Source organism: Anaerobacillus sp. CMMVII (assembly GCF_025377685.1).
In the GTDB taxonomy this organism is placed as follows: Bacteria; Bacillota; Bacilli; order Bacillales; family Anaerobacillaceae; genus Anaerobacillus.
The window spans coordinates 346,029-576,714 of sequence record NZ_JACEHK010000002.1 but is presented as its reverse complement, the minus strand read 5'-3'; the positions used below and the strand labels follow the sequence as shown (position 1 = coordinate 576,714).

Here is a 230,686-nt window from a genome sequence, read left to right as displayed (position 1 = left end):
AATTACCTGCTCAATAATACGAACTAAGAACTTTAAATCAGAACGACAAGCATCTTCAGCTGACCACTGGATATGTGGAAAAAACTTAGCTGCATATCGGACGGATTGAACAGCCGTTTCGATTACTTCGTCTGGTGTTTTCTTAAGTTTATAAGTCATATGAATGGGTGATGTTGCGATGAAGACATGGAGTCTTGGTTCGACTCCACCCTTTAACGCTTCCCAAGTCGTATCAATATCTTTTTGAACAGAACGGGATAAACCAGTTACCGAACAACCTCTAATTGTATCTGAAATAGCTTTGACTGCCCGAAAATCACCTTGAGATGATGCCGGAAATCCAGCTTCAATAATATCGACATTCAATCTTTCTAACTGTTTTGCAATCTCCAATTTCTCAGCAAATTTAAGTTTACACCAGCTGATTGTTCTCCATCCCTTAATGTCGTATCAAAGACATTAATTTTTCGCACTTGTCACCACACCTTTTACTTTTGCCTTTACAAATGGCATCATCTCACGAAGTTCTCTCCCCACAACTTCAATTGGATGTTGCTTTTCCCTTGCATTAATCGCGTTAAACTCAGGACGATTTGCTTGGTTTTCTAAAATCCAACCTTTTGCGAATTTACCGGTTTGGATATCAGTTAAAATATCTTTCATCGCTTGCTTCGTTTGATCAGTTACGATACGCGGACCCGATACAAAGTCACCCCACTGGGCAGTATCTGAAATTGAGTAGCGCATTCCTTCTAGACCACTTTCGTACATAAGATCGACGATTAATTTTAATTCATGTAAGCATTCAAAATAAGCAACTTCTGGTTGATAACCAGCTTCTACTAATGTCTCAAACCCAGCTTTTACTAAGGCTGATGTTCCACCACAAAGAACTGCTTGTTCTCCGAAAAGATCAGTTTCCGTTTCTTCTTGGAACGTTGTTTCTAATACACCTGCACGAGCTGCACCAATTTGTTTAGCATAAGCAAGCGCTAGTTCTTTTGCTTCACCAGTAGCATCTTGATATACAGCGATTAAACCAGGTACCCCTGCTCCCTCTGTGTATGTTCTACGCACCAAGTGACCTGGACCTTTTGGCGCCACTAAAAATACATCCACATTTGCTGGCGGAACAATCTGGCTAAAGTGAACATTAAATCCATGCGCGAATACTAGTGCCTTCCCTGCTGTTAAATTCGGTTCAATCTCTTCTTTATAAATCTTTGGTTGATACTCATCTGGTAAAAGGACCATAATTAAATCTGCCACGGCTGCAGCATCTTTAACCGGTAACACCGTATGACCATCCGCTACAGCTTTATCCCAAGATCCACCTTTTCTTAGTCCAACTACAACATCTACTCCACTTTCCACTAAATTTAAAGCATGAGCATGACCCTGAGACCCATAGCCAATGACTGCCACTTTTTTTCCTTGTAATACTGCTTCATTTACATCTCCGTTATAATATACCTTTGCCATTCTCCAACATCTCCCTTAATTTTAATTTATAGTTTAGAGTGTAGAATTGAAGTCTTGCACTTCGCCTCTACACATTCTTTCTTAAATTTTCAAACCGATTTGTTTCATCATTGCTTTAATTAAGCTATATCAATTACATTAAGACTATAAAATAATACTTTATGAACTTCTCTAAATCTCTAAATATTGCAAAAATAAACTGCATTAGTTTATTAATGATATTCTTTGTTCACTACCAGAAAGCTTATGACCACGTTTAAAGGCAGTAATCCCTGTTCTCGCTATTTCTTTAATTCCGTATGGATGAAGCAAATCAATTAAAGCTTCAATTTTTTGTTGATCCCCTGTGACTTGAACAGTCATTGTTTCTCGTCCAACGTCCAAGATAACAGCACGAAATGGATTAATGATGGCAGCAAGTTCTCCTCGTTGTTGAGCTGTTACAAAAACTTTTATTAAGGCAAGTTCTCTCGAGACGATCGATTCATCGGTAATATCTGATACCTTCAAAACATCCACTTGTTTGTTTAATTGTTTAATTACCTGCTCAACACTTCTTTTGTTATCTACGATCACAACAAATGTCATTCTTGAAATTGCTGGATTTTCTGTGTGACCAACGGTTATGCTTTCGATGTTATAATTTCTTCTGGCAAGCATCCCAGTCACTCGATTTAACACACCAGATACATTATTTACCGTTGCTGTAATAATCCTTTTCATTCTGGTTTCACCCCAATCATTTCATGTAACCCCGCACCAGGCGCAACCATCGGGTAGACATTCTCCTTAGATGCTACACGGAAATCAACTAACACTGGCCCATCATGATTTAACATTTCTTCTACAGCTCTGTCTAAGTCTGCGACATGATCGACTCGCATCCCTTTAATATTGTAAGCTTCTGCAAGCTTTACGAAATCCGGTTGTACTGGAAAAAGTGAGTTTGAGTATCGTTCTTCAAAAAACAACTGCTGCCACTGTCGTACCATTCCTAATGAAGCATTGTTTACAACAACAAGTTTGACTGGTAAATTCATTTCTTGGAGCAATGACAACTCTTGGAGTGTCATTTGGAATCCCGCATCCCCCATTACTGCAATTACAGGGGTATTAGGTGCTGCTAATTGAGCGCCAATCGCAGCTGGAAAACCGAAGCCCATTGTCCCTAAACCACCAGAGGTAACCCAACGATTAGGTTTATTGAACTTAAAAAATTGTGCAGTCCACATTTGATGTTGCCCTACATCAGTAGTAACAATTGCCTCACCGTTTGTCTTTTCATAAATGCGCTCAATTAGCTGTTGAGGCTTGATGACAGTTGGATCTTCTGTATACCAAAGTGGATATTCTAGTTTTAATTGTTTTAAATCCTCATTCCAAACTGAATTTTGTCCTTTCAAACCATTTTGGGCAACTAATTCTTTCAAAGCTTCTTTTGCATCAGCAACAATTGGAATTTGTGTTTCAATATTTTTGCCGATTTCTGCGGGGTCTATATCAATATGTGCCACCTTAGCATGAGGGGCAAATTTTTGTAGATTACCAGTGACTCGGTCATCAAAGCGACTTCCAATACTAATTAACAAATCACATTCATAGATCGCCATATTGGCTGAATACGTTCCATGCATCCCAGCCATACCTAAAAATAACTCATGGGTTCCAGGAAAAGCTCCTAATCCTAATAATGTAGAAGCTACAGGAATTTGTTGCTGCTCGGCGTATTCTAGTAGATTTTCAGACCCTTTGGCATGTAAGACCCCAGCTCCAACTAATAGAACAGGTTTTTTAGCACTACTAACGGCTTCGACTAGCTTTCTAATTTGAAGTTTATTCGGCATGATCGTTGGTTGATATCCAGGTAAATTAACCTCTTTACTATAGTCAAACAAACCTGTTTCAAGGGACACATCTTTAGGAAGATCGATAAGAACCGGTCCTGGTCTACCTGTTGTTGCAATGTGAAAAGCTTCTTTAATAATTCTAGGGAGGTCATTCACATTACGTACTTGATAATTATGTTTGGTAATCGGCATTGTAATTCCAATTACATCGGACTCTTGAAAAGCATCTGTACCAATTACTGATGTCGCAACTTGCCCACTGAAAACAACGAGTGGTAGGGAGTCCATCATGGCATCGGCAATACCTGTGACAACATTCGTGGCACCTGGACCTGAGGTCACTACAACTACTCCAGGTTTACCTGAAATCCTTGTATACCCTTCAGCAGCATGGATGGCTCCTTGTTCGTGTCGGGCTAATATGTGACGAATACCATCCTTATAAATCTCATCAAAGGTAGGTAAGATCGCTCCCCCAGGATAACCAAAGATAACATCGACCTCTTCTTGCTTTAAGGCTTCAATCAACATTGCTGACCCTGTCATCATTTTTTCTCGTTACTTGTTAAAACTTCATTTTTCCTCAACTTGGTACTCATTTTATTTCCCCCTTACAAGTTGATAATTTTCTTATCTTACAGCACTTGGCTGATATTGATTGATATTTCAGACTTTTTTATATAAGAAAGGAGCAAGGCGCCTGAAGCTAGACATCAAGTACTAAAAACGCTCATACTTATTTTTCTATAAATAAAAAACCTTCTCACCCCATAAATAAGCGCAAAACGCTTTTAGTAAGGGGTGAAAAGGTTTCTTTCCACGGTACCACCCTTTTTCATGGTCATTCTCTCAAATAACCACCTCAGGAACGATTTCTCATTCATTTTTGATAACGAGTGACGGTATCACTCGATCAACATTACTAGGAATTTACCATTCCTTTCATATTGACACTCAGAGGTGAGTTCACATTTAAGAGGTACCACCGTTTCTCAGCAATTACGGCTCTCTGAAGATACTGTTCTTAATGCTACTTTTCCTCTTCGACGTTTTATAGTATAAAAGTGTTTAGGTAGAAAATTAGCTTGACGCTGATTATCGACGCAAGCTTACTTTCTTGGTAGTACAATTAATATTTCATAACTCCACCAGTATTTGCAGAGGTTACGAGCTTTGAATAACGAGCTAAATAACCTTTTTTCACTTTAGGCTCTGGTTCAACCCAGGATTTCTTTCGACTTGTTAATACTTCTTCTAAGACATCTAAATGAAGTGTTCGGTTCGGTAAATCGATAACGATTCTGTCACCATTTTCAATAAAGGCAATCGGCCCTCCATCTGCTGCTTCCGGGGAAATGTGACCAATCGAGACTCCTCTTGAGGCTCCAGAAAATCTTCCATCTGTAATTAAGGCTACCTTGGTGCCTAGTCCCCTTCCCATAATCGATGAAGTTGGAGCTAACATTTCCGGCATACCTGGGCCACCTTTTGGTCCCTCGTATCTAATAACAACAACATGGCCTTCTCTAACAGAGCCATTGTTTATCCCTTCTAATGCCTCATCTTGAGAGTTAAAAACGATCGCTTCGCCATCAAAAGTTTGAATACTTGGATCTACACCTCCAACCTTGATTACAGCACCATCTGGGGCAATATTTCCAAATAATATTGATAAACCACCAACAGGACTATAAGGGTTATCCTTACGACGAATGACTTCATCATTTGTAATTTCAGCATCTTTGACGTTTTCAAACAATGATTTTCCTGTAATCGTAATCCTCTCAGGGTGAATAGCCCCTTCGATTGAACAAAGCTCTTTAATAATGGCACTAACTCCACCAGCTGCATGTACATCTTGCATTGAGTAGTCTGATGCAGGACTAATTTTCGATAAATAAGGAACCCGTTCTGCTACTTCATTTATTCGCGTTAGATCGTAATCAATTTCGGCTTCATTTGCGATAGCTAAAGTGTGAAGCACCGTATTTGTTGATCCACCCATTGCCATATCTAACGCAAAAGCATCATCAATAGCTTCTTTTGTTATGATATCTCTAGGCTTTATGTCTTTTTCGATTAAATTCATTAAGTGTTTTGCAGCATCTTTAATTAATTTCTTACGATCATCTGATGTAGCAACAATTGTTCCATTACCAGGTAAGGCCATTCCAACCATTTCCATTAAACAGTTCATAGAATTAGCTGTAAACATACCAGAGCAAGAACCACATGTTGGACATGCTGATGACTCAATTTCTAACAGTTCTTCTCGTGACATTTTACCCGACTGAAAAGCGCCAACACCTTCGAATACAGAAGCAAGTGATAGACTTTTGCCATCTTTCGTTCGCCCAGCTTCCATTGGTCCTCCTGTCACAAATACTGAAGGGACATTCGTGCGAACAGCCGCCATTAACATTCCAGGTGTAATCTTGTCACAGTTAGGAATATAGAAAACTCCATCGAACCAATGAGCATTGATAACTGTTTCTGCTGCGTCACAAATGATTTCTCTAGACGGTAATGAATAACGCATTCCGATATGGCCCATTGCTATCCCATCATCGACACCGATGGTATTAAACTCAAATGGTATACCTCCAGCCTCGCGTATGGCTTCTTTGACAACCTTAGCAAATTCATTTAAATGCATGTGCCCAGGTATGATATCGATATAAGAATTACAAACACCAATAAATGGTTTATTCATGTCTTCTTCACTCACACCTGTTGCTCTCAATAAACTACGATGCGGTGCACGGTCAACACCTTTTTTAATCATATCACTACGCATAGTCACTACATCTCCCAGCTATGTCATTTCTTCCACCAAAATCCCTTACCGCTAAGTAAGTCACTTCAAGTATAAATTTGATTATTGTTGGAATTTTTAGATTTCTATAAATATAAGTATGAGCTAATTTCTATTCGTTAGTTATGTCAGTTTTTCTAACGCAAAAACTTCATGTTAGGTGCTTTGTTTTTTGTATTTGAGGATTATAATACGCTCTTTAATAGCACTGGTCAACCACTTTTTTTAAAATAATTTGATAATTTTGAACACTCATTTCCATTGTATACGCTTACACAGTTGAGGCTAAAAGGTTTATAAATTTTTGCAAAAATATATTTTTTTTTGAATTGTGTGAAACTCATAATTACCTTAATCGAGCTATATCAATCTAACTGAAGTTGTGAATGATTTTTACGCAACTACAGTTAGAACTTAGTATCGAAAATCATGAATTATGAAATTCATTGAATTGTAAAAAAAAACTTAAACGGTTAAAATAGCGCAACCTCTTGGGCTTATGGTAAAATAATGATTATAAACTCAAAAATTGATGGTGATATAAGTGCGTACAAAAAATCGTTTAGTTGCTGATGAAGTGAAGTATTTTAAACCTGAATTATCTAATTGCCCAACCTGCCAATCTAAGTTGGAGTATTGTCATACAGTTTCGAAGAAAACTATCTCTACCCTTGACGGAGTTAAAACCATCGTTAATATGGGGTATCGTTGTTCTAACGCTGAGTGCGAGAATGGTTCTACCGTATTTCGTTCAGCTCAAGCTGAGCACCTGAGTATAAAACACATTACATACGGTACTGATGTATTGGCTTTTGTAGGAGAACTTCGTTTTAAAGAGCACAAAACTCGGATGGAGATAATGAACATTCTTAACGAACATGGGGTCGTTGTATCGGAACGCCATGTCCAAAAGCTTTATGAGCGATATACTGTTTTACTCCGAGCTAGCGCTGAGGAAAACAGTAAAAAAATTCTTAAAGAAACGGTTGATGCCCACGGTGGTATCATTCTTTCCATGGATGGTGTTCAGCCAGAAAAGGGAAATGAAACACTCTACGTTATTAGAGAGGTTTTGAGTGGGACAATCTTAGCTGCTAAAAACGTGAAAAGTAGCTCCACCGAAGAACTAATGGAATTTATTAAACCTGTATTGGAATATGGTTTTCCTATACTTGGTTTTGTTAGCGATGGTCAAAAATCAATACGTCTCGCATTTGAAAAACTTTCACCTAAAACTCCATATCAATATTGTCAGTTTCATTATTTAAAAGACATCGCAAAGCCAGTTGTCGATAAAGATAGGAAATTAAAAACAAACATTAAGAAGAAGTTACGTGGAATTCGTGAAATAGAAAAAAAGGCGCTAACAGAAGATACATTAGAGTCGGAGACTACTCTAGCATACACCGCAGCTATACGTTCAGTCTTGCTAGAAGATGGTTGCCCACCTTTGGAACTTCCAGGTGTAAAGGTTTATGAACAGACAAAGCAGATTAAAGAATCTCTTGAAAAATGTCTGGATAAAAAAGGGGCTTCTTGCACTCGAAAAGATGTTCAGAATAGTCAGTAATGTTGATAAATTTACTAAAGAATATAAGCAAGTTGTTAGACTTCAAACGAGGATTAGGCGGATTACAAATATACTAGAACCCTCAAGTCGGAAGACCAGTGAATTTGTTGAAAACAGATTAAAGAGTTACCTAACGGAGATTGAAAAAAAGTTAACAAAAGATGAGGATGCTGAGTTTGTAGACAATTTAATGAGATATAGTAAAGGTTTCTGGAAAGGTTTATTTGCGTGTTATGACTACCCGATTTTACCTAGGACAAACAATGATCACGAGTTATTCTTCCGAAAAATCAAGAGAAGGCATCGAAGAATTACTGGGCTACGTTCATGGAATCGCTATATTATGCGACATGGAGAGTATATCGTATTTGCCGAAGATGCAATTGATGATCCGAATATCATTCAGAGATTGAGTATTGTAAGCCACGAGAAATATTGTAAAGAAATGGAAAGTTGGAAAGAAAGAACAGATGAACATATAAAGAGATACCAATACAAAAGGAACCCGGTTGAATATCTAAACAGGGTTGAACAAAAGTGGCTAAACCAATAATTGTGTCAGTTTAGCCGTATAAGAAAAAAAGAATATTAGTGGTTACTTTTTCATTTTTCTGTCGATGATAGTAAAGGTGATGACGATGATCTTAATAGTTTTGGAATATCTTTTTTTAACAATAATATTTATAACGTTATACTACGTCGGGATAAACCAGAAAAGAAAAAAAAGAATTATCCCGGTAAAAGATTTACGGCACAAGTGTACATGCGAGGTAGAAAGACTACTGTACGATGGATTAATCAAACATGGCGTCTATGTTACGCCAGCAGTTCAACTAGGGGTATGTTCAATCCCCTTAGCTTTAGAGCAGTACAAAGTAGCGATATTCTTTTACCCAAAACAGCCTACAGCTATTCTAAGACGCTTGATCGTGAAACATAAGGAACTATATTTGAGAAGTACAGGATGGAAAGTCTTGAAATTTTCCAATGAAGCCATTCAAGCGAATTTTGATGGTGTCATTCAAATGGTCTTGAATACCGAAAAAATCAAGAAAATATAAAGGATGTAGTCTACCATTATTGGTGGACTACATCCTTTTTTATAGGTCATTTAGTAAGAGCCCTGAAGTATTCATGCTCTAAAAGGCAACCTTTCTATAAATGCTAGTAAAGGGAGAGAGAGTAAATGGCTAAGTTTTCATTCATATAACTTTCGTTACGAAAAGAGCAAGGCTCCCTAGGAAAGAGTGTAGTGCTTTTACCCGCCTATCGGCGACATGCAAATGATCTGTCAAGCAACTTTGAATAAGGTTCAATGCAAGCTTTGCGACGAGTAATCCCAGGAGCGAGAAGTGCGATTTTTCACTTTTTCCTTAGCAATGTTCCAAAGAGCGCGGTTGGAACGTCATAAGGCATTTAAGTGCATTTATCTGTTCCAAAACGAATAGTTTAGCGCCTATTTTTAAAATTCGTTTTTTCAATCAACAGATGAAAACATATTATTTCCTTAACAACAAAAAAGGTTGATACGTTTGTACCAACCTTTTAAAAGTTATGTATAAATGGCGTCCCAGGAGAGATTCGAACTCCCGACCCTGGCATTAGAAGTGCCATGCTCTATCCAGCTGAGCTACTGAGACATTAGAGAGCGGGTGATGAGAATCGAACTCACGACATCAGCTTGGAAGGCTGAGGTTTTACCATTAAACTACACCCGCATTATCAAAATATAAAATTGAAAATTATTTTCTCAGCCTTCCTACCATGTCTCTTCCTCTTCAAGTACTTCAGAGATGTTAATGCGTCGAGACAACTCGTAGATTTTCCAGGGCAGTTTTGCTCGTGGCTGAGGTTTTACCATTAAACTACACCCGCATTATCAAAATATAAAATTGAAAATTATTTTCTCAGCCTTCCTACCATGTCTCTTCCTCTTCAAACATTTCAGAGATGTTAATACGTCGAGACAACTCGTAGATTTTCCAGGGCAGTTTTGCTCGTGGCTGAGGTTTTACCACGCATTATTATAAATAGTTAATTAAAGCGTTGCTGACATCCACATTAATTATTGAACTAATCATTAGCGACAATTAATAGTATATAACTATAATATCCATATGTCAAGAATTATATAGCGGCTAAAAAAATGTTTTTTTCATAGCCGCCTGATACATATATCTTACAACAAAACAAAACTATTTTTCAAGTCTAAAATCTCTTTACCTAAATGATCATAATAATTAACTGTTGCTTCATCTTGCTGATAATTTAAAATAGCGTAGCTTCGTTCAATCCGTTTTCTAGGTAGTCGAAAACTACCTGGATTTATATAGATAATTCCATTCTCCTGAAATGAAATTGCTACATGAGTATGTCCGTAGCAAACTAATTTTGCATTTAACTCTTCAGCTCGATAAGAAAGGTTTACTGCTGAAGACTTAACATTATGAAGATGGCCATGAACTAAAAAGATCTTTAATCCCATCACATCTGTATTTATTTCGTCATTAAAGCTAGCGTCATAATCACAGTTCCCCCTTACAATAAGCAAATTATCATAAGATATGAATGCATCTTTACTTAGCTCGGAATCTCCACAATGTATGATCTTATCAACTTCTTTTGCATGTCTATCAAATACTCCAAAGAGCTCATCTTGTAATCCATGACTATCGCTTATTATTAACAGCTTCATAAAAATTCCCCTTTTTGAAAAAGGTTTTCCTTTGTTTTGAAAATAACATTGTCGTTTAGTTCGAGTTTTATTCTAGAAAACTTCCGACAGTTGTTCTTGTAATTTCTTTAAAGCATTAGATCGATGACTGATCATATTTTTTTCTTGTTTGGTTAGCTGTGCCATCGTCTTATCCATCGAGGGAATGTACATAATCGGGTCATACCCAAACCCATGCTCACCTCTCGGCTCTCTTGTTATTACTCCTTCACATGTTCCATCAACGACAATCGTTTCTTTTCCTGGAATTGCCAATGCTAATGAACAATGAAATCTTGCTGTACGTTCTAGTTCGGGAACATCTTCTAACTCAGTTAACACTTTTTCTAGATTAGCCTGATCATCTTTCTCTTCACCTGCATATCGAGCTGAATAGACTCCTGGACGTCCATCAAGGGCATCAACAATTAATCCTGAATCATCGGCTAAAGTTGGTATTCGGAACTCACTAGCGATTGTTTCAGCTTTTTTTATTGCATTTTCTTGGAAGGTAACTCCATCCTCTACCACATCGATAGAATCACCCATCTCTAACAGTGATTGAACTTGGTAGCCGAACTTTGCAAACAGGTCCTCAAATTCTCTGACCTTTCCTTTATTTTTTGTTGCAATTAAGAGAACTTTCAAATCTATGGCACCTACCCTTCAAGTTTAGGCAGAGTGGCAATTTTGTCTGCAAAAGAACCTATTGCTTTTCTTTGTTCTATAAACAGCTCGTTAATTCCTTTATGAGCTAGATCAAGCAACTGATTAAGTTGTTCTCTAGAAAAAGTTGCCTCTTCACCCGTTCCTTGAAGTTCCACAAACTGTCCATTACCTGTCATAATGACATTCATGTCAACATCAGCACTCGAATCTTCAAGGTAGTTTAGATCAAGGATTTCTCCGATCTTTGGATCAACGCCAACGGATACTGCAGCTAAGTAATTTTTTATTGGGAATTTCACTATTTTTCCAGCTGCCATATACTTTTCCACCGCCAACACCATTGCAACAAACGCCCCTGTGATCGAGGCTGTTCGCGTACCACCATCAGCCTGTATAACGTCACAATCGATCCAAATTGTGCGTTCTCCAATTTTATCAAGGTCAACTACCGACCTAAGAGCCCTACCGATTAGACGTTGAATTTCCATCGTTCTACCTGTAACTTTACCTTTAGATGACTCGCGAATGGTCCTTTGCTCTGTTGCTCTTGGTAACATCGAATATTCTGCTGTGATCCAACCTTTCCCTTGATTTCGCATGAATGGTGGGACCCGTTCTTCTATACTTGCAGTGCAGATCACTTTTGTGTCACCAACTGTAATTAATACTGATCCTTCAGGATGTTTTATATATTCAGTTTCTATATGTACTGGTCTTAATTCATCTAATTGACGTCCGTCAACTCGCATCCAAATTCCTCCTTCTTTTCATTCATTTTCTATAATACCAATGATTAGTTCCTTCTTCAAACACAAACGTTCACTTCCATATCTTCCCCTTGTTTTTAAGGAAATAAGCAAAGTGGTTATGAATACTATCAAAAAAGTGTCAGCCACCATTAGGATACCTTATAAAAGTAATCCCAGTGGTGATCTGACACTAGTAAATTGTTAAAATATATTAGTACTTTCCTGAGTTAACTTTAAGAGGTCTTCCCACAGGTTCTGATAAAAATTCTCCTGTAGCCATTAGGATTTTATTATCTCCATTTACCTCAATTGCTACTTTTTCAACACCTGATTGTTCTGTTAAAGATAGAACTAAAAGATTTAATCGTTCTTCGCTAATAGCCGTCCCATCAATATGGTTGAGTAAAGCTTCATTAAAATTCACTGTAACTACTCCATTTGCATAACGTGGAGCCTCAATGAGCTCTACCCCCTGTAGAAAATCTGTTAATAGATTTGAAAAATTAGAAGGACCTGCTAAGAGTTGGGTTACAACAGCTTGGTATTGGTCTTCATTTGCATTAATTCTTCTCGTGACCGGAACATAGTACACATTCTCGCCATTTTGGGCAAGGAAGTATAAGGTCACACTTTTACTATTTGAAATATCAACAATGTTATTAGTTTCCATGTTAATCCCATTTGAACGACTAAAGCCTTCCCCGATCGGAGTACCGTTAACTGGCATTACCTCCTGATCATATCCATTGATACGAATTTTTACGGTTTCAACACTATCAAATTGTGTTAATGTCCATGTAATTGACTGTAAAATTTTCAGTTCATCTTCTGGCCGATATTCTTTGAATTGTTCCGAAAAATCGGCAATAGCGACACCTTCTTTAATATTGACTCCGAAAATTTCAGTTCCTGCAGGTAGAACTGCTTGAAATCCATTTGGTAATAATTGCGTTACCGGCCCGTCTTGAACTAAGTATTCTAACGCTTGCTTTGCCACTCCTTCAGACTTTGGTAATGGTAGAGCTTGTGGAGCTATTAATCCATTTTGGTCAATGAGATAAAGCTCTCTCATCGTCGTTTCAGTCACCATCTCTTTACTAGTTTCTTCGGCATCAGTCTCGACATCCGTGTCAAAGGAAACACTTTCATCGACATAACTAACAGGTGGTGGGTCAGTCTCATTCATCGTTTTTTCGGCACCAAGACTACAACCAGATACAATAATTGATAGAGCAATAAGTGCTGGTACGCCTGCTCTGTAACTTTTTCGCATGTTTTTCCCTCCTCAGGTGGTTTGTACTAATATGTATACGAGCTTTTTATAATTTTAGACCAACCCTTTTTAAAGTTTTGAGTTTTGAGTTATGAATTTTTGAGTTGGTGATTTTAACACTTCGAAGCATTTTCCCTACTCAAAACTCCTCACCCAAAACAAAAAAGCCCTGGTTAGTGGGCTTTTTTACGTAAGTGATATTGTTGTCACAAATGGAATTGTCGTTTCCAACCAGCCTTGGGCGAAGTTTTTAAAGTGAATTTCTTCACCTGTAGTATAAAAGGTGTGGTTAGGTTTTCTATTTCCAGTATAGAGCAATTGCTTATGATAAAGTAACGCACTTACTTCTCTAGCAGTTTCGTCACCTGAGGAGATAATATCAACATTGTCACCCATCACTTCTTGGATAACCGTACTCAAAAGTGGATAATGAGTGCAGCCTAAAATTAGCGTATCAATGTCAGTGCCTCGAAGGGGTCGTAAACTTTCTTTTACGACTTCATAAGCTTCCGCACCGTTAAAAATCCCCCGTTCAACAAGCGGAACAAACGCTGGGCATGCCAAACTTTCCACTTTTATTTTATTATTGATGCTTAATAACGTATTTTTATAAGCCTCACTATTTATTGTACCTATTGTCCCAATCACACCAACATGATCATTCTTGGTAACCTTTAAAGCGGAAATCGCCCCCGGATGAATGACACCAACAACGGGGATATCCAGCTTAGCTCTTGCTTCCTCTAAGACAACGGCTGTTGCCGTATTGCAAGCAATAACAAGCATTTTTATCTCTTTGTCTAGTAAATAATTAATCATTTCCCACGTAAACTGCCTTACTTCATGTTGTGGTCTAGGACCATACGGGCACCTTGCAGTATCCCCGATATATAAGATCTCTTCTTTTGGAAGCTGTCTTAACATTTCTTTTACAACCGTTAAGCCGCCAATTCCAGAATCTATTACACCAACAGCTCTATTCAATTCTTTCCCTCTTTTTCATCTGATATTTCTAGTTTGTCACTATTCTCTTTTCATTTCGGCGTACAGATGACTTAGGTTCTGTTCAAGAACATTTACCTCTTCAATTGATAAATGTTTTAGGACATCGCTCAGATATTCTTGTCGCTTCTTAATTACTTCCTGGATGATTGTAGCGCCCTTTTCTAGTAAATGTATTCGAACAACACGTCGATCGTTCGTATCCTTCACTCGTTCTACAAGTTCATTTTTTTCCATACGATCTACAAGGTCTGTAGTCGTACTACACGCTAAGTACATTTTTGATGAAAGTTCACCAATTGTCATGTCGCCAAATTCATGAAGCCATTGTAATGCTACAAACTGTGGCGGAGTTATCGGGAACTGTGTTAAAATTTCCCGACCTTTTTGTTTAACTACATCTGCAATCATTCTTATTGATTTTTCAATGTGTGCTACCTGATCGATCTCTTTGTTTTTATTCTCTACCATTTTTTCCTCCTCCAAAAATGTAATCCGCTATTCGACATTATATTTACATTTTCCTTGTTTTTAGAGTTAATTTCAAGTGTTCTCTATCATATTTAAAGAATATTTTAATCTGAAGTGAAATTATCTTAGAAAGAACCTCGATGTTAGCATTTATTTTCTGTACTAATTTTGTTGTAAACATACAAAAGGAGCTTGCTATAAGCTCCTCATTACCTTTAAGAACCAGGAGTTTTTTACTGGCCCAATTCACTTTTAATAAGCGCATCAATGGCAGAAATTGCTTCTTCAGCATCTGAACCTTCTGCTATAATCGTTACTTCCGCTCCTTTACCTACTCCTAATGACATGACCCCCATAATTGATTTTAAATTAACGGTTTTACTTTTGTATGTTAATGTAATTTCAGCTTGGAACTGACTTGCCTTATGTACTAAATGAGTCGCTGGTCTTGCATGTATTCCAGTATCTGCTGTGATTGTATAAACTTTTTCTGGCATAGTTAGCACCTCTATAATTTTTCACCATTATATCAGATATTAAAACAATAGAAAAACTTTATAGTTATAACATGTAAGAAAACTCATAGCTTTGGTAAGCTTCCTAAGAAAATTCACTTTCACCAATAAGCGATAAAAATAGAATTGATGAAGCTCATAGATAAAAAAAGTGAACTTTCGAAGTCAGATCTGTTTACAAAGTAGATCCCTAAGAAAGTTCACTTTCACCATAAGCGATGAAAATAGAATTGATGAAACTCTTAGATAAAAGAAAGTGAACTTTCGAAGTCAGATCTGTTTACAAAGTAGATCCCTAAGAAAGTTCACTTTCACCATAAGCAATTCAAAAAATAGAGTTAATGAAGAATACTTATAAAGTCAGATCTATTTACAGGGCAGACTTTTCCCACGCATTCTTATAAAAGCATATATGATTTTTGTTAACTTAAAACAATAGGAACCCTAAACTTATGATAATCCCACTTACAAACAAAACAATAATACAAAAACCCATAATGTCCTTTGCTTTTAATCCCGCAATGGCTAAGGCTGGTAGTGCCCAGAAAGGTTGGATCATATTTGTCCAAGCATCTCCCCATGCAACTGCCATTGCTGTTTTAGCAGCAGATACACCTAGATCGTTCCCCGCAGCTAACATAATTGGCGCCTGTACAGCCCATTGCCCTCCACCCGAAGGAACAAAAAAGTTAACTATTCCAGCACTAATAAATGTGAAAAACGGGAAAGTAGTCACTGTTGATATAGATACAAACCACTCCGACATCAAACCAGCAAGTCCTGAAGCAACCATCATCCCCATAATTCCTGCATAAAATGGAAATTGAATAATAATACCGCCGGCATTTCTAACTGCATTTGAAACTGAATTTAAGAAGTTACGTGGTGTTTTATGAAATAATATCCCTAAAAACAAGAATATAAAATTGACTATATTTAAATTTAGGCTAAATCCATTTTGTGACACAAAATAAATGATATAAGCTATCCCTAAGGTACCAGTTACGAATGATAAAATCATACTATTTTCTAATCTCGTCGCTGGTGTCACAACCTCTGCTTGTTCATTTTGACTTACGTCCTCGTTATCTTCTAGCAATTTTTTATCTACGTAAACAGCGTCTTTATTGTTCATCATTAACCGATTTAATATTGGTAATGTTATAAATAAAACTGCAACGATAAATAAATTAAATGAAGAGAAGATTGTATCACTTGTTGGTATAATCCCGATAAGATCCTCGGAAAAGTGACCAGGGGTGGCAATGGTCAGCGGAACAGAGCCTGCTAATCCTCCATGCCAAACAATAAAACCCGAATATGCGCTTGCAATTAATAAGCGATAATCCACTTTTGCTACTTGCCTTGCTAATTCTTTGGCAAAAAGGGCACCGATTACTAATCCAAATCCCCAATTTATCCAGCTAGCGAACAAGCTTACTATAGTAACTAGAATAATAGCTGAACCCGGTGTCTTAGCTAACTTCGCTAAATTATATAATAATTTTTTAAAAAGAGGGCTGCTAGCTAAGACGTACCCGGTTACTAAAATTAATACCATTTGCATCGCAAATGCTAGTAAGTTCCAAAAGCCATCACCCCAAAAAACAACCATGTCTTTAGGTGAGCTATTCGTCAGTACTACACCTAATCCAAAAACGACGAGGGTTAATATGATTACAAAGAGAAATGGATCTGGTAAATACCGCTGCATAATCTTGTTTGTAAATGATGTTATCCTATTCATTATCGCTTATCACCTCTCACATTTTTTTAGCCTACAAGCGTTTAGAACACTTCTAGAACATGTAACCGCTTACAAAAAAGAATGAAATTTTTTTACAAACTTATCTAAAAATGTACTTTTCGAAACAGCCCCCTTTTTCACCAATTTTAGTACCAGTTCTTAAAACCTGATACCTTGAGACACTATATACTATGATTGAAGATATTATTATAGAATGCAGAAATCGATTTTTTCCTCAAATAAACAAATTGAAGCTGGTTCACAAATGGACTCACTGTATTCCAGTGAACCACTTATGACCAGCTTCAACTGCTAAATCTTTAAATATCCTAACCGCACCAATTCAATGACTGCTTGAGAGCGCCCCTTTACTCCAAGCTTCTGCATTGTGTTAGAGATGTGATTACGAACAGTTTTCTCACTTATAAATAGCTGCTGTGCAATTTCTTTTGTAGTCTTATCTTGAACTAGTAGTTCAAATACTTCTTTCTCACGTTTTGTGAGTAGTGGTTTAGGACGGAATTCATGGTCTTTCAATAATTTCACCCTCTCTTGCACGGGCTGCAATGCATAGGAATATTTTTAGTACTTAGCTACGTTATCCTATGTAAAAAGAGGTAACCATGTGACTTAAATATTTGCTGATGTTGTTGAAGAGTGAAGTTTATTTTTGATTACTTCATCCCATTCGATCGATTTGCCTGTTTTCTTATGAACTTGTACCATTCTTCCTCTTCCTGTAATACAAATATCCCCATGTTGATTTTTGATCAAATAGTGCAAATCCACCGATGTTTGTCCAATTGAATGAATCTTAACAAAGACATCTAAACGATCATCGAAGTAAATTTGCCGTAAGTAATTACACTGCAAATCAGAGGTAACAGGAATTCCTTCTCCACCACGAGTTAGCCACTGTTGCATGACCCCTATTTCTTTAAAAAACTCTATACGACCTTCCTCAAAGAAAACAAACACCTTGGTATTATTTAAATGACCAAATAAATCTGTTTCAGAAAAGCGAACTTTAACAGGATATGAATAAGTAAAACTATTAGCCCAATCCTCAAAGTTTTCAATATAAGCTATATTTTTCATCAACTCAGCCCTTCCCTCTTTTAATGAATGATTAATCATTCATGATTATATAAAATAAAAACTGGAGTTATACATCCAGTTTTTATTAAAATTCTGCACTTACTAGCTGATTAGAGTAAGCATAAATATAAATGAGTTTTCGTTACATGTTGAAGAATTTCATACTCCTATTATTTAGTAAGTGGCACTAATATAATAGATTATGAACTTCAAATAAATTTAAATATTGTTGTCACTTCCAAAGAAGTTTTTAAATGATTGAATTGTCGTGTCACGGTTAAGAGCAGCAATTGACGTTGTTAGTGGTATTCCTTTCGGACATGCTTGAACACAGTTTTGTGAGTTCCCACAGTTCGTTAAGCCGCCTTCTCCCATAATAGTTTCCAATCGTTCAGCTTTGTTCATTTCTCCTGTTGGATGTGAATTAAAGAGACGAACTTGTGAAAGCGGTGCTGGACCAATGAAAGGAGATTTACTGTTAACATTTGGACAAGCCTCTAAACAAACTCCACATGTCATACATTTTGATAGCTCATAAGCCCATTGGCGCTTACTTTCTGCCATTCTTGGACCAGGACCTAAATCATAAGTACCATCAATTGGAATCCAAGCCTTTACTTTCTTTAACGATTCGAACATTCTAGTTCGATCTACTAGTAAATCGCGAACAACTGGGAATGTACGCATTGGCTCTAAACGAATTGGTTGTTCTAATTGGTCTATTAGCGCAGTACATGATTGTCTAGGCTTTCCATTAATAACCATTGAACAGGCTCCACATACTTCTTCAAGACAGACCATGTCCCAAGTAATTGGGGTCGTTTTATGTCCTTCAGAGTTAACGGGATTTCGGCGAATCTCCATAAGAGCTGAAATAACATTCATATTCTCACGATACGGTATTTCAAATTTCTCTATATATGACGTAGAACTTGTATCCGCTTGTCGAGTGATTTCAAATCGAATGGTTTTTGAGCTCATGCTTATTCACTCACTTTCTTTTTAGTGGTGTAGTCACGTTTACGTGGTTTGATTAATGAAACGTCAATTTCCTCATATTCAAACACAGGAGCATTATTCGTAGCATCGAACTTTGCCTTCGTTGTCTTCATCCAATCTTCATCATTACGCTCAGGGAATTCTGGTTTGTAATGAGCACCACGACTTTCGTTACGGTTATAGGCACCAAGAGTAATTACACGAGCTAAATTTAACATACCACCTAACTGACGTGTAAACGCAACACCTTGATTGCTCCAACTAGCAGTATCATTAATGTTAATATTTTTATAGCGCTCCATAAGCTCAGTGATTTTCTCGTCAGTTTTTAAGAGACGCTTATTTTCACGAACAACAGTAACATTATCAGTCATCCACTCTCCTAGCTCTTTGTGAAGCTGGTAAGCATTTTCTGTGCCATCCATTTTTAGAATAGAAGAGAATTTAGACTCTTCTTCTTTGACATGTCTTTCGAAAATTGCTTCTGATACGTCCTCTGCAGATTTCTCTAAACCAGAGATATATTGTACTGCCTTAGGGCCAGCAACCATACCTCCATAGATAGCTGAAAGAAGAGAGTTTGCACCTAGTCTGTTTGCACCATGCTGTGAGTAATCAACCTCACCTGCTGCAAATAACCCAGGGATATTAGTCATTTGGTTATAATCTACCCATAATCCACCCATTGAGTAATGAACACCTGGGAAAATTTTCATAGGTAATTTACGTGGGTCATCACCCATAAACTTTTCGTAAATTTCCATAATTCCACCTAGTTTAATGTCTAGTTCTTTAGGATCTTTATGTGAAAGGTCTAGGTATACCATGTTTTCACCATTAATTCCTAGTTTTTGGTTAACACAGACATCAAAAATCTCCCTTGTCGCAATATCACGCGGTACAAGGTTACCGTAAGCAGGATATTTTTCTTCTAAGAAGTACCAAGGCTTACCGTCTTTATAGGTCCAAACACGTCCACCTTCTCCTCGTGCAGATTCACTCATAAGACGAAGTTTGTCATCCCCAGGAATGGCTGTTGGATGTATTTGAATAAATTCACCATTAGCGTAGTAAACACCCTGTTCATAAAGCTTAGCTGCTGCAAATCCAGTGTTAATCATTGAATTGGTTGATTTCCCGAAGATAATTCCAGGGCCACCTGTTGCAATAATAACTGCATCCGCTTTAAACTGTAGAACTTCAGAAGTAGATAAATGTTGAGCTACAATTCCTCGACATACTCTTTCGTCATCGATAATTGCAGATAAAAACTCCCAACCTTCATATTTCTTTACTAACCCTCTTACCTCATGGCGGCGAACTTGTTCGTCTAGCGCATATAGAAGCTGTTGACCAGTTGTTGCTCCAGCAAATGCGGTCCGTGAATGTTGCGTTCCACCAAAACGACGGAAATCTAACAATCCTTCTGGTGTACGGTTAAACATTACTCCCATACGATCCATTAAATGAATAATACCAGGTGCAGCTTCACACATCGCTTTTACTGGTGGTTGGTTTGCTAAGAAATCACCACCATATACTGTGTCATCAAAGTGTTCTGCAGGCGAATCGCCTTCACCTTTTGTATTTACAGCTCCGTTTATACCACCTTGGGCACATACAGAGTGAGAACGTTTAACTGGTACAACCGAAAATAAATCAACTTGAACCCCAGCTTCAGCTGCTTTAATAGTAGCCATTAAACCTGCTAGGCCACCACCAACGATTACAATTTTCCCTTTACTCATCATGACCACTCCTTCAATATTTGACTACTAGATAAATGCTAAGATTGCACGAACTCCCATAAACGTTAACGCTACAAATACACCTAGAGTAACGTATGATGAGATTAGCTGTGATCGAGGAGTAATTGTGATTCCCCAAGTAACAAAAAATGACCATAATCCATTAGCGAAATGGAACGTTGCTGCAACGATACCAACGATATAGAATGCTAAAATATATGGATTAGCAACAATGTTAGCCATCATGTTAAAGTCAACAGTTGCTCCAAGTGCAGCAGCAACTCTTGTTTCCCACACATGCCACGCTAAGAAAATTACAGTGATGACACCTGAAGATCTTTGAAGTCTGAACATCCAGTTTCTAAAGTAACTATATGTACCTGTGTTATGTTTCGCTTGGAAGGCAATGTATAACCCATAGATTGCGTGAAACAGAATTGGTAGGAAAATAACAAAAATCTCTAATACATAACGGAATGGTAAGCTCTCCATAAAATGAGTTGCTTTGTTATAACTTTCCTCACCATATGTCGCAAAATAATTCACCGTTAAGTGAACAATTAAGAAAAGCCCTACTGGAATAACTCCTAATAAAGAGTGCAATTTACGTAAGAAAAACTCTCGGTTACCGGCCATACTTTGTTTCCCCCTGTTTTCGTAGTTTAGTAGAGGTATGAACCTCAGCATTTAAATTGGGAAAGCTCGAACTGTGTAAATATACGTTAGCAAAACGACTAAAGTATATTCATTTCCTTAAGACAAATTAAACCTCTGGTCTTTTTTTAATATAATTTACATCCCTCCATAGTTTCTAGACTTAACACTAGGATAATAGTTTTTTCATTTTGTCAACAAAGTAAAAAACACTATCTTTGAATATAATGTGACAATTTTATTTTACTCTCATCAACCATCCAGGTCAAGAAAACGGATACAATTATTGTTTGTAAATTCAGATTAATAGAGTCCATTATTTCCTTTTGTTACCTTTTTCACAACCACCGCTGAACCCTTGTCGCATGTATATCTTTAAATATTTAATGTTCCATATTCCCTCTTTAAATCTATATTTACGGCTTTAATATTCACAAAGTTTTAACAATTTCGTCTTTTTAACCCGATAAAAGAAAGAGACAATAATGGGAATTTTACCCAATTACTGTCTCCTTAATACTAACCAATAATAATTCGTTCTGTTGGATATTTATAATAACTTTTTGTTTCCTTTTTACGGACCGAGAATAGGAATGCTACAAGGCCAACACGACCGATAAACATTAACACCATTAACACCATTTGACTAGGTAAACTTAAATTGGGCGTTATTCCCATCGAAAGACCACAAGTTCCGAATGCGGAACTTGCTTCAAAGATAATAGCCATTAGAGCAATTTCTCCACTATTTTCAAAAGCAGCTATTAAAATGATTGCCGTAAATAACATGACGATAAAGACCGATAAAACGATAAATGATTTTTGACGATCTTCTTGATGAATTTCTCGTCCAAAAACTTTCACATCACTCTTACCCAAAGCAAAACTTCGAATCGTTAAAAACAGAACAGCAAGTGTCGTTGTTCGTATTCCACCACCTACACTCGATGGGCTAGCGCCTATAATCATCAGCCCAGATATGAGCAGCAAAGTAGCCAAGCTCAGTTCCGAAACGTCCATGATTGATAAACCACCACTTCTTGCGGTAGCTGAGTTGAAAAGTGAGTAGAAGAGTTGTTGATGCCATTCAAGCCCAGAATAATAATGACCTGCCTCCAAAATCCAAATTGAGATAAAACCAACCAAAAAGACAATAAAATACGTAGAGGTTGTAATTTTTGTAAATAAACTAAACTTAAAGTTAGGATGATCTTTTGAAAAATATTGCTTTAATTCCATTAAGACTGGAAAACCAATAGCCCCCGCAAAAATAAGTAATATGGTTACAAGTTGGACAAAATAGTCATCTGCAAACGGAATTAATGATTGTCCAGTGACGTCAAAGCCAGCGTTTGTAAAAGCACTTAATGCGGCAAAAGCCCCTTGATAATAAGCTTCCTTGGCTGTATCAAAGTGGTTCAAGAAATAGGTTCCTAAAATAATGGCACCAAGTAGTTCAATTGCCAAAGCAACAACTAAAATTCCTCGCATTAAATTTACTAACCCTGAGAAAGTATTCTGATTTTGGTCTACCATGATAAGCATTCGTTGTGACAAGATAATCTTTCTACCAAAAATCATCCATACAAATGTACCTAGGGTCATAATACCTATTCCACCTAGCTGAATCGCTATAGCTAAAAAGATAATTCCTATAAAGCTATACGTTTCGGAAACATTTACAACGGTAAGTCCAGTTACACTAACAGCACTTACTGAAGTAAATAACGCCTCTGAATAAGTAACACTAACACCAGGTAAGCTTGAAATCGGTAAATATAATAAAAAGCTAAATAAAAACATCGCAACAACATAAGACATGATAATAATTCGAAACGGGGTTAGAAACTTCCCCTTTGATAAATTCATAATTATGTACCTCCGAATTGATTCGGGGTTTAGTATACCACAAATTTATAAATTGCATATAGTGAAGTTTTGATAAAGAAGATATAATAACTTTATCATGTAATTTTTAGAATTAAGAAATATGTGAGTAATGAGCTATGGCTTTAGCTAAACTAATTTTACGATTGTAGAAGAGTGGGGGGAAATAATGATCTTTGGTCAAAAAAAGACAACTACCATAGATGAAACAGAGCATCAAATACCGCTGTTTGGCTATAACCTAATCCGAGAGGATGTTTTACCGGAACTGTTAGGAAAAGAGCATAATATTATTTTGTATTGGGCGGGTAAATCATTAGCTAGAAAGTATCCACTAAATGATATAACTGAAATTATCGCTTTTTTTCATCGAGCAGGTTGGGGAGAACTTACACTAACCAAAGAAAAGAAATCAGAATTACTTTTTGAGCTTACATCGAACTTTTTTGAAAACAAAAAAAATATCGTTCGACCACTAGAAGCTGGATTTTTGGCAGCTCAAATTGAAAATATAACTGGATTTATAACTGAAACGAATGAGGAACCCAAAAATGGTTCTATAAAAAAAGTAGTCTTTCACGTCAAATGGGACAGTCATGATCGAATTAGCGTATAATGAGAAAAGCGCAAGCGCCTTGCTTAGCCCCGACAAAAGCTACTGACCTCGTTCACAACGTGTGTTACTTCTAGAGTTTCTACATGCAGCTTTGCCTCGAGGACCTACTGGACCACAGAGGCAGCATTTAATGAAAAAGGTTATTTGACCTCGAGGGGCTTAACAGCTGCTCCTGCGCCACTACGTTTGCTCGTCGCAAGGCAGCTAGAAGCTAATTCAAGCAGTAGCCTCGCTGGAGCTAGACATCAAGTGGTGAAAACGTAAATACTTCTTATCTTTCAAAAAACGAGCAATCAAATTGATGATTTGCTCGTTTTGTTTCGTTATTAAGCAGTTGCAACTTTTACATTATCTAATTGAAATGCTTCATGTAAGGCTTCAACGGCCTTGACCATATTCACTTGATCAACAACTGTAGATACTTTGATCTCTGACGTACTAACCATTTTAATTAAAATACCCTTGTCAGAGAGCACTTTAAACATTTGTCCTGCAACACCAGGATTAGAAATCATTCCTGAGCCAACAATCGATACTTTTGCTAAACCTGTTTCATGAAGAATTTCCTCAAATCGCAGTTGATCACGGTTTTGTTCAAGTACATCTAAAGTTTCTGTTAATTTTTCAGAGAGAATTGAAAAGGAAATATTTGAATTTTCACTAGCAGCTATAGCGTTTTGAATAATAATATCAACATTTATATTATTCGTCGCTAGTGTCGTAAAAAGATTTGATAATCCTGAAATATCATTTGGCATGCCACAAACAGATATTTTCGTTACATTGCTTTCAAAAGCTAAGCCTCTTACCACTAAATTTTCTTCCACAGATACTTCCTCCTCAATAATTGTTCCTTCTTCTTCAACCATACTAGATCGAACAGTCAATTTTACTTGATAATTTTTTGCAAACTCTACTGCACGGGGATGCAATACACCAGCCCCAAGATTCGCCAATTCGAGCATCTCATCATAAGAGATTGAGCTTAGCTTCCTCGCAGTTTTTACAACCCGTGGGTCCGTTGTAAAAACACCTGTTACGTCAGTAAAAATGTCACAACGATCTGCTTTTAAGCCAGCAGCTAATGCAACAGCTGTGGTATCTGAACCACCTCTACCTAAAGTCGTAATTTCGCCAACTTCACTAAACCCCTGAAAGCCTGCCACAATAACAATTTTACCTTCCTCCAGATGTTTACTGATTTTCGCTTCCTCAAATCTTGTAATCCTTGCATTACTGTGACAATCCTCAGTTACGATCCCCGCTTGCCACCCTGTTAATGATATAGCTTCATAGCCTCTCTCCTGTAATGCCATTGATAATAAAGCAATTGTCACTTGTTCTCCAGTGCTTAATAGCATGTCCATTTCACGTTTACTTGGCTTTTCAGTAATGCCATTAGCTAAACTGACTAATTCATCCGTAGATTTCCCCATTGCTGAAACAACAACTACAACTTGGTGACCTTTTTCTACTGTTTCAATTACCCTACTTGCAACATGTTTAATTCGTTCAACACTACCAACTGACGTTCCACCAAACTTTTGGACAACTAAACCCATGCTCGCAACTCCCTTTTTAAAATTTCCTTTTCCCAAACCTATCTCAGTAGTATTTTTCTAGAACAAAGCGCAAGCGCCCTGGGTAGCCCCGACAAGCAAATGTTCTTCGAGAAAAAAAGTGTGCTCTTTCACTTTTATTCTCGAAGGTTATTTGACCTCGAGGGACTGGGCGCTAGAGCTAGACTGTCACTATAATTAAACTTATCCATAAATGAAAAAACATATAATTTCCTTAACAATAAAAAAAGCACCAATAAGGAAAACTCCTCACTGATGCTTCGACTTTTTGTGTCAAAACAAATAGAAACTAAAATAATGTTCCCGCACACGTGAGATAGTTCTCCACACAATCTTTGGGTGACTGTGTGACAGCCCTACATTTCTTAAATGCAGGTCCAGCATAAAAAGGTATGAGTTCTCTTTACACTTCGGCAAATTCCCCTTTCCGCTATCCTCACTGGACCTCATCGTCCTTAAATAACATACTCTTGGTTTTTGCTCCTCTACCACAACTTCAACTTTTGAAGTATTGGATATTTAATTAAGATTGAGTTTACCATGAAAAGTTGTTGCTTACAACAGCTTTTCAATTTGATTTTAGCGTTTATGTTCTCTGCTTCGACACATTGCCAGAACAACTCAAAACTCTACACTCTTAACTGCCTTTCAGTTTTTCCATCAAAGATTGAGCTATTTTAACTGGAATGCCAATCTGTTGAAAATCTTCTAAGTTGGCTTCCTTCATCTTTTTCACGGAACCAAAGTGCTTCAATAAGGCTTGTTTTCGTTTTTCGCCAACACCTTCAACTTCATCGAGAACAGAAGTGAACAATGTTTTACTTCGGATTTGTCGGTGAAAGGTGATAGCGAAGCGATGGACTTCATCTTGTATCCTTTGTAGTAAATAAAATTCTTGACAATCCCTTTTTAATGGGATTACCTCAGGAGGATCTCCCATTAACAATTGCGAAGTTCGATGTTTCGCATCTTTCGCTAATCCGCATACAGGTATTGCTAGACCAAGCTCATCTTCAATAACACTTTGAGCAGCTGAGATTTGTCCTTTACCACCGTCAATGACAATGAGGTCCGGTAATGGTAACTCTTCTTTAAGCTGCCTTAAATAACGTCTTCTAACTACTTCACGCATTGATTCGTAATCATCAGGGCCGCGGACTGTTTTTACTTTATATTTACGGTACCCTTTTCGATTTGGTTTACCGTCCACAAATGAGACCATTGCCGAAACCGGATCAACACCTTGAATGTTCGAATTATCAAACGCTTCAATAACATGAGGTGTCTTAATCTTTAACGCATTTCCTAAGTTTTGGATTGCTTTTATGGTTTTTGCTTCATCCCGTTCAATCAAGGCAAATTTATCTTTTAAAGCGGCATCAGCATTTTTGGTAGCGAGGTCCACTAGATCTTTCTTTGTTCCTTTTTGAGGATGGACAGTTCTAACTTGAATAAATTCGCTTGCCAGATCCTTATCTATTGTATTGGGTAAGAATATTTCTTTAGGCTTTAGGTGCTCTTTTTGACTATAAAATTGCCCTAAAAACGTTAAAAACTCTTCATCGGGTTCTTGATATACAGGAAACAGCGATACATCTCGTTCTATCAGTTTTCCTTGGCGAACAAAAAACACCTGTACACACATCCACCCTTTATCATAGGCAAACCCAAAGACATCTCGATCAATATCATCGGCAATAGTCATTTTTTGTTTTTCCATGACAGCTTCAATATGCTGAATTTGATCGCGATACTCCTTCGCACGCTCAAATTCAAGTGCTTCTGCAGCTTTCTCCATTTTTGCGATAAGGCTCTTCTTTATTTCTTTATGACCTCCATTTAAAAATCGAGTAATTTCCTCTACCATCTCACGGTTCGTACCTTTACTTACATCTTGGATACACGGTCCGAGGCATTGATTGATATGATAATACAGACAGACTCGATCCGGTATTGTAGAACACTTTCTAAGTGGATATAAACGATCAAGTAGCTTCTTAGTCTCACTAGCAGCTGCAGCGTTTGGATATGGCCCAAAATACTTACCTTTATCTTTTTTGACATTACGCGTTGTAATTAGACGGGGATGTTCCTCTGAAGTAACTTTTAGGTAAGGGTAGCTTTTATCATCTTTTAACATAACATTATATTTCGGATCATACTTTTTAATTAAATTGTGCTCCAAAATTAAAGCCTCAAAGTTTGAAGAGGTTATAATATATTCAAAATCCTCAATCTCACTTACTAAAAGTTGAGTTTTCCCATCATGTGAACCAGTGAAATACGATCGGACTCTATTTTTTAGAATTTTTGCCTTTCCAACGTATATTGTGGTCCCTTGCCTATCTTTCATTAAATAACAACCAGGCTGATCTGGTAATATTGCTAATTTCTCTTTTAGTTTCTCCAATGCAAATCACCACACTTTACCGATGATATTATATTTAGAAGAACTATAACAGTTTAGAGTGTAAAGTGTAAAGTGTAGAGTTTTGGAAAGAAAATGCTTAAGTGCAACACTCTCAATAACTCTAAACTAAAAAAGCCACCGTTCAGGTGGCTTTTTTATTATAAGTGTTTGTTTAAAAGTTCAGCTAACGCTTCTTTAGGTTGGAAACCGACAACCTGATCTACAACCTCACCGTTTTTGAATACTAATAACGTTGGAATGCTCATCACGCCGAATTTACCAGCTGTTTCTTGATTTTCATCCACGTCAATCTTAACCACTTTAGCTTTACCGCCTAATTCTGCATCAAGTTCTTCTAATACAGGTGCAATCATTTTACAAGGTCCGCACCATGGAGCCCAAAAATCTACTAATACTACACCTTCACTTGTTTCACTAGTAAAAGTTTGATCTGTTACGTTTACAATTGCCATTGTTAAATCCTCCCTATATTCCATCATTTTACCTCATAGAGTATTATACAATATTTCATTGAGGCTAGCTAGAAAATTGCTTTCAGTGTAAATTTCCCCTTTTTTAGAGTGTTTTATCCAAGGCTTAGCTCTCAACCTTTTGTAAGATTTAAGTACCATAATGATAAATACTTTATTAGATTTGATGCAAAAATTACCAAATGTCGGGAAATGAGACAATTAGAAAAGCGCGCCTTTTCTAGGCCCGCTTAAAATTATTATGAACTTACTACTTCTTTTTTAAATTCCTCTATTAGAATAGGTAATACTTCAAATAGATCACCAACAATACCATAGTCAGCAATGCTAAAAATTGTAGCTTCAGGATCTTTGTTTACTGCAACGATACATTTGGAGTTCGACATACCTGCCACATGTTGGATTGCACCTGAAATACCCAAGGCAATGTATAGGTCAGGTGTTACAACCTTACCTGTTTGACCGATTTGTAGTGAATAATCACAATACTCGGCATCACATGCACCACGTGAAGCACCAACTGCTGCTCCTAAGACGTCTGCTAATTCATAAAGCTTTTTAAAACCTTCTTCGCTTTTCACACCTCGACCGCCTGCAATAACAATTTTTGCTTCAGATAAATCTACTCCACCTGTACTTTTACGTACAATTTCTTTAATCGTAGTACGAAGGTCTTTTATATCTACTGAGATAGCAGTTACTTCTCCTGTACGTGACTCGTCTTTAGCAAGAGGAGCAATGTTGTTAGGACGAATTGTTGCTAAGATAATCCCATCTGTAACTACTTTCTTCTCGAAAGCTTTCCCAGAATATATTGGACGAGTAAAAATTACTTCTTCACCGACTGCTTCTAAATCAATCGCATCTGAAATTAATCCTGCTTGTTTTCTCATCGCAATCCTTGGGGCAAGGTCTTTACCTACCGCTGTATGGCCCATAAATACTGCATCTGGTGCCTCAGTATCAATAATTTGTAATAAGGCTTGGGAATAAGCATCAGACGTGTATTCTTTTAAACTACTACTTTCTACTGTCAACACTCGATCTGCTCCATAGTGAAAGAGTTCTCCAGTTAAACCGCTTACATTTTCACCTAAAAGAACACTTACAACTTCCCCGCCATTTACAATTCTTTTGGCAGCTGCTATGGTCTCAAAAGAAACATTACGAAATGAATTGTCTCGAACATCAGCAAGAACTAATACTTTTCTAGCCATCATAATCCCTCCAGTTAAATTACTTTTGCTTCCGTCTTTAATAATGAAACAAGTTCTTTAGCTTGATCAGCTATTTCACCTGTAAGAATTTTACCTGCTTCTTTTTTAGGCGGTAAGTAAATTTCAACCGTCTTTGTTTTCGCTTCAACATCTTCTTCCTCTAAATCTAAATCATCTAGTTCAAGTCGCTCTAACGGTTTTTTCTTAGCTTTCATTATTCCAGGTAATGAAGGATATCTTGGCTCATTTAGTCCTTGTTGTGCTGTTACAAGAACCGGAAGTGACACTTCAATTACTTCCTTATCACCTTCAACATCGCGTTCAATTGTTGCAACAGTACCTTCAACCTCAATTTTAGTAACAGATGTCACGTGAGCAATTTCTAGTTCTTCTGCAATTCTTGGGCCTACTTGCCCTGAACCACCATCAACAGCTACATTTCCTGCTAAAATAATATCAACCTCTTTATCCTTTAATAAAGTTGCTAATACCTTTGCAGTTGTAAATTGATCTTTGTCATCAACCTCTTCGCTGTCAACTAAAATGGCTTTATCTGCACCCATCGCTAAAGCTGTTCGAATTTCTTTTTCAACGGCTTCTTGACCAAAGGATACTACAGTGACTTCCCCACCATGCTTCTCACGGAGAACGAGCGCTTCCTCAATTGCGTATTCATCGTAAGGATTAATAATGAATTCTGCCCCATCCTCATTAATGGAACCATTGCTAAGTGTAATCTTCTCTTCAGTATCGAAGGTTCTTTTCATTACTACAAAAATATTCATTGCTTTAACCTCCTTAAAATTTAAGTAAATGTTTTTCTTAGGACTTTATTTCATCTCACGCATACAGCCTATCTATCCTTAAATTGTGGTGGTCTTTTCTCAATAAACGCCTTAATCCCTTCTTGACCATCCTCAGAGTCAAAAGCAATTCCAAATAATTCGGCTTCCTTATTTACTCCTTCTTCAAAACGATAGTTATTCGCATACGTTAGTAACTCTAGAGCTAATTTCATAGAAACAGCGCTCTTTTTTGTTAGCTTTTTCGCTAACTCATAAGCTCTTTCCATTAATTCTTCTTCGTTATATGCATGGTTAGCTAAACCTAAAGACACAGCTTCACTTCCAGATATCGGTTCGCTTGTTAGGAGCATTTCGGCTGCTTTAGCTACACCAACATAGCGAGGTAACCTTTGACTACCAGCAAAACCTGGAATTAACCCAAGCTGTAACTCTGGTAATCCTAACTTTGTTGTTGTCGAGACTAGCCTGATATGACAAGCCATTGCTAGTTCTAAGCCTCCGCCTAGGGCAGCTCCATGGATCGCAGCAATAACGGGCTTTTTAAATTGTTCAATTCGATCAAATAACTTTTGTCCGTACTCTGCTAATTGCGCAAAATCAGCTCCCGTCTCCACAGTCGTAAATTCTTTGATATCAGCTCCTGCTGCAAAAAATCTACCTTGTCCGTGTAAAACAATGACTTTCACTTCCTCATTGCTCTCTAGTTCATCAAACACTGTTGATAATTCACGAAGCAACGGGGATGACAGGGCATTCGCAGGTGGATGATTAATCGTAACTGTTGCAATACGATCCTCCTGTTTAACAAGGAAAAATTGATACTTTGACACATCACTCACTCCTTTGTTTTACTCAATGCTTATTCTATTAAACTATAAGTCCTAGTAGTACGAATGTAAAATAATTATTGCACAAATTCAGCAAAATTGAATATTGAGAAAATTACTTCCAAAAAAAATCATTTTAAGTTTTTGTTGGTGGATTATGACTAAGGCACGCCAGATTTACTACATAACTGCACCAACTTTTAACCTAAAACAATATGAGTACTACTGAACGAGCATTGTCTACTTCTTTAAAGCATTTAGAAGCATTGTGTGAATAAATGTTGCAAGCTGAACTAAATTATACTTATGTTCTTTCATGACCCAGTTCGTGACAACTTCATCAATCGTACCAAAGATCATTTGTCTTGCAATTCGAACGTCTATCTCTTCTGAAAAAATTCCTTCTTTAATTCCAAGTAAAATGATCGTATCAATCAGCTTTAAATAACCTCTTAATACTTCATTTATGCGGTTTCGCAACTCAATGTTAGATTGACGTAACTCTAGTTGAGTAACGATTGCTAATGAGTGGTCAGCTTGTAATTGTTGGAGGTGCATAGTTATTAATAATAATAATTTCTCCTCAATTGAAGATTCTCCTGCTAATTCATCTTCAATCTTTTGAATAAATTTACCCATTTTTTCTTGGAATAAAGAAACGAGAATATCCTCTTTGTTTTTAAAGTACAAATAGATCGTCCCATCGGCCACCCCTGCTTCTTTGGCTATTTTTGAGACTTGTGAGTGATGATAGCCATTTTGGGCGATAACCTTTACTGCCGCTTCAATGATCTGGTCATATTTTTGCCCTCTACGCTTAGCCAAAGTTTTTCCCCACCTTCTATAAAAATAATGAATGACCATTCATTCATAATTCAATTTTAGTCGAAGTGGCTCCTAATGTCAATCACCTTAAAGAAATAAGTGCTTGATGAATATGAAATTTTTGGAGAATAAGGAAAAAACTTTTGGAAATAGTAAGGGTATTGTCGATCAACTTTTTATTACAAGTTTCAATGTACATTCATTTTCAAAAGGAGTGGGATTTATGACCACACAACAAGCTACCAACGATATATATAGACCAACAAAAATATTTTTCTATTCGTCCCTCGTATGGCTCGTTGTTGGTATGCTATACGGCCTTATATTAGCATTAAAATTTATTTGGCCAAATTTCTTGGTCTGGGGACCCTTACAAGTTTACCTGCAATTTGGCAGAATACGGCCAATTCACACAAATATGTTACTGTTTGGTTGGTTATCAATGGCCAATATTGCTGCTCTATTTTATGTTATCCCGAAACTATGTAGAAATCAACTCGCTTTTCCAAAATTGGCAGTCTATTTAGCTTATGCATGGAACTTTATCATCATTGTGGGTTCTATTGCCTTGACACTAGGATACACGACAGTTGCTGAATATGCTGAATGGCCGTTATGGATCGATATTCTCGTCGTTTTAGGAGTGGTCACCTTAGCGTTAATTTGCTTTACAACCATTGCTCAACGCAACGAAAAACAATTATATGTGAGTCTATGGTACTTTATGGGCTCTCTTATCTGGTTGCCCGGCTTGTATATTATAGGAAACTTACCCTATAAACTCTTGTCTGGTGTACCACAGTTTTTAATATTTTGGTTCTATGGTCATAATGTCATCGGGCTTTGGTTTACAACAGTTGGTGTCGGATTAATATACTATCTATTACCCTATCTTTCGAAAAATCCATTATATAGTCACCGTTTATCTTTAATTGGCTTTTGGACAATTGCAACTTTTTATGTATGGAATGGTCCTCACCATCTCCAAAACGGGCCTATCCCTCTTTGGTTAATGAAAGCTGGAATTATTCCATCTGTACTATTAATCATTCCTGTGTGGGCTGTATTAGCTAATGTATTTGGAACAATGAAAGGAAAGTGGCATGTTGTCGCCCATAATACTCCACTAAAATTTCTAGTTTCTGGAGCGATTTTCTATTTAATTACCTGTCTTCAAGGCCCGTTCCAATCTTTACAAGGGCCAAGTTCTATCGTCAAATTTACCGACTGGGTACCAGGGCATGCTCACTTACCTGTTTTCGGTGCATTTTCATATGTCGCATTTGCGATGATGTACTATACTATTCCGAAAATTACTTATCAAAATATTTACTCACAAAGATTAATGGAAACACATTATTGGTTATCAACCATCGGACTTCTGCTCTTCACGTTTAGCACTTGGACGGCTGGTGTTTTTGAGGGCTTTGCCTGGATTGAAGGTGCCCAATATGGATTACAGTTTGTGGAAATGTTAGTTGCCATGAGGCCTTTCTTTTGGATAAGAGCAATCGGTGGAACCTTAATGTTTGGCGCTCAAATATTTTTTATCGTGAACATATATAAGACGATCCGATTATCAAAAGGCTCACAAAATACGAATGAGAGCACAGCGTAACAGTTTTGAGTTTTGAGTTTTGAGTTTGAGTTTTTAGGTAGTTGCTTCGTAGCACCACTTGTACAACTCTACACTTTGAACTCTGCACTCTACACTAAAAAAGTGGAGGTGAAGGAATGGGAGGATTTGCAAACGAGAGGTCAATGTTAACTTATATCATAGGTGCGTCTGTTTTATTTTAATTGGGGTTTTTGGTACTGCTTACTTGCCTTTTATGATGACCAAATGCAAGTACCAAACGAGAACGCAGAATTACGAAATTATGCTTTTGATTCTGCTGAATATCGCGGCCGTGAAGTTTATATTCGCGAAGGCTGTCATGTTTGTCATACCATGTTTGTACGACCTGTGCTTGCCGACAGTGCTCTTGGTCCAATTTCACAACCAGCAGATTATTATTATGAGGCTCCTGCAATGTTGGGATCAAAACGAACAGGTGCTGACTTAATGTGGGTGGGAAATCGTTGGAATGCTGATTGGCATCGTGAACACTTAAAAAAATCCACAAAAGATCTTACCCGGAAGCATAATGCCGAGGTACGATTATTTGAGTGAACAAGACCTGGAAGACTTAATTGCTTATCTAATGAGTTTAAAACCTTCCCCACAAACAGAAGGTAGGCCGGTAAACTGAACACAATCGCAAAAATTCGAAAGTGAGGTGTAGAGGTTTGGATACTAAGAATAATGATGATCACTCGCAAACTTCTGAGGAAAAACACCCAAAAACTGAACATGGTGCTCCAGTGGATGAACCACCAACTCCCCAAGTAGAGGACATGGCCGATGAGATTCGGATGGGGAATGCGAAAGTTCCACGCTTCCTTGTTATCACTTATATCTTTTTAGCAGTTTGGGCATTTGGTTATTTAATTTTAGCAGTCCCTCTTAATCAAGTATCTGAAGTTGCTGCCGACGGTGAAACAATATTTTCCCAAAGCTGCTTTGGCTGTCACAATGTAACTGACGAATATAAAATAGGACCAGGCATGCAGGGTGTGAGCCAAAGGTATAACGAGGAGGAACTTCAAAAAATCTTACTTAACGGTATCGGAACAATGCCCTCATTACCCGTTCTTGGATTAAATACCGAACAAATTAAAGCAGTTAAGGAGTATATTTCAACTTTATAGTTGAGAGTTGAGAGTTTAAAGTCTAGAGTTATTGTCGCAATGCTTCGAAGCATTCTCTTACGTAACTGAATTCTCTACACTCTAAAATCTACACTTATTTCAAAAGGAGGTTACATCATGGGAAGGCCTCATATAATTGCAACATTTTATAATTTACACAATGCCGAAGAAGCTTTTCATTCATTATTAAAATTTGTCCCTCGAGACGATATTTCCTTTATTCACAGACAAGACCCTACTCGGGCTGAAGGTGATGATATGAGTAGTGATACACCACTGAATGGTATCTTAATTGGTGGTGCTTTAGGGGGAATAGGTGGAGCATTAACTGGACTAAGTTTACTTGCATTCCCTGGCTTAGGTATTTTACTTGCTGCAGGACCTATTTATGCAGCTCTAGCCGGGGCAACAACTGGTGGGTTAATTGGTGGATTTATGGATCTTGGTATAAATAAATATGAAGCTGAGGAAATTGAAAAACATGTTCAGGGAGGAGCGATTGTCTTAACGATTGAAGCTGCTTCTCGAGAACATTACGATCAAATCTTACAACTTTAAAACATTATGGTGCGGACTATATAACTGACGAGCCAATTGTTGATGATACGTTTGAGTAGACTTAATTCGTAATCAATAACAAAGTCTTGTACTTTGTTAGGAAAAGCAAAAGCGCCCTAGGAAAAAGTTTACTTTTTCCCTGCACCACAGAGGCAGTGTTTAAGTGAATACATGTTGTGGCCTCGAGGGGCCAGGTGGCTTCCGCTGGACATTTATTACGTGAAATTTTATAGTTTCTTATCTTTTAAAGGAAAGAAGCAAAAAGGTCTACGTAACCTTTTTGCTTCTTTGTGTAGGCTGTTTTCTCAAAGATTGTTGCTCATAAAATAGCTAGTAACGACATGATATTTTATAATTATTGCCCATAAAGCCACAATGATTACGAAAAGCCTTTGTTGTATCAACAAGGTTTAACCTTTATTAACTACTTTTGACCTCTTCCTTTGTTGCATGTTCAAGCTTTTTTTGTTCTTCTTCTAATAATGCTCGACGAAGAACCTTTCCGACCATTGTCTTTGGTAGTTCTTTTCTAAATTCATATACCCGAGGTACTTTATATGCGGATAAATGCTTACGACAGTAAGAATTTAATTCTTTTTCTGTCAGTTCATGATTATCTTTTAAGACAACATATGCTTTTACTGTTTCTCCACGATAAGGATCGGGAACACCTACAATGACAGCTTCCTGAATACTTTCATGCTCGTATAAAACTTCCTCAATTTCCCGTGGGTAAATATTGAAACCACCTGCAATTATCATATCTTTTTTACGGTCAACAATATAAAAATAACCATCTTCATCCATATAGCCCATATCTCCGGTATATAGCCATCCATCCTGAAGAGTTGCATACGTATCTTCAGGTCTGTTCCAGTAACCCTTCATTACCTGAGGACCTTTGATCAATAATTCACCGATTTGACCTGGCGAAGCTGCTTCACCAGTTTCGGCATATAATATTACCGCATCTGTGTCAGGCCAAGGAAACCCAATGCTACCACTAGGGCGTTTTCCCCACATTTGATTAAAGTGGGTAACTGGTGCTGCTTCTGTCAAACCGAAACCTTCAGATAACTTCCCTCCTGTCAATTGTTCAAATTTCTGCTGAACTTCAACTGGCAATGGAGCTGAGCCGCTAATACATACCTCAATTGAAGATAAATCATAGTTTTCAATATCCGGATCATTAATTAAGCCTATATACATTGTTGGAGCTCCTGGAAACATGGTAACTTTTTGGGATTGAATGGCTTTTAAAATTTGTTTTGTATCAAATTTTGGAACAATGACCATTTTAGACTTATGCATAATAGAATAGTTCATTCCTACCGTCATTCCATAGACATGGAAAAACGGTAATGCACACAAGATTACTTCATTCCCTGGGGTCATTTTATACATCCACTTAATTGCTTGGGTTGTGTTTGCAACTAGATTGTAATGACTTAACATTACACCTTTTGCAACACCAGTGGTTCCCCCTGTGTATTGAAGTAAAGCAAGGTCCTCTTTCACATCAAAGTTAATCTCAATTTCCTTTGCTTCTCCCTTTCTTAAAAGCTTTATAAAAGAATGCACAGTATCACCATAATCTACATTAATCGTAATACCTGTGTTCTTCTTTTGAATAAATGGATAAATGAGATTTTTCGGAAAAGGTAAGTAGTCCTTTATGCCAGTGACAATGACGTGTTCAAGGTTTGTTTTTGGTCGTACTTTCTTCACTCTTTGATAAACGAGGTCTAGACAGATCATAATTTTAGCACCTGAATCAACCATTTGATGTTCTAGCTCTCTTTCTACGTAAAGAGGATTTGTTTGTACAATAATAGCCCCCGCCATTAATGCACCATAGTAGCTAATGACAGATTGAGGACTATTTGCAAGCATAATTGCAACTCTATCCCCTTTTTGAATTCCTAATGTCTTTAGCTGATTTGCAAACCTCAAAGCAGAATTGTAGAGCTCAAGATATGTAAGCTCTTTACCAAGAAAGTGAAGTGCTATTTTGTTAGGATGCTTCTCCCTTGCTTCCTTTAAATAGCTTTGAAGCGTTCTTTCTTCGTAGTTAATTGAGAAAGGTATTTCCGTAGGATAATTTTGAAACCATGGTTTTTGAGACGACAATTCCATTTTTCTTTGTCCTCCTTGTTTACCCCTCTTTCTAGTTGAAAAACTAACGATTAACCCTCTCTAAAGTTAAGATGTTAGTTTTTCAGAATACTATCATCTTGATAATATTGTAAAAAAACATTCTCCTCATCCTCTATTGTAATGAAAACGATTACAATAATAAAGTAATTTGTTACAAAATTTTTAATTTTTTTATTATAGTGAAAAGTGTACTTATTTATCCGTTGACATATTGTTTTAGTGAAAATAATCACAAGTTATCTGGAACTGGAAAAAGCCCTTCACAAAAGGAAGGGCTTCAATTTATTTTTCTAAACTTTGATTTTCTAACTTTTTCTTTTCTTCCTCTACTAGCACACGACGGAGAATTTTACCTATCATTGTTTTTGGTAACTCCTCACGAAACTCGTATAATTTTGGAACCTTAAAAGCAGCTAAATGCTTACGACAGAATTGATCTAACTCGTCTTCCGTAAGTTTTTGTCCTTCTTTAGGTACAATAAAAGCTTTAACAGTTTCACCTCGATAGGCATCTGGAACACCCACAATACAAGCTTCCTGTACCTTTTCGTGTTCGTATAGAACTTCTTCAATCTCCCTTGGATAGATATTAAATCCACCTGCAATAATCATGTCTTTCTTTCGATCGACAATATAAAAATACCCTTCTTCATCCATATACCCCATGTCACCTGTCAAAAACCAATCATCCTTAAAGGTGGCCTGTGTATCCTCAGGACGACGCCAATAGCCTTTCATTATCTGAGGACCTTTGACCATTACTTCACCAATTTCATTTGGCGCAGCAACTTCTCCAGTTTCAACTGAAAAAATAGCAGCTTCTGTATCCGGCCATGGAACACCAATACTCCCATTCTTTCGCTTCCCCCATAAGAAGTTTGCTATTACAACTGGTGAGGTTTCCGTTAGCCCATACCCCTCAACTAACTTTCCGCCTGATAACTCTTCGAATTTAGTCTGAACTTCCAATGGTAAAGCAGCAGAACCACTCAACAAGCTTCAATCGAAGACAAATCGAACTCTTTTATTTGTGGATGATTTAAGAGAGCGATATACATCGTAGGTGCCCCTGGAAAAATAGTTACCTTTTGTTTCTCAATTGTTTTTAATACGTCAAGTGGATCAAACTTTGGTAAAATGATCATTTTTGAATAATACATAATAGATAGGTTCATAACAACCGTCATGCCATAGACGTGGAAAAACGGTAATGCTGCTAAAATTCGTTCTTCCCCTTTTTTTGACTATACATCCAAATAAACACACTGACTCGTATTTGCTACTAGATTATGTGTGTTAACATTACTCCCTTAGCAGGACCTGTGGTTCCACCCGTATATTGAAGTAAAGCCAAATCCTCTTAGGATCAATGTTAATCTCAGGCTCTTTAGCTACACCTTTTTCTAAAACTTTCATAAATTTAAAATCCGATCATTGCTAACGAATATCAACCTTAATACCCGTTTTTTTCTTTTGAATAAATGGGTAAATTAAATTTTTAGGATAACGGTAAATAGTCCTTAATGCCGTGTGACAATTACAGTCCTGAGTTTTGTTTTATTAATAACATTGGCAACTCGTCGGATAACAATATCTAGACAAATCATAATCTCTGCCCCAGAGTCATTTAACTGATGTTTCAACTCTCCCTCTCTGACGTAAAGTGGATTCGTTTGCACAACAATAGCTCCGGCAAACAAAGCACCAATAGTAACTAATCACCGCTTGTGGTGTATTAGCTAGCATTATCGCTACCCTATCTCCCTTTCTCACGCCTAACTTTTGAAGCTGGTCGGCAAGTTTCAAGGAAGACTCATAAAGCTCTTGATACGTAAGCTCTTTACCAATAAAGTGGATTGCACTTTTTTCAGGATACTTTTCTGCCGCTTCCCTTAAATAACTTTGCAGCGTTCTAACCTCATAGTTCAAAGTTGTTGGAATTTCTTCTGGATAATGAGCGAACCATGGACGAGAAACAATCGTCTCCACTTTTAATCTCCCCCTTTATTTTCATCTCCTTTCCAAAGAAACAAACACGTTCATAAACGCCCCTGTACTCTCTACAATACAGGACGGCATTCTCCTCATTCCTATTGTAATGTAAACGATTTCAAAATAAACATATTTTTATAATATTTTGAATTTTTTACTGGACAAAAAAAGAGGTAGACTTGAACGAGTCTAAACCTCAGACTTAATACAGCTAGGCAATAAAAAGTAAATAAACTATTCCAGCAATCATAAATATCCCACAAAAAACGAACAAACCTTCCAAAGTGTTTCCAACGGCTTTCTCTCCATTTCCTTACTAGAGTTTTGAGTTTTGAGTTATTAAAGTAATGCTTCAAAGCTATGTTAATACAAACTCATCACTCAAAACTACTTAATAATCCCTGCCACCAATGACAAAGGAAAGTCCAATCGATATGATAAACGACAATAAGCAACCGCTCGATTATCTTTGGAAATTTCTTCGTCTACTTTAAAGTTCGGTGTTAAGAATTCAAAAAATAAAATAACCGAACAACAGCAATGCAAATCCATAGGATCCCCCACATTAACATCGTTAATAAATTGAGTCATTATGTTGAATAGAAAATCGGAAGATGTTAGCTACTCCGAATATTTTCCCCCCCGGTTGCTAAAGCAACCGATACATTCCCCTTTTTTATTTCTTCCCAATTTCGATATTTTGTTACAGTTTCAAATATCGCTAAAAAAACAACTGTTTGCTAAAACTACCACACTATATGACGCTGCTGTATATACAAAGTCAATCTCAAACAAGCGATCCATGTTTCTCAGCTCCCCTAGAAACGTAACGGAAAACAGCAATAACCCTCTTCTATCTTCTTCGGTACTATTGCTAGCTTACCTTAGCGTATTCTTCAATTTTAATAAGGTTGTTTCTCAAAAATTATTGCTCTTAAAATAGCTGACGACAAGATATCTCTATGTCTCGGGGCATCTTTTCCAACATTCGTAGGTTGTTAACGCAGAAATATGGATGATTTATTGATTTATTGTCCATAAAGCCACAATGTTTGCGAAAAGAGCCTTTACTAAAGTCTTATTTAAATTCTACAATGGTATTGCCAAGTCCACCCTCATTCATTCCAGCCATTTTTGATCCTTTTACGTGAGGATGTGTTTTAAAAGCTGTAGTACACCTTTTCTTAAGGCACCCGTTCCTTTTCCATGAATGATAGAAACTTGACTGTAACCGGCAAGTAAAGCATCATCTAAATACTTTTCAACCTTAAGCATAGCATCTTCAAAGCGCTCACCACGTAGAATCTTAATTCAGGTTTACATGGTGGGAGGATCCTCGAACAGTTGCCCATTGGCTTTTGCTCGATAGGTTTGGACGATCTATCAATTGAATATCATCGATTGTAACCTTCATTTTCATAATCCCCATTTGAACCTGAAATTCTTTATCCGATAATTTTTCAACAATATGCCCCTTTTGGTTGAAACTAATGACTTTGACCTCATCACCGGGCACAGTTTCTTTAATGATATTTTTAACTACTGCTTTTTTCTTCTTTTCTTTTAATTTTGGAGCTGCTTCTTCTAAACGCTTCTTTGCATCGATCAATTGATGCTCTTTAACGATTGTTGCTTCTTTCTGAAGCTCTCTTAATTCTTCAATAAATGAATCGGCTTCTTCCTTTGCCGTTTCCACAGCTTCTAAAGCTTTCCTTTCAGCTTCCTCAATCAGTTTTTCTCGTTCAAACTCAAACTGAGCAAACTTATCTGCTAATTCTTTACGTAAAGCTTCTGCTTCTTCACGAATTCTTACGGCTTCTTCTATTTCCTTTTCAGCCAATTTTTGACTGGTCTCAAGAGAGGATATCATATTTTCCACTTTATTCGTTTCTGTAGAAATTTGCGCTTTTGCCTTTTCAATGATGTCATTATTTAAGCCTAACCGTTTCGAGATCGCAAAGGCGTTACTTCGACCCGGTACACCGATGAGTAATCGATATGTTGGACTTAATGTCTCGACATTAAATTCAACACTTGCATTAATTGCTCCGGGGCGATTGTAAGCATATGCTTTTAATTCACTATAATGGGTAGTAGCAACGATTCTAGCACCACGTTGATAGACATCATCTAAAATAGCTATAGCCAAAGCCGCACCTTCTGTTGGATCTGTTCCCGCTCCAAGCTCGTCAAACAAAACTAAGCTCTCATGATCTACACGATCTAAAATATCAATAATATTTACCATATGAGAGGAGAAAGTACTTAGGTTTTGTTCGATCGACTGTTCGTCACCAATATCTGCAAAGATAGATTTGAATACAGCCATTTCCGAGCCTTCATCAACAGGAACATGCAATCCAGACTGCATCATTAACGTTAGCAACCCCGTTGTTTTTAAAGTTACAGTTTTCCCCCCTGTATTTGGACCTGTTATTACAATAGAGCTGTATGTTTTTCCAAGTTCTAAATCAATAGGAACAACCTCGTTATGAGCAATTAGTGGATGACGAGCTTTTTTCATATTGATAAACCCAATATCATTTAGTTTCGGCTGAGTCGCTTTCATTGACTTTGCATATAATGCCTTTGCAAATATAAAATCAATTTCTGCTAATGAGCGGACGTTTTGAATTAGTTCATCACTAACTTCTGACACATTCGCAGAAAGCTGATGTAATATCTTTTCGATTTCTTGCTTTTCTTTAACTCGAACCTCTCGTAATTGATTATTTATAGCCACTACAGCTTGGGGTTCGATAAAAAGTGTTGCTCCTGATGCTGATTGATCGTGGATTAATCCGCCAAAATTATTACGGTATTCTTGTTTAACAGGTATGACATAACGGTCATTTCTAATAGTGATGATTGAATCTGATAGCATTTTTTGATTACTAGAAGATCTAATTAAACTTTCGAGCTTTGACCGAATAGATGCTTCATGACTTTTTATCTGGTGACGGATCGTCCTCAGCGCGGGACTCGCTGAGTCGAGAACATGTCCATGGTCATCAATACACATTTTGATTTCTCGTTCTAAGTCAGTTAAAGGTGTAATTGTAGCTACTAGGTTAGCCAAAATAGGTAATTCCACCTCATCTTCAACCATATCCTCGATAAATTTCTTCAACCTACGACCGCCATAAATCGTATTTGCGATATCTAGAAGTTCCATTTCATTAAGCATCCCACCTATTTGGGCACGTTTGGTACTAGCAATGATATCTCTAATTCCTCCTAAGGGAACCTGTCCTTTTAAACGTAATACTTTTGCTCCTTCAAAGGTTGAATTTTGTCCATACTGGATTTCTTCAATCTCTATCATCGGATTCAACTCTTCTACTTTTCGACGGCCGAGAGATGAGCTTACATGTTCTAGTAGCTGCTCTTTCATTTTATCGTACTCGAGGAGACGACATACGCGCTGTTGTAACAACTGCTCCAACTCCTTACTTATTTCTATTTAAGTATTTTATAATATCCTGAAGGTCTCCACTATTGATGACTGTTTCTTTTTTTAGCCAACCTTTTCTTGCGCTTGCCACTCCTATTTCCATATGTTCTAGCATCTCAAGATTATGTGCATCTGTATTAATCATTATTTTAACGCCTTTTTCTTGCGCTTTTTTAACCCAATGTGCTGACAAGTCTAGACGATGAGGGTTTGCATTTAATTCTAAGGCTGTATTTGTTTCTTTAGCTAAGTCTAAAAGTAGGTCAAGGTCGACATCATAGCCTTCCCTCCTACCAATAATCCTTCCTGTAGGATGGGCAATTAAATCAACATGATGATTTTTTAACGCTGTCGTTAATCTCTGCATGATCGTCTCACGGTCCTGAGAGAAAGAAGAATGAATGGAAGCAATGACAAAGTCAATATCCTCAATGAATTCATCCTCATAATCTAATGTTCCATCAGGCAAAATATCCATCTCTACACCAGTTAAAATCGTGAAGTCATCAAACTTTTCATTTAACTTTTTAATTTCTTCTCTTTGGGCTTTTAATCTAGCTTCGGTAAGACCATTAGCAACTTTTAAAAATTTCGAGTGATCAGTAATTGCAATATAAGAATATCCTTTTTCTTTTGCTCTAATAGCCATTTCTTCAATAGAGTTGGCCCCATCACTCCAGGTTGAGTGCATATGAAGATCGCCATGGATATCCTTTAACGAGATTAACTCGTGCGGCTGTTTCCAGGCTTCAATTTCACCATCACCTTCACGTACTTCAGGTGGAATAAATTGAAGCCCAAAATGATTAAAAAATTGTTCTTCTGTAGCAAACGTAATGACTTCACCAGTCTCGACATTCTCCACTCCATACTCACTAATCTTTTCGCCACGATCTTTTGCAAGTTGTCTCATTTGTACATTGTGATCCTTTGAACCAGTAAAATGATGCAATGCTGTGGAAAATTCCTCGTCTTTTACTAAGCGAAAATCAACAGATATGCGGAAATCCTCAAAGTTTAGTTGCAATGAAATTTTTGTGTCACCACTTGCAATTACTTCACCTACATTTTGAAATTTTAGAAGTTCTTCTTTTACTATCTGTGGTTCACTAGTGGCAATAATATAATCTAAGTCTTTAACAGTTTCCCTTAATCTTCGTAAACTACCGGCTCTTGAAAAACGACTAATTCCTTTCATTTTCGAAAGATTTTCTTCCACCTTTTCAGCTACTGGTAACACTAAGTAAATAGGGAGTCGATCTGGTTGCTTACCAAATTCCTCGATAGCCGATAATATCTTTTCTTCCGTTTTCTTTCCAAAACCTGAGAGTACTTGCACTTTTTCTTCTAGACACGCCTGTTTTAGTGAGGTAATATCTGTGATCCCGAGCTCTTGATATAGCTTGCCAATCTTCTTTCCACCCAGTCCAGGGAGTTTTAAAAGGGGAATTAGCCCACTTGGAAGCTCAGCTTTTAATTCTGCTAATAGCTTTGAAGTACCCTCAGATCTTAAATCCTCTATAACTGTAGCAGTGCCTTTACCAATACCTTTTAGCTTTGATACATCTTCAATTTGATCTAACGTTCTTTCATCCATTTCCAATGCTTGTGCTGCTTTTCGGTAAGCAGACACCTTAAAACTATTCTCACCCTTAATTTCCATATATATTGCAATCATTTCTAACGTTTGAATGACTTGTTTTTTATTCATGTTCTAATCCCTTCTTTCGCTTCTCACCCATATGATAACTAGTTTAGATAGGACAAATCAACTTATTTACAATTGAAGGGACTGACTTCGTACAAAGTGTCAGTCCCTCTCCATGTTTAAAATCTATTTTCAATCCATAAGTCTTTTATTTGATTCGATAAAATTGGCGTATAATCTAAGATTAATTTTGCTAAACTAGAGTCCTTGAGTAGATCTTGAACCAATTCAATTGGTAATAAAGCTGCTATATGTAAAATAACAACTAAAATAAGTAGTGTTTCTAAAAAACAAAGAACTCCACCGAGCCACCCATTTATAATGTTTAAGATCGGTAAGTGAGCTAAAAAGTCAAACATTGATCCAATAATTTGCATGGCAATTTTTGTTGCAAAAAATAAGATTGCAAAAGCAATTCCGCTATAATACACGTGCTCAAAATTAAATGCTTCAATTACCATAAACGCCGTACTATCAGGCGGAAACTGAGGATACGGAATCCAAAGTCGAATATGTTTTGCCAAATCTCCGGAATATTTGTAAGCTACAAAAAAAGCAACAATAAAACCTGTTAAATGAATTAATTGTAAAATGAAACCTCTCCGGAATCCCACTAGGAAGCCAGTAATCAAAAGAATTAATAACAATAAGCTTAGCATGTTTTAGTTTTCCCCATCTTTCTTTTTACTTTCTTGTCCTATTTGTTTTTTTAACCGTAAAAATTCGTCGCTAATATTTACCGCTGTTAATACTGCAAGCTGAGTTTTATCTAAATAAGGGTTTATTCTTCGCATTTCTTTCATTTTTTGATCAACAAAATTAGCCACTTCATGGATATGGCTTACATCAGCTTTACCAGCAATAACATAGTTTTGACCATTAATCTTTACTGTTGTTCGCCGTTTACCTACTTCTTCTCCCACAACGAGCCTCCTTAAAAGAAAAGCGAGAGCGCCTGCTCGCTTCAACAAGCAAATTTTCTCCTAGTAAAAAGCTTTGCTTTTTACCTGCCAGCATGAGTAAACATCTCCAACTAGAATAGTTGACGCCCGGTACTAGACGGCCAAGTCTCCTACTTCATTTGTTAAAAAATGCAATCCCTTTTCCATTAACATATGTATTTATCATAACAAAAAACCTACGTTCTATCATAACACGAACAGACCAGATTGGAAATATATCGAATGACAATTGAGAAAGATTTGGAAAAAGTTTATAGTTTAAAGTGTAGAGTTTAGAGTGTTTGTGAGCGGTGCTTCGAAGCACTACTAGAGCAACTCTACACTCTACACTCTACACTTTACACTCTACACTAAAAAAGGGGTTTTCATATTGTCTCAGCGGGTGTTATTACTAGATAGTAAGGTTATTGAAAAAATGAAGCAATTTTATCAAGATGAATTAGCGACAAAGTTACCGCCGGGGGCAATTTTTTCTGCTAAACCTATGAATTGCTCTGTTACTGCTTACAAATCGGGCAAAGTACTATTTCAAGGTGCGAACCACGAAGCGGAAGCAAAAATTTGGGAGAAATTCTCAAAGAATGAAGTCCAGCCCACAGTTATAAAAAAGGCAACGAAAGAAAACACTCCTAGTAACAAAACTCAATTTTCACATATGTCACTATTAGGCTCAGATGAAGTTGGAACTGGTGATTACTTCGGCCCTATTACAGTTGTAGCTTCTTTTGTTTCTAAAGAAAATTTTGAAGAACTTACTCAACTAGGTGTAAAAGATTCCAAAGGAATGAAAGATGAGCAAATCTGTAAAATCGCCAAACAACTAATTAAACAAATTCCATATAGCCTTCTCGTCCTCCCTAATGAAAAATATAATTCTTTACAAGCAAAAGGGATGAATCAAGGAAAAATCAAAGCGATCTTACATAATCAAGCGTTACTGCATTTAAAAAAGAAGCTAGGAGCAACTCCATATGATGGGATCTTAATTGACCAGTTTGTTGAGAGAGGTATCTATTATCGTTACATCGCTGATCAAAAAGAAAAAGTCCAAGAACAAAATATTTTCTTTCAAACAAAAGCTGAATCCCTCCATTTATCAGTTGCTGCTGCCTCAATCATTGCTAGATATGCCTTTGTCAGGGAGATGGATAAGTTAAGTGCTGAAGCAGGGTTCGAAATACCTAAAGGGGCGGGACCACATGTAGATAAAGCTGCTGCAAAGCTGATTGAAACACACGGTCTCGAAGCTCTATCAAAATTTTGCAAAGTACATTTTGCTAATACAGAAAAAGCAAAAAAACTCCTAAAGCGTTGATAAGCTTTAGGAGTTTTTTTATTGGCGTTTTTTTATGCGCAGTAGGTTCCCATAAAAACGATTTTCCTCCGCTAACTCCTGCCACTTTGATTTATTATTAACGACATGGAGATCTAAGGAAATCTCTTCTGGCTTTAAATCAATATCTGCACTCACTTGGCTTAGGAATTGCCGATTATTAATTATTCCTTGCTTAATCAGCTCAAATTCTTTGCTAGCAACAAAACAAGCAATTTTTGTTTCACCACAATAGATACAAGAATGCCCCTGCATTAAGCTTGATAATTCATGAGTAACAAGAGAATTTATTACCCACTTTTTTTCTTTTAATAAATAAAGAAAGTCAGTTGCATATTCTTGTGGCTGCTGATCCATTTGAAAAACAACATGCCAAACACAATAATCTACTTTTTTTAAGCGTACAATCCCAGAAATTGAATACATTTTGATCCCCCCTATATAAATATACAAAAAAATAGGCAAGTCCACAATTTTTCTAAAGGTCTAAAGAAAAGCGCAAGCGCCCATTTTAGCCCCGACAAAAGCTACTGACCTCGTTCACAACGTGCGTTACTTCTAGAGTTACTACTTGCAGCTTTGCCTCGAGGACCTACTGGACCACAGAGGCAGCATTTAATGAACAAGGTTATTTGACCTCGAGGTGATACCCTAAATTTGATTTTGCTTTGAAAGTTCACTTTCCTTTATCTAATGATACAACAAATATTTATCTTATTTATCGATGAAAGTGAACTTTCTTTGGAACTGGGCGGTGCTCCTGCGTCACTACGTTTACTCGTCGCAAAACCTGCAATGAAGTAACTTCATTGATGTGTCTTGGAGCTAGACTATTACTATAATTAAACTTATCCACAGGCAAAAAAACTTATAATTTCCTGGCAATAAAAAAACAGGCCGTTGAAAATTCTCAACAGCCTGCCGAAGGTTAAGTCCCTCCGTCTTTCATTTATGCTCTAAGTGTTACACCTAATTTTTCTTTTAATCCATCTAAAACTTGGTTATGCACTTTTGTTACTTCTTCGTCAGTAAGAGTCTTGCTTGGGTCGAAGTATGTTAGAGAAAATGCTAATGATTTTAAACCTGGCTCTATTTTGTCACCTTGATATAAGTCAAACAGTTGGACTGACTTTAATAAAGTACCACCAAATTCGCCAATCACATCTTTTACTGCTTGTGCTTGAGTTGTGTCCTGTACTACTAACGCGATATCTCTAGAAATCGCTGGAAATTTAGGGATTTCTTCATAAAATACTTCTTTTTCCTCATAAGCAAAGATTGCTTCTAAATCTACTTGGAAGACAAATGTTTCATTTATATCTAGCTCTTTTTGAAGTGTAGGATGTATTTGACCTACAAAGCCAACCTCTTTACCTGCTAAGGTAATCGCTGCAGTTCTTCCTGGATGAAATCCACCTTTTTTAGCAGTCTCATAACGAATATTTTCAATGACACCTAGCTGATCAAATAACCCTTCTAAAACTCCTTTTACAACGAAGAAATCACCCTTCTTTTTCTCACCCTGCCAAAGGTGACTATGCCAAGTACCAGTTAGAGCACCAGCCACCATTTCCTTTTCTTGCGGTTGATTACTTAGCTCATTTTGTTCAGTTAAGAAGATAGAACCAACTTCATAAATCGCAACATCATCAAGTTTACGGTTATGATTATACTGAATAATATCCAAAACATGTGGAATTAAGCTTGTTCGTAATGTACTGCGGTCCTCACTCATTGGCATCGCTAAACGAATTGGCGTTATATTACCTAAATCTTCAGTATAGCTATTTGCTTTCTTTTGGCTAGTTAAGGAATACGTTATAGCTTGATTTAAACCAGCACTTTCTAAATAACGGCGTACTTTACGACGACGTACTTGATACGGAGTTAGTGCTCCTGCACTAGTTAGACCAACTGGTAACGTTGTTGGAATTTCATCGTAGCCATAAAGTCTAGCAACTTCTTCGATCAGGTCAGCTTCAATTGTAATATCAGGTCTCCTTGTTGGAACATAAACAGTAAATTGGTCATCATTCTTTGAAAATAGGAATTGAAGTCGCTTGAAGATTTGTGCTACCACATCAACTGTTAACTCCGTCCCTAGCGAACGATTAATTTTTTCAACTGTGATATCTACCTGTAGCGGTTTAACATCAAGATCACTGACTTCTACACACCCTTCAACAATTGTCCCCTCTGCAAACTCACAAATAAGTTGTGCAGCACGTTCAGCAGCTAAAGCGACCCGATTTGGATCGATCCCTTTTTCGTAACGAACACTTGAATCACTACGTAAACCTAAATCTTTAGAAGCCTTTCTAACGGTTGTTCCTTTAAAATATGCTGCTTCAAGTAGGATTGTCGTTGTATCGTTCTGTACTTCAGACTTTGCTCCTCCCATTACTCCTGCAACAGCCACAGGCTCAATCCCATTGGTAATGACAAGATGTTCTTTTGATAGCTTACGGGTTGTATCATCTAATGTAATGATTTCTTCCCCTTCTGTTGCACGACGGACAACTACTTCTTTTGAACCAAAGCGATCATAGTCAAATGCATGTAATGGCTGTCCATACTCTAATAGAACATAATTCGTAATGTCAACAACATTGCTAATTGGACGAATACCTGAAGCCATTAAACGATTTTGTAACCATAACGGCGAAGGCCCAACTTTTATATCCTTTATCACCATTGCCCGATAGAGGGGGTTATCAAGAGGAGCTTCAACTTTACTTGTATATAATCTGAAACATGGTCGCTACAATTTGTTATTTTCGCAATTGGAATCGTCACTTCCCTGCTCAATATCGCTCCAACTTCATAAGCAACACCAATCATATTTAAACAGTCCGCGCGATTTGGTGTTAAATCAAGTTCTAGCACTTCATCATGCAAATTTAAGTAGTCTAACGCATCTTTACCAATCTCAGCCTGTTGCGGAAAAACAAAAATCCCTTCTGAAACTTCTTTTGGAACGAACTTTGTTTCCACGCCTAGTTCTTGCAAAGAACAAATCATACCGTGAGATGCTTGTCCACGAAGTTTTGCTTTTTTAATTTTAAAGTTTCCTGGAAGGACTGCACCCACTTTAGCAACTGCTACCTTCTGATCTTGAGCAACGTTTTTCGCTCCACAAACGATTTGGACAAGCTCTTCTTCACCAATGTCTACTTGACACAGACTTAATTTATCAGCATCTGGATGTTGTTCTCTTGAAACAACATGACCTACAACAACGTTGGATACCCCTTTATTAAGTTGATGTACAATATCAACAGCTACACCGCTTCTTGTTAAGCGCTCAGCTAAATCTACAGCTGTAATGTCACTAAGTTGGACATAATCCTTAAGCCAATTAAAAGATACTAACACTCTTGTTTCCTCCTTGTTAGAAAAGTGCATAGCGCTCGGAAATGGACACCTTTCAAATTTCAAATTTCAAATTATTTATACTTATTATTTACGCTCGTTTAAATTGTTCGATAAAACGCTTATCGTTTAGGTAAAAATGACGAATATCATCAATTCCATACTTTAACATGGCTAACCGTTCAACACCCATACCAAAAGCAAAGCCTGAGTATTTCTTTGGATCAAAACCACCCATTTCTAGGACACGTGGATGAACCATACCAGCACCTAGTACTTCAATCCAACCTGTTTCTTTACAGATGCGGCATCCATCACCATTACAGATAACACACGATATATCAACTTCTACAGATGGCTCCGTAAATGGGAAAAAGCTTGGACGTAAACGAATTTTTTGGTTGGGGCCAAAAAATTTCTTGGCAAACTCTAAAAGTACACCTTTTAAATCACTCATTCGAACATTTTCATCAATGTATAGTCCTTCTACTTGCATAAATTGATGTGAATGTGTCGCGTCATCATCATCACGCCTGAAAACTTTTCCTGGGCAAATGATTTTTACTGGACCCTGGCCATTATACTTTTCCATAGTTCTCGCTTGAACTGGTGATGTATGAGTTCGAAGGAGTATATCCTCCGTAATATAAAATGAATCTTGCATATCACGAGCAGGGTGATCCTTCGGCAAGTTTAGGGCTTCGAAGTTATAATAATCGGTTTCAACTTCAGGACCTTCAGCTACTGAAAAACCCATGCCAATAAAAATATCTTCAATTGTTTCTACAACTGCGGTTAATGGATGACTCGAACCTACTTGTGCCGGTCTACCTGGAAGGGTAACATCAATACTTTCATTTGCAAGCTTCTTTTCTACCTCAAGCTCCTCAAGCTTGGCCACCTTGTCTTCAAGTTTGTTCGCAATTGCCCCACGAACATCATTAGCTAATTGACCAATGATAGGACGCTCTTCTTCAGAAAGCTTTCCCATCCCTCTTAAAACTTCCGTAATAGGGCCTTTTTTTCCAAGGTATGCTACTTTTACATCTTGCAATTCTTTTAATGATCCTGCTGCTTCAATTTGGTTTAATGCTTCTTGTTGCAGCTCCTTTAAACGATCTTGCATTTTTTTTCCTCCTTTTTAGAAAGCGCAAACTTGCGCTAGACATTTATATGTAAATAAAAAAAGCCTTCATCCCAACAGGGACGAAAAGCTTCGCGGTACCACCCTAATTAACGAATCAAATGAAACGTTCACTCAAACTTGATAACGGTCTTTGACCGATGCAACCTTAATAAGAATACTCTTACGTTCCGGTGCCGACTCCAGAGTGAATTCAATTGCTTCTATCATTGAAACGCTTCCAGTCTAAGGCGTCTCATCCCTGTATGACGAATGGCAACTTACTACTCTCTTTCTCAGTCTTTCTAATATGAAATTCGTTTTCAATTATAATTTATTTTTATAAAGAAGGCAAATCTCTTTTATGGTTTATTTTCTTAAATGGTACAGTAGAATGCCAGTAGCAACAGAGACGTTTAGTGATTCTGCATGCCCATAACTAGGAATATACAGATTTTCATTGGTACGTGCTAGCAGATCCTTTGAAACACCACTACCTTCATTACCTACGATAAGAGCAAAGCTTTGTTGCCCTGATACCTCATTATAAGCTTTTGCTCTTTCATCTAATGCCGTACCGTAAACAGGAATGTTTGCTGCTTTAAGCTTTTCTATCCAATCATCCAACTCTGCTTTTACGACCGGTAAGTGAAACAATGAGCCCTGAGTTGAACGCAGGACTTTACTATTGTATATATCAACCGTCCCATTACCTAAAATCACACCAGACAATCCGACACTGTCTGCTGTTCTAATAATAGTCCCTAAGTTTCCTGGATCTTGAATTTGATCAATCAAAAGATACTTTCCATTTTCTTCAGGTTGTAATGGTTTTCGTCCTATTAACTCACAAACCGCGACAATCCCTTGAGGAGTTTCTGTTTCGCAAATTTCTTTCATGATATTATCATTTACAAGATAAACAGGTACATTATTTATGTCCCAACTTGAAGGAATGCGAAATTTTTCTTCCACATAGATCTCATTAATAATAACTTTCCATTTTAACGCTTCTTCTACTAAGTGTTCTCCTTCAATTAGGAAACTTCCTAGCTTTTCTCTCCCTTTACGAGTATGTAACTTTTTAGCATTTTTAATTCTAACGTTTTTTATTGAGTCAATCCGTTCCATGGTAAACCCCTTTTTTTAGTTTAAAGTGTAGAGTTTAGAGTGTAGAGTGTGTAAATGAAGCTTCGAAGTAAGCACTAAAAAAAACTATAAACTTTACACTCTAAACTATAAACTATAAATATTTTCGTCCAATTGTTGTCATACTATAACAGAACTGCCAATTGGCTCTGATTATTTTTTTATTTTACCATAAAAGGAGTGGCCAACAATGGGATTTAATTTACGTGGTGCAATTTTAGCAAATGTCGCTAATAGTACTGAAGACGATGTAAAAGCAACAATTGATGATGCCATGCAAAGTGGCGAAGAGAAAATGCTTCCAGGTTTAGGTGTACTTTTTGAAGTATACTGGAGACAAGCAGATGAACAAAGCAGACAACAAGTAATTTCATCAATCTCTCAAGGTTTACAAAGGTAAAGAAAAAGCGGTCCATAATGGATCGCTTTTTCTTAGATTATTGTTACACAACACACTCATTGACTATTTTGTATTTTTCTTAATAGCTCAAAAGCCTCATTTCCAGCTAGAACTATCAATTCCTCTAATAATTCATCTCTCATAAGATCGAGGCGAACAATTTCTGTAGCTAACTTCACAGCATCTTTTTCATATCAGCACCGCCCCAATCTTGGATAGTATTTTTATTTTAAATGCGCTATGAATATCTATCAGTCATTTTGTAAGATTTTTTCACTTATTATCTAACTCTCCATAGAAGCTAAAAAAAAACGCTCACTTGAACGTTTTTTTAGTATACCTCAGTGAATTTCATAATTTATTATTATCGCTACTAAGTTCTTAGCTCGATTAAGGTAATGATGAAATTCACTCACCTATTAATCAAATGTAATCTTCGCCACTGTGTCCTTATCTAATTTCTTAATTACTTCCACAATTAACTTTACAGCGTTCTCAAAGTCATCTCTGTGTAACATTGCAGCGTGACTATGGATATAGCGTGTTGCAATTGTAATCGCTAGGGCTGGAGCACCATTTGCAGTTAGGTGAATTGCACCTGCATCTGTTCCACCACCTGCTACATAATCAAATTGGTATGGGATTCCTGCAGCATCAGCAGTATCAGTAACAAAATCGCGTAGCCCTTTATGAGATACCATTGAAGCATCATACATAATAATCTGTGGCCCATTACCCATTTTTGCTAATGCTTCCTTGTCGGTAACTCCTGGTGTATCCCCAGCAATACCTACATCTACAGCAAAGCCAATGTCTGGTTGAATAAAGTTAGCAGATGTACGGGCACCACGAAGACCAACTTCTTCTTGCACTGTGCCTACACCATAGACTGTGTTAGGATGATCTACATCCTTTAACTGTCGAAGAACTTCAATAGCAATTGCACATCCGATACGATTATCCCATGCTTTGGCCATTAACATTTTCTCGTTTTTCATTACGGTGAATTCACAAACAGGAACAATTGCATCTCCTGGACGAAGACCAAATTCCATTGCTTCTTCTTTACTTGAAGCTCCGATATCAATAAACATATCTTTAATTTCAACTGGTTTTTTGCGTGCTTCCGGAGGTAAAATATGTGGTGGTTTTGAACCAATTACTCCAGGAACATATCCATTGCGAGTCATAATTGTCACTCGCTGTGCTAACATTACCTGTCCCCACCAACCACCAACTGTTTGGAAGCGAACAAATCCCTTATCATCAATACTCGTTACCATAAAACCGATTTCATCTAAGTGACCTGCTACCATAATTTTAGGCTCGGCTGAAGTCCCAGTTTTTTTGGCAATCAAACTACCAAGGTGATCTTGGGTAACTTCATCGGCAAATGGTTCAATATACTTTTTCATAACATCACGTGGTTCCTTTTCATTTCCAGGAATTCCATTTGCATCTGTTAATGCTTTTAGCATCATTAATGTCTCATCCATATGTAAAAACCCCCTACTAAATATTATGTATTCTAAACAATTATAACGATACTCGAAATTTTTCTCAAACAAAACCATAAAATTTGCGTAGCTAGCATACAAACCAATTTAATATCCCTGATCTTGGCGTTGATGGTTTACTTCATTTTTCCCGATATAGGCTTCCTCTATTTCTGTTAGTGTTAAATCCAAGAGATTTCCTAAATGTAGGTATTGTGTAAAGAGGGCCCTAAAATCTTCAGTATCCTTTGTTTTAGCTAATTGACCACTAAGCTGAAATAAGATACTAAATTGCTGAGTTAAGTTTAAATCGCTTTCCAATTTCACAAAACTTAAATCAGTGGCATCTAAATCAATTCCAATGGATAATAAAAATGAACCCCATCTACATACTCCTCCAAAATTACTTTCTTACTGCTAATAGGCTTAACACTCCAATATTTAAAACATCTAGTTTCATTTGCTAATTCTCCAAGCTCTATTTGAAAAGCCAAGATTTTTTTGTCGAGTAAATTTACGTTTGCTAAATGGTGTTCTTGTCTGATCCGATGATCAAGTTCTGTTTGCATTTGTATCATTCTTCTTAAATTCATAAAAACACACTTCCTTGAATTAAATATTTGAAACCTTTTTTTAGTAATAAACGTAGTAAATATTAGATAAGTATTTTTGTACTATTAACATAAAATATTATACTAAAGATAAAGTATTAGGAGTGATTGTCATGGCCGTTTTCCTTTTTCGAATATTAATTTTAATAGCCTTCTTTATTTTAGCATATAGCGCGATTAAATATTTTGTAAACCCAAAACGGAAGCTGGAATTAGCACACGAAAAGAAACTATTTTTCTTTTTGGATGATAAGCTAAATGTCAGAAAAAACTTCTTGATCACCTACCGTGGTGTCCTTTTTGAAGGTGAAAAATATCTAGGTACCACTGACAATGCCTTCGAAGTTGTGACGATTCAAGTCTGGGCAAAAAATACGGATAAATTACAAGGGTTAAACAAGGAAGACTTTTATTTTATTGAGAAAGAAATCTTATTAGCCTACCCTAATGCATCTATAACTTGGAAAAGTCCAATAAAAGATTTATTACTTCGGTAATAAGAAAAATCTAGCACCCGCTTTAGGCTGGGCGCTAAATAAATCTAGATATCAAATCCTAAAAATGTTATATGTTTGCCATTCTTCTCTAATAAAAAGGGCTGTAAACGTCGTCTAGGACATTTACAGCCTTTTTGTTTGCTTTTCTTTTTGGTATATGTTAAGAGCTAGCCTTAAAAAAGTTTTTCCACTGGATATTCGATTGCTTTTCAACAGTTTTTCTTCTTACACCAAAGAAAACGACTGATAAAAATAATAAAAGTACTATTGAATAAAATAGCGGTAAGTCAATGATCATTTGTCCAAAACTAGTAAATATAATCGAGGGCAAAATTACACCTAAAAATGAATACTTCGCATATTCCTTAAAAGTACTAGTTTGTTCCATGACATAAAGTGACAACAAATGAAAGTGAGCAAAAGGTACTATTCTGAGAACCATGATCTGATTCATCGTTAATGGACCTTTTTTAAGCATTTTTTTATTCATTTTCGCAAATTTCGAAAGAAAGTTTGGGAACTTTTTTGCGATGAAATAAAATATAATACACATTAATGTTAAACCAACTACCGAAAAAATCGAACCATAAAAAACTCCAAATAAATATCCGCCGACCATACAAACAAAAATCACAGGAAGAAACAGTAATGGACGTATTAAATGAAATAAAATAAATAATATCGGTGCTAGAATTCCGCTTTGTTCGATATAGACTGGAATGGCTTCTGATAAGTGGTCAATCATGAGTTCCCTCCTCTCTATAATGGCTTGTTTCGAAAAACACACCTCTTATAACCATTATGAAATTATTTCAAAGATAATAACCAATGAGGACAATTTGGATTAAAAAGATCAATGGGATCCCGACTTTAAATGTTACATGTTTTGTTTTATGCCGAAATGACCTCATGGCTAAGAAAATTCCAAGACTCCCACCGGCAATTGCCATGATAAAAAAGTTTTTCTCAGCAATACGCCACTGACCTTTTATTGCTTTTTGTTTGTCCACATACATAGATATAAAAGAAAAAATATTAATCAAGAAAGCATATGCAACTAGTACTTCGATTGTCACTCTAAAACCTACTTTCTTCATTTTATAGTTTTGAGTGTAAAGTTTATCGTTATACAGGAGCTTCTCAGCTTCTTTTATAACTCACACTTTAAACTGTACACTCTAAACTGTAAAAAAAGTCACCCTCATACATGAGAGTGACTTTTCAATTTATTTATAGACTTGCTTTTGCTTTTGCTGCTAATTCAGCAAATGCGTTTTCATCGTTAATAGCTAAGTCAGCAAGCATTTTACGGTTCACGTCAATACCAGCAACTTTTAATCCATGCATTAAACGGCTGTATGAAAGTCCGTTGATGCGAGCAGCTGCGTTGATACGAGTGATCCAAAGCTTACGGAAGTCACGCTTCTTTTGACGACGATCACGGTAAGCATAAAGTAATGATTTCATTACTTGAACTTGTGCTGTTTTAAACAATCTATGTTTTGAACCATGATAACCTTTTGCTAACTTTAATACTTTCTTACGACGACGACGAGCGACATAACCGCCTTTTACTCTTGGCATCGTGTTTCCCTCCTCAAATTCTCAACTTTATGTTGAAAATAATCAATTATTTTTTGTACGTTAACATTTCACGAATACGTTTGTAGTCTCCACTAGAAACAATAGCGGCTTTACGAAGCTTACGTTTTGCTTTTGTTGATTTGTTTGCAAATAAGTGACTTGTGTATGCATGCGAGCGCTTAAGCTTTCCAGAGCCTGTTTTCTTAAAACGTTTTGCCGCACCACGGTGAGTTTTCATTTTAGGCATCGGTAAATCCTCCCTTATTCATTACTACTATTTAAAATCTCATGTTCTAAACTTATTTCTCAGCCTTTGGAGCTAAAATTAAGAACATGCTTCGGCCTTCCATTTTCGGAGCCGATTCGATCGTTGCAATGTCTTCACATTCTTTTGCCAAACGCTCTAACACAACTTTACCGATCTGAGAATGAGTAATGGCACGACCACGGAAACGAATCGCTGCTTTTACTTTATCTCCTTTTTCAAGAAACTTTCTAGCGTTACGAAGCTTGGTGTTAAAATCATTCAACTCAATCGTAGGGCTCAAGCGAACCTCTTTCGTTGTAATAATCTTTTGATTTTTACGAGCTTCTTTATCTTTCTTTTGCTGTTCATATCTAAACTTACCAAAGTCCATTATCCGACATACTGGCGGTTTAGCAGCAGGTGCAACCATAACTAAGTCAAGGTTTGCATTTTGAGCCATTTCTAAAGCTTCTTGTCTTGTCTTTACCCCAATTTGATCTCCGTTAGGGCCAATAAGACGAACTTCTCGGGCACGAATACCCTCATTGACTAACATGTCTTTACTAATAACTAGCCACCTCCATGGTTTTTTAGAAAAACTTTACTTACTAAAGCATTAATATACTTAGTTGAATTGTAGTTAAGGATCCATGCAATGGAATAAACGACGTTCTCATTTGGAAGATTGACTGTCTTTTCCAAATAAAAAAGGTGTAGACGCATATTACGCCCACACCTATATTGATTTGTAATCAACTAAAGTAACCTGCAAACTCATGTAGTCAGCCAGGTGAGAAGCGGGCGCTTCTTCTTGCATTGGTTCCAATATTTTATTCACTAAGTTACTATACCAAATAAGCAATATGTTTGTCAACTTATCCTAGAAGTAACTTCTATTAGTTATCATTTCTACAAAATAATTAAAAAATCGACTTGTTCATCTTACCAAGAAACTATACTAGATATCAAGTGTTTTTTTAAAATTAATCCATGGTATTTGAAACATGTTTTTCCAGAAACGTTTTAACATCTTCACAAGGGATTGGACGACTAAAGAAATAACCCTGCATTTCATCACAATTTTCATCTACCAAATATGCTAAAGCTTCTTGATTTTCAACACCTTCAGCAACGACTCGTAAGCCTAAATTATGAGCTAAATTAATAATTGAAGATACAATAGCTCGATCTCCGTTATTTTCAGGGAGTTCCGAAACAAAAGATTGGTCGATTTTCAAAGTAGAAATCGGAAATTTCTTCAAGTAACTCATTGATGAGTACCCTGTCCCAAAATCATCTATCGCAATTTGGATACCTAAGGCTTGAATTTTTTTCAAGGTATCGATGGTTGTTTTCGTACTGTCCATTAAACTATTCTCTGTTATTTCAAGTTCTAAAGATTGACTTGATAATTGTGCAACTTCCAAGTTTCTGGCTACATCTGTTATAAAGTTTGGATGTTGAAAATGTTTAGTAGCGATATTTACACTAACTCTCAAATCAGAAAAACCTTGCTCTTGCCATTTCTTAAGTTGTGTACAGGCTTCTTTTAAGACCCAAACACCTAGGGGGATAATTAACCCACTGTCTTCAGCAACCTGAATAAAATCTAGAGGTGGAATATATCCTTTTTCAGGATGAAACCACCGAATGAGTGCTTCTAAACCAACAACTGCCTTTTTTCGAAGGTCAAGTTGTGGCTGATAAAATAGCTGTAGTTGATCGCCTAGTGCTAATGCCTTCCGAAGATCATTTTCAATTTCCAACTTCTTCAGCAAAGACTCATCCATACCAACATTATAAAATTGAAAGGTATTACGACCTTTATCTTTTGCTGCAAATAACGCAATATCGCAATTTTTCACTAGATCTTCTGGACTTTCTCCAGTGGATGGAAAAACACTTACACCAATACTAATCGTTAAATGAATATCGGCTTGTTTATATATAAATGGACTTTCAAACACGCTAAGTAAGTATTCACAAACTTGTTGAACTGTTTCTTCTGTCGTATCATATAAGACAAAAACAAATTCATCTCCGCCAAGGTGGTATAACGTTGACCTTTTGACATACTTTGATATGTGTAACTTTTGTAGGCGGTGTGCAGCCATGATTAATATATAATCCCCTACAGCATGACCGAGAGTATCGTTAATCCGTTTAAAATGATCTAAATCAATCAAGAGAACAGCTACCTGTTTATTTACTGCTTCTGCCTCAACTAGTAAATGCGAGATATCTTTGTCTAATACTCTGCGATTGGGTAAGTCTGTTAGCGAATCATGATATGCCATATGTTCAACGATTAGTTCAGAATTTTTCAAGTCAGTCATATCACTTACTGACCCAACAATTTCTTTCACAGATCCATTACGGTAGAATGGAGAGAGAGTAACAAATAAGTACCTTTTCTTATACCTCACTTCAAACTTAGTTGTTGAACCACTAAATGTTTCTTCAGCAGGAGTTAACAATTTTTTATAAATATCACTTGGAAAGATATCCTTGATCGCTTTGTTTAAATGTTCTTCTTCAATGAGTCCAAGTTCCTTAGCAAGCTTTCCAGCAATTAATGTAAAAACAAACCTACTTTCCGAACACTTTTTAAGTTTAAAAACAAAGTTATCTAAGCTTTGCATTACCTGTAAAAAATCATCTTTTAGTAATTCTCTTAGATTATCTTCATAGAGCTTTCCTTCAGTTATATCCGTACGAACTGAAATATATTTATATGGAGTTCCATCTTTATCTATTAATGGGAAAATTGCAGTTTTGACCCAATATTCACTTCCATCTTTGGCACGGTTTTTCACTTCACCTTCCCATACATTACCTGATGTAATTGTTTTCCACATATGTTTATAAAAATCTTCTGTATGGTGTCCTGATTTAAGAATATTATGGTTTTTCCCTACAAGCTCTTCTCTAGTATATTTAGATAGGTCGCAAAATTTATCATTAACACTTAAGATATTGCCATGGCGATCAGTGATTGTAACAATTGCAGAGCGGTCTAATGCATAACAAATATTGGTTAGTTCATCTAAGATCTCACTAACCTCAGCATTTTGTAACTGTAGTTTTACAAGTTCTTTTCTTAAGTCGGAAACGAGATTTGTCGGAGTAATATTTCTAGCTATGTTAATTTCCTTACTCATCATTATTCCCCCTCGAGAAGACAAGCTTCCCCTTACCTAATACTATTCATTTTATATTTGTTTTGCTTTGTCATCAATGAAAAAAATCATACTAACCCTTCTAATTGTGAACAAATCAAGATTTTTATCCACTATTTGGATAAAACGGCTTGTAACATCTCATACTTAAAAAGATATGTTTTACCATTATAAAGCGACGGTGATCTTTTTGCGAAATATAACAATAACTTTCTTAGTCTTTTTACTATTCCCAAATGTCTTTACTTATGGACAAGAAATCGAACTAAACGAGAAATTTTTACCTAGATTTGAAGAGATTGAAATGCAAGCTGTTAACAAACTCAACAATCTCATTGATGAAGCATACCGAGAGTATGTAATTAAAAAGGAGCATGGCAAAGCCACCCTCCCCCTTCTTTTTTCCTATGTCGATAAAGGAAATCAATTAGAAAAGGAAATTGATTTGGCCTTTCAAAGTTTATTAATGGAATTAAAAACTGAAATTAAGGAAAAGGGACTTCCCGAAGATATAGCTACTCATTACGAACAACAATACACAAAGTCAAAACGGAGAAATAAACTCAAAATATTAAAAAATATTACATTTGAAGGGCCGGCTATTAAGTTTCAAAGGGAGTATTAAATTTTATACTGCCCAAAGAATAAACAAAAGGTTGACCAACTAAATTGGCCAACCTTTGCTTTTTACGTTGTATTATTCTACACCATGTCCATGGAAGAACAGTGTATCGTGGCAACGTGTACAACTCATATCTTTTTCGACAACCTTTAAATGCATTGTTACAGAACCGCTATCACGTTTTGTATTTTCAATATTGTGACAAGATAAACATTTTTCACTATCAACTTCTGCCCCATATTCATGGTATGCGTTCGGATCCATTTTACCCGTAATTGTGCTCATCAGATGGCCAACACCATTGATTTTGTCTTTAACGAACCCTTCACCATGACAGCTTAAGCATTCAAGATTTCCATGAGGCGTTTGAGCCATGCTCGATGAAAATTCAGGTGCATCATGACAATTTAAACAAAAGCTACTTTTCGTTGTAGCACTTGTTGTTCCGACAGTGATAACAGATATAACGATCCCCGCAAAAACAGCGGCTAAAATGATCAACCATAGCTTCTTTTTAGTATATGTCATATCTATTCACCCTCTTCCCAAGGCTTCTCGCCAATATAGATTTTTTGTCCTTGTGCTTCATAAAGTTCAATTTCCCACGGCCAAATTGATTCCCAACCTTCTTGTTCTGCAGGGTTTCCATCTTTCAGCAGAGCCCAAACATATTGATCTGCAGTAAGTCCGAAAGTTCTCCCTTCATCGTCAAAATTGAAAATATGCTGTTTATTCCCACTACGTCCACCTTCGTTACCCCAATTTCCAAAACCAAATTTCTCCCAACCTAGAGTTCCATTTAAAACCTTCAAGTTTTCTTCTGCATCAAGTCCATGACATGTAACACAGTTAGATACTGGAGTTTCACCATATGTGCGTGGATTATCAGGATTATTTCCTACGCTATGAGAGTCATGACAGTCAAAACAAGCCATTTGTCCGTGAATAGTAGATCCGCCTTTAATATGATCCTGTAATCGGATATCCATGTCTTGCTGGTGATCACGACGTCCTTTCCCATCAATGGAAACTTGTCGGTTTCCTGTGCCCCAAGCAGGACGAGTGTATTGCATAATTTCAGTATATACATGTTCACCTAGCTTAAAGCCACGGTTGTCATTTGCGCCATTCCCGTAAAGAATGTTTGTTTGTGTTCGAGTATGACATTGCTCACAAACCATTTTACGTGTCGGATCATCCATAGCCAGTTTTGCTGGATTAATGATATTCCCTTTTCGTAATGGGAAGTCTGCATGGTCTTTACCTGGACCATGACATGATTCACAGCTAATTGATACAGTCGTGACAAAAGTATCTCTTAAATGTTCACGTTCGCCGTTAATAAATTCTTCTTTGGCTTCGTTCCATGCCTCTGGGTTAAATCCAGTTGTATGACAACCAATACAACGTTCTTGCCATGAACGAAACTCACCGTAACCTCTAATGTCATCCTCATTGTGTAATTCTAAAAATAAAAAGTTATAACCTGCACGCTCTTTGTTACCTTCAAATTGAACAGTTTGAGATTTATCTACCTCGAAACTAATACCACCATTTTCAGTGTACGCCAAGTATGCTTCCATTGGTGACCCATCATAGTAAACCAAGTAGCGTTGCTTCCGGACGCTTCCTACTGAGAAAGCCACTTCATCTAAAGCATACTTTTTAGTAGATACATAAAGAGTGTCTTTATCTTTTTGATCCAAAATCAAATAAGAATCTAGTTGATCCCATTTAGCAGGAACCCAATCCCAGATGAGATCGCCTCCCCCAAGTGCGGGTCCTTCAATAGTTTTTTTGGTATGCCATGATGTTTCCCAATTTTCCATATGGTCGTCATGACAGTCTGCACATTTTTCCGGTCCAACAAATTTGTCATAATAGGATAATTCCTCGGCTGCTACAGCTATAGGTGTTGTTGTTGTTTTTTTAGTGGTACATCCTGAAACAACTGTCGCAATAGCAACTATGAGGATTGCTAAGATTAGCAATCGACTTTTTTCATTTCTTTTCCTCCTTTTTTATTTTTGAGTAAACTTGAAATACCTTTAATGTTTAATGAGCATTTCTTGCTTAACTACATTTTCACACAAAATCACATATTTTTTATCAGTTAAATTCATGGTTATCTTCTGTAAAAACCCTTATTTTCAGGTAATTAAAATTGCGTATTCCCCCTAATCTATCCGGGAAAACCCTGACAAACGAGTTTAAATAATATGTAAAACAATGAAATGATATTTATTGGCACATATCGCTAACTTCCTTAGATCCAAATCTAATAACCTAAAAGATTAGAAAAAAAGCTAGGGAAATAAAATCTCCCTAGCTTTAATCACTAATTGATATTAGTCCTTGAGCAACTGCATAGCGTACTAACTCGGATCTCTTCTTCATGCCTAATTTTTCAGAAATTCTCGCTTTATGTGTTTCGACGGTTTTTACACTTACAAATAATTGTTCCGCAATTTCTTGATACGTAAAGCCTAAAGCAACGTATTTAAGCACTTCTTTTTCCCTTACACTTAATGGACACACCTTTTGTTGACTAGCCTTTGGTTCTTCAACAAAACCACGTAAAAGAAAGCTTGATAATGTTGGATAGATATATGTTTCACCTTGAAGGACAGTATTGACCGCTGAAATAAGCTCTGTATCTACAGCCTTCTTTAAAACGTAACCAGAAGCACCAGCCATTAACGCCTTTTTTAGATAGTCTTCCTCAGAAAACATCGTTAACATTAAGATTTTCATTTGTGGAAATATCTCTTTAATTTGCTTGGTCGCTTCAATCCCACCAATACCAGGCATAGATATATCCATTAATATTAAGTCGGGTTTCCATATAGCGGCCTTCTCAACGGCTTCTTCCCCCCGTGAGACTGTTCCTATAATTTCCCACTCATCTACTTTTGATAATAATAGTTGAATCCCGGACAATAACACTCCGTGATCATCAGCTAGCATAATTTTCGGTTTTGTCACAAGGTTCATCTCCAATCAAAATGTCTTTCACATAAACAGTCGTTCCAATACCTACGTTGGATTCAATCAATAGTTTCCCACCTAAAGATTCAATTCGTTCCTGCATTCCTTTTAAACCTAAATGATCCTTTACAAGATTTGCATTTAACATTTGATTAGCATCAAATCCTTTACCATCATCTTCAATAATAACCGAAACAATACCATTGGAATGTTTTAGAATGATACTTATATTTTCAGCTTCGGCATGCCTAGCTGCATTTGTTAAAGCTTCTTGTATAACACGATATATCGTCACCTCAATAATCGAAGAAACGCGGAGTTGATTAAACCCAATCACTTGAATATCAACGTCTAGATTAAATTTATTCATATACTCAATGACATACTTTTTAATTGCTGGTAATAAGCCAAGATCATCTAATACACTTGGCCTAAGTGACCAAGATATATAATGAATCTCCTCCAATGTTTTTTGCGATACTACTTTTAAATCTTGAATCTTTTGTTTCATCGCATCCGAAATTGAATGTTCCTCAAGTAAGGTCAGGCCAACGATGATGGAGGTTATCGATTGGCTTGTTTCATCGTGAAGTTCTCTTGAAATCCTTTTTCTTTCTTCTTCTTGTACTGTTATCACCCGTTCAAGAAGCTTCAACCTTAACTCTTCTTTATATTTTATTTCTTTCCATAACCTTGCATTTTCAGCTACAACAGATAGTTGACTAGCAAAAGAGTAGAGGAATTTTTTCGTTGTTTCATCTGGTTTATTGATAAAGCAAACGTTAATTTGACCAATTTTCATGGATGTCCCTATCGGAAGATAAAATTGTGATTCATGCAGAACTTGATCATCTTTATGGAGTTCACAATTTTCACAAGCTTTGTCTTTTCCTTTTTGACAACTATTTTTCCCCTGAAACGTAGCAATTTTTTCGCCAGCAAGGTCTAACTCAATAAAACAGCTATTTAAATTCAAATCATTTATAAGTAGGACGGCAGCATTTTTTAAATGCTTATTAAAATTATTGATATCAACTGAACTAACCGCTAATTGATGCAACAAAGAGAGCTCACTATTCCTCATCTGTAGTACATTTAAATATTGATTTTTTTCTTGCTCTTTTTGTTTTAACTTCTTTATCATCCTATTAAATTCTTTTCCTAACTTACCAATCTCGTCATTTGAATTAATATCAACATTACAGTCTAAATCTCCTGCAGCAACTTGTTTACTTTTCTCCATTAAATGCATTAAATCACGATACATAAATTTCGTTAGAAAGAACGCAATCACAAAACCAATAGCCCCAACAAAAATCGTCGATAAAATTAATATAAAGGTAATAGCATCGATTGTTTTATAGATTTGTTCCTCATTTAAACCAACTCTAACAAATCCGGCCTCTCCAGAAAATATAGGAGCTATGACATCATGAATAACCCCATTTTCTGAAGAGAAAGTCACTAACTGCTTAGTTTCAAAATGACTACCTACTTCAAGCAAATTTATATTTAAGAGATCCTCCGATATCTTAAAATCTGGTCCAAAGGTATGAATCAAAACGTTTAAGTCTTGGTCAGTAATAAAAATATATTCAATATCAGGGTTGTGTTGAGTTGTGTCTTGTAGTAAATTATGCAGACTATAAATATCTTTTAGTATTGTATAATCAATACTACGAGAACTTAAATCACTAGCGATTGAAACAGCTCGACGATCTAAATCTTCACTAAGTTTTACGACTAGAATTTCCCTGAGGATAATGGTACTCGTTATGGCCATTAGTATAACTAACCCGATTGTCATTCCTAGAACCTTCGTTTTCACGCTACTATTACTCAATACAGAAATAAATAAAAGATAGAGCCGTTTCATCCTACAGATCTCCTAAGTCTTTTAACATTTTAATAATCGGTTTAAATAGATCTTTATCTGGTACATCAAAATAATCATAACCTAACTTTTCAAGGGCTTTTCTCCCTTTCTCATCTTTATGCATCGATAAAATAACTTCCCGTAGCTTAATTTCAAGATCTGGGTCTATATTTGGATTAATCACAACTGGAGAATGTCCAACTAATTCTCCTTCTGCAATGATTTTTATTTCTGCAATAATAGGATTGTTTTCTTTTTTTAATTTATCAAACACTACACTATGGGTTGCACCTGCATCTACTAATCCATTTGCTACAGCTAAAATTGTATTATCGTGACTATATGTGTAATAAGCATTTGAGAAGTAACTATTAAAGTCAAATCCTCCTTGAACGATATTATATTTTGCAACTAAATAACCTGAGTATGATAAAGAATCCGAATATGCAAAGTTCTTTCCGTAAAGATCCTCCATTGAATTAATACTGCTATTATTTTTAGTAATAATATAAGATGTAAACTGTTTTTCCCCATCTATAACCGGCATCGCGATCTTTTTAATAATGCCTTCTCGCCTTCCTACTACTGAAAGGTAGGCACATACTATTCCAGCATCAATTTCATCACGTTCAAAAAGTTCCTTTACTTCCGTATACGTTTGTTTCTGGATTATTTCGACCGGTCGTCCTAATTCTTCCTCTAAATATTGGGCAAATTTATGAAATGTACGGTGGGTTTCACGAATCGATAAAATTGAGACAATCGCAAACTTTAGAGTTTCTTCATCATGATTTAGTGATTCATCTTCAGAATCTACTAAACTGGCTTCTGTTAACGCAATAACTGTTTCTGGGGCTTTAACTGAGCATGCTATTGAAATGCTTATAAGAAAACCAAAAATTACAATAATAAAAATTAATTTTATATATTGCATGTTTATCCCCTCTTTCCATCTCGACGCAATTGCTCTTTGACCATTTAATTAAAACAATAATCTATTTTAAGTATATTTTAAAACGGTGCATAGGAGGTAAAGAATACAACAGTTTTATGAATAAAAAAAGCCATGACGTTAATCACAGCTTTTTAACCATATCTATACTAAATTATTTTTTCTTGTAGCAATTTCCTCTTTAATGTTAAAGATAAACGTTTCAAGGCCAACTGCTTCTGAGTTTTGCTCACCATATTTACGTACGTTTACAGCACTTTCTTCAATCTCTTTGTCACCTAACACTAGAATATAAGGTGTTTTTTGCATTTGAGCTTCGCGGATCTTATAACCAAGTTTTTCGTTACGATTATCGATATGAACTCGTACGCCAGCTTCTAATAGCTTTGCCTTTACTTGTTCTGCATAATCAACATGAACTTCATTAACTGGGATTACCTCTACTTGTACTGGGGCTAACCATGTAGGGAATGCACCAGCAAAATGCTCAACTAAATACCAAAGAAACGGTCAATCGAACCGTAAATTGCTCTGTGAATGACAACTGGGTGAACTTTGTTGTTGTTTTCATCCACATACGTTAAATCAAACTTCTCAGGCATTTGGAAATCAACCCTGTATTGTCGCACATTGATGACTACGTTTAAGAGCATCTTTAATGTGGAAGTCAATCTTTGGACCGTAGAATGCGCCATCACCTTCATTTAATTGATAAGGTAATTGTAGATCTTCTAATACATTGCGAAGCGCATCTTCAGCTTGCTCCCATAATTTATCATCGCCCATTGAATTTTCTGGGCGAGTGGATAGTTCCACCGAGTATTCAAAACCAAATGTCTTATAGATTTGATCAACTAATTTAAACACTTCTTTTATTTCTGATTCAATTTGTTTTGGTGTTACGAAAATGTGAGCATCATCTTGGCAAAATGTACGAACACGGATCATACCATTTAACGCACCACTTAATTCATGGCGATGAACTTGGCCAAACTCAGCCATACGAATTGGAAGATCACGGTATGAATGAAGTTCATTTTTAAAGATTAACATATGGCCTGGGCAATTCATTGGTTTCATTGCAAATTTTGTATTATCAACTTCTGAGAAATACATGTTTTCATGGTAGTGTTCCCAATGACCAGATTGCTCCCACAAACGTTGATTCATCATGAATGGTGTACGAACCTCGTCATATCCTGCCCCACGTTGTAATTCTCTTGAAAAGTTTTCAAGTTCTGTACGAACAACTTGCCCCTTTGGTAAATAGAAAGGCATACCAGGTGATTCCTCAGAGAACATGAATAATTGAAGTTCTTTACCCAATTTACGGTGGTCACGTTTTTGTGCTTCTTCAATAAAATGTAAATACTCATCAAGATCACTTTGCTTAGGAAAGGCAGTACCATAAATACGCTGTAACATTTGGTTGTCACTATTTCCACGCCAGTATGCTCCTGCAATGCTCATTAATTTTAACGCCTTGATCTTTCCAGTAGATGGAAGATGTGGCCCACGGCATAAGTCAAAGAATTCACCTTGCTCATAGATCGAAATTTCTTCACCTTCAGGAAGCTCACGAATTAACTCAAGCTTTAAATGGTCTCCAATTTCTTCATAAATACGTAACGCCTCTTCACGAGTCACAACTTTACGTTCAATTTTAATATTTTCATTAATAATCTTTTTCATTTCTTTTTCAATTGCTGGAAGATCTTCTGGCTTCAATGGATTTTCCAAATCAACATCGTAATAGAACCCATTTTCAATCACCGGACCAATACCTAGCTTGATCTCTGGATAAGGCGCTTTAACGCTTGAGCCATTAGATGAGCCGTACTATGACGGTAAACTTCTAGGCCTTCTTTCGATTCAAGTGTTACGATTTCTACTGCTGAATCTTCTGTGATAGGCAATAATAGATCAACCACTTTGCCATTTAGTTTACCAGCAACAGCTTTTTTCTTTAAGCCTGGACTAATAGAGGCTGCAATATCCTCTGTCGTTACTCCATTAGCATATTCCCGTACTGCTCCATCTGGGAATGTAACCTTTACTTGGTTCATTTCTAAACACTCCTTTTTCATTCTAAAAAATGGTAATAACATAAAAAACACTCATCCCTAAAAAGGGACGAGTGTTATGCTCGTGGTTCCACCCTCATTCTCACATTTACGAATAGGTAAATGTGACTTATGAGAAAATAACGGTTTGTAGCCGTCAGTAGATACTTTAAATTTCCCTACTGAAGTTCAGAGGTGGTAAGTATTATTTCCGTGTTAGGAAGCTCCCAGCAGCACTTCCCTCTCTTAAAACCGTAAAATAAAACCCATGTCCTCATCAAGACTTTTTTGATGTATTTAGCTTATGTAGGTTATTATATGGATTTATAATTAGAAAAGCAAGTTTATTTTCTGTTTCTATTCATAGTAATGACTTCGATATGATTTATAGTTCTCTATCATCGAAGCCATCATCTTCCAATATTAGGTGATTTTATAATTATTTTTTTTAAAATGATCTTTTCTATTTAGTTTAACCCGTTCCTGGAAAATATTTTGGATAGATTGAATGACACTATTATCTACATCATCACTGTACAAGTGAACCTCCAATGGTGCAATGCTAACAAGCGGGCTGATTACCATTTCTTGAATGGGAATTCCCTTTTCAAAATGATTTCTCTATCTAGATAATGCTCAATTTTCTCGTAAGAAAGTTGGTGAAAATACTCATCATAAAAAGTAAAACTTCCATCAATAACGAGATGAACGCATGTTAATTTTGGCGTTCGCTTTTTTAAGTAAAAACGGAAATTCTCTACTAAATTTTGATATTCTTGTTCTAGTTGAAATTCATCAATTGCCATCTCAACACAATCGATTAGCTTATCTAAGTAACCTCTTAAACGGAAAGTTAAGAAAGATTCATAGCAAAAATTAATGTCTCTCGTTAGGAAGTTGGTAAAAGCGTCATGAATCATTTTTTCTGTAAAAAACATTTTTTTTACATTCGGAAGTTCTAAGCGTTCCCCAGCTAAGATTGATTTTGCCATTGCAAGAATTTGTGATTGTTCCTCTGGTACATCATAGTAGAATATATTTTGGATAACATCTAACAACCAAATATCTTCTTTTGTTTCAATTACATGCTTTTTTAAGATTTCCGTCAACACCGGCTTTATAGTCTCTTCAAAATCAAATGTATTGTCCACTTTTATAATTAATCTGTCACTAGCTAACGAAAGTTCTACTACTCCATTTTTTATAAAAGTATAAAGCCCAGCTTTAAAATTTTTGAACAAATAATACCGATCGAGCTTATTCTGTAAATAAATCTCTATCAATGAAAGCCCCTCCCACAACAATTAGACGCAACTACACCTAGTGTCCATTTTTTCTTTACATGTATATGGGGGCTTATCCTAAAAAATGCTTATTAGAACAAATTTATTACTAAAGTTAATGTTGTCAACAGATAATAAAGGATCGAAGAGCATTCTAAAAGTGCTGATAAGTACTTTTTCATAGCTCAAAAAACATACAAAAAGCCGATAAGTTACTTATCGGCTTTCACATTTAGTTTTGCATAACGAAATCTTTATCAGTTGTTTCCTCTTCTTTAAATACATGAAGGGTATTATACTTTGTATCACGCTGTGCTGGAATTTTACCCGCTTCACGAATAAGTCTTAAAATTAAATTAGAATTAACTTTATGAGTAGCACCTGCAGCAGATACTACGTTTTCTTCCATCATCGTACTACCAAAATCATTACAACCATAAGAAAGAGATTTCTTCCCGATTTCAGGTCCCATGGTTACCCATGATGATTGGAAATTTTGGATATTGTCTAAGAATAGTCTTGAGATAGCCAAATTCTTCAAATACTCATCAGGAGTCACTTTTTCGGCTTTAAGATTTGTATTGTCTGGTTGGAATGTCCAAGGAATAACGCTAAGAAGCAGTTTGATTCGTCTTGAGCATCACGGATCCGCTGAAGATGTAAAGCTCGTTCCTGAATTGATTCACCAAAACCGATAACCATTGTTGCTGTACCATGCATTCCAACAGTTTTAACCATCTTCATACACTCAATCCATTTTTCCCATGAACCTTTTTTCTTACTAATTTTTTGTCTTGTACGGTCATCTAAGATCTCCGCACCACCACCTGGAATTGAATCAAGCCCTGCTTCTTTAAGCTGTAACAGTACCTCTTTTAAGTTTAGTCCTGAAACTTCAACCATTTTCCAAACTTCAGCCGGAGAAAATGAATGCATTGTGATGTTAGGAAAACGTTCCTTAATTTTTCTTAAAAGGTTTGTATAATAGCTTAGTGGAAGATCTGGATGTGTTCCACCTTGCATTAAAATTTCCGTTCCATTTACATCTACTGTTTCTTGGATTTTATCTAAAATAAGATCATCTTCTAACACATAACCCTCTTCATGACCAGGTGGTCGATAAAAGGCACAAAAACGACAATACGTATCACAAAAATTTGTGTAGTTAATATTTCGTCCAATTACAAATGTAGTAATAGGCTCAGGATGCCACTTTTCATAACCTCGTTTGCAGCAGCACCAATTTTCTCTACCTCATTACTTTCATATAAATTAATAGCATCTTCAATTGTCAGACGCTCACCTTTAACAGCACGCTCAAGAATATGATCAATTGTCATGTAAAAACCCCCATCTCTATTAGTAGATAAGATTTATAAATCTAGTTACATCTTTTTTAAACAAGTCTAATCTATCGTAACACATTTTAAAGTAAAATGTATAATATAGAATTAGTAGCAGTAACTGCGATGCAATGCTTTCATCATTCTAATTTTTACATTTTTCCTCTTCGATTTACTCCCTCAATATAAACAGGATCAGCAAAATGACGGATACGCTCCATAATTCGTTTGGATTTAAGTTGCTCAATACCACCTTTTTGGGAGTAAGCCAGGTGTTCTTCTAGTTCATCAAAATCATAGTTTGAAGTATATAATGTCGGTAGCTTTTCAAGCATTCTATGTTGTAAAATTACACCTAATATATCATCTCTCACCCAACTTGACATTGTTTCAGCACCTAAATCATCTAAAATAAGAACAGGAACTTTTTTAACAAGATCAAGTTTTTCATTATATGATCCATCACTAATACCACTTTTTAACTCCCGGAAAAAGTCAGGTGTGTAAACCAGCATCGATGAAATATTTCTCTCTGCAAGTTCATTTGCAATGGCACCCATAATATATGTTTTTCCCACACCAAATTGACCGTGCAGATAAAGGCCTTTTCCCGTTTCCCCAGGATTCGTTGTTGTTGCAAACTCAACAGCTTTTGCAATCGCTACAATTCTAGAACGGTTATCTTGATCTAGCTGGTCGAAAGTTGCCTTCAAAATTTCTTTAGGAATGTACAAACTTTTAATCAGAGATTGCTGCTGTTTTTTTTGATCATCTTTCCATTTTCGATGACAGACATTATAACGTAGTTGTACTTGCTGTCTTTCTAGAAAAAGCTCTGGCTGATAGCCTTTCATCATGTTTACACACGTATCGAGACTCAAACATTTTGTACAATTATTCCGCTCATTTCTATACTCAAAGAACCGAGAAATATTGCGATTAATTTCAGATTCAGGAAGAGTTGGATTTTCACGAAGAAATTCTACTATCCATTTGTCAGAAAGAATATCTTCTTTTAAACGTTGGAAATTATCTAACATACTTTTTGAACTTTTCATTTTTTCTAACGTTTGTTTAATCAGTTCCAAAACTATCCCTCCTGGCGTTGTAATTTTAATAATTTAAATTTTTCTTCAAGCTCTTGTTTAACTTTTGTAATATCATCATCTTCTTGCTTAGAGGTAACTTCTTTTTTAGCTTCTATCAGCCATTTTGGAAGGCGATCTTTTCTCACATAACGATTGGTATTGTTTTGCCGCTGTTTGACTGGCCTTTCAGTGGTTGCAGCCGCCTCAGCAGTACCTTGATCCCACTGCTCACGCTTCTTGTATTCTCCCTTAGCTAAGGCCATCGCTTCTTTAACGGTTTTAACGTTTTTTCGGGCCCACTGACCAGCTATCTTTTCTACATAAGACTTTGTCAATTTCATATCATTAATTTCTAAAATAAAGTCAATAAGTACATTTGCAACACCAGGTAAAAGCTTATAATCCAATAATAGGGTTTCAACAATTTTAGCATCCCCTAAAGGAACTTTGGCCCCAGCAGCCGATTTACTTTCTAAAAGTGTCAGTGGAGATTCTGTTTCATAAAGCAAAATCATTTCTTCTTCTTCAGTTTTTGGTTCTTTCCCTGACATCGTTCTATACTTTTCAGGATGTGTTCTAAAGCCCAATCCTGGAGGTTCACTTTCATATGTGAATTTGTACCAGTTTTTCACTTTTTCTCTCATAACATCTAGGTCAACCGTATCATCATGAAGTAACGAATCTTGAATTATTTTACTCATTTCATAAGGGTCAATCCGGTAAACAAAAGCTAAGCGGACAATTGTCTCTTTAACTTTTTCAGTGAATAATGTTTTTGGATTGATCATATTCGATAGATACGTAATAAGTAATGAAAAGTCAAAAGCTTCTTCTAATATAGTGTAAGAGCTTTCTGAACTATCATTGTTAACAATATCCGATTGAGAATCAATGACTAAAGAAGTCGATAATTCCCCTTGTTGTGCCGAGATTTCTGAGTGGTGTAATGAAGTAAACACATCACTGAAAGATAACGTAATCTCTTTAAAGTTATCTTTATTTATTTTATTTATCGTAAACCGGTCTCTTAATTGAAGATAGCGGTATTTGCCAACGCGATTATACAAATAGACACTGAGAACATCATCCTTAAAGAACTCATGAGGACTAAAAGGCTTCTGTAATTCGTATAAATAGATAATATCCTCATCTTGCTTCTGCTTATAAACATTTAAGAGGCCAATACCTTCTAACTTTTTCCGTTCCTCATAAATCTTATCTAGAGGTAGACCCATCATTGTCATTAGTGTTTTGTGGGTTGTTTCAATACTCGTATATTGATCTCTTTCTAGTTCGCTCTGTAGCGCAAAGTAAAGACTATGAGCAATTGCCCCTATTAGAGGTTGATATAAAAGTGTAATTATTTTCCGATCTGCTTCGTTAATGAATGAAGTAGTTCGAACGACATAACGATCGACAGGTAACAAATGCATCCAATGTAACGCCATTCTTCCATCACCCATTCTATAAATTTACTAATCTATTTTAACATTTTTTTGGACAAATATTATAAATGTTTCAACCCAATTAGGGAAAAAATGTACATTTTTTAAGAAAAGCGCAAGCGCCCTGGGTAGCCAAGGAACTTCCTCGGGTTACTTCTCTGCTTTGCGACGAGTAACCGCAGGAGCAGCAACAAGCAAATGTTCTTCGAGGGGCTGAGCGCTGGAGCTAGACATTAACTACTAAAACTACTTTTTACGCTTTATGAATAAAAAAGAGCCAAAGATATCAATCTTAGCCCTTTTATTTGTTTCAGTTTTTTGTAATAGCTCTTTTAGTTCGTCAATAAATACGTTTATATCCTTAAATTGGCGATAAACTGATGCAAAACGCACATAAGCAACATCATCAACATCAGCTAAGTATTCCATCACACTTTCACCAACATCTTCACTCTTAACTTCGGGTGCTCCAGCGTTTCTCAAGTCTTTTTCAACTTTATCAACTATTTCTTCTAACTTTTGTAACGGAACTGGCCGTTTTTCACACGCACGGATTAGACCTCGCAGAATTTTATCTTTACTAAATTCTTCACGATTCCCATCTTTTTTTACAACAATTAACGGGGTTACTTCAACAGTCTCGAAGGTTGTAAAGCGAAAATTACATTCTTCACATTCACGTCTTCTTCTAATTGAGCGCCCTTCGTGGCTTGGCCGTGAGTCAAGTACTCGAGTACCGTTATAATTACATGTTGGACAGCGCATACCTATCATCTCCATAAGTTTGCCTTAGTTTTCACTATTAATGATATAAAAAAATAGATGTAAGTACAAGTTATTGTTTAGAGTTCTAGAAAATTTCTTTGCCTCTCGAAAAACTCATATTCATTTTGACTATAAATCTAAACTAAAGCAGCTTTGCTCCTAAGCCTGAGCCAACATATTCTAATCGTTTATCGAGTTTTTCATAAGTATCTTTTATTACTTTCGCACTATAGCCAAAGTCCATAGGTAATGCCGTTTCTGTACTTACAGCGAAATCTACCGCAGTGCGGTTAGGGGATACCATAATGACTGTTGCTACTAAGAAAAACTTTTTCTTAGTGCCACCGTTCACAATAATTTCGCCTCGTTCAACTGAATGGTCTCGGACTTCAAAATGAGGAGTTTGCTGGAATAATGTCAGAACTTCATTAAATGCCTTATCTTTCATCGCTTTATAGTATCTAGTCTTTAGCGTCTCATCCGAATGTAATTCTCTTGTCTCTGTATGTGTAGATATAAATTTGTTAAACTTGTCCTTTAAACTCATTTGTGCCACCTCTTTAGGATTTGATTGTGTATGGATAATTAAATTATAGACAAATAATATAAAAATTACTAGAAATGAAAAAAGAGATGGTTTCATTACTTTCAGAATGAAGGAAAATTTGACTTTTAAATGATTAGAAAAAGTAAATAGAGGTCTCTCGTTTCTCATTTTGCTCGTAAACCTCGCTTGGCTACAAATAAAATGCAAAAAAAAAAAATGGCTGTTGAAAATTCTCAACAGCCAAAAAGAGGTGATTAAACCTCCTTATTTGTTTGATTTATAAAGCAGTTACTTTAGGTTTCCCAACATGTATCGGTCCCATCCCTCTATAAACTTGTATGTGTTCTACAGTTTTAGCTCCGAGACCTTTTGAGATGTAATTTGAAGCAACATTTGGGTCTATACGATTACCACAAGTATATACATCTATACTTGCATAGCCCTGTTCAGGAAAAGAGTGAATGGTTAAGTGAGACTCTGAAATAATCACTACTCCACTTACTCCGAGAGGTGCAAACTTATGAAACACAACCTCTCTAACTTCCGCACCCGCCTCTAATGCAGCATCAACAAACAACTGTTCAATAAAATTGATATTATTCAATTTATCTACGTTGCAACCCCATAGTTCCGCAATTACATGACGACCCATTGTATCCAGTTGAATCCCCCCTCCGTAAGCATACTTGTATTGAATTTGCGTAATTAGCCTGCAAATTCAATACAAGTACAAGTGATTCAACTGTTACTATTCCCTTAGATCTTTAAATAAATTATTCAAAGTAAGTGTTAAGAAACACCAATTTCGTTATACTTTTTTATTTGGCTTGCTACATAATTTACCAAGTCTACTACTCTACATGAATAACCCCATTCATTATCATACCATGCTAATACTTTGATTTGTTTTTTTCCAATAACCATTGTTGATAACCCATCAATGATTGAAGAATTTTCATTACCGTTAAAATCAATTGATACAAGTGGTTCCATCGTAAAACCTAAAATACCTTTTAAAGAACCATTAGCAGCTTCTTCAAACGCTTGGTTAATCTCCTCAATTGTAATTTCCTTTTCACGGTTGCTACTAAATCAACTAATGACACGTTTGGAGTTGGCACTCGTAATGAAAGTCCATTCAGTTTCCCTTCAAGTTGAGGTAGCACTAATGATAAAGCTTTTGCTGCTCCAGTCGTTGTAGGAATGATTGATTGACCACATGCTCTTGCTCTACGCAAATCTTTGTGTGGATTATCAATATTTTTTTGGTCATTTGTATAAGAATGAACAGTTGTCATTAATCCACTTTCAATCCCAAATTTTTCATCGATCACTTTAGCAACGGGTGCTAAGCAGTTTGTCGTACAAGATGCGTTTGAAATTACATGATGTTTCTCATGATCATATTTCTCTTCGTTAACACCCATTACAATTGTTACATCTTCATTTTTTCCCGGTGCGGTAATCACAACTTTTTTCGCACCAGCTTCTATATGATAAGAAGCGGTTTCCTTAGATTTAAATTTACCAGTAGCTTCAATTACGATATCTATATTTAGTTCTTTCCAAGGAAGCTTTTTTGGGTCTCTCTCACTAATTAAATGGATGGTTTTGCCGTTTACTGTAAGCGTTCCATTCGGCTCCGCTTTAACTTCCCCCATAAACTCACCATGGATACTATCATATTTTATCAAGTGAGCAAGTGTTTCAGCTGGGTAACTTGCATTTATTGCAACAAGATCAAGTTTATTTTCAAGAATTGCTTTTCTAAACACCATTCTTCCTATTCTTCCAAATCCATTAATCGCTACTTTCACTTTCATATATGATATCCCTCCACACCAATATGTCATACTAAATATTTAAATTATAAAATTAGTATAACATATAATATGAATTATTGAAGATTTATTTTCCTATTTACGTAATAAATAGTTGAAAAATAGACAAATTAACTAAATTAGACTCTTGATTACCAATTTTATGCACAAAAAAGTTAGCGTTTTGCAAATCGCAAAAGCTAACTTTTATAACTTATATTGCTTTATTAGAGAATAGCCTCTGAGGCATACAAGCCAATCGTACTTACTTTTTAAGGAGCACCATTTGCTAGAAGCTACTAGCAACCATCTTTAGAAAACAATTTTTATAAGCAATTCCATTTTTTTAGGATTGATAATAATTGTTGTTTGGTCTCATCAATCGATCCATGATTATGGATCACTTCATCAGCAAGGGCTATTTTGTCTTTTAGTGGCATTTGTGCATTTATGCGGACTAATGCTTCTTGATCCGTAAATTGATCCCTCTGTTTTAAGCGCTCTAATTGAAGTTCGTAATCAACAAAGACAACGATAATCTTTTCGACCATGTTTGTTAACTTGCTTTCAAATAACAACGGAATATCTAAAACAATTGTAGCAAAACCTTCATTTTTAAAACTTTCAACTTTTTCGTGCATTCTAATTCGAATAGCCGGATGAACAATCGAATTTAGAAGCATTCTCTTTTTTTCGTCCTGAAAAACAAGTGCCCCTAGTTTCTTTCGATCTAAGCACCCATCATTAGTTATAATTTCTTTTCCAAAAGCGTCAACAATCTTTTGGTACGTTGCTTCTCCTTGTTCTACAACTTCCCTTGCGATGATATCAGCATCAACAACAGGGATACCTTCATTTTTCATCATATTCGATACTGTACTTTTTCCACTAGCTATTCCACCAGTTAATCCAATAATCATAACTAATCTCCTTACTAACACTACAAGCGAAAAATCCCTAGCACAATCAATAGTAATCCTGGTATAAATGAAAATTTATGCATAAATTTTGAATCAGAGAATAAGTAACCACTTTTCATTCCTAAGGTAACACAAAAAGCACTCATCAAGGCAACACTTACTGCCATAAATAAAGGTGAAAAACCTATTAAAGCTGCACCAATCCCTGCTCCAAATGCATCTAATGAAAGTGCAATTCCTAAGAAAAAAGCTTCCCTGCCTGTAATTGTCCCTGAATTATCAAAGTCGGCAACCATCGGTTTTCGTAAAATTTTAATTACTACACCTAGAACTTTAATTTCAAAGTTTAAAATCACTGCGTCTTCCTTGTTTTTTTCATCTTTTTTTGCTGGTCGATAAATTTGGTATAGTGCCCACGCACCGATCATGATTAAAATACTACCACCAATTGTTTCAGCTACACTTGGAGATAAATACTTCATGATTAGATTTCCGATAGACATCGCTATGAGAATCGAAATCGCTGAGCATGAAGCAATAAATAGTAATGATTTAACAGGAAGTTTCATTTTCCTTAAACCATATGTTAATCCAACTCCAAAGCTATCTAGACTTACTGCCAACGCTAATAAGAGTAAGGAAAGAATTTCTACCATATACAAAAGCTCCTTCCAACCACTGATAGGATAGTATATGGCAGGAGCCCATCCAATGTACTTACTTTTTTTAGTGTGAAAGTTTAAAGTGTAGAGTGTAGAGTTTTCGAAAGCTTTTGCTTCGAAGCGTAACTGACCCAACTCTAAACTCTAAACTCTACACTCTGAACTCTACACTCTTAACTGGCATTTCGGACAATAATGGGTACCTCTACCTCCGACAACGGTCTTTTCAATCGGAGTTGAACACACTTTACACGGTTCTCCTTTTCTTCCGTAAACGAACAGCTGTTGTTGAAACATCCCCATTTCTCCTTGTCCGTCAACGTAAGACTTGACTGAACTGCCCCCTAAATCGATCGCTTCTTTTAGTGTGGCTTTTATTTCAGTATGAAGCTTTTTTAATTCTTTAGTGGTTAACTCTTTACCAATTCGCTCAGGGTAAATTCCTGAGCGAAAAAGTGCCTCATCAACATAAATATTACCTAAACCAACTAATTTTGACTGATCTAGTAAGGAAACTTTTACCTTTCGGTTAGTCCCTTTCAATAATTCCTTAAGGGTTTTGGGTTGAAACGCCTCATCAAAAGGCTCAATTCCTAGCTGAGCCAAAGGTAGACTAGCGTCCTCTTCCCCCTTTAGAAACAGATGCATGGTACCAAACTTTCTTACATCCCGATATCTCAGCTCAGTTCCATCGGTAAACGAAAAAATCACATGTGTATGTTTATCTATTGGTTCATCGTTTTGATGTAAACCGTACCTCCCTTCCATACGGAGATGAGATACAATCACATAATCATCTAATATGAACTTCAAAAATTTTGCCCGTCTTTCAATATTGTGTATTGTTTGACCAATTAACAAGTGACAAAATTCAGCTACATCATCAGGCTTCTTAATGATTTTCCCCCAATGAACAATTACTTCCTTAATTTCTTTTCCAATAACAAGCTGTTGTAACGTACGCTTTACCGTCTCAACTTCAGGTAGTTCTGGCATAACTACACCCTTTCTTTTTAGTGTAGAGTCTATAGTGTAGAATGTAGAGTTGTTAAGGAGAAGCTTCGAAGCTTTCCAAAAGTTAACTCTAAACTCTCAACTCTACACTTTAAATTACTTCGCGTCATACCATGAGCTGCCGTATGCATACTCAACTTTTATCGGTACCTTGAGTTCCACAGCAGATTCCATTACTTCTGGAACAATTACTTTTAACTTTTCTAATTCGTGTTTTGGTGCTTCAAAGATGAGTTCATCGTGTACTTGTAACAGTAGCTTAGCCTCTAAACCATCTTGAGCAATTCTTTCACTGATATTTACCATTGCTTTTTTGATAATATCAGCTGCGGTTCCTTGAATTGGCGTATTCATAGCTGTTCGTTCCGCAAAACTTCGTAAATTAAAATTACGGCTCGTAATTTCAGGAAGGAATCGACGACGATTTAAAAGCGTTGTTACATAACCATTTTCCCTAGCTTCCTGAACTATATCTTCCATATAATCTCGAACACCTGGGAAACTTTCTAGGTATTTTTCGATAAACGTACCTGCTTCTTTACGGGTTATACCTAAACTTTGCGATAAACCGTAATCGCTAATTCCATAAACAATTCCGAAGTTAACTGCTTTGGCATGACGTCGCATTAAATCTGTAACAGCCTGAGCTTCTACATGGAAAACATCCATAGCTGTTCTGGTATGAATGTCCATACCTTTATTAAAAGCCTCGATTAAGTTCTTATCATTTGCAATATGAGCCAATACTCTTAATTCAATTTGAGAATAATCGGCAGCAAACATAATCCAATCTGGGTTAGATGGCACAAAAGCCTTTCGAATTTTCCGGCCTTCTTCTAATCTGATCGGTATATTTTGTAGGTTTGGCTCCGTCGAGCTTAACCTTCCAGTTTGCGTCAATGCTTGGTTAAACATTGTATGAATTTTATTGGTATCCGAATGAACAACCTTTAATAAGCCCTCAATATAAGTAGAATTTAATTTTCCTAATTGACGATAGTGTAAGATACTTGGAATGATCTCATGCTTGTCTGCTAGTTTTTCCAACACCTCTGCAGATGTTGATGCTCCAGTTTTGGTTTTCTTAATTACTGGGAGGTTAAGTTTCTCAAACAAAACTTCCCCAAGTTGCTTAGGTGAATTGATATTAAATTCAACTCCTGCAAGCTGATGAATTTCTTTTTCAAGGTTTTTTAACTGATTGCCTAAATCCTCTCCCATTAGCTTTAATTGTTCTACATCCACTTTTACCCCAGTCATCTCCATTTTTCCTAGGATAATTGATAAAGGCATTTCTAAGTCATAAAAGAGTTCTTTTAAATGGTTTGCTGTAAGTTCCTCGCGAACTTCTTGTCTTAACGTGTAAACGGTATTTGCTTTTTTTACGAGATGCTCTGCTAAAACCTCTATGGCAGGAATTTTCCGTTTCGCCCCCTTACCATATATAGCTTCATCAGAAGAAACTACTCGCTTCCCTTTCCGATTTGCAATGTCTGCTACCTCATGGGAAGCAGCAGATGGATCTAGGATATAAGAGGCAATTAAAAGATCAAAATTAATCCCTTCTAGTTCTATTCCCTTCCATCCAAGAGCAACAACAGCTCGTTTCGCATCAAAAATGGCTTTTTTAGCCTCTTTATTTTTTGCCCATGCTTTAAAAGCATCACTTGCTAAAGCTAGTTCAGTTGAAATGAAATAACGCCCAGTTTCATTTACAATAGCTAAACCAAGGATATCTGCTTCGTGATAATTGTCATCCAATACTTCCACTACGAGAGCAGAATGATCTGTAAGCATGTCACTAGAGATTTTATCAGCAATCGTAAAATCAAGTTTTTCTGTTACCTCTTCCAATTCCTCTTCCACTGTACCAAAACGATCTAACAAAGATTGAAAATCGAGTTCTTTAAACAATGGCACGATTTTCTTTTCGTCGTATCCTTCAAAGAGAAGTTCTTCTTTTGGAATACTAACCGGAACATCGCAAAAAATGGTTGCAAGTTCCTTACTCATTAAGGCCTTTTCTTTATTCTCAGTTAAATTTTCTTTTAATTTTTTTCCTGAAACTGCATCAATGGATTCAAGGACTTTTTCAACTGAGCCAAATTCTTTAAGTAGCTTAATGGCTGTTTTTTCACCTACTCCTGGTACACCTGGAATGTTATCAGATGGGTCTCCCATGAGGCCTTTCATATCAATAATTTGTGAAGGAGTAAGCCCATACTTTTCATTAACAAATTGTTCGTCATATGTATCAACATTTGAAATTCCTTTACGGGTTAAAGCAACGGTTACTTTAGGCGAGACAAGCTGAAGTAAATCTTTATCGCCTGAATAGATTTTTACTTCCCAATCCTCATGCGAACTTACTTGTTTGGCAAGCGTCCCGATGATATCGTCTGCCTCATAGTTTTCAATTTCATAGCGTTTTATTCGGAAAGCATCTAGAAGTTCACGAATAAGTTGAAATTGCTCTGATAGTTCTGGCGGTGTTTTTTGCCTACCACCCTTATATTCCTGAAATGTTTTATGTCGGAATGTCGTTTTTCCAGCATCAAAAGCAACTAACATATGGGTGGGCTTTTCTTCCTCAATTACTTTTAATAGCATTGTTGTAAAACCATAAACTGCATTTGTATATACCCCTTTATCATTGTTTAAAAGGGGAAGTGCAAAAAACGCTCGATAAGCAATACTATTACCATCAATCATTACCAATTTATTTTTCAAGTAACACACCTCGACTAATTCTTATTTATAGTTATTTTATCATGTTTACCGATGAATATAAAAAGGATGACCCTAAAATGAGTCATCCATCAGTTTTAATCTGTATAGCCCATTAATATACGTGCATAAGGTGAATCAGCAGGAAGAACTATTACAGTTTGGTCATCAATTGTTTTTTCATAACTTAAAAGTGTTCGATAAAGATTGTAAAATTCCACATCTCGACCAAATGATTGGTTATAAATTTGTGCAGCTCCAGCTTCCCCTTGACCGATAATTTCATTTGCATCTGCATTCGCTTTAGCAACAATTTCTTTTACTTCGCGGTCCGTATTTGCCCGGATACGATTTGCCTCAGCATCCCCTTGCGATAGATAATCTTGCGCAATTGAATTACGTTCGGAAATCATCCGACGGTAAACTGCCTGCTCATTTTCTTCTGGTAAATCCGTACGCTTCATTCGAACGTCTGTTACGGAAATTCCATAATTATCTCTTTCAAGTAATTCGTTTACTCGGTTTAAGATCCTATCATTAAAACTTCCTCGAGAAGAGTCTTCTTCATTAATGATTTGATCAAAATCTAATTGGCCTAACTCAGCGCGGATAACAGAATAAATAAAGTTCATCATGATTGTTTCTGCACGGTCAATTGTTTGTGCGCTAGAAATCATTTGTTGTGGGTCATCAATGCGCCATACTGCATAGTTGTCGATAAGAATTCTCTTTTTATCACGTGTATTAATTTCTGTTGGTTCAACATCTAATATCATTTGTTTTTTTGTTAAAGTTGAAACTGATTGAATAAATGGTATCTTAAACTTCAATCCAGGTTCTTGTTCCACACGGACAACTTCACCAAACTGTCTAACAACTTTAAATTCACCTTGTTGCACTATAAACAAGTTTGAGAGTAGAATCATTAGCAAACTTAGTAAAACGACAAAAATTATTCCTAGTTTCGTATACTTCTTCCACTCATCTGTTGGCTTACGTTCACTAAAATCGATAATTTTATCACTCATTAGTTTCCACTCCCTTCACTAGGCTTTGTCGTAGTTGCAGGTGGACTTGCTTCCGCAGATCTTTCAAGAGAACGAATCGGCAAATACTTAACCGTATCACTACTGCTATCCATAATATATATTTCCGTATTCGGTAACACTTTTTCCAGTGTTTCGAGTACTAAGCGTGACCTTGTAACTTCTGGATTTATTAAATACTCAGCATATAAAGCATCGAATCTTGCGACATCCCCACGAGCTCTTTCTAAACGCTCAGTACGCGTCCCCTCAGCTCTTGACATAATCGCATCTTGCTCACCTTTTGCTTCATTCATTTTTTGATTACGATATTTCGTAGCTTCATTAATTTTTGTTAGTCTTTCTTCTCTAGCATCAGTAACTTCTGTGAAAGCACGTCTAACATCTTCATTTGGTAATTCAACATCTTGGAGCTTTACGTCCATAACCGAAATCCCAATGTCATAGGTTTCAATTAATGCAACAAGGTAATCCCAAACTTGAGCCTCAATGGCAGGACGCTGATCCGTTAGGGCATCGTCTATCCTTGAACTTCCAATTACACCACGAAGAGAAGCTGATGTTGCACTGAATAAAATTTGTTCAGGATCATTAGAATTAAATAAGAACTTCTCTGGGTTTGTAATTCTCCATTGAACAACTAAATCAGCAAGTAAGATATTTTCATCACCTGTGATCATTTTTGCTTCGTCACGGTATTCGACTACTTGACCATTGGTCTCATCATAACCTACTGTTGTTGTAAACGTACCTCTTGATAAGATTTCGACCTTTTGAATTGGCCAAGGCATTTTAAACTTTAAACCTGGCTCTGTAATGTGCTCATCTACTTTACCAAAAGTAATTAAAGCAGCCTGTTCAGACTCATCAACTATATACCAGCCAGTCGTTAAAAACAGCGCTAAAATTGCAATTCCGATGAGTGAGAGGAAGCCGACAATCATTTGCTTCACTGTTACCATGTTGTTCACCACTTTCTATTTTTTTTGTTCCACTACCAATTATACTTACGTATAGAGTAAAATAAAAGTTTCATAACTTTTAATATTTACGGTGAAAATTTGAAAAGCCTACTGGCACCTAGGGAAACAACATCATTTTATTAAACTTTCTAAAAATTGGATAATACCCCATCTAAAAATCTTCAAACAAAAGCGTGAGGAGCCAAACATTCGCTTGGCTCCTCACGAATATCAATAACCTTTGCTAAAAACCTTATAAAAAAATGGGAAGCTAAAATGCTTGCTTAGGTTCGGAATACTTTTCTAGGGTCTATAGGTTGAAAACGATATTAAAAAAGCAGAAGGAATTACTAGTTCCCTCTACTTTTTCTGATGCCCATTAAATTATTGTACCTAAAACCGAACCCTACATGTTAACCCGCTTTTTAAATCGAATCGTAAAGTTAGTTCCTCTGCCAACTTCACTTTCAACGCTAATTTCACCGTGATGGGCTTCAACTAAATGTTTTACAATGGCAAGTCCTAATCCAGTCCCACCCGAATTGCGACTCCTAGCTCGATCGACTCGATAAAATCGCTCGAATACTCTTGGTATTTCTTCTTTGTTTATCCCAATCCCCGTATCTTTCACTGTAAACATAACATTTTCAATATTTTCGGAGATTGAAATATCGATATTTCCACCTTTAGGTGTATACATAATCGCATTATTGATTAAATTTATCATAATTTGCTTAATACGTAAGGGATCTCCTTCAATGACTCCAGACCCTTTACAATTTTTACTAATGAATATTTCTTTTCTTCGGCCTTGTTACTTAAGATCAAAGTACAATCGTCTGCCATAATGCTTAAATCAACAGGTTGCCAATTTAACTGAAATTGACTTTGTTCAATTTTGGAGAGATCTAATAGATCTTGAATTAAACTTTGAAGCCTTTCGCTTTCTTCCCAAATAATCTTTAAAAATCGATACAAGATTTCTTCATCTTTTGCAGCACCATCTAACAACGTTTCAGTAAATCCTTTCAGCGAAGTGACTGGTGTCTTTAATTCATGTGAAACATTTGCTACAAAATCTTTCCGCATTTGCTCGAGTCGTTTCAATTCTGTAATATCATGGAAAACAAGAACAATTCCTTTTAATCGCTCTTTACCGCCACTACTAATAATTGGTGCACCATAGACATCAAAGTGACGCATTTCCAATTGGATAGGTAAGACAATATGTTTCCTCTGTCCTTTTTCTGTTAAGAAAATCTCTTGAACAATTTTTATGATTTGCTTATGTGGAATAACATCATGGTAAACCTTATGCAAGCAATCGTCTATTTCCCCTTGAAAGATCGGTCTACAAGTTTTATTAACGATACTAATTTCACCTTTATAATTGATTAAAATTAAACCACTGCCCATATTTTCAATAAGCGTTTCTAACCGTTCTTGTTGAGCCTGATACGTTTTTGTTACCTCATCTAGGTTTTGGGCAAGTACATTCAAAGATCTACTAAGTTGCCCAGTTTCATCATTTTTCCCACGAGAAGCTCTCGCTTTAAAATTTCCCTTTGCCAGCTGATTCGCTACAATAGTAGCGTCTTCAATTGGCTTTGCCATCTCATTCGTTATCCGAGAACTAAGGATAATAATGACAAGAAATGCAATTGAAAAACTAATCAAAAGTAAGGCCCATATTCTTTTATAGACTTCATCTAGCACGTTAATTGGAAGCCCTAGGCGTACATAACCAGATAATACATTATTTTCAATCAGGGGAACTGCATAAAAGAGTAGGTCTGCACCAACGGTATCACTAAAACGAATTGCTCTACCTTCACCTTTTTCTCTTACTTCAATGATCTCAGGTCTTAGTAGGTGATTTTCCATTCTTTCTGGGTCAGTATTTGTTTCTGCAACAACCTCTCCAGAAACCGAGATGACCGTTACTCTAGCAGCAAGTTGTTCACCCATTTCCTTAACAATCACTGAGAGCTCAGGATGGTTGATACCTGTTTCATGGATGCTGATAGCAACAATTTTTGCTTCTTTTGAGACTCTTTCACTAAGTTGCTCAAAGTAAAATTCTTTAAACAACTGGCCCAACAATAATCCTAGGCCAGCAAGCACGAAAAAAATGGCGATTAATAATGATAGGGTTAATCTAATCCGGTATTTGCTCATGGAACACTGGCTCCTCCAATTTGTAACCTAACCCACGTATCGTCTTTATATAAATCGGTTTTTTCGTATTTGGTTCTATTTTTTCCCTTAGATGACTTATATGTACGTCTACAATTCGTGTATCTCCAACAAATTCATAATTCCAAACAGCGTTTAGAAGTTGGTCTCTGGTTAAGACTCGACCTTTATTCGTTGCTAAGTACAACAATAGTTCAAATTCTTTTGGGGTTAATTCAAGTTGATTTCCTTTATAAAGTACTTCATAGTTTTCTGGTAAAATGTCTACTTCCCCAATTTTTAAAGATGTTTCTGTCTTTATCTCTACTGGTTTTTCTTCGATGGTTGGGCCAACACGACGAAGAATTGCTCGAATTCTTGCTACAACCTCTCTTGGACTAAATGGTTTAGTCATATAATCGTCCGCCCCTAGTTCAAGTCCTAACACTTTATCAAATTCATCGTCTTTAGCTGTAAGCATTAAAATTGGAGTGCTAATTTTGTTTTGCCTCAACTGTTTGCAAACTTCTAAACCATCCATTTCAGGTATCATTAAATCTAAAATGATAAGATCGAACGTTAATTCTTTTGCTTTATCATAAGCTGTTTTTCCATCCATTGCTGTTTCAACTTCATAACCAGCTTTTTCTAAATTAAATTGTAACAGCGTAACAATCGATTCTTCATCGTCGACAACTAATAGTTTTTGACCCATTGTCTTTACCTCCAAATGTACATTGGTAATGCATTTGTTTTCATCTGCTAAAGTTTAGTTGCTTTAATAGTACTACCTTTTCATATTTTATTCAAAACTGTTAATGTAAATATATTGTAAAGTTTCGTTTACATTGAGTACTTAGGGAACGGATTTATAAGTAATTATTATCATAAAGGCAAATTGTTCATGAAAAAGAAACTAAGAATAAAAGAGCCTTTGAGACAATTTCATTTGTCTCAAAGGCTCTTTTATACTCTTAAGCTTGCCGCATCGTGAATGGCAAAGCTGCTAAAAATAACATATATAAACAACCATTTAAATAGAGTTAACGTAACGGATTGAACCAATATTAGAACTAATCAAACTTTCTAGAAAAAATTGAAACTAAAAATTCTCAAATGTACCGGTATTGTATGCAATCGGTTTTAGCTCGTGTGGTGGACAAATTCCCATCGTACCTTCTACAACGATCGATCCAAATTCATCTTTGCCTTCAATTCTTAATTCTATATAATGTTCATCTTCATTAACTACTGTTGTTTCAAGTAGCAATGTTAATGTTCCATAATGATATAGTGGTTTAGGGAAGCTTAAATGTTGATTTACTATCGAACTCCCAGGACCAGGAAGGTATTTTGAAATCGCGGATGAAATTATTCCTGTTATCATTATTTGTGGTACGATTGGTTTTTGAAATGGTGTTTGTGATGCATAATCGTGTTGGATAAAAATTGGATTAGCATCATCTGTTAAACCTAAATATAATAGGATATCTTTATCCTCAATTTTTTTCGATAGCTCTAGTTTTTCCCCAACCTTCATAGAATGAATTTTTCTACCTAATCTACGTTTTTTGTTAAACAAATGGCAACCCTACTTTCTTCTATATGATTAAACAACAAACATGAGATCTTACTCTCTAAAATCTTATGATCTTAATTGTTTAGTTAAAAACCACATACGATTTTAAAGCGCTTTCATATTAGTATAAGTAGAAATCCGGTTAATTAAAACCGGATTTCTAAATTTGTTTCTATTGAAGAACTGTCATTACATTTTTAACTGAGTCGACAGACTTTTGTAGAGCTGCTTTTCTTCATCTGTTAGTTCCAACTCAATGATTTTTTCGATTCCGTCTCCACCAATAATTGTTGGAACTCCTAAATAAAGGTCAGTAAAGCCGTACTCACCTTCTAAATAGGCAATCGTTGGGATAATACGTTTTTTGTCCTTTAAAATTGCTTCCACCATTTGAACAATGGAAGCTGCTGGAGCATAATACGCACTACCATTCCCTAGTAGATTAACGATTTCACCGCCACCTTTGCGAGTACGTTCAACAATTTGCTCTAAACGTTCTGCAGGAATAAGCTTTTCTAACGGAATTCCCCCCGCATATGAATAACGCACTAAAGGCACCATATCATCGCCATGTCCACCAAGTACAAATCCAGTAACATCTTCAACTGATACATTCAGCTCTTGAGATACGAATGTACGGAAACGAGCGGTATCTAAAACTCCTGACTGACCGATTACTCGGTTTTTCGGGAACCCAGATTCCTTATAAACAGTATAAGTCATAGCATCAACCGGATTTGTAAGTACAACAATATAGCAATTTGGAGAGTACTTAACTATTTCCTTTGTAACTGCTTTCATAATTTTAGCATTTGTATTAACGAGATCATCACGGCTCATACCAGGTTTTCTTGCGATCCCTGCAGTTATTACAACGATATCAGAGTCCGCTGTATCCTCATAGTTCGATGTACCGATAATGTTAGAATCGAAACCTTGAACAGGACTAGCTTCTAACATATCTAATGCTTTCCCTTTTGTAGGGTTCTCCATTTGCGGAATGTCAACTAACACAACATCTCCTAATTCTTTTTGTGCTACCATTAATGCCGTTGTTGCTCCCGTAAATCCTCCACCAATAACAGAAACTTTTCTTCTTTAATAGCCATTTGTTTTCTCTCCCAACTTTTATTAGTTTCAAGTAACAAATACTAGTAGCTTTCTAAACTTTTATCAGTCTGACATTTAATTTATAATCTTCTGATAGTAGTTAATAAATAAAAGAAAGGTAACTCATAAAGGAACCCTTAGTTTCTCAGAAAAAACTAAATCCTTTATGAGTCAACCTAACTCTCTATTATTTAGTTCATGTTATTGATTAGTGCATCAGCAAATTCAGAGCATTTTACTTCAGTTGCACCTTCCATTAAACGAGCGAAATCATATGTTACTACCTTTGAGGCAATAGTCGAATCCATAGCAGCCATTACTAAATCAGCGGCTTCATTCCATCCTAAGTGACGAAGCATTAATTCTCCAGATAATAGGACTGATGAAGGATTAACTTTATCTAAGCCAGCATATTTTGGAGCAGTACCATGTGTAGCTTCAAAGATCGCATGCCCTGTTTCATAATTAATGTTTGCACCAGGAGCAATTCCAATTCCACCAACTTGTGCAGCAAGAGCATCAGAAATGTAATCCCCGTTAAGGTTCATTGTAGCAACTACATCAAACTCTCTCGGGCGAGTTAAGATTTGTTGTAGGAAAATATCAGCAATTGTATCTTTAACGATAATTTTACCTTCTGCTTCAGCTTCTGCCTGTGCTTGGTTAGCTGCTTGTTGACCTTCTTTTTCAACAATTTCATCATACTGAGCCCAAGTGAAGACTTTATCACCGTACTCTTTTTCAGCTAACTCATAACCCCAGTTTTTGAAAGCTCCTTCTGTGAACTTCATGATATTTCCTTTATGAACTAGAGTAACACTCTTACGACCATGTTTAATCGCATACTCAATTGCTCCACGTACTAAACGTTGAGTTCCTTCTTCAGATACTGGTTTAATCCCAATACCAGAAGTTTCAGGGAAACGGATGTTTTTAACTCCCATTTCATTCTGCAAAAATTCGATTACTTTTTGAACTTCTGGAGAACCTTTTTGCCACTCAATTCCAGCATAGATATCTTCAGTGTTTTCACGGAAAATTACCATATCTGTGTCTTCAGGGCGCTTAACTGGAGAAGGAACACCATTGAAATAACGAACAGGACGTAAGCAAGTATATAAATCTAATTCTTGACGAAGAGCAACGTTAAGGGAACGGAACCCCCCACCAATAGGAGTTGTTAAAGGACCTTTGATTGCGATGATATATTCACGAACAGCATCAAGTGTTTCTTCTGGTAACCAGTTTCCTGTTTGTTCAAAAGCTTTTTCACCTGCTAGGATTTCTTTCCAAACAATTTTCTTTTCACCATTGTATGCTTTCTCAACAGCAGCATCCAATACTCGAGAAGCAGCAGCCCAAATATCAGGACCGATACCATCCCCCTCAATAAAAGGGATTACCGGATTATTAGGAACATTTAAAACCCCATCTTGTACAGTAATTCTTTCGCCATTTGCCATTACTATTACCTCCTACTAGTTCTTTTTTCTAGAATTATTATGTAATGGGAGATATGAAAATTTCAAGGATTGGTGGTACAACAAGAGTCCCCCTCCAATTTTATGTATGAAATTTCCACTCGGTACAATCTCTGTATCTATATGAAAGATTGACTGAACTCCCGAACACACTTAATTAACGTTGGTCGATTGGAATGTAAACTTGCTTGTCAGGACCAATGTACTCTGCGCGAGGACGAATTAATCGATTATTACTAAATTGTTCTAAAATGTGTGCAATCCAGCCTGACATTCTACTAATCGCAAAGATTGGTGTGAACAAATCATGCTTAATTCCTAAGCTATGATATACACTAGCTGAGTAGAAATCTACATTTGGTAATAAACCTTTTTCACGAGTTACAATTTCATCAATTTTAATAGACATTTCATACCATTTCGTTTCCCCAGTAATCGCTGTCAACTGTTTTGACATTTCCTTTAAATGCTTAGCACGAGGATCACCATCTTTGTACACACGGTGACCGAAGCCCATGATTTTCACCTTATTATTTAATGCATTCATGATATATGGTTCTACGTTGTCAACATCTTCTATCTCCATTAACATTGCCATTACTCTTTCGTTTGCTCCGCCATGTAAAGGTCCTTTTAAAGCACCAATTGCAGCAGTAACACCAGAGTACATATCAGATAATGTCGCAACACATACACGAGCTGTGAATGTTGAAGCGTTTAACTCATGATCGGCATGAAGGACCAATGCTTTATTAAAAGCATTTACAGCGATTGCATCTGGCTCTTCTCCAGTAAGCATGTATAGGAAGTTTGCAGCAAAACCTAAATCTTTACGAGGCGCTACAGGTTCTTTGCCTTCACGAATACGTGAAAACGCTGTCACGACAGTTTGCACTTGCGCTTGCAGCTTTAGGGCTTTTCTTCTATTTGCTTCCTCAGATTGATCATCTGCTTCTGTATCGTACAATCCCAAGATTGAAATGGCTGTTCGTAATGCTGCCATTGGATGAACCTCTTCATTTGGATACATCTTCATTTGGTCAATAACACCCTGTGGAACTTCTGCATAACTAGCTAATTCCTCTGTTAGTTGAACTAATTCCTCTTCCTTAGGAAGACGACCGTTCCATAGAAGGAAAATTACTTCCTCAAAGCTTGCATTATTTGCTAAATCATCAATATCAAAACCATGGTACGTTAAAACCCCATCAATAATTGAGCTTACGCTCGACGTTGTTGCAACAACACCTTCAAGACCACGAGTTGTACTCATTTCTCAACCTCTCCTTTACGAATAGAATAGAATGTACGTTACTTACACGTGTGAAACAAAGACAGCCTTCCAAAAAGTCCTAAAGCAGTGTTGCCGACGATTTTAAATCTACTAATCTCTCATTCAATAGGTTTAATGTTCTATAGTAAAATATTATTTTGTTCCTTATTGAACATATTGTTCCAAAAACGCCAGCATTATTAAAGTAATGAATTTAGGGCTTTTTGAATATCCTCTTTTTTGGGAAGATCACTTTATGTACAAAAAGAGTTTTCTTACAAATTTAATTATAAACATTTTTCACAGTTTTGTGAACTTTAATTTTAAAATAAATTCCGACTATTTTAATTCTTGTGAAAACTTTCACGAAGACTAGTCCTAAGGACCAATCGAACTAAAAAAGTTTACAACCCTCATTGCCAAATAGGCAATCCCCGCCCCTATTAACGGACCAACTGCAACACCGTTAAAAAGTGCAACTGCTAAAATCGTTCCGAGTACTAGGGCTGCGGTTATATGGGGATCTGTTTGCAATAATTCAATCCCACTTGCAGCTATAACAGCAACAAATATTCCTGCACCTAATGCAATCCAAGCATACATAGATTTCATTGAATCAAAGAGTTCCTTAAAACCTATTTGACCAGTAATAATCGGTACAAGTACCGCAATAGTAATTATTGTAACACCCGCTTGTATCCCCTTTTGCTGTATGAGAGGGAAAGCTTTGTCACCAAAACCAATCAATTTTACAAGTAATAAAAAAACAACAGCAATCATTAATGATTGATTTTTTGCAATAATACCAATGACTAATAGAATTAGCATAAAAGTTGTTGCTTGTGAAATCAAAAGTATGCATCCTTCCTTGGTAGGCCTAACCATTTTTATCTTAACATAGAAATAAATCTTTCGCCAAGATTCAAGACTATTTTGTGTCCAAATTCCGAATAAAGTTTTTCAAATATTATATTTTATCGCTTTTAACTAGTTTCTTCTTAAAAAATAATCGCTTTTTAAAGCCCAAATTCTACATTCTAAATTATGTATACAAGCCATATATATACGGTAATAGAAATTTATAGAAAGGGGGTAGAAACCTGTTGAATTCAAACTACTTTCAAATTCTACTGAAACTCATTTTCGTTCTAGTAATCATAGTCGGTATTTTCTTAACTATATTTTTTGCATTTAAGATAGCATATCCTTTTATATTCGGACTTATTTTGGCCTTTTTCTTAAATCCTCTTGTTAATTTTCTTCAAGAAAAAGCAAGGATAACTAGATGGCTCTCTGTTACAATCGTCCTTGTTTGCTTACTTGCAACTACCATTGCTTCAATAACTTTTTTGCTATCAGAAATTATCATGGGAACAAATTACTTATCACAATCTGTCCCATTCCATTTTCAAACACTGATCTATAGTTTTCAGGATATGTTCACTAGTAGAATCATTCCTATTTATGAACAGATTTCTACTTTATTCTATTCCTTAGAGAGTGATCATCAAGCAACAATCCTAGCATATATTGAAACAATTACTGTACAGATTACATCTACCGCTAGTTTAACTATTCAATCCTTATTAACTGGTATTTCTGACTTTCTGTTAGGATTACCTAATTTAGCATCTGTAATCATTTTTTCTTTATTGGCAACGTTTTTCATTAGTAAAGATTGGTATAAACTTGTTTTTATTTTTAGAAAATGGATTCCGGATGTTATCGTTGATAGAACAAAAGATGTGATGATTAGTTTAAAGAAAGCGTTCTTTGGATTTCTGTTTGCCCAACTAACTTTGATCTCCATTACTTGTTGTATCGTGTTGATTGGCTTACTCGTTTTAAAAGTTGAATACCCTATAACAATTGCTCTTATTATTGCGGTCGTTGACCTGCTCCCCTATTTAGGAACAGGATTAATATTTCTCCCTTGGATTTTTTATAGTTTTTTTTCAGGACAATTACCATTGACCATTGGATTATCTGTTCTTTATGGGGTGGTTGTTATCCAACGGCAGATCATGGAGCCCAAAATTCTCTCCTCTAGTATCGGCGTTGATCCTTTAGCTACTTTAGTTTCGTTATTTATTGGGTACAAGCTTTTTGGTTTTTTAGGGTTAATCATTGGACCGGTTCTCCTGGTCTTTATCCAAACATTGCATAATGCACACGTTTTTCGAGATTTGCGTAATTATATATTAAAAAAAGGTTGAGAGACAATGTCCCTCAACCTTTTTACATTCTATCTTCGGTTAATAATAATTGATCCATTTTTTAACATTCTATCAAATACTTTTTGGAAAAATCCTTTTGCAATTGTTCTCGTGCTCGGTATTAATAGAAAAAAGCCAATTAAGTCTGTTATAAACCCTGGGGTGAGGAGAACCACTCCTCCTACTAAAATACATAATCCATCTAAGATAATTCCACTAGGAATTTGCCCTTGCTGTAATTGGAGCTGTGCTAACCGAATTGTTTGTAACCCTTCCTTTTTTGCTAACCAGGCTCCTAATACACCTGTAAAAATCACTAATAGAATTGTCCATGGTATACCGATTGTATTACCCGAAAGAACGAGAACACCTATTTCTAGGGCTGGAACGACGATTAATAGTAAAATAAAAATTCTTAACATAACAGTACTCCTCTTCAAATAAAACTAATGTTGTAAGAATGTCGAATAGATCATTGAAAGAACTCTATTAAATAAATAACATGCTAAGATATAACTTGTCTATATATTATATGCTAGTCAGGGCTATTATGCTATTTATTGAATGCTGTTTTCGTAAACTTTGTTGCTTCTTAGGTCGTCTTTTTAGAATAAATAAGCTTTTTGGGACAAATTTATTTGTCCCAATGGCTTATTTATTCTCAAAAGCTTCACGCAAAGCGTGAAGAACCAAGCATTCGCTTGGGTACTACCTAAAAGCTAATAGCAACAAATACTAAAAAGCGGTTATATTTCTTATATCAAAAAAACGCTAAGATATTTAATCTCAGCGCTCCTAGTTACATCACTTATAAAATACTGGCATGACCTTTGTAGATATTGCCTCTAGTACTGTCTACGGTAATCTCATCACCGTCTTCAAATTGGTCTGTAGCATGGTTTACTCCAACAATGACAGGAATACCAAGGGTTAAACCAACAACAGCTGCATGGCTCGTTAAACCACCTTCTTCGGTAATTACCGCTCCTGCTTTTTCAAAGGCTTCCATCATGTCTTTGTCTGTAGCAACAGTTACAAGAATAGCTCCGTCCTTCATTTTAGCGATAGCATCACTAGCCGTTTTTGCAACAACAACTGTACCAGTCGCTGTCTTGCGCCCGATGCCTTGTCCTTTAGCAACAACTTCGCCAACTACATGAACTTTCATTAGGTTCGTTGTACCTGTTTCACCAACTGGCACACCAGCTGAAATCACAATTAAGTCTCCATGATCAATAAAATCAGTTTTTACTGCTTCTTGAACGGCAATTTCAAGCATCTCATCAGTTGAGGTAGCCTTTGTACCCAACTGCGGATAAACACCCCAAGCTAATGCTAACTTACGGCAAACTTCTTCTGAATGTGTTACAGCGACGATCGGTGATTTTGGACGATATTTTGAGATCATTCTTGCTGTATGACCACTCTCAGTAGCTGTAACCACGGCTGCAGCGTCTAAGTTAAGAGCAGTATGAGCAACCGATTGACTGATTGCATCCGTGATTGTTCTTTGACTTTCTCGTCCTTTTCTTTTTAACACTTCTTCATATTTTAACGCAGATTCTGCTCGAACGGCAATTTTATTCATAGTTTGCACAGACTCGACAGGGTACGTACCAGCAGCAGTTTCTCCAGATAGCATGATTGCATCTGTACCATCAAAAATGGCGTTCGCAACATCACTTGCTTCAGCGCGAGTCGGACGAGGGTTTCTTTGCATAGAGTCTAACATTTGTGTTGCTGTAATTACTGGTTTTCCTAGTGAGTTACATTTTTTGATTAAGTTCTTTTGCACTAATGGCACTTCTTCTGCTGGTATTTCTACACCAAGGTCACCACGTGCAACCATTAATCCATCCGAAACCTCTAAGATTTCGTCAATGTTGTCCACACCTTCTTGATTTTCAATTTTAGGAATGATGTGAATACCACTTGCTCCATTCGTTTCCAAAAGCTCACGAATTTCCAATACGTCTGTTGCACGACGTACAAATGATGCCGCAATAAAGTCAACTTTTTGTTCGATCCCAAAGCGAATATCATTGGCATCCTTTTCAGTAATACCAGGTAAATTTACGCTTACATTCGGTACATTAACACCTTTTTTATTTTTGATCGTCCCACTATTTAAAATCTTTGTTTTTAATTCAGTAGTTCCAACCTCAATGACTTCAAGTTCAATTAACCCGTCGTCTAATAGAATTTTTGAACCAACACTAACATCATTAACAAGACCTTCGTACGAAATTGAAAATTTCTCAGCAGTACCCATAACTTCTTCCATAGAAATAATAACTTCATTTCCTGCTACTAACTCTGCAACTCCATTTTCAAAATTATTTGTACGAATTTCAGGACCTTTTGTATCAAGTAAAATCGCTACGTGTTTTCCTGTAGCTGCTGCTGCTTCACGGATGGACTTAATTCTAGCTCCATGCTCTTCGTAATCACCATGGGAAAAGTTTAAACGCGCCACATTCATACCTGCATTTATTAGTTGTGTTAACTTTTCTAAACTCTCACTTGCCGGACCAATTGTACATACTATTTTTGTTTTTCTCATTATGAAAAACCTCCTACTTTCCTAAATAACATCATAAAGTTCTTTTTTTGGAAAAGTGTTATACACTTTATGGTTGCTTACGACTATAAAGTATGTCATAATTAAATTGTAAAATCCTAATTAGATCGATAATTCCTTAGATAATTGGTACATAGCTTGATCAATCTTATGTTCCTTAGCTAGAGCCTCGTCAATACCGTAGGATACAAGAACGTTATTCTCAATTCCTACTGTCTTGCCAGCCTCACCAGCTATTAGTAACTCTACTGCCTTTGCACCTAATCTACTCGCTAATACACGATCAAAACCAGTTGGTGAACCACCACGTTGAATATGGCCTAATACAGTTACTCTAGTTTCTAAGTTTGTTTGTTCTTGAATTAATTTACCAATTTCAATTCCGCTGCCTACACCTTCTGCTACTACGATAATACTGTGTTTTTTGCCACGAGCATGTCCACGCTTTAGTCGTGCAATAACATCACTCATCTCATATTCCTCTTCAGGTATAAGGATAGTCTCCGCACCATCTGCAAGACCAGACCAAAGTGCAAGATCGCCTGCATTACGACCCATTACTTCAATTACATATGTACGTTCATGTGAGGTTGCTGTGTCACGGATTTTATCAATTGCCTCAATAACTGTATTTAATGCTGTATCAAATCCGATTGTAAAATCAGTTCCTGGGATATCATTATCGATTGTTCCTGGTACTCCAATACATGGAAAACCATGTTCAGTTAATTTCTTTGCCCCTTGGAAGGACCCGTCTCCACCTATCACGACTAAGGCTTCGATCCCGAATTTATTTAACTGCTCAATAGCCTTCTTTTGCCCCTCAAGCGTCTTAAACTCCTCACATCGAGCTGTGTAAAGCATTGTACCACCACGATGAATGATATCGCCTACAGACCCAATTTCGAGCTTTTCAATATGACCAGATATAAGACCTGCATATCCATAATAAACTCCATAAACTTCTAACTCATGAAAAATCGCTTTTCGAACAACTGCGCGAATAGCTGCATTCATTCCTGGAGAGTCCCCACCACTTGTCAATACTCCAATACGTTTCATACATATTCACCTCTCTACAATTTAAAAAAATCCTAGTATTAGTTTATGTACTAAAATCACTTAAACCATTCATTGAAAAAGCAAATAGTTTTTCAATAGTATTTTCTGTACGAGTATAAAAATAACACTTCTAATTCTAATTGACAATAGACTTCAGAGGACAAAAAAAAGCCTTCTCTAATCTTAGAGAAAGCCCAACCCTTATTTCACGCTAATGACATCGTTTACAATGCCATACTCACCTATTTTGTTAAATTTTTCGTAACGATGCTCTACTAGCTCATTTTCAGAAAAGTTAGCTAATTCGGCCAATGAATTTGCTATTACTTTTTCGATGGCACTTGCTTGTACTTTAACATTTCGATGAGCGCCACCTCTAACTTCAGGGATGATTTCATCAATAACATTAAGATCCTTTAAGTCAGGAGCAGTAATTCTCATCGTTTCTGCAGCTCTTTGAGCAAGACCGGCGTCTTTCCATAGGAGAGCGGCTGCCCCTTCTGGAGAAATCACAGAGTATGTAGAGTTTTTCTAGCATATGAACGTGGTTTCCTACACCTAACGCCAAAGCTCCACCACTACCACCTTCTCCGATCACGATACAAATGATTGGAACGGTTAGTCCTGCCATTTCTAATAAATTTCTTGCTATCGCCTCACTTTGGCCTCGCTCCTCAGCGGCAATTCCAGGATACGCCCCTTTTGTATCAATGAAACAAATAATCGGTCGTTTAAACTTATTGCTTGTTTCATTAACCTTAGGGCCTTTCGGTACCCTTCTGGATGCGGCATTCCAAAGTTTCGACGTAAATTTTCCTTTGTGTCTTTCCCACGTTGATGTCCGATTACAGTTACAGGTTTCCCATGAAATTTTGCAACACCTGCTACAATCGCTTCATCGTCACCATATAATCGGTCTCCGTGTAGCTCAATAAAATCTGTAAACATATAAGATAAGTAATCCAAAGTCGTGGGCCTTTCACTATGACGAGCGATTTGTACACGATCCCAAGGCTTCATGTTTCCATAAATGTCGTTTTCTAATTGTTCTAAGCGTTCTTCAAGCTTGATTATTTCGCTCGACAAATCAATTCCCTTATCTACAGTAAACTTTTTTAATTCTTCAATTTTTAACTTTAATTCAGTAATTGGTCTTTCAAAAGGTAGTTCATTAGCCATGTGTCTACACCTCCTTTTATGTTAATACATCACTATGAATGTCGATTATCGTTGTTAACATTTGCTTCATTTCCAATCGCGACACAACTCGATCTAGCTGCCCATGTTTTAATAGAAACTCAGCTGTTTGAAAGTCATCAGGTAATTCTTGACGAATGGTTTGTTCAATAATCCTTCGTCCTGCAAACCCAATCAATGCTCCTGGTTCAGCGAAATTATAATCTCCTAGCGAAGCGAAGCTAGCAGAGACTCCTCCTGTTGTAGGATGAGTCATAATTGAGATGAAAAGCCCACCCTGGTTATCAAGCTTTTTCAAAGCTGCACTTGTCTTAGCCATTTGCATAAGGCTTAGTACACCTTCTTGCATTCTAGCTCCACCTGACGCAGAGAAAAGAATAAAAGGTGCTTTTAGTTCTATTGCTTTTTCAATAGCTCTAGTTATTTTTTCGCCAACGACTGAACCCATACTGCCCATACGGAATCTTGCATCCATAACGGCAATGACAATATTCATTTCTGACATTTTACCTTGACCTGTTACGATAGCTTCGTTTAGACCCGTTTTATTTCGGTCAGCATTAGTCTTCTCTGTATAAGTAGGAAAAGCTAATGGATCTTTAGATATCATATGTTGGTCAAACTCAATGAAAGTACCTTCGTCAACTAAGCTAGCAATCCTATCATAAGCTGTCATACGATGGTGATAGCCACAAGAATCACATACATAGAGATTTTTTTTCAATTCCTTGGTGTACATAATCGTCTTACACTTTGGACATTTTGTCATTAGTCCTTCTGGAATATCCATTTTTACTTGGTCTGAAGGAATTGTAGCGTATTTCTTTTTCTTAGAAAATAAGTCCCTTAACACAGTTACACCTCTCTTGTGGACAAGATCATTAAAATTTTCATAATCATACCATATAAAAATCAATAGTTTCAAGGCAAACAATCCAACGAATAACCCTAAATTCTCTCTAGAAACGACTGTTTTCGAGATGATTTTTTAATGCAAGAATACCCTGATCTACGTCTCTATTTTTTAATGCAGTTAGAATTTTTTCATGCTCCATGATGGATTGCTCCGGTCGTCCTTCCCTAGACAAGGATTCCCGCAAAGCGACCTTACTATACTCCACAAGTGAAATCCATATGTTAAGCAGTAATCTATTATGACAAGCTTCTACAATTGTTTTATGAAATAGATAGTCTTCTTCCACCGGAAATTTTCCATTTTGCCAGCTGTTTTTAGACTGAACAATTAGTTTTTCTAAGATTTCTAATTGACTATCATCTATTCTTTCACAAGCTAGCCGTAATCCTTCTACTTCAACAATTTTTCTCGTTTCAGCTAAATCACTTCTTGCTTTTTTCTCTCGTAAAAAAAAACTCGCTAGTACTTCTACTAGACGATGACCACCAATGCTTTTAATAAACGTTCCTTCGCCACGACGTGTTTCAATTAAGTCTAGGAGCTCTAGTGATCTAAGTGCCTCGCGCACAGAAGAACGACCGACATTTAATCGTTCACTCAACTCTCTTTCAGATGGAAGCTTGTCCCCAGCTATCAATTGATCTTCTTGAATAATGTGGTTTAATTCTCGAATAATTTCGATATAAACCTTATCTTGTTGTGATGACATTAGTTATCACCACCTTTTTATAGTTTGGCAATTCCCAAAAAGTTTTGCTTTCAAGAATAGCAATACGTACATGCATAGAGAAAATGCAGACGACTTTCGTTAAATTGAATTAGAGTTCAGAGATTAGAGTTTCAAAATTTACATGCAAACCGTCGTTTAGGAACTCTCCGCTCCGAACTCTTTTTTAGTTTAGAGTTTAAAGTTTAAAATGTAGAGTCTTTGTTTGTAGAGCTTCGATGGCAAAACATAGATGCAACTATAAACTATACCCTGTACACTCTCAACTATACTACTCAATAGTTGCAAGTTTTTTCGTTTTAGCTTCTACTTCATCCGGGTTCACTTTCCTTCTTGCCACACCTGTCTCCATCGCTGCAATCGCAACTGCTTTGGCAACTGCTGGAGCAACACGAGGATCAAATGGTGCTGGAACTACATAATCAGCATGAAGTTCTTCATCTGATACTAAACTTGCAATTGCTTTAACAGCAGCAATTTTCATTTCCTCGTTAATATTTGTAGCATGAACATCTAATGCACCACGGAAGATTCCAGGGAATGCAAGAACATTATTAATTTGGTTTGGAAAATCAGAACGTCCTGTTCCAATAACACTTGCACCAGCCGCTTTAGCGTCTTCGGGCATAATTTCTGGAACTGGATTAGCCATCGGGAATATAATTGGGTCTGGGTTCATACTTTGAACCATTTCCTTTGTTAAAGCTCCTTCTACAGAAACCCCTACAAAAACATCTGTTCCTTTAATAACATCCTCTAAAGAACCTTGAAGTCTCTCACGATTTGTTACTTTTGCAATTTCATCTTTTACTGGGTTCATGCCAACCGCACGGCCTTCGTAAATCGCACCTTTTGTATCACATAGAATTACATCTTTTACACCCATACGTTGCATTAATTTCACACATGCGATACCAGCTGCACCAGCACCATTCGCAACTACTTTTACTTCAGAGATAGACTTCCCTGTTAGTTTTAAAGCATTTAATAATCCAGCAGCTGTAACGATAGCTGTACCGTGTTGATCATCATGAAAAATTGGAATGTTACATTCTTTTTTCAAACGCTCTTCAATGACAAAGCAGTTAGGAGCTGCTATATCTTCAAGGTTTACACCACCAAAAGTTGGCTCAAGTAGCTTTACTGTTTCAATAATTTTCTCAACATCTGTTGTCGCTAAACAAATTGGAAAAGCATCTACACCTGCAAATGATTTAAAAAGAAGAGCTTTCCCTTCCATTACAGGTAGAGCTGCCTCTGGACCAATATTTCCCAGGCCTAATACTGCAGTACCATCTGAAACCACGGCTACCATGTTGCCTTTCATTGTATACTCATAAACATTGCTTACATCATTATGGATTTCCTTACATGGCTCTGCTACTCCCGGTGAATAGGCCAAACTTAAGTCCTTTGCATTACGAACTGGTATCTTAGAAACCGTCTCTAATTTCCCTTTATTTACTCGATGCATATGTAGTGCTTCTTCTCTTAATGTTGCCACAAACTTCACTCTCCCCTAATAGTCATTTAGAACCAGGTATAAAAGTGGTCTGACCACTTCTCCCCTTTTATATTATAACAGATGATCTTCTTCTGTACATACCCCTTATCCCTTTCTCACAACATTTGCTTTTCCTAACATTTGAGAAAGTTCATCTATACATTGATCAGATGCAGAAATGGTAAAATCATCCGATAATTCTACCGACTGTTTTTTATTTTCGTAATAAAGGATGACCTTTACTTTACCAGGGTATTTTTTTAACGTTTCTTTTAATTTTACAAGGTGTGTTTGAGTCGAGCGCTCTTGATCTATTTTCAAATAAACGATGTTATCAACTACCCTCTTCTGAAGGTCTTTTACATCCAGTGCCTTTGAAACAATTAATTGAGTTCGATCTGTTCCAACTTCTAATTTCCCTTCTAGAAAAACTAAATTCCCAGTTTTTAAAATAGAAAAAAACTCTCGAAATTGTCTTGGAAAAACAGTCACCTCAAGTTCTCCACTTTCATCACTCACCTTCAGGAAGGCCATTTGCTCACCTTTTTTCGTCTTAATGATTCTAATGCCCTCAATAAGTCCCGCAACCCTAAGGACATTCTTTTCAATCATTATTAATGCCTCAGCAATCGAATGACGTTGATGTGAATTTACAATATCATGATACGACTCAATTGGATGACTAGACAAATAAAAACCGAGAACTTCTTTTTCAAAATGAAGCTTTTCTGTGCCTTTAAATGGAGGTACCTGAACGATTTCTGGCTTTTTAATATTCTCTATAAACAATGGCGTTTGACCATCTGCCCCCTGCTTTTTAACTTGCTCGCCATATTCAATCGCATCGTCTAAGCTTGCTAAAAGGCTAGCACGGTGTTGACCAAACTCGTCGAAACATCCAGCAGCCACTAATGATTCTAAGGTCCTTCTATTAATAAACCTTGAAGATAATCTCGCACAAAAATCAAAAATATCTTCGTACAAGCCTCCCAGATTTCTTTCCATCACAATTTCCTCTATCGCTCTTATCCCTACATTTTTTATCGCAGTAAGACCAAACTGAAGCTGTTTGTTATTACTAATTGTAAAACCTGCACTACTTATATTTATTGAAGGTGAGCTAATTTGAAGCCCTTTCGATTTCGCATCAACAATATATTGACTCATTTTTTCATGCTGTCCAATAGCGCTTGTAAGTAAAGCAGCAAAAAACGCAGACGGATAGTTAGCTTTTAAATAAGCTAACTGATATGAAATAATACTGTAAGCTACTGAATGGCTTCTATTAAATCCATAATTAGCAAATCTAACAATTAAATCATATACTTCATTTCCTACTTTAGCATCATAGCCACGAGCTGTTGAGCCAGCCACAAATCGCTCCCGCTGCTTTTCAAGAGTTTCCAATTTTTTCTTACTGACAGCTCTTCTCAAAATATCTGCTTCTCCTAGCGAAAAACCTGCCAGTTTCGAGGCTATCTGCATGATCTGTTCTTGATATACAATGACTCCATAGGTTTTTTCTAGAATTGGCTTTAAGTCATGGTGAGGGTATGAAACTTGGTGTTTTTTCTGCTTACCAGCAATGAAGACTGGGATATTTTCCATTGGTCCTGGACGATATAGAGCATTAACAGCCACGATATCCTCAAACTCAGTTGGTTTTAAATTAGCTAATACTCGCCTCATTCCTGGTGATTCTAGCTGGAAAACACCCGTTGTATCACCTTTCCCTAAAAGCCAAAACGTTTTTTCGTCAGTGAATGGAATGTTATTCAGATCAATTTTTGTCTTATCCAATTGAAAAATGTGAGTAACTATTTCCTCCATAAAAGATAGGTTTCTCAACCCGAGAAAATCCATTTTTAAAAGACCCACTTCTTCTAGGATCGTCATTGGGTATTGAGTTACTAATACATCATAGTGACCTTTCTGTAATGGAACTTTATCAGTTAGGGGATCTTTACTAATCACGATGCCTGCTGCATGGGTTGAGGCATGACGTGGAATGCCTTCTACTCTTTTGGCTAGCTCAAACCACTCCTGGTAATGCTGATTTTCAATCAACTGCTTTTGCAATGTCGGTGTTTCCTTAATAGCTTCATCAATCGTTAGATTTGGTCTCGAAGATATTTGCTTTGCAATAGTATCAATTTCTTTCAATGGAATTCCAATAACTTTTCCAATATCTCTAAGTGCTGCCTTCGCTGCTAATGTTCCAAATGTAATAATCTGCGCCACATGATTTTTTCCATATTTTTGATATACGTAGTCAATAACTTCTTCACGTCTCGTGTCAGGAAAATCAATATCTATATCTGGCATAGTAACACGCTCTGGGTTAAGGAACCGTTCAAAAAGTAGATCATATTTAATTGGATCTACGTTCGTAATATTTAAAACATAAGCAACTAAAGAACCCGCCGCCGATCCTCGACCTGGGCCTGTGATCATACCACTATCATGTGCAAATTTCATGAAATCCCACACGATTAAAAAGTAATCATTGAACTGCATTTGATCAATAATTTTAAGTTCATACGCCAAACGTTTTTCATGTTCTTCATTTATTTGTTGATAACGACTATTTAACCCTTCATAACAAAGCTTTGCTAAGTAGTCTTTGGCATTCTCTCCAGAAGCTATTGGATATTCAGGTAATGCTTGCTCTCCAAAACTAAGTTCAACATTACATCTTTCAGCAATTACCATCGCATTTGATAACGCCTCAGGAACTTGGAGAAATAATTGTTTCATATCAGCTTTTGATTTTAAATAATACTCATCTACCCTAAAATCATGCTTAAGTTCCTGCAAAGTCGTTCCCTGGTCAATAGCCAATAAACATTTGTGGGCTAATGCATCTTCTTTTTGTACATACATTACTTGATTTGTAGCAACAAGATTTATGAGTCCCTTTTTTGAAAACTGGATTAATTGTAAATTCAACTGTTTTTCTGTAGCTAAGAAGTGATCATGAATTCCTATGTAGAAATCTTCCCCAAAATATTTCTTATACTCTTGGATTTTACTGAGGGCAAGCTCATTTGCTCCATCATTGAAAAGCTGTTGAATTTCACCTTGATATGGCGAACTAATCGCGATTAGTCCGTTACAATACGAAAATAGATGTTTTTTATCAACCTGTTTTTGCTGATTTTTTCCAAATACTTGCGCAATGCTACAAAGCTTCATTAAATTTTGGTAACCTGTAACGTTTTTGGCTAATAGAATTAACCGTGTCTCAAGTTCTTGATCACCCGCAACAGACAGTTCTAAGCCAATAATAGGTTTTATGCCTTCTTTTAAACACATTTTATAAAATGGGACGACCCCATACATTACATTCTGATCTGTTATTGCAAGTGCTGAATAATCTAATTCCTTTGCACGCTTAACAACTGTTTCAATCTTAGCGGAGCTTTTCAAAAGGCTAAACTCTGTATTTATATGTAAATGAACAAAATCCACACGTTTCCCCCCTTATAAAGTTTTGAGTTTTGAGTGTTGAATGTTTTTATGCATTTGCTTCGAAGCCATACTTTGTCTACTCATAACTCAACACTCATACACATAGAACATACGCTCCGTTTCTCTAATTATATTATGACACGCATTGAACTACAAATGAAATCATAACTTAGCTGTATGAGATATCATTGGACAATCGTTTAAAAAGAGGAGATTAGATAGAATAATAATTTACTTTGTCCCATAACTATTAGTAGAGATCAATTTAAAGTGTATGATGTTGAATTCCGAAATTCTACATCCTACATTTTACATTCTACATTAAGAAGGAAGATGCTAGCATATGGATAAAACTTTTCTAGGGACAATGATTATGGATTTCTTCGTTGCATTTGGAGTTGTTATAGGTGGTGCACTTGTTGGTGGGATTGGTGCTTTCTTAATAGGAAAACCACCTTTATCTACAATAAATGACCTTGCCGCAGGATTAAAAATTTGGGCAATGGTAGCAGCTATTGGTGGAACGTTTGATGCTATTTACAGTATTGAAAGAGGAATTTATGATGGCTCGCACATTGACATTGCCAAGACATTATTTATGATATTTGCAGCACTATCAGGTGCCCACTCTGGTGGAGTAGTGATTCAATTAATTACCCAGGAGGCGTAATCAATGCGGATTCCTCCCTACTATAGAAAGCCTAGTTGGCAGCGTTTTTTTGCGGGGTTAATCATCGGTATAATAATCGGTTGGTTTTTTTTCATCTATCAATTCGGAAATATACAAGAAAAACTAGTCACAGAAATTAAAGTGCAAGAGGCAATCATCGATGACCAAAAAAGAAACATTGAAATTTTAAGAAGCGACAAAGATGAATTAAATAAAGAAAACCAAAAAAAGTTAACGGTGCAAGAAGTCAAAGTCTATTTTAAAAATGATAAAGCATTAAAGCTAAGTGAATTATCTATTTACGAACTACGGAGTCAAATCGAAAATGAGCTTACTCCAGTTATCAATAAAAACATAGAAACTGTATCAAATACTAGTGAACTTCTTCAGCAAACTATTCAAAATAAAACCTTTACTGTTAATGAAAAAAAATATCATGTAATCATTAGAGAATTACATTTGTATACAACATTGGAGCTGTTTGTAGAAATTCGTTTAGCAAATTAACCCTCACCATACTGACTAGACCCCTTTAACTGATTTAATAAAATTTTCTGAATTTAGTCACAGACAAACACTTTTTCTGGAAATTTATTGTATAATGGATATGTACAATTAGATATGTACAATAACATTCAGAGGAGGGTTTCCGTTGATCATTAGTCGTAAAAAGTTAGCAAGGTCAAAAATTGAGCAAATCAAAGCTGGATACTCTGCTTACACTGAGTCAAAAGAAGTTGCATCGTACATGAAAAAAGAATTAGAGAAATTAGGTATTCCAGTCCACGAAGATGCCACAGATGTTGGGTATTGGTTCACCCCACAAAAAAAAGTAATGTAGCTGATCGCTTGCATTACTTTTCTTTTTTAATGGCCCTTTTCTAAAAGCTCTTTTCGTAAACATTGCTCCTGCGGTTACTCGTCGCACAAAAAAGCTTGTTGCTTTTTTACTCTAAAATAATTGGAAAAATACCTTAGATGAAGATATCACCCAATAAATTAATCAAGAAAAGAGCACTACTTACTAAATAAGTAGTGCAATCTTAGTATTTTCTTAAGCAACAACCTTTGCGAAAACAGCCTTTTTAATTGAATTTTTCGCATAGGTTGTTGTAAGGAATAGTCTTCTAAACCTGGAGTTCAAAATTCTTGTAGCATTCTGGTAATCACGGTATTTAAGAGCACTTAATAGTTCTGACAAATCTCTTGCAACCCTGCTAAAATCACTTCTGCTTCCTCCCAGGAATGAATTGAAGCACCTGCAGCCAATGGGTGACCACCACCATTAAACTTTTGAGCTAATCCATTAATTGTTGGTCCTTTAGATCTCAACCGTACTCGAATAAGTAAATCCGGCTCCTCAACGAAGAAAACCCATGCCTTTAATCCCTCTACATTGGCAAAGGTATTTACTAGTCTTGAAGCATCACTTGGTGTAACTCCATATTCCTGGAGTATAGATTGTGTTAAGTTAACTACTCCCACTCCATTTTCGAGGAATTTAAAATTATTTAAGATATAACCCTCAAGTCTTGCATCTTGTAGGCTTTTTCGTTCTAGGGGTTCGTATAGTTCCGTTGGTAGAAAGGGTTGTTTAATAAGCTCACTAGCATATCGAAATGTTCGTTCGGTTGTATTAGGATAACGAAATCGCCCTGTATCCCCAACTATTCCTGCAAATAAACACCTCGCCGCGTTTACTGTCATTTCCATACCTTTTTGTACGTGCCATTCTTCAAAAAGTTCATAAATCATTTCGCTTACTGAACTTGCAGTAGTATCTACCCAAATAATATCCCCATATGGATCTTCGTTAGGGTGGTGATCAATTTTTATGATTTTTTCTCCTAGTGTATACCTCTCATCACTTATCCGTTCAACATTAGCTGTATCGCAAATAATAATTAAAGCACCATTATAATCTTCTTCCTTAACATCGTCCATTTCTAATATAAATGTTAATGATGGCTCTTCATCACCAACCACATAAATATTTTTAGTTGGATAACGTTCCTTAAGTAAATAAGCTAATCCCCCCTGTGAACCTAAAGCATCAGGATCAGGGCGAACATGACGATGGATAATAATTTTGTCGTATTGCTCAACAGTCTCAATAATTTGTGCCTTCATACGAAGTCTCCTTTACTTATATTATTAGCTTTTTTACAACAATCACGGTACAATATCACTATGTGAACAGAAAAACTCAAGCTCCCTAGGAAAAAGTATAGTCTGCTTTTCCCCCTATTAAGCCCGACTAACTAGGGCTGAAGCAAGCATTTATTTATAGGAACGGATATTCTTTTTTAATTAAAAAATCAGCAGAGGTGTTATCAGTGATTACAACTTTCTTAATTGTCGTTTCCGCAGTCTTTTACTTGTTCTATAAAGTAAAATATTTTCAAACAAAGTCCCCTATAGAGAAAAAATGGATCTCTACTAAAGGAAACATTGCAATCGGCATATTCCTAATCTCCTTTGGTCTAAACCAAATTGTTATTACAACAACAGTAGCCCTTATTATTGGAACTATTTTCATTCTACTTGGGACAGCAAATGTCTATTTTGGTTACAAAGCCTACAAACATTACGTTCCTTTCGTAATCCAAGAGGCAAATAGTAAAAATTAAGTAAGAAAGAATGTTGCTTTGAAGTTTAGAAGTGAGTATCCGACTCCGACTAAACTTAAGAACAACATTCTTTTTTTTGAGGCTAAAGAAAAATCTGAATATTATCGATCAATAATTTGTGCCATTAATAAGGCTTTGCCAACGATTGTACCTTCATGGAAAATCTCTACATCAACTTTTCCAAACTTACGGCCAATTTCTAAAACTCTTGGAAAGATTTCAATCATACTCTCAATCTGCACCGGTTTAATAAAGTAGAGAGTAATATTTTCAACAACTAAATCACCTTTTTATGAACCCTTAAAGCTCTGCTTCCAGCTTCAGTAACAATTGTTGTAAAAACTCCATATGAAATTGTCCCTAGATGGTTAGTCATTTGTGGGGTAACCTCACACCTATAACAGATTTCATTTCCAATTGAAGCGTCTTGAAAACGACTCGTTACTAGATCTTCAATCGTTTCACCAACGTGTGGCTGGCGTTGATTCATTTGAAGTGCTTTTAGAACATCCTGGCGACTTATCACTCCAATAAGTTTTTTATAATTATCCACTACCGGGAGTTGTTCAATACCTTCCCAAACCATCAAGTGTGCAGCAGAAGCAACTGATGTCTGCCCATTTACTGAAAGTGGACTTTTCGTCATAACTTTTTCTATTTCTAAGTTTTTATCAATCCCCATGACATCTTTAGATGTAACCATTCCTTGAATTTTCATATTTTCATCAACTACTGGATAACGGCTATGGCCTGTTTCATCGTTAAAATTAAACCATTTTTCAATCTTATCTGTTGTCTTTAAATAATAGGTCTTCTCTAATTTAATATAAATATCCTCAACAAGGATAATTTCTTTTTTATCAATTGATCATAGATTGCCCTGTTGATCATCGTCGCAACTGTAAAAGTATCATAAGACGTAGATATAATTGGTAAGTTTAAATCGTCTGCTAGCTTTTTAACCTCCTCTGAGGTATCAAAACCACCAGTAAGTAGCACTGCAGCACCAGCTTGTAGCGCTAATTTATGTACCTGATCTCGATTACCTACGATCAATAAATTGCCAGCCTCAACGTAACGCATCATCGCTTCAGCTTTCATGGCGCCAATCACAAATTTATTTAGCGTTTTATGTAAACCATCTCTCCCGCCGAGAACTTGTCCATCAACGATATTTACAACCTCGGCAAACGTTAGCTTTTCAAAGTTTTCTTTCTGCTTCTTTTCAATACGTATTGTTCCAACACGCTCAATTGTGCTTACTAAACCCTGATTTTCAGCATCTTTAATCGCTCGGTAAGCTGTCCCCTCACTAACAGTCAATGCTTTTGCAATTTGTCTAACTGAAATTTTGTGACCAATCTCAAGAGATTGAATATATTGCAAAATTTGTTCGTGTTTAGTCATCAAGCTCCCCCACTTTCCACCCTGTATTCATAATTTATCTTTTCTGTACTAATACAAGTATATAGATGAGAGAGCTTGTTTTCAAGGCAATTAACTATATTGACGAACTTTTTGTTTCACTTGCGTCGTTATTCTTTTGCTAATTGTCCCACCTCTGTCTACTTTTTTTCCGTACAGTAACGCAATCATGTTACCACTGATAGCCAAGAGAGCGAATAAAAGCCAAGCTCCAGAAAAAATAACCTCTTTTAAATCTCCCTGAAAATTTAGATAAGGCACACCATAAAATACAATAGCTATTCCAAGTAAAAAACATAGTAGCAAACGATTTCTCCGCATCGTAATCCCCCTTTAGATAGGTTGTCTCAATGCAGTATATGCCTCAAAATCAGTATTGATACTATGTTTTTTAGTTTGTCTTACTGTAAGTCTAGTCATTGATTAGCACATGCTTCTGACCTCGAGCAAAGTCACACTTGAGTCAACCCCTTTGCAAAGTTGCGACGAGTAACCGCAGGAGCACCAGAGCTTCCTTGAGTCAGCTCCTTTGCAAAGTTGCGACGAGTAACCGCAGGAGCAGATCGCGTCCGATGCTAGACATTAAGTACTAAAAACGCTTTTACTTTCGTATCTTATAAAATAAAGGGCTATTAAGGTCGAAGATCACACCTTAATAGCCCTTTATTAGTTTTTTTTATAGGATTAAATGTTGCTAATGTGATGCTTATAAAAAAGTGATATCTTTAACAACAAAGAAACTTATAACTCAATTGTTTCCCCTGACACAAGAACTTTCCCTTCAATTCCATCCTCTAGCAATGAACAAAAGACTTTGGGATCTTGCTCAATAACTGGGAAAGTATTGTAATGAATTGGTACTACCTGTTTTGCCTTCAACCATGTGGCAGCTAATGCTGCATCAGTTGGGCCCATTGTGAAATTATCACCAATTGGGAGGAAGGCCAAATCAATTCTATTTCTATCTCCGATTACTTTCATGTCTGAAAAAAGCGCAGTGTCACCGGCGTGATAGATCGTCTTACCTTCTAGAGAGATAAGAAGACCTGCCGGCATGCCAGTATACACTATTTTCTTTGTCTCTTCCTCGACATACGCTGATCCATGAAATGCTTGTGTTAGTTTTACTACCCCAAAGTCAAACTGATGGGCCCCACCAATATGCATTGCGTGGGTGTTAACTCCCTGCCAACTTAAATATGTAGCAAGCTCAAACGGTGCTACTACAAGCGCATTGTTTTGTTTTGCTAACTCTACCGTATCTCCAACATGATCATTATGTCCGTGTGACAAAAGAATGTAATCTACTTCCAACTCACTTACACTAAGAGTAGTTTGACCGTTTCCATTAATAAATGGATCAATAATTATTTTTTTCTCGTTCGTTTCAATCAAAACTACTGAATGTCCGTGATATGTTACTTTCAAGATCATCACCTCTACACATTTTTTATTTCATTTCACTAACTTTAACCCACATACCTATTTACGTTCTCCTTATACATTGAAAATCCTGCTATGCCTTCCCTATGTTTTTGGAAAAAATGAAGATTTTTTCACTCCAGCCGTTTCGGAAACATACGAAGCTTCAAGAACTGCACCAGGATCAATGGTCAATACCACGTCTTTTAGTTTTGGGTACATAAATCGGTTTGTGATACAATAGATAATCTTTCTCTCCTCTTTCGTAAATCCACCTTGTCCATATAAAAACGTGATTTGAGCATCAAGATCTTTCATTAAACTATAGGCAACTTCATCTGGAATTTCAGAAATAATCATGACTGATTTCCCTTGATTGACCCCGTCTAGAATGAAATCAATAAGCTTTGAAACGATATAAAAGATAGCAATGGAAAACATCGCTTTTTCCAAAGTAAAGACAAATGCTGCACCTACTAAAATAATTGCATTAATTGCTAATAGAAAAGTACTTATAGAAATGTTGTACTTTTTATTAATAAAAATCGCCAGCATCTCAGTTCCATCTACTGCTCCTCCAGCTTTCACAACAAGACCAACACCTGTACCTAGTAATAGGCCACCATAGAGAACAATAAGTACTTCAGAGGAAGTAATTGCAGGCATCGGAGCGAGCAGAATTAGCGCTATAGAAGTAATAATATTTGCATAGATCGTTCTAAACACAAACTTTTTCCCCATGTATTTTGCGGAGAATAAAAGTGTTGGAAGGTTCAATAAGATAAATATGGACCAAATAGGGACATCCCAAACTCGATTTGCCATAATTGATAAAGCTGTTACCCCACCATCAACAAGTCCATTTGGAGCCAAAATTAATTCTAGCCCAACTGCAACTACAATTGAGCCAATCGTTAACATAATATAATCAAAAAATTTCTTCATGTTCCACTCCCCAAGAAAATAATCAATATAGTAATCTTATCATATTTACTAATTTTCTTAATAATATATTAATTCTCATAAAGTTTATTTAACAAATGGTGTGGAAAATGGTAAAGTGAACACAGATTACATATGAGTGAATTTCATAATCACCCTAATCGAGCTATATCAATCTAAGTGTAGTTGCGAATGGTTTCTACGCAACTACACTTAGAACTTAGTAGCGTAAATAATGAATTATGAAATTCATTGATATATCAAATTTTAAAAATAAGGAAGTGAAATTATGAATAAGCGCTTAACTAGAGTTATGGACTGGTTAGCAGAAAAAAATGTCGATTTTGCTTTTGTCCAAACGAAAGCAAATGTATTTTATTTATCCCAATTTTATACAGAACCACATGAACGCCTCGTAGGTATTGTTATTTTTCCAACAGAAGAGCCTATTCTAATTTGTCCTAATATGGAAAAGCCACAGGCTAAGGCTGCCGGTTGGGAACATGAAATCATTAGCTATAGTGACTCAGAAAACCCTTGGGATTTATTAGAAAAACGTATAAAAGGGCTAGTGCCAACTGCTAGTGTGATCGCTATAGAAAAAGAGCATATCTCATATACAAGAGCTACTGCATTATTAAATATGTTTCCTCAAGGACAATTAGTTTCTGTAGAAGAAAAGCTTTATTCATTAAGATTGATAAAAGAACCCTCCGAATTAGAAATTTTAAAGCAGGCAGCAAAGCTTGCAGATTTTGGAGTTGAGGTAGGGGTTCATGCACTTAAATCTGGGAAAACAGAAATGGATGTATTAGCGCTAATTGAATATGAACTAAAAAGGAAAGGCATTCGGGAAATGTCATTTTCGACAATGGTTTTAACCGGTAGGAAAACAGCAGACCCTCATGGAAATCCAGGACTTACTGAAATTACTGGTGGTGACTTCGTCTTATTTGACCTCGGTGTCGTGTTAGATGGTTATTGTTCTGACATTACCAGAACAGTGGTCTTTCAAGAGGCTAGTGAAAAACAACAGGAAATTTACGAGACTGTATTAGGGGCACAACTACAGGCGTTGGCTGCTTGTAAAATTGGTACAAGAATTGGTGACATAGATTTGGCGGCGCGAAACTATATTACAAACGCAGGTTTTGGAGAGTATTTCCCACACCGCATTGGCCACGGACTTGGGATCGAAGTTCATGAATTTCCTTCTATGAGTGAAAACAATAATGATTTACTTCAAGAGGGCGCTGTGTTTACTGTTGAACCAGGTATCTATGTACCTAGTATTGGCGGAGTTCGTATCGAAGACGATATCGTGATAACAAAGGATGGATTTGAGAGCCTGACAAAGTATCCGAAGGACCTTATTATAGTTTAAAGTTTTGAGTTTTGAGTTTTGAGTTTTGAGTAAGTGAAAGTAATGCTTCGAAGCACTACTTGCAAATAACTCTAAACTCAAAACTCTACACTCTCAACTGTTTTTATGATCCCAAACCCACGTATACAATTTATTGTCACCAGTCATCCAACGAATATCAAGATGTTCTATTTCTGGGAAACGATTTTGTTTTAATATTTCTACCATTTTCTCAATTTTTGCTTCTTCGGATAGATTAATTTCTTTTACAATTTTAAGTAATTCGTCTTTTGCTTCTTTCGTTTTTATCACTTTTTCCCCTTTTTCATACTCATACTTCCCTGGACTTGTATATTCCCATTGATGCTCAATTCCATTTTCAATAACAGTAATCTTCAAGAAGAAACTTTCCATCAAATTTAGAGCGTTACTTTGGGCAGGAAAAATTGTTAAACAGCATAGTAGTAAAATTGGCGTCAGAAACCTTCTTTTCATGGATATCACCTCATTACTACTATTAGTAAATATTGGATGTTTTATACTAGTTTAAAATGTAGACCTCAGAGTTTAAGTTAGTGGCCATTTTGCTTTAAAGGTTTGCCTATAACTCTACATTCTACACTTAAGTTATTACCGGAAACGATGCAGTACATCTACACCACCTGTTACTTCAATTACTGTTCCAGTTATCATATCTGAATTTTCGTGACAGAGAAACGAAATAACACGACCAATATCCTCACCTGTTCCAGATCTACCAATAGGTGTATTTTCATCTGGAAGCTTCCTCGATTCGGCGATTGAAGACTCTTTCATCTCTCCAACAATGTTCCCCGGACAAACTATGTTAGCCGTTATACCATTTTCAGCTTCCTCAATTGCTAGAGTCTTTGTGAGAGAGACTAATCCAACCTTTGCTGCTGCAAAAGCAGAGCGGTATAGCCAACCTGGTGTGCCTTCTGCACCTTGAAAACCATAAGAAATAATTCGTCCAAATTTTTCCTTTTGCATCATTGGAATTATTTTTTTCAACAAATGAAAAACACTACTTAAATTACCTTCTAGCATTTCGTACCATTCATCCTCGTTATACTCTATAAGCTTCTTTCTTTCAAATACATAAGGTCCTGCATTATTTATTAGAATATGAATATTTCCGAAGGAGCTTACAGCATGGTCAACCAGCAGAGACAAGTCATTTTTATTTGTGACATCAGCTCGAATAAACTGAAAACGCCCTTGAAACCTCTCCCATTCCAGGGCCAACCGTTCTAGTGCTTCCTCGTCACTACGGTAACTAATAGACACCCTATAGCCATCTTCGAGTAATGTTTCCGTTACTTTTTTTCCTAAACCCTTCGTTCCAGCTGTGATCAGAGCATGTCGCATTATTTTCTCCCCCTCCCTATATTTAAACGTACAAGTCGTTTTACGGCGATGATGTATTTTTTGCAGTTGCTTAATTTTATTAGCTTTGCATTCTGTGACAATCTAGCTTTTGAACCTGAGCAAAGTAATGACTTGGTAGTTCAAAAGCGCACCATTGTTTTTAAACGCTTTTTTCTAAAAGATTGTTGCTATTAACTTTAGGTCGTAACCAAGCGAATACTTGGTTCTTCACGCTTTGCGTGAAGCTTTTGAGAATAAATAAGCCATTGGGCCAAATAAATTTGTCCCAAAAAGCTGATTTATTCTCAAAAGACGACCTTAAAGCAACAAAGTTTACGAAAACAGCCTTTTAAAAAAATCAATCCATTAAAAAATTATAATTAACACTTACGGTTACATTGCACAAATATGTCACTTTGTTTTCCCCATTATTATAGTGTTATGTAATAGTAAAGTAAAAAAGAATGCTTCAGAATTTTGGTTATGTAAAATAAAAACCTTGGTAAAAAACTATACCAAGGTACTTCCAGTTTTATTGGTTCTCTTGCTGATCAATGTCATCTCGCTTTTTTGTATCTGCCGTACCTTCGTAATAAGAATCTAACAATTGTTGCCTGACGATCGCATCTCCTTCCTCATCAAAAATTGTGCTTTGAAACTTCGAGTCCTTCATTCACCACACCCCCTTTTCCTCTTTAATATTATTCATCAATCATTCACCATTTATGACAGTTTCACCAAAAACTAGGAGTTTGTTCATGGTATAATTAAATTGTAAAGATTTACATTTTATAATATTAGGGGTGGAAAATATGGAAAAAAACTACTCGAATATTTTAGTTGCTGTTGACGGATCAAATGAAGCAAAAAAAGCATTATTAAAAGCTATTGATGTTGCTAAAAAAGAGCAGGCAAAAATTATTATTACACATGTTGTTGATACTAGAACATTTGCAACAGTTGAACAATATGACCGCGCTATTGTGACTAGAGCAGAAGAATACGCAAAGGACATGCTATCTGAGTATAAACAAGAGGTGGAAAAAGCCGGGGTTGCAGCTGTATGTGTATTAGATTTTGGATCACCAAAAGTAAAAGTGTCTAAAGATATAGCTAAGAAATACGAAGTGGATTTGATTATTACAGGGGCAACGGGGCTAAATGCAGTTGAACGACTCCTTATTGGTAGCGTGTCAGAATATATTGCACGAACTGCGAAATGCGATGTGTTAATTGTACGAAATTAATTATCACGCTTTGCATGAAGCATTTGAGAAAAAATGAGCCGTTGAGACAAATTCATTCGTCTCAACGGCTCTCTCATTCTCAAAAGACGGCCCCAAAAGCAACGTTTACGAAAGGAACTATTATTTGTTAGATATTACAAATTCAGCTTTTTTAATCGCTAGTCTCACTTGATCAAAGCCTGTTCCACCTGCACTATTACGTCTGGCAACAACCGTTTTGGGTTCGAGCACGTGAAAGATATCGTCTTCAAATAAAGGACTAGCTTCTTTAAATTCATCAATTGTTAAGTTTAATAGGTATTTTTTGTTTTGAATGCAATAAAGAACAAGTTTACCGACAACCTCATGAGCTGCTCGAAATGGCATCCCCTTAGTAGCTAAGTAATCTGCTAGCTCAGTAGCATTGGAAAAATCCTCATTCGTTGCTTTCTCCATATTCGCACCTAATACTTTCATTGTTTCAATCATTCCAGCAAAAATTTGCAAGCTACCTTTAACTGTATGAACTGTATCAAACATACCTTCTTTATCTTCTTGCATATCTTTGTTATAGGCTAACGGTAAACCTTTTAAAACGGTTAACAAGGAAAAAAGATTTCCGTATACTCGCCCCGTTTTACCACGAATTAACTCTGCCATATCTGGATTTTTCTTTTGTGGCATTATACTACTACCAGTTGCAAACGTATCGTCCATTTCGATAAATTGGAATTCTTGGCTCGACCATAAAATTAACTCTTCACAAAACGCGACAGATGCATCATTACCATTGAGGAGTTGCTTAAGAACTCAACAATAAAGTCGCGATCACTTACGGCGTCCATACTATTTTCATAGATAGACTCAAAGCCTAAGAGCTCTGCTGAATACTCACGATCAATCGGGAATGTTGTTCCAGCCAATGCTCCTGCTCCTAACGGAGAGATATTAATCCGTTTCATGCTATCCTGATATCGCTCATAATCACGCTCCAACATCCAAAAATAGGTCATTAAATGGTGGGCAAATGAAACTGGTTGAGCTCTTTGCAAATGAGTATAGCCTGGAATGATGGTTTCAACATGAAATTTTGCTTGATCGAGGATAGCTTCTTGAAGATGCTTAACTGATTCCATAATTTCCGTTACTTGCGTACGTAAATAAAGATGCATATCGGTTGCGACTTGGTCATTACGGCTTCTACCTGTATGGAGCTTACCACCGACCTCACCAATTTCATCGATTAAAAACTTCTCAATGTTTAAATGGATATCCTCATTTTCCACACTATATTCAAGTTGACCTTTTTTAGCTTTTTCTTGAATAACCTCTAAACCCGCAAGAATTTTCTCGACTTCTGCCTCAGGGACAATCCCACATTTACCCAACATCTTAACATGGGCAATGCTCCCCTGAATATCTTCTTTCACCAATTCTTTATCAAAGCCAATGGATGCCCCAAAGGCATCCACCCAGCTTGCTGCTTTTTTTGTAAACCTTCCACCCCAAAGCTTAGCTGTCACAGTTGATTTACTCCCTTCTTTGCCACCATGCTATGAACTTTTGTTGGCAAGCCCCACAGCTTAATAAATCCAACAGCTGCACTGTGGTCAAACTCATCTTCTGTTGAGTATGTTGCAAGCTTTTCGTCGTATAATGAAAACTCTGACTTACGTCCTTCAACAATAGCATGACCTTTGAATAGCTTTACACGTACCGTACCTGTTACTGTTTTTTGCGTTTCCTTCAAAAACGCTTGCAAAGCAGGCATCAATGGAGAGAACCATAAACCATCATAAATCATTTCAGTAATTTTCTTTTCAATGACTGGTTTATAGTGAGCAACCTCTTTTGTAAGCGTCAAGTCTTCTAATTCTTTATGTGCTTTTAGAAGAGTCATTGCTCCTGGACACTCATAAACTTCACGAGATTTAATACCTACCAATCTATTTTCAACATGGTCAATTCGTCCAACCCCATGCTTCCCCGCAATACTGTTAAGCTCTAAAATTAGGGAATCAAGATTAAACACTTTGCCGTTTAACGTTTTAGGAATCCCCTGCTGAAACCCAATTTCAACGTACTCTGGCTCATTCGGAGTATGCTCTAAAGCTACCGTTAGTTCATAAGCTCCTTCAGGAGGTGTTGCCCAAGGATCTTCTAGAACTCCACATTCACAGCTTCTTCCCCATAAATTTTGGTCAACAGAATAAGGGTTATCTAAGTTCACCGGTATTGGAATATTATGAGTTTTTGCATACTCAATTTCCTCATCACGGCTCCAACCCCACTCACGAACAGGTGCTAGCACTTCAAGGTTGGGATTTAAGGCTTGAATCGAAACTTCAAAACGTACTTGGTCATTACCTTTCCCCGTACAACCATGTGCGACTGCGTCAGCGCCAACCTGGTTAGCAATTTCTACTAGTTTCTTTGAAATAAGCGGGCGAGAAAGCGCAGATACGAGCGGATATTTTCCTTCGTACATTGCATGACTTTGTAAGGCTGTTAATACGAACTCCTCTGCATACTCTTTTGTAGCATCAACAGTATAAGATTGAATTGCCCCCACTGTTAATGCTTTTTCTTTTACAAACTGAAGGTCTTTTCCTTCACCGACATCTAAACAAACAGCAATTACATCATAACCTTGATCTCCTAACCATTTAATAGCCACTGATGTATCTAAACCACCAGAATATGCTAATACAACTTTCTTTTTACTCATTTCCCATTCCTCCATACATGAATATTAATACTTGTTTTATAATATTTATACACTTATTTTCAAAAGAAAAGAGGCTTTATATAAGCGCTCTACTCTCACCTTGAAATATAATTTTGTTGTTAATCATTACTTTAACAACTTTTTTTTGAATTTGCAATACATAATTATTAAAAAGTATAAATATTTATTAGTTATTTTCTTGTATATTATTGAAATTGGGGCAAAGAAATGAATAAAGATGGTGTAACACCGTTGTTGGATATTCTTCCATCGGAAGGTGACCACAATGTTCAATAATAGCTAAAGTTGAGTTTTTTAAATGTTTATGTAAAAACTCCCCCTCCTCTAGGATTACAACTTGATCCTCTCTGCCCCATAGTAAGTATGCTGGTTGAAAGATATCATTTAAATCTTGTTTGCTCATGTCATCTTCTCTCATTTTCCCAAGCTTTAAAACTGCCTGCACAACCTCTTTTCGCTTACAGATATCAATATATGGACGTAATATTTCCTGTTCTAGGCCCACACCACCTGCTAAAACTTTTGAAATACCAATATTCACGAATTCGTCCTGAAAGAAAAAACGGTAAGCGACCTCGTCTACATAAGGAAAATAACAAAAAAGCCTAGCTAACCACGGTGGGCGCTTTCTTACTGCTGAAGCTGCAATTAAAAATAGCTTCTGATAGAGCTCAGGTTTTTGCTTTACAGCTTGCAAAGCAATTTGTCCACCGAGGGAATGGCCAACGATATGAACTTTGCGAAAACCTAGTTCCTGGACAAAACGATTGATTGTTTTTCCATAGTTAGATAACGTAAATTCATAATCTCTACTAGCAACAGTTTGACCAAAGCCAGGTAAATCAACTGCTACAACTCGAAATTGTTTCGACAAGTGCTCAACCAATGGGTGCCAACAGATGGATGAACTGATAAATCCATGAATACAAACAAGGATTTCTTCACCATACAAGCTATCTTCATAATAGATATCCGATCCTTCAATATTAATATAGCCCATAAAAAACTCCTTCATTGTCTTCTTAATCTTAGAATGAGCAAATGAAGGAGCTTCTATGTTAGTTTAAAGTTTAGAGTCTAGAGTTATGAGAGTAATACTCCGAAGCAATATCTCAAAAAAACTCTTCACTTTACACTCTTCACTCTAATCTATTAGTGGTGGCTTTTCCCTGTAATTTCACCTTGGGACCTAAACCAAAGCCACAAATCATTAATTGTTGAAGCTAGTTCGGAAATTTCGGTATTAATTTCACAAGACCTTTTAAAGTTCTCTTCATTAAAAAGTGCTGCTTGTTTTGCATTTATTTGGTTCTCAAGTTCTTTTACTCGGTCAGGAATATCTCCTCTTATTTGTTCCCACTGAACTAATATTTCTTCTTGTGTTGCTTTATCAAGACAATTCCAATCCTTCGTTAAGTCTGGTAAAGCAATCCCTAGACGCTGGTCATATTCAAAACGATACAACGTGTACACCCCCATTATGTATCTTCATTCTACAACAACTTGATTTTGTATTGAAGAAATATGCTGGGAATTTTAAAAATTATTTATTCTCTAACAAAAAGCGTTTTTGATAAAAGTAATGAGCGATTTCAGAAACCTGTTTTGCTAAAAAATAATTTGCAGAGGCACCTACCGTTATCCCTAATAGTGGGACTCCCTGGATTAGTTTTTTACGGAGGAGAAATAAAACCATTCCCTTACCGATTTGCTTGATCGGTTGTTGAAGCCAAACAGTTGTATTTTGACTATTTGGGTCATCAAATAACAGCCACTCATCTTCGATATGATTGAGCTCAACTAATAAGTGCTCCCATCCCTCTTTTTGCAATGTCCTTGGTAAGGTAGCGACGTGAAACACTTTCAATGCTAACATTAATTCAAATGGTTTATTTAAATCATATCCATATGTCATAGCAGTTAATTGGATTGATCGTAAATTGATGATTAACATCATGGGTAAGTCTAATGCGACTGTAAAGAAACCGCCTAAGCCAGCAAACCCACCTTGCATTAAGGAGACGAGCCTTTGTTTAGCCAAGTGTTGGTTTGTGATAAAACGGAGTTGATCAATTGTTAAGCACCTCATATCTGAAACTTCGTTTATATTTTCATTAAACACTCTACCAAAGTCTAAGACTTTAGCTGTCGTCTCCTTATCATACCTACTGTTTTGAGCAATCGCATGGGTATGAAAAATGATGCTATCGATGGTTTTTAACAACTTTTTTTGGAGATCTGGCCGCCAATTTTCAATCGCTTCATTTAAATTCGTTTCAAGTGTGTAATAGCTGTTTTGATCTACTTCTACAAAGTAGGACTGTTCCCAGTTTTCAATCGATTCCAAAACTGCTTTTTCTCGAATGGTCAATACCATATCAATCACCCTTTATTCAGATTTCGAATTTTTCTCCTTAACATAGGAGAATAAACCCATTCTTCGTTTTCTCCCTTAAATAACTGCTTCATCGAATTTAATTTTGCATCAATTTGATCTAGATAATGAAAAAAGATAGCCTCAGGAACTTTCCCTGAAACTGCACTCCCATAACCTAAATCTACGTCACCGTGATGGCTTAAAATACAATGCTTTACTAAGAGAAGTTCTTCGTCTCGAGACGAAATCCCAGCTTCTCTTGCAGCATCGTTAATTAACTCAATCCCTAATACTATATGCCCTACCAATTCTCCTTCTGTCGTATATTCAGGTGCAATAGGGTCGGATAGTTCCTTTGTTTTGCCTATATCATGCAAGAGGCAAGTAGTAATGACTATATCTTTATTTAGTTGTGGGTATATTGGAAATAACTGAGTAGCGCTATGCAGAAGTGTGACAATGTGCTCCAATAACCCTGCATAATAAGAATGATGCATCTTCACTCCTGCGGGTATTGTGGTTAGTGCATCTCTAGTTTCCTTTGACAGCAAAATTGTTTTGACTAGCTTACTTAACGTTGGCGATTGAATTTCTTCAATCACCATTCTTAATTCCTGCCAAAGTTCTTCTCTTGGAATTTCGGATTTTTGCACAAGAGTTTGTATATCAATGTCATCTTCTGGCAGCGATAAACGAATTCTTTGTATTTGCAACTGTTTTTGGTTACGAAATAAAGTTACTAACCCATCGACTTTCACTATTTTTTTTACTGTAAATGACCCTTTTTGTTCTTCTGTTATGTCCCACAGTTTAGCTGTAATTGTTCCGGAACGATCTCCAAGAACAAAATCAAAATATTCACTACCGTTTGTAGCTACCTTTTGCTGTAAATCTTTAATGAGAAAAAAGCCTATGAGCCGATCTCCTTCAAATGCTTCTGTAATTAATTTCATTATGATCACTCCACGGAAACTTACTATATTTATTTTACTAAACTTATTACATGAACTGAAATATTAATTATAGAAATTGAAAAAAGCACCAACTAAAAAATTAGTAGGTGCTCTAAATTGTCATTATTTTGTTAATCGAACTGTATCTCTAGCAATCATTACCTCTTCGTTCGTTGGAATGATCATTACTTTAACTGGAGAATGAGGATAGTTTAAAAATGCCTCTTTCCCACGTACTTGATTTAAAGATGGATCCCAATAAATCCCCATGAATTCAAGTCCTTTTAATACACGAGCACGGATAACATCACTGTTTTCACCAATACCAGCTGTGAAGATAACCGCATCAACGCCATGCATACGAGCTGCATATGAACCAATATATTTATGAATTCGAGAAGTGAATACTTCTAGTGCTAGTTCCGCTCTTTCGTTTCCTTCTTCAGCTTGTTGCTCGATATCGCGTAAGTCACTCGAGAATCCAGATAAAGCTAACATACCACTCTTTTTATTTAAAACATCAAGTACTTCCGTAGCAGTTTGATCTGTTTTATCCATAATAAACGGAATTAATGCTGGATCAATATTTCCAGAACGAGTACCCATAGTTACCCCTGCTAGTGGAGTGAAGCCCATTGACGTATCAATTGATTTCCCACCTTCAATTGCAGCAATTGATGCGCCATTTCCTAAGTGACAAGAGATTAAACGTAATTGTTCAACTGGTCTCCCTAATAATTCAGCTGCTCGTTCAGTAACATATTTATGAGATGTACCATGGAAACCATATTTACGAATACCATAATCCTCATAATATTCGTATGGAAGACTATATAAGAACGATTGTTCTGGCATCGTTTGATGGAAAGCCGTATCAAATACAGCAACTGCAGGAACATTTGGAAGTACTTCCATAAATGACTTAATACCAACAATATTTGCTGGATTGTGCAGTGGAGCAAGTTCCGAAACTTCTTCAATACCGTTTAAAACCTCATCTGTAATAAGTACAGAGTCATTAAATTTTTCTCCCCCGTGAACAACACGGTGACCAATTCCCTCAATTTCATCTAGAGATTGAAGGATCCCTAACCCTGTTAACTTATCCAATAAAATTTTTACGGCTTGTGAATGATCTGGAATATCGCGAACTTCTTTTTGCTTTTCACCATTTACATCTATTTGAAAAACAGAATCTTCTAAGCCGATTCTCTCTACGATACCTTTTGTAACAACAGCTTCCGTTGGCATGTCTAAAAGTTGAAACTTTAATGACGAGCTACCAGCGTTAATCGCCATAATCTTTGCCATTTACTACATCTCCTTCAATTAAAAAATTGCTAACTTCGAATTTTGTCGATTTAATCTTATTACCTATTTTATTTAAACACTGTTATCATAAGAATTCAATACTTTCTCATGAAATTTCTTAAAAATGTTCATTTTTTAATTAGTACAGTTTATCATTACCATTATCGATGTATTGTTAAATCGGGATTTGAAACGAAAAACATAGTAACCTGTTGTATAACTCTCATACTTTCTGTATTACCAACCTTTAGACAGTGGAAACAGTAAATGTTTACTTTCTAAACGAACAATCTAAAGAAAATCTTTTTAGAAAAGAGCCTTCAATTTACTGCTCAGACAACATAAAGTTAATATTAACAACACTTGATGTAAATATATTTGATGAAGGAAAGTGAATTAGTGAAATCAGATTTCTTAACAGCCCAGACTAATGTTACTAATAAGGACATAATAGCTTTTGACATTACTAGTAGCTTTTATTAGCTTACCTTTCGTGCTTATTTTTATTTTTCTAAATAATGGTATAGCGAGTAAATCTATGTATTGATTGGCAAAACCAAACAATTAACTTAGGATCATTCAGCTTATCAATTTTTCATGGAAACGTAAAAAGCCAAGCATAGGCTTGGCTAAGATCCAAAAAGCATAAATAAATGAGCTTCACACAGAGAGGTACTTTCTCACTATTTTCACTTTATATTTAGTTCAATCCAATTATTTATACTGGTTACCATTTCTCCTAAAGCTTGTTTATTTGAGAATGTTGGTAATTCCGCTAATAAGGCCTGGCTAGGCGCTTTAATTCCTTCACCTTTTTTCCTTAGTATAAAGATACTTTTCTCGTGTTTTTTCTCTTTAAACATGGATGTTGGCAATTGTAGTAATGAATAGATATGTGCATGCTCCTTAATAAAACTATGCAATTGCTTTGCTTGATCAGATTCAAATATGAAATTCGGTATTAAAAATACTAAAAAACCGCCTTCCTTTGCATAATTTAATGATTGTTCGATCATTAAATGATGAGTGTATGACATACCTTCTTTTGATTTTAACTGATAACGATTAGCTACCTCTTCATTTGGGTAATACCCAATTGGCAAGTCTCCTACAACTATATCCACAGGATCAACTAAGATATCCATTAAACTATCTTGGTGAAAAAGTTCAATCTTATGCTGTTGCAAATTAGCACTAACGTAAGCAAGCTTTAGTAAAGTTTCATCAGGTTCCACACCAAAGCTATAGACTGGTTTTGTAGTATGATTTAAAATGGCTGTTAATAAATTTCCAGAACCTACTGCAGGGTCTAATATCCGAATAACCTCATTTTTTTCTGTTAGTTTATTCACCAGATAACCCATAAATAAGGAAACAGCATCAGGTGTCATAACATGATTCGGTTGAATAGCTTCTTTCATTCCTTTTAATATCGCCAATTGCAAGGATTTACGGATTTGTTCTTTTGTTAATTCCTCAAAATCAAAATCTAAAGACTGTTTATTTTCTTGAAATAACATTTCTCCAGTATGTATAAGAGCTTCTAAATATGTAAGATCACGATCATTTTGAATTTTTTCAGTATTCTCATCTAATTTCATAAAAAAGTTTCAAGATCTAAATTTCGAATCAACTTCTTCACTCCTTTCTCAATTTCTCCATTCTACCTCTTTTATTCCAACAAGAGAAGAAGGATATACATTTTTTTATTAAAAAGACTTTATATAGGGCTCTTTTCGTAAATTTATATAAATTAATTCAATTAAAAGCACATACCTCTGCATTAACACCTTTGGAAATCCCAAAAAACACCTGATCTATCTAAAAAAAACAGACACCTAGGCGTCTGTTTTTTTACTAATACTACAATAAAGCTTTTGCAGCGAGAATTGGTGCTTCGTAGTTTGGATGATCTGTTGCTTCTGGTACGTATTCTGCATAAGCAACCTCACCCTCTTTATTTAAAACAAAGACAGATCTAGTCAATAAACGTAATTCTTCAATAGCTACCCCGAACGCTTTTCCAAAAGAAAGTTCACGGTGGTCAGATAAGGTTTGAACTTTATCAATTCCAGCAGCACCGCACCAACGCTTCTGAGCGAAAGGTAAATCTACACTTATTGTTATGATATTTACCCCTTCAAGGTTTGCAGCCTCTTCGTTAAAACGACGAGTTTGCGCATCACAAACTCCCGTATCAATTGATGGAACAACACTAATAACAGTTACATTTCCCTTCAAACTCTCTAAAGTGACTGGTGTTAAGTCATTTGCCAAAACTGTGAAATTAGGAGCAACGTCCCCTACCTTTACTTCATTTCCTAATAGTGTAATTGGATTTCCTTTAAATGTAACATTTGCCATTTTTATGTTCCTCCTCATAAATTAACATATCTCATTGTTAAATATAGTAGCAAATTTAAAAATATTCAAGAAATATGCTTTTAAGCACTTTTTTGGTACAAACAAAGGAAGAAGTTTCATTAAGAAAAATGGAAGACGTAGACTTTAAGGAGAAATTCAGTTCTGCCAAATTGAAAGTGGTGGGCTAATCTGATAAGAGAAAGGCGCAAGCTCCTATTAAGTCAGGCTAACCTCATTCACAACATGTGTTACTTCTAGAGTTTCTCCATACAGCTTTGCCTCGCGGACCTACTGGGCAACAAGGCAGGATTTAAGTGAACAACACGTGTTTTTGACCTCGGGGGGGCTGGGCGGTGGAGCTAGGCATTATCTACTGAAAACGTAAATATTTTTTTAACTAAAAAAAACTAAGGCTAATCGCCTGGAGAGCGTTAGCCTTAACTTTTTAAAGATCTAATTTATCAGCTGAAATATTTACTTCAGTTGTTGGAGTTTGATTTTGCTTCCCATTACCATTCATCATCTGTTGAATTTTTTCAACTACCTGTGGTGCAAAATCCATTAATTTTTCATAAAGATGGGTATTTTCATCTAAATGAACCATCTTTACACCTGAAGCACTAACAATTAAGAACGCAATTGGTGTGATTGAAACACCACCACCACTACCTCCGCCAAACGGATGCTGTTTGTCATCGGTGCCTGTAGTTGTTTTATCAATTACAAACTGACTACCTCCAGCAGCGAAACCAAACCCAACCTTTGACACTGGAATGATGACACTTCCATCCGGAGTCTCAACTGGATCTCCTACGATTGTGTTTACATCAACCATTTCCTTGATGTTTTCCATAGCCGTTTTCATTAAGCCTTGAATTGGATGTTCTGACATTATTGTCTCCTCCTAACCTGATATACCGTTCTGCTCGTAGAGATTTTCATCACTTGTAAACATTGGCCTCTTTTTCCAATGTTTAATGATTTGTAAACCTGCGATTATAGCATACCCTAGCCGAAAAGAAATAATACATGTTAGCTCGGTGTGTGAAGTTAACTTTTGAAAATTTGGATGAACCTCAATTGTAGGTACAACTTTTAGTTTCATATAATGAGCTATAATTCCAAGAGTACTTCCTTTTACTGCCCAAACACCACCAACCAACGTACCCGTTAACGCTGCATCTCCTAATCCAACGATGCTTTTCCAACTAAATTTTGTTATTGACATTTTCCTGAGAAACCTTTTAACAATTTTATGAAAGCCAATAACATGCCTTAGGAAATCTTTCACTTTACGAATATCATTAATAATTCTTTCTGGGGTAAATTTTTCTATTTTTTCTTTATCACCAATTGCAGAATGCTGTTCTTCTTTTACAATGATCGAAGGTGAATCTTCATCAATTTTCAACACTGGAACATTGATTCTATAGGAGGCTAAGCCGAAGAAAGTAGATATTTTTACCTTCAGTTCATCATTATCTTGTTCATGATAATAGGTAAGATTTACAGTTATTTTTGCAAAAGGGAGTAAAATGATAAAAAGCAAAATCGAAATTACTACCCACCAAATCCAATGCATGGCAAATTCCTCCTTCTTCCATTCATTATCACCTTGTCGAATTGAAAATAAACAAAAAAAGTGGATTTTTTCAAACATGCTACATAATGATTTCCTCATGAACAACGTATGTATCACCAATCATGTCGTGCAATCCTTGTTTTTTCTTCTGAAATGGCACAATTATATAGAGAATATATGTAAGTGTAAATGCCTGTAAAATATACCTTCCAATAACTTCACGGAAAAGCACTGCTGACCAAGTTAATGGTTGTGCCGTATTGCTAATAACCTTTAAACCAAACACTCGCTTTCCAATAGTCTGTCCCCAATTCTTTGTTAACACTAGAAAGTATAAAAAAGTGACTATCGACATTATCAACATCTCTAGAGAAATGAAGCCTATTTCTATCCCTTGAATATTTGCGAAGACAAGAAATGGAGCAATTAAAATTCGGTTGATACTGGCTACTACTACTAGGTCCAATAAATATGCCCAAAATCTCATCCAGAACCCTGCATATCGATATGAAATACTATGTTCTTTTAACTTTCTTTCATCTTCTGAACTAAACTTATCCATGATCAACACCACCTATTCCATATTGTACATATACATTAAGCTTGGTGAATTAGAGTATTCTAAAAGTTGTTTCAAACCCAATGGGTCTTGTTGTTTTAAAACAAGTTTTTGAGTTGTCATGGTTAAAAACCCTGGGAAACTAAACGGAGCTTCATATCTAATTACATCTATCTCCCCTCTTCCAATATCATCTCTTAAAACCTCAATAACATGGTCAAGATTTCCAAGGTCATCTACTAAACCTACTTCTAATGCTTGCCTACCTGAATAAATTCTACCATCAGCAAGTTTAAGCACTTGGTTTCGATCCATATTACGACCATTTGCAATGACTTCAACAAATTTTTCGTAAGAATCATCGATAATTGATTGAAGAATTGCTCTTTCACTATCAGTCATTTCTCGTAACGGTGACATAATGTCTTTATAGATACCACTTTTGATTGTATCCATGCGAACTCCATGATTTTCTGCTAATTCACTGATATTTATCGTTTGCATAATAACACCTAATGAACCTGTAATTGTAGCTTCATTTGCGAAAATTTTATCAGCAGGGGCTGCAATATAATAACCACCTGAAGCTGCTATACTAGCCATAGAAATGTAAACTGGTTTGCGGTATTCTTCTTGTACTTCTAAAATTAGATCATGAATTTCAGCGCTCTCTACTACTCCTCCGCCTGGTGAATTAACACGAATGATTATGCCATCAACCTGCGGATCTTGACTTGCATGACGTAACATTGCCATAAAGTGGCGGTGATTATAGGTAGCGGAATCAAAAATAGAAGGAGCTCCTGAACCTTCTTCAATGACTCCATTTACATATAAAACAGCAATCTTCCCATTACCATTACCCTTTTCAATTGTTTTTTCAACCCAAATTTCTTCCGTTTCAGCACCAAATAAACCTGTCCAATCGCTAGTTAATCCTGAAGTCAATGAACGAATTCCAATTGAAAGAAAAAAAAGTGAAAAGGCTAACCCCAATGCAATCCAGCGTTTACTACTCATTTTAACAACCCCTTGTCATAATTTTATTAAATAAAGCAGGATTTTCCTAAAAAATAAAGAAATAATAGTGTTAGTGTTACTATATCAAAACGTGCAACCGAAGAAAAAGGAGAGAATGAAATGCCTACACGCAGAAACGTCTATTTGTTTTACAAACCTACAAAAGAAGTAGAAGAAAAGATCGCTCCATTAAAGGAGATTGCCAAACAATATAATTTCACAATTGTTTCTGATTATCGGCAAGCTAACATTATCGTCAGCATAGGTGGGGATGGTGCATTTTTACAAGCCCTAAGAAAAACTGAGTTCCAAGAGGACTGCCTTTATTTAGGAATTAATACCGGTGATCATCTAGGCTTCTATACAGACTTTTCACTTAATGACATACAGTCAATAATTGAGGCTATGGAGAATGAACAAGTTGAAGTTCGAAAAAATCCAACAATTGAAGTAAGCGTTAACGGTGAAAATCCTTTTTACTGTTTCAACGAATGTTCAATTCGCTCAAATGTTATTCGTACTTTTGTAATAGATGTTTTCATTGATGATGTTTATTTAGAAACATTCCGTGGCGATGGCCTAGTTGTATCCACCCCAACCGGAAGTACAGCATACAATAAATCTTTAGGTGGGGCAATTGTCGACCCTAGAATTAAAGCATTACAACTTACAGAAATTGCATCCCTCAATAACAATGAATTCCGTACATTAGGTTCACCTTTAATTTTGAGTGGCGAAAGCTCATTGACATTAAAAGTCGTTCAAGACGGTAATGATCATCCGATTATCGGAGCAGATAATGAAGCATTAAGTATCAGGCATTGTCATGATATTAAAATTTCATTGGCTGAAAAACAAATTAAAATGTTAAAGCTTAAAAATAATTCATTTTTCCAAAGAGTTCAAAAGACTTTCTTGAAATGATCCCTAATACTTCAAAAACGAAAATAAATAACAAGAGCAGGTAGCCAGCTACCTGCTCTTGTTATTTATTTTTTCAATGCCTGTTCTTGTTTCCTTAACTCCACACGACGGATTTTCCCCGAGATTGTTTTTGGAAGGTCGCTAACAAATTCAACTTTTCTTGGATATTTATAAGGAGCCGTTAGAGTTTTAACATGTTCTTGCAGTTCTTTTACTAGAGTATCACCGGCAAGATCAGGATTCCTAAGAACAATAAACGCTTTTACGACATTTCCACGAACTTCATCAGGACTTGCAACAACCGCACATTCCTTAACTGCAGGATGCTTTGTAAGAGCGTCTTCAACTTCAAATGGGCCAATTGTATATCCAGAACTAATAATAATGTCATCATTTCGCCCTTCAAACCAGAAGTAGCCATCCTCATCCATTCTCGCTTGGTCACCAGTAACATAATAATCCCCGCGATACGCCATGGCAGTTCTTTCAGGATCCTTGTAATACTGCTTAAATAAAGCAGGTGCATCTTTATGAACTGCAATATCTCCAACTTCGCCAATGGCAACAGGTACACCATCTTCGTTAATAATCTCCACTTGATTACCAGGTGTCGGTTTTCCCATTGAACCAGCCTTAATTTCCATTCCTAATAACGTTCCAACTAATAAAGTATTTTCCGTTTGCCCATAACCATCACGGACATCAACATTGAACTCTCGTTTAAACGTATCTATTACCTCTCTGTTTAGCGGTTCCCCAGCAGATACAGAGCTTCTTAAGTTATCTAGTTTATAATCACTAATGTTATCAACCTTAGCCATTAATCGATATTCTGTTGGAGTACAACACATTACGTTAACTTCGTTTTCTTGAAGAGTTTGGAGATACTTATTGGGGTCAAACTTCCCTTGATAGACCAAAGCAGTAGCGCCTAAACCAAGCGTAGAAAGGAAAGGACTCCAAATCCATTTTTGCCACCCAGGACCTGCAGTAGCCCAAACAGTTTCTCCTTCTTTAACATCTAGCCACATTTTTGATGCAACTTCGATATGAGCAAATCCCCATCCATGTGTATGTACAACCCCTTTAGGATTGCCTGTTGTTCCAGATGTGTACGATAGAAATGCCATATCATCGCGACTAGTCTTAGCGCATTCAAATTCCAGGCTCTCATTACTTGCAAGTTGATCTAACCTTAACCAACCTTCTACATCATTTCCAACCACAAACTTATAAGCCAAACTTGGTATTGCCTCATCAATCTTATCAACTTCGTCAACATATAAATGATAAGAGATAACTGCTTTTGCTTCACCATGATTAATACGATAAGTTAAATCTTTCGCTCTTAACATTTCAGAACAAGGGATAACAACAATACCAGCTTTTAAACAAGCGAAATAGGTAATATATGCATCAATACTTCTTGGAAGCAGAACGAGCACTCGCTCACCTTTCTCAATGCCTTGATTAATTAAAGCGTTTGCAAATTGGTTCGCTTTTTCAGTTAGTTCTGCATAGGAGATTGTTTTAACCTCTCCGTCCTCAGCTATACATTTTACAGCAAGCCGGTCAACAACTTTAAACTTCTCAAATTCTTGTGATATATTGTATGTCTCTGGAGCAATTAACTGTTTTCGTTCCATATAATTCTCCCCCTTAGATTAACACTCCCCTTTATTATACAGAATATAATGATTTTTTTGAATATTATTTTTTATAAATTTAAATTTTTTTCCTTTATAAGAAAAATTAGGACAGCAAAGTAAGAAAAGCGCAAGGCGCCCGCCTATCGGCGACAAGCAAATGTTCTGTCAGATTAAAAGTGCGCTTTTCACTTTTATATCTGGCAGGTTATTTGACCTCGAGCCGATGGCGCCTGAAGCTAGACACCAAGTACTAAAAACGCATATACTTTCTTATCTTTTAAGAAAAGCGCAAGCGCCCTGTTAAGCCCCGACTAGCAAATGTTCTTCGAGAAAAAAAGTGTGCTCTTTCACTTTTATTCTCGAAGGTTATTTGACCTCGAGGGGCTGGGCGGTGGAGCTAGACAGTTATTACGTTGAAATTTTATACATTCTTATCTTTCAATCAAAACCACCCGTGACAACGGGTGGTTTGTTCTGCGGCTGAAAGCCTTTGTTACTGACCAGGCCCTAAAGGGCTACTGAACGGTTCGCCATTTGTACTACTTCTACTGGCCAGACCTCAAAGGCCTATTTTATCCTCTTCTTTCCTTTGTTCACTTCTTCTCCTGTAAATGGATCAACGTACTCTAATAAACTTAACTGTTCTGCGACTATATCATCTTGTATTTGATTTTTAATGTATTCTTAAATGACTTTCTTATTTCTTCCTACCGTATCTACATAAAAGCCAGTACACCAAAATTTCCGATTTCCATATCTATACTTCAAATTTGCGTGCCTATCAAAGATCATCAAACTACTTTTTCCTTTTAAATACCCAACAAATGAGGACACACTTATTTTGGGTGGAATACTTACTAGCATATGTACATGATCCTTACATGCGGTTGCTTCGATTATTTCAACTCCTTTTCTTTCGCATAATGTTCTTAATATTTCTCCTATATCTTTCTTTAATTTTCCGTATATTACTTGTCTTCTATACTTTGGTGCAAATACAATGTGATACTTACAATTCCATTTTGTATGTGCTAAACTGTTAATGTCTTTTGACATAAAACTCCCCCGTTTGCTTGATATATTGGTTGGCGAACCAAATATATTTTAGCACCACGGTGGAGTTTTTTTAATACCTCGCTGGAAGCTTTTTGGAACCCTAGGCCGAGCCTAGGGTTTTCATTTTCACAAAAAAAGAGAGATGACCATTGGTCATCTCTCACAGCCATTTATTTAATTATTGTTGGTAACCGCCGCCTAATTGTTGCTCAGCCATTTGAACTAAACGCTTCGTAATTTCCCCACCAACTGAACCGTTAGCGCGAGAAGTTGCATCTGGTCCTAATTGAACACCAAATTCAGAAGCAATTTCATACTTCATTTGATCTAGAGCTTGTTGAACTCCAGGTACTAAAAGTTGGTTTGAACTATTGTTGTTAGTTGCCATTGTATCTCACCTCCCTTGTAAACATATGATGTGTACAAGAAGGCAAATCAATACTTCTTTTTTGTTGGTAATTGTTTCAAGTTATTATATAAGCTCTTTTCGCAAAGTTTGTTGCTTTCGTAAAAATCCCAAAAGCCGGATTTTTACACATACACACTTAAATTTCACTACTTATCTAGTAAGTATTGCTCTGTTCTCACTAAATTTATTGGATGATATCTCCATATAAAGAATTTTTCCAATAAATTTAGGTTAAAAAGCAACACTGTTTTAGAAAAGAGCCTTTATAATAAGTCTTCAAATTGCTTACTTAGTTCGACTCCAGGAGATATGTCAAAGCTATCTAGATTAGCTATAGCTTCCTCAATTAGTCCTTCAATATCTAATTTCTCTTCATACCTATTAGCTTTATCCCTCAATGGTTTTGTACTGGTCTCAGGCGGTAAGAAAATCGTACAACAATCTTCATAAGGAAGAATTGATAAATCAAATGTCCCAATTTTCTGAGCCACATCAATGACCTCTAACTTGTCCATCGTAACTAACGGACGAAGAACAGGCATGTTTGTCACTTCGTTTATTGTATGCATACTATGCAATGTTTGGCTAGCTACTTGTCCAAGACTTTCTCCAGTTGTAATTGCAAATGCCTTTTGTTGCATAGCAATTCTTTCGCTAATTCTTAGCATCATTCTTCGCATAACTGTCATTGTATAGTTACCTGGTACAACTTTATGAATTTCCATTTGTGTTTTTGTAAAAGGAACTACATGAAGGCGGATTTTTCCGCCATATTCAGTTAATACCTTTGTTAAGTCAATAACCTTTTGTTTTGCACGTTCATTTGTATATGGTGGACTATGGAAATGGATCGCTTCAATTTTTACGCCACGTTTCATCGCTAAATAACCAGCAACAGGACTATCAATTCCACCTGATAGCATTAACACGACTTTTCCACCTGTACCAACTGGTAAACCACCGGACCCTTTATAAACACCACAAGAGATGTACGTGGCTGTTTCACGAACTTCAACCTTAACTTCTATATCTGGATTATGAACATCTACAGTAAGTCCTTCTGTATGTTCTAATAGATAGCCACCTACTTCAAAATTTAACTTTTGAGAATTTATTGGAAATCCTTTATTTGCACGTTTAGCAGAAACTTTAAACGTTTTCTTTCCAGATAATACTTCTGTGAGGGCCCTAAGAGCACCGTCCTGAATCTTTTCTAACGTGTTTTCAACTTTCACTGCAATACTAAACGAATGAATACCAAAGACTTTAGAGAGTTTTTCAGCTATCAGTTCGTGGTTTTCACCATTCAAATGAATAAACATTCTTCCGTATGTTCGTTCAATTTTTGCATTCGGAAATGGCTTTAACGCAATTTTAATATTCTCTTGAAGTCTTCTCTCGAATTGAGACCTGTTTTTTCCTTTTAGAGCTAGTTCTGCATAGCGAATCACAATATGATTATAGTTCATTTGATTACCTCATTACTTCTTTTAATTGTGAATAAATAATTTTTAATGCTTCAACAAATTCTGTTACTTCTTCTACTGTATTTTCAAATGAAAAACTTGCTCTAATGGCACTTATTGCTCGTGCTTCTCCTACTCCAGTGACCATTAAGATGCGACTTGGTTCAGACAATTTAGAAGAACAGGCGGATTTCGTTGACACATACATTTTTCGTTCTCCTAAAGCTTGAATGACAACCTCTGGCTTAATTCCAGGCAATGAAAAATTAACAATATGTGGGGCGCCATTTGTTGGACTATTGACGACAACACCCTCTATCTCATTAAGAGAGTCAACTAATTGTTGGCGAAGTTGGACTAAATGGAGCTTTTTTTCAACATATTTTTCCATTGAAATTCTAAGCGCTTTGGCCATAGCAACGTAACCAGGTATATTTTCTGTTCCCGCACGGAAGTTATGCTCTTGTACGCCACCGGTAAATAATGAAAATAATTTAATACCTTGACGAATGTATAGTACACCAGTTCCTTTTGGCCCATGAAATTTATGCCCTGAAATCGTACATAAGTCAATATGGCAATCTTTAAAGAATAGAGGTACTTTTGCCATTCCTTGTACGTGATCAACATGGAAATATACTTTAGGATACGCTGTTAATAATTCACCAACTTCTTTTATAGGTTGGATTGATCCAAGTTCATTGTTCACATGGATCATTGAAACAAGAATTGTATCGTCCCTTAGTGCATTTTTTAATTCATCTATTGAAATTTCTCCTGATTCATTTACGTGTAAATAAGTTACCTCATAACCTAGTTTTTCCAATTGAGCGAACGCTTCATAATTAGAAGCATGTTCGACGTGAGTCGTAATTAAATGCTTCCCACGATTTTTATGCTCAAGAGCTATTCCTTTGATTGCTAGGTTATTTCCCTCTGTTCCACCAGAAGTAAAGACAATCTCCTTTTTATTCACTTTAAGAAGCTTGGCTATTTGATCTCTTCCTTGATCCAACAGCATTTCAGCCTCTTTTCCGAGAGTATGTAGAGAAGAGGGATTACCAAAATAAACTTCTGACACTTTGCTATATGTTTCGAGCACCTCTTTATAAGGCTTTGTTGTTGCACTGTTGTCAAAGTATATCATTATAATTAAACTCCTTTAAACTTCCATTGCATTTAATTATAATATCATAACTAAATCGCGATTAAAATAAAACTTGTATATGAGAAAAACAATGTTTTCTCATTAAGCGTGAACTCAATATGTAAAGCTCTTTTCTAAAACATTGTTGTTTTTTAACCTAAAAATAATTGAAAAAATCTCTTAGATGACGATATCACCCAATAAATTTAGTAAGAAAAGAGCACTACTGACTAAACAAGTAGTTAATTCTTAGTATTAACGTGTAAAAATCCGGCTTTTGGGATTTTTACGAAAGCAATAAACTTTGTGAAAACAGCCTTATGTAAAGAGAAAGCTTAAGATTTCGTTGGTTTTTAAAAACAATAATTATATGGAAAAACCAATTGAGGAGATATTCTATATAAAAAAAGGCTAGCCTATGAGAGTCCTGATAAAAGTCCTTCTTAAACGCTGACTTTTTCAGGACTCTTCCTGGGGCTAAACCTTTTCCAATGTGTATGAATTTATCCTTGCTAGAACTTGTGGGTCAATTTCCTTAATCGCTCTTAAAGCAATTTCCAACGCTTCTTCATATTGATAAAATCTAAAAGCTTCCTCAGCCCTTAGAAGTTCTACGTGGATATAGGTATTATGACTTCTAAATCGATTTCCGTATTGAATGACCCGTTCTGCCGAAAGGGCTTGTTCAATTGTTTTTGAGATTAAGTCGTAAACTTCATTTACTGTTTCTAGAACCTCTTCCATCGAATCACTCACATCACTCATAACCAGAGGGATTTTTTCTAGTTTTTCAGTAGCAGTAAGTAAACTCGTCTGAGCTTCATCCAATTTCTCTAAAATCACTTCGGGTAGACCTGGGATATTGCTTTTTTTAATTAAGCGTTGCCCCTGGCGAATTTTACCTTTTAATTCTTTTAACATTTCTTGTGCTTTAAGTTCATCACTTCGCAAAGACGTCAGTGCTTCGTTACACTCTTCAAGCGTAGCTTGGCGCTCTTCTAGTTCGAGGTTAAGTTCCTCAATTGATCTTTTAATCGTAATATTTGATTGTTTATTGTTAGCTGCTGTATCTTCAATAACACATAGCTTATTTAGCAATTCTTTTATTTGCTTTTCTAGCTTTAAATGAGTTTTCAATTCTTCCTCTGGAATTCGATAGCTTTGTTTAATCGTCTCAACATCGGCCTTTAACTCATAGAATTCCACTCTTAAAGCTTCCGCAGCTTCCCTCAAGGTTACAATTTCGTAATTAACAAATTGTTTCGCCAAGACCTCTTGCTCAAGGACATCGTAGATATGATCAATTTCTTTATACATCTCTTGAATTACTTGACCAGCATCTTCCGTGTTACCTTTTTCTAGTACGGGTAGAAGCTTATATAATTGGCTTTGCATTTCCCTTATGTCACTCTTGAAAGTAAAATGTTCAATAATATAGCCTTCATTTTCCATTTCAATTATACCTTGAGATAGTTCCTCTAATTGTGAAGGTACTTCTGTTTCAATTTGCACAAGGATTTTAGGAACTTCATCGATTTTCGACTTTTCGAGAGTAATTTGCTCTTTCATCATCAGCAGTATTTCTCGAGCCTCAAAATAGTTCCCTTCTTTCGTTGCCGATTCAAAATCAGTAAATGACTTTTCAATCTCTCCAAGCCTATTTTCAAATGCATAAGCTGTTGACCCTAGAAGATTTTTATTCTGATTAAAATATTTTTTTAGTTCCTTGTAGACTTTTCGAATATCATCAATTTGTTGACGATTGTCTTCTTCACTATTAATTAAGTGATTGACATCAGCTAACATTTCTTGTAGTCCTTCTTCAATATTACTTAACTCATCAGTAATGTTTCTTAACATATTTTTCGCTTTGACAAAGCGATATTTATTGGCTGCTTCTTCTACATCAAAAAGTCTTTCTTCTAGGTCAGGTAATTTTAAGGTTAGAATTTCATCCCACTTGTTGCGCCAGGTTTCAAACTTCTCTTCTGTCTCACCCGACATGTTCAAGCCCTTTATTTTGGCAATTTCATCTGTGACAGGTTTATTCATGATCTGAATTTTCCAGGCCTCAAGCCGATCGACATCACTATATACTTTTTTTCTTGAAATTGCGCCATATATAATAATAGCTAAAATCACTATCAAAATTGCGTAAATAAAATATTGCAGCATGATTAAGCCTCCATCTATATCATTGTTTATCTATTATTTAAAAACCGAGTTTACTAGTTTCATCCAAAATTCTATGTATTTATTTATGATGGTATATAAATCGATAATTTTCGATAATAACATGATACCACGAATAAACAAATTTTGACTTATTTTTTTAAAATGTTTTTGTAATTTTTGTATATCGCTTACTTTTACATCATTTAATTAGTTTAAAATTTTTATTTCTCTACCAATTTGATTGAATTACATTAAACTAAATCAAGTTAACATAGAAAATAATAGTGAAAACAAATAAAGCTTATAGCAACAATCTTTTAGAAGAGAGCGTTATTCAAACAAAAAAAGACAAAGGAATTTAGCTTACCATATCTATACTTACCTCTATAGATTGTAAGGAATCCTTTGCGTTATTTCGCCGAAACAATATTAAGTTGTTTTTTATAAAGTGTTTCCTTATATAAAAACTCATTTAACCATTTTTCAATATGCTGTAAATACTTTTGAACAAAGTAATTTTCATTTGGACTTAAATGGTAGATCTCGCGAATGTATTGAGGTTGAGAAAAAGGCATTGTTACTAACGCTCTTATTTGTATAGCTACGAAATCACTAGAAATGTGGTTAAATTCTTTTCGTTTTATACCAGTTTCAATTACTGCTTTAAGATAATGTTTTTCTCTCATAAAGTAGGTCATCATCAGTTCTCTAACCAAGGTGGAATCTAACGTTACTTCACGGTGAACAAACCTCGCCAGGTGATGATTTTGCTGTTGATATTTCAGGAGATTTTCTACAATAACGTTCAAACATTGCTTCGCAGAGGAAGAATTCAGATTTTGATATTCTTTTTCGATATTCATCGTATAGCCTTCCAAAAACTCGATCATCAATTTTTCCATAAGTCCTTGTTTGTTTCCAAAATAATAGGAAATTAACGCTACATTTACCCCCGCTTTTTCTGCGATGGCCCTTATCGACGTTCCACTGTACCCCTTAACATTAAATAAGGATACCGCTGCTTCCATCACTTTACGTTTCGTAATTTCGCCTTTTTCCATAATCATTCACCTACCTTATTTTTTATTCCTGTATGTTTTTCGCTGCCGTGTTTACCTACCTATTAATTTTCAAAAAATAATCGTTATATCCTGCTATTTTTTCTCGACAGTCACAAAAGATATTTCTACAATTAGTGCTATTTTTACGGACTTTCTGCAAATAAAACTGGTATCCACTAATCTAACGTCGAAAAAAGACGAAAAAAGAACAATGTTGAATGCTTTCTACCATACAACATTGTCCCTATGAAGGCTCTTTTCATTATTGTGTCTAATTAAAGCGTTAGTTGCATATTCAGATTTACTTTCCCTTACAAGTCAGAAGTAGGGAAAAGATTTCCCGGACCTTAGCGTTTCAGGTGCAAAACTCCTTAATCAAAAAGCTACAATCTTTGAAAAAACAGCCTTATGAAATAACCCTAGTCCACTTTCTCATCATGAATGACCACCAGGTTTTTACCTGAACGTTTAGCCATATATAAAGCTTTATCAGCCTGATTGAACAAAGATTTCAATGATTTCTCATTATGAACCTGCCTCCAGTCGGATATGCCACAGGATATTGTGACTGACGGACTTGTCTCTTCAGCCACCTTACGACGGATTCTTTCTGCTACAACTTTCCCTACTTTATGGTCTACTTTTGGGAGATAAACTGCCAGTTCTTCGCCTCCCCATCTTGCAGCTATGTCGGTACTTTTAATATTCCTCTTTATAATATTTGCTACTTGAATAATAATGTCATCACCCACTTGGTGACCGTATAGATCATTTATTTGTTTAAAGTTATCAATGTCAAATAAAACGAAGCACCCATATGCATCTTGTTCCATAAAAACCTCAATTTTTTCATCCAAAAAATTTCTAGCATAAAGTCTAGTTAGATGGTCAGTAATCACTAATTTCTCCAACTCTTCGTGTAACATTGAATTTGTGAAAGCGAGCGTAGAGTGGTGAATAAGCGACTGCAATAATTTAAATTTATTAAAAGAAAAATGATAAGCATGTTCGTGAACAATAAAAACAGCACCTTTTAGTTCACCACTTTGTACCATTGGCACAGCTAGAAACGAGCGAAAAGGTCTCAATAGGTAAGGTACTTGAGCTGTAAGATCACCGATAAATAGTGCATCTTTGTCTCTCTTTATTTGATCACAAAATGCGTTGATCTCATTTAGACTTGTTTCCTTTAGGAAATAGTTTGTGCTACCATCTATTACTTCAATATCACCATTTGGTCGGAACATGAAAAATCCAATCTCTTGTGCATGAAATGATGATTTAATTTGCTTTGTCATAAAGCTAATAGTATCTGATAACCGCAAATTAGAATTTATTTGATGCGATGTCTTATTTATTAACTGAAGGTCTTCAACCAGCTGTCTAGATTGTTGGTAAAGTTCCGCATTTTCAATGGCGTTACCACCAGTATCCGCTAACACTTCAATAAAATCGATTTCATGCTCAGGAAAAACAAAGGAATCACTGGCTATTATTTTCAAAATACCGTAAACACCTTGTTTTCCACGCAACGGCGCATAAACAATTGATCTCCGTTTTATTATGCTATCCTCAATTTGAATTTTTCCGGTTAGGTACGCATTCGTTGCTACCTCATTTTCCTGATCCTTGCTATAACTCAATTGCATAATTGGTAAATCATCACTGACCTCCCATTCATGAGATAGCAATAGATGAATGTCGAAAGAGGGAAACACTTCGTTTAAAGCTTCAATGATTTCTCTTAAAATGGCACTAACATCCATGGATGAATGAAATTTTTTTGTTACCTGAAGCAAAAGTTCCCTTCGCTTTTGTTCCTTCAATACATTCTCAAACGTTAGTAACTTATAGATAAGACTAGCTGACTCGTAAATCAAATCTAGTACACAACTTTTCAACTGACCATAATTCTTTCCTTGTTGAACACAATTATGATAAATTAGCACCCCAAATAGTTTTCCGTTTTTCTCAAGAGGAACTACTTCAAAATTTTCAAACTTATCTTTTAAAGCGGCTAATTTAATACCCGATGTATTCGTCAGTACCCGAACCTCATCATTTTCAAGTCGATTTACAGCTTCAATGATCTCATTATATGGAAGGATATAATCTTGTTTATTATCGAGTATGCTTGAATGCGTAGCAAATCTCGGGATAAGCAAATCTTCATTCCGGTTTGGAAGCAATAGTGCAAAGTCACCAATAGTAACTATTTTTTTCAATTTCTCTAGTAACGCATATACAAAAATCTCGAGACTGTCTGTATATTTAGTTTCCTTTAATAACTTAGCAAGCATTTGATCGATATTTTCTTTTTTCTGCAGAACATCTAAGTCCTGTTTAATTTCAAGGTAACTAGTAGTCATGATAAGGGATTGCTTAAAGCCTAATAATAATGAACGAACAATTTCAGTATTGCCCTCATCTTTGGATAAAACCAGTCCAAAATAACCAGTCCAGCTTTCACCGTTTTGTTGAAGTGTAATTGGAACTGCATCAATAAGATAATTATTCGTTTCAAAAGGTAGTTGCTCCGTAATTAATTTGCTACCTAAACCATAGATGACCTCGATTACTCCAGAGGCGTACCCACCTACTTCGCGCATCGTAATTAATTGACCATCAATATTGGCTAAAAAGAAAATAGCAGATGAAAATCTTTCTTCCATTTGTAAATCTAGGTCAAATGTCACATGGAATAACTTGGAAAAATTAATATTACTTTGATATCCTTTTATCATTAAGCTCACCACCCATCATTTCACAATCATTTCACTTTGTTTTCATTATATTTTAACTAGTCAATTTTTACTATAAAAATCTATTTTTTTACAGATTCTAAAACCTCATATTCTATATCTACTGTAAAAAGATTATGTAATTTCTATTATACCTACTTTACAAATATATTTCATTTATGGAAGTTGGTTAATTTTCTTTTTCTCTGGTGAAATTTTTACTTTTTAGAAAGTAAGTAATATAACAGGCTCTTTTAATAATCTTGGTTGCTATTTAATAATAAATGTATTCTATATTGAAACCCAAAGTTCTAAGTTAGAAGAGACGCCCGCGACAGTGAATCATCACTTCATAACCCGAATTTAAACACAACAATTTTTGCTAAAACGTCCGAAGCAAAATGCAACATCTTTTACAAAAATATCTTTATCAAACACTCTTTTCTAATAGATTGTTGCTATTAGCTTTTAGGTCGTAACCAAGCGAATGCTTGGTTACGACCTAAAAGCAACAAAGTTTACGAAAACAGCATTATCAAATTATTTAAGCTAATATTTTGCTGAATTACCCTTTTTATTAAATCATTATTCTTAAGTTACTTGACTTTCGATAATAATAAACATATACTATTCTTTGTGTAAAATAAGACAGCCAAGGTAAACTTCAATTGACACTCTTCTCATTTTATACCTCATTAACAGCGGCTGAAACTCTTATGAGGTGCATTGTGTAACTTCCAGCTGTCGAAGCGAAAGTGCATGAATATAAATGAGCTTTTGAAGGGATTACTAAAAACTGTTGTTATTTTATCAATACTAAAATAACAGAGGAGGAGTCATTCATGGCTCGTTATACAGGTCCATCTTGGAAATTATCTCGTCGCTTAGGGATTTCATTAAGCGGAACAGGAAAAGAATTACAAAAGCGTCCATACGTACCAGGACAACACGGTCCTAACCAAAGAAAAAAAATCTCAGAATATGGTCTTCAACTTCAAGAAAAGCAAAAGCTTCGTCACATGTACGGAGTAAACGAGCGTCAATTCCGTCGCATTTTTGATGATGCTGGTAAGATGGCTGGTATCCACGGTGAAAACTTCATGATTTTACTTGAGTCTCGCTTGGATAACCTAGTTTACAGAATGGGATTAGCTCGTACTCGTCGTGGAGCTCGCCAATTAGTTAACCACGGTCACGTAATGGTTGATGGGAAACGTGTAGATATTCCTTCTTACCGTGTAAGACCAGGTCAAACAATTAGCGTTCGTGAAAAGTCATTGAACCTAACTGCAGTTAAGGATGCTTTAGAAGTAAACAACTTCGTGCCAGCATATCTTGATTTCAACGAAGAGAAACTTGAAGCAACTTATACACGCTTACCAGAGCGTTCTGAGTTACCTGCTGAAGTTACAGAAGCTCTTATCGTTGAGTTCTACTCACGTTAATCAAAAAAAGTCACGCATCCGCGTGGCTTTTTTTAGTTTAGAGTTCAAAGTGTAAAGTCTAGAGTTATGCAAGTATTTCAGGGAAGCCTGTAAGTCCCGAGAGTACAACTGATTTTGTTCACTTCAAGTGTTACTCTTTACTTCCAGCCTAATCCTTTACGAACTTTACCTAGGTTCAGAATGAATTTCTATTTTCTAGCCCGACCCTTTCCGAAATTGGCTCGGGTTATGCTCGATAACACTTTGCCTCTGGGGCTACGCGTTGAAAATAGACAAAAAGGAAAAGATTCGCATGGTTTAGAGTGCAAAGCGCTAAATCTAATCTTGCCTCGTAGCATTACTTTCAAAAACTATACACTCTAAACTCTAATCTCTACACTGTTTGTAAACTTTACACTCTACACTTTTCTTTAAAGTGCTGGTACAATTTAAGAAAATGTGAAAAAGGTAGTTGAGGTGTATTTTATGAAAAAAACTGTTATTTTAATTTTTTGCAGTATCTTCTTAGTGGCTTGTCAAAGTGAAGCTGCTATTCAAAGAGAAAATGAGACAATTACACTGTTTAACAAGAATTGCGCGGGGTGTCATGGTCTGGAGTTAAATGGAACAGGATTAGCTTCTGGGATACGTGGTTTAAAGAAAAAAGACATTTTAAATAGTATTCATAACGGAGAAATAAATATGCCTGCCAACATACTTACTGGCGAAAATGCAGAAAGAGTAGCAACCTGGGTTGCAAAACAAAAATAGTTTTGAGTTTTGAGTGAAAGGTTTTGCTCCGAAACAAAACCTTTCACTCAAAACTCTCCACTCATAACTTACTATAAACTGTACTTAATTAAGTAATACTTCTTCTTTCCACGACGGATAATTGTAAATTCATCGTCAATACGATCAGCTTTAGAAATAACTTTTCTAAATCTGTGATCCGCTCACCGTTAAGGTAGACTGCACCATTTTGAATGTCTTCTCTACCTTGACGCTTTGATGGCGCGATTTTAGCTGCTACTAATAGTTCTAACAGGCTAATTTCTGTTTTTGCACATTCATAGGATGGAACATCTTTAAACCCTTGTTTAATCTCAGCGGCGTTTAGGTTTGCAATTTCTCCACTAAAAAGCGCCTCGGAAATTCGAATGGCTTGCTGCAATGCTTCTTCACCATGTACTAGTTTTGTAACCTCTTCTGCTAATTTACGATGTGCACTTCGCTTTTCAGGAGCTGTCGCAACTTCCTCAGCTAAGGTATCAATTTCTTCATGGGACAAGAACGTAAAGTATTTTAAAAACTTAACAACATCGCGGTCATCAGTGTTAATAAAAAATTGATAAAGCTCATAAGGTGATGTTTTTTCTTCATCAAGCCAGATAGCGCCACCTTCTGTTTTACCGAATTTAGTTCCATCACTTTTTGTTACTAATGGAATTGTAAAACCAAATGCTTTCCCTTCCTCATTAGTAGATTTTCGAATTAATTCTAAACCTGCGGTAATATTCCCCCACTGGTCACTTCCTCCAATTTGCAGGCGACAATTTTCTTGCTCAAACAACTTCAAAAAGTCGTATGATTGTAAAATCATATAACTAAATTCAGTGAATGAAATTCCTGATTGAATTCTAGATTCCACTGAATCCTTTGCAAGCATGTAGTTAATACCAAAATTCTTTCCTACATCACGTAAAAATGTAATTACATCTAGTTTGCTAATCCAGTCATAATTATTAACAATTTTCGCTTGATTTCCACCTTCAAAATCTAAAAATTTTGATAGTTGATTTTTTATTCGATTACTAAATTGAGCAACAATTTCTTTTTCATTTAGTGTTCTTTCTGCTTTTTTTCCACTAGGGTCTCCAATTAATCCAGTAGCACCCCCAACTAGTGCAAGTGGCTTGTTTCCAGCAAGTTGAAAACGTCGCAATGTTAGTACAGTTAGTAAGTGACCAATATGCAAGCTATCTGCAGTCGGATCAAAACCACAATAAAGAGTCATTTGCCCTTCTTCTAGTTGCTTTGATAAACCATCAAGGTCTGTTACTTGATTAATCAAGCCGCGATACTCTAAATCATTTAACAAATTCATTTCTTTCGCTCCTTCTCTTTTACTCATAATAATAGACTCTATTAGAAAAACTGGGCTATTCTCTTTGATGAAGTACGCCTTAGTTTATTCTTATACTTTAATGTGTTACCAAGTTTCGTTTAAAGTATAAATAGAAAAAAGCCCATCCCTAAAAAAGGGACGAGCTTATTGTCGCGGTACCACCCTTGTTGAAAGTAAATTTTTACCTTCCACCTCGGAAATATAACGGTTTGTTCCGTCCTTTGTTACTTGAGCTAAAAACTGTTCACAAAGGAAGCTCTTGGAGGTAATTCACACACAATTTTGTACTGGTTTGCAGCTACCACCAGCTCTCTTAAACAGGGAATTGCATATTACTGTTTTCCATTCATAGCTTTTTTATTTTAATTTTATTATTGGTTCATTTTTATCAAAAAATCTACCTAATGTCAATCTACTTTTCTTAATGCTTTTTACAAAGAGAAATTGGTTGCGAACTAAATGCTCTATCAAAAAGACATTTTCTAAAACCTGGTAACTACTATCATTTGATTATAGCCATGGCTATTCACACTTATCGGGATGCTTTCAAGAAGCGTAAATTTACGAAATCATCAAAAAAGAGTTACTATATAAAGGTAACGCTATTCCCCATCCCCATAAAGTTACTATATATGCTATAATAGAATGTGATTAAATAGGGGGTAGTATGAACATGGATAATAAGCGCTCTAGCAAACGAGTAACATTACATTCATTTAATAATTTTATAAAAAAAATAAAGTTACTTAAATGCTTTAGAATCACATATCAAGTTGTTTGGAATTTAGTCCTTATCTTCTTTATTATTTTTACTTCAGTTGCTTTATTTGTAAGTGCAGCTGGTGCTGGCTATTTTGCCTCATTGGTGAAAGACGAACCTATTAGAAGTAAAGAGGAAATGATAAAAGATATTTATGACTATGAAGAGGTTTCTGAAATATATTTTCGAGATGGTCAATTACTTGGAGAGGTTCGTTCTGATATACAACGTAGAGAGATTAAATTAGACGAAGTATCAGAGCACTTAATTAATGCAGTTATTGCCACAGAAGACGAATATTTCTTTGAACACAACGGTATTGTTCCTAAAGCGATCATGCGAGCAACTTTTCAGGAATTTACCAACTCATCCGTTCAAACAGGTGGTAGTACTTTAACTCAACAATTAATCAAAAATCAAATACTAACAAACGAGGTTTCTTTTGAACGTAAAGCAAAAGAAATTTTACTGGCTATGCGTCTTGAAAATTTCTTTGACAAAGAAGAAATTTTAGAAGCTTACTTAAACATTGTTCCTTTTGGCAGAAATGCAAATGGTTGGAACATTGCGGGGGTTCAATCAGCAGCACAAGGAATTTTTGGGGTAGATGCAAAAGATTTAAATCTTCCACAAAGTGCCTACATTGCTGGTCTACCACAAAGTCCATTTGGGTACACACCTTTCATTCGCAGAGATAGTAAGCCTACAATAAAAAATGATATAACCCCAGGCTTAAATCGAATGAAAACAGTTCTTACTAGAATGAGGGACAAAGGCTATATTACTGAGTCTGAATACAAAAAGGCATTAAAATATGACATCCTTGCAAATTTGGCCGAGCCAACTCCTGAAAGTAAAGAGGAATATCCTTATTTAACTGCTGAAATTATTAACCATCGTGCGGTAAAAATAATAGCCGATCATTTATTAGAGAAAGATGGTATTGTGCTTAGTGAGATTGAAGATAGTGAAGAAAGAAAGTCTCTACAAGCTCGTTACACGGCTTTAGCCGGCCGCGATTTAAAACGTAATGGTTATAAAATTTATACAACAATCGATAAAGATATTTATGACGCTCATCAAGTAGTTGCGAAAAATGACGCACTTTTTCCAAATACAAGAAACCATGCAAACCAAAAGGTTGAAGTCGGAGCCGTTTTAATTGAAAACAAGACAGGAGCTATCATCAGTTTTGTTGGTGGCAGATATTTGAACGAAGGCGAAGAATTTAATAGAGCTACTCAAGCAAATAGACAAAACGGGTCAACGATGAAACCAATCCTTGCTTACGCTCCAGCAATAGAATTAGGACTTGTTCAGCCTGGGCATATTATTCCTGACACGAAATACCATTACTTAGCACCACCACAACAAGAAGTATCTAACTTTGATAAAGACTGGGCTGGGTTAATTACTGTAAGAGAATCAATGGTCCGTTCAAGGAATGTCCCGGCTGTAAAGAGTTATAATTTGGTACCAAGAGAAGTATCTCGAGAAAAACTTCATGCCATGGGCATTTTTGAAGAACCAACTGAAGGGGCTTCTATCGGTGGAAACGCTGGTCTTACTGTCGAGCAAAATACAGCTGCATATGCAACATTTGCTAATAGTGGGAATTACATTCAGTCGTATATGATTGAAAAAGTAGAAACAAAAGATGGCGAAGTTATTTACCAACACGAAGCTGAACCTGTAGAAGTCTTTTCTGCACAGACATCTTATTTAATTACTGATATGCTTCGCGATGTATTAAAGGGCGGAGGAACAGCAGCTGCTCTACCTGGTATGCTTAAGTTTAATTCAGACGTTGCTGGAAAAACTGGTACAACCAATGGGACAAGAGATTCATGGTTTGTCGGATATAATCCAAACTTTACTCTTGGAGTCTGGATTGGTTATGATACCGAGGCTTCCCTGCCAACTAGATTCGATGGTAGAGGTATCGGATATTTTTCACAACGCATCTGGGCACATCTTGCAAATAGTGCTTTTGACGTTAATCCTGAATTTATTGCTCCAAAAGATCCGTTTAAAATGCCTAGTGGAATTGTACGTCAATCTTTCTGTGGAATATCTGGACTTTTAGCTTCTGATCTTTGCCGTGAAGCAGGATTTGTTCGAACTGATTTATTTAATGCTAAATTTGTACCAACGAAAGTTGATGATAGCTTAGAACGAGTGAAATATGTAATCGTGAAAGGCGAACCGTTTATTGCACTAGATCAAACACCATCAGAATTTGTAAGAAATGGTGTGTCAATCAAAGAAGAAATACTAGAGGATGAAAAGGTTGCAGAAAAATTACTAGAAAAGTTTAAAGATTTAATTCCTAGCAAAGAAGTTGAAAATAATGGGAAAACACCTAGTGCTCTAACCAATGTTGCAATTAGTGGCAATAAGCTCTCATGGACAGAACATAATGACAACGATATCGTAGGTTATCGTATCTACCGTGCACCTAATGGTAGTGAAACATTTACTACGTTAAGAAGCGTTAGGTCAGATGAGCAATTTGTTTTTAATGTAGATAAAAACCCATTCGCTTACTATATTACTGCTGTTGATGCCGCTGGAAGAGAGTCGAAGCCTTCAAATATTGTGACAACTGGAGGATGGGTAAAAGAGATTCCAAAGGAAGAAGAGAAACCTGATCCAAAGGATAACGAAGAACCAAAACCACCGAAAATACCAAAGCCACCGAAACCTAGCAATGGTGATGATGATGAGAGTGGCAACGATTAATGAAAGTAGAAAAAGCTTCCGCTAAAGTTTAGCGGAAGCTTTTTTAAAATTAGGTTATGTTCTTCTAATCACTGTGTTATTAATCTTCCATCGTCGATAAATCACCTGTCGGTAAATCTAATTCCCACGCCTTTAATACTCGCCTCATAATCTTACCACTTCTTGTTTTTGGCAGCTTATCGCGAAACTCTATTTGTCGAGGTGTCGCATGTGCCGAAAGTTCTTTTTTCACAAAAAGACGAATTTCCTCTTTCAGCTCTTCGCTTTGTTCAAATCCTTCCCTTAAGGAAATAAACGCCTTAATAATTGTGCCCCTTACAGGATCAGGAATACCAATTACTCCTGCTTCTGCAATTGCTGGGTGCTCCACTAATTTGCTTTCAACTTCAAATGGGCCAACTCGCTCGCCAGAGGTATTAATAACATCATCAATTCTCCCCTGGAACCAGAAGTACCCCTCTTCGTCCATGTAAGCAGAATCGCCTGAAATGTACCAGCCATTATCTGTGAAATATTCTGAGTACTTTTGAGGATTGTTCCAGATCGCACGCATCATCGACGGCCAGCCTTTTTTAAGGGCTAAATTCCCCATTCGATTTGGTGGAAGAACATTTCCATGATCATCAATGATAGCTGCTTCTACACCTGGAATCGGTTTGCCCATTGATCCTGGTTTTATCGGTAATGATGCGTAATTGCAAATCATCATTGAGCCGGTTTCAGTCATCCACCATGTATCGTGAATTCTTAAGTGAAATACCTTAACTCCCCATTTTACTACTTCAGGATTTAACGGTTCACCAACACTCAAAATATGGCGAAGTGATGTTAGATCAAAACGGTGAATTAACTCTTCACCAATCCCCATTAACATTCTAAAGGCAGTAGGCGCACTATACCAGACAGTGACTCCGTAGTCTTCAATCGTTTTATACCAATCCTCTGGATTGAAGCGCCCGCCTCTAACTACGTTGGATGCGCCATGTAACCATGGCCCAAAAACACCATAAACCGTACCAGTTACCCAACCTGGATCTGCCGTGCACCAATAAACATCGTCCTCTTTTAAATCTAAGACCCATTTTGCTGTTTGATATTGCTGAACCATAGCATTATGAACATGCAATACCCCTTTAGGTTTACCTGTTGAACCTGATGTATAATGAAGTAGCATCCCATCTTCTCGATCTACCCATTCAATTTCTAACTTCTTACTGGCTTGTTCAATCGCTTTGCCAAAATCTACAGTTTTATCATCTTCAACTACTCCATCGCCAACTAGGACAATTTTCTCTAGGGAAGGTAAGTTGTCTCTAGCTACACGTCCTACTAATTCAGGAGTTGTTACTAATACTTTTGCTTGACTGTCATTTAGTCGATCATACACAGCAGCTTCCATAAACGCCTCAAAAAGTGGACCAACAATTGCACCAAGCTTGATCGCACCTAATAAGCAAAAATAAAGTTCTGGAGATCTTGGCATAAAGATAAATATACGATCTCCTTTTTCAACACCTTGCTGTCTTAACACATTACCAGCTTTATTTGTAAGTTCCATCATTTCTTTAAACGTGTATTTTTCACGTCTCGTGTCGTCTTTATAATAGAGGGCAACTTGATTTTTCTTTTCGCTTTGGGCATGACGGTCAATCGCCTCATATGCTATGTTCATTTTTCCGGTTTTGTACCATGAGAATTGTTCCTCTACTTGACTCCAGTCAAAATTCTCTACTATTTTGTTATAATCTTCTAAATGATAATCTCCTTTTACTGCAGGAATCGCTTGTACTTGCATTTTTTCTTTGTCCCCCTTTATTTTAATTTATAATATTTGGAAGTAATAAGGTAATTGTAATATAACTTTTGAATTTTCTCAATTATTAAAATTTTAAATGTCTTTATGATATAAATTCTCTAAAATCGCAAAAAATCCTTTTTTTTATTGTATAATAATAATTATTCCTACTATATCTTTATTTAAAGGTGGTGTGCTTATGAACCATAAAAAAACTTATAATGCACTAGAATTGAAAACAGGTCAGCATACGTTGATTATAGAAGGACCAATCGCTGCAAAGGAGCTAGAAGCTTATAGATTTCATGAAGGGTTAGTTGCCTTCAGACCGCCTGAAAAACAATTTAAAGCCCTACTAAGTATTGCCGATCTTCCAGAAGGCCGAATTATTATTGCTAGAGATCATGATGTAATTGTTGGGTATGCTACTTTTATTTATCCTGACGAACTAGAAAGATGGTCTGAAGCAAAGATGGATAATTTAATAGAATTAGGAGCTATAGAAGTGGCGGCTGCCTACCGTGGAGCTAAAGTTGGTAAGAATATGCTTAAGGTTGCCATGATGGACGACGCCATGGAGGACTATATTACCATCACTACCGAATATTATTGGCATTGGGATTTAAAAGGAACTGGCTTATCTATATGGGATTATCGCAAAGTAATGGAAAAGATGATGAATGCTGGGGGCTTAGTTTGGTTTGCAACAGATGACCCTGAAATTTGTTCCCACCCTGCAAATTGCTTAATGGTAAGGATCGGAAAGCGAATTGATCAAGAGTCCATTCAACGATTCGATCGTATTCGTTTTCAAAACCGGTTTATGTACTAAGCTCTTTTCTAAAACATTGCTCCTGCGGTTACTCGTCGCACAAAAAAACTTGTTGCTTTTTAACTTAAATAATAAATAAAAATACCTTAGATGAAGATATCAACCAATAAAATTAAGTAAGAAAAGAACACTACTTACTAAATAAGGAGTCAAATCTTAATATTTACTTAATACTAAGCTGTTTACAATGTAGAATGTAGAGTCTGTTCGTCTCGCTTCGAAGTGCTTCCCGCTTCTATTCTATAATCTACATAATAGTTAATTTCTCATTTTAGGGGAGTGATAGAAATGATTGTGGAACAAATAATGAAACGAAACGTCATAAAAATACTCGATACAGCCTCGATTAAAGAAGCGCATGAACTTATGGACAAAAATCGAGTTCGCCATTTACCTGTCGTTAACGAAAAAGAGGAACTAGTAGGAATTATCTCAGATCGAGATATTCGTGACGCTAGGCCCTCGGTTTTTGATACTGAGGAACACTTGGAATACTTCGCAAATCCAGTTTCAAAAATCATGGTGTCAGATGTCATAACTGCTCATCCTCTTGATTTTGTAGAAGATGTCTCGTCTATTTTTTATGAACATAATATTGGATGTCTTCCCATCGAGGTAAACTATAAATTAGTAGGAATCATAACAGAAACTGATATTTTACACACACTTGTCCAATTAATGGGAGCCCATCAGCCAAGTTCTCAAGTTGAAGTTCGTGTTGAAAATATTGCTGGCATGCTCGCTGAAATTGCAACGATAATTAAAAAACGCAATATTAACATTACTAGTGTGTTAGTTTATCCATGTGAAGATTTACAAAATAAAGTCCTTGTTTTTCGGTTACAAACGATGGATCCACGGGGTGTGATTGCTGATATTGAAAAAAATGGCTACAAAGTCCTTTGGCCAAACCTACCAGGAATGACACCATGAAAAATGCTGCTTTTATCTATTCGCAAGAGCAGCAAACCTATCGATTTAGTAGTGACCACCCCTTTAATCAAAAACGTCTTGACTTAACTTTTGACCTCTTAAAATATAGTGGTGCAATTCAAAACAATGATATTATTGCACCTAGAATGGCAACCGATGAAGAATTATTTTTAATTCATGATAAGGATTATGTCAATGCTGTTAAGCTTGCCGGTATGGGCGAATTACATCCATCCATTGCTACAAACTACGGTATAGGAACAGATGATACTCCAATGTTTCCTAATATGCACGAAGCAGCAGCACTTCTAGTAGGTGGCACACTAACTGCCGTTGACTTAGTAATGCAAGGAAAATACTTGCATGCATGTAATTTAAGTGGTGGGCTGCATCATGGATTCAAGGGCCGAGCTTCCGGTTTTTGTATTTACAATGATAGCTCTATCGCTATTGAATATATGCGCAAAAATTACCATGCAAGAGTGTTATATGTTGATACTGATGCACATCATGGAGATGGTGTTCAGTGGGCTTTTTATGATGATAATGATGTTTGCACCTTATCCATTCATGAAACAGGGCGTTTTTTATTCCCGGGAACCGGTAACATTAATGAGCGTGGTAGTGGCAAGGGCTACGGGTATTCCGTTAACATTCCTGTGGATGCGTTTACAGAAGATGAATCCTGGCTTCATGCCTATAGAACATCGCTCAGAGAAGTAGCTGAGTTTTTCAAACCTGATGTTATCATTACTCAAAACGGAGCCGATTCTCACTACTATGATCCACTTACTCACCTTTGTTCAACCATCGAAATCTATCGCGAAATTCCAAAGTTAGCGCATGAAATTGCCCATGAATTTTGTGGTGGCAAATGGATTGCTGTTGGTGGCGGTGGCTACGATATTTGGCGAGTAGTGCCAAGAGCGTGGGCAATGCTTTGGCTTGAAATGACTGACAACCCTAGTGCTAGAGGCACCCTTCCTAAAGAATGGTACACAAAGTGGCAAAAAAAAGCTCCAGTTCAGTTGCCAACTACCTGGGAAGACATTTTACCAATTTATCCTGAAATCCCACGTCATAAAGAAATTGCTGAAAAAAATGCCCTAACTGTTGAAAAAGCCCTTTCTCACCTAAGAAATGAAAAAGAAAAAAGAAAGGAGCAACTGGGATAGTTATTTGTATTGATCGTTTGCAAATTTTATTATCTGAACATTTTTATTTTTAAGTTTATTGATCCGACCTTCTTGGAAATAAATATTGTTAACGCTGTTTTCTCAAAGATTGTTGTTTTTATACTAGCTAGTAATGACAAGTGAGTTTTAAATAGAAAAGCATCGGATTCAATCCCGATGCTTTTTCCTATGAACTATGAATTACATTTTATCAACCATTGAGTTTACAATTGAGAAGGATCTTTCTGAAGCAAGTTTTGTAAATTCTGCAAAATTGACGTTGGCTTCTCCATTTGCTTTATCTGACATCGAACGAATAACGACAAAAGGAATATTATTAAGCATTGCTACATGTGCAACAGAAGCCCCTTCCATCTCAACACATTTCCCCTCAAAAAGCTCACCTAACTCTGCTACCTTTTGGTGATCAGCAATAAATTGGTCGCCACTCAATATTCTCCCTTTTATTACATTCACACCTTCAAGAGCTTTTGCCGCATCTTTTGCAAGGTTGATTAAAGACTCATCTGCAGGAAAGTCAGAGGAGTAAGCAAACATGGGTACTTCTCCTTTTTTAAATCCTAGGGCGGATGCATCTAAATCATGTTGAATTGCACTAGTGGATATGACGATATCACCAATATTTAAATTTGGATCAACCGCCCCTGCTACTCCAGTGAATATTAGTTTAGAAACAGAAAAATGGTCGACCAGAAGTTGTGTTGTAATAGCCGCATTAACTTTACCGACACCTGACTTACAAATAACCACTTCTTTCCCATGAAGTGTCCCTACATAAAACGTGATAGTTGCTTTAACAACCTCTTCCTCAATCTCTATATTTTCCTTCAATAATTTAATTTCCTCATCCATTGCACCAATAATTCCGATTATCATTTACTACATCCTTTCAAAATCAATGTAAAGTTCAGAATATAGAGTGTAGAATTACTGAAGTATGTGTATGCTTCATAGCCTTTACTAACATAATCCTCAATTTCACATTTTACATTCTTTATTATTGTACAGTTTTATTATATAAAAGAAAACCTAGGAAGGATTTCCCAGGTTTTTAAAGTAAGGCTGGTATCGTCATAGATGTTTTAGTCGAAAGTACCTTTTCTACCTATTTACTAAGGAAGGAAAAAAGAGAATTTACTAAAGATCACTTTGCGGGTTATTAGGGTCAGTAATAACGATTACGACACGTCTATTTTTTTGAAGGTTTTCAGATGTTGTATTAGGAACTATAGGTCTTGTATCTCCATATCCTACTGCAAGGAAACGGTAAGGTTCGATCTTATTTTCATCAATAAGGAAACGTATAACACTACTAGCGCGAGCGCCAGATAACTCCCAGTTTGAAGGATAACGAAAGGTACTAATTGGACGACTGTCAGTATGACCTTCGACTTTTACTAGATTAGGAATGTGTTCCAATAAGGTCCCCACTTTTATTAAAAATGGTTTTGCACCATCTAGTATCTGGGCTTCTCCTGATTCAAATAGTGTTCGTTCCTGTAAGACAAGCACAACGCCACGATCATCTCTAAAAGCTGAAATCACATCATGCAACTGATTCTCGACTAAAAACTCTTGGACTTCCTGTAGAAGTCGATCTAGTTCTTGATTACTGTCTTTTTCTTGATTGTTAACATCTCTTAACGGGTCATGAACATTATCCTTCGTTTTTTCCTTAACATCATTGTCTTCATTTAAGCTATCAAATGGGATTATTGAAGGATAAAAATCAAAAATAGCCCTATTTTGAAACGAATCCGCTACAGCTCGAAATTTTGTTGCATCTACTACTGACATAGAGAATAGAAGAATAAAGAATACTAGGATAAGAGTCATTAGATCTGAAAAAGTTACCATCCATTTTGGAGCACCCTTCTCTTGTTTAGGTTGTCTTCTACGCTCCATCAACTACTACTCCTTCTCCTTCTATTTCAATATTTTTCTTGCCATTTTCAGGTAGGAAGGCACTAAGTTTTTCTTCTAAGATTTTTGGATTTTGACCAGATTGAACACCAATAACACCTTCGACGATAATTTGTTTCACGAATACTTCTTCTTCAGTCTTATTTGCTAGTTTACTAGCCATAGGAATAAAAACCAAGTTAGCAAGTAAAGACCCATATAGAGTAGTCAACAAAGCAATCGCCATATTTGGACCTAAAGTAGCTGGGTCATTTAAATTTTGTAACATTAACACTAATCCTACAAGGGTACCAATCATCCCCCAAGCGGGAGCATATTCTCCACACTTTTCAATAATAGCTCGTCCCTTACGATGTCGTTCTTCCATGGCGACTACTTCTGCCATCATAATGTCTTTAATAATATCGGGTTCAATTCCATCTACGGCAAGCAAAACGCCTTTTTTAATAAATGGATCATCAACTTCATCTAAAGTAGATTCAAGCGCTAATAACCCTTCTCTTCTAGCCTTAGTTGAAAGCTCCACAAATGTATTTATTAAAGTCGGTAGATTTTGACGATCTTCACGAAATGCTTCCTTAAAAACTTTAGGGACTAGTTTAATCTCTGGTAATGTGAAGTTAATTAACAGCGCTGCTATTAAACCACCAAATACAACAAAGACTGATGCTGCCTGGATAAAATAGATTACACCATCTAAGCTTTTACTACTACTGTAAATAGCAAACAAAACCATCGTTAAACCTAAAAATATCCCAATTGGTGTCAACAAATCAAATCTTTTCATAACCCTCTCCCTAACTGCGATGCATAGCTTCTCTTTTTATTTATTTTGTAGAATTTCTAAACTCAATTCGATGTGGTAGCAAGACCACTTCGTCTGATACTTCTTCTTTGTTCATATACTTTGTTAGTAAACGCATTGAAACAGCTCCAATATCATACATCGGTTGAACCACTGATGTTAGCGTTGGGCGAACCATTGCAGCTAATCGTGTGTTATCAAATCCAATTACTTCTATGTCTTCAGGTACATTTAATCCCTTGTCCTGTGCGCCATGAATAATTCCTAATGCCATTTCATCTGTTCCTGCAAATATTGCTGTTGGACGCTCACTCAATTCAAGGAATTTTTCCATTGCCTCGATTCCTGAATCGTATGTATAGTCACCTACAACCACATAATCTTCATTAAAAGTAATATTTGCATCTTCAAGTGCTTTTCTAAACCCAGCATATTTTTGATAACCATTTACTGGGTCTTCCAACGAACCCGTTAGCATTCCGATCTTAGTATGGCCATTATCTATTAAGAATTTGACTGCATCGTACGCAGCTTGTTCATAGTTAATATTAACCGATGGAAATTCTTTTTTCTGATCAATTGTTGCTGACAAAACAATTGGTACAGGCGAACGCTTAAACTCTTCTACATGATCATCTGTTATTTGCCCACCCATGAAAACAATTCCATCCACTTGTTTCTCTAACAACGTATTAATGAGGTGGATTTCTTTTTCTTTATTTTGATCAGAATTACACAGGATAATGTTATATTTATACATAGTTGCAATATCTTCAATTCCTCTCGCCAATTCTGCAAAGAAGATACTTGAAATATCAGGTATGATAACTCCGACAGTTGTTGTTCGTTTGCTTGCCAAACCACGAGCTACTGCATTCGGACGATAACCTAATCTTTCAATTGCTTCTAGTACCTTTTTCCTTGTTGTCGGTTTGACATTTGGGTTTCCATTTACTACACGTGAAACTGTTGCCATTGACACTCCTGCTTCTCTTGCTACATCATATATCGTTGTATTCACTTTACATAAAGCCTCCTCTATAATTTCCATAAAATGGTTTTCATTTTTTCGTGATTTTAATCCTATCATACGACACATTTAGGAGGTCTTCAATTACTTTCGATTCTTATATCGACAAAAACCTAATATATTTAAACTATTCTACACAGTTTTGTCGATTTTTTTCTCCTAAATAGCCTTATAAGTTATTGTACACTAATTTTAATCAAAGGATATTTCTTTTGCGCCATCTCAAAAAACTGAAACTAATTATAAAGAACTGTTTTTTGAACGATTTTAGGATTTTCTCCTAACCTATTTTTCATAATCGTGTATTGGATTCGAGTATTAGGATTTTCTTTTAAATCCATTTCAACGACACTTTGAACAGTTGTATGCTGAATGACCTTAATAGAATTAGGATCTGCATCGTATATACTAAACCACTCAATATCATCATTTGATAAAGCTAAATATTGATAATCTTCACTTATACTTAAATCACTTACTTTTCTAGACATTGTCTCTGCTAGCTCATTTGATAAGTATGTTTGATAGTAATTAAACAAATCATTTTCGTTTGAATTGGTGCTGAGAATACTTTATTCCATCAGCATTCATTGTTGCCTCTTCAATAGGCTTTCGCATCATAAGTTCTGCTTCGTATAAGAAACCAATAAGTTGCTTATATTCATACTCATTTACAACTGGTTCTGTAAACTGAGAGTATTCTAGAGGAGTATCCATTTGACCTTGAAAATTGCCCCCATTACAGCCACTGCAGGCCAATACTATTAGAATAAACGTTAAATAACTTCCCTTCATCACTTCAACTCCTAACCCATTTTTTGTTAGGATATCTCCACATCTGGGGAACTATACTTTATAGTTTTGAGTGATTGAGTGTTGAGTGTTGAGTTAATGAAAATAATGCTTAGAAGCAATGAAAAACAACTTAAACCTCTACAGTCAAAACTAAGAAACCTCCCACATTGAATGTAGAAGGTTTCTAAATCTTAAAGTTTGTAGAGCCCTGATTCGCGTAAATCGCCAATAAATTTGTCAAATTGAGCAAAATCCATTTGTTGCGCTGAATCGGATAGGGCCACTGCAGGATCTGGATGAACTTCTGCCATTACCGCATCTGCGCCAATCGCTAATGCAGCTTTTGCAGTAGGTAGAAGCAAATCACGGCGTCCAGTAGAGTGTGTTACATCAACGACAACCGGTAAGTGTGTCTCTTGCTTTAAAATTGGAACAGCAGAAATATCTAGTGTGTTACGCGTAGCTTTTTCATAAGTACGAATTCCACGCTCACACAGAATAATGTTTCCGTTCCCTTTAGAAATAATATATTCTGCTGCATTAATGAACTCTTCAATTGTTGCTGATAAGCCACGTTTTAATAGTACCGGTTTATTGACTGACCCTGCTGCTTTTAACAATTCAAAGTTCTGCATATTTCTGGCTCCAATTTGAATAACATCAATATATTCAACTGCTGCCTCAATATCTTTAGGATCAACAATTTCACTTATAACAGCCATATCGTATTCATCTGCTACACGCTTAAGAATTTGAAGACCTTCAAGTCCAAGACCTTGGAAGTCATATGGAGAGGTTCTTGGTTTGAACGCACCACCACGTAAAAGTTTGAGACCTTGTTCTTTTAATACTTTAGCAACACTTGCAACTTGCTCATAACTCTCTACTGAGCATGGGCCACAAATTAAACGTTGCTTGCCATCTCCAATTGTTTCGCCTTTAATATTAACGATAGTATCTTCAGGATGCTTTTTTCTGGAAACTAAAAGAGCTTTACGATTATCGTCTTCTTGAAGCTCTAAGCTTGCTTTAAAAATTTGCTTGAATAAATGCTGTAATGTAGCCGTTTCAAATGGACCTTCATTGTTTACAGCAATCAAGTCTAACATTTTGCGTTCACGAACAGGATCGAAGCGATTAACCCCTTGGCTACTTTTCACTTTCCCAATTTCCTGAACTAATTTTGCTCTTTCATTAATAGTATCTAATAACTTAAGGTTTACCTCGTCTAATTTACCTCTCAGCTCTTCTAACTGTTCGTTACCCATTCTTACTCCACTCCTCGTTTAGTTATTTAAATGTTTATAAAAATATGATACATTTCTTATAAGTTAGGGATTATTATAAACGATTATACAAAACTTGTCACGACTTTTTTCTTTAATAATTAAACGCTTTTAAGTGTTAAAGTGAAATAGTTGCTGAAAATTATGACTTTTTATTATATATTCCTACTTAAAATAAATTTCATCCGATAAAGAAGGTGTTCAAATGGAGCAACCACCGATTTTTGGACTAGATATTGGAACGCGCTCAGTCGTAGGTCTTCTTTTAAAAAACAATGAGACAAACTACGAAATACTCGATATGGTCATTCAAGAACATGACGAGCGCTCAATGGTTGATGGTCAAATTCATAATGTTATTGCTGTCACTAAAGTCATATCTTCGATTAAACAAAAATTAGAAGAAAAACATGGGTCTTTACATAAAGTTTGTGTTGCTGCTGCAGGACGCTCATTAAAAACAAAACGGGCAAAAGTTGAAGTCGATATTACAAAAAGCCGATCTTCGAACACCAAGACATTTTACACTTAGAGCTAAGCGCTGTACAAAAGCACAATATGAAATTGCCTTAGAATATGAAGGGCATGACAGTATTAATTACTTTTGCGTAGGTTATTCGGTTCTATCTTATCAACTCGATGGTGAAGAGATTGGTAGTCTTGTTGATCAAAGTGGTTATGTTGCAGCAGTTGAGGTTATTGCGACATTCTTACCGAAAGTTGTTGTGGATTCTTTACTAGCCGCCTTGAACCGAGCTGGCCTAGAGCTTGAAGCCTTAACTTTAGAGCCAATAGCAGCTATTAATGTCTTAATTCCTCCAACAATGCGGCGCTTAAACGTAGCTCTTGTTGATATAGGCGCAGGAACGTCTGATATTGCGATCACCGATTCGGGAACGATAACAGCTTACGGAATGGTCCCGGTTGCTGGAGATGAAATTACCGAAGCGATTAGCGATCATTTTTTACTCGATTTTCCCGAAGCAGAAATTGTAAAAAGACAGCTATACACAAACGATGAAGTCGTAATTAAAGACATCCTAGGCTTTGAAACTGTTTATAAAAGCCAGGAAGTCATAGAATTAATTTTACCTGCTATTGAAAATCTCGCGAAAAGTATTACAACAGAGATCCTAAATCTTAATAAAAAACCACCTAAAGCAGTGATGTTAGTTGGTGGTGGGTCAATGACGCCCAACTTAGCAAAAGTCCTTGCGAAATGTTTGCAACTACCAGAAAACCGGGTTGCTATTCGTGGAATCGACGCTATTAAGTCACTAAAACTCACTGAAAACGTTAAAGCTGGACCAGAACTTGTAACACCCATTGGAATAGCTATAGCGGCCAAAGAAAGCCCAGTTGAATATCTAAGTGTCAAAGTAAATGATCAAACCATTCGCCTCTTTGATATTAAACAATTAACGGTTGGGGACGGATTACTAGCAGCTGGAATTGAAATATCAAAACTCTATGGAAAGCCAGGTTTAGCGATCATGGTAAAAGTGAATAACCGATTAATCACTATCCCTGGTGAACACGGGAAAGCACCAAGACTCGAAAAAAATGGACAATCCTGTTCATTAGATATGCCAGTTAGAAACGGCGATACAATATTTGTTCAAATTGGCGCCGATGGAAAGAATGCTGAAGCTATAGTTGGGGATGTCTTCGATTCCTTACCTAGTAAAACAATCATAATTAATGGGCGAAATTATAGTCTTCCAGCTTCGGTAATAAAAAACGGCAAGAAGGTTCATTATCAGATTCAATTCTAGACCGAGATGAGCTTTTCCTTGAAACTTCAGACACTATTGAGAGTGTGTTAGCTGGATTAGAGCTATACGATCTTATACACTATATTAAGCCGCTTGTTGTAAAATTAAATGGGAAAACTGTCTCCATTGTAGACGAAAGTGTTATTTATAAGAATGGAATGAAGGCAAAGGCATCTTCTGCAGTAAAAAGTGGAGATACTATTGTCATCAATAGTTCTCTCCAACAACCATTTACAGTTCAGAACCTACTCACCCAAGAAGAAATACCATTCGTTCAATCTATTACTGTAAACTTTAATGGAATGCCAGTGTTAATTTCTAGACCCTTAGTAGAAGTTAAACGAGGAGTTGAGCAATTAAATTTACAAAGCCCTATTCACTCTGGAGACACTCTAACAGTAACTATGAAGCAAAAACATCCTTTTATTTTTCAAGATATTTTTCGCTTTATTGATTATAATTTTACTGCCCAAGAAAATAAAACAATTAAAATATTGCAAAACGAGACGAATGCCACTTTTTCGACCCCTATTCATACAGGCGATCATTTGGAAATAAAGTGGGTGGAAAAAGTAAAAAGCTAGGATGGTATCCTAGCTTTTACTTTTTCCGTAATTGAGTTTTGAGGGATTACATGTATTTGTTTTCAGAAAGCGATACATCATAAAAATAACTCAGTACTGCTCCTTGAGCTTTTTCGTAGTGATCTCCCAATGGGAAGCATGCCAAGTTACTTCACCATTTTTAAAGAGCAGTACTTGGGGACTTTCGTGTTTTACATTAAATCTTTCAGCGATCTCATTAGAAAATGATCTAGCTTCTTGAACGTTCAGATAATACATGTTCTCTTCCATCTCATTTGCGAATTTCTCATACTGTCGAAATGCTTCATGACTAATTGGGCAAGTTGTACTGTTCTTTAAAAAGAGCACCTTGTCCTTTTCTTCGATTACCTTAACTAATTCATCGATTACTGTTAATTTTTCAAGTGCCATAACTATACTCCTTATTGATGAATTTTTTACATAAGCTGTTTTCGTAAACTTTGTTGCTTTTAGGTCGTAACCAAGCATTTGCTTGGTTACGACCTAAAAGCTAATAGCAACAATCTTCATTAGAAGGTTGTTAACGCAGAATTTATTGAACTGTTGTTCATAAAGCCACACTGTTTAGAGTCTTTACATAAAATAAAGGCTTCCCTTTATAGGGCTAGCCTTTATTTTCTAAAACTCTACGGTTTAAACTAAGCTCTTGTAGGAGCTACTTCTTCTTCGCTAACCTTTTCATCTTGTAGAATTTCCTCATGAAGTTCTGCTACTTCAGCTTTTACAGTATTAGCGATTTCAATACCTGCTTCCTCAAAATTCGCTGTAAGATCGTCTGCCGATTGGCTTAACTCCTCTACATCTCTTCTTACACTGTCAGTTAATTCTTTTACTCGATCTACTAATTGTGAAGATTGCTCAGAAACAGTTTTTGCAATAGTTGTTGACTTCTCTTTTGCAATATGTGCATATTGACTACCTTTTTCTAAGGCTGTTTGTGTAAATCCTGAAGTCTTTTCTTTGGCTGTAAGAGCTTGATTGTTTAAATCTTCTCTTAACTCTTTGCCTGATTTAGGTGCTAATAGTAAAGCAGAGGCAGCACCTACTAACCCTCCAACTAAAGCGCCAATTAAAAAATCTTTTGTATTCATGTTGTTATCATTACTCATTATTCTCTTCCTCCCTTATCTACATTAATGTTTATTCAAAAATAGGCAAATGGTGTTAGTACAATTGTAGATTGCCTATACTTTCACTTAACAATTGAGGTCTGTCTTTTTTTGCTCTGCTTCCTTTTTAGCTTTCCACTTTGAATACAAATCAATAAGGACATTACCCCATTGTACAGTTTGAGCAATATTCTCGCTTTGTTGGTCCGTTGTTTTTGCAACCGTATCAGATACTTTACGGATTGATCGATTTAGTCCACTTAATGAACCACCCAGCTCCTTAACGGAATCAAACACCGTATTTAAGGATTTGGATTTTTCCTGAATATCTTCAGCTAATTGATTCGTTTTATGTAATAGTTCAGTTGTTTCTCTTGTAAGTCCGTCCATTTGTTTATTTAAGCCTTCCATAGTGTTAGCAACATTAAGTAAGGTTTTTTGTACGGCAGTTAAAGTTTTTGCAACATAAATAACTAGTACACTAAAAGCTACCGCTACTAGCGCGATGCTTAAATATAAGATGATCTCCATTTTGTCACCTCCTTGGTAACTGATATAACTTTATACCCTTGTCCTAAAATTATGAAACCTATTAAAAGTTTTACTACCAAAGTTTTAAACCCTTAATTTCCCTTTTATTTTAGCATTTCTTTAACTATTCTACAAAGTATCTACATATCCTTTAAATATTATTGAGAATAAAATTTACTTAAAATAGACGTAAGCCTGTAGTTAAGGTTAAACTATTTTTATATATGAATTATTCATTAGGAGGATTTTTTATGAGAGACCCAAGAATTCAAATACTAGCTAGAAATTTAATTAATTACTCAGTTAGGCTACAAAAAGGTGAGAATGTATTAATTGAGAATTTCGGACTCCAAAAAGAGCTTGTAAAAGCCCTTGTTGATGAAGCCTACAAAGCTGGTGGTAATCCCTTTGTTTCACTTAAGGATCATGAGGTAGACCGTGCTTTGTTACTAAATGCAAATGAAGACCAAATGAATCTTATTGCTGAGTTTGAAGCAACAGTCATGAAAAAAATGGATGCCTATATCGGACTTCGTGCTGGAGATAACATTAGTGAATTATCAGATGTTCCTTCTGAAAAGATGGCTTTACACGGAAAAACTGTTGGGACAAAGGTACATAGAGAAATACGCGTTCCAAAAACAAAGTGGGTAGTGCTTCGCTATCCTAGTGCGTCAATGGCTCAACTAGCAGGAATGAGTACAGAAGCGTTTGAAAACTTCTATTTTGATGTCTGTAACTTAGACTATGGAAAAATGGATAAAGCTATGGATACATTAGTTGAGTTGATGAACAAAACAGATAAGGTCCGGATTACTGGTGAAGGCACTGATCTGACATTTTCTATTAAAGATATTCCAGCAATTAAGTGTGCAGGAGAAATGAATATACCTGATGGGGAAGTATATACAGCCCCTGTCAAGAATTCAGTAAATGGAACAATTACTTATAATACACCATCACCTTACCAAGGATTTACATTTGAAAACATTAAACTTACATTCAAAGATGGAAAAGTAGTTGAGGCTACAGCTAACGATACGGAAAGATTGAATAAAATATTTGATACCGATGAAGGTGCACGTTATATTGGTGAGTTTGCAATCGGCGTAAATCCTTACATTCAACATCCAATGAAGGATATCTTATTTGATGAGAAGATTGACGGTAGTTTTCATTTTACACCTGGACAATGTTATGATGATGCGTTTAACGATAATCATTCTTCAATCCATTGGGATATCGTTAACATCCAACGTCCTGAATACGGTGGCGGCGAAATGTACTTTGACGATGTTCTCATCCGTAAGGACGGCCGATTTGTCATTGATGAGTTACTGGGACTAAATCCTGAAAACTTAAAATAATGTAGAATGTAAAATGTAAAATGTAGAATGTAGAATTTACTTAGGGAAGTGCTTCGTAGCTTTCTGAAGGTAATTTTACATTCTACTTTTTTATTTTTATCTTTCTGTTAAAAAGATGTTTGCTTTTAGGTCGTAACCAAGAGACGGGTTGGTTCTTCACGCTTTGCGTGAAGTTTTTGAGAAAAAACAGTCTTACTAGAAAACACCAATCAAAATGAATTAAATAAAAATAGCTGTTGAGACTTTCTCAACAGCCAGAGGATGACTATTGTCATCCTTTTATCGTTTATTTTCGTATGCTTGTTGGAATTTTTGAATGTCACCTGCACCCATAAATAACAATACACCTGAATCATGTTGTTTCAATTGGTCGATTGTATCTTCCTGTATAAGTTTTGCATTAGGGATTAAGTTTTGCAGATCCTGAATTGTTAACGCACCACCATTTTCCCTAGCTGATGCAAAAATGTCACATAAATACACTTGATCTGCTTTACTTAAACTTTCAGCAAATTCAACCAAAAACGCCTTTGTTCTTGTAAAAGTATGTGGTTGAAAAATAGCGACAACTTCACGTTGTGGATACTTTTGCTTAGTCGCTTCTATCGTTGCAGAAATTTCAGTTGGATGATGTGCGTAATCATCAATTAATACTTGTTCACCAAATATTTTCTCACTAAAACGACGTTTCACGCCCTGAAATGAACGCAGCTGATCTGCAATAATTTGGATCGGTACATCTTCATAATGACAAAGTGCAATTACTGCTAAGGCATTTCTTACATTGTGGTTACCGTATCCTGGGATTGTAAATGAACCGTAAAAAGTATTACGAACAAAAACATCAAACGTAGTACCCTCAGTTGTTGCTTGTATGTTTTGTCCTTGGAAATCATTATGATCGTCCAATCCATAAAATACAACAGGAACCTGCGCTTGAATGCTCTGTAAGTGCTCATCATCACCACATGCAATAATTGCTTTTTTCACTTGCATTGCCATCTCTTGAAATGCTGAAAATACATCTTTAACATCCGAAAAATAATCAGGATGATCAAAGTCGATATTTGTCATAATCGCATAATCAGGCTTATAGTTTAAAAAGTGGCGACGATATTCACAAGCTTCGAATACAAAATATTCACTATTTTCTTCACCCTTCCCCGTACCATCACCGATCAGGAAAGATGTAGGCTTTGCAGCTCCTAATACGTGAGACAAAAGGCCAGTGGTTGACGTTTTCCCGTGCGATCCGGTTACTGCTACGCTAGTAAAATTTTGAATAAATTGCCCTAAAAACAATGGGTATTTATGAACATCCATTGATTTATCGAGAGCCTCGGAGATCTCTTCATTTTCCTCATTATAAGCAGGGGAGGCAATTAGAGTTTGCCCTTCCTGAATATTCCCTCTGTTAAAAGGAAATATTTCAATGCCCTTTTCTTCTAGGGGTTTTTGGGTAAAAAAGGTTTTATCAATATCTGAACCTTGTACCTTAAATTTCATATCATGTAACACTTGAGCAAGGGCACTCATTCCAGACCCTTTAATTCCAATAAAATGGTAGACTGTCATACGTTGGACCTCCACACTTCTGTATTAACCTATTCATTGTTGCTATGCATCCAAACATTTTAGGAACGTGTAGTTATTATATTGGCTTTTTTAACGTGTATTACGACCTCAATTAAGTATATGCCTAATATGTATAAATGTTATTTTTTTGAACACATCCTGAATTATTATAACAGAAAATCTAATTCATCACCAAGAAAAACGTTAAAATGCAAACCAGCCTTAATACTCATACTCATCTACTATTGGAAAATGTTCTTTTTTATTCTATCCAACCTCGGGTAATTAAATGAGAAGTAATTTAGTCCTAATTTATTCTTCATGAGAAAAGGTAGCTACAGCGAGGTAGCTACCTTTTCTATTAAGGTGAATGAACATCCCTTACAATTGCAACAAGATACCAACGTTTATCCTCTCTTTCCTCAAAAACAAAGCGCAGAGCTTGCCAAAGGTGTTCCTGTTCTTCACTTTGTGGCGGAGCAAAAAACTCAACATATTTCCCCTCTGGAAAAGCTTTAGAAAGGTTATTAATAATACCGCCACTTGGCTGATATGTCTGATTAAACGTTGTTAGCTTGTATGATACTTTCTTGTTTAGATACTCGTAATTGATTAAGATCGAACGAATAAAATCTTTTGGTGTATTTTCATAAACAGAGTCATCTTTAGCATAATGGTGGCCAAATACATACTTATTTTCATTTGTGGCAAAGGCTGCAACCTCTTCCCTAGTAAATGTAACATTCTTATCTTTCTCTACATAGGCATATGGTGAGAATAATAAGCCTTTTTCTGGATGAACAGACCTCATTAACAATTCCCAGGACTCATTTTCTAGGTGAGTAAGAATTGCATTTGCATTTGTGGTAAGCATCGTTTCTATTGATGTTTCTAATAGTTGTTGTCCTAGTTCATCAAAATTATTAATTCGAATATGATCTAGGACTCCATTAAACAATAATTCTTTATTTAAATAAATTTCTGCTTGTTCCAGTTCTGTTTTTTCGCGAAGATTTGCTCCTACCCCATGAATGATTAAATTCTTTAAACTTTCTTTATCCATGTGGTTTTTTTCATAGGCATCTTCTAAATCACCTATTAAACGGATCACCGTTTTATCTCCGCTTTCCTCAACACTTTCTAAAGAAATTATCGATAAATCAATTGCTGATTCTGTCATCAGAGGCTCATGATAACTAAAGAACTCAGCAAGGGCCTCTTCAATAGTATCAATTGAAGGATAATATTGTCGAAGAAAAATACCTTTCTCTAAATGAACAGGAAGATACACAATATTAGTATTTAGCGGTACATCAATGATCCCAAAGCCTTCACCCTCGTGATAAAATGGCTCACCATCCCCATAAGCTGTAAAATGCGTTACTTGATCACGAAAATTTGAGGCAAACGTACGAATGGTGAAAAATCCCATGCTAGAACCTGTTGAACCTCTTAAATTCATTAAATCTTCTTTTTGAAAATATAAGTGTAAATGCCCATTCTTTATTTCATATGACTTTAAGGGAATATCGGATCTAGCGTGTCTTAACCCAGTTTGAAGTGCTAGAGAACCATTTAAATCTTCATACTGAAAGTTTATGCGTTGAATTAAATCAATATCTGATTTCCCAGTCATTGGAAGAAAATACATAACATTTTGATCCGTCATAGCCCACAACATGTGTTCTTCATCATCAATAGTTCCGAAATATTTTAATTTTTCTTTACCTTCAAGAACAATTTCTGGCTCATTATCCTCAATACTATCTAATTCCTCTTCCAAACTAACAGCAGGACTTTGTTCATCATTCATAAAGAACTGAAACCCAACAAAAATGACGATCAGAAACAGCGTCAGACTGGTTGCATAGACAAAAATATGTTTATATCCTGTTCTTTTCTCCATTTTATCAATTTCCACCAACAGCTTTTGGTGACCTTTTTGTTTTCTTTCTTGCCTCCAGATCGTTTGATCCAACTCATTAAAACCACGGTCATCCCATTTTTTTCTCATAATCATAGCCCTCCTTCAGCAATACTTCCTCAAACTCTACTAATGCTCTTGCCAATGTCGACTTAACTTTACTTTCAGACCAGCCTAAAATTTCGGATGTTTCTTTAATGGAAAAACTCTTAATTTTTCTTAAAATAATAACTTCACGGTAACTAGATTTTAGGCATTGCAAGAGTTTATAGATCTCTTTCACGCCTTCTTTTATTTCAACTACCTCTTCAGGTAAGGGTGAGACGTCTATAGTTAAAAATAAATTTTTAATGAAAAATAGCGGTTTATTTTTTCGCAAATAGTCAACAGTCACATTATGTGCAATTCGAAAAAGCCATGTTTTTGGACTAGAATTGTGTTGAAAGGAGTCATAAAACTTATACGCCTTAATAAATGTTTCCTGTGTTAAATCTTCTGCTTTTTGATAATCATGGATCATCATGACGATAAATTTGAAAATAGCTTCACTATGATCTACATACCATTCACTGATCTCATTTTTCTTTTTAGACAATGCTCCCTCTCCTTTCTTAATTAATTCTCTATTTAGACGCAAAAGAAAAAGAAAAAGTCGCAGAAAATAGATAAAATGTAAAATAAAAAGTAGCAACCTAATAAGTTACTACTGTAAAATCTCCCTTAAATAATGTTAGTATTCCATGCGAAATAACCTAAACCACCAATAATTAAAAGGCCAAGAGTTACATTTAGAATGATTTGTTTCCAAAAACCTTATCTTCCCTTTGTTGTCGATAGGCATCAATCAGGTGCAACTGAAGCTCCTCCATTCGATACGATCGCCACACCTTTTTAAACGTTAGTTGATAATCCTTCTTCTCTTCTCCAAGAATGCCACCTTCTACGGATATCTTTGTCTGTTCTTCTACTAAGTGAAATACCGTCTCTTCATTATGAAAGCCTGATTTTTCTTCAAAAGGTATCTCCATATCTGTTAATGTTTTCTTTAGGATTGGAATAACATCTTCGCTAGTTGTCTCATAAATTGTCACTTTTTTACCACCAAAATAAGCCCTAAGTCCTAAGCCAATCATTAAAATTATACCTAACATCCCATACCAAAGAATTGGATCAATATCCATACGCTCCATCATCAGAAATTGTAAAATGGAAATAAAGATCAAGGTAATAAACACAATTCTTGACTCAGTAACTACTCCCTTTTGTTTTTGAATCCGAAACGCCTCATACAGGGTAATGATCCCCCAGGTAAAACCAACAATAAATAGCCCAAAGACCTTAAACATGAGTTCGTCAGTCAACATTACCACCTAATTTTCACTTTTTTCTATCAATTTTAACATTAATTAGTGAATTTTTGTTAATAAATGGCTGTTCGCTACCAACTTTTTTGAGTCAAGTATCCAAGCATACTAATAGAGACACTTTCCCTAATAAATAGAAGAAAAGCGGTCTCACTAGAGCCGCTTTACGAGTTTTCTACGATTGCTTCTGGTTTCTTGTTAGCGTTTTTCTCAATGTAAATACTCCTAGATGGGAATGCAATTGAAACGCCCTGTTTTTGCAAGATCTCAAGTATTTTTAAGTTAATATCTTCTTTTACTGCTAAGTATTCGCCCCAGTCAGTTGTTTTCGTAAAGAAATATAAAAAAATATCTAGACTACTTTTGTTAAATCCATCGAAACGAACAAAAATTGTCTCTTGATGGATTTCAGGATGACTTTTTAATAGCTGATCAATTTCGGTAATACAAGATTTCAGCTGATTTTTTGTAGTACCTAATGCCACCCCAATGTGAAACGTAATTTGTCGTTTCCCCATCTTTGTCCAGTTTAAAATAGCTGTATTTGCTAATGCAGAGTTAGGTACAGTTACTATCGATTGACGAAATGCACGAATTCTCGTACTACGAAAGTTGATTTCTTCAACTGTCCCTTCAACGTCCTTTGTCTTAATCCAATCACCAATTGTAAAAGGCTTTTCTGTCATAATAATAAATCCACCAAAGAAATCCTCAATCATTTCTTGAGCCGCAAATGCTAAAGCAAGCCCCCCCAGACCAAGGCCAGCCACAAATCCATTAATATCATAATTCCACTCTTGAGCAATGACACTTAAACTAATCGCAACAATAAAAAAACGTAAAATTCTAGAAAAGATCGGAATTAGGATTTTATCAACCTCGACATGCAGTTTTTCACCGAATTTCTCAAATAACAATGACGTTGAAGAAGCTAAGTTATATAATCCTGACGTAATTAAGACAATCAATAGCGTGCGATAAACTTGAATAACCTGTGCTTCATACCCATGATCATACGGGAGATTGATAATCGCTAAATACAAACCTAATAGTACAAAAAACCACCTTAACGGTTTTTCGAAAGCTACAAAGATAGTCGTAAAAAACGCTGTTGGAGACTTTTTGGCCATTCTTAAAATGAGTTTAAAAACATATTTCGTAAACAGCTTCCTTAATAGCAAAAAGAAACTAAAATCAGCAAAGAAATGCCGATGTCCACCCAGATCGGTAAGGTTATTAATATTTCAATTAATTCCATTTTTTCTACCTCATAAAATTGTATTTCAGTATATTATCTATTATTTTCAAGTATTTGAAAAGTAAAAGGTCGCCCGAAGGCAACCACATTAAGAATTATTCATTTGATAGATAGTCTATTTAATACGTTCTTTTCTAAAAGATTGTTGCTATTTGCTTTTAGGTCGTAACCAAGCGAATGATTGGTTCTTCACGCTTTGCGTGAAGCTTTTGAGCGTAAAGAACGTTAGAACTAACATTTGAAACAGTTCCTATGAAAAAGCTTTGATCCCGATAACAAAATGCACAAATAAAAAAACAAAAATCATTAAGAGCAATCCAATTAGCAATCCATTTAATGACTCTTTTACAAAAAATTTTGCTTCAGAATCTTTTTTGTCTTCAATATTATGGTTCATCTTTCTCCCACCCTTCCTCTAGATTGGTTAAGAGGAAGCAGTATAAAAAGATGTATTATATTTAATTACAATTAATAGCTCAAACCTCTTGATCAAGTAGATTGCAGATGATAGATAATTCTCCTCAAACTGAAAAGCTAATGTGTTAGCATAGTTATCTTTTTGTCGAAAACCAGTATGATGGTGTTCGTTATCACTTGAAGAACCAAGCAGAAAAAGATCATTATCTTGGTCTTGTGCTTCGATACTTAAATTTTGATCATGATAATCTTTGAGATATTCAGGATAAGACAAAGCTAATAGAAAAATAATGATTAGGTTAAAAAGCCTCATTCAACTACCCTCTTTACGAATATGTGGAAACAATCTTGAAATCAATATATATAATTATGAATAATAATTCAAGTAAATAATTAATAATGAAACCTTTAAACATCAATCTCGAAGTTCATTAAAGTACCCGTAAACATTTGTGTCGTGTGGGACACCATTTTGATACATATATTGTTTTAACACCCCTTCTCTTACAAATCCTAAGCTTTGTAATAACCGATTTGATGCAGTGTTTTCAATAAACACGACAGCACCAACTCGTGTAAGTCCCATTTCTTGAAAGCCGTAGGAAAGCACTTTTTTTATTGCTTCTGTTGCATAGCCTTTTCTCCAATGGTTTGGGTGCAGTTCATAACCAATCTCTGCCCGCTTATGTTTTAATGATAAGGAATTAAAGCCAATAGTACCAATTAATTCATTCGTATCCTTACGTACAATTGCCCACCTAATCCCCTTTTTTTCTTGATAACTTTTCGCAAAAAATTTAACAAAGTCCGTTGCCTCTGCCTCGTTTTCCAGCCTATCCTGACCATAGTATTTAATAACCAGATCGTTAGAAAAGCATTTAAAAATTCCTTCTGTATCTGACTCAGTAATTTCTCTCAAAATAAGTCTAGCTGTCTCTAATTTTGGAAACATCTTTTTCTCTCCCAACTTATATTCTTCTTAAAAAATTCTAGATAAGTCTTTTTCTCAAAGTTTGTTGCTTTAATGATAGCTAGTAATGACAAGATATATCAAGGTCTAGGGGCATCTTTTCTAACATTTGAAGGTTTTAAACGCAAAAAATGGATTATTTATTGAATTACTGTCCATAAAGCAACAATGTTTACGAAACGCTCTTTCTAAAGATTGTTGCTATTAGCTTTTAATCTTAAGAAAAAGTGAGGGTACGTTTTCACTGGCAGGTTATTTAACCTCGAGGGACTGAGCGTTGGAGCTAGATATCAAGTACTAAAAACGGTAATAATTTCTTATCTTTCAAAAAAACGCACCGTCTCAGTATTGAAACGGTACGTTTTTTATATTTTAGTCTATTTTTTCTAAACGAGGATTAGGTCTGTATTTACGGCCCGTTTTTGCTTGGTGCTTCCCATTTAACAACACATTATCACCAGTAAAACCAATGTGAATTTTCAATAAGTTACTACCAACACCATAAATATCTACAGGAACTCCTCTTTTTTCATATTCCTCAATCCTCTTTGCATCAAACCCACCAGATCCGATAATTTTCACATGTTGAAATCCTTCTTCATCTAAAGCTTTTCGAAGAGCAAAGATAAGTTCTGGATTTACACCACGGGGATCAAATGACCCTAATACATCAGGATTCCTAAAAAAGTATTGATCGACCATCGTTCTCGATGTATCAATACGCACCCCTTGCAACTCGCTACCAAATTCCCTTGCAACCTTAAGGGAATCTGTAATAACATCATTGTTATAATCTACGAGCGCCATGAGATCATCTTCAGGAAACGTTTCTTTATAGGCGTGTGTAGCAGCTACGACATCCCCCTCGAACAATTGAATTAAAGCATGTGGCATCGTGCCCATACCTTTTTTCCCCCACCATTCATTCATTGCGTGAGTCGCCTGAGCTATCGAACCGCCTATATATGCGGCATAACCGTCTCCGGCTTGTTGAGTAAAATGATCATCGCGATCCCCCATGAAGATCACAGGCTTTTTTACCCCAGACAAACTAGCAGCTTTAACAACATTGTAGACATTTGTTGCCACTGAAGTCCGTCTAGCTAAAATACCATCAATAATGCCTTCTAAATAACCAAAATTTTGATACGGTCCTGTAATCGTTAAGACAGTTTCAAATGGCTTAATTTTGTCTCCGTCTTTCAGAGAGTATATTTCAAGCTTGTCCGCATCTTTCGCAAATGTTTGAATTAACGCAATAACCTCATCTGTTCCACATAGAACCGCATCCGTCTTTTGAAAAAATTGCATGGTGACAATATTCTCTTTTTTAAATCGTTCAACGATCTCTTTTGTTTTCAGAAAATATACGGCTGAAAACCAACCTTCACTAATACGTTCATCAAACTTAAACGTTTTATTGGTTAATCTTTTTAACTTTCCTTCTAACTTTAGTTTAATTTCTTTCATTCTAATACCCCTTATTATTTGAAGATAAGATCTTATTTTATTATGTATACGTTAGAAATGCCCGTGACGGACAACACATCCTGTCACAGGCACTGTAAAGACACTTAATGAAAGAGAACCCCTTTATGTTGCTCTAGTATTGCTGCTTCAATAATCTCTTTGACATCACATTCGTTTAAATTGGCAAATCCATGCTTCAGTACGATGAGCATGTTCAGTTCATCATCCGTCAATAAGGAAAGCCATTGAGGAGAAATAGTTTTTACTAAGCTTGATAATTGAATCTCTTGCATCGTGACCACTCCTTAATTAAAAGTATGGTGTAGCTAGACTCATATTACGTTGTAACTTAAAGTAAAACTTGCTTTTCTTCCTTACATTACATCCCTTATTAAATTATTACCAATAAAACACCAACATATTAATCATATATAACTCTTTTAAAGAAAACAAGGTATAACTTTTGTAGACATACCTTATTTAATTCTATTTTATACATAATAAACTAGAATGTAAAATCAGATCTTCAAATCAACTTTGAATGATGAATATCTCATCATTCGTACTTAGTTTACATTCTATCAGATAGCTCTTCTTCTGAGATGAGGATGTTTCTTGGTTTTGAGCCCATCGCCTCCGAAATAATTCCCCTTGCTTCCATCATATCGATAAGGCGTGCTGCTCGGTTGAAGCCGATACGAAATTTCCTTTGTAAACTTGATGATGAGGCGCCTCCCTGTTCTAACACATAATAGCAAGCTTCTTCAAAAAGGTCGTCTTCTTGATCACCAACTGCTTCATAAGTTTTAATTAGGTGTTCTTTATCAAATAGATAATTTGGCTTTCGTTGTTCTTTTACTAAGGCTATGACTCGATCAATTTCCTCATCAGACACAAAGTTCCCTTGGACTCGAACAGGCTTGGAAGATCCATTTTCAAATAAGAGCATATCGCCTTTTCCAAGCAACCTTTCAGCACCACCTGAATCAATAATCGTTCTTGAATCTGCTTGTGAAGATACAGAAAAGGCTATTCGGGAAGGGATATTGGCTTTTATTAGGCCTGTAATAACATCAACTGATGGTCTTTGTGTTGCTAACAGCAAATGAATTCCACAAGCTCTTGCTTTTTGAGCAATTCGACAAATAGCTTCTTCAACATCCTGTGGCGATACCATCATTAGATCGGCAAGTTCATCAATAACAATAACAATATACGGCATCGCAGGTACAGAGTCGTTCTCTGGTTTCATAACATCATTGTACCGTTTAATATCTCTTACTCCATTTTGGACGAATAGCTCATAACGACGTTCCATTTCCTCCACTGCCCATTTCAAGGCAACCGTTGCTTGTTTTGCATCAGTAATTACTGGAGTCACAAGATGGGGGATGTCATTATATGGAGCAAGCTCAACCATTTTTGGATCAACTAGCATTAGCTTTACTTCATCAGGTGTCGCTTTAAACATAATACTAATTAAAATTGAATTTATGCATACACTTTTTCCAGACCCTGTGGCCCCTGCTATCAAACCATGTGGCATCTTTTGAATATCTGTAACAATTGGCTTTCCTTCAATATCTAATCCAAGAGCAACCGTAAGTGGTGATGGATTTTTTTGAAACTCACTACTTCGTAAAATTTCTCTAATGACAACAGGGTCACTTACATCATTAGGAACTTCAATGCCAATTGCATTTTTTCCTGGAATTGGCGCCTCAATACGAATATCCTTCGCTGCAAGACTAAGTTTAATATCGTCTGTTAACCCTGTAATCTTACTTACCTTTACCCCAGGTTCCGGCTGAATTTCAAAGCGGGTAACTGCTGGACCTTTAGTAACACCGACAACTTTTGCTTGGACATTAAAATTGGCCAGTGTTAACTCTAAGATTTCACGCTTATCTTGAAGCCATTGATTGCTATTGTCTGGCTGTCTCGGTGGGATATTCAATAACTGTAAGGTAGGAAACTGATAGCTTTTTACTTGCTCTTTAGTGGCCAGTTTCTTTTGAGCAATGCGATCTTTCTGAAACATCAACACATTAAACGGCACAACCGTTTTTCGAGGAGCCACTTCCTCTACATTTTTTGTTTCATAGTTTATTGTATTCGACTTACTTGTGATTTGTTCAAGCTGTTTGGTTTCTTCAATTATTTCCGGTTCAACTTTTAGTTCTGGGACTTCAGCATGGTCTTCAACAGTTGCAGCTACTTCCTCTTGAAAAGGGGCTATCTCCCAGCTATGCTCTCCCTCAATGATTGGTTCAATATCATCAGAAGTATCAATAATATCAACTTCGGCTTCTTCAACTAATTCTGTTTCTACCTCACCTTGGGGTGAATAGGAAAAAAACTCTAGGTCAGAAACATTCTGCTCATTCTCTTGTTCTTGGTCAACTTTCATAGTTTCGAAGTAAATTCCTTCATGAAAAAGTTCCTCTTTAAATAGAACATGATCACTCCCAAAGTTTTCAACCGACTCATTATTACTTCCAAGGTTAATTGGTGCTAGATCGACTGTAGCGGCTTTTTCTAAGGAATTATAAGGTAACTCCTTAACAACTGTCTCAGCTTCTTCCTGTAGTGTCGATGGTGATTGATGGTTAGTCTCCGGCGGCTTGCCGAAAGCATATACAGGAGAAGGAATATTCCTTGCTTTAAAATTGACACCCTGGAACTTTTTTCGTTCCTGAACGTTTATTGGAACAACAGGTGGTTCATCTTGTACTTTTTGCTGAACATTTCGTTGTTTGGTAGATTGTTTGATTGGAACCTGCTGACGATTTGTTTGTTTAGTTGATTTGTTTTCTTTTGGAGGTATTGACCTTTTATCGTCATCAATAAGCGGAAAGCGAAATTTTCCTTCCTTAGGATATTGACGTATCATCCTAGCCTCTGCTTCTGTTTCCGTTTTAATTCTGCCGTAATATTTTTTTACTTCATCACGAGTATGTAAATGTTCAATTTCTTGACCAAATAAAAAAGAGTGCACTTTCTTATATGCTATTTTTAATTGTTTAAACATGATAATCACCTTTTCTTGAATTGATGTAGAAGTAGAATTTTGAATTGAAGCTTTACACGATGTTTTCTTCCATCTAATTCACAAGTTCAAAAATCCCTTAAGCTAGTTTAATAATAACGCAAAAAAGGAAAAAACAACTAGTTTTTTCTAGGAAGAACTTTAGATTGTGAAATAGTACCTAAAAATTAGTTCTAGTAGAATTGGAAAATACCAGTAAAACCTTTTTTGAAAAGGCCTTTTTCGTATACATTATTGCTTATGGAAAACAATGCAATAACTAAATATCATTGCGTTTGCAAGCTCCTTATGAGATGCAACGATACCTTGATATCTAGTCTGTTATTTAAATGCAACAAACCTTCGAAAACGCGCTTTCTAAAATTTGTCCCCATTACCTTTTAGGTCGTAACCTAGCAAATGCTTGGTTACGATCTAAAAGTAACAAATTTTCAGTAAAATAGTTTTTGAAAAACAGCCTTCCTAAACTCGATGTTATTACTCCTGTTCAAAATAGTTCTTAAATGTTTCAGTGTCTTTCTTTTGACCTTTTCGATAATATGGATTATCTTCGGTCACATCTTTTGGATCTAGATTTGTTTTCATGACCAGAAACGGAGTATCTGCAGGTTCAGCAATAATTCGATCATTCAACTTATCAAAATTAGGCATATCGGCATTTCCACCTTTGTTTTTTTCCATCATTACACCTCCCTTTAGATTAGGGTGTGATTTCTTTCAATATTTATGAATCAGAAAAGGTGAGTAGGATCACTCACCTTTTTCACTGCTTATTCTTTTGTTTTTTTTTGAGCTAAGATAAATACAGGCTCAAATTTTCCATTTTCATAAATGAATGGTAATGCCGTAATCGGAGTTCTACCACTCGAGAAGAACGAAAACACCATTTGACCAAGGACATCATAGCCTGTTTCATTTTTTATATCAGCTATGATTAGAACGTCCTGGTGAGGTACTGCTATGGCAAGCTCACCTTCTGCAGCAGTTGCATACTGCTTTAGTAACTGCTCATTTAAAATTTTACTTGCATCGTACCCATCATTTTGATTAATAAAGTAAAAAGTATTTCCGGCTACTACATCTATTTTTGCATCTGTTTTTAAAGAACGAATATTAAAGAGCGCCATTTCTTTTATTTTTGACTGCTCTAGTTGTTCTTCTTCTAGCATTTCCCTTGTGAGGAGTGTAAATGTCACACCTCGGTCAATTGCGTAATATACTCTTGTTTCAGCTGTGTGTTCATCAAACACTAATTCTTTTTCGTCTCCAGAATGAGTTGGAAATGAAGTCGAACGGATAACAGGAAAAATGTTTTTTTCATTTCCCTTTAGCGAAACCGGCGTAGCCATAGCTTCTAGCGCTGACTCTAAATAATGAACGGCCTCGTCAATTGCCTGTTCTTTCTTCTCAGCCCATTTAGCTGCTAATTTTGAAACGGATAGGGTAACTCCCTTATTTAGGTTAATGTCTTCAATTCTTAGTCTTTGTTCATCTCTATCATATGAAATTCGTCGATTTGGATGTTGGAGTCGCTTTTCTAATTCTCTTTTTAATTCCAATGGCTTCATCTTAAACAAGCCTCCTTTTTTGTTTGCTATTTTATTTTACCATGACAAACACTTTGTTCAAAAAATTAAGCCTAGGGTGTTCACTTTTCATAATTTCTTTATGTTAATGTTGCGCCTACTTTCGTAACAGAAGGTTGTTTTTGCAAAGTTTGTTGCTTAAGTAAATACTAAGATTTCACTACTTATTTAGTAAGTAGTGCTCTTTTCTTACTCAATTTATTGGGCGATACCTTCATCTAAGTAATTTTTCCATTTATTTTAGGTTAAAAAGCAACAATGTTTTAGAACCGTTCTTATCTAAAAGATTGTTGCTATTAGCTTTTAGAAAAGAGGCTAACAGAAAAAAGGTAGTCATCATAAATGACCACCATAATTACGTTTATTTAGATACCTTTTGTAAGGATTGCGACAAAAAACTTTCAATTTCTGCTTTTGATTTACGCTCTTTACTTACAAACCGATCAATTTCTTTCCCATCATGATAGGTAATAAAGCTTGGAATTCCATAAATGTCTAATTCGCCACAAAGATCTATCAGTTGATCACGATCGGCATAATAAAAGATAAAATCTGAATATTGCTCTTCAATCTCTGGTAGGTCCGGCTTAATCACAACACAATCTGGACACCAATTTGCTGAAAACATAACAACAGACAGCCCTGAAGCAATTTCCTGTAAAAACATTTCTTTTGACTCGATTGATTTCAATTTATTTCCTCCTAAATGTATTTCTTACCGCCGCTAATACGTTTACCCAAAAGCTACGGAATTGTCTAAACTTATTGCTCAATTTTCATATCGCCAAATTTAATTAGTCCAGCTTTCCTTAATCCTTCTGATAAAAGTAAACTTATGACAGCAGGACCAATAAAATGAAGCATCACTACACCAATTAAGACATCTCTTGAAAACCCCATCACTGTAAATGTCATTATCTGCCCTACTAAACCGCTCGTCCCCATTCCTGCTCCTGCCGGATTATTGACCATCTGAAACATCATCGTAGCAAATGGGGCTAAAACCATTCCCGCCACGGTCGGAGGAATGAGGATGATTGGATTTCTTATTATATTTGCCACTTGCAACATTGAAGTTCCTATTCCAAGTGCGATAAATCCAGAAAACCCATTTTCACGATAGCTACTTGTCGCAAACCCTATCATCTGGGCAGCACATCCAACTGTCGCAGCACCGGCTGCAATTCCTTCTAAACCAAGCATGAAAGCAATTGCTGCACTTGAAATGGGTGCAGTTAAGGCAAGTCCCATTAGTAATGCAACTAGAATACCCATTACGAAAGGTTGGCGTTCCACTGACCACATAATTAGCATTCCAAAATAATCAATTCCACTGGCAATGATTTGGCCAAGTGTATTGGCAATTGTGTAGCCCGTTGCAATCGTTACAAATGGAGTGATAATAATATCTAAACGTGTTTCTTTAGAGACCAACTTTCCTATCTCAGTGGCAAATAGGGTCGCAATGAATGCACCTGCCGGACCACCTAATGCCGCTCCAGCTGCACCAATAACAACCGCAGGAAAAAGGACAAGTCTTGGTGCTTTTAAACCATAGGCAACTGCTACACCAATTGCAGGACCCATCAAGTCCATTGCCAATTGTCCCATTGGGACTAAAAATTCGAGAAACTTTATCTGTTGACCAACTGTACGAATAATTAATCCAATGATCAGCGAAGAAAATAACCCTAAAGCCATAAAACTAAGTGACGTAATAAAGTACGTCTTTAAAGAGAGCGTAACGCCTTTTTTATGTAAAAATCCCTTCAAAACCAACACCTACCTAATATCTTATCTATTCATTATTTACCTTTCCATCTTATTTAATTTCTTTACAGTTGACAAGGTAAATGTAAAGGCAATAAAAAACTCTGCTCACTCCAACTTAATTGGGAGAAGCAAAGTTTTTTATCGTTCCTCACTATATGCTTATTCTTAGTCGGTTTCACGAAGTTTATGATAATTCTATTAGGCTGTTTTCCTACAGCTTGTTGGTTTTGAGTTGTGTTCTAAAAGAAATGAGCCTTAAATTAACGATTTAAAACATTTTAGAAATTTGAACTTTTTCTAGAAAATTTTCACATCATAAATTTTAATGAATTTCATCATTCATTATTTTCGCTATTAAGGTAATTAAGAAATTCACTTATTTAGTAAAAGATTAGAACCAAAGTAAAGCCAATAATTAATGAACTAACAGTCGTAATTAGTCCAGGAGTCATGAAACTATGGTTAAAAATATATTTCCCTATTTTTGTTGTTCCTGTTCGATCCATATTTATCGCCGCAAGTAATGGACCATAATTCGGCATAAAGAAATACCCATTTACAGCAGGGAACATTGCGATCAAGAAAAATGGAGATATCCCCAATGTTACACCTAGCGGTACTAAAGCCCGAACGGTTGCTGCTTGAGAATTTAGAAGAACAGATAGTATAAATAATGCAAATGCAAATATCCAAGGAGCATTCGTTACTGCAAATTGAATTTGCTCCTGTATAACACCGATGTTCGCCTGGAAGAATGTATCGCCCATCCAAGCAATCCCGAAAATGGCGACAACAGCTACAACACCAGCTCTAAAAACATTACCAGTTACGATTTTTTCTACATCAGCTTTACACAATAAAATGATGATTGCTGCGACAGCTAACATAATAATCTGAATGGCAAAGGGCATTGATAATTGTGATACCTCACCATTCACTTCAAAAGTTGGCCGTAATTCTGGAAAACTACCTAAAAGAACAACTAGGATAGCACCGAATAGAAACAGAGCTACAGATATTTTTGATTGTTTTGTTACGGTTCCTTTATCTCTTTCTTGTTTCATTGGCATTAAGCCATTTTGTAAGCGGCGCTGATATTCAGGGTCATCCTCTAACTCATATCCTCTCTTACTAATAAAAAATGCTGAAATCATAATACCTAAAAAAGTTGCTGGAATTGAAATTGAGAGAATTTGTAATAAAGTAATATTAAAAGGTGCTAGTATTGCTAGCAATGCCACAGTTGCTGCTGATATAGGACTAGCGGTAATTGCCTGTTGCGATGCGATTACGGCAATTGACAGTGGTCGCTCAGGTCTAACCTTAGATTCCTGGGCTACTTCAGATATTACCGGTAACAGACTATACGCCACATGTCCTGTTCCTGCAAAAAATGTGAATATATAGGTTGTTATTGGTGCCATAAAAGTTATTCTACTAGGATTTTTTCTAAGCATTTTTTCAGCTAAATAAACTAAGAAGTTTAAACCACCCGATGCTTGTAAAGCTCCTGCGGCAGTAATTACTGCTAAAATCATTAACATAACATCGATTGGGGGGGCTGTAGGTTGCAATTGAAAACCAAAAGTTAAGATTGCTAAACCAACACCACCCATTACCCCTAAACCTACTCCGCCAATCCTAGCACCTACTAAAATACAAACTAAAATAATAATAAACTGTACCCAAATCATTCTTCCACCGCCAATCCAATTTGATGTAATTATTTCTAGCTAAGTATACATTTTTTAAATTAGTAGTAGACCAGTTTGTGATACATTTCACAAAAACTTCGAAAATGGTACAAAAAAGAGACTTCTTAAGTAATTCCCCATCGCAACTTAAGATAAGCCTCTCTTTAAACTAACTAATAGTTAATTGATTTAATAATCTCTAACATAGTATCGACACTATCTTTTAGATTCTCCAAATCTGTGATGGTTGTCCCTTTTTCTCCACCAATTCCGACAATCACTTTATATTCGTCTTCTTCAAAAGGAGAAACAATAATATAACTGAACGCCCCATCAACTTCGAGTGTTTCAAGTAGAAGCGTGTTTTCTTCTAATACTTTATCTTGTTCGTAATTGACTTGGCTCGTTTTTGTTTCTGCCGGGTTAGAAAATACTAAATACAACTGATTTCCTTTACTTAAGATAAGATTATTTTCAGAAACTTCTTCTAAACTTAAGGTGGAGGGAAGATAGTAACTAAACATATCAGTTTGTTCATTTGGTGCTTGGGGTTCTGCTACAACGCCAGTTTCAAAGGCTTCTTTTGCAGATTCAATGGCCTGTTCTTTTGTAATACCGCCGCAACCCGTGATTAGTATAACCGCTAATAAGATACTTAAATTTAATAACACTAACTTTAGTTTCACTTTTGCACCTCCTCCGTAGTTTTTTTGTTGCTCCGAAAATTCTCTTAAGATTAATTTTTGGCACTTTTTTGTATTAAAAGCTATAAACATCCTATTTAATGATACCTTACACAGTACATTGTGACAACCCTTGACATAGTTCGACTTTCTGAAAATTCTATGAATATTTTCGAAAAATAAAATTGTGGCATCTTTAAGCCATTCATGTTATCTTTATAATAATTTGTTATTAGACGAATTACTATAAATTATCGAGGTGGAAAAAGTAATGAAAAAAGTGTTATTTTTGATATTTTTTGCTCTTATTCTAGTAATAACAGCTTGTGGTGGCAATACTGAAGAAAGCAAAGAAACAGAGGGGAAAGAAGCCTCAAATGAAACAGAGATTTCTGAAACCACAGAAAAAGGTGAATTAGTAATCGGGTTAATTCCTTCACAGTCTGAAGGTGAAATGGAAACTGCCATAAATAAGCTTCAAGATGAGTTAGAAGAAAAACTTGGTCGTTCTGTAAAAATTGACCACTACCCTGCCTACAATGGTGTTGTAGAAGCACTAAATTATGAACATATCGATATGGCATATTTTGGTCCATTAACGTATGTTATTGCTCACGAACGTAGTGGAGCACAAGCAATCATTACACAATTAGTAAATGGCGAACCATATTACCATTCGTATTTTATTACGAAAGCCGATGCTAAGTGGGGTACACTAGATGAATTGTTAGAAGATAAGGCAAATATTGATTTAGCATTTGCTAGCCCATCTTCAACTTCTGGTTCTTTAATTCCAGGTGTTGAACTTAAAGAACGTGGCGTTTTCCGTGATGCAGATGATCATGATTTTGCCACTGTAACTTACACAGGTAGCCATGATATTACAGCTCAATCTGTGTTAAATGGTAGTGTACATGTTGGTGCAATTGACAGCGCCATCTTTGAAGCGAGAATTCGTTCAGGTGCTATAAATGAAGATGACTATAAAATCATTTGGAAATCAGAAAGAATCTTCCAATATCCTTGGGCAGTTCGTCCTAATATGGACGCTGCAACCATTAAAGAATTGCAAGACGCATTCATTAGCATTACTGATGAAGATATTTTAAATGCATTTGGTGCAACAGCATTCACAACAGCAACAAATGAAGACTATGCTGCTATTCGAAATGCTGCTATTGTTGATGGTCGCATGGATGACGATCTAGACGCAAAGTAAGAATAAAAAATAGTGCTATACTAAAGGGGAATGCTTAGGCGTTCCTCTTTCACTCATTAATCTTTAAAAGGTAGCAAACGTAAAGAAAGCGGTGAAATTATCACCACTTACGCCTAATAGATAATCTAAACAATAGGGAGAACAAATAATGGTTTGGTTAAAACCGAAGTATTTTTTTATTGGACTTATTCTACTCGTAGCTGTTTGGTATAGTATGGAAGCTACTCAATTTCAGTTTGAAAAATTTAAGAACATTCCTAATATGTATTTTTTTATTCGCGATCAGTTTTTTCCACCGAATTGGTCAATCATGCCACGATTAATCAATGCTTCTTTTGTAACACTTTCGATGGCGTTCTTAGGTACTTTTATTGCCCTAATTGTATCAATACCGTTAAGCTTTATGGCAGCCAGGAATACTAGTCGTCATCCAATTTTTTGTTGGTTTAATCGAACAATGCTCAGTGGCCTTCGTTCGATCCCAGAAATAGTCTTTGGGTTAATGTTTGTAGTTTCACTTGGCCTAGGACCTTTTCCAGCTGTATTGGCAATTATGCTACATAATATTGGGGTATTAGGAAAACTAATTTCTGAACTTATTGAATCTGCCGAACCTGGCCCACAAGAGGCAATGAAGTCAGTTGGAGCTACAAGGTGGGTCGCGGTATTATTTTCAATCCTTCCACAAATTTGGCCTAATGTTCTTAGTCATTTTTTCTACCGCTTTGAGGTAGCAATTCGAACCTCATTAATTTTAGGGTTTATAGGAGCAGGTGGAATTGGACAGTTACTTTTTAACCATTTCCAAACGTTCCAATATAAGTCGGTTGCTAGTGATATTATAGCTATTATCGTCCTAGTGATTGTCGTTGACTTTATTGGTGGAAAAATTCGCGAAAGGGTTATTTAAGGTGATGCCAATGCTGCAAATAAATGATCTATATGTAAAATATCCAAAAGCAAAGGAACATGCCCTTACAAATGTGAATATAGCATTCGAAAAAGGTGAATTTGTTTGTATTTTAGGGAAAAGTGGCGCAGGAAAGTCTACCTTTATCCGCTGCTTAAATGGTTTACAACGTCCTACATCAGGCTCTGTGCTTTGGAACGAGCAAAATATTTTTCAACTACCTGAGGGAAAACTCCGAAAAGTTCGGGTAGAAATGGGGATGATTTTTCAACACTTCAATCTAATTCCGAGACTTAGCGTATACCAAAATGTTTTAACAGGGATGTTTGGAAAACGTTCACCGTGGAAAAACCTTTTAGGTTTGTTCTCAAAAGAAGAGAAAGAGCTTACAAATAAAATGATAGCTAATGTGGATTTAACTTCCCATAAAAACAAGCGCGTAGAAGCTTTAAGTGGTGGACAGAAACAACGGGTTGCAATCGCTCGAGCACTGTTACAAAATCCAAAAGTGTTTTTAGGAGATGAGCCTGTTGCAAGCCTAGATCCTGGCACAGCTAATCGAATTTTTTCATTGCTACAATCCATCCACCGTGAATACGAATTATTAACAATAATAAATGTACATGATGTCGTATTAGCGAAACAATTTGCAACGAGAATTATAGCCTTAAAAGATGGCGAAGTGGTCTTTGATGATACACCTGATAAATTTACTGATGAAATATATGATTTAGTATATTAAGAAGTATCGAGCAGCAATCTATCCTATGGAAAAAATGAGCCGTCAGGACGATTTGTCCAACGGCTCATTTCCCTTTCAAAACTTATATTGATTGTCCCTTATGGAATTCATATTGTCCAATTAGTACTTTGACTACGTGTGAAAACATTTCATCACGATTAATGCGACTATTAGTAATAATACCCATGGCACCTTCTAACTTACTTACTCCCAACCTTTTGGTGTATAAGTCCATGGCCTCTCCCAATGTTCGACCGTCGCGAACTAAACTAGCGACTTCATCTGGAAGAATCGCTCTAGCTCCACTAGCTATATACTCATTTCCATCTCGATCAACAAGGGCACCCCAATTAATAACCAACATGCCGTACTCTGTCTCTGCGACTCCACCCTCTAAACCAATAGCAAAATCTGCTTCACATACTTCTAAACAAGTTTTTGCCCGATTAAGTGCTCCTGTTACTGTTTCTTGATCACCAAATGGTTGTTCTGAAACATCTGACGGAACCTTTAATGGGATAACTTCAAAAAGATCACCTACTACATTATGTACGGCCTTAACTTTTGTAGGATTTGTCGAACCAACGGCTACCTTCATTTTAACCTCCAGAAATTCGTATATCTTAACATATATAAAACAGACTCGGCTGGCTTCCGAGTCTGTTTTCCGCATTTTACTATTTAGTATGATCGTGCAGATGAATAAGTTCACCTATAGGATTATTTTAACTGTTATTTCTGATAGTTTCAACAGCAGTTTTGTCAGTTGTTTTCACAAGTTTTACTAAAAGTTCTTTTGCAGCTGCGTAATCATCAACATGGATAATTGAAGCAGATGTATGAATATAACGTGAGCAAAGGCCAATAACAGCAGATGGTACACCGCTACCAGATATGTGAACTCGCCCTGCATCAGTTCCTCCTTGAGAAATAAAATATTGATATGGTATGTTATTTGTTTCCGCAGTATCAAGAATAAAGTCGCGCATGCCACGATGTGTAATCATTGAACGATCATAAATACGGAGCAATGCACCTTTTCCTAAATGACCGAATGAGTCCTTATCGCCTGTAGCATCGTTTGCTGGACTTGCATCTAATGCATAGAAAATATCTGGTTCGATCATATTTGCCGCTGTTTGGGCTCCTCTTAGACCGACTTCTTCTTGAACCGTTGCTCCTGAGAACAAGATGTTGGGAATTTTTTCATCTTTTAGCTCTTTTAACAATTCAATAGCTAGTCCACAGCCGTAACGATTATCCCATGCCTTAGCTAAAATTTTCTTTTCATTTGCCATTGGTGTAAATGGACAGATAGGGACAATTTGTTGCCCAGGCTTAATGCCTATCTTTTCGGCATCCACCTTATCGTCTGCACCTATATCAATATACATATTTTTAATCTCCATTGGCTTGTTACGCTTTGCTTCGTCTAGTAAATGTGGAGGAATTGAACCAATGACCCCAATGACTGGTCCATTATCGGTCATGATCTGCATACGTTGGGCAAGTAATACTTGACTCCACCAGCCTCCAAGGGGTTGAAAGCGAATTAAACCTTTATCAGAAATTGAAGTTACCATGAATCCAACTTCATCCATATGACCAGCTACCATAACTTTTGGCCCGTTCTCATCCCCACGCTTTACACCAAAGATACTTCCAAGACGATCTTGAATGATTTCACCTGTATACTTTTCAAGTTCACTACGGACAAACTTTCGTACCTGGTGTTCAAATCCTGGTGCACCTTGAAGTTCTGTTAATGTTTTAAACAACTGTAATGTGTCTTGATTCATTTTTTACTCCTTTCGGATACCGTAATATTATGTACAATTCTATTCTATCGAAAATTCTTGAACCTCGCCACTTATTCCCCTTCTTTTCTTTAGAAAGTTAACAACTGTTTGGTGATTTAGGAAAAATTAGTTATAATATTTGTAAGTGAGTGAATTTCATAATTACCCTTAATTGAGCTATATCAAGCTAAATGTAGTTGCGAGTGTTTTTACGCAACTACATTTAGAACTTAGTAGCGTAAATAATGAATTATGAAATTCATAAAGTAACTATTTACTATTTCGCCAAGAAAAGTTATTTAGAAAACGTTATCATGTAAAAGGAAAGAGGTGGCAAAACATGAGCTGGAAACGATTTTTACTTGGGGCTGGAGTTGGCTTTATTGTTGGGGCAGTTCTTAAAGATCAAATGACCAAAGAACTCATCTCACCTGAAAAAGCTTTACGGGTAGTAAAGCAAAAGTTAGGAAAGCAAGGCGTTATTGAAGGATCTTGGATTCATATGATCCCCGAAAGCTACGAAAAAAATCTTTTAGATTACACTGTCTATCGTGGTGGTGTCTCTTGTACAATTGAAGGTGAGTTTTATCAATTTGACTTCATTGTAGACGGAAATACTGGGGCAATATTAGAATTAACCTCACAAGATTAAATTCGATGTGTAAGAGCTTGCAAATGGCAGGCTCTTTTTCATTTTGTAAGCACTTTTCGTAAGTTTTTGTTGTTTAATTTCTTAAAAGTTTAGTGAAATGAAACTTAGAGTTAAATTGAATCGTCATATCAGTAGATAAAGAAAAGAGGTGGGACAGCCAATTTATCCTAGTTAAAATTAATATAGGGAGGTCTGATACCTTTGTATGCACAAAATCATAATAGAAATGATGATGATCAATTCAGGAACGTCGACAAAGAAGAAGCCATTGAACAACTCATGATTCAATACGGTGAAGAAATCAAACGGCTTATCTTCACCTATACAAAAAATTGGGCGCAAGCAGATGATCTAACCCAAGATGTATTTTTAACGATTTATTTAAAGCTTGATCAATTTACTGGCAAATCGGCAATTAGAACTTGGATTTATTCGATTGCTATCAATAAATGCAAAGATTTTAAGCGGAGTTGGCATTTTCGAAATATCGAGATTGTTGAAAAAGTCATTGCCTTTACAAGAGCTGATACTGCCACTCCCGAAATAAACGCTATTCAAAAAGATGATTGTGCTTTTTTGATGGAACAAGTTATGTCACTACCTATTAAGTACCGTGAAGTAATCCTATTATTTTATTATAAAGACTTTACGATTGAAGAGATTGCCGGTTTAACAGGGTTAAACCAGGGGACTGTTAAAACGCGCTTAAAACGTGCACGAGAAAAATTACACACCATCTATATGGGAAAAAGAGGTGAGTCTGTTGAATAAAGAATTAAATCAATTAAGAGACCAGTTTGACAATTATTTATCAACAAAGCCCGTGTTTAACGAAGAAGATAAAAAAAGAATTCGTAAAAAAATTGCCCAGAATAGAACTCATTCCCGTATTACCCGAAATTTCATTCCTCATTTTTTAACGGCAGCTTTAGTTATGGTTGGGATCTTTTTTATAGGAAATTTTGTAATAAATGAACTTAGTTTCACGCAAAACCAAAACTTTAACATGCCAGGAAATGAAAGTACCCCAGTACTATTTACTGCAAATGATCATCGAGCAGATGGTCTTGAAAGTCGTACTATGAATGATAGCAATTGGCTCTCGTTAGAGTTGCTTAAAACGTACCAACAATTTGCCGATACAAAAGATGAGGAAATCCTTCGGGGGCTAAGCCCTATTGAAATTTTCAAATTTTATTTCTACGCTCAAGAACTACAAGACTATGAAACACAATATGCATTCTTTATTCAGGATGAAATGTATATAAAAATATTCCCTACTGTCTCCGATTTTGTTTCTGCCATTGAAAGCGAAAGCCGTGAGGAACATCTACAGTTAATTGAGGAGATAAAAAGCACCGAAAATCTTGAAGAGATATTTTACAACGAAACGAGTGCTGGGATCTTAATATCGGAAGAAAAAGCAATCAGTTTTGGATTAACCAAAAGTGAAAATGGTATTTGGAGAGTTAATTGGTTGCCGTTTCAATGAAAATAGTTAGCCACTTGAAGTCATCAAGTGGCTTTTTAAGTAGTACTACGCGACCTGTCCATCCTATTAAATGTACAATATAAGGGGATGGTTCTATGTGATCCATACTCCTAATAATTGTAAAATTAGGTCACGTAGAAAGCTCCTCCCTAACCCTTTTTTCAATTTTAACAATATGTTTGAGTCATTTTCCTAATTCTTTTTCAAACATCACCATATCGATTGCTCTTATTCCATCCTCAATAATAGGCTCTGGGTATTGTAGAAAGAAATTCTTTTTAATCGCACTCATTCTAAAACCAGCTTTCTGGTAAAAAGCTAGATTTGATATGCTAGAATTGGCCGTTCCGACTATCATTTTACTAAAACCCTTGCTTTCATACATTTTAAAGGCTTCGTTAATAAGTGCTTTCCCTATTCCCCTTCCCTGAAATTCAGGTGAGATTGCCATATTTTTTATTTCGACTACATTATTTGGCTCGAATGTGAAGAACATTACTCCTACCAATATCTCCTCCAAGTAAATGGAAAACATATCGCCCTGGTGAATATATGTTTCAACTACTTCTTCACTTTCATCTGCTAATAGTAAATAACCCAAAAATTTGTGTCGGTTATTTACCTCAATTTCAACAAATATAATTTTCTGCAAATACCTTCCTCCAAATTTCACATTATCTTAAGTTTTTTCTATAGGTTATTAAACTCTTTCGTTTTCATCAACCTTTGAAAAAAAGCATGCTTTGCTTCGCGGTAATCTTCCATCTCTTTCCCTTCAAACTGTTTCTTTAATTGATCATATTCATGGCGATATTGCAAATTCATTAATAGAACTTCACGAAACTTCCAAAAATCATCAAATTCAGAACCAATGACAGTTAATTGCACACCAAGTGGGGGGACTGCATGATCATCTTTAAATGATCGAAAAAAGTCTGTCTTAATACTCCCTTCGTTACTTTCATATATTGTAGAAAGAGCTTTTACAGCAGTTAAGAAAGCTTCAGTATTAACTCTCACTTGAATATCTAAGTCACCTTTCGTGAGACTATTTGGTATGGCGGAACTGCCGACATGTTGGATATCAGCTTCAGGAAGCAGTTCATGGATTTTCTTTTTATGAATTTGAAAGGCAAATTCAGCTGCTTCAAAGAGCGTATCGCTTGAAAAAAAATAGACTTTTTCCATTACGGTTCATCCCTTCTATACTTCACTAGGAGCTACTAACTCGACTTTAATCCTGTCAGGATCCTCAAAAAACACAGCATAATAATCTTCTCCACCTGCAAAAGGATGCTTATCCTCATAGAGAATAGGTACGCCCAAATCCTTAAGTTTTATAGTTACCTGATCAACGTGTTCTTTAGACTTTGCATGAAAAGCTAGATGGTTTAAACCAACTCGACAGCGGTGATAGGGAACATCTAAAAATCGGTCTTCAGTCTGTACAAAAACTATATAGGATTTATCTAATTTAAAGCTATGTCCCTTATCCCACTTTTGATAACTATGAAATCCTAAGTCCTCTAATAACCAGCCCCAAAATTTAATTGAATTTGCTAAATTTGAAACATACAGCTCAATATGATGAATCATATGTGTTTCCCTCCAAAGTTTTTCTTTTTTTCCTAGGCTCTTTTTGTTGTTGCTTAATAGTGTATTTCTGCGTTTACTACCATCGCATGTTAGAAAAGATACCACTGAAACCTTGATATATTTTGTCATTACAAATATCTTGAGAAATACCTTCTATGCTAACTGCCCTCACCCGGCACGGCATTTTCACTAATTTTTAAAAAGATAGGCAGACCTCCATCCTAAATCCAACGTTTTTCATAAAGTAATCTTGTAACACAAAAGGAGGTGTTATTGAATGCATAACAATTTCTCATTAATCGTTGTGTTGTTCATTCTGTTAGTAATTGTTGGTTCCGCTTATATTGGCTACTAAACAACTAAGAAAAGCGCAAGCGCCCTGGGTAGCCCCGACAAGCAAATGTTCTTCGAGAAAAAAAGTGTGCTCTTTCACTTTTATTCTCGAAGGTTATTTGACCTCGAGGGGCTACCCAGGGCGCTGCTCCTGCGTCACTACGTTTACTCGTCGCAAAACCTGCAATGAAGTAACTTCACTGATGTGTCTTGGAGCTAGACAGTTATTACGTTGAAATTTTATACTTTCTTAAACTATTAATAAGACCACTCATTTTATTTTGAGTGGTCTCTTCCCTTTTCAGGTCGGGAGTTTATTCGCCTAAATCAACATTATGGTACACTTGTTGAACGTCTTCTAGATCCTCTAATGTATCAATTATTTTTTCGAATTTTACTTGTACGTCCTCTGGGAGAGTTACATCATTTTGAGCAAGCATTGAAAGTTCCGCTACGGTAAACTCTGTAATCCCAACGTTTTTTAATGCTTCTTGCACAACATGGAACTGATCAGGTTCAGCATAAACGATAACCGCTTCATCCTCTTCAATAATGTCGCGTACGTCTATATCAGCTTCCATTAAAATTTCAAGCACATCATCAGCTGTTTTCCCTTCAATTCCAAATACTGCTGTAGCATCGAACATATACGAAACAGATCCGTTTACTCCCATGTTCCCACCATTTTTACTAAAAGCAGCACGCACCTCTGCAGCTGTACGGTTAACGTTATTCGTTAATGTATCAACGATAATCATTGAACCATTTGGACCGAAACCTTCATAACGAAGTTCAACGTAGTTTTCTTCCGAACTTCCTTTTGCTTTTTCGATCGCACGATCAATAATTGCTCTTGGTACACTGTACGTTTTCGCACGCTCAAGTACCACTTTTAATGCTTGATTTGATTCTGGATTCGGTTCACCTTGTTTTGCTGCTACGTAAATTAATCGTCCAAACTTTGCATAAATACGACTTGTATTTGCATCCTTTGACGCTTTTTTTTCTTTAATATTGTTCCATTTACGTCCCATTATTGCTCCACTCTCTTTCAGCTTTATCTCAAGTATAGTTTAAGCCAATTCTTCACCAATTTAAATTGGAAAAGATGAAAGGCAATGATTCACTAAATAATTATACACCAATTATCTCTCATGTTACGAGTTTGATAATAAAAAAGGCGATATTTTCAAATAGAATTAACACAAATATGTACTGGGCTTGCTATTTTAAGGAATACATAGCTAATTGTTCTCCCCAAGGAGCCACTTCGGTTTCTGTAAACCCCGCCTTTTTATAAGCCATTTTTGCTTGAAGATTTTCTGGATGGTATCCAATCATTATTAACGGAATATTTAAAGCATTATCTCTTCTAATCTCCTCAATTATAAGTGAGATTGCTCCTTTGCCAATGCCTCTACCTTGATATTGTTGGTCAACCATTAACCGATAAATCCAATAGTTGTTATCATCAGGGTCAATACCAAACATTGTAACCCAACCATCTTAGACTCTAAATAAACCCCCATGGCCTTGAAGGTATCTAAGAACTGAACTTCAGCGATCGAATAAAGGTTAGAGGCAATGTAAGACTTTTGCCCCTCCGCTATTGATAATTGGATTGCTTCTTCCCAGTTCTGCTTATTTATAGATTTTAACGATAATTTCATTAAACCACTCTCCTTCATTTGTGCTATGTGGTCGAGGAATAGAAGATACAGTTCAAAAAACGAGCAGCAACCTAATTAGTTATTTTCGAGGAGTGCAGTAGCTTGTTCAGAATTTAGGTTTACAAGTGGTAAATGTATTTGAAAGCTTGTCCCTTGATTTACCTTGCTTATTACATTTAATCTACCGTTCATTAACTCAATAATTTTCATAACTGCCATCATTCCAAGACCAGTTCCTTCCTGACCTTTAGTAGAATAATAAGGTTCTCCTAGTCTTGATATTTGTTCTTGTGTCATACCTTTACCGTTATCAATAATCTCAATCATAACTTCAGCATTGCTTTTCTTGGTTATGATCTGTAATTTCCCACTATTTGGCATTGCCTCTATGCAATTCTTCGTGATATTTAATAAACATTGTTGTAAAAGTTGAGACTCTCCTTTAATAAAAAACTGAGCTAAATTTGTTTGAATTACAACACAATTCATATTAGCTAACGGCGTTATTATTTCAATGGCCCTCTGTAACTCTTTTTTGATATCGAGAACTTCTAAATGATCAGGCGAAGGTTTAGCAAACGTTAAATAGTTACGAATTATATCATTTGCACGGTCAATTTCTGAAATTGAAATTTTTAGAAAATCTTTTCTTTTCTCCAAAGGTAAATCAGTTTGTTGCATCATCTGCAAAAAACCCCTGACTACCGCAAGAGGATTTCGAACTTCATGAGAAATTGAAGATGCTAAATGACTGACAACCTTCATTTTCTCAGCATTAATAATTCTCTTATTTATGTACGAAGTCTCACTAACGATTTCTAGAATATAAATAATTATCACAATAGAACATAATTGTAAGATAAAATGGGCTACATCAGCAATTACAATTCCTGTAAGGCTAAAAAAGATCGACGTAAAACCAATGACAAAAAAGCTAGTAATTATCGAAAACCAAGTTCCAATTAGTAATTTTTTCTTTTTTGATGCTAGATGAAACTTGGAAGTATAGAGAATTGTTAAAATTAAAATTAGTGTTGAAACGATAAACGTTGAGTAAACACCCAACCCACCAAATATTGCCCGATAAGATACGGTAACTACCCAAAAAATAATACTTGCAGGAACTCCCCCGTACAACCCACCTACGATTTGAGCTACAAAACGTGGGTCGTAATAAAAACCTTCGCTATAATTAATCGGAAATGTGATACAAGTAATAATTGCCAAACTAGTAGAAGAGATAAAGATCCATTTTTTGTAACTGTGGGTCGTTGTCTTAAAGTTTCTCATTAATAATAAAGGCACGAATAATAGAAAAAAGACTACTAACAAAACGTTTAATAGTAACCCTTCGATAGAATACATAAATAGTTCTACCCTCCTTACTCCAAATAATTACACACTATTAGAATAGTTTAAATTATAAAAAATGGAAGTTTCTTTTTGATATTTTTCAATATTTATCCACATTTACTTACTTGACAATTTTTTTATTACCCTTACAGAAAAATCCACCATAGCCATTAACCATAAAGATCTAGGAATTGTTCGAAAGCCCTATGAAACTATTCCAAATATCACTAAATTTTGTGACAAAGAAACACAAAAAGAGTAAGAAAATATATGTTGACAATCGACCTTTTGAGGAGTAAATTTACATATCATAAACCTATAATCGCTGAGTCAATTTTTGAGCGGGGGAACCAACTCGTCAGTAATTCTTACTGATTTTGGGGTGAATCTTACATTAAGTAAGAGGGGATACTCTTTGTCCCTAATCCGACAGCTAACCTCGTAAGCGTTTTGAAGAGGAGGGTCAAATAGGCAAACTATTGGATCATTCTTTGTAATGGTCTTTTTTTAATCTCAAAAACTAACATTTTACTTAAAGGAGTCTTTTCAATGAAAAAGCAATTTGCTGTTATTGGCCTTGGTCGTTTCGGTGGGAGTGTTTGTAAAGAACTTTATACAATGGGTCATGAGGTATTGGCGATCGATTTAAATGAAGATAGAGTTAATAATTTTGCAAGATTCTCAACACATGCAGTTGTTGCAAATGCAACAGATGAAAATGCACTGCTTTCATTAGGCATTAGAAATTTTGAATATGTTGTAGTTGCGATTGGTGATAACATCCAAGCAAGTATTTTATGTACACTTTTGCTAAAAGAAATGAATGTGAAGCAAGTTTGGGTAAAGGCTCAAAATCCATATCATCATAAAGTAGTTGAACGGATTGGAGCCGACCGTATTATCCATCCTGAACATGATATGGGTGTAAGAATTGCCCATTATTTAGTATCGGAAAAAATTATCGATTATATTGAGCTTTCTCCTGAATACAGTATTATGGAATTAATTGCATCTAAGAAAGTGAGTAACAGGACAATTGCTGAATTAGATATCAGGGCAAAGTTTGGATGTACAATATTAGGAATTAAACGTGGTGAAGCTGTTATCATTTCACCTACCCCCGATCAAGAAATTTACGAGAATGATATCTTAATAGTCATAGGTCATAACAAGGATTTAAAACGCTTTGAAGATGAGGGACTCTAATGTTTAGCCAACGTAAGTGGTTTAACATTAAACTTACTTCAGTTCAGATGATTGTCTTGTTTTACCTTGTTGCAGTAATTACTGCAACAATCCTATTCAGCTTACCAATTTCTCATAAACCTGGTGTTGAACTAAGTTTTCTAGATGCGATTTTTACGGCAGTAAGCGCTGTTAGCGTTACTGGATTAACTGTCGTCTCCACTGCTGATACGTTTAGCGTAACTGGAATCTTTATGTTAGCCTTCGTCCTTCAATTTGGCGGAATTGGAATTATGACTCTTGGCACGTTTATTTGGTTAATCCTCGGAAAAAAAATTGGTTTAAGAGAACGGCAGCTAATTATGACTGATCAAAACAGAGGAACGTTTTCAGGGCTTGTTCAATTAACCCGAGAGATATTCAAATTAATTGTAATTATTGAAGCCATTGGAGCTGTTATTTTAGGTTTATATTTTCTGAAGTATTTTCCAACCTGGCAAGAAGCATTCTTACAAGGATTTTTCGCGTCGGTTAGTGCAACGACAAACGCTGGGTTCGATATAACTGGTACTTCACTCATGCCATTTGCTGATGATTATTTTGTACAATCAATAAATATGATTTTATTAATTCTAGGCGCCATTGGATTTCCAGTCCTTATGGAAGTGAAAGAATTTGTCAGAAATCGTAAGCATAAGAAAAAATTTAATTTTTCATTGTTTACCAAGCTTACAACGATTACATTTTTCGGCTTAACGATTTTGGGTACAATTTTTATCTTGATCTTTGATTGGTCAAATTTTTTACTCGATAAATCTTGGCATGAGAAGTTCTTCTATGCTTTATTTCAATCAGTAACAACGCGAAATGGTGGATTAGCAACTATGGAGGTTAGTGAGTTCTCAACTCCTACCCTATTAATAATAAGTGTCTTAATGTTCATTGGCGCTTCACCAAGTAGTGTAGGTGGTGGAATTCGAACAACAACATTTGCAATTGTCCTTTTAGCAATCTTCTCATTTTCTAGAGGGAAAAAATCTGTGAAAATTTTTCGACGCGAACTCGATCCTGATGATGTGATTAAATCATTTGTTGTTATCAGCGTCGCCATCTTTATTTGTGGATCTGCAGTTATCTTTTTGTCTGCTTACGAGCCATTTCCATTGTTGCATATTATTTTTGAAGTAGCTTCGGCTTTTGGAACAACTGGTTTATCTATGGGAATTACTCCCGATCTAAGTCCACTAGGCAAACAAATCATTATTGTATTAATGTTTATCGGCAGGATCGGTATTTTCTCATTTTTATTTATAGTAAGAGGCAAAGAAACACACGAGCATTATCATTTCCCTAAAGAAAAAGTGATTATCGGTTAAAGAAAGGAGCCATTTGGCTCCTTTTGTCTATCTTATAATCTTCTCTGTATTCTCCACTCTAGTTGAAACGATTGCACCACAGGATAGTTGCTTACTCCGTACCCTTCATCACTATGTCAACTCGTTGTTTTGGTTTTTGTAGTTCAAGATAAATATCTTCAGAAACCATCCAATCATTTTCCCATTTACTACGAGCTGCTTCGCCGTCTCTTTCAATACCTCGCAGAAGCCTTGTTTCTCGTGGTGTTTCTACCCAGATCTTTAGATCGTAGCTAGTAGCTAGTTCATTACGAAGCGAATAACAGCCTTCAATGACGACAATTCCAGCAATTGGAACCACATGCCACTCAGCTAAACGATCTGACGGCCAATCATAGCGCTGATAATAGCCCTCCTGATTTTTAAGAAGCGGATCCAAAACCTGCTTAAAAACTCGCTTCCAATCAAAATCTGCCCCAACTGGTTTATCTGCTGGAGGTGATTGAATGATTTGTGCGGATGGAAGATAAAAATCGTCCATATGGACAATTGTCACGTTTTGATAGCTTTCTTTAATACGAGCTGCTAAGGTACTTTTTCCTGAGCCTCCACAACCATCAATTCCTATTAGTAAAGTTTTTTGCTTTCGTACCGTTGAATTTATTTGGTTTAGTAACTCTTCGAAAGAACAATCATGTTGCAAAAACATCACTCACTTTTTTCAATTTTTTTTGAAGCCATGTATGCAGTTGTACTAGCTACTAGTCCGATGAGAAAAGGAATGTACGAAGCACGACCAAAAGTTACCTCAGAGGTTATTGAACTTTTGGCATTTTCAATAGGTGGTGAGTACATCACTGTTAATATAAACCCTGATAAAATTTGTAGTAGTAAGTAGATCAACGTAAAACTAACAATAAAAATTAAAAATCGCTTCATAAAATCACCTCACTGTCATGTACGAAGCGTTTCTAAGGGGCTGTTTTCTCAAAGTTTGTTGCTTTCGTAAAAATCCCAAAAGCCGGATTTTTACACATAGGTACTAGGATATCACTACTTATTTAGTAAGCATTGCTCTTTTCTTCCTTATTCTACTGGGTGATTTCTTCGACTAAGGGGATTTTTCAATTAACTTAGGTTAAAAAGCAACAAGTTTTTTTGTGCGACGAGTAACCATAGGAGCAATGTTTTTTTGTGCGACGAGTAACCGCAGGAGCAATGTTACGAAAAGAGCCTTTCTAAAAAGGTTTCAATCTTTCTAGGTTTACAACCACAATCTCTGGTCTATTAAATAGTCTTTGCGGGATGATACTATTCCCTAGGCCACGATTGATGATCATCGTAGAATTGCTTTCTCGATGTACACCTGACGTATATTTCGGAAAAAAGCCTTGATTGGGTGCAATAAGGCCTCCTAGAAATGGCAGCCTAATTTGACCACCATGGGCATGACCCGAAAAAATTAAATCAAATTCAAAAGCAACATATAAAGAAAACATTTCAGGACGGTGCGAAAGTAAAATTGAAAATTGATCCGATACACCAACTAAGGCATCTTCTAAGGCTCTTTCCACCGTACTAAACTCGTCAACCACACTAGCGACTGCTGGATCATCAATACCGATGAGAACTATTTCTTCTTCAGCCAATTCTATCACTTCAAAGCTATTTCTTAGCACTTTCACACCAATGATTTTTAATTGATTTTCTAATGAACTGAAGTTCCCCGCCCACCATTCGTGATTCCCAGTAACAAAGTAAACAGGCGCTATTTGCATTAGCTCTTCCATTAACTGAAGACTCTCAAATTCGTTATCATTTTTTTGATCAACCAAATCACCTGTGAAAACTATGATATTTGGATTGGTTTGATTTACTTTTCTAGGTAATGTTTTTCCGTACGATTTATTATGTAAGTCCGACAATTGTACAATCGTAAACCCTTCGAAACTCTCAGGTAGTTTACTTGACTGTATCTCGTACTCAGTAATTGTTAAACCATTATTTTGATAATATAAAAACCAGAAGAAAAATACAGCTAAAATAAAGAGCAGCAACTTTTTAATAGGTTTCATGTTCAGACTAGAGTAATTTTGCAAATGCAACCAGTTTACCTTTATCACAAGACTCGAACCTATGCTTCTCATAAAATGACCGTACAGCAATTGAATCCTCCGTCAATAAAACTTTTTGTCTAACATCACCATACTTGGTTAAAATTCTGCTCATTAACTCTGAGCCAATCCCCTTATTTTGATAAGCCTCTAACACTAAAATATCTTGGATATAAATAATCGTAAGACCATCACCAACGACTCTAATTAATCCTACAAGTTTTTCTTCATCCCAAGCTGACACCACAGTTAACGAATGATTAATTGCTGAGACTAGCCTTGGCATATCATTCGTATAAGAAGTCCAGTTCAAATTTTGATAAAGATTATAGATTTCGTCATAAGAGATCTCAACACTTTCTTTATATACAATACCCATACTCCCACCTCCAGTATTTGTCGTCTTATTTTACCAAATATATCAATTTATTGGGTAGCCTAAGATTTTAATATGTATAAAATAATCTTATAGTAACCAAACTGATAGAGTATTTGACAAAAACAACTTTAAGCATCTTTTTTGCATTCTCGTAGTACTCAGTATATGATTTTATTGTCATAATGAAATTTTTTTTACATAAATGAAAGGAATGAATATTCATGGAATGGAACACTGAAGCAAAAGAACTATTAGAGGAACTACTTAAACCTATCCCAATTTTTGCTCGTCCAATGGCGCGAAAAGGTATTGAAAAGAAAATTAAAGATGTAGCAGCAGGAGAAACAATTACGAAAGAAGATGTTGTAAAAGGGTACATTATCGCCTCCCCTGGAGCTATGCAAGATCGAGCTGTAAAGCTTCTTAAATCAAAAAAAATTGACTTAACACCTTATGAAGAGTTGTTAGCAGAAAGTAAATAAGACAAAAGGCGGGACGAGGATTTTCGTATCGCCTTTTGTCTTATTTACTCAGTGAATTTGCGGGAAATTATAATTATCCCTAGAACTTGCTCTTATTCTCCCACACTCTAACAAATCTCGAATTTCCTTCTTCAATTAAAAAAACATCAGGGTTGGTAATTTCCTTCCACTGATGAAAGCCAAAGCCTTGATCAAAATGGTTCAAAAGTAAACTCATGAGATTACCATGTGTGACAATGATCGTGTTTTCTTCATCACCCTGAAAAACCTCTTCTACAGCACTCAATATTCGGGTCATTGCTTCTTTACTTGATTCGCCACCAGTAAATTTTAAATCAAGATCAACATACGTTGCCTCTAACTTGCTTTGCCAATTATCTAGATTCTCTGAACTTAAAATCCTTTCAGCGAGCCGGTCGTCAATCTCAACCTGAATATTTTTGTTTTCACCGAATGGTTTGATTGACTGAATAGCCCTACGAAAAGGACTAGATATAATTCGGTCTATCTCTCGGTTCTTAAAAAACTCCACTAAACTTTCAGCTTGGCTATACCCATCTTCAGTAAGGTTCGCTTCAGGAGGCTGTCCATCAGCTGTACAGTGCCGTACTAAATAAATTTTTTTCATTTTATCACCTATTTTATTTTCTTTACTTCAAATTGTTCATAATGGATTACTTCCATTCCTAATTTCCTTGTTTCCATCCATTCAATAGCTTTAAGTACTAAGGGTGAAGCATTATCCTTTGTAACTTCATCAATCGAAACCCAAAGTGCACCATTTGAATCCTGGCCTTCAAACTGTTCTGGATCATGAAATCCTCCACCGACTAACTTGACTAAATAAAACACAGCAATATGGTGAAGATGGGTAATATCTCGCCATTTCCATGGCAACATAAAATCAACAACGCCTAAGTTTTTCTTTGCTTCAATATAAAAACCCGTTTCTTCAAAAAACTCGCGATGGATCCCCTGAAGTAGACTTTCTCCATCTTCCAATTTACCACCTGGTAAATCGTAACGATGAATATAAGGTCCAACATTCTTTTTATTAATAATAATTTTCTATTTAACGGACATATCCCATAAACCCCAAAAGCACGATGATAGTTTTCTAATGTCATTGTGTCCTCCTCAAATAAAAGCAATTATCATTAACCCATGTTTTTTTAATTGAGCTTAGATGTAGGATTAACCTATTCTCTGATAAATTGTTAAGGCTTCTTTCAAAAAGGTTTGATCATACCCGGTCTTTTCGTGAAGGATGTTAACACAATGATCTAAGGTATCTAGTTTAGGATCATGAAAAATTCCTTCAGTTGTACTTAGAAAGCTTTTCCAATTGTAAAACTCCCAATGGGCAACTTCATTTTTATAGCGAGTTCGGCATTCTAATAACGGTCTAGGTTTAAGTATGTTATGAGAAAACTGTGCCGCAGTTAAAAATTCACTTACCTCTATTGGTCTAGTTTCGTATATTTGCTTTGACACCCTTCCATTTGGTCGATGATAGATTATTTTAATATGACTCGCATCTGCCTTTACTTGAACCTTTGCAGCTGGGAAAAAACCATTAAGGCTTTCTTCGGTAAAGTCTTCACTAGTTGTTTCAATGAGAATAGGCTGTAGCCACTGATCACCTAAATCACAAAGATATCTTCTGCCTAATTCATCTAAGACAATGATAGCAGCATGAGCAGACGGAGTATGTAAGTTATGTCCAATTGGGTAGGCAGTTGCCCCCGCTTTCCTAAATTCATCAAGTAACCATAAAGCAAGATCAAAGCAGTTCCCTGTAATACCGTATTGAATTCTGTGTTCCTTCATTTGCGAAACAACTCGTTGTTTTCTTTCTCTACGGCTATGTATAAGCCATGCTTTAGTTAGTGTTTCCATCGGAAAATCATCAAATTTTTTCCAAATAGTTAAAATACTTTCAGGAGCTTTGATCATGAACACCTACCTTCAATCTTATGTAATGTACGAGTGGTCCCTAGTAAACTGTTGTTCACTTGAATTAATTGCTGCTGCTACTTCACTAAATTCTTTATCTACTAAAGGTAAAAATATATAGAAAGTAGTTCCTTTTTTCAGTTTACTTTTAACATTTATCCTGCCCTTCATCATTTTTATAATTTGTATTGCTGTCATCATACCGAGGCCTGTTCCCTCACGGCCCTTCGTTGTAAAGTATGGTTCTCCTATTCGAGAGAGTTGCTCCTCAGTCATTCCTTGCCCACTATCAGTTATTTCAATTCTAAGTTCCTTATGAACCTGTGAAGTTTTAATAGAAAGTGTTCCGCCATCAGGCATGGCTTCTAAGCAGTTTTTTGTAATGTTTAGTAAACATTGTTGAATTAGTTGTGGTTCTCCTTTAATGAAATAAGATTGATCAATCTTACCTTTTAGTTCAACGCAGTTCATGTTAGCCAACGGTGAAATCATATTTACAACTTTCTCTAATTCTTCTCTTATATCCATTATTTCAATATTTTCTAATGAAGGCTTTGCAAAGGTTAGGTAATTTCTAATAATATCGTTTGCTCGATCGATCTCAGCTATCGATATCTTTAAAAATTCAGCTCTTTTTTCGTCAGACACGTTCATCTGTTCCATCATTTGTAGAAAGCCTCGCACTACAGCTAAAGGATTCCGAACCTCATGAGAGATGGAAGAAGCCAAGTGACTTACAACCTCCATTTTTTCAGCCTTTATCAATTTTTCATTTAGGATAATCGTTTCGTGGATCACCTCTATTATGTAAATTACGAGTAAGGTAGTAGATGGTGTTAAAATTAAATACACTAAAATTAACGATGGACTTATTGAAATATAAAATAAAGAATTTAGTACCACTAAAACTACTATGCCTATAACTAACGAAAAACAACTTCCAATAATCAATTTTTTCTTCCTTGAGGACTCATTAAAAGTCTTCGTTAGAATTATGAGAAATACTAAGACAACTACACCCATAATGATTGTCGGATATATACCTCCTCCACCAATCAAAATCCTAAAAGCTAACGTAATTGCAATTAGAATAATACTTGCTGGGACCCCTCCGTATAAACCACCCACAATAGCAGGAATCCACCTTAAATCAAAGAAAAATCCCTCAAGAATGGTAATCGGAAATACCATGCAACTAATAATTCCTAAGCCAGCAGAAACTGTTACGATCGTTTTTTTCTGAGTTACTGAAAGTAGCTTAGGCGATCTTTCTATAAGTAACGGTACGAGTAACAGGAATACACTGATAAAAAATATATTTATTAGAAATGTTTCAATACCGCTCATATAGGAATTGCACATCCTTCTCGGATTTAATAAATCTACTAAAATAATATACTAACTTCTCAGAAAAGTATAACTTTTTAACAAGAAAGCGCATGTAATGAATAATTACATGCGCTTTCCTTATAATTTTTTTTAGTCCATTATACTTTTACTTTTGAGAGAAATATTTTGTAGACAATGAAATTTAATAAAAGGATATAGACGAAACCGATCAGATAATATTGACTAAACGTAAGAAGCATAATCTCTTCTCCGCGGATCAGACTACTAATTGCCTTTGCTGGCCAAAAACCAGGGGCAAATGAAAAAAGCAATTCTTTCTTATCAAGAAAAAACAATGACACGATTGGAAAAATGATGATCATTCCAGAGCCTTTCATCACCGCAAATCCTTCAATTTTATTTTTGGCCAGGGCGTTGATAAAAAGACCGGTCATTGGTGCTGCTAATGAAACTAATAATGAAATCATCAAGATATTTGCGATACTTAAATCTGCAATATTCGAAAACCAAATGACATAGGCGGTAGCTACAAACGAGAGGAGTAGAACAACTGTTATTCGAAATGAAAGAAATTGATGAATGCCTAATGGTGTAACATGGATCGATGTTAGGATGTGATCATCTCGATCATCTAAAATAGAAAACCCTATCAGAGCTCCGTAGACATGTGGGACTAAAAGAACTAGGATAACGATGATTAAATCAGCAAAATACTCAATACTAAATCCTGTATTTTCCGCAATCAGCGGTAAAACATAGCGACCAATAACTCCAAATAAAATCGGGTAAAACACCATAAATTTCAAAAGCGGGTCCCTTAGCCATTTTTTCCATTCACTAGTTAAAAAGCTTTTGTACATGTTATACACCACTTTCTTTTAGAGCAAATTCATCGTGCTTTTTTAAAACAACAATCAATACTCCACTAGAAATGACAAACAAATAGATAATAGAAAGAACAATCTCCCATGTCTCAACTGCCCCAATTGAAGCATTTAGTAAGATCATCGAAGCCTTCGTGGGAATTGCATACAATAGTTTTACAAAGAAATCATTCGTTATTAAGCCGACTTGTTCGAGTAATACCGGTATGATAAAGACAAAAGCATACTTCATCATCGCCATCAGTAAATCTGTAAAATCTTTGGAATAATACGTAAACAAGAACCCTAATAAAGAATGAAAAAAGGAAACGAAAATAACTGCAAAAATAAGCCATATAATGTTTAGATCCAGATCTTTAAAGAATAAAGCATACGCATACAAAATACCTAAGGTAATTAGATTTGAAACGATGTTTGCACTTGTTTTTGCTGCAATATATTCTAGTTTATGGATTGGTGAAACTAGCAAGCTTTTCATACTTCCTTCTTGTTTCTCAAAAAACATCGTCACGCCAATCATTAAAATTGACATTGACGTAGCATCTAAGAATAATAGTAACGGAAAAATAGTACTAACATTTTGAATTTCTGTTAAGTGTAAAACCCCGATCCATAGGAAGGCGATGATGAAGCTAGCACCTAATATGTGATACTTTTTCATTCGCTGGAGTTCTCCACCGAATAAAATGAGAAAGTTACTCATTATTCTCCACCCCAGTCACTTTTATGAAAATATCATCAAGGGTTGTTTCTTTACTGTGAATTGTGATGATCTCTCGCTTTTTGACAATTTCCATAAATTCATCACTCGTGCTGATTCCATCTAAATCAAAGGACCTCTTGGCAACATCTTTATTTTCCTTATATTCTACTTCTACTCTACGATCTCCATGTTTTAACTTTAAATTTTCGGTGTATCGATTTCCGCAATTTTCCCATTAGCCATAAACGCAACTCGATCACAAAGCTCATCAACATCATTCATTAAATGGGTCGTTAGTAAAACAGTTCCGCCTTCTTCTTGGAATTGTTTAATGATTGCTTTAATCGTCCTCGCATTTTTTGGATCAAGTCCATTTGTTGGCTCATCTAAAAAAAGGATTTTAGGCTTATTTATTAATGCTCTTACAAAATTTAACCTTGCCTTCATTCCTTTTGAAAACTCATTTACAAGTTTATTACGATCTTCGTATAACCCAACTTGTTGTAGAAGTTCATCTGTATTAGCACTTGTTTTGTATAATTTTTTAAAGAATGTTAAATTTTCATTTGCCGTAAGTTTAGAGAAATGAACAGGCATCTCAAACCCAACGCCAATCTCCTGATAAAATTCTTTTCCATATGAAGTAAGATCTTGGCCTTTGTAAAGCACCTCTCCCTGATAATTTGTTAACAGTTTAATTAGAATTTTTTGCGTCGTACTTTTGCCAACACCACTTGGTCCTAATAATCCAAACACTTCCCCCTCTTTAATTTCAAAACTAATCTTTTCAATTGTATTTTCTTTATTTTTTGGGTACTTAAAGCTTAAATCTTTTACTTGGAACATTCTAAATTCCCCCATTAGGTTAGTAGTCTTTCTTTTTTAGCCCATGCTCTAGCATGTAAAGCATTTTGTCTACTTCCTGTAAATAAGCTTCGACATCATCAAGAAAGTGCTCGTGTTCTGTCTTAGCTAAAAAATTGTCTACGACAGCTAGGTTCATCGTATAAAATAACTTTGAGGCGATTTTGACATCGATATTTGGATCCACGTCTCCTTTCTCAATGCCTTTTATTAATAAACCTTCATAAAATTGCTGAGACTTTTCAACAATATCTTCCATGATTTCATTTTTGACACTCGTTTCTTCCTTATAAAACTTATTTCCCATTTGAGCTAATTTCGGATGATCACTTGCAAAGCGAATTCCAGCTTTATAGATCTCTTTCATGAACACAAAAGTATTCAATTCTTCAATTTTCCCAACAACTTCATATATATAGACGAGCTTTTCTTGACCTACTTTTTCAAAGATGTACTTATAAAGATCCTTAATATCTGTGAAATATTGATAAAAACTGCCACGCGAAATGCCCGAGGCTTCAATAATTCTAGCAATACTGGCTTGATTAAGAGAATTAGCAGCAAATTCACTGATAGCAGCACTTGTAATTCGCTCTCGCTTATCTACAGGTAAATTAAAAAATGTTTGTGTTGGCAAGACAATCCTTCCTTCCTAAGAAAAGCGCAAGCGCTCATTTAGCCCCGACAAGCAAATGTTCTTCCAGTAAAAAGTGGTTTTTTCACTTTTTAACTGGAAGGTTATTTGACCTCGAGGGGCTGGGCACTGAAGCTAGACATTTTTTAAGACGAAATTTTATACTTATCTTTTAAAATAAACGCAAGTACCGGTGCGCACGGACTATATGACAGTGTTGTCATATTTAAATTATATGACAACACTGTCATAATATCCACTAGTTTGAAAATATTTTAATGCACTACATACCATTGTGTGTTACTCTACATAAAAACTTAAAGGGGGAATGGAAATGTTTGTACACAAAATTGACGATGACATTGCGATTAGATTAATTAGCTTACTAGATGACCAAGAACTATTTAAGTTAACCGAAAGATCACGCTCCTATTTAAGAGAATGGCTTCCATGGTTAGATCAAACAACGAAAGTTGAAGATACTAGAGAATTTATTAAATTTTGTTTAAAAAATTATGCTGAAAATAAAGGCTTAAACACTGTCATTTTACACAAAGGGAACATTGTCGGGGTTGTCGGTTTTAATGAGCTTGATTGGTCAAACAAAATTGCCTATATCGGCTATTGGCTTGGTCACGAGTATCAAGGAAAGGGAATTATGACGAAAGTTACCAAATCATTAATTAGTTATGCCTTTAATGACCTTAAACTAAATCGAGTTGATATTCGCGCTGCAGAGGGTAATTTTAAAAGTAGAGCAATCCCAGAAAGACTCAATTTTACAAATGAAGGGAAAATTCGTAACGGTGAGTGGCTTTACGATCACTATGTTGACCACATCGTCTACGGGATGCTAAAAGAGGAATGGATAAAGGAAGTGTAGAGTTTTGAGTGAAGAGTTTTGAGTGATTTTTTAGTAAAGCTCCGAAGCAAACCCCGAAGGACTTCGAAGCACTACTTTCACTAACTCAAAACTCAACACTCATAACTCCCTAACAGTTATGCTCTCAAACTCGGTTCGTAGTTCTTTTGAACGAAGAGTTGCACCTTTGACAGCAGCTTCTATTGCAGTGCAACCTCCGGCATCGTCTAGTGCTTTTAGTCCAGCTTCTGTCGTACCGTTCGGGGATGTTATATTTTCTCGTAATGTTGCTGGATCAGTTCTCGTTTCAGCCAACATTTTTGCAGCCCCAACAATCGTTTGAACAGCAATCTCTTTTGCTAACGCTGGATTTAACCCCCCGTCACAACCAGCTTTTGCAAATGCTCAATAAGCTTATAAAAGTAGGCTGGACCACTCCCAGCTACACCTGTAAAAACATCCATTTCCTCTTCAGGAATGACAAATACATCACCAATCGCTAGTAAAAGTTTTTTTGCTAACATAATATGCGGCATTCCTACATACTTACCACCAGATATGGCAGTAGCTGACTCTCCAATCATGCTTGACGTATTCGGCATGACCCTGATGACAGGCGCTTCAATCCCAAGCTCTTCCTCTAAAAATGGGGTACTAATACCGGCCAAAACAGACAGTATCACCTGGTCGTTTTGCACTTTTTGTCTTAGTGCTGTAGTTACTGAAGTAACATCTTTTGGCTTTATCGCTAGAATGATAATGCTTGATTGCTCTACTGCGTAATCTAGATCATCACTAACTACTACTTTGTACTTTTCTTTGAGTTCGCTTTTACGCTGTTTATTCCTTTTATTTGTTACGATAATTTGATCAGAAGTGACAATTTCATTTTTTAATAAACCAGCAATCATTGCTTCAGCCATTGAACCAGCACCTATAAATGCAATCGTTTCGTTTTTAAACATCAACTGTCACTCTCCTATCTTTTTCCATGCTTTATCATGCTATCATGGTGTTAAACAAGAAAACAACCGGTTTTAGTGAAGTCATGTGTATTAAGTCGAGATAGTGAATGAAAACGCAACCATTTGTTGCTAATCTAAATAATAGAGCCGATACGCTAAGATATCGGCTCTCAATACTTTATTTAGCTATTTATCATTTTAGCCAGAAGAACCCCACTTCAAGGAGTTTGCGAGTAAGTGGGGGATTTATGGCTTTTTTAAAAAAATAAGAACAAGGGTTCTTATTTGTGGTATAATATGGATAAAAAAGGAGGTGAGATCTTGGGTGTACATAAGGCCTATAAATTCCGTATCTATCCAACAAAATCGCAAGCGGAGCTCATTAATAAAACGATTGGCTGTGCCCGATTTGTGTTCAATTTTTTTCTGAGCAAGCAAAAAGATAAAGATGCCTATTGGTATATTGTTGAAGAACTAAAGCAATCCGGGCAGCTTCCCTCAAATAATTGGAAAGGTGAATTTTTTCAAAAGTATGACGCAGTAAAAGGTGTTCGTTTGTTAAAGAAACAGTACCCTTTTCTAAAAGAAGTCGATAGTATAGCTCTTCAAAAATCTGTAGAGAACTTAAGTGATGCTTACACCCGTTACTACAAAAAACAGACTAATGCACCTCGTTTTAAGTCAAAGAAGAATAAGGTTCAGTCCTATACCACTAAACAGACTAACGGCAATATCGTCGTATTAGATCGTCACATAAAATTGCCAAAACTAGGTTACGTCCGTTATGCAAAAAATCGTGATATCAGTGGGCGTATTTTGAATGCGACGATTAGACGTAATCCGAGTGGTAAATACTTTGTTAGTATTTTGGTAGAGACAGAAGTAGAGGCATATCCTAAAACACATTCGTCTATTGGTGTGGATGTTGGAATTAAAGTTTTCGCAACCCTTTCGAATGGGTCTATCTATCAAAATCCAAAGTGGTTTCACTCGCTTGAACAAAAGTTAGTGAAGGCACAACGTACCCTTTCTAGAAGAACCATAGGTTCCTCAAACTGGCACAAACAACAAAGAAAAGTTGCTCAGATCCACGAAAAAATTACCAACGCCCGTACTGACTTTTTGCACAAACTTTCAACTCATATTGTCAAAAACCACGACATTATTGGGATTGAAGATTTGTCAGTCCAAAACATGTTAAAGAACAACAACCTTTCCAAAGCAATTTGTGAAGTATCTTGGTATCAATTTCGCAAGATGCTGGAATACAAAGCAAGGTGGTATGGAAAACAAGTGGTAGTTGTAGCCAAGAACTTTGCCAGTAGCCAATTGTGTTCGTGTTGTGGCTACAAACATAAAGACGTGAAACATCTTGCTTTACGTGAGTGGGACTGCCCATCGTGTAGGACTCATCACCAAAGAGACGTTAACGCAAGTATAAATCTTCGTAGCGAAGCGTTACGATTAACTGTCGGAACGGCAGGGATCGCCTAATCTATAATGAACTGTTTGGTTTATGTTCTTAGGAAGCCCCCACTTCAAATTTTAGTTAGAGCATTAAGTGGTGGGTAGTTCACTTCGTAAAACTTCTTGCACTATTTCCCTACCAGCTTGATCCCACTTTAAAGCGCGATACTTATAGTCATGATAAAAAATAAACCAAGCTTGCTTTTCTAAACCAAGCTTTACCCATTTTTCCTTTGCAAAGATTGAATCAAGAGGATAGTCATCATATGCTAGGACCCAAAGTGAATTTTGATGGGCATGTGTAGGCATTAAGTCAGCCATATGAATAAAATATTCATCATTTCGTGAGATTGTAACAATACTATGGCCATCACTATGGCCACCAGTATGATGCATTTCGATTCCAGGAACGACCTCTACCATCTCTTTAAATGTAGAAACTTGATGCTCTATTGGTTTCCAGTTTTGTTCCCAATACGTATTACGTGAACGAATGTTAGGGTTTTTACATTCGTTCCATTCAACTTCACTCGTATAAATTGTGGCATTTTCAAAAGTAGGAACAAGCTCTTCTTTCTCCCATTTGGCTATTCCACTAGCATGGTCAAAATGCATGTGGGTCATTAAGACGAAATCAATATCCTTAGTTGTTAACCCTAATTGGCTAAGGTTTTCTATGAGAGAAGCTTCCTCAGTAATTCCATAGTTGCGTTTTTGTTTATCAGAAAACTTCCCATTTCCGATACCAGTTTCAATTAAAATATTTTTACCATCCACTTGAATTAAAATCGGATCCGTTCTAAGCTCAATTTGATTTTGTTCATTGTGAGGATATGTTCTTGACCATAATGGCTTTGGGACTACTCCAAACATAGCTCCTCCATCCATATGGGTTACCCCTCCATTTAACCAAGTTAATGTTAAATCTCCTACTTTCAAATGTTCCACAGTTTATCCCCCTTTATTAAATACTTTTTTAGCTAAAAACCGAGCTATAACAATCTAAATGTAGTTGCGAAAATAATGAATGATGAAATTCATTAAAATACAAAGTTCACATAAATGTTTTCGTTAAACAGAGGTCATATCTCAATAGCTTCACGCAAAGAATGAAGAGCCAAGCATATGCTTGGCCACGACTTAAAAGGCTAAAAGTAACGTAAGAAAATTCTAGTTTTACCGGAATTGAGCTTCACAACGATAAATTCTCATCCCTTTACGTGAAAACTTTTCTTCGTACTCTGTCATTATGTTACCTTCAATATCACTATTGTGTAGATCTAGGCTGACGTTGTTTAAGATCATGCCGTATTTCGAAAAACTGTGTAATGAATATTCAAACAAAGCTTGGTTATCTGTTTTAAAGTGTATTTCACCATTCTTCTTCAAAACTTCTTCGTACATTTTTAAGAAACCTTCATGTGTTAAGCGACGTTTTTCATGACGATTTTTCGGCCATGGATCAGTAAAGTTGATATACACCCGGTCAATTTCCCCTGTTAGAAAGTAACTTGTCAAATTATTCACATCTTCATTTAATAGTTTAAAGTTTTGTCTTCCACTTTCTTGAATACGCTCTAATGCGCTAATAATGACACTATCATACTTTTCAACACCAATATAATTAATCGTCGGATGTAGTTCAGACATTCCGGTTAAAAATTGTCCTTTTCCTGTACCTACCTCAATATGAATCGGATGGTTATTTCCAAATATTTCATGCCATTTCCCTTTTCTAGTTTCAGCATTTTGAATTACGATCGTAGGATGCTGTAAAAGCTCCTCTGTCGCACCTGGTTTATTCCTTAATCTCATATTTCGTCATCCTCACTTAAAATGTAAAATTCAATTTTTTTATTTAAATTCCTGCTAAAGAAGACTGTTTTTTTACTTTTTGCTTAGTTATTACTATTCTAACCGTTGAAAACGACAACATCCCATTTAACACTAATACTAGGATCGTGATCTACTGCTGCCGTTACATAAAGCATATCCTTAATTTTCCATACAATAACTTCCTTGTAATCTTCCTCTGGATCATCACCAACATAAGAACTTTGGATATTTTGATACAATGTACTGAATTGATCCCGTTGGACTTGTTCTATAGAAACATTTTGCCATGGATGTTGTTTTACTTGAGTCATCGTAAATTCGAACATTTTTATTTCTTCAATAAGTTCATTTTGATGCATTTTGACATTTGGTAGCAATGTACCTGCTTCAGCAAAAATAGTATCGATTACTGCGTTAGAAAAAATCAAATTTTCGCCCTCACTTTCATTATTCCAAAGGTAATTTTAACATAAAGAAACAGAATGTTTAACATTTCGTTAATTACCGTTAAAATAGGAAATGATGGAAAGAGAAAGGGGCGGATGAAAATGATAAATCAACCTGATCCAGTATATAGCTATACCATTCCTTATTACACATCTCTAGAAGGAGAATTAAACGAGCTTTTCGTTTCAGAAAAACATATGAAAAATATTTACAGGCGATAAAAAAAGAAAACGTCATGATGATATCTGGGACGTTACACCCAATCTCTATTGATTTTGGTGAAATCACAACGACATTATTTGATAAAGAAAAAGCAACGATCATTATTGGAACGAAGGATTTAATCGAATATACATATGAACTTCTAGATATTGCGATTGCCCAAGAATTAGAGAAAATTCTCTTATTGGAAAAAAAGAATTTCTTTCGTTTTTATACAGCGAAAATACATCAGATACAATCCAAATTTTTATTGATGACATTCAACAAACGATGGAAGAAATCCATATTGCCAAACGGCTTAAAAAAGAGGGGTACCGAATTATCGATCGTGAAGAACTTTTAGCAACTGATATTTTAGAAAACGCTGTTCAATGGAGCGCTATTCGAGAATTCTCCCCTTATGAAAATGAACATGGGTTATTCTTATTAACTAAGCTCTTCTTCCTAGCATATGTAGATGAGGATTTGTTTCATCGATATAAAAAACAACTACAACCACACTATCCACTTCTCTTTATAGAAGTTGATAAGCTTTTAAAAGAAACAAAAAAAATCAATTTTCAACATTAAAAGGACGTGAACGTGCACTACTGAAAATATTTTCTAAGCTAAACTATTTAAAACATGTAAAAAAAGTGACGATTGATGACATCTACAGCTTTGATTTACAAGTCGCTTATTAGTGCAAAGCTATTTTCGTAAACTTTGTTGCTTTTAGGTCGTCTTTTGAGAAAAAATAAGTCATTGGGACCAATTTCACTTGTCCCAATGGCTTATTTTTTCCCGAAAGCTTCACGCACAGCGTGAAGAACCTAGCATTCGCTTGGTTACTACCTAAAAGCTAATAACAACAATCTTTTAGAAAGGCTGTTTTCGGAAAGTTTGTTGCTTTCGTAAAAATACTAAGATTTCACAACTTATTTAGTAAGTAGTGCTCTTTTCTTACTCAATGTATTGAGTGATATCTTCATCTAAGGAATTTTTCCAATTATTTTACGTTAAAAAGCCACAATGTTTACGAAAAGAGCCTTTAGAAAAGAACATAGTAATAAATAAATTAGGTTCACTCTTTCGTGAAAGTTATAGTATTTAAAAATCCCTTTCAAAAAAAAGTGAAAATTAAGAAACCTTTCTGCTGATATTACGTAAATGTATTATATTTATTATATTGGGAGGTGTATTTATGGCTCTAATGATTATTGGATACAAAAACTCACTGCAACTCAATATCGTGCAGGTGTTTGGAGTAGGTTTTTGGGTTTTTTTTATGATATCACTGCGATGTTTTTCTTATGGATTATGGTAGGAGTACTTACTACTACTTGGATGATAACATCTTCAAACTCTCCAAGTAATGATTTCGCTTATATCCGAGCCTACATTTTGGAAAATGAACCTCAATTATTTTATACAGGTATAGTTATTCAAATTTTAGTTTTGCTATTGTATGTATTTGTATTGCCATTAACTTTTAAAATACCACGATCATTCGGAATGATGATTGCTGGTACAAAGCTCTTAAAGGACAATGCAAGTGAAATTTCACGAATCACATATTTTAAAAGAGAAATTATTAAGTGGGTTTTGTTTCCGGGGATGATCCTTACCTTAACAAAAAACAAACAATCTCTCGCAGACAAATTAACGAAAACATATCTCACCTATTACTAGCCAGTGGATAAAAGAGCCTCAACGTACACAAACTAACATGTAAATTTAGTTACATAAAGGATGTGTATTTATGAATTATCAAAATCAATTAACTTTACTTTATGATATTTTAAAAAATCAACAACAAATGGGTTATGGAACTACAGACGAATATAGTCAATTACACCGGCTTGCAGAAGCTCTTCAAGGACAAGAGCAACTTGATACTAGCATGCAACAAACATTAGCAAATATTTCTGAGTATTGTACTAACGGAAATTGTGCTGAGTATGGACCAGATATTAATCAATGGCTTCAATCAATTGAAGACCTTACAGTTCCATATCCACATGAGTAACTTACGATGCAGAGCAGGATAATATTACCTAGGAAATATGTCAAAAATAGTCACTCGGACAAAAATAATGTTACTTTTTGGCTTTTGGCATAAAGCTTTAAAAGTTAATGAATTCAAATACAAGTAACAAAATGGCAAATAAAAACAGCAACAGTCTAATCTAGACGTTGCTGTTTTTTCCTATTTGTCCGTAATGAGGTTATCCATGCGACACCGCTTAGAATAAATACGACAATACTGGCTATAAACCATCGATTGGGTGCGATTTTTTTTGATTTATCGTTCCAACTTCCCATTCAGCTCGGTGACCAATTCCGTCATTTGCTACAACCAATGATACTTTCTTTGGATCATAAAAAAAATACCCTTCATGGTCAAGACTGCCTCTACTTAATTCATTCCCATTGGCATCATAAAGAATTACAATCGTTCTTCTTGAAAAGCTTCCATCCTCATAGACAACTCTTATTTTCCCTGCCTCTACTGTTTCAATGACCATTTTATGTGCATAGGCAAAGTCCATTTGAGAGAATATCATTCCGGTAACTAAGAAAAAAAGCAGTATGTATTTCATTTTTTATACTCCTCTTTCGTTTTTGATCCTCACCTCTATAATAGATACACTTTTCAATCAAAAGATATGCATAGAAAAAGCACTCATTTATGAGTGCTTTTGGATGATCCCTTTTAAAGAATGTCATTTATTTTTCAGCAACTGTTGAAACGTCTAAAAGTCCAGCTAAATACGAATTCCAATAATTTACTTCGTCTTCTGCACTTCGCTGCTTATGCCATATGATTGCATAAATTGTTTGGGAAATTACATACCAGCGCATTCGTTTGCATAAATCGTCAGTTAATAAAACCCCATATTTGGTTAACCATTGTCCCCAATCCTCCCTAGGGATATACCAATATAATAGCAAGCCTAGATCTAAGGCAGGATCTGCAACCATTGCTCCATCCCAGTCAATCAAGAATAGATCCCCTTCTTCACTAATTACCCAGTTATTATGGTTAATGTCACAATGACAGACGACAAAATGTTCTGGTTCTATTTCTTCTATCTGCTTCTTTAAAACTCTATTGCTTCATTAATGATCACTAGGTCCAAATCTATATTCTGTAATCTTTCAGTAAGCTCATTTACAATCAATTGGGGTGTGAGTGGTTCATTACCAATTCGCTTAAACATTTCTAGAAGTTCTTTAGAAGCATGGATTTTCCGTAAAAGTTGGGCAACTAGCTCTTCTTGCATCTCGAAAGACTTTAACTCTCTTCCGTTAACCCAACGTTGCGCAGTGATAACATCTCCATTTTCTAAGCGTCTTGTCCATAACAACTTAGGCACAATGCCTTCAGCTGATAAAACAGCTAGAAAAGGGGAAGAATTCCGTTTTAAAAACAACTTCTCTTCACCGTGCTGGGCATAGTATGCTTCTCCTGTTGCACCTCCAGCAGGAATAACCTGCCACCCTTCTCCTAATAAATGTTCCAACAACTTCACCCTCAATTTCCGATAATGTACCGTGCCTCTATGCTCAAAAACTTTAACAGTCTTGTCTTAAGTCAATCAAATGTTATTTAAAATCCTCAGTAAACTTTAATAATACTAGTATAACGCATTTTTTGTAAAGAACATATGAAAAAAAACGGAAATTGCTAAAAGATGTAATTTACATGTAGAAAAATGTAGAATAAAATTCATTTAAATACAAATTTCATTCTACATTTCAGTTTCATTATTATCCTTTTGGGTGAAAAAGTACTGTTGTACTTATTGGGAACAAAGTAATTCTTGACCCTTCAATGGAGCGAAATGGAGTTACTGATGAACGATCGTCCTCAACGAGAATATCCCACATCCCGCTTGAAGGTAGAATCAATTCTTTGGTTTCTTCTGCGCTATTATGTGCTACTACAAACATCCCGTTAGCTGTCTTTAGCATATAGGCTATTACAAAAGCTGGAGTATCTAGTAGGTACATATTTTTTTTAACTTCTTCCTTTGTCAGCATACGAAAAACAGAATGGTGTTTTCTTATTGCAATTAGACCTTTGACATACTCAACTGTATCCATATGCAACGCTTTTTGTGTCCAATCTAGTTTGTTGATCTCATCTGGGGAACAATAGCTATTTTCTACTCCTTGTTTCGTTCTGTAAAACTCTTGCCCAGCATGCAAAAAAGGAATACCTTGACTTAAGATTGTTAGCGCTGTTGCTAAACGGTGCATCGAAGCTCTAACGTTATCAGATTGTGTGGGATTTGCCAGCGTCAATTTATCCCATAGAGTGTGATTATCATGACATTCGACGTAATTTACGGATTTATATGGGTCACTAAAAATTCCGGGTACCTGATAAAATTCATTTGTACTTCCACTAACTAACATTTAAGGTCTTCTTTTAAATGCCAGTTTCCATTACAAAATCCTTTTAACTCTTGGTTGAAAATACTCCCTTTTAACGTATCACGGAATTTGTCATTAAAGTAGCCAATTCCAGATAAATGGTTTGAATTCACAATAGTTGCCTTTCTATCTCCGGCCAATGCAGTATCTAAATCCCATCCTTCACCGATTACTAATATCGACGAGTCTAATTCAGAAAGGTTCATGCGAATTTGTTTCATCGTTTCAATATCCAGAATTCCCATTAAGTCAAACCTAAACCCATCTGTTTGATATTCTTTCGCAAAATAGGTCACAGAGTCAACGATCAGTTTACGGACCATTTTGCGCTCAGATGCAATGTCATTTCCCACTCCTGTCCCATTTGCCAAACTACCGTCTAAATTATAGCGAAAATAGTATCCTGGAACGATTTTTTCAAGATTAGATTTCTCATGAATATACACATGATTGTAGACAACATCAAAGATAACTCGTAACCCACTTTGATGATAAGTCTGAATAACTTCCTTTAATTCCATTATTCTGGCTTTAGGATTAGCGGGATCCAATGAATAACTACCTTCAACTGCATTATAATGAATGGTGTCATAACCCCAATTATATGATTCAAATTGCTTCGTTTCATCAACACTGCCAAAGTCTTGAATTGGTAACAATTGGATATGAGTAACACCTAAATCAACCAAATAGTCTAAACCGGTAATGGTTTCCCATGGGCCTTTTGTACTTTTCTCGATTAACCCTTTATACTTACCCTTATGAGTAATTCCACTATTTTCATCAATCGAAAAATCTCGAATGTTAACTTCATAAATAATCGCATCTGTCATTTGCTTTAAAACCGGCTTTTCATTTTTTATCCAGTCTTTTGGGTTTGTTTCTTTTAGATTAACGACTACTCCTTTTTCACCATTTAAGGTGACCGCCTTAGCATAAGGATCAACCGCTTCTCGCCATAACCCATCTACTCGAACTCGATACATATAGGCTGTTTCATCTAAATCCCCTTCCACAATCTGTTCCCATATACCTCGATTTGATCGCACAAGGGAAAAAATACGTTCCCCACTTTCTTCATAGAGAACGAGATCAACCTCAGTTGCAGTTGGTGCCCAAAGTTTGAACGTAGAGTGCTTTTTAGAGTATTTAACACCCAAATCCTGCTCATCATAAAAAATAGATCATCAAAGGAAGGCGTTCTAACCACCTGTCCAATTTTTATTGCATAGCTGAGTCGTTGGTTTGCAATTAATTTATATTCGCGACCGAATTGAATTGGATTTTTAGATAAATCTCATAACGCCAACGATCGTCTCGCTTTTCCCAATTAATCAAAGGAATTTCCGTTTTGGTTAACGCATCTATTACCATCAAATCGGAGAGTTCTTCTTCTACTTCTGATAAGGGAATAGTAATCAACGTTATTTCATCAATATATGCATATTTTTCCACACAAACTCTCCTCTCTACTTGGATTAAATTGGTTATTTATCTCATATATTTATATGAAAATAGATTGAACATGTTTCTTTATCTTATACCAGTTTTTTCTATAATAGTATTTTTCTTATTCTCTTAAATCCATTTTTTTCTTCGCTTTCACTTGTTTCCATTTGCGTAACAGTTAACTCAAAGGTAAATCAAAATTGTAACAATTGATTCATGTGTACTTCAAAAAATTATTTACGAAAGGTGGATTAATCTGATGTTTTACGAAGCGCATTTTGGATTTGGAATCTTCTTTTAGTTATCCTCATCAGCTTTGGCTTGCTTATTTTAAATATTGTTACAAGTATTTGGGCGTATCGCGATGCACTACGCAGAGGGAACAGCAAAGAGTACGCAATAATTGTATTGATAGCGACTCTATTCTTTCCAGTTCTAGGATTGATTATTTACTTACTAATTAGAAATGATCGATAGACCAGAAAAAGAGGATCAGTTAAAGTTTATTCTTTAACTGATCCTCTAGGTTAGTAAGATATGCAAAAGGCGTTTATTTATTTGCTCAAATTCTTCTTTTGTCATGTTTGGTTCTAGATGGATAATATGTTTTTGGGATTTTGCTGGTATCGCTTTATTTTTATAACGATGCTTAAACCAGAGTTCGATTGATTCCTGTATACCTTTTTGGCTTCAGCAAATGTTTTTCCGTAACTAACACAACCCTCTAATTCTTTGATTTCAATCATATATTCTGTACCATCAAAGAAGTTGAGTTGTTTCCGAACAATCCAAGTGTATGAATGATAAGAACTCTCTTGAACTACTTGCTTTCCCATCAGATACGTCCTTCCAATAAGTAACCCTCCACAAGAGGAGGGTTACACCGCTATATTTACTTGCCTTTATTATATCTCTTATAAGTATCTATATCAAACTCCATAGGTTTCTTTCTACATGATATTTTTTGATCTAAGACAGCGAACATAACAATATTGTATAAAAGTGTTCTTAAAAATCATCGTCATCAACAATAAAGTCATCTCTTAGCTTTGAAGTTGTATTGCATACGTCCAGTAATGATTGTGAAAACTTAAGTTGTACTGATTTTATCGGGGATGAGTTATTCTTCATCTTTTCGTTCCAATCATAAACGCTTCGCTGGTCTAATAGCAAGATGCCACTTCGCTGTGCATCTACGTCTATATATCCTTTTTTCGTAAGCACTACTTTTCGTACCTTCATGTCTAAGTCTTTATCAGTTAAGATCCTTTTAACGATCGTACTCATCCTATTTAATGATAACAAAGGATTAATGATTTTCTTCTCAGTATCAGCTTCGACTTTTAGCCAATAGCGTTCTGAAAATGTTTGATAGATTGTATTTTCTGAACCATCGAGATTTACGATGCACCATACATCTGTTGGGGAGATTATCAGAATATCAAACTGAACGGTTGCTTTTGGGTACGTTACAATTGGATAATAAAGAACAAAACAGTTATCCGGAAACGATTGTAAAAACCACTTTAAAGGTTCATCATAAAAATAATCAGTCTTAATTGTTGATTTTTCCCGCAAGGTAGAACTCGCCCAATTTAGTTGAAATTCAAAAAGATCTCTGAGGAAAGAACTCTTTACCTCAGCTAAAGTTCTATATTTAAATTGAAATGGTTTAACCTCTTTAACGCTTGGTTCCCCAGACTTTCGCTTTGGCCATTTTCTAAACACAGCCAAAGGACCTTTTAAAGGTTTTCTTTGTTCCTCGGCTTCCTGAATTACAGACGGAATACCATTTTGATATGAAGCTTCCCATTCTTGTTTCAGTCTATCCCACCGTTCTCGCTTTAAGCGTGAAAATTGCCCTGGGTACCGGTACATATCATATTGATAACGAGAAACATAGTCTTCTATTTTGATTAAGTGAGCCACGGATCTTCCTCCATGTAGTCTAAAATTTAAATTCTAGAGTGTAGAATTGTTCAAGGAGCTTAAAAGCTCATTTCTGAAGAGAGTTTTGCTAATAGCTTTTTTGTGCGTAGCCAAGCGAACGCTTTACGTGACGAACCCAAAAGCAACAGTCTTTCGAAAACGTCACAATAATGAAAATCCCTCAAAAGTATAATTAAAACATAAAAAAGATTGCAATAAGAAAAGCGTATGCGCCCATTTTAGCCCCGAAAAGCAAATCTTCTTCGAGAAAAAAGTGTGTTCTTTCACTTTTATTCTCGAAGGTTATTTGACCTCGAGGGGCTGGGCGGTGGAGCTAGACAACAAATACTAAAAACGCATATGCTTTCTTATCTTTTAAAATAGTATCACAACCTTTTCCTAATTTGCAGACGTAATATAGTTTTTTTAGGCTTTATTCTTTAAGTTATTGTATTATCTTTTTGTTCGAAACTAAGTGAATGCATAACGTCACGCTTTGCGTGAAGCTTCAATAAACCTTGAAAAGATGGCCCGTGACCTTAGCGTGTTAATCATTACTAGCTATTTCAATAGCAACAACCCTTGAGAAACTTACTACAGGAACAGGTAAATCATTGCTGGTGTTAAACAAGAAACGAAAATTGCAGTTAACGTCATAGAAACTGAGCTAATCGCTCCTTCTAACTCACCAAATTCTAGTGCTTTTGATGTACCAATGGCGTGTGCGGCACTCCCTAGTCCTATCCCCTTACCAATAACGTGATCAATCTGAAAGAGCTTTAATAAGAATGGACCAATTATTACACCTCCAATTCCAGCGATCATTACAAAAATAGCTGCTAACGCGGGGATACCTCCAAGTGTTGCAGCAACCTCCATAGCCACAGGGGTCGTCACTGATTTAGGCAAAATAGAATAAATTAGAACATCCTCAATTCCAAATAGTCTCGATAACTGAACACCAGTTAATACACCTAGCAATGCACCCGTGGATACTCCTAAACAGAGTGGGAACATGTAAGTTTTTAGAACCTGCCGATGTTTGTAAAGGGGGAATGCCAAGGCTACAACTGCTGGTCCTAAGAGCTGCTCGATCCACTTGCCTCCAACCATATAAGTTTCGTATGGGATGCCGCTTACTGTTAATAACACAATGATTAGTAACGTTCCAATTACTAAAGGAATTGTTAAAGGGGTTGGAAAACGTAGATAGAATCTCTTGGAAATATAATAAATAACTAAAGTTACAACTATTGCAGTCAACGTAATTCCTAACTTCATTGGTGTTTTTCCTTTCGTATAACGACCATTTGACCAATAAATGCTGAACTCACCATAACGATCATCGTACTCATAAGTACAATGATTACTAATAGAAAGCCTTTCCCTTGAAAAATTGATAATAGTTTAACACTCCGACAGTGACTGGTAAAAACATGAGAGGCATATGGCTAAGCAACATTTGTGTTCCTTCCTCAAACCATCTTGTAGGAAATAGCCCAGTTACTAGCATGCTGAAAAAAATTCCCATGCCAATAATACTACCAGGGATCATTAACCCAAAGGTCATTTGTAACCATTCTCCAGTTAAATAAAATCCATATAAGACGGCTATCTGTAAAATAGTTTGAATAAGTTTCACGATTCTTTACACCTCATTCGTTAATATTATTTTAAGTCGAATGAAGCGATAACTTCATATTTTGGCGTTCTCTTTAGGTGAGTTTGATAAATCACAAAAGAGGAAACTGTCCAGGTTTCTTTTTTAAAAGAAGATTGAAAAGTTCTTTTCAACTGTTCGTCAACGTAGGAACCTTCTCCTAAATATTTTCGAGCTATTGTAATATGTGGACTAAACTCTCTTTTCTCAAGCTTAAATCCGAGCTCCTGACACGTTTTGTATACCTCTGCTTGAAGGTCATATAGTTTTTTTTCTTTTTCAACACTAGCCCAAAACACTCGCGGAGCCTGTTTTTGTCCAAAAGACCCAATACTCTCAAGAGTTAATAAGAATTGTTGATGTTCCTTCGCGATAATTTCTAGTTTCGTTTTGAGTTTTTCAAGCATTAGGGGTTCCACAGCCCCTAAAAATACAAGTGTAATATGGTAATCATCTTGGTCGACGAACTTTTGAAAAGGTGGTCCCTCTCTTTTAACCCAATTAGCAAGCTTTTCTTTAACTATTTTATCAGCGGGAACGGCAATAAAATAATGAGGTAACGCAGTCATTCTTCCACCAACCCTTTTTTGTTATAATACAACACTAGCTGTTATAAAACAACATCTTTTTTTAGTATACTTTTCGATAAATTACGATCTTAATTTTAGTCTACAATCGTGAGTTCATTCACGCTTTTTTCTAACCATTATTTTTAATCCCAATTTAAATGATAGGAATTATCATAATAATTATGATAAACTGTTATGTATATTAATGAATTTCATCATTCATTATTTCGCTACTAAGAAATTAATGTAGTGGCGTAAAAACGATATGGCTCGGTTAGGGTAATTATGAAATTCACTCATATAATAAAAGTAAAATAAGCTCTTAATAAAGGATGTGTTCGTTTATGCGTATTGTAGACAATATTGCAGATTTAATTGGTAATACACCATTAGTAAAATTAAATCATCTTCCAAGTAAAACGGGTGCTGATGTGTACTTAAAACTTGAGTTTATGAACCCAAGTGGAAGTGTTAAAGATCGGGCGGCCTTTCAGATGATATTACAAGCTGAAAAGATGGATTACTCCAAAAAGGTTCAACAATTATTGAACCGACGAGTGGAAATACCGGTATTGGACTAGCTATGAACGCTGCGGCTCGAGGCTATAAAGCAATTTTAACGATGCCGGATACCATGTCAAAAGAACGAATTAATATATTAAAGGCATATGGCGCAGAAGTTGTCTTAACTCCTGGAGATGAAAAAATGCCTGGGGCGATTCAAAGAGCACATGAGCTTGTAAAAGAAACCCCAAACAGCTTTATGCCTATGCAATTTGAAAATGATGCCAATCCTGAGGCGCATCGTTTAACAACAGCTTTAGAAATCAAAGATGCTTTGGATAGCATCGGAAAAACACTGAATGCATTCGTGGCTGCTTCAGGAACAGGTGGAACAATTACAGGGACAGGTGAAAAATTAAAAGAACTGTATCCTGAAGTTAGTATTCATGTCGTTGAGCCTGCTGGTTCCCCTGTCTTATCGGGAGGAAAACCAGGTCCTCATAAACTTGTCGGAACAAGCCCTGGGTTTATCCCACCAATTTTAAATGAAAACGTCTATGGTGAAATCTTTAAAATAGAAGATGAAGATGCCTACAACGTAACAAGACGACTCGCCCGCGAAGAAGGAATTCTAGTCGGACCTTCCTCTGGTGCCGCTTGTTTTGCAGCTCTAGAAGTAGCGAAACGACTATCACCAAATGATGTAGTTGTTGCCATTGCCTGTGATACAGGCGAACGTTATTTATCTACGGATTTATTTGATTTCGAGAAATAAATAATAATACTAAACACCTCTAACTGGGGTGTTTTTTTATATAACTCTCTTTTCACAAACTTTGTTGTTATTCAATCGTTTAAATCCGGTACGGACAGATAGTTGATCGGAAGCAGTAAGCCTTATACTGAGTAATTGAAAGACAACAATCTATGCAAAAACAGCCTTTCTAAAAGATTGTTGTATTAGCTTTTAGATCGTAACCAAGCAAATGCTTGGTTCTTCACGCTTTCAAAAGACGATCTAAAAGCAACAAAGTTTAGGAGAACAGTCTTATATATAGAAATATATACCAATAAAATTATATGTATATTATACTTTTAGAAAAGAAAAAAGGAGGCTATAGTATGGAGAACTGCTTTATATGTAAAAAACATGCTGGAGCCATTCAAACTTCCGGTATTCGGATCTATGAAGACGATTATGTATATGTGGGCCATATTGATAAAAGCGGTAGCCTAAACTACTTAGGTCATATTATGGTTGACTTAAAAAGACACGTCCCCTCACTTGGGGATATGACCATGGAAGAAGCCAAAGCATTTGGAATTGCCCAGGCCCGAGTAAGTAAAGCCTTACTAGCAATTGAGAAAGCTGAACACATCTATTCTTATGTTTTAGGTGATGCAGTTCCCCATCTACATTTACACATAGTTCCTCGTTACCCCAATACACCAAAAAAGTATTGGGGACCGACGGCTGTTTATGATTGGGAAAACGCTCCTTTTGGTAGTAATAGCGAAGTCGAGCAACTTTGTCAACGCGTTAAAACCTACCTAGAAAATCATTATGTTTAAAGAGTTCAGCTGGGTTGGCAGTGAAGAGGATTTTATCGATTATCCTTCCTGTCTAGAAATTAACCAATTAGTCATTGGGCGTTATGGCGGCAATTCCATAGCAGGGCAAAACAAAAACGAAGATGGCTGCTTACTGTGGTCAATGGATAATGAAGATTGGGAGCTTGCAATTGTCCTTGATGCCCACCATACAGCAGAAAGTGCTAAACTAGTTCTGAGTCATTTTCAACAAAAAAAAGAATCTGTGAAAACTATCTTATCTAGTCCTACAAATTCTCTTACTTTCAGAAAACTCGAAGCTGAAGTGTTAAAAGTTTTTCAGGATGAAGAATTCCTTTCTAGTTGTAAAAACATTAAAGGTGAAACATCTTGTTTAATTGTAGTTAGAAAACACAAGTTTGTTTGGTGGTTATCGATAGGAGATTGTCTTCTTTTTTTATTTCATCCAGAGCTTGCTGCACTTGGGCAATACCAGCTAAATCAAAGACATTTCTATGAATGGGTTGGACAAGTGAATACTTTTGCTAACAAAGTACCCTGTTACAGCACCGGAACAACCGAATTAAGGAAAGGCGTTAATCATCTTTTTTTAACGACAGATGGATTAATCGAATGCCCAAATGGACCATTTACTAACCCGAGGGAAATAGTTAAGGTATTTAAAAATAAGCATAATAAGCAAGCAATTCAGCTCTTATTTCAAATAATAAAGGAAAACAATGTGATGGATAGTACTACCATAATTAGTTGGAAGGTCGATATATCAGAAGTTGCGAGCCTACCAAGTATTTAAAATTCTAGTTACTTGAATTTATTTGAATCAACTTTACTTTTTACGAGTTGCCTTTGGCAACTCGTTTTATTTTGCGATTCCTAACATTCCTGTTTTGGTTCCTACTACGTATTTTTGAAAATCTAGTAAATAGTTCTTTTATAAACTTTTAAAATATTCGACTTTATCAGAAAATCATGAAATAATAGTTTAGGAGAATAATAAATACACTATTAGATAAGGGGTAAACAAGATGAATAGACAAGAAAAGATTGCCAATATAAAATCCTCGATTTCAACAGTCTTAGTTGGAAAAGAACAAATGACTGAACTAGTAGTAATTTCGATCCTTGCCCGTGGACATATTCTACTCGAAGATGTTCCTGGAACAGGAAAAACAATGTTAGCTAAATCTATTGCCAAGTGCCTTGATGCGAAATTTCGTCGTGTCCAGTTTACACCAGATGTGTTACCTAGTGATGTTACTGGTATCCAATTCTTCAATCCTAAAGAGCAAGCTTTTGAGCTTAGACCCGGACCAGTTATGACAAATATTTTATTAGCTGATGAAATTAATAGAGCAACACCAAGAACCCAATCTAGTTTACTAGAGGTAATGGAAGAAAGACAGGTAACCATCGATGGAGAAACACTAACTCTTCCAAAACCATTTATTGTTATTGCTACTCAAAATCCAATTGACACTCAGCAAGGTACATTTTCATTGCCAGAAGCGCAAATGGACCGCTTTTTACTGCAGATTAGAGTGGGCTATCCAACGTTTACAGAAGAAAAACAAATGCTTTCAATGTATCGTGAGTCCGAACCAATTGACTCTCTTAAAGTTGTCCTCACACTTAATGAAATTGAAGAAATGCAAAATGAACTAAAAAAGGTGACACTATCAGACGATATTGAAACCTATATGTTGAAAATCGTTGCCGCTACTAGACAATCCGAGTTTGTTGAAGTCGGCGTTAGTCCGCGGGGTACCCTAGGTCTAATGAGGGCTATTCAAGCACGTGCGTATATTCATGGTAGAGACTATTGTGTCCCAGAAGATGTAAAAGTTATGGCACCCTATGTCCTTTCTCACCGTCTTGTCCTATCTATTGAAGGGTCAATGCGTAAAACGAAAGAAGAAGTACTATTGGAGATTTTGAATAAGGTTGAAGTTCCTGTAGAAGCCGGAGCTGTTTCTTAATGGGTTGGAATCAAGAGCATAGCCTTCCGAAAAAAATTTATGGGACACTGTTTTGGTCCGTACCAATTTTATTTTTTATTGCTCTAATGCTTAAATCTCCATTAATTTTTAGTTTAGGGTTGCTTTTCGCCATCTTTATTTTGATGAATCATTACTACTTACAATATGTAGCTGAAAAAACGGATGTATTCGATGAAATTGAAGTTATCAGGATGTTTCCAAATGATACAAGAAATATTACCATACCTTTAGAAAATAAAGGGAAGCTCCCTATTTTAAATGGAGAAATATCATTTACATTCTACGACTACGATGGAGCAATTGAACTAGTCGAAACTAGTGGAATGAAGCAAGAAGCTTATATTTTTCCATTCACTCTTTTACCTCTAACAAGAAAAAAGAGAGAAATAGAAGTGAAAGCTATGAAGCGCGGGGTTGCACAAATACGCACAATCGAATTTACGGTCCACGATTTATTAAAACTCAGTCACTTACGTCTTCATTATAGGGATTATTTCCGGCGTGAGTTGATCGTTTATCCTACACCTAATCCGGTAAATGGACTTGATCAAGTAGTGCAGCAAAAGCAAGGTGATCTACCAAGGCAAAGATCACTTCATGAAGATGTCATGATGACAATGGGAACAAGAGAATATGTTTCTGGCGATCCGTTTAATCGTGTTCATTGGAAAGCTTCAGCAAGAACAAACTCCTTGCAAACCAAAATTTACGAAAAAACGACGATTTTAAAATGGACAATAGTCGTAAACATCTATCATCAGGACCGTTCAAAATTAACTGTAGAGAATTTAGAAGAAATTTTAAGTCACGTTGCCTTTGTCTGTCAATTTGCTACGAAACACCATATATCTTTTGAAATTTATATTAATACTCGAGTTCCTAAATTAATTTTTATTCATTTACCTCCTGGAAATGGGAAAGATCATCTATTAAAAGCGCTGGAACTTCTAGCTAGAGTCAGTAAATACACGATCACTACTCACCCGACCGAAGTATTGAAAATGGTCAGAAAAGAACAGGGATTAACCCGTTTATTATTCATTTTGGTTCATATAGCCAAGAAGAAGAAGGTATTTATCGAGAATGGCGAAGAACTGGCGCAACTGTGTACCGAGTAGAATCAACCGAAGCTATAGGACAAGTAGCTCCGATTGGAGGTGGAAAAAATGAAGCCCTGGCAAATTAAACTGACTCGCTATTTCCACCTTAGCCTAGAAATGGTCCTATTATTTCTAATCGCCATGCCATTTTATTTTATGGAGGGAAAAGAGCTACCGACTATTGCATTTAGTATTTTAGTAGCTACAGCTATCATATTTTACGATCCGTTTATCCAAAAGTTTAAAACTGAAAAGGTCGGCTTGTTTTTAATTCCGATCATTACAATTGTAGGAATGTCCGTTGGCTACCATTTCTTTTTTTCACTCTTGATTGCGACTATCGTTTTTGGGAGAGTATTATTTCACAATAAAGATAACGATCCAAATGAAATGAGCTTATTTATCGCTACTTTCGTCATAGGTGTTGTTTTTTATCTTCACTTTTTCTACCTAGGATCAAATGAATGGTTCTTACTCATTACGTTACTTCAATTCTTTCTAGTAATAACCTTAAAAACATTGAAATTGACTTTCCAATCATCTAAAACTAGGGCTCTGAAATGGGTTCAATTAAAATGGCAGCTTGGAAGTGTTGCAGCTTTAGGAGCTATTACTACTATTGCATTTTTTTCCTATGAGCTCATCCATAATATGATTTCCTTCATTTTAAAGATCGTTATACTAGGTATTTCTTTACTAGGAGTTCCTTTTGTCTATTTAGCCTCTTTACTTAATTTTGAACTTAGACGACAAGGACCAAAAGAAGAAGGCGGTTTTTTTAATAGTGGTGAAAATCAAAATATCCTTGATGAAGCTACAGTAACCAACCTTGACTGGTTGCCGTGGATTTTCGGGGCAATTGCTTTAATCGTCATGTTATTCTTCATTTTCAAACGTTCAGGCCCTTTTATTCTTCGTGAGTACATTAAGACGAACGATCAAGAAAATTTGGATGCTATTTTGCATGAGGACGTCAAGAAAAATTGGTTTCGTAGCAACCGACCTAAAAATGAAATCCGACGTCTTTTCTATGACTTTGAGAAATACATGGCAAAACACGGGGAAGGACGAAAATTCCACGAAACAATTGAGGATTGGTTTTCAAGAGTTAACGCGAGCCAAGAGTTAAAAGATTATGTTGCAAGAACTTATCGAAATGTTAGATACGGTAACCAAGAAATCTCCAAAGATGATAAAGAACGGTATCGACGTTCTTTAAAAGAAATAAAAAAGAAATTAAAAATGGACTTTAACAACGTATAGTTGTTAAAGTCACCATGCTAATTCTCGAGCTTGTTTTATCAAAGGCTCTTTTCGTACTATGTGGCTTTATGGACAATAATCCAATAAATAATCCATATTTCTTCCTACAAACCCTTTAAATGTTAAGAAAAATGCCCCTGATTTTTTGGGATTTTTTTCATTACCAACTAATTTAAAAGCAACTATCTTTGAAATAACAGCTATATCAAATTATTATTTGCATTATGACCGAAGCAAAGCAATGCTTGTCTCTTCACACTACGTGTAAAGCTTTACAAACTAAATGAGCCGAAAGACAAATTTATTTGTCTTTCGGCTCATTTAGTTGTAAAAACGGTTAATTAAGTCTCAACCATAATTGAGGCATACTTGAAACAAAAATAAAACATTGATTTTTTTCATTAATTGTTATCATAGGTATGAAAGATATCCAATACAGCGCAAGCTTTCTATGTTCCCACTATACTTCTGCTTTTTCCTACCAAAATTATGACTAACGTTAGAATACCCATTGTCGTTAAAACTCCAAAAAACAAATAAACAGTAAAAATATCATACTTATCTAGGATGAAGCCCGCCATAAATGTACAAAAGGAAGTACCAATTCCTCCACCAACAGAAGAATAAACGGAAACTGCAGTCGCCCTAACATCTTGCGGTGAAATTTCCCTCACATATTGTAACGCCGCCGGGATGAACAAACCAATTGATAAGCCTTGAGAAAAAGTAGTTATATAGATCAAAAATGGTGATGGTTCAAACGCATAGAAAAACCAGCGTAAGCTTGAAACGACCGTTGCAAATAGAATAATCTTAACTAACCCTGTTTTCTCAATCCAATAGCCAACCCACTTCATGAATGGAACCTCACTACCAGCCGCTAGTAAGAAAGCAATTCCGACCCCAGTTAAAGTACCTCCGGCATCTTGAATAAATAATCCAAAGTAAAAATTATTAGCAAATATCGGCCCAAAAACAAAAAATGTTGTTAACATAAACAAGATAAATTGCTTATTTTGAAAGAGCTGTGAAATCCCTTTTTTTAGCTCTACCTTAGGAAGTTGGCCCTCTTTCGGCATTTTCCTGGTAAAGAAGGCACAGAACCAAAGAGACAAAGCAAATGCATAAAAAATGACTGATAAACCGAACAAATCAGATAGGCTTCCAATCAGTAATACTGAAATAGCGAATCCGGCTGCTCCCCATAGACGAATACTTCCGTAATCTCCCTTTTTTTGATGAACATAATTTAGGGTTATACTATCCGATATTGGTACAATAGAGCCCTGAAACAAAGCCACTAAGGCTGCAACGAGAACAAAAGCTAAATAACTTGAGAGAGGTA

At 36.0% G+C, this 230,686-nt stretch carries 209 protein-coding genes, 2 tRNA genes, 21 pseudogenes, 2 riboswitches and 5 other annotated features (2 of these 239 only partly in view); of the genes and pseudogenes, 53 read left to right on the top strand and 179 right to left on the bottom strand.

Going from position 1 to position 230,686, the window contains the following annotated elements; all coding sequences use genetic code 11:
- The 5 genes and pseudogenes from H1D32_RS06900 to ilvD form a co-directional block, all read right to left on the bottom strand.
- A pseudogene (locus tag H1D32_RS06900) lies at positions 1-473 on the bottom strand (2-isopropylmalate synthase) (it extends 1,074 nt beyond the left edge of the window).
- The gene (gene ilvC / locus H1D32_RS06895; RefSeq protein WP_261177506.1) at positions 460-1,482 is read right to left on the bottom strand and encodes a ketol-acid reductoisomerase; all 1,023 of its coding nucleotides are present in this window, start codon (positions 1,480-1,482) and stop codon (positions 460-462) included. Before ilvC ends, H1D32_RS06900 begins: the two are co-directional and overlap by 14 nt.
- Positions 1,483-1,686: 204 nt before the next feature.
- Positions 1,687-2,205, bottom strand: coding sequence for an acetolactate synthase small subunit (ilvN, locus tag H1D32_RS06890; RefSeq protein ID WP_261177505.1), 519 nt, complete (start codon positions 2,203-2,205; stop codon positions 1,687-1,689).
- On the bottom strand, positions 2,202-3,878 hold the full coding sequence (gene ilvB, locus H1D32_RS06885; protein ID WP_261177503.1) for an acetolactate synthase large subunit: 1,677 nt from the start codon (positions 3,876-3,878) through the stop codon (positions 2,202-2,204). The genes ilvN and ilvB overlap by 4 nt, the downstream gene beginning before the upstream one ends.
- Positions 3,879-4,123: 245 nt before the next feature.
- Positions 4,124-4,385 (bottom strand) — a binding site (T-box leader).
- 73 nt (positions 4,386-4,458) lie between these two features.
- Positions 4,459-6,126 (bottom strand): dihydroxy-acid dehydratase, encoded by a 1,668-nt coding sequence (gene ilvD, locus H1D32_RS06880; protein WP_261177502.1) that lies wholly within the window; start codon positions 6,124-6,126, stop codon positions 4,459-4,461.
- A gap of 562 nt (positions 6,127-6,688) precedes the next feature.
- On the opposite strand from ilvD, the gene H1D32_RS06875 reads away from it, so the two are divergent.
- The 3 genes from H1D32_RS06875 to H1D32_RS06865 all read left to right on the top strand — a co-directional run bounded on the left by H1D32_RS06875 (position 6,689) and on the right by H1D32_RS06865 (position 8,775).
- On the top strand, positions 6,689-7,714 hold the full coding sequence (locus tag H1D32_RS06875) for a transposase (RefSeq protein WP_261177501.1): 1,026 nt from the start codon (positions 6,689-6,691) through the stop codon (positions 7,712-7,714).
- Positions 7,695-8,267 carry a hypothetical protein gene (locus H1D32_RS06870; protein ID WP_261177500.1) on the top strand — a complete coding sequence of 191 codons (573 nt, stop codon included), beginning with the start codon at positions 7,695-7,697 and terminating at the stop codon, positions 8,265-8,267. Before H1D32_RS06875 ends, H1D32_RS06870 begins: the two co-directional genes overlap by 20 nt.
- Before the next feature lie 85 nt (positions 8,268-8,352).
- Positions 8,353-8,775 carry an endonuclease domain-containing protein gene (locus H1D32_RS06865; RefSeq protein ID WP_261177499.1) on the top strand — a complete coding sequence of 141 codons (423 nt, stop codon included), beginning with the start codon at positions 8,353-8,355 and terminating at the stop codon, positions 8,773-8,775.
- A gap of 502 nt (positions 8,776-9,277) precedes the next feature.
- Here H1D32_RS06865 and H1D32_RS06860 read toward each other — a convergent pair.
- The 16 genes from H1D32_RS06860 to H1D32_RS06785 all read right to left on the bottom strand — a co-directional run bounded on the left by H1D32_RS06860 (position 9,278) and on the right by H1D32_RS06785 (position 23,221).
- Positions 9,278-9,354: transfer RNA gene (locus tag H1D32_RS06860), tRNA-Arg, on the bottom strand.
- A 7-nt stretch (positions 9,355-9,361) separates the two neighbouring features.
- Positions 9,362-9,432: transfer RNA gene (locus H1D32_RS06855), tRNA-Gly, on the bottom strand.
- A 461-nt stretch (positions 9,433-9,893) separates the two neighbouring features.
- Positions 9,894-10,409, bottom strand: a complete 516-nt coding sequence (locus tag H1D32_RS06850; protein ID WP_261177498.1) for a metallophosphoesterase family protein — start codon at positions 10,407-10,409, stop codon at positions 9,894-9,896.
- Positions 10,410-10,481: 72 nt separating this feature from the next.
- Complete coding sequence (locus tag H1D32_RS06845) at positions 10,482-11,075, bottom strand: XTP/dITP diphosphatase (protein WP_261177497.1); 594 nt, start codon at positions 11,073-11,075, stop codon at positions 10,482-10,484.
- Between the two features lie 11 nt (positions 11,076-11,086).
- Positions 11,087-11,845 (bottom strand): ribonuclease PH, encoded by a 759-nt coding sequence (gene rph / locus H1D32_RS06840; RefSeq protein WP_261177496.1) that lies wholly within the window; start codon positions 11,843-11,845, stop codon positions 11,087-11,089.
- A 211-nt stretch (positions 11,846-12,056) separates the two neighbouring features.
- Entirely contained in the window at positions 12,057-13,118 is a 1,062-nt protein-coding gene (locus H1D32_RS06835; protein WP_261177495.1) for a GerMN domain-containing protein, read from the bottom strand.
- Between the two features lie 186 nt (positions 13,119-13,304).
- Entirely contained in the window at positions 13,305-14,102 is a 798-nt protein-coding gene (racE, locus tag H1D32_RS06830) for a glutamate racemase (protein WP_261177494.1), read from the bottom strand.
- 39 nt (positions 14,103-14,141) lie between these two features.
- The gene (locus tag H1D32_RS06825; protein WP_261177493.1) at positions 14,142-14,591 is read right to left on the bottom strand and encodes a MarR family winged helix-turn-helix transcriptional regulator; all 450 of its coding nucleotides are present in this window, start codon (positions 14,589-14,591) and stop codon (positions 14,142-14,144) included.
- Between the two features lie 233 nt (positions 14,592-14,824).
- Positions 14,825-15,088, bottom strand: coding sequence for a phosphocarrier protein HPr (locus H1D32_RS06820; protein ID WP_261177492.1), 264 nt, complete (start codon positions 15,086-15,088; stop codon positions 14,825-14,827).
- A 445-nt stretch (positions 15,089-15,533) separates the two neighbouring features.
- The gene (locus H1D32_RS06815) at positions 15,534-16,853 is read right to left on the bottom strand and encodes a short-chain fatty acid transporter (RefSeq protein ID WP_261177491.1); all 1,320 of its coding nucleotides are present in this window, start codon (positions 16,851-16,853) and stop codon (positions 15,534-15,536) included.
- Between the two features lie 312 nt (positions 16,854-17,165).
- On the bottom strand, positions 17,166-17,390 hold the full coding sequence (locus H1D32_RS06810) for a helix-turn-helix domain-containing protein (protein ID WP_261177490.1): 225 nt from the start codon (positions 17,388-17,390) through the stop codon (positions 17,166-17,168).
- Positions 17,391-17,483: 93 nt separating this feature from the next.
- Positions 17,484-17,951 carry an acyl-CoA thioesterase gene (locus H1D32_RS06805; protein ID WP_261177619.1) on the bottom strand — a complete coding sequence of 156 codons (468 nt, stop codon included), beginning with the start codon at positions 17,949-17,951 and terminating at the stop codon, positions 17,484-17,486.
- Between the two features lie 219 nt (positions 17,952-18,170).
- Positions 18,171-18,932 (bottom strand): succinate dehydrogenase iron-sulfur subunit, encoded by a 762-nt coding sequence (gene sdhB / locus H1D32_RS06800; protein ID WP_261177489.1) that lies wholly within the window; start codon positions 18,930-18,932, stop codon positions 18,171-18,173.
- 2 nt (positions 18,933-18,934) lie between these two features.
- A complete protein-coding gene (gene sdhA / locus H1D32_RS06795; protein WP_261177618.1) occupies positions 18,935-20,698 on the bottom strand; it encodes a succinate dehydrogenase flavoprotein subunit in 1,764 nt (587 codons plus the stop codon).
- Between the two features lie 27 nt (positions 20,699-20,725).
- Positions 20,726-21,334 (bottom strand): succinate dehydrogenase cytochrome b558 subunit, encoded by a 609-nt coding sequence (locus tag H1D32_RS06790; RefSeq protein WP_261177488.1) that lies wholly within the window; start codon positions 21,332-21,334, stop codon positions 20,726-20,728.
- A gap of 537 nt (positions 21,335-21,871) precedes the next feature.
- Complete coding sequence (locus tag H1D32_RS06785; RefSeq protein WP_261177486.1) at positions 21,872-23,221, bottom strand: TrkH family potassium uptake protein; 1,350 nt, start codon at positions 23,219-23,221, stop codon at positions 21,872-21,874.
- 187 nt (positions 23,222-23,408) lie between these two features.
- On the opposite strand from H1D32_RS06785, the gene H1D32_RS06780 reads away from it, so the two are divergent.
- Entirely contained in the window at positions 23,409-23,855 is a 447-nt protein-coding gene (locus H1D32_RS06780; protein ID WP_261177485.1) for a YslB family protein, read from the top strand.
- 326 nt (positions 23,856-24,181) lie between these two features.
- On the opposite strand, the gene H1D32_RS06775 is transcribed toward H1D32_RS06780, so the two are convergent.
- From H1D32_RS06775 to H1D32_RS06745, 7 genes are all read right to left on the bottom strand, one after another.
- Positions 24,182-25,417 (bottom strand): aspartate kinase, encoded by a 1,236-nt coding sequence (locus tag H1D32_RS06775; protein ID WP_261177484.1) that lies wholly within the window; start codon positions 25,415-25,417, stop codon positions 24,182-24,184.
- Between the two features lie 327 nt (positions 25,418-25,744).
- A riboswitch (Lysine riboswitch) is annotated at positions 25,745-25,931 on the bottom strand.
- Positions 25,932-26,072: 141 nt separating this feature from the next.
- Entirely contained in the window at positions 26,073-27,845 is a 1,773-nt protein-coding gene (gene uvrC, locus H1D32_RS06770; RefSeq protein ID WP_261177483.1) for an excinuclease ABC subunit UvrC, read from the bottom strand.
- A gap of 158 nt (positions 27,846-28,003) precedes the next feature.
- The gene (gene trxA / locus H1D32_RS06765; protein ID WP_261177482.1) at positions 28,004-28,318 is read right to left on the bottom strand and encodes a thioredoxin; all 315 of its coding nucleotides are present in this window, start codon (positions 28,316-28,318) and stop codon (positions 28,004-28,006) included.
- 257 nt (positions 28,319-28,575) lie between these two features.
- A complete protein-coding gene (locus H1D32_RS06760; protein ID WP_261177617.1) occupies positions 28,576-29,553 on the bottom strand; it encodes an electron transfer flavoprotein subunit alpha/FixB family protein in 978 nt (325 codons plus the stop codon).
- Between the two features lie 14 nt (positions 29,554-29,567).
- Positions 29,568-30,338: an electron transfer flavoprotein subunit beta/FixA family protein gene (locus H1D32_RS06755; protein WP_261177481.1), complete on the bottom strand. Its 771-nt coding sequence runs from the start codon at positions 30,336-30,338 to the stop codon at positions 29,568-29,570.
- Positions 30,339-30,406: 68 nt separating this feature from the next.
- Complete coding sequence (locus tag H1D32_RS06750; RefSeq protein ID WP_261177480.1) at positions 30,407-31,189, bottom strand: enoyl-CoA hydratase; 783 nt, start codon at positions 31,187-31,189, stop codon at positions 30,407-30,409.
- Positions 31,190-31,426: 237 nt separating this feature from the next.
- On the bottom strand, positions 31,427-32,011 hold the full coding sequence (locus H1D32_RS06745; protein ID WP_483861125.1) for a TetR/AcrR family transcriptional regulator: 585 nt from the start codon (positions 32,009-32,011) through the stop codon (positions 31,427-31,429).
- Between the two features lie 223 nt (positions 32,012-32,234).
- Between H1D32_RS06745 and H1D32_RS06740 the strand changes: the two genes are divergently transcribed.
- From H1D32_RS06740 to H1D32_RS06725, 5 genes are all read left to right on the top strand, one after another.
- Complete coding sequence (locus H1D32_RS06740; protein ID WP_261177478.1) at positions 32,235-33,629, top strand: cbb3-type cytochrome c oxidase subunit I; 1,395 nt, start codon at positions 32,235-32,237, stop codon at positions 33,627-33,629.
- Between the two features lie 225 nt (positions 33,630-33,854).
- Positions 33,855-34,184 (top strand): cbb3-type cytochrome c oxidase subunit II, encoded by a 330-nt coding sequence (locus H1D32_RS06735; RefSeq protein WP_261177477.1) that lies wholly within the window; start codon positions 33,855-33,857, stop codon positions 34,182-34,184.
- Positions 34,159-34,263 (top strand): hypothetical protein, encoded by a 105-nt coding sequence (locus tag H1D32_RS25300; RefSeq protein WP_396126151.1) that lies wholly within the window; start codon positions 34,159-34,161, stop codon positions 34,261-34,263. Before H1D32_RS06735 ends, H1D32_RS25300 begins: the two co-directional genes overlap by 26 nt.
- 37 nt (positions 34,264-34,300) lie before the next feature.
- The gene (locus H1D32_RS06730) at positions 34,301-34,762 is read left to right on the top strand and encodes a cytochrome c (protein ID WP_261177476.1); all 462 of its coding nucleotides are present in this window, start codon (positions 34,301-34,303) and stop codon (positions 34,760-34,762) included.
- 117 nt (positions 34,763-34,879) lie between these two features.
- Positions 34,880-35,320 (top strand): DUF1269 domain-containing protein, encoded by a 441-nt coding sequence (locus H1D32_RS06725; RefSeq protein ID WP_261177475.1) that lies wholly within the window; start codon positions 34,880-34,882, stop codon positions 35,318-35,320.
- Between the two features lie 420 nt (positions 35,321-35,740).
- Here H1D32_RS06725 and H1D32_RS06720 read toward each other — a convergent pair whose 3' ends face one another.
- The 8 genes and pseudogenes from H1D32_RS06720 to zapA all read right to left on the bottom strand — a co-directional run bounded on the left by H1D32_RS06720 (position 35,741) and on the right by zapA (position 45,554).
- Positions 35,741-37,456 (bottom strand): AMP-binding protein, encoded by a 1,716-nt coding sequence (locus H1D32_RS06720; protein WP_314733363.1) that lies wholly within the window; start codon positions 37,454-37,456, stop codon positions 35,741-35,743.
- A 303-nt stretch (positions 37,457-37,759) separates the two neighbouring features.
- A pseudogene (locus H1D32_RS06715) lies at positions 37,760-39,457 on the bottom strand (AMP-binding protein).
- A gap of 403 nt (positions 39,458-39,860) precedes the next feature.
- Positions 39,861-40,273: pseudogene (locus H1D32_RS06710) on the bottom strand (DUF350 domain-containing protein).
- A 274-nt stretch (positions 40,274-40,547) separates the two neighbouring features.
- A pseudogene (locus H1D32_RS25635) lies at positions 40,548-40,744 on the bottom strand (Smr/MutS family protein).
- Between the two features lie 31 nt (positions 40,745-40,775).
- The gene (locus tag H1D32_RS06705) at positions 40,776-42,905 is read right to left on the bottom strand and encodes an endonuclease MutS2 (protein ID WP_483861124.1); all 2,130 of its coding nucleotides are present in this window, start codon (positions 42,903-42,905) and stop codon (positions 40,776-40,778) included.
- A gap of 13 nt (positions 42,906-42,918) precedes the next feature.
- Positions 42,919-44,634 carry a DNA polymerase/3'-5' exonuclease PolX gene (gene polX / locus H1D32_RS06700; RefSeq protein WP_261177473.1) on the bottom strand — a complete coding sequence of 572 codons (1,716 nt, stop codon included), beginning with the start codon at positions 44,632-44,634 and terminating at the stop codon, positions 42,919-42,921.
- Between the two features lie 116 nt (positions 44,635-44,750).
- Positions 44,751-45,290 (bottom strand): CvpA family protein, encoded by a 540-nt coding sequence (locus tag H1D32_RS06695; protein ID WP_261177472.1) that lies wholly within the window; start codon positions 45,288-45,290, stop codon positions 44,751-44,753.
- A gap of 3 nt (positions 45,291-45,293) precedes the next feature.
- Positions 45,294-45,554 (bottom strand): cell division protein ZapA, encoded by a 261-nt coding sequence (gene zapA / locus H1D32_RS06690; RefSeq protein WP_261177471.1) that lies wholly within the window; start codon positions 45,552-45,554, stop codon positions 45,294-45,296.
- A gap of 409 nt (positions 45,555-45,963) precedes the next feature.
- Between zapA and rnhC the strand changes: the two genes are divergently transcribed.
- The gene (rnhC, locus tag H1D32_RS06685; RefSeq protein WP_314733362.1) at positions 45,964-46,908 is read left to right on the top strand and encodes a ribonuclease HIII; all 945 of its coding nucleotides are present in this window, start codon (positions 45,964-45,966) and stop codon (positions 46,906-46,908) included.
- Positions 46,909-46,926: 18 nt separating this feature from the next.
- Here rnhC and H1D32_RS06680 read toward each other — a convergent pair whose 3' ends face one another.
- From H1D32_RS06680 to H1D32_RS06665, 4 genes and pseudogenes are all read right to left on the bottom strand, one after another.
- Positions 46,927-47,352, bottom strand: a complete 426-nt coding sequence (locus H1D32_RS06680; RefSeq protein ID WP_261177469.1) for a hypothetical protein — start codon at positions 47,350-47,352, stop codon at positions 46,927-46,929.
- Positions 47,353-47,875: 523 nt separating this feature from the next.
- Positions 47,876-50,301 (bottom strand): annotated as a pseudogene (pheT, locus tag H1D32_RS06675) (phenylalanine--tRNA ligase subunit beta).
- 88 nt (positions 50,302-50,389) lie between these two features.
- The gene (gene pheS, locus H1D32_RS06670) at positions 50,390-51,424 is read right to left on the bottom strand and encodes a phenylalanine--tRNA ligase subunit alpha (RefSeq protein WP_261177467.1); all 1,035 of its coding nucleotides are present in this window, start codon (positions 51,422-51,424) and stop codon (positions 50,390-50,392) included.
- A 73-nt stretch (positions 51,425-51,497) separates the two neighbouring features.
- Positions 51,498-51,728, bottom strand: a binding site (T-box leader).
- A 62-nt stretch (positions 51,729-51,790) separates the two neighbouring features.
- Entirely contained in the window at positions 51,791-52,552 is a 762-nt protein-coding gene (locus H1D32_RS06665) for a TrmH family RNA methyltransferase (protein WP_261177466.1), read from the bottom strand.
- 208 nt (positions 52,553-52,760) lie between these two features.
- On the opposite strand from H1D32_RS06665, the gene sspI reads away from it, so the two are divergent.
- A complete protein-coding gene (gene sspI, locus H1D32_RS06660) occupies positions 52,761-52,970 on the top strand; it encodes a small acid-soluble spore protein SspI (protein ID WP_071315693.1) in 210 nt (69 codons plus the stop codon).
- Between the two features lie 419 nt (positions 52,971-53,389).
- On the opposite strand, the gene H1D32_RS06650 is transcribed toward sspI, so the two are convergent.
- Positions 53,390-54,466, bottom strand: coding sequence for a M42 family metallopeptidase (locus tag H1D32_RS06650; protein WP_261177464.1), 1,077 nt, complete (start codon positions 54,464-54,466; stop codon positions 53,390-53,392).
- Positions 54,467-54,574: 108 nt separating this feature from the next.
- Positions 54,575-55,059: pseudogene (locus tag H1D32_RS06645) on the bottom strand (dUTP diphosphatase).
- Between the two features lie 131 nt (positions 55,060-55,190).
- Between H1D32_RS06645 and H1D32_RS06640 the strand changes: the two are divergent.
- Entirely contained in the window at positions 55,191-55,574 is a 384-nt protein-coding gene (locus tag H1D32_RS06640) for a sigma-w pathway protein ysdB (protein WP_261177463.1), read from the top strand.
- 160 nt (positions 55,575-55,734) lie between these two features.
- Here the strand turns inward: H1D32_RS06640 and H1D32_RS06635 are convergent, their stop codons facing one another.
- From H1D32_RS06635 to H1D32_RS06610, 6 genes are all read right to left on the bottom strand, one after another.
- Positions 55,735-56,319: a TVP38/TMEM64 family protein gene (locus tag H1D32_RS06635; RefSeq protein WP_261177462.1), complete on the bottom strand. Its 585-nt coding sequence runs from the start codon at positions 56,317-56,319 to the stop codon at positions 55,735-55,737.
- A 67-nt stretch (positions 56,320-56,386) separates the two neighbouring features.
- Positions 56,387-56,650, bottom strand: a complete 264-nt coding sequence (locus H1D32_RS06630; RefSeq protein ID WP_261177461.1) for a DUF1294 domain-containing protein — start codon at positions 56,648-56,650, stop codon at positions 56,387-56,389.
- Positions 56,651-56,804: 154 nt separating this feature from the next.
- On the bottom strand, positions 56,805-57,158 hold the full coding sequence (rplT, locus tag H1D32_RS06625) for a 50S ribosomal protein L20 (RefSeq protein WP_261177460.1): 354 nt from the start codon (positions 57,156-57,158) through the stop codon (positions 56,805-56,807).
- A gap of 46 nt (positions 57,159-57,204) precedes the next feature.
- Entirely contained in the window at positions 57,205-57,405 is a 201-nt protein-coding gene (gene rpmI, locus H1D32_RS06620) for a 50S ribosomal protein L35 (RefSeq protein WP_071315687.1), read from the bottom strand.
- A 52-nt stretch (positions 57,406-57,457) separates the two neighbouring features.
- The gene (infC, locus tag H1D32_RS06615) at positions 57,458-57,961 is read right to left on the bottom strand and encodes a translation initiation factor IF-3 (protein ID WP_261177459.1); all 504 of its coding nucleotides are present in this window, start codon (positions 57,959-57,961) and stop codon (positions 57,458-57,460) included.
- A gap of 143 nt (positions 57,962-58,104) precedes the next feature.
- Positions 58,105-58,224 (bottom strand) — a sequence feature (ribosomal protein L20 leader region).
- 164 nt (positions 58,225-58,388) lie between these two features.
- Entirely contained in the window at positions 58,389-60,569 is a 2,181-nt protein-coding gene (locus H1D32_RS06610; RefSeq protein ID WP_261177458.1) for a sensor domain-containing protein, read from the bottom strand.
- A gap of 205 nt (positions 60,570-60,774) precedes the next feature.
- Between H1D32_RS06610 and H1D32_RS06605 the strand changes: the two genes are divergently transcribed.
- Entirely contained in the window at positions 60,775-61,209 is a 435-nt protein-coding gene (locus tag H1D32_RS06605; RefSeq protein WP_261177457.1) for a hypothetical protein, read from the top strand.
- Positions 61,210-61,281: 72 nt separating this feature from the next.
- Here H1D32_RS06605 and H1D32_RS06600 read toward each other — a convergent pair whose 3' ends face one another.
- The 29 genes and pseudogenes from H1D32_RS06600 to H1D32_RS06470 form a co-directional block, all read right to left on the bottom strand.
- Complete coding sequence (locus tag H1D32_RS06600; protein WP_261177456.1) at positions 61,282-61,734, bottom strand: NapC/NirT family cytochrome c; 453 nt, start codon at positions 61,732-61,734, stop codon at positions 61,282-61,284.
- A gap of 2 nt (positions 61,735-61,736) precedes the next feature.
- Positions 61,737-63,197 (bottom strand): multiheme c-type cytochrome, encoded by a 1,461-nt coding sequence (locus H1D32_RS06595; RefSeq protein ID WP_261177455.1) that lies wholly within the window; start codon positions 63,195-63,197, stop codon positions 61,737-61,739.
- Positions 63,198-63,537: 340 nt separating this feature from the next.
- Positions 63,538-64,191 (bottom strand): response regulator, encoded by a 654-nt coding sequence (locus H1D32_RS06590; protein WP_261177454.1) that lies wholly within the window; start codon positions 64,189-64,191, stop codon positions 63,538-63,540.
- Complete coding sequence (locus H1D32_RS06585; protein ID WP_261177453.1) at positions 64,163-66,070, bottom strand: sensor histidine kinase; 1,908 nt, start codon at positions 66,068-66,070, stop codon at positions 64,163-64,165. Before H1D32_RS06585 ends, H1D32_RS06590 begins: the two co-directional genes overlap by 29 nt.
- A 1-nt stretch (position 66,071) precedes the next feature.
- Complete coding sequence (locus H1D32_RS06580; protein ID WP_261177451.1) at positions 66,072-67,004, bottom strand: substrate-binding domain-containing protein; 933 nt, start codon at positions 67,002-67,004, stop codon at positions 66,072-66,074.
- Positions 67,005-67,166: 162 nt separating this feature from the next.
- Positions 67,167-69,109, bottom strand: a pseudogene (thrS, locus tag H1D32_RS06575) (threonine--tRNA ligase).
- Between the two features lie 39 nt (positions 69,110-69,148).
- Positions 69,149-69,375, bottom strand: a binding site (T-box leader).
- Positions 69,376-69,508: 133 nt separating this feature from the next.
- Positions 69,509-69,670 carry a sporulation protein YtxC gene (gene ytxC / locus H1D32_RS25295; RefSeq protein WP_396126150.1) on the bottom strand — a complete coding sequence of 54 codons (162 nt, stop codon included), beginning with the start codon at positions 69,668-69,670 and terminating at the stop codon, positions 69,509-69,511.
- Entirely contained in the window at positions 69,664-70,368 is a 705-nt protein-coding gene (ytxC, locus tag H1D32_RS06570; RefSeq protein WP_261177450.1) for a sporulation protein YtxC, read from the bottom strand. Before ytxC (H1D32_RS06570) ends, ytxC (H1D32_RS25295) begins: the two co-directional genes overlap by 7 nt.
- A gap of 232 nt (positions 70,369-70,600) precedes the next feature.
- Positions 70,601-71,708 (bottom strand): annotated as a pseudogene (gene mqnC, locus H1D32_RS06565) (cyclic dehypoxanthinyl futalosine synthase).
- Positions 71,709-71,863: 155 nt separating this feature from the next.
- Entirely contained in the window at positions 71,864-72,799 is a 936-nt protein-coding gene (gene dnaI / locus H1D32_RS06560; protein WP_261177449.1) for a primosomal protein DnaI, read from the bottom strand.
- Positions 72,800-72,801: 2 nt separating this feature from the next.
- Positions 72,802-74,247, bottom strand: coding sequence for a replication initiation and membrane attachment family protein (locus H1D32_RS06555; protein WP_261177448.1), 1,446 nt, complete (start codon positions 74,245-74,247; stop codon positions 72,802-72,804).
- Between the two features lie 243 nt (positions 74,248-74,490).
- A complete protein-coding gene (gene nrdR / locus H1D32_RS06550) occupies positions 74,491-75,009 on the bottom strand; it encodes a transcriptional regulator NrdR (protein ID WP_261177447.1) in 519 nt (172 codons plus the stop codon).
- 142 nt (positions 75,010-75,151) lie between these two features.
- Positions 75,152-75,556: a DUF1499 domain-containing protein gene (locus H1D32_RS06545; RefSeq protein WP_261177446.1), complete on the bottom strand. Its 405-nt coding sequence runs from the start codon at positions 75,554-75,556 to the stop codon at positions 75,152-75,154.
- A 277-nt stretch (positions 75,557-75,833) separates the two neighbouring features.
- Positions 75,834-76,217 carry an adenosylmethionine decarboxylase gene (gene speD, locus H1D32_RS06540; protein WP_396126158.1) on the bottom strand — a complete coding sequence of 128 codons (384 nt, stop codon included), beginning with the start codon at positions 76,215-76,217 and terminating at the stop codon, positions 75,834-75,836.
- Between the two features lie 128 nt (positions 76,218-76,345).
- Positions 76,346-77,379 (bottom strand): annotated as a pseudogene (locus H1D32_RS06535) (glyceraldehyde-3-phosphate dehydrogenase).
- A gap of 323 nt (positions 77,380-77,702) precedes the next feature.
- Positions 77,703-78,296, bottom strand: coding sequence for a dephospho-CoA kinase (gene coaE, locus H1D32_RS06530; protein ID WP_261177444.1), 594 nt, complete (start codon positions 78,294-78,296; stop codon positions 77,703-77,705).
- A 20-nt stretch (positions 78,297-78,316) separates the two neighbouring features.
- Positions 78,317-78,952, bottom strand: a complete 636-nt coding sequence (ytaF, locus tag H1D32_RS06525) for a sporulation membrane protein YtaF (protein ID WP_261177443.1) — start codon at positions 78,950-78,952, stop codon at positions 78,317-78,319.
- Between the two features lie 171 nt (positions 78,953-79,123).
- Complete coding sequence (gene mutM / locus H1D32_RS06520) at positions 79,124-79,954, bottom strand: DNA-formamidopyrimidine glycosylase (RefSeq protein ID WP_261177442.1); 831 nt, start codon at positions 79,952-79,954, stop codon at positions 79,124-79,126.
- A gap of 114 nt (positions 79,955-80,068) precedes the next feature.
- Complete coding sequence (gene polA, locus H1D32_RS06515) at positions 80,069-82,684, bottom strand: DNA polymerase I (RefSeq protein WP_261177614.1); 2,616 nt, start codon at positions 82,682-82,684, stop codon at positions 80,069-80,071.
- Positions 82,685-82,797: 113 nt separating this feature from the next.
- Entirely contained in the window at positions 82,798-83,727 is a 930-nt protein-coding gene (hflC, locus tag H1D32_RS06510; protein ID WP_261177441.1) for a protease modulator HflC, read from the bottom strand.
- On the bottom strand, positions 83,727-84,707 hold the full coding sequence (gene hflK, locus H1D32_RS06505) for an FtsH protease activity modulator HflK (protein ID WP_261177440.1): 981 nt from the start codon (positions 84,705-84,707) through the stop codon (positions 83,727-83,729). Before hflK ends, hflC begins: the two co-directional genes overlap by 1 nt.
- Before the next feature lie 406 nt (positions 84,708-85,113).
- Complete coding sequence (locus H1D32_RS24905; protein ID WP_314733361.1) at positions 85,114-85,434, bottom strand: sensor histidine kinase; 321 nt, start codon at positions 85,432-85,434, stop codon at positions 85,114-85,116.
- Positions 85,431-86,885: a histidine kinase dimerization/phospho-acceptor domain-containing protein gene (locus tag H1D32_RS06500; RefSeq protein WP_314733360.1), complete on the bottom strand. Its 1,455-nt coding sequence runs from the start codon at positions 86,883-86,885 to the stop codon at positions 85,431-85,433. Before H1D32_RS06500 ends, H1D32_RS24905 begins: the two co-directional genes overlap by 4 nt.
- Entirely contained in the window at positions 86,866-87,597 is a 732-nt protein-coding gene (locus tag H1D32_RS06495; RefSeq protein ID WP_261177439.1) for a response regulator transcription factor, read from the bottom strand. The genes H1D32_RS06500 and H1D32_RS06495 overlap by 20 nt, the downstream gene beginning before the upstream one ends.
- A 387-nt stretch (positions 87,598-87,984) precedes the next feature.
- Positions 87,985-88,464: a MaoC/PaaZ C-terminal domain-containing protein gene (locus H1D32_RS06490; RefSeq protein WP_396126149.1), complete on the bottom strand. Its 480-nt coding sequence runs from the start codon at positions 88,462-88,464 to the stop codon at positions 87,985-87,987.
- Positions 88,465-88,633: 169 nt separating this feature from the next.
- Positions 88,634-89,505, bottom strand: a pseudogene (gene mdh, locus H1D32_RS06485) (malate dehydrogenase).
- Between the two features lie 257 nt (positions 89,506-89,762).
- Positions 89,763-91,034: an NADP-dependent isocitrate dehydrogenase gene (icd, locus tag H1D32_RS06480; RefSeq protein ID WP_261177438.1), complete on the bottom strand. Its 1,272-nt coding sequence runs from the start codon at positions 91,032-91,034 to the stop codon at positions 89,763-89,765.
- Positions 91,035-91,209: 175 nt separating this feature from the next.
- The gene (gene citZ, locus H1D32_RS06475; RefSeq protein WP_261177437.1) at positions 91,210-92,325 is read right to left on the bottom strand and encodes a citrate synthase; all 1,116 of its coding nucleotides are present in this window, start codon (positions 92,323-92,325) and stop codon (positions 91,210-91,212) included.
- Positions 92,326-92,703: 378 nt separating this feature from the next.
- Positions 92,704-93,210 (bottom strand): DUF441 domain-containing protein, encoded by a 507-nt coding sequence (locus H1D32_RS06470; RefSeq protein WP_314733359.1) that lies wholly within the window; start codon positions 93,208-93,210, stop codon positions 92,704-92,706.
- A 218-nt stretch (positions 93,211-93,428) separates the two neighbouring features.
- Between H1D32_RS06470 and ytvI the strand changes: the two genes are divergently transcribed.
- A complete protein-coding gene (gene ytvI / locus H1D32_RS06465; protein ID WP_261177435.1) occupies positions 93,429-94,541 on the top strand; it encodes a sporulation integral membrane protein YtvI in 1,113 nt (370 codons plus the stop codon).
- A gap of 29 nt (positions 94,542-94,570) precedes the next feature.
- Here the strand turns inward: ytvI and H1D32_RS06460 are convergent, their stop codons facing one another.
- The 9 genes and pseudogenes from H1D32_RS06460 to H1D32_RS06425 all read right to left on the bottom strand — a co-directional run bounded on the left by H1D32_RS06460 (position 94,571) and on the right by H1D32_RS06425 (position 105,999).
- On the bottom strand, positions 94,571-94,963 hold the full coding sequence (locus H1D32_RS06460) for an FxsA family protein (protein WP_261177434.1): 393 nt from the start codon (positions 94,961-94,963) through the stop codon (positions 94,571-94,573).
- A 386-nt stretch (positions 94,964-95,349) separates the two neighbouring features.
- Positions 95,350-97,104 carry a pyruvate kinase gene (gene pyk / locus H1D32_RS06455; RefSeq protein ID WP_261177433.1) on the bottom strand — a complete coding sequence of 585 codons (1,755 nt, stop codon included), beginning with the start codon at positions 97,102-97,104 and terminating at the stop codon, positions 95,350-95,352.
- 120 nt (positions 97,105-97,224) lie between these two features.
- The gene (gene pfkA, locus H1D32_RS06450; RefSeq protein WP_261177432.1) at positions 97,225-98,184 is read right to left on the bottom strand and encodes a 6-phosphofructokinase; all 960 of its coding nucleotides are present in this window, start codon (positions 98,182-98,184) and stop codon (positions 97,225-97,227) included.
- Between the two features lie 201 nt (positions 98,185-98,385).
- A pseudogene (locus tag H1D32_RS25290) lies at positions 98,386-98,700 on the bottom strand (acetyl-CoA carboxylase carboxyl transferase subunit alpha); the annotation flags it as partial.
- A pseudogene (gene accA / locus H1D32_RS06445) lies at positions 98,606-99,363 on the bottom strand (acetyl-CoA carboxylase carboxyl transferase subunit alpha). The pseudogenes accA and H1D32_RS25290, both read right to left, overlap by 95 nt.
- 16 nt (positions 99,364-99,379) lie before the next feature.
- Complete coding sequence (accD, locus tag H1D32_RS06440) at positions 99,380-100,234, bottom strand: acetyl-CoA carboxylase, carboxyltransferase subunit beta (RefSeq protein WP_261177431.1); 855 nt, start codon at positions 100,232-100,234, stop codon at positions 99,380-99,382.
- Positions 100,235-100,340: 106 nt separating this feature from the next.
- Positions 100,341-101,006, bottom strand: coding sequence for a FadR/GntR family transcriptional regulator (locus tag H1D32_RS06435; RefSeq protein ID WP_261177430.1), 666 nt, complete (start codon positions 101,004-101,006; stop codon positions 100,341-100,343).
- Between the two features lie 289 nt (positions 101,007-101,295).
- The gene (gene ystJ, locus H1D32_RS06430; protein WP_261177429.1) at positions 101,296-102,528 is read right to left on the bottom strand and encodes an NADP-dependent malic enzyme; all 1,233 of its coding nucleotides are present in this window, start codon (positions 102,526-102,528) and stop codon (positions 101,296-101,298) included.
- A 105-nt stretch (positions 102,529-102,633) separates the two neighbouring features.
- Positions 102,634-105,999, bottom strand: coding sequence for a DNA polymerase III subunit alpha (locus tag H1D32_RS06425; protein WP_261177428.1), 3,366 nt, complete (start codon positions 105,997-105,999; stop codon positions 102,634-102,636).
- Positions 106,000-106,342: 343 nt separating this feature from the next.
- Here H1D32_RS06425 and H1D32_RS06420 point away from each other — a divergent pair, with 343 nt between their 5' ends.
- From H1D32_RS06420 to H1D32_RS06410, 3 genes are all read left to right on the top strand, one after another.
- Entirely contained in the window at positions 106,343-106,669 is a 327-nt protein-coding gene (locus H1D32_RS06420) for a YtrH family sporulation protein (protein WP_261177427.1), read from the top strand.
- A gap of 3 nt (positions 106,670-106,672) precedes the next feature.
- The gene (ytrI, locus tag H1D32_RS06415) at positions 106,673-107,176 is read left to right on the top strand and encodes a sporulation membrane protein YtrI (RefSeq protein ID WP_261177426.1); all 504 of its coding nucleotides are present in this window, start codon (positions 106,673-106,675) and stop codon (positions 107,174-107,176) included.
- Positions 107,177-107,321: 145 nt separating this feature from the next.
- Entirely contained in the window at positions 107,322-107,510 is a 189-nt protein-coding gene (locus H1D32_RS06410; protein WP_261177424.1) for a YtzJ family protein, read from the top strand.
- A gap of 344 nt (positions 107,511-107,854) precedes the next feature.
- Here H1D32_RS06410 and H1D32_RS06405 read toward each other — a convergent pair whose 3' ends face one another.
- A complete protein-coding gene (locus H1D32_RS06405) occupies positions 107,855-108,799 on the bottom strand; it encodes a DHH family phosphoesterase (protein ID WP_261177423.1) in 945 nt (314 codons plus the stop codon).
- A gap of 206 nt (positions 108,800-109,005) precedes the next feature.
- Here H1D32_RS06405 and H1D32_RS06400 point away from each other — a divergent pair, with 206 nt between their 5' ends.
- Entirely contained in the window at positions 109,006-109,299 is a 294-nt protein-coding gene (locus tag H1D32_RS06400; RefSeq protein ID WP_261177422.1) for a YtpI family protein, read from the top strand.
- 101 nt (positions 109,300-109,400) lie between these two features.
- Here the strand turns inward: H1D32_RS06400 and H1D32_RS06395 are convergent.
- The 4 genes and pseudogenes from H1D32_RS06395 to H1D32_RS06380 all read right to left on the bottom strand — a co-directional run bounded on the left by H1D32_RS06395 (position 109,401) and on the right by H1D32_RS06380 (position 113,091).
- Positions 109,401-110,709, bottom strand: a pseudogene (locus H1D32_RS06395) (DRTGG domain-containing protein).
- Between the two features lie 87 nt (positions 110,710-110,796).
- Positions 110,797-111,045 carry a hypothetical protein gene (locus H1D32_RS06390; RefSeq protein ID WP_261177421.1) on the bottom strand — a complete coding sequence of 83 codons (249 nt, stop codon included), beginning with the start codon at positions 111,043-111,045 and terminating at the stop codon, positions 110,797-110,799.
- Between the two features lie 420 nt (positions 111,046-111,465).
- Positions 111,466-112,152 carry a metal-dependent hydrolase gene (locus H1D32_RS06385; RefSeq protein ID WP_261177420.1) on the bottom strand — a complete coding sequence of 229 codons (687 nt, stop codon included), beginning with the start codon at positions 112,150-112,152 and terminating at the stop codon, positions 111,466-111,468.
- 99 nt (positions 112,153-112,251) lie between these two features.
- Entirely contained in the window at positions 112,252-113,091 is an 840-nt protein-coding gene (locus H1D32_RS06380) for a YitT family protein (protein ID WP_261177419.1), read from the bottom strand.
- Positions 113,092-113,377: 286 nt separating this feature from the next.
- Between H1D32_RS06380 and H1D32_RS06375 the strand changes: the two genes are divergently transcribed.
- Positions 113,378-114,472 carry a M24 family metallopeptidase gene (locus H1D32_RS06375; RefSeq protein WP_261177417.1) on the top strand — a complete coding sequence of 365 codons (1,095 nt, stop codon included), beginning with the start codon at positions 113,378-113,380 and terminating at the stop codon, positions 114,470-114,472.
- 93 nt (positions 114,473-114,565) lie between these two features.
- Here H1D32_RS06375 and H1D32_RS06370 read toward each other — a convergent pair whose 3' ends face one another.
- The 3 genes from H1D32_RS06370 to H1D32_RS06360 all read right to left on the bottom strand — a co-directional run bounded on the left by H1D32_RS06370 (position 114,566) and on the right by H1D32_RS06360 (position 116,513).
- Positions 114,566-114,946: a hypothetical protein gene (locus tag H1D32_RS06370; RefSeq protein ID WP_261177415.1), complete on the bottom strand. Its 381-nt coding sequence runs from the start codon at positions 114,944-114,946 to the stop codon at positions 114,566-114,568.
- Positions 114,947-115,081: 135 nt separating this feature from the next.
- Positions 115,082-115,840 carry an SDR family oxidoreductase gene (locus tag H1D32_RS06365; protein WP_261177411.1) on the bottom strand — a complete coding sequence of 253 codons (759 nt, stop codon included), beginning with the start codon at positions 115,838-115,840 and terminating at the stop codon, positions 115,082-115,084.
- A 532-nt stretch (positions 115,841-116,372) separates the two neighbouring features.
- Positions 116,373-116,513 carry a hypothetical protein gene (locus H1D32_RS06360; RefSeq protein WP_261177410.1) on the bottom strand — a complete coding sequence of 47 codons (141 nt, stop codon included), beginning with the start codon at positions 116,511-116,513 and terminating at the stop codon, positions 116,373-116,375.
- Between the two features lie 139 nt (positions 116,514-116,652).
- Between H1D32_RS06360 and H1D32_RS06355 the strand changes: the two genes are divergently transcribed.
- Positions 116,653-117,087, top strand: coding sequence for a universal stress protein (locus H1D32_RS06355; RefSeq protein ID WP_261177408.1), 435 nt, complete (start codon positions 116,653-116,655; stop codon positions 117,085-117,087).
- A 120-nt stretch (positions 117,088-117,207) separates the two neighbouring features.
- Here the strand turns inward: H1D32_RS06355 and argH are convergent.
- The 13 genes and pseudogenes from argH to sppA form a co-directional block, all read right to left on the bottom strand.
- Positions 117,208-118,589: pseudogene (gene argH / locus H1D32_RS06350) on the bottom strand (argininosuccinate lyase).
- Positions 118,586-119,794, bottom strand: coding sequence for an argininosuccinate synthase (locus H1D32_RS06345; protein ID WP_261177407.1), 1,209 nt, complete (start codon positions 119,792-119,794; stop codon positions 118,586-118,588). Before H1D32_RS06345 ends, argH begins: the two are co-directional and overlap by 4 nt.
- Before the next feature lie 187 nt (positions 119,795-119,981).
- A complete protein-coding gene (locus tag H1D32_RS06340; RefSeq protein WP_261177406.1) occupies positions 119,982-120,815 on the bottom strand; it encodes an alpha/beta fold hydrolase in 834 nt (277 codons plus the stop codon).
- A 152-nt stretch (positions 120,816-120,967) separates the two neighbouring features.
- Positions 120,968-121,279: a DUF4391 domain-containing protein gene (locus H1D32_RS06335; protein ID WP_261177405.1), complete on the bottom strand. Its 312-nt coding sequence runs from the start codon at positions 121,277-121,279 to the stop codon at positions 120,968-120,970.
- A 79-nt stretch (positions 121,280-121,358) separates the two neighbouring features.
- The gene (locus tag H1D32_RS06330; RefSeq protein ID WP_261177404.1) at positions 121,359-122,192 is read right to left on the bottom strand and encodes an EcsC family protein; all 834 of its coding nucleotides are present in this window, start codon (positions 122,190-122,192) and stop codon (positions 121,359-121,361) included.
- Between the two features lie 5 nt (positions 122,193-122,197).
- Positions 122,198-123,145 carry a 3'-5' exoribonuclease YhaM family protein gene (locus H1D32_RS06325; RefSeq protein ID WP_261177403.1) on the bottom strand — a complete coding sequence of 316 codons (948 nt, stop codon included), beginning with the start codon at positions 123,143-123,145 and terminating at the stop codon, positions 122,198-122,200.
- Between the two features lie 123 nt (positions 123,146-123,268).
- Positions 123,269-124,456, bottom strand: coding sequence for an acetate kinase (locus tag H1D32_RS06320; protein ID WP_261177402.1), 1,188 nt, complete (start codon positions 124,454-124,456; stop codon positions 123,269-123,271).
- A gap of 689 nt (positions 124,457-125,145) precedes the next feature.
- Positions 125,146-126,057 (bottom strand): class I SAM-dependent methyltransferase, encoded by a 912-nt coding sequence (locus tag H1D32_RS06315; RefSeq protein WP_261177399.1) that lies wholly within the window; start codon positions 126,055-126,057, stop codon positions 125,146-125,148.
- A gap of 262 nt (positions 126,058-126,319) precedes the next feature.
- Positions 126,320-126,820 carry a thiol peroxidase gene (tpx, locus tag H1D32_RS06310; protein ID WP_261177397.1) on the bottom strand — a complete coding sequence of 167 codons (501 nt, stop codon included), beginning with the start codon at positions 126,818-126,820 and terminating at the stop codon, positions 126,320-126,322.
- A 445-nt stretch (positions 126,821-127,265) separates the two neighbouring features.
- On the bottom strand, positions 127,266-127,712 hold the full coding sequence (ytfJ, locus tag H1D32_RS06305) for a GerW family sporulation protein (protein ID WP_261177394.1): 447 nt from the start codon (positions 127,710-127,712) through the stop codon (positions 127,266-127,268).
- A gap of 12 nt (positions 127,713-127,724) precedes the next feature.
- Positions 127,725-128,402 carry a DUF2953 domain-containing protein gene (locus tag H1D32_RS06300; protein ID WP_261177393.1) on the bottom strand — a complete coding sequence of 226 codons (678 nt, stop codon included), beginning with the start codon at positions 128,400-128,402 and terminating at the stop codon, positions 127,725-127,727.
- A gap of 79 nt (positions 128,403-128,481) precedes the next feature.
- Positions 128,482-128,964 (bottom strand): RDD family protein, encoded by a 483-nt coding sequence (locus H1D32_RS06295; protein WP_261177391.1) that lies wholly within the window; start codon positions 128,962-128,964, stop codon positions 128,482-128,484.
- A 12-nt stretch (positions 128,965-128,976) separates the two neighbouring features.
- On the bottom strand, positions 128,977-129,981 hold the full coding sequence (gene sppA / locus H1D32_RS06290) for a signal peptide peptidase SppA (RefSeq protein ID WP_261177390.1): 1,005 nt from the start codon (positions 129,979-129,981) through the stop codon (positions 128,977-128,979).
- A 120-nt stretch (positions 129,982-130,101) separates the two neighbouring features.
- Between sppA and H1D32_RS06285 the strand changes: the two genes are divergently transcribed.
- On the top strand, positions 130,102-130,905 hold the full coding sequence (locus tag H1D32_RS06285) for an NAD kinase (protein WP_261177387.1): 804 nt from the start codon (positions 130,102-130,104) through the stop codon (positions 130,903-130,905).
- Positions 130,906-130,970: 65 nt separating this feature from the next.
- Here the strand turns inward: H1D32_RS06285 and mbcS are convergent, their stop codons facing one another.
- From mbcS to H1D32_RS06245, 8 genes and pseudogenes are all read right to left on the bottom strand, one after another.
- Positions 130,971-132,551: an acyl-CoA synthetase MbcS gene (gene mbcS, locus H1D32_RS06280; protein ID WP_261177385.1), complete on the bottom strand. Its 1,581-nt coding sequence runs from the start codon at positions 132,549-132,551 to the stop codon at positions 130,971-130,973.
- Positions 132,552-133,121: 570 nt separating this feature from the next.
- Positions 133,122-133,610, bottom strand: a pseudogene (tnpA, locus tag H1D32_RS06275) (IS200/IS605 family transposase).
- 178 nt (positions 133,611-133,788) lie between these two features.
- The gene (locus H1D32_RS06270) at positions 133,789-133,998 is read right to left on the bottom strand and encodes an alpha/beta-type small acid-soluble spore protein (RefSeq protein WP_261177384.1); all 210 of its coding nucleotides are present in this window, start codon (positions 133,996-133,998) and stop codon (positions 133,789-133,791) included.
- Between the two features lie 284 nt (positions 133,999-134,282).
- Positions 134,283-135,488: a tRNA uracil 4-sulfurtransferase ThiI gene (gene thiI / locus H1D32_RS06265; RefSeq protein ID WP_261177383.1), complete on the bottom strand. Its 1,206-nt coding sequence runs from the start codon at positions 135,486-135,488 to the stop codon at positions 134,283-134,285.
- Between the two features lie 4 nt (positions 135,489-135,492).
- Positions 135,493-136,632 (bottom strand): cysteine desulfurase family protein, encoded by a 1,140-nt coding sequence (locus H1D32_RS06260; RefSeq protein WP_261177381.1) that lies wholly within the window; start codon positions 136,630-136,632, stop codon positions 135,493-135,495.
- Between the two features lie 477 nt (positions 136,633-137,109).
- Positions 137,110-138,807 carry a septation ring formation regulator EzrA gene (ezrA, locus tag H1D32_RS06255; RefSeq protein ID WP_261177378.1) on the bottom strand — a complete coding sequence of 566 codons (1,698 nt, stop codon included), beginning with the start codon at positions 138,805-138,807 and terminating at the stop codon, positions 137,110-137,112.
- A gap of 410 nt (positions 138,808-139,217) precedes the next feature.
- Entirely contained in the window at positions 139,218-139,868 is a 651-nt protein-coding gene (gene refZ, locus H1D32_RS06250; protein WP_261177376.1) for a forespore capture DNA-binding protein RefZ, read from the bottom strand.
- Positions 139,869-140,287: 419 nt separating this feature from the next.
- The gene (locus tag H1D32_RS06245) at positions 140,288-142,612 is read right to left on the bottom strand and encodes a sensor domain-containing diguanylate cyclase (protein ID WP_261177372.1); all 2,325 of its coding nucleotides are present in this window, start codon (positions 142,610-142,612) and stop codon (positions 140,288-140,290) included.
- Between the two features lie 839 nt (positions 142,613-143,451).
- On the opposite strand from H1D32_RS06245, the gene rpsD reads away from it, so the two are divergent.
- Together rpsD and H1D32_RS06235 are read left to right on the top strand one after the other, a co-directional pair.
- Positions 143,452-144,054 (top strand): 30S ribosomal protein S4, encoded by a 603-nt coding sequence (rpsD, locus tag H1D32_RS06240; RefSeq protein WP_261177371.1) that lies wholly within the window; start codon positions 143,452-143,454, stop codon positions 144,052-144,054.
- A 465-nt stretch (positions 144,055-144,519) separates the two neighbouring features.
- Positions 144,520-144,804 (top strand): c-type cytochrome, encoded by a 285-nt coding sequence (locus H1D32_RS06235; protein ID WP_261177369.1) that lies wholly within the window; start codon positions 144,520-144,522, stop codon positions 144,802-144,804.
- Positions 144,805-144,875: 71 nt separating this feature from the next.
- On the opposite strand, the pseudogene tyrS reads toward H1D32_RS06235, so the two are convergent.
- Positions 144,876-146,137, bottom strand: a pseudogene (gene tyrS, locus H1D32_RS06230) (tyrosine--tRNA ligase).
- 152 nt (positions 146,138-146,289) lie between these two features.
- Positions 146,290-146,517: a binding site (T-box leader), on the bottom strand.
- A 314-nt stretch (positions 146,518-146,831) separates the two neighbouring features.
- On the opposite strand from tyrS, the gene H1D32_RS06225 reads away from it, so the two are divergent.
- The gene (locus tag H1D32_RS06225; RefSeq protein ID WP_261177367.1) at positions 146,832-149,660 is read left to right on the top strand and encodes a transglycosylase domain-containing protein; all 2,829 of its coding nucleotides are present in this window, start codon (positions 146,832-146,834) and stop codon (positions 149,658-149,660) included.
- Positions 149,661-149,739: 79 nt separating this feature from the next.
- Here the strand turns inward: H1D32_RS06225 and acsA are convergent, their stop codons facing one another.
- Entirely contained in the window at positions 149,740-151,455 is a 1,716-nt protein-coding gene (gene acsA / locus H1D32_RS06220; protein ID WP_261177357.1) for an acetate--CoA ligase, read from the bottom strand.
- A gap of 199 nt (positions 151,456-151,654) precedes the next feature.
- Between acsA and H1D32_RS06215 the strand changes: the two genes are divergently transcribed.
- From H1D32_RS06215 to H1D32_RS06205, 3 genes are all read left to right on the top strand, one after another.
- Positions 151,655-152,287 carry a GNAT family N-acetyltransferase gene (locus H1D32_RS06215; RefSeq protein WP_261177353.1) on the top strand — a complete coding sequence of 211 codons (633 nt, stop codon included), beginning with the start codon at positions 151,655-151,657 and terminating at the stop codon, positions 152,285-152,287.
- A 288-nt stretch (positions 152,288-152,575) separates the two neighbouring features.
- Complete coding sequence (locus H1D32_RS06210; protein WP_261177352.1) at positions 152,576-153,220, top strand: acetoin utilization AcuB family protein; 645 nt, start codon at positions 152,576-152,578, stop codon at positions 153,218-153,220.
- The gene (locus tag H1D32_RS06205) at positions 153,217-154,395 is read left to right on the top strand and encodes an acetoin utilization protein AcuC (RefSeq protein WP_261177351.1); all 1,179 of its coding nucleotides are present in this window, start codon (positions 153,217-153,219) and stop codon (positions 154,393-154,395) included. Before H1D32_RS06210 ends, H1D32_RS06205 begins: the two co-directional genes overlap by 4 nt.
- Before the next feature lie 201 nt (positions 154,396-154,596).
- Here the strand turns inward: H1D32_RS06205 and H1D32_RS06200 are convergent, their stop codons facing one another.
- The 7 genes from H1D32_RS06200 to H1D32_RS06170 form a co-directional block, all read right to left on the bottom strand.
- The gene (locus H1D32_RS06200; protein ID WP_261177349.1) at positions 154,597-155,292 is read right to left on the bottom strand and encodes a 5'-methylthioadenosine/adenosylhomocysteine nucleosidase; all 696 of its coding nucleotides are present in this window, start codon (positions 155,290-155,292) and stop codon (positions 154,597-154,599) included.
- 261 nt (positions 155,293-155,553) lie between these two features.
- A complete protein-coding gene (gene motS, locus H1D32_RS06195) occupies positions 155,554-156,321 on the bottom strand; it encodes a flagellar motor protein MotS (protein WP_261177347.1) in 768 nt (255 codons plus the stop codon).
- Positions 156,311-157,126 carry a flagellar motor protein MotP gene (gene motP / locus H1D32_RS06190; RefSeq protein WP_261177345.1) on the bottom strand — a complete coding sequence of 272 codons (816 nt, stop codon included), beginning with the start codon at positions 157,124-157,126 and terminating at the stop codon, positions 156,311-156,313. Before motP ends, motS begins: the two co-directional genes overlap by 11 nt.
- A 40-nt stretch (positions 157,127-157,166) precedes the next feature.
- Positions 157,167-158,165: a catabolite control protein A gene (ccpA, locus tag H1D32_RS06185; RefSeq protein WP_261177343.1), complete on the bottom strand. Its 999-nt coding sequence runs from the start codon at positions 158,163-158,165 to the stop codon at positions 157,167-157,169.
- 245 nt (positions 158,166-158,410) lie between these two features.
- A complete protein-coding gene (locus tag H1D32_RS06180; protein WP_261177339.1) occupies positions 158,411-158,665 on the bottom strand; it encodes a hypothetical protein in 255 nt (84 codons plus the stop codon).
- A gap of 49 nt (positions 158,666-158,714) precedes the next feature.
- The gene (locus H1D32_RS06175; RefSeq protein WP_261177338.1) at positions 158,715-158,969 is read right to left on the bottom strand and encodes a hypothetical protein; all 255 of its coding nucleotides are present in this window, start codon (positions 158,967-158,969) and stop codon (positions 158,715-158,717) included.
- Between the two features lie 191 nt (positions 158,970-159,160).
- Complete coding sequence (locus tag H1D32_RS06170) at positions 159,161-160,237, bottom strand: bifunctional 3-deoxy-7-phosphoheptulonate synthase/chorismate mutase (protein WP_261177337.1); 1,077 nt, start codon at positions 160,235-160,237, stop codon at positions 159,161-159,163.
- A gap of 223 nt (positions 160,238-160,460) precedes the next feature.
- Between H1D32_RS06170 and H1D32_RS24900 the strand changes: the two genes are divergently transcribed.
- The 3 genes from H1D32_RS24900 to H1D32_RS24890 are packed head-to-tail and all read left to right on the top strand — an operon-like array spanning position 160,461 to position 162,614.
- On the top strand, positions 160,461-160,787 hold the full coding sequence (locus tag H1D32_RS24900) for a hypothetical protein (RefSeq protein ID WP_314733358.1): 327 nt from the start codon (positions 160,461-160,463) through the stop codon (positions 160,785-160,787).
- Positions 160,732-162,030 carry a cell division FtsA domain-containing protein gene (locus H1D32_RS24895; protein ID WP_314733357.1) on the top strand — a complete coding sequence of 433 codons (1,299 nt, stop codon included), beginning with the start codon at positions 160,732-160,734 and terminating at the stop codon, positions 162,028-162,030. The genes H1D32_RS24900 and H1D32_RS24895 overlap by 56 nt, the downstream gene beginning before the upstream one ends.
- Positions 162,031-162,074: 44 nt before the next feature.
- Positions 162,075-162,614, top strand: a complete 540-nt coding sequence (locus H1D32_RS24890) for a hypothetical protein (protein ID WP_314733356.1) — start codon at positions 162,075-162,077, stop codon at positions 162,612-162,614.
- 90 nt (positions 162,615-162,704) lie between these two features.
- On the opposite strand, the gene ytxJ is transcribed toward H1D32_RS24890, so the two are convergent.
- The 3 genes from ytxJ to H1D32_RS06150 all read right to left on the bottom strand — a co-directional run bounded on the left by ytxJ (position 162,705) and on the right by H1D32_RS06150 (position 164,275).
- Complete coding sequence (gene ytxJ / locus H1D32_RS06160; protein ID WP_261177336.1) at positions 162,705-163,025, bottom strand: bacillithiol system redox-active protein YtxJ; 321 nt, start codon at positions 163,023-163,025, stop codon at positions 162,705-162,707.
- A gap of 248 nt (positions 163,026-163,273) precedes the next feature.
- The gene (locus tag H1D32_RS06155; protein ID WP_261177334.1) at positions 163,274-163,744 is read right to left on the bottom strand and encodes a YtxH domain-containing protein; all 471 of its coding nucleotides are present in this window, start codon (positions 163,742-163,744) and stop codon (positions 163,274-163,276) included.
- Positions 163,745-163,831: 87 nt separating this feature from the next.
- On the bottom strand, positions 163,832-164,275 hold the full coding sequence (locus tag H1D32_RS06150; protein WP_261177332.1) for a DUF948 domain-containing protein: 444 nt from the start codon (positions 164,273-164,275) through the stop codon (positions 163,832-163,834).
- 251 nt (positions 164,276-164,526) lie between these two features.
- Here H1D32_RS06150 and H1D32_RS06145 point away from each other — a divergent pair, with 251 nt between their 5' ends.
- On the top strand, positions 164,527-165,642 hold the full coding sequence (locus H1D32_RS06145; RefSeq protein WP_261177330.1) for an aminopeptidase: 1,116 nt from the start codon (positions 164,527-164,529) through the stop codon (positions 165,640-165,642).
- A 279-nt stretch (positions 165,643-165,921) separates the two neighbouring features.
- On the opposite strand, the gene murC is transcribed toward H1D32_RS06145, so the two are convergent.
- The 17 genes from murC to H1D32_RS06060 form a co-directional block, all read right to left on the bottom strand.
- Positions 165,922-167,217: a UDP-N-acetylmuramate--L-alanine ligase gene (murC, locus tag H1D32_RS06140; protein ID WP_261177328.1), complete on the bottom strand. Its 1,296-nt coding sequence runs from the start codon at positions 167,215-167,217 to the stop codon at positions 165,922-165,924.
- Positions 167,218-167,578: 361 nt separating this feature from the next.
- Positions 167,579-169,231 (bottom strand): hypothetical protein, encoded by a 1,653-nt coding sequence (locus H1D32_RS06135; protein WP_261177326.1) that lies wholly within the window; start codon positions 169,229-169,231, stop codon positions 167,579-167,581.
- On the bottom strand, positions 169,212-169,736 hold the full coding sequence (locus H1D32_RS06130) for an RNA polymerase sigma factor (RefSeq protein ID WP_261177325.1): 525 nt from the start codon (positions 169,734-169,736) through the stop codon (positions 169,212-169,214). Before H1D32_RS06130 ends, H1D32_RS06135 begins: the two co-directional genes overlap by 20 nt.
- Positions 169,737-169,929: 193 nt before the next feature.
- Positions 169,930-170,505: a hypothetical protein gene (locus tag H1D32_RS06125; protein ID WP_261177324.1), complete on the bottom strand. Its 576-nt coding sequence runs from the start codon at positions 170,503-170,505 to the stop codon at positions 169,930-169,932.
- A 164-nt stretch (positions 170,506-170,669) separates the two neighbouring features.
- Positions 170,670-171,635 (bottom strand): mechanosensitive ion channel family protein, encoded by a 966-nt coding sequence (locus H1D32_RS06120; RefSeq protein ID WP_261177323.1) that lies wholly within the window; start codon positions 171,633-171,635, stop codon positions 170,670-170,672.
- A 378-nt stretch (positions 171,636-172,013) separates the two neighbouring features.
- The gene (locus tag H1D32_RS06115) at positions 172,014-172,160 is read right to left on the bottom strand and encodes a hypothetical protein (RefSeq protein ID WP_261177322.1); all 147 of its coding nucleotides are present in this window, start codon (positions 172,158-172,160) and stop codon (positions 172,014-172,016) included.
- 27 nt (positions 172,161-172,187) lie between these two features.
- Positions 172,188-172,493 carry a hypothetical protein gene (locus H1D32_RS06110; protein WP_261177320.1) on the bottom strand — a complete coding sequence of 102 codons (306 nt, stop codon included), beginning with the start codon at positions 172,491-172,493 and terminating at the stop codon, positions 172,188-172,190.
- A 102-nt stretch (positions 172,494-172,595) separates the two neighbouring features.
- Positions 172,596-173,132: a GNAT family N-acetyltransferase gene (locus H1D32_RS06105; protein WP_261177319.1), complete on the bottom strand. Its 537-nt coding sequence runs from the start codon at positions 173,130-173,132 to the stop codon at positions 172,596-172,598.
- Positions 173,133-173,522: 390 nt separating this feature from the next.
- Positions 173,523-174,620: a nicotinate phosphoribosyltransferase gene (locus H1D32_RS06100; protein WP_261177318.1), complete on the bottom strand. Its 1,098-nt coding sequence runs from the start codon at positions 174,618-174,620 to the stop codon at positions 173,523-173,525.
- Positions 174,621-174,724: 104 nt separating this feature from the next.
- Positions 174,725-174,913, bottom strand: coding sequence for a hypothetical protein (locus H1D32_RS06095; RefSeq protein ID WP_261177317.1), 189 nt, complete (start codon positions 174,911-174,913; stop codon positions 174,725-174,727).
- 278 nt (positions 174,914-175,191) lie between these two features.
- Complete coding sequence (locus tag H1D32_RS06090; protein ID WP_314733355.1) at positions 175,192-177,651, bottom strand: DNA translocase FtsK; 2,460 nt, start codon at positions 177,649-177,651, stop codon at positions 175,192-175,194.
- A gap of 495 nt (positions 177,652-178,146) precedes the next feature.
- Positions 178,147-178,353 carry a hypothetical protein gene (locus tag H1D32_RS06085; RefSeq protein WP_314733354.1) on the bottom strand — a complete coding sequence of 69 codons (207 nt, stop codon included), beginning with the start codon at positions 178,351-178,353 and terminating at the stop codon, positions 178,147-178,149.
- Between the two features lie 86 nt (positions 178,354-178,439).
- The gene (locus H1D32_RS06080) at positions 178,440-179,237 is read right to left on the bottom strand and encodes a DUF1444 domain-containing protein (protein ID WP_261177316.1); all 798 of its coding nucleotides are present in this window, start codon (positions 179,235-179,237) and stop codon (positions 178,440-178,442) included.
- 379 nt (positions 179,238-179,616) lie between these two features.
- The gene (locus H1D32_RS06075) at positions 179,617-179,946 is read right to left on the bottom strand and encodes a thioredoxin family protein (RefSeq protein ID WP_261177315.1); all 330 of its coding nucleotides are present in this window, start codon (positions 179,944-179,946) and stop codon (positions 179,617-179,619) included.
- 71 nt (positions 179,947-180,017) lie between these two features.
- Positions 180,018-181,028 (bottom strand): PTS sugar transporter subunit IIC, encoded by a 1,011-nt coding sequence (locus tag H1D32_RS06070; RefSeq protein WP_261177313.1) that lies wholly within the window; start codon positions 181,026-181,028, stop codon positions 180,018-180,020.
- 380 nt (positions 181,029-181,408) lie between these two features.
- Positions 181,409-182,722, bottom strand: a complete 1,314-nt coding sequence (locus H1D32_RS06065) for an anaerobic C4-dicarboxylate transporter family protein (protein WP_261177312.1) — start codon at positions 182,720-182,722, stop codon at positions 181,409-181,411.
- A gap of 173 nt (positions 182,723-182,895) precedes the next feature.
- Positions 182,896-183,408, bottom strand: a complete 513-nt coding sequence (locus H1D32_RS06060; protein ID WP_261177311.1) for a hypothetical protein — start codon at positions 183,406-183,408, stop codon at positions 182,896-182,898.
- Positions 183,409-183,676: 268 nt separating this feature from the next.
- On the opposite strand from H1D32_RS06060, the gene phnD reads away from it, so the two are divergent.
- The 3 genes from phnD to phnC all read left to right on the top strand — a co-directional run bounded on the left by phnD (position 183,677) and on the right by phnC (position 186,276).
- Complete coding sequence (gene phnD / locus H1D32_RS06055; protein WP_261177310.1) at positions 183,677-184,624, top strand: phosphate/phosphite/phosphonate ABC transporter substrate-binding protein; 948 nt, start codon at positions 183,677-183,679, stop codon at positions 184,622-184,624.
- A gap of 148 nt (positions 184,625-184,772) precedes the next feature.
- On the top strand, positions 184,773-185,534 hold the full coding sequence (gene phnE, locus H1D32_RS06050; RefSeq protein ID WP_261177309.1) for a phosphonate ABC transporter, permease protein PhnE: 762 nt from the start codon (positions 184,773-184,775) through the stop codon (positions 185,532-185,534).
- Between the two features lie 10 nt (positions 185,535-185,544).
- Positions 185,545-186,276, top strand: a complete 732-nt coding sequence (gene phnC, locus H1D32_RS06045; protein ID WP_261177308.1) for a phosphonate ABC transporter ATP-binding protein — start codon at positions 185,545-185,547, stop codon at positions 186,274-186,276.
- Positions 186,277-186,358: 82 nt separating this feature from the next.
- Here the strand turns inward: phnC and H1D32_RS06040 are convergent, their stop codons facing one another.
- Positions 186,359-186,874 (bottom strand): DUF84 family protein, encoded by a 516-nt coding sequence (locus H1D32_RS06040; RefSeq protein ID WP_261177306.1) that lies wholly within the window; start codon positions 186,872-186,874, stop codon positions 186,359-186,361.
- 127 nt (positions 186,875-187,001) lie between these two features.
- Positions 187,002-188,075: a M42 family metallopeptidase gene (locus H1D32_RS06035; protein WP_261177305.1), complete on the bottom strand. Its 1,074-nt coding sequence runs from the start codon at positions 188,073-188,075 to the stop codon at positions 187,002-187,004.
- A 340-nt stretch (positions 188,076-188,415) separates the two neighbouring features.
- Between H1D32_RS06035 and H1D32_RS06030 the strand changes: the two genes are divergently transcribed.
- The 3 genes from H1D32_RS06030 to H1D32_RS06020 all read left to right on the top strand — a co-directional run bounded on the left by H1D32_RS06030 (position 188,416) and on the right by H1D32_RS06020 (position 190,219).
- Positions 188,416-188,727 (top strand): PepSY domain-containing protein, encoded by a 312-nt coding sequence (locus tag H1D32_RS06030; RefSeq protein ID WP_261177303.1) that lies wholly within the window; start codon positions 188,416-188,418, stop codon positions 188,725-188,727.
- A gap of 201 nt (positions 188,728-188,928) precedes the next feature.
- The gene (locus tag H1D32_RS06025; RefSeq protein ID WP_261177301.1) at positions 188,929-189,498 is read left to right on the top strand and encodes a sigma-70 family RNA polymerase sigma factor; all 570 of its coding nucleotides are present in this window, start codon (positions 188,929-188,931) and stop codon (positions 189,496-189,498) included.
- Complete coding sequence (locus H1D32_RS06020) at positions 189,491-190,219, top strand: hypothetical protein (protein WP_261177300.1); 729 nt, start codon at positions 189,491-189,493, stop codon at positions 190,217-190,219. The genes H1D32_RS06025 and H1D32_RS06020 overlap by 8 nt, the downstream gene beginning before the upstream one ends.
- 184 nt (positions 190,220-190,403) lie before the next feature.
- Here the strand turns inward: H1D32_RS06020 and H1D32_RS06015 are convergent, their stop codons facing one another.
- From H1D32_RS06015 to H1D32_RS06005, 3 genes are read right to left on the bottom strand one after another with little or no spacing between them, the layout of a single operon-like run.
- Positions 190,404-190,871, bottom strand: coding sequence for a GNAT family N-acetyltransferase (locus H1D32_RS06015; protein WP_261177299.1), 468 nt, complete (start codon positions 190,869-190,871; stop codon positions 190,404-190,406).
- 38 nt (positions 190,872-190,909) lie between these two features.
- Positions 190,910-191,407, bottom strand: a complete 498-nt coding sequence (locus H1D32_RS06010) for a GrpB family protein (protein WP_261177298.1) — start codon at positions 191,405-191,407, stop codon at positions 190,910-190,912.
- Positions 191,408-191,422: 15 nt separating this feature from the next.
- The gene (locus H1D32_RS06005; RefSeq protein WP_261177297.1) at positions 191,423-191,815 is read right to left on the bottom strand and encodes a VOC family protein; all 393 of its coding nucleotides are present in this window, start codon (positions 191,813-191,815) and stop codon (positions 191,423-191,425) included.
- 277 nt (positions 191,816-192,092) lie between these two features.
- On the opposite strand from H1D32_RS06005, the gene H1D32_RS06000 reads away from it, so the two are divergent.
- Positions 192,093-192,170: a YjcZ family sporulation protein gene (locus H1D32_RS06000; RefSeq protein WP_261177611.1), complete on the top strand. Its 78-nt coding sequence runs from the start codon at positions 192,093-192,095 to the stop codon at positions 192,168-192,170.
- 292 nt (positions 192,171-192,462) lie between these two features.
- Here H1D32_RS06000 and H1D32_RS05995 read toward each other — a convergent pair whose 3' ends face one another.
- The 3 genes and pseudogenes from H1D32_RS05995 to H1D32_RS05985 all read right to left on the bottom strand — a co-directional run bounded on the left by H1D32_RS05995 (position 192,463) and on the right by H1D32_RS05985 (position 195,183).
- Positions 192,463-193,182 (bottom strand): YebC/PmpR family DNA-binding transcriptional regulator, encoded by a 720-nt coding sequence (locus tag H1D32_RS05995; RefSeq protein ID WP_261177295.1) that lies wholly within the window; start codon positions 193,180-193,182, stop codon positions 192,463-192,465.
- 190 nt (positions 193,183-193,372) lie between these two features.
- Positions 193,373-193,818, bottom strand: a pseudogene (locus H1D32_RS05990) (GNAT family N-acetyltransferase).
- A 75-nt stretch (positions 193,819-193,893) separates the two neighbouring features.
- The gene (locus H1D32_RS05985; RefSeq protein WP_261177294.1) at positions 193,894-195,183 is read right to left on the bottom strand and encodes an ATP-binding protein; all 1,290 of its coding nucleotides are present in this window, start codon (positions 195,181-195,183) and stop codon (positions 193,894-193,896) included.
- Positions 195,184-195,484: 301 nt separating this feature from the next.
- A riboswitch (cyclic di-AMP (ydaO/yuaA leader) is annotated at positions 195,485-195,634 on the top strand.
- 86 nt (positions 195,635-195,720) lie between these two features.
- Here H1D32_RS05985 and H1D32_RS05980 point away from each other — a divergent pair.
- A complete protein-coding gene (locus H1D32_RS05980; RefSeq protein ID WP_261177293.1) occupies positions 195,721-196,377 on the top strand; it encodes a potassium channel family protein in 657 nt (218 codons plus the stop codon).
- Complete coding sequence (locus H1D32_RS05975) at positions 196,377-197,732, top strand: TrkH family potassium uptake protein (protein WP_261177292.1); 1,356 nt, start codon at positions 196,377-196,379, stop codon at positions 197,730-197,732. Before H1D32_RS05980 ends, H1D32_RS05975 begins: the two co-directional genes overlap by 1 nt.
- A gap of 91 nt (positions 197,733-197,823) precedes the next feature.
- Here the strand turns inward: H1D32_RS05975 and H1D32_RS05970 are convergent, their stop codons facing one another.
- The 4 genes from H1D32_RS05970 to H1D32_RS05955 form a co-directional block, all read right to left on the bottom strand.
- The gene (locus tag H1D32_RS05970; RefSeq protein ID WP_261177291.1) at positions 197,824-198,414 is read right to left on the bottom strand and encodes a uridine kinase family protein; all 591 of its coding nucleotides are present in this window, start codon (positions 198,412-198,414) and stop codon (positions 197,824-197,826) included.
- A 5-nt stretch (positions 198,415-198,419) separates the two neighbouring features.
- Positions 198,420-198,650, bottom strand: coding sequence for a hypothetical protein (locus H1D32_RS05965; protein WP_261177290.1), 231 nt, complete (start codon positions 198,648-198,650; stop codon positions 198,420-198,422).
- A 299-nt stretch (positions 198,651-198,949) separates the two neighbouring features.
- Positions 198,950-199,786 carry a metallophosphoesterase gene (locus H1D32_RS05960; protein WP_261177289.1) on the bottom strand — a complete coding sequence of 279 codons (837 nt, stop codon included), beginning with the start codon at positions 199,784-199,786 and terminating at the stop codon, positions 198,950-198,952.
- A 7-nt stretch (positions 199,787-199,793) separates the two neighbouring features.
- Entirely contained in the window at positions 199,794-200,204 is a 411-nt protein-coding gene (locus H1D32_RS05955; RefSeq protein WP_261177287.1) for a GNAT family N-acetyltransferase, read from the bottom strand.
- Between the two features lie 221 nt (positions 200,205-200,425).
- Between H1D32_RS05955 and H1D32_RS05950 the strand changes: the two genes are divergently transcribed.
- Positions 200,426-200,686, top strand: coding sequence for a DUF2621 domain-containing protein (locus H1D32_RS05950; RefSeq protein WP_261177286.1), 261 nt, complete (start codon positions 200,426-200,428; stop codon positions 200,684-200,686).
- 79 nt (positions 200,687-200,765) lie between these two features.
- Here H1D32_RS05950 and H1D32_RS05945 read toward each other — a convergent pair whose 3' ends face one another.
- From H1D32_RS05945 to H1D32_RS05910, 8 genes and pseudogenes are all read right to left on the bottom strand, one after another.
- Positions 200,766-201,314 carry a histidine phosphatase family protein gene (locus tag H1D32_RS05945; RefSeq protein WP_261177285.1) on the bottom strand — a complete coding sequence of 183 codons (549 nt, stop codon included), beginning with the start codon at positions 201,312-201,314 and terminating at the stop codon, positions 200,766-200,768.
- An 8-nt stretch (positions 201,315-201,322) separates the two neighbouring features.
- Positions 201,323-201,813: pseudogene (locus H1D32_RS05940) on the bottom strand (NUDIX hydrolase).
- 67 nt (positions 201,814-201,880) lie between these two features.
- Positions 201,881-202,642 carry a hypothetical protein gene (locus tag H1D32_RS05935; protein WP_261177284.1) on the bottom strand — a complete coding sequence of 254 codons (762 nt, stop codon included), beginning with the start codon at positions 202,640-202,642 and terminating at the stop codon, positions 201,881-201,883.
- 18 nt (positions 202,643-202,660) lie between these two features.
- Positions 202,661-203,989 (bottom strand): ATP-binding protein, encoded by a 1,329-nt coding sequence (locus H1D32_RS05930; RefSeq protein WP_261177283.1) that lies wholly within the window; start codon positions 203,987-203,989, stop codon positions 202,661-202,663.
- A gap of 140 nt (positions 203,990-204,129) precedes the next feature.
- Positions 204,130-204,852, bottom strand: a complete 723-nt coding sequence (locus H1D32_RS05925; protein ID WP_261177281.1) for a hypothetical protein — start codon at positions 204,850-204,852, stop codon at positions 204,130-204,132.
- A 1-nt stretch (position 204,853) separates the two neighbouring features.
- Positions 204,854-205,579 carry an ABC transporter permease gene (locus tag H1D32_RS05920; protein ID WP_261177280.1) on the bottom strand — a complete coding sequence of 242 codons (726 nt, stop codon included), beginning with the start codon at positions 205,577-205,579 and terminating at the stop codon, positions 204,854-204,856.
- Positions 205,580-205,777: 198 nt separating this feature from the next.
- A complete protein-coding gene (locus H1D32_RS05915; protein WP_261177279.1) occupies positions 205,778-206,425 on the bottom strand; it encodes an ABC transporter ATP-binding protein in 648 nt (215 codons plus the stop codon).
- A gap of 19 nt (positions 206,426-206,444) precedes the next feature.
- Positions 206,445-207,080: a TetR/AcrR family transcriptional regulator gene (locus H1D32_RS05910; protein WP_261177278.1), complete on the bottom strand. Its 636-nt coding sequence runs from the start codon at positions 207,078-207,080 to the stop codon at positions 206,445-206,447.
- 331 nt (positions 207,081-207,411) lie between these two features.
- Between H1D32_RS05910 and H1D32_RS05905 the strand changes: the two genes are divergently transcribed.
- The gene (locus H1D32_RS05905) at positions 207,412-207,960 is read left to right on the top strand and encodes a GNAT family N-acetyltransferase (RefSeq protein WP_261177277.1); all 549 of its coding nucleotides are present in this window, start codon (positions 207,412-207,414) and stop codon (positions 207,958-207,960) included.
- A gap of 99 nt (positions 207,961-208,059) precedes the next feature.
- On the opposite strand, the pseudogene proC reads toward H1D32_RS05905, so the two are convergent.
- A pseudogene (gene proC, locus H1D32_RS05900) lies at positions 208,060-208,850 on the bottom strand (pyrroline-5-carboxylate reductase).
- A gap of 375 nt (positions 208,851-209,225) precedes the next feature.
- Between proC and tnpB the strand changes: the two are divergent.
- On the top strand, positions 209,226-210,398 hold the full coding sequence (gene tnpB / locus H1D32_RS05895; protein WP_261177276.1) for an IS200/IS605 family element RNA-guided endonuclease TnpB: 1,173 nt from the start codon (positions 209,226-209,228) through the stop codon (positions 210,396-210,398).
- A 63-nt stretch (positions 210,399-210,461) separates the two neighbouring features.
- On the opposite strand, the gene H1D32_RS05890 is transcribed toward tnpB, so the two are convergent.
- The 3 genes from H1D32_RS05890 to H1D32_RS05880 all read right to left on the bottom strand — a co-directional run bounded on the left by H1D32_RS05890 (position 210,462) and on the right by H1D32_RS05880 (position 212,635).
- Positions 210,462-211,319, bottom strand: a complete 858-nt coding sequence (locus H1D32_RS05890) for a YtnP family quorum-quenching lactonase (RefSeq protein WP_261177275.1) — start codon at positions 211,317-211,319, stop codon at positions 210,462-210,464.
- 228 nt (positions 211,320-211,547) lie between these two features.
- Positions 211,548-212,186, bottom strand: a complete 639-nt coding sequence (gene trmB, locus H1D32_RS05885; protein ID WP_261177274.1) for a tRNA (guanosine(46)-N7)-methyltransferase TrmB — start codon at positions 212,184-212,186, stop codon at positions 211,548-211,550.
- 98 nt (positions 212,187-212,284) lie between these two features.
- Positions 212,285-212,635 (bottom strand): hypothetical protein, encoded by a 351-nt coding sequence (locus H1D32_RS05880; protein WP_261177273.1) that lies wholly within the window; start codon positions 212,633-212,635, stop codon positions 212,285-212,287.
- Between the two features lie 254 nt (positions 212,636-212,889).
- Between H1D32_RS05880 and H1D32_RS05875 the strand changes: the two genes are divergently transcribed.
- The 3 genes from H1D32_RS05875 (at position 212,890) to H1D32_RS05865 (ending at position 214,884) form a co-directional block, all read left to right on the top strand.
- Entirely contained in the window at positions 212,890-213,219 is a 330-nt protein-coding gene (locus H1D32_RS05875; RefSeq protein WP_261177272.1) for a hypothetical protein, read from the top strand.
- A gap of 806 nt (positions 213,220-214,025) precedes the next feature.
- On the top strand, positions 214,026-214,547 hold the full coding sequence (locus H1D32_RS05870; RefSeq protein ID WP_261177271.1) for an RDD family protein: 522 nt from the start codon (positions 214,026-214,028) through the stop codon (positions 214,545-214,547).
- Positions 214,548-214,617: 70 nt separating this feature from the next.
- Positions 214,618-214,884, top strand: coding sequence for a YtzH-like family protein (locus tag H1D32_RS05865; protein ID WP_261177270.1), 267 nt, complete (start codon positions 214,618-214,620; stop codon positions 214,882-214,884).
- Between the two features lie 241 nt (positions 214,885-215,125).
- On the opposite strand, the gene H1D32_RS05860 is transcribed toward H1D32_RS05865, so the two are convergent.
- The 5 genes and pseudogenes from H1D32_RS05860 to H1D32_RS05840 all read right to left on the bottom strand — a co-directional run bounded on the left by H1D32_RS05860 (position 215,126) and on the right by H1D32_RS05840 (position 218,753).
- Positions 215,126-215,458, bottom strand: coding sequence for a hypothetical protein (locus H1D32_RS05860; RefSeq protein ID WP_261177269.1), 333 nt, complete (start codon positions 215,456-215,458; stop codon positions 215,126-215,128).
- A gap of 127 nt (positions 215,459-215,585) precedes the next feature.
- Positions 215,586-216,397 (bottom strand): annotated as a pseudogene (locus H1D32_RS05855) (phosphotransferase).
- Between the two features lie 232 nt (positions 216,398-216,629).
- Positions 216,630-217,280, bottom strand: a complete 651-nt coding sequence (locus H1D32_RS05850; protein ID WP_261177268.1) for a hypothetical protein — start codon at positions 217,278-217,280, stop codon at positions 216,630-216,632.
- Entirely contained in the window at positions 217,274-218,479 is a 1,206-nt protein-coding gene (pulA, locus tag H1D32_RS05845; RefSeq protein ID WP_261177610.1) for a type I pullulanase, read from the bottom strand. Before pulA ends, H1D32_RS05850 begins: the two co-directional genes overlap by 7 nt.
- A gap of 70 nt (positions 218,480-218,549) precedes the next feature.
- Positions 218,550-218,753 (bottom strand): hypothetical protein, encoded by a 204-nt coding sequence (locus H1D32_RS05840; RefSeq protein ID WP_261177267.1) that lies wholly within the window; start codon positions 218,751-218,753, stop codon positions 218,550-218,552.
- Positions 218,754-219,029: 276 nt separating this feature from the next.
- Here H1D32_RS05840 and H1D32_RS05835 point away from each other — a divergent pair, with 276 nt between their 5' ends.
- On the top strand, positions 219,030-219,224 hold the full coding sequence (locus H1D32_RS05835) for a PLDc N-terminal domain-containing protein (RefSeq protein WP_261177609.1): 195 nt from the start codon (positions 219,030-219,032) through the stop codon (positions 219,222-219,224).
- Between the two features lie 113 nt (positions 219,225-219,337).
- On the opposite strand, the gene H1D32_RS05830 is transcribed toward H1D32_RS05835, so the two are convergent.
- From H1D32_RS05830 to thpR, 5 genes are all read right to left on the bottom strand, one after another.
- Positions 219,338-219,583, bottom strand: coding sequence for a type II toxin-antitoxin system HicB family antitoxin (locus H1D32_RS05830; RefSeq protein WP_261177266.1), 246 nt, complete (start codon positions 219,581-219,583; stop codon positions 219,338-219,340).
- A gap of 172 nt (positions 219,584-219,755) precedes the next feature.
- Entirely contained in the window at positions 219,756-220,676 is a 921-nt protein-coding gene (locus H1D32_RS05825; protein ID WP_261177265.1) for a nuclease-related domain-containing protein, read from the bottom strand.
- 594 nt (positions 220,677-221,270) lie between these two features.
- The gene (locus H1D32_RS05820; RefSeq protein ID WP_261177264.1) at positions 221,271-221,957 is read right to left on the bottom strand and encodes an LrgB family protein; all 687 of its coding nucleotides are present in this window, start codon (positions 221,955-221,957) and stop codon (positions 221,271-221,273) included.
- Positions 221,958-222,045: 88 nt separating this feature from the next.
- Positions 222,046-222,318: a CidA/LrgA family protein gene (locus tag H1D32_RS05815; protein WP_261177263.1), complete on the bottom strand. Its 273-nt coding sequence runs from the start codon at positions 222,316-222,318 to the stop codon at positions 222,046-222,048.
- Between the two features lie 26 nt (positions 222,319-222,344).
- Positions 222,345-222,905: an RNA 2',3'-cyclic phosphodiesterase gene (gene thpR, locus H1D32_RS05810; RefSeq protein ID WP_261177262.1), complete on the bottom strand. Its 561-nt coding sequence runs from the start codon at positions 222,903-222,905 to the stop codon at positions 222,345-222,347.
- Between the two features lie 344 nt (positions 222,906-223,249).
- On the opposite strand from thpR, the pseudogene cysK reads away from it, so the two are divergent.
- From cysK to H1D32_RS05780, 6 genes and pseudogenes are all read left to right on the top strand, one after another.
- Positions 223,250-224,184: pseudogene (gene cysK / locus H1D32_RS05805) on the top strand (cysteine synthase A).
- 347 nt (positions 224,185-224,531) lie between these two features.
- The gene (locus tag H1D32_RS05800; protein ID WP_261177261.1) at positions 224,532-224,981 is read left to right on the top strand and encodes an HIT family protein; all 450 of its coding nucleotides are present in this window, start codon (positions 224,532-224,534) and stop codon (positions 224,979-224,981) included.
- The gene (locus tag H1D32_RS05795) at positions 224,974-225,774 is read left to right on the top strand and encodes a protein phosphatase 2C domain-containing protein (RefSeq protein WP_261177260.1); all 801 of its coding nucleotides are present in this window, start codon (positions 224,974-224,976) and stop codon (positions 225,772-225,774) included. Before H1D32_RS05800 ends, H1D32_RS05795 begins: the two co-directional genes overlap by 8 nt.
- 232 nt (positions 225,775-226,006) lie before the next feature.
- A complete protein-coding gene (locus tag H1D32_RS05790) occupies positions 226,007-226,957 on the top strand; it encodes an AAA family ATPase (RefSeq protein ID WP_261177259.1) in 951 nt (316 codons plus the stop codon).
- Complete coding sequence (locus H1D32_RS05785; RefSeq protein ID WP_261177258.1) at positions 226,957-228,096, top strand: DUF58 domain-containing protein; 1,140 nt, start codon at positions 226,957-226,959, stop codon at positions 228,094-228,096. The genes H1D32_RS05790 and H1D32_RS05785 overlap by 1 nt, the downstream gene beginning before the upstream one ends.
- A gap of 48 nt (positions 228,097-228,144) precedes the next feature.
- A complete protein-coding gene (locus tag H1D32_RS05780; RefSeq protein ID WP_261177257.1) occupies positions 228,145-229,341 on the top strand; it encodes a hypothetical protein in 1,197 nt (398 codons plus the stop codon).
- A gap of 449 nt (positions 229,342-229,790) precedes the next feature.
- Here the strand turns inward: H1D32_RS05780 and H1D32_RS05775 are convergent, their stop codons facing one another.
- Positions 229,791-230,686 carry the 3' portion of an MFS transporter gene (locus H1D32_RS05775; RefSeq protein ID WP_261177256.1) on the bottom strand. Its footprint extends 268 nt past the window's final position, so only the last 896 of its 1,164 coding nucleotides appear in the window; its start codon lies off the right edge, out of view — the gene reads right to left on this strand; the stop codon is at positions 229,791-229,793.

What these genes read in the sequence shown, in the direction of transcription:
- H1D32_RS06850 (WP_261177498.1), bottom strand. Translation starts at nt 10,409, where the DNA reads ATGAAGCTGTTAATAATAAGCGATAGTCATGGATTACAAGATGAGCTC.
- H1D32_RS06115 (WP_261177322.1), bottom strand. Translation starts at nt 172,160, where the DNA reads ATGAACCATAATATTGAAGACAAAAAAGATTCTGAAGCAAAATTTTTT.
- refZ (WP_261177376.1), bottom strand. Translation starts at nt 139,868, where the DNA reads ATGGAAAAAGGCGAAATTACGAAACGTAAAGTGATGGAAGCAGCGGTA.
- H1D32_RS06370 (WP_261177415.1), bottom strand. Translation starts at nt 114,946, where the DNA reads ATGAAAAGAAGGTTTCTGACGCCAATTTTACTACTATGCTGTTTAACA.
- H1D32_RS06775 (WP_261177484.1), bottom strand. Translation starts at nt 25,417, where the DNA reads ATGGGTTTAGTTGTCCAAAAGTTTGGTGGAACGTCAGTTGGTAGTGTT.
- H1D32_RS05870 (WP_261177271.1), top strand. Translation starts at nt 214,026, where the DNA reads ATGTATTATATTTATTATATTGGGAGGTGTATTTATGGCTCTAATGAT.
- phnD (WP_261177310.1), top strand. Translation starts at nt 183,677, where the DNA reads ATGAAAAAAGTGTTATTTTTGATATTTTTTGCTCTTATTCTAGTAATA.
- H1D32_RS06375 (WP_261177417.1), top strand. Translation starts at nt 113,378, where the DNA reads ATGAATAAGCGCTTAACTAGAGTTATGGACTGGTTAGCAGAAAAAAAT.
- H1D32_RS06580 (WP_261177451.1), bottom strand. Translation starts at nt 67,004, where the DNA reads ATGCAATATATAAAATTAATTTTTATTATTGTAATTTTTGGTTTTCTT.
- H1D32_RS06065 (WP_261177312.1), bottom strand. Translation starts at nt 182,722, where the DNA reads ATGATTTGGGTACAGTTTATTATTATTTTAGTTTGTATTTTAGTAGGT.
- infC (WP_261177459.1), bottom strand. Translation starts at nt 57,961, where the DNA reads ATGTTAGTCAATGAGGGTATTCGTGCCCGAGAAGTTCGTCTTATTGGC.
- H1D32_RS05850 (WP_261177268.1), bottom strand. Translation starts at nt 217,280, where the DNA reads ATGTTAGTTAGTGGAAGTACAAATGAATTTTATCAGGTACCCGGAATT.
- H1D32_RS06100 (WP_261177318.1), bottom strand. Translation starts at nt 174,620, where the DNA reads ATGAAAGAAATTAAACTAAAGTTAGAAGGAAAGTTAAAAAGATTAACC.
- H1D32_RS06270 (WP_261177384.1), bottom strand. Translation starts at nt 133,998, where the DNA reads ATGGCAACTAACAACAATAGTTCAAACCAACTTTTAGTACCTGGAGTT.
- H1D32_RS06725 (WP_261177475.1), top strand. Translation starts at nt 34,880, where the DNA reads ATGGGAAGGCCTCATATAATTGCAACATTTTATAATTTACACAATGCC.
- H1D32_RS05985 (WP_261177294.1), bottom strand. Translation starts at nt 195,183, where the DNA reads ATGTATTCTATCGAAGGGTTACTATTAAACGTTTTGTTAGTAGTCTTT.
- H1D32_RS06345 (WP_261177407.1), bottom strand. Translation starts at nt 119,794, where the DNA reads ATGAGTAAAAAGAAAGTTGTATTAGCATATTCTGGTGGTTTAGATACA.
- H1D32_RS06555 (WP_261177448.1), bottom strand. Translation starts at nt 74,247, where the DNA reads ATGGCGTTACATTGGATGCATTTGTTACCTGTCGATCGTTATGTCGTT.
- H1D32_RS06085 (WP_314733354.1), bottom strand. Translation starts at nt 178,353, where the DNA reads ATGATGGAAAAAAACAAAGGTGGAAATGCCGATATGCCTAATTTTGAT.
- H1D32_RS05960 (WP_261177289.1), bottom strand. Translation starts at nt 199,786, where the DNA reads ATGAAACCTATTAAAAAGTTGCTGCTCTTTATTTTAGCTGTATTTTTC.
- H1D32_RS05995 (WP_261177295.1), bottom strand. Translation starts at nt 193,182, where the DNA reads ATGGGACGTAAATGGAACAATATTAAAGAAAAAAAAGCGTCAAAGGAT.
- H1D32_RS06155 (WP_261177334.1), bottom strand. Translation starts at nt 163,744, where the DNA reads ATGAGTAATGATAACAACATGAATACAAAAGATTTTTTAATTGGCGCT.
- polX (WP_261177473.1), bottom strand. Translation starts at nt 44,634, where the DNA reads ATGAATAAAAAACAAGTCATTCAAACGTTAGAAATGATTGCAATATAT.
- rpsD (WP_261177371.1), top strand. Translation starts at nt 143,452, where the DNA reads ATGGCTCGTTATACAGGTCCATCTTGGAAATTATCTCGTCGCTTAGGG.
- H1D32_RS06460 (WP_261177434.1), bottom strand. Translation starts at nt 94,963, where the DNA reads ATGTTAAGAATTTTTATTTTACTATTAATCGTCGTTCCAGCCCTAGAA.
- H1D32_RS06815 (WP_261177491.1), bottom strand. Translation starts at nt 16,853, where the DNA reads ATGAATAGGATAACATCATTTACAAACAAGATTATGCAGCGGTATTTA.
- sspI (WP_071315693.1), top strand. Translation starts at nt 52,761, where the DNA reads ATGGGATTTAATTTACGTGGTGCAATTTTAGCAAATGTCGCTAATAGT.
- H1D32_RS06435 (WP_261177430.1), bottom strand. Translation starts at nt 101,006, where the DNA reads ATGTCATCACAACAAGATAAGGTTTATATCGAAATTATTCGAGAATTA.
- H1D32_RS06680 (WP_261177469.1), bottom strand. Translation starts at nt 47,352, where the DNA reads ATGTATTCAATTTCTGGGATTGTACGCTTAAAAAAAGTAGATTATTGT.
- H1D32_RS06210 (WP_261177352.1), top strand. Translation starts at nt 152,576, where the DNA reads ATGATTGTGGAACAAATAATGAAACGAAACGTCATAAAAATACTCGAT.
- H1D32_RS06720 (WP_314733363.1), bottom strand. Translation starts at nt 37,456, where the DNA reads ATGGAATTGTCGTCTCAAAAACCATGGTTTCAAAATTATCCTACGGAA.
- H1D32_RS06105 (WP_261177319.1), bottom strand. Translation starts at nt 173,132, where the DNA reads ATGTTTCCAAAATTAGAGACAGCTAGACTTATTTTGAGAGAAATTACT.
- ezrA (WP_261177378.1), bottom strand. Translation starts at nt 138,807, where the DNA reads ATGCTGCAATATTTTATTTACGCAATTTTGATAGTGATTTTAGCTATT.
- coaE (WP_261177444.1), bottom strand. Translation starts at nt 78,296, where the DNA reads ATGATTATTGGATTAACTGGTGGAATAGCTAGTGGAAAAAGTACAGTA.
- H1D32_RS05800 (WP_261177261.1), top strand. Translation starts at nt 224,532, where the DNA reads ATGGAGAACTGCTTTATATGTAAAAAACATGCTGGAGCCATTCAAACT.
- H1D32_RS06235 (WP_261177369.1), top strand. Translation starts at nt 144,520, where the DNA reads ATGAAAAAAACTGTTATTTTAATTTTTTGCAGTATCTTCTTAGTGGCT.
- sppA (WP_261177390.1), bottom strand. Translation starts at nt 129,981, where the DNA reads ATGAGTAGTAAACGCTGGATTGCATTGGGGTTAGCCTTTTCACTTTTT.
- H1D32_RS05920 (WP_261177280.1), bottom strand. Translation starts at nt 205,579, where the DNA reads ATGAGTAACTTTCTCATTTTATTCGGTGGAGAACTCCAGCGAATGAAA.
- H1D32_RS05975 (WP_261177292.1), top strand. Translation starts at nt 196,377, where the DNA reads ATGTTTAGCCAACGTAAGTGGTTTAACATTAAACTTACTTCAGTTCAG.
- hflK (WP_261177440.1), bottom strand. Translation starts at nt 84,707, where the DNA reads ATGGTAACAGTGAAGCAAATGATTGTCGGCTTCCTCTCACTCATCGGA.
- H1D32_RS24900 (WP_314733358.1), top strand. Translation starts at nt 160,461, where the DNA reads ATGGAGCAACCACCGATTTTTGGACTAGATATTGGAACGCGCTCAGTC.
- H1D32_RS06200 (WP_261177349.1), bottom strand. Translation starts at nt 155,292, where the DNA reads ATGATAATCGGAATTATTGGTGCAATGGATGAGGAAATTAAATTATTG.
- ilvN (WP_261177505.1), bottom strand. Translation starts at nt 2,205, where the DNA reads ATGAAAAGGATTATTACAGCAACGGTAAATAATGTATCTGGTGTGTTA.
- H1D32_RS06325 (WP_261177403.1), bottom strand. Translation starts at nt 123,145, where the DNA reads ATGAAATTAATTACAGAAGCATTTGAAGGAGATCGGCTCATAGGCTTT.
- H1D32_RS05935 (WP_261177284.1), bottom strand. Translation starts at nt 202,642, where the DNA reads ATGATCAAAGCTCCTGAAAGTATTTTAACTATTTGGAAAAAATTTGAT.
- H1D32_RS06135 (WP_261177326.1), bottom strand. Translation starts at nt 169,231, where the DNA reads ATGAGAAAAAAATGGGATGACCGTGGTTTTAATGAGTTGGATCAAACG.
- H1D32_RS24905 (WP_314733361.1), bottom strand. Translation starts at nt 85,434, where the DNA reads ATGATAAATTTAATCAATAATGCGATTATGTATACACCTAAAGGTGGA.
- H1D32_RS25300 (WP_396126151.1), top strand. Translation starts at nt 34,159, where the DNA reads ATGCCGAGGTACGATTATTTGAGTGAACAAGACCTGGAAGACTTAATT.
- H1D32_RS06870 (WP_261177500.1), top strand. Translation starts at nt 7,695, where the DNA reads ATGTTCAGAATAGTCAGTAATGTTGATAAATTTACTAAAGAATATAAG.
- ytrI (WP_261177426.1), top strand. Translation starts at nt 106,673, where the DNA reads ATGCGGATTCCTCCCTACTATAGAAAGCCTAGTTGGCAGCGTTTTTTT.
- phnE (WP_261177309.1), top strand. Translation starts at nt 184,773, where the DNA reads ATGGTTTGGTTAAAACCGAAGTATTTTTTTATTGGACTTATTCTACTC.
- H1D32_RS06360 (WP_261177410.1), bottom strand. Translation starts at nt 116,513, where the DNA reads ATGAAGGACTCGAAGTTTCAAAGCACAATTTTTGATGAGGAAGGAGAT.
- nrdR (WP_261177447.1), bottom strand. Translation starts at nt 75,009, where the DNA reads ATGCGCTGTCCAACATGTAATTATAACGGTACTCGAGTACTTGACTCA.
- H1D32_RS06825 (WP_261177493.1), bottom strand. Translation starts at nt 14,591, where the DNA reads ATGGTAGAGAATAAAAACAAAGAGATCGATCAGGTAGCACACATTGAA.
- ilvB (WP_261177503.1), bottom strand. Translation starts at nt 3,878, where the DNA reads ATGATGACAGGGTCAGCAATGTTGATTGAAGCCTTAAAGCAAGAAGAG.
- H1D32_RS06040 (WP_261177306.1), bottom strand. Translation starts at nt 186,874, where the DNA reads ATGAAGGTAGCCGTTGGTTCGACAAATCCTACAAAAGTTAAGGCCGTA.
- H1D32_RS06110 (WP_261177320.1), bottom strand. Translation starts at nt 172,493, where the DNA reads ATGAGGCTTTTTAACCTAATCATTATTTTTCTATTAGCTTTGTCTTAT.
- H1D32_RS06080 (WP_261177316.1), bottom strand. Translation starts at nt 179,237, where the DNA reads ATGAAGCCATTGGAATTAAAAAGAGAATTAGAAAAGCGACTCCAACAT.
- H1D32_RS05955 (WP_261177287.1), bottom strand. Translation starts at nt 200,204, where the DNA reads ATGGGTATTGTATATAAAGAAAGTGTTGAGATCTCTTATGACGAAATC.
- murC (WP_261177328.1), bottom strand. Translation starts at nt 167,217, where the DNA reads ATGACAGTCTACCATTTTATTGGAATTAAAGGGTCTGGAATGAGTGCC.
- mutM (WP_261177442.1), bottom strand. Translation starts at nt 79,954, where the DNA reads ATGCCAGAACTACCTGAAGTTGAGACGGTAAAGCGTACGTTACAACAG.
- H1D32_RS06785 (WP_261177486.1), bottom strand. Translation starts at nt 23,221, where the DNA reads ATGAATTTATCAAAGGGGAAGTTTCTAACCCCGTTTCGAATTATTATC.
- icd (WP_261177438.1), bottom strand. Translation starts at nt 91,034, where the DNA reads ATGGCAAATGGCGAAAGAATTACTGTACAAGATGGGGTTTTAAATGTT.
- H1D32_RS06030 (WP_261177303.1), top strand. Translation starts at nt 188,416, where the DNA reads ATGAGCTGGAAACGATTTTTACTTGGGGCTGGAGTTGGCTTTATTGTT.
- H1D32_RS06120 (WP_261177323.1), bottom strand. Translation starts at nt 171,635, where the DNA reads ATGGCCAAAAAGTCTCCAACAGCGTTTTTTACGACTATCTTTGTAGCT.
- H1D32_RS05790 (WP_261177259.1), top strand. Translation starts at nt 226,007, where the DNA reads ATGAATAGACAAGAAAAGATTGCCAATATAAAATCCTCGATTTCAACA.
- H1D32_RS06000 (WP_261177611.1), top strand. Translation starts at nt 192,093, where the DNA reads ATGCATAACAATTTCTCATTAATCGTTGTGTTGTTCATTCTGTTAGTA.
- H1D32_RS05930 (WP_261177283.1), bottom strand. Translation starts at nt 203,989, where the DNA reads ATGAGCGGTATTGAAACATTTCTAATAAATATATTTTTTATCAGTGTA.
- H1D32_RS06205 (WP_261177351.1), top strand. Translation starts at nt 153,217, where the DNA reads ATGAAAAATGCTGCTTTTATCTATTCGCAAGAGCAGCAAACCTATCGA.
- H1D32_RS06215 (WP_261177353.1), top strand. Translation starts at nt 151,655, where the DNA reads ATGAACCATAAAAAAACTTATAATGCACTAGAATTGAAAACAGGTCAG.
- H1D32_RS05785 (WP_261177258.1), top strand. Translation starts at nt 226,957, where the DNA reads ATGGGTTGGAATCAAGAGCATAGCCTTCCGAAAAAAATTTATGGGACA.
- H1D32_RS05905 (WP_261177277.1), top strand. Translation starts at nt 207,412, where the DNA reads ATGTTTGTACACAAAATTGACGATGACATTGCGATTAGATTAATTAGC.
- citZ (WP_261177437.1), bottom strand. Translation starts at nt 92,325, where the DNA reads ATGAGTACAACTCGTGGTCTTGAAGGTGTTGTTGCAACAACGTCGAGC.
- H1D32_RS06365 (WP_261177411.1), bottom strand. Translation starts at nt 115,840, where the DNA reads ATGCGACATGCTCTGATCACAGCTGGAACGAAGGGTTTAGGAAAAAAA.
- H1D32_RS06295 (WP_261177391.1), bottom strand. Translation starts at nt 128,964, where the DNA reads ATGGATAAGTTTAGTTCAGAAGATGAAAGAAAGTTAAAAGAACATAGT.
- H1D32_RS06470 (WP_314733359.1), bottom strand. Translation starts at nt 93,210, where the DNA reads ATGGTTAGGCCTACCAAGGAAGGATGCATACTTTTGATTTCACAAGCA.
- H1D32_RS05925 (WP_261177281.1), bottom strand. Translation starts at nt 204,852, where the DNA reads ATGTACAAAAGCTTTTTAACTAGTGAATGGAAAAAATGGCTAAGGGAC.
- H1D32_RS05865 (WP_261177270.1), top strand. Translation starts at nt 214,618, where the DNA reads ATGAATTATCAAAATCAATTAACTTTACTTTATGATATTTTAAAAAAT.
- H1D32_RS06285 (WP_261177387.1), top strand. Translation starts at nt 130,102, where the DNA reads ATGCCTACACGCAGAAACGTCTATTTGTTTTACAAACCTACAAAAGAA.
- pheS (WP_261177467.1), bottom strand. Translation starts at nt 51,424, where the DNA reads ATGCAAGATCGTTTAAAGGAGCTGCAACAAGAAGCATTAAACCAAATT.
- polA (WP_261177614.1), bottom strand. Translation starts at nt 82,684, where the DNA reads ATGATTGATGGTAATAGTATTGCTTATCGAGCGTTTTTTGCACTTCCC.
- H1D32_RS06095 (WP_261177317.1), bottom strand. Translation starts at nt 174,913, where the DNA reads ATGCAAGAGATTCAATTATCAAGCTTAGTAAAAACTATTTCTCCTCAA.
- H1D32_RS06740 (WP_261177478.1), top strand. Translation starts at nt 32,235, where the DNA reads ATGACCACACAACAAGCTACCAACGATATATATAGACCAACAAAAATA.
- ytxC (WP_396126150.1), bottom strand. Translation starts at nt 69,670, where the DNA reads ATGGTAATCAGCCCGCTTGTTAGCATTGCACCATTGGAGGTTCACTTG.
- H1D32_RS06260 (WP_261177381.1), bottom strand. Translation starts at nt 136,632, where the DNA reads ATGATATACTTTGACAACAGTGCAACAACAAAGCCTTATAAAGAGGTG.
- H1D32_RS06320 (WP_261177402.1), bottom strand. Translation starts at nt 124,456, where the DNA reads ATGGCAAAGATTATGGCGATTAACGCTGGTAGCTCGTCATTAAAGTTT.
- H1D32_RS05965 (WP_261177290.1), bottom strand. Translation starts at nt 198,650, where the DNA reads ATGAAGCGATTTTTAATTTTTATTGTTAGTTTTACGTTGATCTACTTA.
- motS (WP_261177347.1), bottom strand. Translation starts at nt 156,321, where the DNA reads ATGGAGCGTAGAAGACAACCTAAACAAGAGAAGGGTGCTCCAAAATGG.
- H1D32_RS05820 (WP_261177264.1), bottom strand. Translation starts at nt 221,957, where the DNA reads ATGAAGTTAGGAATTACGTTGACTGCAATAGTTGTAACTTTAGTTATT.
- H1D32_RS06610 (WP_261177458.1), bottom strand. Translation starts at nt 60,569, where the DNA reads ATGATGAGTAAGGAAATTAACATAGCTAGAAATATTACTCCGACAAAT.
- ilvC (WP_261177506.1), bottom strand. Translation starts at nt 1,482, where the DNA reads ATGGCAAAGGTATATTATAACGGAGATGTAAATGAAGCAGTATTACAA.
- H1D32_RS06390 (WP_261177421.1), bottom strand. Translation starts at nt 111,045, where the DNA reads ATGCGGAGAAATCGTTTGCTACTATGTTTTTTACTTGGAATAGCTATT.
- ytxJ (WP_261177336.1), bottom strand. Translation starts at nt 163,025, where the DNA reads ATGGCACTTGAAAAATTAACAGTAATCGATGAATTAGTTAAGGTAATC.
- H1D32_RS06125 (WP_261177324.1), bottom strand. Translation starts at nt 170,505, where the DNA reads ATGTTGACTGACGAACTCATGTTTAAGGTCTTTGGGCTATTTATTGTT.
- ytfJ (WP_261177394.1), bottom strand. Translation starts at nt 127,712, where the DNA reads ATGTCAGAACATCCAATTCAAGGCTTAATGAAAACGGCTATGGAAAAC.
- H1D32_RS06420 (WP_261177427.1), top strand. Translation starts at nt 106,343, where the DNA reads ATGGATAAAACTTTTCTAGGGACAATGATTATGGATTTCTTCGTTGCA.
- H1D32_RS06005 (WP_261177297.1), bottom strand. Translation starts at nt 191,815, where the DNA reads ATGATTCATCATATTGAGCTGTATGTTTCAAATTTAGCAAATTCAATT.
- H1D32_RS06545 (WP_261177446.1), bottom strand. Translation starts at nt 75,556, where the DNA reads ATGAGTTTAAAGGACAAGTTTAACAAATTTATATCTACACATACAGAG.
- H1D32_RS06355 (WP_261177408.1), top strand. Translation starts at nt 116,653, where the DNA reads ATGGAAAAAAACTACTCGAATATTTTAGTTGCTGTTGACGGATCAAAT.
- H1D32_RS06170 (WP_261177337.1), bottom strand. Translation starts at nt 160,237, where the DNA reads ATGGGTAACGAACAGTTAGAAGAGCTGAGAGGTAAATTAGACGAGGTA.
- H1D32_RS05780 (WP_261177257.1), top strand. Translation starts at nt 228,145, where the DNA reads ATGAAGCCCTGGCAAATTAAACTGACTCGCTATTTCCACCTTAGCCTA.
- H1D32_RS06180 (WP_261177339.1), bottom strand. Translation starts at nt 158,665, where the DNA reads ATGTCTAGAAAAGTAAGTGATTTAAGTATAAGTGAAGATTATCAATAT.
- H1D32_RS06780 (WP_261177485.1), top strand. Translation starts at nt 23,409, where the DNA reads ATGATCTTTGGTCAAAAAAAGACAACTACCATAGATGAAACAGAGCAT.
- pyk (WP_261177433.1), bottom strand. Translation starts at nt 97,104, where the DNA reads ATGAGAAAAACAAAAATAGTATGTACAATTGGTCCGGCAAGTGAGAGT.
- H1D32_RS06760 (WP_261177617.1), bottom strand. Translation starts at nt 29,553, where the DNA reads ATGGCTAGAAAAGTATTAGTTCTTGCTGATGTTCGAGACAATTCATTT.
- rpmI (WP_071315687.1), bottom strand. Translation starts at nt 57,405, where the DNA reads ATGCCTAAAATGAAAACTCACCGTGGTGCGGCAAAACGTTTTAAGAAA.
- motP (WP_261177345.1), bottom strand. Translation starts at nt 157,126, where the DNA reads ATGAAAAGATTTGATTTGTTGACACCAATTGGGATATTTTTAGGTTTA.
- H1D32_RS05950 (WP_261177286.1), top strand. Translation starts at nt 200,426, where the DNA reads ATGGAATGGAACACTGAAGCAAAAGAACTATTAGAGGAACTACTTAAA.
- H1D32_RS06500 (WP_314733360.1), bottom strand. Translation starts at nt 86,885, where the DNA reads ATGAGCAAATACCGGATTAGATTAACCCTATCATTATTAATCGCCATT.
- H1D32_RS05830 (WP_261177266.1), bottom strand. Translation starts at nt 219,583, where the DNA reads ATGGGAAAGCAAGTAGTTCAAGAGAGTTCTTATCATTCATACACTTGG.
- H1D32_RS06175 (WP_261177338.1), bottom strand. Translation starts at nt 158,969, where the DNA reads ATGAAGGGAAGTTATTTAACGTTTATTCTAATAGTATTGGCCTGCAGT.
- trmB (WP_261177274.1), bottom strand. Translation starts at nt 212,186, where the DNA reads ATGAGATTAAGGAATAAACCAGGTGCGACAGAGGAGCTTTTACAGCAT.
- H1D32_RS06330 (WP_261177404.1), bottom strand. Translation starts at nt 122,192, where the DNA reads ATGGTATTGACCATTCGAGAAAAAGCAGTTTTGGAATCGATTGAAAAC.
- acsA (WP_261177357.1), bottom strand. Translation starts at nt 151,455, where the DNA reads ATGCAAGTACAAGCGATTCCTGCAGTAAAAGGAGATTATCATTTAGAA.
- H1D32_RS06735 (WP_261177477.1), top strand. Translation starts at nt 33,855, where the DNA reads ATGCAAGTACCAAACGAGAACGCAGAATTACGAAATTATGCTTTTGAT.
- H1D32_RS06010 (WP_261177298.1), bottom strand. Translation starts at nt 191,407, where the DNA reads ATGGAAAAAGTCTATTTTTTTTCAAGCGATACGCTCTTTGAAGCAGCT.
- H1D32_RS06865 (WP_261177499.1), top strand. Translation starts at nt 8,353, where the DNA reads ATGATCTTAATAGTTTTGGAATATCTTTTTTTAACAATAATATTTATA.
- ytaF (WP_261177443.1), bottom strand. Translation starts at nt 78,952, where the DNA reads ATGGTAGAAATTCTTTCCTTACTCTTATTAGCGTTGGCAGTAAGTCTA.
- H1D32_RS06835 (WP_261177495.1), bottom strand. Translation starts at nt 13,118, where the DNA reads ATGCGAAAAAGTTACAGAGCAGGCGTACCAGCACTTATTGCTCTATCA.
- H1D32_RS05980 (WP_261177293.1), top strand. Translation starts at nt 195,721, where the DNA reads ATGAAAAAGCAATTTGCTGTTATTGGCCTTGGTCGTTTCGGTGGGAGT.
- H1D32_RS06585 (WP_261177453.1), bottom strand. Translation starts at nt 66,070, where the DNA reads ATGAAACGGCTCTATCTTTTATTTATTTCTGTATTGAGTAATAGTAGC.
- H1D32_RS06145 (WP_261177330.1), top strand. Translation starts at nt 164,527, where the DNA reads ATGAGAGACCCAAGAATTCAAATACTAGCTAGAAATTTAATTAATTAC.
- tpx (WP_261177397.1), bottom strand. Translation starts at nt 126,820, where the DNA reads ATGGCAAATGTTACATTTAAAGGAAATCCAATTACACTATTAGGAAAT.
- H1D32_RS06755 (WP_261177481.1), bottom strand. Translation starts at nt 30,338, where the DNA reads ATGAATATTTTTGTAGTAATGAAAAGAACCTTCGATACTGAAGAGAAG.
- H1D32_RS06790 (WP_261177488.1), bottom strand. Translation starts at nt 21,334, where the DNA reads ATGGCCGGTAACCGAGAGTTTTTCTTACGTAAATTGCACTCTTTATTA.
- trxA (WP_261177482.1), bottom strand. Translation starts at nt 28,318, where the DNA reads ATGGCAATTGTAAACGTAACAGATCAAACTTTTACTAGTGAAACAAGT.
- rplT (WP_261177460.1), bottom strand. Translation starts at nt 57,158, where the DNA reads ATGCCAAGAGTAAAAGGCGGTTATGTCGCTCGTCGTCGTCGTAAGAAA.
- hflC (WP_261177441.1), bottom strand. Translation starts at nt 83,727, where the DNA reads ATGAGTGATAAAATTATCGATTTTAGTGAACGTAAGCCAACAGATGAG.
- sdhB (WP_261177489.1), bottom strand. Translation starts at nt 18,932, where the DNA reads ATGAGCTCAAAAACCATTCGATTTGAAATCACTCGACAAGCGGATACA.
- H1D32_RS06225 (WP_261177367.1), top strand. Translation starts at nt 146,832, where the DNA reads ATGGATAATAAGCGCTCTAGCAAACGAGTAACATTACATTCATTTAAT.
- pfkA (WP_261177432.1), bottom strand. Translation starts at nt 98,184, where the DNA reads ATGAAACGTATTGGAGTATTGACAAGTGGTGGGGACTCTCCAGGAATG.
- H1D32_RS05860 (WP_261177269.1), bottom strand. Translation starts at nt 215,458, where the DNA reads ATGAAATACATACTGCTTTTTTTCTTAGTTACCGGAATGATATTCTCT.
- H1D32_RS06495 (WP_261177439.1), bottom strand. Translation starts at nt 87,597, where the DNA reads ATGGGTCAAAAACTATTAGTTGTCGACGATGAAGAATCGATTGTTACG.
- H1D32_RS06635 (WP_261177462.1), bottom strand. Translation starts at nt 56,319, where the DNA reads ATGATTGACCACTTATCAGAAGCCATTCCAGTCTATATCGAACAAAGC.
- H1D32_RS05915 (WP_261177279.1), bottom strand. Translation starts at nt 206,425, where the DNA reads ATGTTCCAAGTAAAAGATTTAAGCTTTAAGTACCCAAAAAATAAAGAA.
- H1D32_RS06300 (WP_261177393.1), bottom strand. Translation starts at nt 128,402, where the DNA reads ATGCATTGGATTTGGTGGGTAGTAATTTCGATTTTGCTTTTTATCATT.
- H1D32_RS06150 (WP_261177332.1), bottom strand. Translation starts at nt 164,275, where the DNA reads ATGGAGATCATCTTATATTTAAGCATCGCGCTAGTAGCGGTAGCTTTT.
- H1D32_RS06600 (WP_261177456.1), bottom strand. Translation starts at nt 61,734, where the DNA reads ATGACATATACTAAAAAGAAGCTATGGTTGATCATTTTAGCCGCTGTT.
- thpR (WP_261177262.1), bottom strand. Translation starts at nt 222,905, where the DNA reads ATGACTGCGTTACCTCATTATTTTATTGCCGTTCCCGCTGATAAAATA.
- H1D32_RS06340 (WP_261177406.1), bottom strand. Translation starts at nt 120,815, where the DNA reads ATGGGCTATATTAATATTGAAGGATCGGATATCTATTATGAAGATAGC.
- phnC (WP_261177308.1), top strand. Translation starts at nt 185,545, where the DNA reads ATGCTGCAAATAAATGATCTATATGTAAAATATCCAAAAGCAAAGGAA.
- H1D32_RS06090 (WP_314733355.1), bottom strand. Translation starts at nt 177,651, where the DNA reads ATGTTTAAACAATTAAAAATAGCATATAAGAAAGTGCACTCTTTTTTA.
- H1D32_RS06380 (WP_261177419.1), bottom strand. Translation starts at nt 113,091, where the DNA reads ATGAAGAAATTTTTTGATTATATTATGTTAACGATTGGCTCAATTGTA.
- H1D32_RS06820 (WP_261177492.1), bottom strand. Translation starts at nt 15,088, where the DNA reads ATGCCAGAAAAAGTTTATACAATCACAGCAGATACTGGAATACATGCA.
- H1D32_RS06245 (WP_261177372.1), bottom strand. Translation starts at nt 142,612, where the DNA reads ATGATAAAAGGATATCAAAGTAATATTAATTTTTCCAAGTTATTCCAT.
- H1D32_RS06650 (WP_261177464.1), bottom strand. Translation starts at nt 54,466, where the DNA reads ATGGATGAGACATTAATGATGCTAAAAGCATTAACAGATGCAAATGGA.
- H1D32_RS06035 (WP_261177305.1), bottom strand. Translation starts at nt 188,075, where the DNA reads ATGAATCAAGACACATTACAGTTGTTTAAAACATTAACAGAACTTCAA.
- H1D32_RS06805 (WP_261177619.1), bottom strand. Translation starts at nt 17,951, where the DNA reads ATGAAAAATATAGCTTATATTGAAAACTTTGAGGATTGGGCTAATAGT.
- H1D32_RS05795 (WP_261177260.1), top strand. Translation starts at nt 224,974, where the DNA reads ATGTTTAAAGAGTTCAGCTGGGTTGGCAGTGAAGAGGATTTTATCGAT.
- H1D32_RS06665 (WP_261177466.1), bottom strand. Translation starts at nt 52,552, where the DNA reads ATGGAACGGATTGACTCAATAAAAAACGTTAGAATTAAAAATGCTAAA.
- H1D32_RS05875 (WP_261177272.1), top strand. Translation starts at nt 212,890, where the DNA reads ATGATGATATCTGGGACGTTACACCCAATCTCTATTGATTTTGGTGAA.
- H1D32_RS06640 (WP_261177463.1), top strand. Translation starts at nt 55,191, where the DNA reads ATGGCCGTTTTCCTTTTTCGAATATTAATTTTAATAGCCTTCTTTATT.
- ilvD (WP_261177502.1), bottom strand. Translation starts at nt 6,126, where the DNA reads ATGCGTAGTGATATGATTAAAAAAGGTGTTGACCGTGCACCGCATCGT.
- mbcS (WP_261177385.1), bottom strand. Translation starts at nt 132,551, where the DNA reads ATGGAACGAAAACAGTTAATTGCTCCAGAGACATACAATATATCACAA.
- H1D32_RS06695 (WP_261177472.1), bottom strand. Translation starts at nt 45,290, where the DNA reads ATGCTAAGCTTATTGTTATTAATTCTTTTGATTACTGGCTTCCTAGTG.
- H1D32_RS06315 (WP_261177399.1), bottom strand. Translation starts at nt 126,057, where the DNA reads ATGAAATTAGATGAGAATACTGAAAAAATTCAAAATGATCGTGATCTT.
- H1D32_RS06405 (WP_261177423.1), bottom strand. Translation starts at nt 108,799, where the DNA reads ATGAAGGCACAAATTATTGAGACTGTTGAGCAATACGACAAAATTATT.
- sdhA (WP_261177618.1), bottom strand. Translation starts at nt 20,698, where the DNA reads ATGAGTAAAGGGAAAATTGTAATCGTTGGTGGTGGCCTAGCAGGTTTA.
- rph (WP_261177496.1), bottom strand. Translation starts at nt 11,845, where the DNA reads ATGCGAGTTGACGGACGTCAATTAGATGAATTAAGACCAGTACATATA.
- H1D32_RS05945 (WP_261177285.1), bottom strand. Translation starts at nt 201,314, where the DNA reads ATGAAAAAAATTTATTTAGTACGGCACTGTACAGCTGATGGACAGCCT.
- thiI (WP_261177383.1), bottom strand. Translation starts at nt 135,488, where the DNA reads ATGAACTATAATCATATTGTGATTCGCTATGCAGAACTAGCTCTAAAA.